The sequence below is a fragment of the Nocardioides sp. genome, from assembly GCF_050246775.1.
GTDB lineage: Bacteria > Actinomycetota > Actinomycetes > Propionibacteriales > Nocardioidaceae > Nocardioides.
In genome coordinates, this window is the sequence record NZ_JBFWVK010000006.1 from 1 (window position 1) to 225964 (window position 225964).

228 protein-coding genes, 2 tRNA genes and 3 pseudogenes (1 of these 233 cut by a window edge) are annotated in these 225964 nt (G+C 69.0%); 103 read left to right on the plus strand and 130 right to left on the minus strand.

Annotated features, from left to right (window positions below; translation table 11 throughout):
• Window positions 1–70 precede the first annotated feature (70 nt).
• The 3 genes and pseudogenes from AB7I40_RS20115 to AB7I40_RS20125 all read left to right on the plus strand — a co-directional run.
• Window positions 71–2611 (plus strand): helicase-related protein, encoded by a 2541-nt coding sequence (locus tag AB7I40_RS20115; RefSeq protein ID WP_428345219.1) that lies wholly within the window; start codon window positions 71–73, stop codon window positions 2609–2611.
• Between the two features lie 62 nt (window positions 2612–2673).
• Entirely contained in the window at window positions 2674–2898 is a 225-nt protein-coding gene (locus tag AB7I40_RS20120; protein WP_428345218.1) for a hypothetical protein, read from the plus strand.
• Window positions 2899–3213: 315 nt separating this feature from the next.
• Window positions 3214–4140, plus strand: a pseudogene (locus AB7I40_RS20125) (recombinase family protein); the annotation flags it as partial.
• Window positions 4141–4413: 273 nt separating this feature from the next.
• Here AB7I40_RS20125 and AB7I40_RS20130 read toward each other — a convergent pair.
• The 15 genes from AB7I40_RS20130 to AB7I40_RS20200 all read right to left on the minus strand — a co-directional run bounded on the left by AB7I40_RS20130 (window position 4414) and on the right by AB7I40_RS20200 (window position 13944).
• Window positions 4414–4623 (minus strand): hypothetical protein, encoded by a 210-nt coding sequence (locus tag AB7I40_RS20130; RefSeq protein WP_428345217.1) that lies wholly within the window; start codon window positions 4621–4623, stop codon window positions 4414–4416.
• Between the two features lie 130 nt (window positions 4624–4753).
• Window positions 4754–4826 (minus strand) — tRNA-Ala (locus AB7I40_RS20135).
• A 42-nt stretch (window positions 4827–4868) separates the two neighbouring features.
• Window positions 4869–5528, minus strand: a complete 660-nt coding sequence (locus AB7I40_RS20140; RefSeq protein ID WP_428345216.1) for a histidine phosphatase family protein — start codon at window positions 5526–5528, stop codon at window positions 4869–4871.
• A complete protein-coding gene (rsfS, locus tag AB7I40_RS20145; RefSeq protein WP_428345215.1) occupies window positions 5525–5902 on the minus strand; it encodes a ribosome silencing factor in 378 nt (125 codons plus the stop codon). Before rsfS ends, AB7I40_RS20140 begins: the two co-directional genes overlap by 4 nt.
• Entirely contained in the window at window positions 5899–6516 is a 618-nt protein-coding gene (gene nadD, locus AB7I40_RS20150) for a nicotinate-nucleotide adenylyltransferase (RefSeq protein WP_428345214.1), read from the minus strand. Before nadD ends, rsfS begins: the two co-directional genes overlap by 4 nt.
• Window positions 6517–6518: 2 nt before the next feature.
• Window positions 6519–6665: a hypothetical protein gene (locus tag AB7I40_RS20155; RefSeq protein WP_428345213.1), complete on the minus strand. Its 147-nt coding sequence runs from the start codon at window positions 6663–6665 to the stop codon at window positions 6519–6521.
• 18 nt (window positions 6666–6683) lie between these two features.
• Complete coding sequence (locus AB7I40_RS20160; protein ID WP_428345212.1) at window positions 6684–7139, minus strand: hypothetical protein; 456 nt, start codon at window positions 7137–7139, stop codon at window positions 6684–6686.
• A gap of 2 nt (window positions 7140–7141) precedes the next feature.
• A complete protein-coding gene (locus tag AB7I40_RS20165) occupies window positions 7142–7753 on the minus strand; it encodes a CDP-alcohol phosphatidyltransferase family protein (protein ID WP_428345211.1) in 612 nt (203 codons plus the stop codon).
• Window positions 7754–7770: 17 nt separating this feature from the next.
• The gene (locus tag AB7I40_RS20170) at window positions 7771–8235 is read right to left on the minus strand and encodes a hypothetical protein (RefSeq protein ID WP_428345210.1); all 465 of its coding nucleotides are present in this window, start codon (window positions 8233–8235) and stop codon (window positions 7771–7773) included.
• Window positions 8236–8269: 34 nt separating this feature from the next.
• Window positions 8270–9520 carry a glutamate-5-semialdehyde dehydrogenase gene (locus AB7I40_RS20175; protein ID WP_428345209.1) on the minus strand — a complete coding sequence of 417 codons (1251 nt, stop codon included), beginning with the start codon at window positions 9518–9520 and terminating at the stop codon, window positions 8270–8272.
• Between the two features lie 55 nt (window positions 9521–9575).
• Complete coding sequence (locus tag AB7I40_RS20180) at window positions 9576–10838, minus strand: chloride channel protein (protein ID WP_428345208.1); 1263 nt, start codon at window positions 10836–10838, stop codon at window positions 9576–9578.
• Between the two features lie 117 nt (window positions 10839–10955).
• Window positions 10956–11903 (minus strand): electron transfer flavoprotein subunit alpha/FixB family protein, encoded by a 948-nt coding sequence (locus AB7I40_RS20185; RefSeq protein ID WP_428345207.1) that lies wholly within the window; start codon window positions 11901–11903, stop codon window positions 10956–10958.
• A 43-nt stretch (window positions 11904–11946) separates the two neighbouring features.
• Window positions 11947–12732 carry an electron transfer flavoprotein subunit beta/FixA family protein gene (locus AB7I40_RS20190; protein WP_428345206.1) on the minus strand — a complete coding sequence of 262 codons (786 nt, stop codon included), beginning with the start codon at window positions 12730–12732 and terminating at the stop codon, window positions 11947–11949.
• A 100-nt stretch (window positions 12733–12832) separates the two neighbouring features.
• Window positions 12833–13168: a hypothetical protein gene (locus AB7I40_RS20195; protein ID WP_428345205.1), complete on the minus strand. Its 336-nt coding sequence runs from the start codon at window positions 13166–13168 to the stop codon at window positions 12833–12835.
• A complete protein-coding gene (locus tag AB7I40_RS20200; RefSeq protein WP_428345204.1) occupies window positions 13165–13944 on the minus strand; it encodes an enoyl-CoA hydratase/isomerase family protein in 780 nt (259 codons plus the stop codon). The genes AB7I40_RS20195 and AB7I40_RS20200 overlap by 4 nt, the downstream gene beginning before the upstream one ends.
• An 87-nt stretch (window positions 13945–14031) precedes the next feature.
• On the opposite strand from AB7I40_RS20200, the gene glgX reads away from it, so the two are divergent.
• A complete protein-coding gene (gene glgX / locus AB7I40_RS20205; protein WP_428348124.1) occupies window positions 14032–16191 on the plus strand; it encodes a glycogen debranching protein GlgX in 2160 nt (719 codons plus the stop codon).
• 7 nt (window positions 16192–16198) lie between these two features.
• Here glgX and AB7I40_RS20210 read toward each other — a convergent pair whose 3' ends face one another.
• Both AB7I40_RS20210 and glgP read right to left on the minus strand, forming a co-directional pair.
• On the minus strand, window positions 16199–16885 hold the full coding sequence (locus AB7I40_RS20210; protein WP_428345202.1) for an ion channel: 687 nt from the start codon (window positions 16883–16885) through the stop codon (window positions 16199–16201).
• Between the two features lie 161 nt (window positions 16886–17046).
• Window positions 17047–19623 carry an alpha-glucan family phosphorylase gene (gene glgP / locus AB7I40_RS20215; RefSeq protein WP_428345201.1) on the minus strand — a complete coding sequence of 859 codons (2577 nt, stop codon included), beginning with the start codon at window positions 19621–19623 and terminating at the stop codon, window positions 17047–17049.
• A 161-nt stretch (window positions 19624–19784) separates the two neighbouring features.
• On the opposite strand from glgP, the gene AB7I40_RS20220 reads away from it, so the two are divergent.
• The 9 genes and pseudogenes from AB7I40_RS20220 to AB7I40_RS20260 form a co-directional block, all read left to right on the plus strand.
• Window positions 19785–21779 (plus strand): alpha-1,4-glucan--maltose-1-phosphate maltosyltransferase, encoded by a 1995-nt coding sequence (locus AB7I40_RS20220; protein WP_428345200.1) that lies wholly within the window; start codon window positions 19785–19787, stop codon window positions 21777–21779.
• Window positions 21776–23482: a maltose alpha-D-glucosyltransferase gene (treS, locus tag AB7I40_RS20225; RefSeq protein ID WP_428345199.1), complete on the plus strand. Its 1707-nt coding sequence runs from the start codon at window positions 21776–21778 to the stop codon at window positions 23480–23482. The genes AB7I40_RS20220 and treS overlap by 4 nt, the downstream gene beginning before the upstream one ends.
• Window positions 23479–24915 (plus strand): maltokinase N-terminal cap-like domain-containing protein, encoded by a 1437-nt coding sequence (locus tag AB7I40_RS20230; protein WP_428345198.1) that lies wholly within the window; start codon window positions 23479–23481, stop codon window positions 24913–24915. Before treS ends, AB7I40_RS20230 begins: the two co-directional genes overlap by 4 nt.
• Window positions 24916–24982: 67 nt before the next feature.
• Window positions 24983–27145 carry a 1,4-alpha-glucan branching protein GlgB gene (glgB, locus tag AB7I40_RS20235; protein ID WP_428345197.1) on the plus strand — a complete coding sequence of 721 codons (2163 nt, stop codon included), beginning with the start codon at window positions 24983–24985 and terminating at the stop codon, window positions 27143–27145.
• Between the two features lie 138 nt (window positions 27146–27283).
• On the plus strand, window positions 27284–28318 hold the full coding sequence (locus AB7I40_RS20240) for an NUDIX hydrolase (RefSeq protein WP_428345196.1): 1035 nt from the start codon (window positions 27284–27286) through the stop codon (window positions 28316–28318).
• Window positions 28319–28422: 104 nt separating this feature from the next.
• Window positions 28423–29016 (plus strand): acetate uptake transporter, encoded by a 594-nt coding sequence (locus tag AB7I40_RS20245; RefSeq protein ID WP_428345195.1) that lies wholly within the window; start codon window positions 28423–28425, stop codon window positions 29014–29016.
• Window positions 29017–29088: 72 nt separating this feature from the next.
• A complete protein-coding gene (gene ppdK / locus AB7I40_RS20250; protein ID WP_428345194.1) occupies window positions 29089–31752 on the plus strand; it encodes a pyruvate, phosphate dikinase in 2664 nt (887 codons plus the stop codon).
• Between the two features lie 26 nt (window positions 31753–31778).
• On the plus strand, window positions 31779–32129 hold the full coding sequence (locus AB7I40_RS20255) for a PadR family transcriptional regulator (RefSeq protein ID WP_428345193.1): 351 nt from the start codon (window positions 31779–31781) through the stop codon (window positions 32127–32129).
• Window positions 32126–32323 (plus strand): annotated as a pseudogene (locus AB7I40_RS20260) (HAAS signaling domain-containing protein); the annotation flags it as partial. The gene AB7I40_RS20255 and the pseudogene AB7I40_RS20260, both read left to right, overlap by 4 nt.
• A 387-nt stretch (window positions 32324–32710) precedes the next feature.
• On the opposite strand, the gene AB7I40_RS20265 reads toward AB7I40_RS20260, so the two are convergent.
• Window positions 32711–33703 carry an EamA family transporter gene (locus AB7I40_RS20265; protein ID WP_428345192.1) on the minus strand — a complete coding sequence of 331 codons (993 nt, stop codon included), beginning with the start codon at window positions 33701–33703 and terminating at the stop codon, window positions 32711–32713.
• 72 nt (window positions 33704–33775) lie between these two features.
• Here AB7I40_RS20265 and AB7I40_RS20270 point away from each other — a divergent pair, with 72 nt between their 5' ends.
• Window positions 33776–34666 (plus strand): LysR family transcriptional regulator, encoded by an 891-nt coding sequence (locus AB7I40_RS20270; RefSeq protein WP_428345191.1) that lies wholly within the window; start codon window positions 33776–33778, stop codon window positions 34664–34666.
• A gap of 2 nt (window positions 34667–34668) precedes the next feature.
• Here AB7I40_RS20270 and AB7I40_RS20275 read toward each other — a convergent pair whose 3' ends face one another.
• Window positions 34669–35604 carry a co-chaperone YbbN gene (locus AB7I40_RS20275; RefSeq protein WP_428345190.1) on the minus strand — a complete coding sequence of 312 codons (936 nt, stop codon included), beginning with the start codon at window positions 35602–35604 and terminating at the stop codon, window positions 34669–34671.
• A 225-nt stretch (window positions 35605–35829) separates the two neighbouring features.
• Here AB7I40_RS20275 and AB7I40_RS20280 point away from each other — a divergent pair, with 225 nt between their 5' ends.
• Complete coding sequence (locus AB7I40_RS20280; protein WP_428345189.1) at window positions 35830–36573, plus strand: SDR family oxidoreductase; 744 nt, start codon at window positions 35830–35832, stop codon at window positions 36571–36573.
• Window positions 36574–36580: 7 nt separating this feature from the next.
• Here AB7I40_RS20280 and AB7I40_RS20285 read toward each other — a convergent pair whose 3' ends face one another.
• From AB7I40_RS20285 to AB7I40_RS20295, 3 genes are read right to left on the minus strand one after another with little or no spacing between them, the layout of a single operon-like run.
• Window positions 36581–37069, minus strand: coding sequence for a MarR family winged helix-turn-helix transcriptional regulator (locus AB7I40_RS20285; protein ID WP_428345188.1), 489 nt, complete (start codon window positions 37067–37069; stop codon window positions 36581–36583).
• Window positions 37070–37106: 37 nt separating this feature from the next.
• Window positions 37107–38051, minus strand: a complete 945-nt coding sequence (meaB, locus tag AB7I40_RS20290; RefSeq protein ID WP_428345187.1) for a methylmalonyl Co-A mutase-associated GTPase MeaB — start codon at window positions 38049–38051, stop codon at window positions 37107–37109.
• A gap of 7 nt (window positions 38052–38058) precedes the next feature.
• Window positions 38059–39249, minus strand: coding sequence for an acetyl-CoA C-acetyltransferase (locus AB7I40_RS20295; RefSeq protein WP_428345186.1), 1191 nt, complete (start codon window positions 39247–39249; stop codon window positions 38059–38061).
• Window positions 39250–39397: 148 nt separating this feature from the next.
• Between AB7I40_RS20295 and mce the strand changes: the two genes are divergently transcribed.
• The 4 genes from mce to AB7I40_RS20315 all read left to right on the plus strand — a co-directional run bounded on the left by mce (window position 39398) and on the right by AB7I40_RS20315 (window position 43842).
• Entirely contained in the window at window positions 39398–39853 is a 456-nt protein-coding gene (gene mce, locus AB7I40_RS20300) for a methylmalonyl-CoA epimerase (RefSeq protein ID WP_428345185.1), read from the plus strand.
• A gap of 27 nt (window positions 39854–39880) precedes the next feature.
• Window positions 39881–41218, plus strand: coding sequence for a crotonyl-CoA carboxylase/reductase (gene ccrA / locus AB7I40_RS20305; RefSeq protein WP_428345184.1), 1338 nt, complete (start codon window positions 39881–39883; stop codon window positions 41216–41218).
• Window positions 41219–41356: 138 nt separating this feature from the next.
• Window positions 41357–42688: a hypothetical protein gene (locus AB7I40_RS20310; protein ID WP_428345183.1), complete on the plus strand. Its 1332-nt coding sequence runs from the start codon at window positions 41357–41359 to the stop codon at window positions 42686–42688.
• On the plus strand, window positions 42688–43842 hold the full coding sequence (locus AB7I40_RS20315; protein WP_428345182.1) for an AI-2E family transporter: 1155 nt from the start codon (window positions 42688–42690) through the stop codon (window positions 43840–43842). The genes AB7I40_RS20310 and AB7I40_RS20315 overlap by 1 nt, the downstream gene beginning before the upstream one ends.
• Here the strand turns inward: AB7I40_RS20315 and AB7I40_RS20320 are convergent.
• Window positions 43805–44779 (minus strand): EamA family transporter, encoded by a 975-nt coding sequence (locus tag AB7I40_RS20320; RefSeq protein ID WP_428345181.1) that lies wholly within the window; start codon window positions 44777–44779, stop codon window positions 43805–43807. The two genes, AB7I40_RS20315 and AB7I40_RS20320, sit on opposite strands and share 38 nt — an antisense overlap.
• Before the next feature lie 39 nt (window positions 44780–44818).
• On the opposite strand from AB7I40_RS20320, the gene AB7I40_RS20325 reads away from it, so the two are divergent.
• The gene (locus AB7I40_RS20325) at window positions 44819–45361 is read left to right on the plus strand and encodes a CGNR zinc finger domain-containing protein (RefSeq protein WP_428345180.1); all 543 of its coding nucleotides are present in this window, start codon (window positions 44819–44821) and stop codon (window positions 45359–45361) included.
• Between the two features lie 80 nt (window positions 45362–45441).
• On the opposite strand, the gene AB7I40_RS20330 is transcribed toward AB7I40_RS20325, so the two are convergent.
• From AB7I40_RS20330 to AB7I40_RS20345, 4 genes are read right to left on the minus strand one after another with little or no spacing between them, the layout of a single operon-like run.
• Complete coding sequence (locus tag AB7I40_RS20330) at window positions 45442–46242, minus strand: alpha/beta hydrolase (RefSeq protein WP_428345179.1); 801 nt, start codon at window positions 46240–46242, stop codon at window positions 45442–45444.
• 19 nt (window positions 46243–46261) lie between these two features.
• Window positions 46262–47029 (minus strand): endo alpha-1,4 polygalactosaminidase, encoded by a 768-nt coding sequence (locus AB7I40_RS20335; protein WP_428345177.1) that lies wholly within the window; start codon window positions 47027–47029, stop codon window positions 46262–46264.
• Window positions 47030–47051: 22 nt separating this feature from the next.
• Complete coding sequence (locus tag AB7I40_RS20340; RefSeq protein WP_428345176.1) at window positions 47052–47288, minus strand: hypothetical protein; 237 nt, start codon at window positions 47286–47288, stop codon at window positions 47052–47054.
• Window positions 47285–49084 (minus strand): 3-hydroxyacyl-CoA dehydrogenase family protein, encoded by a 1800-nt coding sequence (locus tag AB7I40_RS20345; protein ID WP_428345175.1) that lies wholly within the window; start codon window positions 49082–49084, stop codon window positions 47285–47287. The genes AB7I40_RS20340 and AB7I40_RS20345 overlap by 4 nt, the downstream gene beginning before the upstream one ends.
• Before the next feature lie 151 nt (window positions 49085–49235).
• Here AB7I40_RS20345 and nucS point away from each other — a divergent pair, with 151 nt between their 5' ends.
• Complete coding sequence (nucS, locus tag AB7I40_RS20350; RefSeq protein ID WP_428345174.1) at window positions 49236–49925, plus strand: endonuclease NucS; 690 nt, start codon at window positions 49236–49238, stop codon at window positions 49923–49925.
• Complete coding sequence (locus AB7I40_RS20355; protein WP_428345173.1) at window positions 49925–50443, plus strand: DUF952 domain-containing protein; 519 nt, start codon at window positions 49925–49927, stop codon at window positions 50441–50443. Before nucS ends, AB7I40_RS20355 begins: the two co-directional genes overlap by 1 nt.
• A gap of 1 nt (window position 50444) precedes the next feature.
• On the opposite strand, the gene AB7I40_RS20360 is transcribed toward AB7I40_RS20355, so the two are convergent.
• Together AB7I40_RS20360 and AB7I40_RS20365 are read right to left on the minus strand one after the other, a co-directional pair.
• Complete coding sequence (locus AB7I40_RS20360) at window positions 50445–51350, minus strand: FAD-dependent oxidoreductase (protein ID WP_428345172.1); 906 nt, start codon at window positions 51348–51350, stop codon at window positions 50445–50447.
• 35 nt (window positions 51351–51385) lie between these two features.
• Window positions 51386–51577 (minus strand): hypothetical protein, encoded by a 192-nt coding sequence (locus AB7I40_RS20365; protein WP_428345171.1) that lies wholly within the window; start codon window positions 51575–51577, stop codon window positions 51386–51388.
• 71 nt (window positions 51578–51648) lie between these two features.
• On the opposite strand from AB7I40_RS20365, the gene AB7I40_RS20370 reads away from it, so the two are divergent.
• Complete coding sequence (locus AB7I40_RS20370) at window positions 51649–52137, plus strand: DUF427 domain-containing protein (protein WP_428345170.1); 489 nt, start codon at window positions 51649–51651, stop codon at window positions 52135–52137.
• A 12-nt stretch (window positions 52138–52149) separates the two neighbouring features.
• Here AB7I40_RS20370 and AB7I40_RS20375 read toward each other — a convergent pair whose 3' ends face one another.
• Both AB7I40_RS20375 and AB7I40_RS20380 read right to left on the minus strand, forming a co-directional pair.
• Window positions 52150–54150, minus strand: a complete 2001-nt coding sequence (locus tag AB7I40_RS20375; RefSeq protein ID WP_428345169.1) for a protein meaA — start codon at window positions 54148–54150, stop codon at window positions 52150–52152.
• A gap of 67 nt (window positions 54151–54217) precedes the next feature.
• Window positions 54218–54526, minus strand: a complete 309-nt coding sequence (locus AB7I40_RS20380) for an STAS domain-containing protein (protein WP_428345168.1) — start codon at window positions 54524–54526, stop codon at window positions 54218–54220.
• 232 nt (window positions 54527–54758) lie between these two features.
• Here AB7I40_RS20380 and AB7I40_RS20385 point away from each other — a divergent pair, with 232 nt between their 5' ends.
• Entirely contained in the window at window positions 54759–55334 is a 576-nt protein-coding gene (locus tag AB7I40_RS20385; RefSeq protein WP_428345167.1) for a cob(I)yrinic acid a,c-diamide adenosyltransferase, read from the plus strand.
• A 91-nt stretch (window positions 55335–55425) separates the two neighbouring features.
• On the plus strand, window positions 55426–57537 hold the full coding sequence (locus AB7I40_RS20390) for an MMPL family transporter (protein WP_428345166.1): 2112 nt from the start codon (window positions 55426–55428) through the stop codon (window positions 57535–57537).
• Between the two features lies 1 nt (window position 57538).
• Here AB7I40_RS20390 and AB7I40_RS20395 read toward each other — a convergent pair whose 3' ends face one another.
• On the minus strand, window positions 57539–60856 hold the full coding sequence (locus AB7I40_RS20395) for a BTAD domain-containing putative transcriptional regulator (RefSeq protein WP_428345165.1): 3318 nt from the start codon (window positions 60854–60856) through the stop codon (window positions 57539–57541).
• Window positions 60857–60967: 111 nt separating this feature from the next.
• Between AB7I40_RS20395 and AB7I40_RS20400 the strand changes: the two genes are divergently transcribed.
• The gene (locus AB7I40_RS20400; protein WP_428345164.1) at window positions 60968–62389 is read left to right on the plus strand and encodes an FAD-binding oxidoreductase; all 1422 of its coding nucleotides are present in this window, start codon (window positions 60968–60970) and stop codon (window positions 62387–62389) included.
• Window positions 62390–62478: 89 nt separating this feature from the next.
• Here the strand turns inward: AB7I40_RS20400 and AB7I40_RS20405 are convergent, their stop codons facing one another.
• From AB7I40_RS20405 to AB7I40_RS20420, 4 genes are all read right to left on the minus strand, one after another.
• The gene (locus tag AB7I40_RS20405) at window positions 62479–63702 is read right to left on the minus strand and encodes an RNA polymerase sigma factor (protein ID WP_428345163.1); all 1224 of its coding nucleotides are present in this window, start codon (window positions 63700–63702) and stop codon (window positions 62479–62481) included.
• 4 nt (window positions 63703–63706) lie between these two features.
• The gene (locus AB7I40_RS20410) at window positions 63707–64093 is read right to left on the minus strand and encodes a YciI family protein (RefSeq protein WP_428345162.1); all 387 of its coding nucleotides are present in this window, start codon (window positions 64091–64093) and stop codon (window positions 63707–63709) included.
• Between the two features lie 102 nt (window positions 64094–64195).
• Window positions 64196–64732, minus strand: coding sequence for a GNAT family N-acetyltransferase (locus tag AB7I40_RS20415; protein WP_428345161.1), 537 nt, complete (start codon window positions 64730–64732; stop codon window positions 64196–64198).
• 112 nt (window positions 64733–64844) lie between these two features.
• The gene (locus tag AB7I40_RS20420) at window positions 64845–65999 is read right to left on the minus strand and encodes an AAA family ATPase (RefSeq protein ID WP_428345160.1); all 1155 of its coding nucleotides are present in this window, start codon (window positions 65997–65999) and stop codon (window positions 64845–64847) included.
• 197 nt (window positions 66000–66196) lie between these two features.
• Here AB7I40_RS20420 and AB7I40_RS20425 point away from each other — a divergent pair, with 197 nt between their 5' ends.
• A complete protein-coding gene (locus tag AB7I40_RS20425; RefSeq protein WP_428345159.1) occupies window positions 66197–66328 on the plus strand; it encodes a hypothetical protein in 132 nt (43 codons plus the stop codon).
• Between the two features lie 105 nt (window positions 66329–66433).
• Here the strand turns inward: AB7I40_RS20425 and AB7I40_RS20430 are convergent, their stop codons facing one another.
• The 23 genes from AB7I40_RS20430 to argS form a co-directional block, all read right to left on the minus strand.
• Window positions 66434–67603 carry an MFS transporter gene (locus AB7I40_RS20430; protein ID WP_428345158.1) on the minus strand — a complete coding sequence of 390 codons (1170 nt, stop codon included), beginning with the start codon at window positions 67601–67603 and terminating at the stop codon, window positions 66434–66436.
• A 4-nt stretch (window positions 67604–67607) separates the two neighbouring features.
• Window positions 67608–68072, minus strand: a complete 465-nt coding sequence (locus tag AB7I40_RS20435) for a DUF2550 domain-containing protein (protein ID WP_428345157.1) — start codon at window positions 68070–68072, stop codon at window positions 67608–67610.
• A gap of 13 nt (window positions 68073–68085) precedes the next feature.
• Window positions 68086–68478 (minus strand): F0F1 ATP synthase subunit epsilon, encoded by a 393-nt coding sequence (locus AB7I40_RS20440; protein WP_428345156.1) that lies wholly within the window; start codon window positions 68476–68478, stop codon window positions 68086–68088.
• On the minus strand, window positions 68478–69935 hold the full coding sequence (atpD, locus tag AB7I40_RS20445) for a F0F1 ATP synthase subunit beta (protein WP_428345154.1): 1458 nt from the start codon (window positions 69933–69935) through the stop codon (window positions 68478–68480). The genes AB7I40_RS20440 and atpD overlap by 1 nt, the downstream gene beginning before the upstream one ends.
• Window positions 69936–69943: 8 nt before the next feature.
• On the minus strand, window positions 69944–70870 hold the full coding sequence (locus tag AB7I40_RS20450; protein ID WP_428345153.1) for a F0F1 ATP synthase subunit gamma: 927 nt from the start codon (window positions 70868–70870) through the stop codon (window positions 69944–69946).
• 2 nt (window positions 70871–70872) lie between these two features.
• On the minus strand, window positions 70873–72516 hold the full coding sequence (atpA, locus tag AB7I40_RS20455) for a F0F1 ATP synthase subunit alpha (protein ID WP_428345152.1): 1644 nt from the start codon (window positions 72514–72516) through the stop codon (window positions 70873–70875).
• Between the two features lie 78 nt (window positions 72517–72594).
• Complete coding sequence (locus AB7I40_RS20460) at window positions 72595–73380, minus strand: F0F1 ATP synthase subunit delta (RefSeq protein WP_428345151.1); 786 nt, start codon at window positions 73378–73380, stop codon at window positions 72595–72597.
• Window positions 73380–73898 (minus strand): F0F1 ATP synthase subunit B, encoded by a 519-nt coding sequence (locus AB7I40_RS20465; protein WP_428345224.1) that lies wholly within the window; start codon window positions 73896–73898, stop codon window positions 73380–73382. Before AB7I40_RS20465 ends, AB7I40_RS20460 begins: the two co-directional genes overlap by 1 nt.
• 48 nt (window positions 73899–73946) lie before the next feature.
• Entirely contained in the window at window positions 73947–74150 is a 204-nt protein-coding gene (gene atpE, locus AB7I40_RS20470) for an ATP synthase F0 subunit C (RefSeq protein ID WP_056908071.1), read from the minus strand.
• Window positions 74151–74223: 73 nt separating this feature from the next.
• Window positions 74224–75021, minus strand: coding sequence for a F0F1 ATP synthase subunit A (gene atpB / locus AB7I40_RS20475; RefSeq protein WP_428345150.1), 798 nt, complete (start codon window positions 75019–75021; stop codon window positions 74224–74226).
• 37 nt (window positions 75022–75058) lie between these two features.
• Window positions 75059–75307 (minus strand): AtpZ/AtpI family protein, encoded by a 249-nt coding sequence (locus tag AB7I40_RS20480; protein ID WP_428345149.1) that lies wholly within the window; start codon window positions 75305–75307, stop codon window positions 75059–75061.
• A gap of 30 nt (window positions 75308–75337) precedes the next feature.
• Window positions 75338–75793: a hypothetical protein gene (locus AB7I40_RS20485; RefSeq protein ID WP_428345148.1), complete on the minus strand. Its 456-nt coding sequence runs from the start codon at window positions 75791–75793 to the stop codon at window positions 75338–75340.
• 100 nt (window positions 75794–75893) lie between these two features.
• Window positions 75894–77018, minus strand: coding sequence for a glycosyltransferase family 4 protein (locus AB7I40_RS20490; RefSeq protein WP_428345147.1), 1125 nt, complete (start codon window positions 77016–77018; stop codon window positions 75894–75896).
• Window positions 77019–77022: 4 nt separating this feature from the next.
• Entirely contained in the window at window positions 77023–77682 is a 660-nt protein-coding gene (locus AB7I40_RS20495) for an L-threonylcarbamoyladenylate synthase (protein ID WP_428345146.1), read from the minus strand.
• A gap of 18 nt (window positions 77683–77700) precedes the next feature.
• Window positions 77701–78552, minus strand: coding sequence for a peptide chain release factor N(5)-glutamine methyltransferase (prmC, locus tag AB7I40_RS20500; protein WP_428345145.1), 852 nt, complete (start codon window positions 78550–78552; stop codon window positions 77701–77703).
• A complete protein-coding gene (prfA, locus tag AB7I40_RS20505; protein ID WP_428345144.1) occupies window positions 78549–79622 on the minus strand; it encodes a peptide chain release factor 1 in 1074 nt (357 codons plus the stop codon). The genes prmC and prfA overlap by 4 nt, the downstream gene beginning before the upstream one ends.
• 81 nt (window positions 79623–79703) lie before the next feature.
• Complete coding sequence (gene rpmE, locus AB7I40_RS20510) at window positions 79704–79922, minus strand: 50S ribosomal protein L31 (protein WP_428345143.1); 219 nt, start codon at window positions 79920–79922, stop codon at window positions 79704–79706.
• A 119-nt stretch (window positions 79923–80041) separates the two neighbouring features.
• Complete coding sequence (rho, locus tag AB7I40_RS20515; RefSeq protein WP_428345142.1) at window positions 80042–82045, minus strand: transcription termination factor Rho; 2004 nt, start codon at window positions 82043–82045, stop codon at window positions 80042–80044.
• Between the two features lie 244 nt (window positions 82046–82289).
• The gene (thrB, locus tag AB7I40_RS20520; RefSeq protein WP_428345141.1) at window positions 82290–83210 is read right to left on the minus strand and encodes a homoserine kinase; all 921 of its coding nucleotides are present in this window, start codon (window positions 83208–83210) and stop codon (window positions 82290–82292) included.
• Between the two features lie 5 nt (window positions 83211–83215).
• Complete coding sequence (thrC, locus tag AB7I40_RS20525) at window positions 83216–84280, minus strand: threonine synthase (protein WP_428345140.1); 1065 nt, start codon at window positions 84278–84280, stop codon at window positions 83216–83218.
• Entirely contained in the window at window positions 84280–85581 is a 1302-nt protein-coding gene (locus tag AB7I40_RS20530; RefSeq protein WP_428345139.1) for a homoserine dehydrogenase, read from the minus strand. Before AB7I40_RS20530 ends, thrC begins: the two co-directional genes overlap by 1 nt.
• Window positions 85578–87095 carry a diaminopimelate decarboxylase gene (gene lysA, locus AB7I40_RS20535; protein ID WP_428345223.1) on the minus strand — a complete coding sequence of 506 codons (1518 nt, stop codon included), beginning with the start codon at window positions 87093–87095 and terminating at the stop codon, window positions 85578–85580. The genes AB7I40_RS20530 and lysA overlap by 4 nt, the downstream gene beginning before the upstream one ends.
• A gap of 1 nt (window position 87096) precedes the next feature.
• The gene (gene argS / locus AB7I40_RS20540; protein WP_428345138.1) at window positions 87097–88779 is read right to left on the minus strand and encodes an arginine--tRNA ligase; all 1683 of its coding nucleotides are present in this window, start codon (window positions 88777–88779) and stop codon (window positions 87097–87099) included.
• Between the two features lie 101 nt (window positions 88780–88880).
• On the opposite strand from argS, the gene AB7I40_RS20545 reads away from it, so the two are divergent.
• The 5 genes from AB7I40_RS20545 to AB7I40_RS20565 all read left to right on the plus strand — a co-directional run bounded on the left by AB7I40_RS20545 (window position 88881) and on the right by AB7I40_RS20565 (window position 91473).
• Window positions 88881–88952, plus strand: a tRNA-Arg gene (locus AB7I40_RS20545).
• A 491-nt stretch (window positions 88953–89443) separates the two neighbouring features.
• Window positions 89444–89584 (plus strand): hypothetical protein, encoded by a 141-nt coding sequence (locus AB7I40_RS20550; RefSeq protein WP_428345137.1) that lies wholly within the window; start codon window positions 89444–89446, stop codon window positions 89582–89584.
• Window positions 89581–89859, plus strand: coding sequence for a hypothetical protein (locus AB7I40_RS20555; protein ID WP_428345136.1), 279 nt, complete (start codon window positions 89581–89583; stop codon window positions 89857–89859). The genes AB7I40_RS20550 and AB7I40_RS20555 overlap by 4 nt, the downstream gene beginning before the upstream one ends.
• Window positions 89856–90494, plus strand: coding sequence for a universal stress protein (locus tag AB7I40_RS20560; protein ID WP_428345135.1), 639 nt, complete (start codon window positions 89856–89858; stop codon window positions 90492–90494). The genes AB7I40_RS20555 and AB7I40_RS20560 overlap by 4 nt, the downstream gene beginning before the upstream one ends.
• Window positions 90433–91473: a right-handed parallel beta-helix repeat-containing protein gene (locus AB7I40_RS20565; protein WP_428345134.1), complete on the plus strand. Its 1041-nt coding sequence runs from the start codon at window positions 90433–90435 to the stop codon at window positions 91471–91473. The genes AB7I40_RS20560 and AB7I40_RS20565 overlap by 62 nt, the downstream gene beginning before the upstream one ends.
• Before the next feature lie 6 nt (window positions 91474–91479).
• Here AB7I40_RS20565 and AB7I40_RS20570 read toward each other — a convergent pair whose 3' ends face one another.
• Together AB7I40_RS20570 and AB7I40_RS20575 are read right to left on the minus strand one after the other, a co-directional pair.
• Window positions 91480–92394 (minus strand): LCP family protein, encoded by a 915-nt coding sequence (locus AB7I40_RS20570; RefSeq protein WP_428345133.1) that lies wholly within the window; start codon window positions 92392–92394, stop codon window positions 91480–91482.
• Window positions 92391–92975 carry a hypothetical protein gene (locus tag AB7I40_RS20575; protein ID WP_428345132.1) on the minus strand — a complete coding sequence of 195 codons (585 nt, stop codon included), beginning with the start codon at window positions 92973–92975 and terminating at the stop codon, window positions 92391–92393. The genes AB7I40_RS20570 and AB7I40_RS20575 overlap by 4 nt, the downstream gene beginning before the upstream one ends.
• 144 nt (window positions 92976–93119) lie before the next feature.
• Between AB7I40_RS20575 and AB7I40_RS20580 the strand changes: the two genes are divergently transcribed.
• Window positions 93120–96944 (plus strand): multifunctional oxoglutarate decarboxylase/oxoglutarate dehydrogenase thiamine pyrophosphate-binding subunit/dihydrolipoyllysine-residue succinyltransferase subunit, encoded by a 3825-nt coding sequence (locus tag AB7I40_RS20580; RefSeq protein WP_428345131.1) that lies wholly within the window; start codon window positions 93120–93122, stop codon window positions 96942–96944.
• Window positions 96944–97120: a DUF6104 family protein gene (locus tag AB7I40_RS20585; protein ID WP_428345130.1), complete on the plus strand. Its 177-nt coding sequence runs from the start codon at window positions 96944–96946 to the stop codon at window positions 97118–97120. Before AB7I40_RS20580 ends, AB7I40_RS20585 begins: the two co-directional genes overlap by 1 nt.
• A 7-nt stretch (window positions 97121–97127) precedes the next feature.
• On the opposite strand, the gene AB7I40_RS20590 is transcribed toward AB7I40_RS20585, so the two are convergent.
• The 4 genes from AB7I40_RS20590 to AB7I40_RS20605 all read right to left on the minus strand — a co-directional run bounded on the left by AB7I40_RS20590 (window position 97128) and on the right by AB7I40_RS20605 (window position 100540).
• Complete coding sequence (locus AB7I40_RS20590) at window positions 97128–97829, minus strand: SDR family oxidoreductase (protein WP_428345129.1); 702 nt, start codon at window positions 97827–97829, stop codon at window positions 97128–97130.
• Window positions 97826–98794: a zinc-binding dehydrogenase gene (locus AB7I40_RS20595; protein ID WP_428345128.1), complete on the minus strand. Its 969-nt coding sequence runs from the start codon at window positions 98792–98794 to the stop codon at window positions 97826–97828. The genes AB7I40_RS20590 and AB7I40_RS20595 overlap by 4 nt, the downstream gene beginning before the upstream one ends.
• A 100-nt stretch (window positions 98795–98894) precedes the next feature.
• Window positions 98895–100097: an NAD(P)-dependent malic enzyme gene (locus AB7I40_RS20600; RefSeq protein WP_428345127.1), complete on the minus strand. Its 1203-nt coding sequence runs from the start codon at window positions 100095–100097 to the stop codon at window positions 98895–98897.
• Window positions 100098–100144: 47 nt separating this feature from the next.
• Window positions 100145–100540 carry a S24/S26 family peptidase gene (locus AB7I40_RS20605; RefSeq protein WP_428345126.1) on the minus strand — a complete coding sequence of 132 codons (396 nt, stop codon included), beginning with the start codon at window positions 100538–100540 and terminating at the stop codon, window positions 100145–100147.
• 17 nt (window positions 100541–100557) lie between these two features.
• Here AB7I40_RS20605 and sodN point away from each other — a divergent pair, with 17 nt between their 5' ends.
• Window positions 100558–100959 carry a superoxide dismutase, Ni gene (sodN, locus tag AB7I40_RS20610; RefSeq protein ID WP_428345125.1) on the plus strand — a complete coding sequence of 134 codons (402 nt, stop codon included), beginning with the start codon at window positions 100558–100560 and terminating at the stop codon, window positions 100957–100959.
• 56 nt (window positions 100960–101015) lie between these two features.
• Here the strand turns inward: sodN and AB7I40_RS20615 are convergent, their stop codons facing one another.
• Window positions 101016–101636, minus strand: coding sequence for a hypothetical protein (locus AB7I40_RS20615; RefSeq protein ID WP_428345124.1), 621 nt, complete (start codon window positions 101634–101636; stop codon window positions 101016–101018).
• Complete coding sequence (locus AB7I40_RS20620) at window positions 101633–102151, minus strand: SigE family RNA polymerase sigma factor (protein WP_428345123.1); 519 nt, start codon at window positions 102149–102151, stop codon at window positions 101633–101635. The genes AB7I40_RS20615 and AB7I40_RS20620 overlap by 4 nt, the downstream gene beginning before the upstream one ends.
• Window positions 102152–102286: 135 nt before the next feature.
• On the opposite strand from AB7I40_RS20620, the gene AB7I40_RS20625 reads away from it, so the two are divergent.
• Both AB7I40_RS20625 and AB7I40_RS20630 read left to right on the plus strand, forming a co-directional pair.
• Window positions 102287–102700 (plus strand): anti-sigma factor, encoded by a 414-nt coding sequence (locus AB7I40_RS20625; protein WP_428345122.1) that lies wholly within the window; start codon window positions 102287–102289, stop codon window positions 102698–102700.
• A 1-nt stretch (window position 102701) separates the two neighbouring features.
• A complete protein-coding gene (locus tag AB7I40_RS20630; RefSeq protein ID WP_428345121.1) occupies window positions 102702–103502 on the plus strand; it encodes an RNA polymerase sigma factor SigF in 801 nt (266 codons plus the stop codon).
• 5 nt (window positions 103503–103507) lie between these two features.
• On the opposite strand, the gene AB7I40_RS20635 is transcribed toward AB7I40_RS20630, so the two are convergent.
• Window positions 103508–103894 carry a hypothetical protein gene (locus tag AB7I40_RS20635; RefSeq protein ID WP_428345120.1) on the minus strand — a complete coding sequence of 129 codons (387 nt, stop codon included), beginning with the start codon at window positions 103892–103894 and terminating at the stop codon, window positions 103508–103510.
• 164 nt (window positions 103895–104058) lie between these two features.
• Between AB7I40_RS20635 and AB7I40_RS20640 the strand changes: the two genes are divergently transcribed.
• Window positions 104059–104310 (plus strand): WhiB family transcriptional regulator, encoded by a 252-nt coding sequence (locus AB7I40_RS20640; RefSeq protein WP_027863177.1) that lies wholly within the window; start codon window positions 104059–104061, stop codon window positions 104308–104310.
• Window positions 104311–104318: 8 nt separating this feature from the next.
• On the opposite strand, the gene AB7I40_RS20645 is transcribed toward AB7I40_RS20640, so the two are convergent.
• Entirely contained in the window at window positions 104319–105782 is a 1464-nt protein-coding gene (locus AB7I40_RS20645) for a sensor histidine kinase (RefSeq protein WP_428345119.1), read from the minus strand.
• A 45-nt stretch (window positions 105783–105827) separates the two neighbouring features.
• Here AB7I40_RS20645 and AB7I40_RS20650 point away from each other — a divergent pair, with 45 nt between their 5' ends.
• Genes AB7I40_RS20650 through AB7I40_RS20660 form a run of 3 tightly spaced genes read left to right on the plus strand, consistent with a single transcriptional unit; the run spans window position 105828 to window position 108893 of the window.
• Window positions 105828–106697, plus strand: a complete 870-nt coding sequence (locus tag AB7I40_RS20650; protein WP_428345118.1) for a DUF2785 domain-containing protein — start codon at window positions 105828–105830, stop codon at window positions 106695–106697.
• A 28-nt stretch (window positions 106698–106725) separates the two neighbouring features.
• Window positions 106726–108393, plus strand: a complete 1668-nt coding sequence (locus tag AB7I40_RS20655) for an acetolactate synthase (protein WP_428345117.1) — start codon at window positions 106726–106728, stop codon at window positions 108391–108393.
• Window positions 108393–108893 (plus strand): GNAT family N-acetyltransferase, encoded by a 501-nt coding sequence (locus AB7I40_RS20660; protein WP_428345116.1) that lies wholly within the window; start codon window positions 108393–108395, stop codon window positions 108891–108893. The genes AB7I40_RS20655 and AB7I40_RS20660 overlap by 1 nt, the downstream gene beginning before the upstream one ends.
• On the opposite strand, the gene AB7I40_RS20665 is transcribed toward AB7I40_RS20660, so the two are convergent.
• The 8 genes from AB7I40_RS20665 to AB7I40_RS20700 all read right to left on the minus strand — a co-directional run bounded on the left by AB7I40_RS20665 (window position 108869) and on the right by AB7I40_RS20700 (window position 113440).
• Window positions 108869–109447 (minus strand): dienelactone hydrolase family protein, encoded by a 579-nt coding sequence (locus AB7I40_RS20665; RefSeq protein WP_428345115.1) that lies wholly within the window; start codon window positions 109445–109447, stop codon window positions 108869–108871. The two genes, AB7I40_RS20660 and AB7I40_RS20665, sit on opposite strands and share 25 nt — an antisense overlap.
• A gap of 74 nt (window positions 109448–109521) precedes the next feature.
• Window positions 109522–110316, minus strand: a complete 795-nt coding sequence (locus AB7I40_RS20670; protein ID WP_428345114.1) for a hypothetical protein — start codon at window positions 110314–110316, stop codon at window positions 109522–109524.
• Window positions 110317–110429: 113 nt separating this feature from the next.
• Window positions 110430–110792, minus strand: coding sequence for a thioesterase family protein (locus tag AB7I40_RS20675; protein ID WP_428345113.1), 363 nt, complete (start codon window positions 110790–110792; stop codon window positions 110430–110432).
• A 77-nt stretch (window positions 110793–110869) separates the two neighbouring features.
• Window positions 110870–110944, minus strand: a complete 75-nt coding sequence (locus AB7I40_RS20680; protein ID WP_369759046.1) for a 50S ribosomal protein bL37 — start codon at window positions 110942–110944, stop codon at window positions 110870–110872.
• A gap of 70 nt (window positions 110945–111014) precedes the next feature.
• Window positions 111015–111281: a mycothiol system anti-sigma-R factor gene (gene rsrA, locus AB7I40_RS20685; RefSeq protein WP_428345112.1), complete on the minus strand. Its 267-nt coding sequence runs from the start codon at window positions 111279–111281 to the stop codon at window positions 111015–111017.
• Window positions 111278–111910, minus strand: coding sequence for a sigma-70 family RNA polymerase sigma factor (locus AB7I40_RS20690; protein ID WP_428345111.1), 633 nt, complete (start codon window positions 111908–111910; stop codon window positions 111278–111280). Before AB7I40_RS20690 ends, rsrA begins: the two co-directional genes overlap by 4 nt.
• Before the next feature lie 135 nt (window positions 111911–112045).
• Window positions 112046–112687 carry an alpha/beta family hydrolase gene (locus AB7I40_RS20695; RefSeq protein WP_428345110.1) on the minus strand — a complete coding sequence of 214 codons (642 nt, stop codon included), beginning with the start codon at window positions 112685–112687 and terminating at the stop codon, window positions 112046–112048.
• Window positions 112688–112693: 6 nt separating this feature from the next.
• The gene (locus AB7I40_RS20700; RefSeq protein ID WP_428345109.1) at window positions 112694–113440 is read right to left on the minus strand and encodes an SOS response-associated peptidase; all 747 of its coding nucleotides are present in this window, start codon (window positions 113438–113440) and stop codon (window positions 112694–112696) included.
• A gap of 88 nt (window positions 113441–113528) precedes the next feature.
• On the opposite strand from AB7I40_RS20700, the gene AB7I40_RS20705 reads away from it, so the two are divergent.
• Entirely contained in the window at window positions 113529–113957 is a 429-nt protein-coding gene (locus tag AB7I40_RS20705) for an SRPBCC family protein (protein ID WP_428345108.1), read from the plus strand.
• Window positions 113958–113965: 8 nt separating this feature from the next.
• Here AB7I40_RS20705 and AB7I40_RS20710 read toward each other — a convergent pair whose 3' ends face one another.
• Entirely contained in the window at window positions 113966–114721 is a 756-nt protein-coding gene (locus AB7I40_RS20710) for a hypothetical protein (RefSeq protein ID WP_428345107.1), read from the minus strand.
• A gap of 241 nt (window positions 114722–114962) precedes the next feature.
• Between AB7I40_RS20710 and AB7I40_RS20715 the strand changes: the two are divergent.
• From AB7I40_RS20715 to rsgA, 5 genes and pseudogenes are all read left to right on the plus strand, one after another.
• Window positions 114963–116528: pseudogene (locus tag AB7I40_RS20715) on the plus strand (sigma-70 family RNA polymerase sigma factor); the annotation flags it as partial.
• On the plus strand, window positions 116480–119908 hold the full coding sequence (locus AB7I40_RS20720) for an Ig-like domain-containing protein (RefSeq protein WP_428345222.1): 3429 nt from the start codon (window positions 116480–116482) through the stop codon (window positions 119906–119908). The pseudogene AB7I40_RS20715 and the gene AB7I40_RS20720, both read left to right, overlap by 49 nt.
• Window positions 119909–119973: 65 nt before the next feature.
• Window positions 119974–120504: a DoxX family membrane protein gene (locus AB7I40_RS20725; RefSeq protein WP_428345106.1), complete on the plus strand. Its 531-nt coding sequence runs from the start codon at window positions 119974–119976 to the stop codon at window positions 120502–120504.
• Between the two features lie 22 nt (window positions 120505–120526).
• On the plus strand, window positions 120527–121804 hold the full coding sequence (gene aroA, locus AB7I40_RS20730) for a 3-phosphoshikimate 1-carboxyvinyltransferase (RefSeq protein WP_428345105.1): 1278 nt from the start codon (window positions 120527–120529) through the stop codon (window positions 121802–121804).
• 18 nt (window positions 121805–121822) lie between these two features.
• On the plus strand, window positions 121823–122815 hold the full coding sequence (rsgA, locus tag AB7I40_RS20735) for a ribosome small subunit-dependent GTPase A (RefSeq protein WP_428345221.1): 993 nt from the start codon (window positions 121823–121825) through the stop codon (window positions 122813–122815).
• 16 nt (window positions 122816–122831) lie between these two features.
• On the opposite strand, the gene AB7I40_RS20740 is transcribed toward rsgA, so the two are convergent.
• Complete coding sequence (locus AB7I40_RS20740) at window positions 122832–123299, minus strand: DUF2231 domain-containing protein (protein ID WP_428345104.1); 468 nt, start codon at window positions 123297–123299, stop codon at window positions 122832–122834.
• A gap of 116 nt (window positions 123300–123415) precedes the next feature.
• On the opposite strand from AB7I40_RS20740, the gene AB7I40_RS20745 reads away from it, so the two are divergent.
• From AB7I40_RS20745 to AB7I40_RS20755, 3 genes are all read left to right on the plus strand, one after another.
• Window positions 123416–124306: an inositol monophosphatase family protein gene (locus AB7I40_RS20745; protein ID WP_428345103.1), complete on the plus strand. Its 891-nt coding sequence runs from the start codon at window positions 123416–123418 to the stop codon at window positions 124304–124306.
• A 92-nt stretch (window positions 124307–124398) separates the two neighbouring features.
• On the plus strand, window positions 124399–124830 hold the full coding sequence (locus tag AB7I40_RS20750) for a CBS domain-containing protein (protein ID WP_428345102.1): 432 nt from the start codon (window positions 124399–124401) through the stop codon (window positions 124828–124830).
• A gap of 46 nt (window positions 124831–124876) precedes the next feature.
• Window positions 124877–125245, plus strand: a complete 369-nt coding sequence (locus AB7I40_RS20755) for an FKBP-type peptidyl-prolyl cis-trans isomerase (protein ID WP_428345101.1) — start codon at window positions 124877–124879, stop codon at window positions 125243–125245.
• A 2-nt stretch (window positions 125246–125247) separates the two neighbouring features.
• Here AB7I40_RS20755 and AB7I40_RS20760 read toward each other — a convergent pair whose 3' ends face one another.
• Window positions 125248–125454 carry an RNA-binding S4 domain-containing protein gene (locus tag AB7I40_RS20760; protein ID WP_428345100.1) on the minus strand — a complete coding sequence of 69 codons (207 nt, stop codon included), beginning with the start codon at window positions 125452–125454 and terminating at the stop codon, window positions 125248–125250.
• Window positions 125454–126716 (minus strand): DUF445 domain-containing protein, encoded by a 1263-nt coding sequence (locus tag AB7I40_RS20765; RefSeq protein WP_428345099.1) that lies wholly within the window; start codon window positions 126714–126716, stop codon window positions 125454–125456. The genes AB7I40_RS20760 and AB7I40_RS20765 overlap by 1 nt, the downstream gene beginning before the upstream one ends.
• Before the next feature lie 40 nt (window positions 126717–126756).
• On the opposite strand from AB7I40_RS20765, the gene AB7I40_RS20770 reads away from it, so the two are divergent.
• A complete protein-coding gene (locus AB7I40_RS20770; RefSeq protein WP_428345098.1) occupies window positions 126757–127155 on the plus strand; it encodes an adenylyltransferase/cytidyltransferase family protein in 399 nt (132 codons plus the stop codon).
• A gap of 83 nt (window positions 127156–127238) precedes the next feature.
• Window positions 127239–128729 (plus strand): MXAN_6640 family putative metalloprotease, encoded by a 1491-nt coding sequence (locus tag AB7I40_RS20775; protein WP_428345097.1) that lies wholly within the window; start codon window positions 127239–127241, stop codon window positions 128727–128729.
• On the opposite strand, the gene AB7I40_RS20780 is transcribed toward AB7I40_RS20775, so the two are convergent.
• Both AB7I40_RS20780 and AB7I40_RS20785 read right to left on the minus strand, forming a co-directional pair.
• Window positions 128720–129637, minus strand: a complete 918-nt coding sequence (locus AB7I40_RS20780) for a carbohydrate kinase family protein (RefSeq protein WP_428345096.1) — start codon at window positions 129635–129637, stop codon at window positions 128720–128722. The genes AB7I40_RS20775 and AB7I40_RS20780 overlap by 10 nt on opposite strands.
• A 31-nt stretch (window positions 129638–129668) precedes the next feature.
• Complete coding sequence (locus tag AB7I40_RS20785; RefSeq protein WP_428345095.1) at window positions 129669–130133, minus strand: PGPGW domain-containing protein; 465 nt, start codon at window positions 130131–130133, stop codon at window positions 129669–129671.
• A gap of 261 nt (window positions 130134–130394) precedes the next feature.
• On the opposite strand from AB7I40_RS20785, the gene AB7I40_RS20790 reads away from it, so the two are divergent.
• The 4 genes from AB7I40_RS20790 to AB7I40_RS20805 all read left to right on the plus strand — a co-directional run bounded on the left by AB7I40_RS20790 (window position 130395) and on the right by AB7I40_RS20805 (window position 133810).
• Window positions 130395–130916 (plus strand): Dps family protein, encoded by a 522-nt coding sequence (locus AB7I40_RS20790; RefSeq protein WP_428345094.1) that lies wholly within the window; start codon window positions 130395–130397, stop codon window positions 130914–130916.
• 71 nt (window positions 130917–130987) lie between these two features.
• Window positions 130988–132604, plus strand: a complete 1617-nt coding sequence (locus AB7I40_RS20795) for a substrate-binding domain-containing protein (protein WP_428348125.1) — start codon at window positions 130988–130990, stop codon at window positions 132602–132604.
• A gap of 173 nt (window positions 132605–132777) precedes the next feature.
• Window positions 132778–133386, plus strand: coding sequence for an RNA polymerase sigma factor (locus tag AB7I40_RS20800; protein WP_428345092.1), 609 nt, complete (start codon window positions 132778–132780; stop codon window positions 133384–133386).
• Window positions 133367–133810: a hypothetical protein gene (locus AB7I40_RS20805; protein WP_428345091.1), complete on the plus strand. Its 444-nt coding sequence runs from the start codon at window positions 133367–133369 to the stop codon at window positions 133808–133810. The genes AB7I40_RS20800 and AB7I40_RS20805 overlap by 20 nt, the downstream gene beginning before the upstream one ends.
• A 4-nt stretch (window positions 133811–133814) precedes the next feature.
• Here AB7I40_RS20805 and AB7I40_RS20810 read toward each other — a convergent pair whose 3' ends face one another.
• A complete protein-coding gene (locus AB7I40_RS20810) occupies window positions 133815–135041 on the minus strand; it encodes a S8 family peptidase (RefSeq protein WP_428345090.1) in 1227 nt (408 codons plus the stop codon).
• A gap of 78 nt (window positions 135042–135119) precedes the next feature.
• Here AB7I40_RS20810 and AB7I40_RS20815 point away from each other — a divergent pair, with 78 nt between their 5' ends.
• Window positions 135120–137675, plus strand: coding sequence for a CHAT domain-containing protein (locus tag AB7I40_RS20815; protein WP_428345089.1), 2556 nt, complete (start codon window positions 135120–135122; stop codon window positions 137673–137675).
• A gap of 16 nt (window positions 137676–137691) precedes the next feature.
• Here AB7I40_RS20815 and mmuM read toward each other — a convergent pair whose 3' ends face one another.
• The gene (gene mmuM, locus AB7I40_RS20820; RefSeq protein ID WP_428345088.1) at window positions 137692–138573 is read right to left on the minus strand and encodes a homocysteine S-methyltransferase; all 882 of its coding nucleotides are present in this window, start codon (window positions 138571–138573) and stop codon (window positions 137692–137694) included.
• A 53-nt stretch (window positions 138574–138626) separates the two neighbouring features.
• Between mmuM and AB7I40_RS20825 the strand changes: the two genes are divergently transcribed.
• Genes AB7I40_RS20825 through AB7I40_RS20835 form a run of 3 tightly spaced genes read left to right on the plus strand, consistent with a single transcriptional unit; the run spans window position 138627 to window position 140693 of the window.
• Entirely contained in the window at window positions 138627–139091 is a 465-nt protein-coding gene (locus AB7I40_RS20825) for an MOSC domain-containing protein (protein ID WP_428345087.1), read from the plus strand.
• A gap of 10 nt (window positions 139092–139101) precedes the next feature.
• Entirely contained in the window at window positions 139102–140094 is a 993-nt protein-coding gene (glsA, locus tag AB7I40_RS20830; RefSeq protein ID WP_428345086.1) for a glutaminase A, read from the plus strand.
• A 2-nt stretch (window positions 140095–140096) separates the two neighbouring features.
• Window positions 140097–140693 (plus strand): TetR/AcrR family transcriptional regulator, encoded by a 597-nt coding sequence (locus AB7I40_RS20835; protein ID WP_428345085.1) that lies wholly within the window; start codon window positions 140097–140099, stop codon window positions 140691–140693.
• Here the strand turns inward: AB7I40_RS20835 and paaI are convergent, their stop codons facing one another.
• From paaI to AB7I40_RS20880, 9 genes are all read right to left on the minus strand, one after another.
• Window positions 140694–141125: a hydroxyphenylacetyl-CoA thioesterase PaaI gene (gene paaI / locus AB7I40_RS20840; RefSeq protein ID WP_428345084.1), complete on the minus strand. Its 432-nt coding sequence runs from the start codon at window positions 141123–141125 to the stop codon at window positions 140694–140696.
• A complete protein-coding gene (gene paaE / locus AB7I40_RS20845) occupies window positions 141118–142167 on the minus strand; it encodes a 1,2-phenylacetyl-CoA epoxidase subunit PaaE (RefSeq protein ID WP_428345083.1) in 1050 nt (349 codons plus the stop codon). The genes paaI and paaE overlap by 8 nt, the downstream gene beginning before the upstream one ends.
• Window positions 142167–142691, minus strand: a complete 525-nt coding sequence (gene paaD / locus AB7I40_RS20850; protein WP_428348126.1) for a 1,2-phenylacetyl-CoA epoxidase subunit PaaD — start codon at window positions 142689–142691, stop codon at window positions 142167–142169. Before paaD ends, paaE begins: the two co-directional genes overlap by 1 nt.
• Entirely contained in the window at window positions 142685–143599 is a 915-nt protein-coding gene (gene paaC / locus AB7I40_RS20855) for a 1,2-phenylacetyl-CoA epoxidase subunit PaaC (RefSeq protein WP_428345081.1), read from the minus strand. The genes paaD and paaC overlap by 7 nt, the downstream gene beginning before the upstream one ends.
• Window positions 143599–143892, minus strand: a complete 294-nt coding sequence (gene paaB, locus AB7I40_RS20860; protein ID WP_428345080.1) for a 1,2-phenylacetyl-CoA epoxidase subunit PaaB — start codon at window positions 143890–143892, stop codon at window positions 143599–143601. Before paaB ends, paaC begins: the two co-directional genes overlap by 1 nt.
• Window positions 143889–144854: a 1,2-phenylacetyl-CoA epoxidase subunit PaaA gene (gene paaA / locus AB7I40_RS20865; protein WP_428345079.1), complete on the minus strand. Its 966-nt coding sequence runs from the start codon at window positions 144852–144854 to the stop codon at window positions 143889–143891. The genes paaB and paaA overlap by 4 nt, the downstream gene beginning before the upstream one ends.
• Window positions 144855–144932: 78 nt before the next feature.
• Entirely contained in the window at window positions 144933–145316 is a 384-nt protein-coding gene (locus AB7I40_RS20870) for a hypothetical protein (protein ID WP_428345078.1), read from the minus strand.
• 38 nt (window positions 145317–145354) lie between these two features.
• Entirely contained in the window at window positions 145355–146899 is a 1545-nt protein-coding gene (locus AB7I40_RS20875; protein ID WP_428345077.1) for a sigma-70 family RNA polymerase sigma factor, read from the minus strand.
• A gap of 42 nt (window positions 146900–146941) precedes the next feature.
• Entirely contained in the window at window positions 146942–147238 is a 297-nt protein-coding gene (locus AB7I40_RS20880) for a hypothetical protein (RefSeq protein ID WP_428345076.1), read from the minus strand.
• Between the two features lie 113 nt (window positions 147239–147351).
• Here AB7I40_RS20880 and AB7I40_RS20885 point away from each other — a divergent pair, with 113 nt between their 5' ends.
• Window positions 147352–147564 carry a PLDc N-terminal domain-containing protein gene (locus tag AB7I40_RS20885; RefSeq protein ID WP_428345075.1) on the plus strand — a complete coding sequence of 71 codons (213 nt, stop codon included), beginning with the start codon at window positions 147352–147354 and terminating at the stop codon, window positions 147562–147564.
• 268 nt (window positions 147565–147832) lie between these two features.
• Complete coding sequence (locus AB7I40_RS20890; protein WP_428345074.1) at window positions 147833–149668, plus strand: bifunctional metallophosphatase/5'-nucleotidase; 1836 nt, start codon at window positions 147833–147835, stop codon at window positions 149666–149668.
• Between the two features lie 190 nt (window positions 149669–149858).
• On the opposite strand, the gene AB7I40_RS20895 is transcribed toward AB7I40_RS20890, so the two are convergent.
• On the minus strand, window positions 149859–149993 hold the full coding sequence (locus AB7I40_RS20895; RefSeq protein WP_428345073.1) for a hypothetical protein: 135 nt from the start codon (window positions 149991–149993) through the stop codon (window positions 149859–149861).
• A 184-nt stretch (window positions 149994–150177) separates the two neighbouring features.
• Here AB7I40_RS20895 and AB7I40_RS20900 point away from each other — a divergent pair, with 184 nt between their 5' ends.
• A complete protein-coding gene (locus AB7I40_RS20900) occupies window positions 150178–150927 on the plus strand; it encodes a ZIP family metal transporter (RefSeq protein ID WP_428345072.1) in 750 nt (249 codons plus the stop codon).
• 23 nt (window positions 150928–150950) lie between these two features.
• Here the strand turns inward: AB7I40_RS20900 and AB7I40_RS20905 are convergent, their stop codons facing one another.
• Window positions 150951–151628: a DUF6281 family protein gene (locus AB7I40_RS20905; RefSeq protein ID WP_428345071.1), complete on the minus strand. Its 678-nt coding sequence runs from the start codon at window positions 151626–151628 to the stop codon at window positions 150951–150953.
• Between the two features lie 121 nt (window positions 151629–151749).
• Here AB7I40_RS20905 and AB7I40_RS20910 point away from each other — a divergent pair, with 121 nt between their 5' ends.
• Complete coding sequence (locus AB7I40_RS20910; RefSeq protein WP_428345070.1) at window positions 151750–152883, plus strand: hypothetical protein; 1134 nt, start codon at window positions 151750–151752, stop codon at window positions 152881–152883.
• A gap of 74 nt (window positions 152884–152957) precedes the next feature.
• Here the strand turns inward: AB7I40_RS20910 and AB7I40_RS20915 are convergent, their stop codons facing one another.
• From AB7I40_RS20915 to AB7I40_RS20930, 4 genes are all read right to left on the minus strand, one after another.
• Complete coding sequence (locus tag AB7I40_RS20915; protein WP_428345069.1) at window positions 152958–154067, minus strand: aminomethyltransferase family protein; 1110 nt, start codon at window positions 154065–154067, stop codon at window positions 152958–152960.
• 195 nt (window positions 154068–154262) lie between these two features.
• The gene (locus AB7I40_RS20920; RefSeq protein ID WP_428345068.1) at window positions 154263–154481 is read right to left on the minus strand and encodes a hypothetical protein; all 219 of its coding nucleotides are present in this window, start codon (window positions 154479–154481) and stop codon (window positions 154263–154265) included.
• A 249-nt stretch (window positions 154482–154730) separates the two neighbouring features.
• Window positions 154731–155294 carry a dihydrofolate reductase family protein gene (locus tag AB7I40_RS20925; RefSeq protein ID WP_428345067.1) on the minus strand — a complete coding sequence of 188 codons (564 nt, stop codon included), beginning with the start codon at window positions 155292–155294 and terminating at the stop codon, window positions 154731–154733.
• A gap of 142 nt (window positions 155295–155436) precedes the next feature.
• Window positions 155437–155733: a PASTA domain-containing protein gene (locus tag AB7I40_RS20930; RefSeq protein ID WP_428345066.1), complete on the minus strand. Its 297-nt coding sequence runs from the start codon at window positions 155731–155733 to the stop codon at window positions 155437–155439.
• A 146-nt stretch (window positions 155734–155879) separates the two neighbouring features.
• On the opposite strand from AB7I40_RS20930, the gene AB7I40_RS20935 reads away from it, so the two are divergent.
• The 3 genes from AB7I40_RS20935 (at window position 155880) to AB7I40_RS20945 (ending at window position 158221) form a co-directional block, all read left to right on the plus strand.
• On the plus strand, window positions 155880–156605 hold the full coding sequence (locus AB7I40_RS20935) for a CatA-like O-acetyltransferase (RefSeq protein WP_428345065.1): 726 nt from the start codon (window positions 155880–155882) through the stop codon (window positions 156603–156605).
• Between the two features lie 100 nt (window positions 156606–156705).
• Window positions 156706–157479 (plus strand): class I SAM-dependent methyltransferase, encoded by a 774-nt coding sequence (locus tag AB7I40_RS20940; protein ID WP_428345064.1) that lies wholly within the window; start codon window positions 156706–156708, stop codon window positions 157477–157479.
• Between the two features lie 241 nt (window positions 157480–157720).
• Window positions 157721–158221 carry a hypothetical protein gene (locus AB7I40_RS20945; protein ID WP_428345063.1) on the plus strand — a complete coding sequence of 167 codons (501 nt, stop codon included), beginning with the start codon at window positions 157721–157723 and terminating at the stop codon, window positions 158219–158221.
• 28 nt (window positions 158222–158249) lie between these two features.
• On the opposite strand, the gene AB7I40_RS20950 is transcribed toward AB7I40_RS20945, so the two are convergent.
• The 3 genes from AB7I40_RS20950 to AB7I40_RS20960 form a co-directional block, all read right to left on the minus strand.
• Window positions 158250–158660, minus strand: a complete 411-nt coding sequence (locus tag AB7I40_RS20950) for a VOC family protein (RefSeq protein ID WP_428345062.1) — start codon at window positions 158658–158660, stop codon at window positions 158250–158252.
• Between the two features lie 92 nt (window positions 158661–158752).
• A complete protein-coding gene (locus AB7I40_RS20955; RefSeq protein ID WP_428345061.1) occupies window positions 158753–159385 on the minus strand; it encodes a uridine kinase in 633 nt (210 codons plus the stop codon).
• 241 nt (window positions 159386–159626) lie between these two features.
• Complete coding sequence (locus AB7I40_RS20960) at window positions 159627–159755, minus strand: hypothetical protein (RefSeq protein ID WP_428345060.1); 129 nt, start codon at window positions 159753–159755, stop codon at window positions 159627–159629.
• Window positions 159756–160232: 477 nt separating this feature from the next.
• Between AB7I40_RS20960 and AB7I40_RS20965 the strand changes: the two genes are divergently transcribed.
• The 5 genes from AB7I40_RS20965 to AB7I40_RS20985 all read left to right on the plus strand — a co-directional run bounded on the left by AB7I40_RS20965 (window position 160233) and on the right by AB7I40_RS20985 (window position 164815).
• Window positions 160233–160745 (plus strand): hypothetical protein, encoded by a 513-nt coding sequence (locus tag AB7I40_RS20965; protein ID WP_428348127.1) that lies wholly within the window; start codon window positions 160233–160235, stop codon window positions 160743–160745.
• 10 nt (window positions 160746–160755) lie between these two features.
• Window positions 160756–161796, plus strand: a complete 1041-nt coding sequence (locus AB7I40_RS20970) for a peptidoglycan-binding domain-containing protein (protein WP_428348128.1) — start codon at window positions 160756–160758, stop codon at window positions 161794–161796.
• Window positions 161787–162383: an ATP-binding cassette domain-containing protein gene (locus AB7I40_RS20975; RefSeq protein ID WP_428345057.1), complete on the plus strand. Its 597-nt coding sequence runs from the start codon at window positions 161787–161789 to the stop codon at window positions 162381–162383. Before AB7I40_RS20970 ends, AB7I40_RS20975 begins: the two co-directional genes overlap by 10 nt.
• On the plus strand, window positions 162380–163432 hold the full coding sequence (locus AB7I40_RS20980) for a hypothetical protein (protein WP_428345056.1): 1053 nt from the start codon (window positions 162380–162382) through the stop codon (window positions 163430–163432). The genes AB7I40_RS20975 and AB7I40_RS20980 overlap by 4 nt, the downstream gene beginning before the upstream one ends.
• A 132-nt stretch (window positions 163433–163564) precedes the next feature.
• The gene (locus AB7I40_RS20985; protein WP_428345055.1) at window positions 163565–164815 is read left to right on the plus strand and encodes a DUF222 domain-containing protein; all 1251 of its coding nucleotides are present in this window, start codon (window positions 163565–163567) and stop codon (window positions 164813–164815) included.
• Window positions 164816–164890: 75 nt separating this feature from the next.
• Here AB7I40_RS20985 and AB7I40_RS20990 read toward each other — a convergent pair whose 3' ends face one another.
• Both AB7I40_RS20990 and AB7I40_RS20995 read right to left on the minus strand, forming a co-directional pair.
• Window positions 164891–166087, minus strand: a complete 1197-nt coding sequence (locus AB7I40_RS20990) for a 4-hydroxybenzoate 3-monooxygenase (protein ID WP_428345054.1) — start codon at window positions 166085–166087, stop codon at window positions 164891–164893.
• Window positions 166088–166134: 47 nt separating this feature from the next.
• Entirely contained in the window at window positions 166135–166911 is a 777-nt protein-coding gene (locus tag AB7I40_RS20995) for an IclR family transcriptional regulator (RefSeq protein ID WP_428345053.1), read from the minus strand.
• A gap of 71 nt (window positions 166912–166982) precedes the next feature.
• Here AB7I40_RS20995 and pcaH point away from each other — a divergent pair, with 71 nt between their 5' ends.
• From pcaH to AB7I40_RS21055, 12 genes are all read left to right on the plus strand, one after another.
• Window positions 166983–167729 (plus strand): protocatechuate 3,4-dioxygenase subunit beta, encoded by a 747-nt coding sequence (pcaH, locus tag AB7I40_RS21000; protein WP_428345052.1) that lies wholly within the window; start codon window positions 166983–166985, stop codon window positions 167727–167729.
• On the plus strand, window positions 167726–168271 hold the full coding sequence (pcaG, locus tag AB7I40_RS21005) for a protocatechuate 3,4-dioxygenase subunit alpha (protein ID WP_428345051.1): 546 nt from the start codon (window positions 167726–167728) through the stop codon (window positions 168269–168271). Before pcaH ends, pcaG begins: the two co-directional genes overlap by 4 nt.
• A 4-nt stretch (window positions 168272–168275) precedes the next feature.
• A complete protein-coding gene (locus AB7I40_RS21010) occupies window positions 168276–169523 on the plus strand; it encodes a lyase family protein (protein ID WP_428345050.1) in 1248 nt (415 codons plus the stop codon).
• Complete coding sequence (gene pcaC, locus AB7I40_RS21015; protein ID WP_428345049.1) at window positions 169520–170674, plus strand: 4-carboxymuconolactone decarboxylase; 1155 nt, start codon at window positions 169520–169522, stop codon at window positions 170672–170674. Before AB7I40_RS21010 ends, pcaC begins: the two co-directional genes overlap by 4 nt.
• Window positions 170664–171005: a hypothetical protein gene (locus tag AB7I40_RS21020; RefSeq protein ID WP_428345048.1), complete on the plus strand. Its 342-nt coding sequence runs from the start codon at window positions 170664–170666 to the stop codon at window positions 171003–171005. The genes pcaC and AB7I40_RS21020 overlap by 11 nt, the downstream gene beginning before the upstream one ends.
• 150 nt (window positions 171006–171155) lie before the next feature.
• Window positions 171156–172019 (plus strand): DUF4394 domain-containing protein, encoded by an 864-nt coding sequence (locus tag AB7I40_RS21025; RefSeq protein ID WP_428345047.1) that lies wholly within the window; start codon window positions 171156–171158, stop codon window positions 172017–172019.
• A 10-nt stretch (window positions 172020–172029) separates the two neighbouring features.
• Window positions 172030–172593, plus strand: a complete 564-nt coding sequence (locus AB7I40_RS21030) for a sigma-70 family RNA polymerase sigma factor (RefSeq protein WP_428345046.1) — start codon at window positions 172030–172032, stop codon at window positions 172591–172593.
• Window positions 172590–173270, plus strand: coding sequence for an anti-sigma factor family protein (locus tag AB7I40_RS21035; RefSeq protein WP_428345045.1), 681 nt, complete (start codon window positions 172590–172592; stop codon window positions 173268–173270). The genes AB7I40_RS21030 and AB7I40_RS21035 overlap by 4 nt, the downstream gene beginning before the upstream one ends.
• Before the next feature lie 52 nt (window positions 173271–173322).
• Complete coding sequence (locus AB7I40_RS21040) at window positions 173323–175113, plus strand: ABC transporter ATP-binding protein (protein ID WP_428345044.1); 1791 nt, start codon at window positions 173323–173325, stop codon at window positions 175111–175113.
• An 890-nt stretch (window positions 175114–176003) separates the two neighbouring features.
• Window positions 176004–176336 carry a hypothetical protein gene (locus tag AB7I40_RS21045; protein ID WP_428345043.1) on the plus strand — a complete coding sequence of 111 codons (333 nt, stop codon included), beginning with the start codon at window positions 176004–176006 and terminating at the stop codon, window positions 176334–176336.
• 185 nt (window positions 176337–176521) lie between these two features.
• Window positions 176522–177430 carry a PASTA domain-containing protein gene (locus tag AB7I40_RS21050; protein WP_428345042.1) on the plus strand — a complete coding sequence of 303 codons (909 nt, stop codon included), beginning with the start codon at window positions 176522–176524 and terminating at the stop codon, window positions 177428–177430.
• Between the two features lie 23 nt (window positions 177431–177453).
• Window positions 177454–180024, plus strand: a complete 2571-nt coding sequence (locus AB7I40_RS21055) for a VWA domain-containing protein (RefSeq protein ID WP_428345041.1) — start codon at window positions 177454–177456, stop codon at window positions 180022–180024.
• On the opposite strand, the gene AB7I40_RS21060 is transcribed toward AB7I40_RS21055, so the two are convergent.
• The 3 genes from AB7I40_RS21060 to AB7I40_RS21070 all read right to left on the minus strand — a co-directional run bounded on the left by AB7I40_RS21060 (window position 180015) and on the right by AB7I40_RS21070 (window position 183365).
• Window positions 180015–181433: a PQQ-binding-like beta-propeller repeat protein gene (locus tag AB7I40_RS21060; protein WP_428345040.1), complete on the minus strand. Its 1419-nt coding sequence runs from the start codon at window positions 181431–181433 to the stop codon at window positions 180015–180017. The two genes, AB7I40_RS21055 and AB7I40_RS21060, sit on opposite strands and share 10 nt — an antisense overlap.
• Before the next feature lie 31 nt (window positions 181434–181464).
• Window positions 181465–182838, minus strand: coding sequence for a hypothetical protein (locus AB7I40_RS21065; RefSeq protein WP_428345039.1), 1374 nt, complete (start codon window positions 182836–182838; stop codon window positions 181465–181467).
• Between the two features lie 92 nt (window positions 182839–182930).
• Complete coding sequence (locus AB7I40_RS21070) at window positions 182931–183365, minus strand: hypothetical protein (RefSeq protein WP_428345038.1); 435 nt, start codon at window positions 183363–183365, stop codon at window positions 182931–182933.
• A gap of 647 nt (window positions 183366–184012) precedes the next feature.
• Between AB7I40_RS21070 and AB7I40_RS21075 the strand changes: the two genes are divergently transcribed.
• Window positions 184013–185266 (plus strand): hypothetical protein, encoded by a 1254-nt coding sequence (locus AB7I40_RS21075; protein WP_428345037.1) that lies wholly within the window; start codon window positions 184013–184015, stop codon window positions 185264–185266.
• Between the two features lie 3 nt (window positions 185267–185269).
• Here the strand turns inward: AB7I40_RS21075 and AB7I40_RS21080 are convergent, their stop codons facing one another.
• The 6 genes from AB7I40_RS21080 to AB7I40_RS21105 all read right to left on the minus strand — a co-directional run bounded on the left by AB7I40_RS21080 (window position 185270) and on the right by AB7I40_RS21105 (window position 190664).
• The gene (locus tag AB7I40_RS21080; protein WP_428345036.1) at window positions 185270–186436 is read right to left on the minus strand and encodes a hypothetical protein; all 1167 of its coding nucleotides are present in this window, start codon (window positions 186434–186436) and stop codon (window positions 185270–185272) included.
• A gap of 1 nt (window position 186437) precedes the next feature.
• Window positions 186438–186959 carry a SigE family RNA polymerase sigma factor gene (locus tag AB7I40_RS21085; protein WP_428345035.1) on the minus strand — a complete coding sequence of 174 codons (522 nt, stop codon included), beginning with the start codon at window positions 186957–186959 and terminating at the stop codon, window positions 186438–186440.
• A gap of 74 nt (window positions 186960–187033) precedes the next feature.
• The gene (locus AB7I40_RS21090; protein WP_428345034.1) at window positions 187034–188227 is read right to left on the minus strand and encodes a glycosyltransferase 87 family protein; all 1194 of its coding nucleotides are present in this window, start codon (window positions 188225–188227) and stop codon (window positions 187034–187036) included.
• A gap of 36 nt (window positions 188228–188263) precedes the next feature.
• A complete protein-coding gene (locus tag AB7I40_RS21095) occupies window positions 188264–188515 on the minus strand; it encodes a DUF6752 domain-containing protein (RefSeq protein WP_428345033.1) in 252 nt (83 codons plus the stop codon).
• Entirely contained in the window at window positions 188512–190056 is a 1545-nt protein-coding gene (locus tag AB7I40_RS21100) for a class I SAM-dependent methyltransferase (protein WP_428345032.1), read from the minus strand. Before AB7I40_RS21100 ends, AB7I40_RS21095 begins: the two co-directional genes overlap by 4 nt.
• 59 nt (window positions 190057–190115) lie before the next feature.
• Window positions 190116–190664, minus strand: coding sequence for a DNA polymerase ligase N-terminal domain-containing protein (locus AB7I40_RS21105; RefSeq protein WP_428345031.1), 549 nt, complete (start codon window positions 190662–190664; stop codon window positions 190116–190118).
• 66 nt (window positions 190665–190730) lie between these two features.
• On the opposite strand from AB7I40_RS21105, the gene AB7I40_RS21110 reads away from it, so the two are divergent.
• On the plus strand, window positions 190731–190955 hold the full coding sequence (locus AB7I40_RS21110; protein WP_428345030.1) for a hypothetical protein: 225 nt from the start codon (window positions 190731–190733) through the stop codon (window positions 190953–190955).
• Window positions 190956–190962: 7 nt separating this feature from the next.
• Window positions 190963–191970, plus strand: a complete 1008-nt coding sequence (locus tag AB7I40_RS21115) for an LLM class F420-dependent oxidoreductase (RefSeq protein WP_428345029.1) — start codon at window positions 190963–190965, stop codon at window positions 191968–191970.
• Between the two features lie 127 nt (window positions 191971–192097).
• Here the strand turns inward: AB7I40_RS21115 and AB7I40_RS21120 are convergent, their stop codons facing one another.
• From AB7I40_RS21120 to AB7I40_RS21135, 4 genes are read right to left on the minus strand one after another with little or no spacing between them, the layout of a single operon-like run.
• Complete coding sequence (locus tag AB7I40_RS21120; RefSeq protein ID WP_428345028.1) at window positions 192098–192340, minus strand: DUF3618 domain-containing protein; 243 nt, start codon at window positions 192338–192340, stop codon at window positions 192098–192100.
• The gene (locus AB7I40_RS21125; protein ID WP_428345027.1) at window positions 192337–192750 is read right to left on the minus strand and encodes a phage holin family protein; all 414 of its coding nucleotides are present in this window, start codon (window positions 192748–192750) and stop codon (window positions 192337–192339) included. The genes AB7I40_RS21120 and AB7I40_RS21125 overlap by 4 nt, the downstream gene beginning before the upstream one ends.
• 57 nt (window positions 192751–192807) lie before the next feature.
• Window positions 192808–193572: a class I SAM-dependent methyltransferase gene (locus AB7I40_RS21130; RefSeq protein WP_428345026.1), complete on the minus strand. Its 765-nt coding sequence runs from the start codon at window positions 193570–193572 to the stop codon at window positions 192808–192810.
• A 10-nt stretch (window positions 193573–193582) separates the two neighbouring features.
• Window positions 193583–195307 carry a thiamine pyrophosphate-dependent enzyme gene (locus AB7I40_RS21135; protein ID WP_428345025.1) on the minus strand — a complete coding sequence of 575 codons (1725 nt, stop codon included), beginning with the start codon at window positions 195305–195307 and terminating at the stop codon, window positions 193583–193585.
• Window positions 195308–195505: 198 nt separating this feature from the next.
• Between AB7I40_RS21135 and AB7I40_RS21140 the strand changes: the two genes are divergently transcribed.
• Entirely contained in the window at window positions 195506–196555 is a 1050-nt protein-coding gene (locus tag AB7I40_RS21140) for a LuxR C-terminal-related transcriptional regulator (RefSeq protein ID WP_428345024.1), read from the plus strand.
• On the opposite strand, the gene AB7I40_RS21145 is transcribed toward AB7I40_RS21140, so the two are convergent.
• Window positions 196518–197231: a GAF and ANTAR domain-containing protein gene (locus AB7I40_RS21145; protein WP_428345023.1), complete on the minus strand. Its 714-nt coding sequence runs from the start codon at window positions 197229–197231 to the stop codon at window positions 196518–196520. The two genes, AB7I40_RS21140 and AB7I40_RS21145, sit on opposite strands and share 38 nt — an antisense overlap.
• Window positions 197232–197247: 16 nt before the next feature.
• Complete coding sequence (locus tag AB7I40_RS21150; RefSeq protein ID WP_428345022.1) at window positions 197248–197946, minus strand: ANTAR domain-containing protein; 699 nt, start codon at window positions 197944–197946, stop codon at window positions 197248–197250.
• Between the two features lie 134 nt (window positions 197947–198080).
• On the opposite strand from AB7I40_RS21150, the gene AB7I40_RS21155 reads away from it, so the two are divergent.
• Complete coding sequence (locus tag AB7I40_RS21155; RefSeq protein WP_428345021.1) at window positions 198081–198668, plus strand: hypothetical protein; 588 nt, start codon at window positions 198081–198083, stop codon at window positions 198666–198668.
• On the opposite strand, the gene AB7I40_RS21160 is transcribed toward AB7I40_RS21155, so the two are convergent.
• Window positions 198659–199726 carry a universal stress protein gene (locus AB7I40_RS21160; RefSeq protein ID WP_428345020.1) on the minus strand — a complete coding sequence of 356 codons (1068 nt, stop codon included), beginning with the start codon at window positions 199724–199726 and terminating at the stop codon, window positions 198659–198661. The genes AB7I40_RS21155 and AB7I40_RS21160 overlap by 10 nt on opposite strands.
• Window positions 199727–199932: 206 nt before the next feature.
• Between AB7I40_RS21160 and AB7I40_RS21165 the strand changes: the two genes are divergently transcribed.
• Window positions 199933–200940 carry a zinc-dependent alcohol dehydrogenase family protein gene (locus AB7I40_RS21165; RefSeq protein ID WP_428345019.1) on the plus strand — a complete coding sequence of 336 codons (1008 nt, stop codon included), beginning with the start codon at window positions 199933–199935 and terminating at the stop codon, window positions 200938–200940.
• A gap of 40 nt (window positions 200941–200980) precedes the next feature.
• Here AB7I40_RS21165 and AB7I40_RS21170 read toward each other — a convergent pair whose 3' ends face one another.
• Window positions 200981–201844: a universal stress protein gene (locus AB7I40_RS21170; protein ID WP_428345018.1), complete on the minus strand. Its 864-nt coding sequence runs from the start codon at window positions 201842–201844 to the stop codon at window positions 200981–200983.
• Window positions 201845–201985: 141 nt separating this feature from the next.
• Here AB7I40_RS21170 and AB7I40_RS21175 point away from each other — a divergent pair, with 141 nt between their 5' ends.
• The 5 genes from AB7I40_RS21175 to AB7I40_RS21195 all read left to right on the plus strand — a co-directional run bounded on the left by AB7I40_RS21175 (window position 201986) and on the right by AB7I40_RS21195 (window position 208411).
• Complete coding sequence (locus tag AB7I40_RS21175; protein WP_428345017.1) at window positions 201986–202750, plus strand: GAF and ANTAR domain-containing protein; 765 nt, start codon at window positions 201986–201988, stop codon at window positions 202748–202750.
• Between the two features lie 139 nt (window positions 202751–202889).
• A complete protein-coding gene (locus tag AB7I40_RS21180; RefSeq protein ID WP_428345016.1) occupies window positions 202890–203177 on the plus strand; it encodes a hypothetical protein in 288 nt (95 codons plus the stop codon).
• Between the two features lie 177 nt (window positions 203178–203354).
• The gene (locus tag AB7I40_RS21185) at window positions 203355–204533 is read left to right on the plus strand and encodes a hypothetical protein (RefSeq protein ID WP_428345015.1); all 1179 of its coding nucleotides are present in this window, start codon (window positions 203355–203357) and stop codon (window positions 204531–204533) included.
• 123 nt (window positions 204534–204656) lie between these two features.
• Window positions 204657–207374, plus strand: a complete 2718-nt coding sequence (gene mgtA, locus AB7I40_RS21190) for a magnesium-translocating P-type ATPase (protein WP_428345014.1) — start codon at window positions 204657–204659, stop codon at window positions 207372–207374.
• Entirely contained in the window at window positions 207371–208411 is a 1041-nt protein-coding gene (locus AB7I40_RS21195) for a lysylphosphatidylglycerol synthase transmembrane domain-containing protein (RefSeq protein WP_428345013.1), read from the plus strand. Before mgtA ends, AB7I40_RS21195 begins: the two co-directional genes overlap by 4 nt.
• A 20-nt stretch (window positions 208412–208431) precedes the next feature.
• Here the strand turns inward: AB7I40_RS21195 and AB7I40_RS21200 are convergent, their stop codons facing one another.
• From AB7I40_RS21200 to AB7I40_RS21215, 4 genes are all read right to left on the minus strand, one after another.
• Window positions 208432–208557, minus strand: a complete 126-nt coding sequence (locus AB7I40_RS21200; protein WP_428345012.1) for a hypothetical protein — start codon at window positions 208555–208557, stop codon at window positions 208432–208434.
• Between the two features lie 117 nt (window positions 208558–208674).
• Window positions 208675–210987, minus strand: a complete 2313-nt coding sequence (gene ppsA / locus AB7I40_RS21205; protein WP_428345011.1) for a phosphoenolpyruvate synthase — start codon at window positions 210985–210987, stop codon at window positions 208675–208677.
• Window positions 210987–211484 (minus strand): GyrI-like domain-containing protein, encoded by a 498-nt coding sequence (locus tag AB7I40_RS21210; RefSeq protein WP_428345010.1) that lies wholly within the window; start codon window positions 211482–211484, stop codon window positions 210987–210989. Before AB7I40_RS21210 ends, ppsA begins: the two co-directional genes overlap by 1 nt.
• Window positions 211485–211625: 141 nt before the next feature.
• Window positions 211626–213623, minus strand: a complete 1998-nt coding sequence (locus AB7I40_RS21215; RefSeq protein ID WP_428345009.1) for a sensor histidine kinase — start codon at window positions 213621–213623, stop codon at window positions 211626–211628.
• 430 nt (window positions 213624–214053) lie between these two features.
• On the opposite strand from AB7I40_RS21215, the gene AB7I40_RS21220 reads away from it, so the two are divergent.
• Window positions 214054–214665 (plus strand): hypothetical protein, encoded by a 612-nt coding sequence (locus AB7I40_RS21220; RefSeq protein WP_428345008.1) that lies wholly within the window; start codon window positions 214054–214056, stop codon window positions 214663–214665.
• 6 nt (window positions 214666–214671) lie between these two features.
• Here the strand turns inward: AB7I40_RS21220 and AB7I40_RS21225 are convergent, their stop codons facing one another.
• The 3 genes from AB7I40_RS21225 to AB7I40_RS21235 form a co-directional block, all read right to left on the minus strand.
• A complete protein-coding gene (locus AB7I40_RS21225; protein ID WP_428345007.1) occupies window positions 214672–215331 on the minus strand; it encodes a class F sortase in 660 nt (219 codons plus the stop codon).
• 13 nt (window positions 215332–215344) lie between these two features.
• A complete protein-coding gene (locus AB7I40_RS21230; RefSeq protein ID WP_428345006.1) occupies window positions 215345–216172 on the minus strand; it encodes a DUF4397 domain-containing protein in 828 nt (275 codons plus the stop codon).
• Window positions 216173–216442: 270 nt separating this feature from the next.
• Window positions 216443–219343, minus strand: coding sequence for a hypothetical protein (locus AB7I40_RS21235; RefSeq protein ID WP_428345005.1), 2901 nt, complete (start codon window positions 219341–219343; stop codon window positions 216443–216445).
• Window positions 219344–219710: 367 nt separating this feature from the next.
• Here AB7I40_RS21235 and AB7I40_RS21240 point away from each other — a divergent pair, with 367 nt between their 5' ends.
• From AB7I40_RS21240 to AB7I40_RS21260, 5 genes are all read left to right on the plus strand, one after another.
• On the plus strand, window positions 219711–220046 hold the full coding sequence (locus tag AB7I40_RS21240) for a rhodanese-like domain-containing protein (RefSeq protein WP_428345004.1): 336 nt from the start codon (window positions 219711–219713) through the stop codon (window positions 220044–220046).
• Entirely contained in the window at window positions 220043–220765 is a 723-nt protein-coding gene (locus tag AB7I40_RS21245; RefSeq protein ID WP_428345003.1) for a PIG-L deacetylase family protein, read from the plus strand. Before AB7I40_RS21240 ends, AB7I40_RS21245 begins: the two co-directional genes overlap by 4 nt.
• A gap of 149 nt (window positions 220766–220914) precedes the next feature.
• The gene (locus AB7I40_RS21250; protein WP_428345002.1) at window positions 220915–221781 is read left to right on the plus strand and encodes a universal stress protein; all 867 of its coding nucleotides are present in this window, start codon (window positions 220915–220917) and stop codon (window positions 221779–221781) included.
• Window positions 221778–222815: an SLAC1 anion channel family protein gene (locus tag AB7I40_RS21255; RefSeq protein ID WP_428345001.1), complete on the plus strand. Its 1038-nt coding sequence runs from the start codon at window positions 221778–221780 to the stop codon at window positions 222813–222815. Before AB7I40_RS21250 ends, AB7I40_RS21255 begins: the two co-directional genes overlap by 4 nt.
• Before the next feature lie 20 nt (window positions 222816–222835).
• Window positions 222836–223168 carry a hypothetical protein gene (locus AB7I40_RS21260; protein WP_428345000.1) on the plus strand — a complete coding sequence of 111 codons (333 nt, stop codon included), beginning with the start codon at window positions 222836–222838 and terminating at the stop codon, window positions 223166–223168.
• Here AB7I40_RS21260 and AB7I40_RS21265 read toward each other — a convergent pair.
• Window positions 223138–223341 (minus strand): hypothetical protein, encoded by a 204-nt coding sequence (locus AB7I40_RS21265; RefSeq protein ID WP_428344999.1) that lies wholly within the window; start codon window positions 223339–223341, stop codon window positions 223138–223140. The genes AB7I40_RS21260 and AB7I40_RS21265 overlap by 31 nt on opposite strands.
• A 398-nt stretch (window positions 223342–223739) precedes the next feature.
• Here AB7I40_RS21265 and AB7I40_RS21270 point away from each other — a divergent pair, with 398 nt between their 5' ends.
• A complete protein-coding gene (locus tag AB7I40_RS21270) occupies window positions 223740–225233 on the plus strand; it encodes an alpha/beta fold hydrolase (protein WP_428344998.1) in 1494 nt (497 codons plus the stop codon).
• A gap of 90 nt (window positions 225234–225323) precedes the next feature.
• Window positions 225324–225964 carry the 5' portion of a serine hydrolase domain-containing protein gene (locus tag AB7I40_RS21275; protein WP_428344997.1) on the plus strand. 928 nt of this gene lie beyond the right edge of the window, so 641 of the gene's 1569 nt are visible here — the first part of the coding sequence; the start codon lies at window positions 225324–225326; the stop codon falls past the right edge of the window.

Genomic DNA, 225964 nt, shown 5'->3' on the forward strand with positions numbered 1-225964 from the left:
CACTTAGCCCGTCGCGCGGGATGTCACTGCCGGATGACGCCTGGCCCGGTGGGCACCCCGCCCGGGAAGAATGGGGTCAGATGCACTCGGCAAGTCACGGCGGGGCCTGGAGTGCAGTCAACAGGACCAGTTCTCCCGCGAGTGGTTGCAGATCTACCCCCAAGCCCGGGTGCTGGCAGCATCGTCGTCAGACGTGTCGGCGGAGAAGCGCCGCGAGTTCGTCGCCAAGGCAGCGGCCAACGATTGGGACGGCATCATCCTGACCCAGACCGCGTTCGCCAAGATCCCGCTACGTCAGTCCACCCAGGACGACTACGTGCGCGCCCAGGTCGACCAACTCCGTTCGGTGCTGGACAACGCCGAGGCCGGGCAGGCGATGACGGTCAAGCGCATCCAGCGCAAGCTGCTCCAGACCGAGAGCAAGATCGAGTCCCGCATCGACACCGGACGCGACGACGGCGTGTGCTTCGAGGACACCGGCATCGACTACCTCTGCGTCGACGAGCTGCACCTCTACAAGAACCTCGCCACCGACTCCAACATCCGCGACGCCGCCATCGACGGCTCGGCTCGTGCCGTCGACCTGCACATGAAGCTGGAGTACCTGCGCGCCTCCGGGCACTCACGGGTGGTCACCGGAGCAACCGCCACCCCGATCGCCAACAGCGTGACCGAGGCGTTCGTGATGCAGCGCTACCTACGCCCTGACCTACTCGACGCCGCAGGCATCGGCTCATTCGATGCCTGGGCCGCAACCTTCGGGCAGACCGTCACCCAGATGGAGATGTCACCCACCGGCGCCTTCCGGCTCAAGACAAGGTTCGCCAAGTTCCAGAACGTCCCCGAGATGCTGCGAATGTGGTCGGTCTTTGCCGACGTGAAGACCGCCGCCGACCTCGACCTGCCCATCCCGACCCTCGCGATGCGAGACGACGGCCAGCGCGCCGCCGCGACAGTCCCGGTCGAGCCGACCGCGGAACTCGAGCGATTCGTGGAACAGCTCGGCGAACGGGCCGAGGCCGTGGCGAACAAGGCGGTCCGTCCCGAAGAAGACAACATGCTCACCATCTCCACCGACGGCCGCAAAGCCGCCCTCGACATTCGCATGGTGCTGCCCAACCGTCCCTCCGGCCCCACCAAGGTCGACGTCGCCGCCGACGCCATCACCGCCGTGTGGGAACGCACCCGCGACAACGAATACCTCGACCTACTGACCGAACAGCCCTCGCCGATCAAGGGCGCACTCCAGTTGGTGTTCTGCGACATCGGCACCCCCAACCCCGACAAGTGGAACGCCTACGACGAACTCGCCCTGCAACTCAACGAACGCGGCGTCCCCGGCGACCGCATCCGGTTCATGCACGAGGCCAGCAACGACGGCGAGAAGGCACGGCTTTTCGCCCAAGCCCGCGCCGGGCACATCTCCGTGCTCATCGGCTCGACCGAGAAGATGGGAGTCGGGACCAACGTCCAAGCCCGCGCGGTCGCGCTATGGCACATGGACTGCCCCTGGCGGCCAGCCGACCTCGCCCAGCGCGACGGACGCATCCTGCGGCAAGGCAACCAGAACGGGGAGATCGCCATCGTCCGGTTCGTCACCGAGCGGTCCTTCGACGCCTTCATGTGGCAAACCATCGAACGCAAGGCCACCTTCATCGCCCAGGTCATGCGCGGCCGGATCGACTCCCGCGAGATCGACGAGATCGACCCCGGCGCACTCTCAGCCGCCGAAGCCAAAGCACTCAGCTCCGGCAACCCACTGCTGCTGGAGCACTCCACCCTGACCAGCGAAGTCGCCAAGCTCCGACGTCTGCAACGCGCCCATGAGCGCAACCAGAACATGCTCACCCACACCGAACGTCGCGCCGACGAGGAGATCGCACGGTTCACAGAGCACATCGCCGCCCTCGAAGCAGCCGCCCCGCTGGTCACCGACACCAGCGGCGACCGATTCCGCATCACCCTCGACGGTCGCAGCTACACCTCTCGAGCCGACGCCGCCCACGCCCTCGACCGCTGGATGCAGGCCAACCGGCTCCAGTGGATGCCCACCTACCGAGGCCAGGAATACGGCGTCATCGGCAAGATCAGCGGCTTCGACATCGAAGTCAGGACCAGCCCCGGCATGGGCATCCTCAACGTCACCACCAGCCTCGCCGGAGTCCCACGATCGTCGTTCACGCTCCCCCAGCGCGAGTTCCTGGCCGGCGGCGTGGGCCTCGTCCAGCGCATCGAGAACCGCGTCTCGGCCATCCCCACCGTGCTCACCCACGTCCACGAAGACCTCGACAAAGCCGAGCGGTCCAAGGCAGAAGCAGCCCAACGCATCGGCCAGCCCTTCAAGCACAGCAAAGCCCTCGACCAAGCCGAGAAGCAGCTCGCAACCGTCGAGACCGCGTTGGCCGCGATGCAAGAGGAGAACCGTGAGACACCCGGCACGGCCTCCGGCGCTGCTCAGGCCCCGGCTCCGGTATCAGTCCAGTCGCTCCGCGACCACGTCCCGGCAACCAAGCGCGTCATGCCGCGCACCCACACCGAAAGCGAGGACGACCGCCACTTCTCGCCGAGCCAGCAGCAGCGCGGGCCAGCGTACGAGCCGCCGGGCCTGTGAACCGGGCCACTGAGCGCACCTATCCAGCACAAGAAGCCGCGCCGACCGAGGAGGAGACACTGATGAGCGCGTACACGAAGAAGACCGACCGCCGCCCCTTCGAGGAACGGCGGCTCTCCGCCCGAGCCGTCCACCGAGACGGTCCCGACCTCCACAAACTGTGCGAGGTGCTGATCCGGCTCACGCTCCGCGAGACCGGAGCCACCCGTGCCGCCCAGCTCGCAGCGCAGGCACCCGAGACCTACCGCGACCCGACGCTGACGGCTCCGGCCAAACTGTCGGCCTGAGCACTAGAATGACGTCGTACCACGCGCGGAGGCGTGGTGTTGTTGCCCTAAACCCCGCCGTCGGTGGGCAAGCGAACTTCGACCTCCGGGTCGTTCCCTACAGCCATCAGGCTCTTTCACAAACAGCACCACCAGCGGCCGGCAGGTCGCATCTGCGGGTGGGAAGCATCAGCAACCCGCACTGAAAGAGCCACCATGAGCACCAACCCGTTCGTACAGCCGATCCAGCCCGCCAATCCGAGTGCCCTGCCCGGCACTGCCCTTGCCGTCTCCTACCTCCGCGTCTCCACACGCGAGCAGGCCGAGAAGGGTGGGATGGACGAAGGCTTCTCGATCCCCGCCCAGCGCGAAGGCAACCTCCGCAAAGCCGAGCAGCTCGGCGCGGTCATCGTTGCCGAGTTCGTTGACGCAGGCGAGTCGGCCCGCAAAGCCGATCGTCCCGAACTCATGCGGATGATCGAGTACGTCAAGGAGAACCGCGTCTCCTACTGCATCGTCAACAAGGTCGACCGGCTCGCCCGGAACCGCGCCGATGACGTGGCCATCCACCTGGCACTCAAAGAGGCCGGAGTGATGCTGGTATCGGCCACGGAGAACATCGACGAGACGCCCTCCGGGATGCTGCTGCACGGCATCATGTCGACCATCGCGGAGTTCTACTCCCGCAACCTCGCTACCGAGGTCGCCAAGGGCATGGGCCAGAAGGCGGCCAACGGCGGCACGAACGGCAAGGCACCCATCGGCTACAAGAACATCCGCGTGTTCGATGAGGTCGGGCGCGAGCTGCGAACCGTCGAACTCGACCCTGAGCGCGCACCGCTGATCGAGTGGGCGTTCAAGGCGTACGCCTCTGGCGACTGGACCGTCACGCAACTCCACGCAGTACTTGCCGACCGTGGACTCGTAACAGCACCGACGCCGAAGCGCGCCTCGAAGCCCCTGGCGATCTCATCAGTCCATCGGATGCTCACCAACCCCTACTACAAGGGCGACGTGATCTATCGGGGCGTGCGACACAAGGGGGCGCACCAGCCGCTCGTGCCCGCCGAGGTTTGGTATCAGGTCCAGTCCGTGCTGACCGCCCACAAGTGCGCGATGGAGGCTACTCAGGTACACGACCACTACCTCAAAGGCACCGTCTTCTGCGGTGCCTGCGGATCGCGGCTCGTGGTCTCGAACGCCAAGAACAAGACCGGCAACATCTACCCCTACTTCGTCTGCTCCGGCCGCCATTCCAAGCGCACCGACTGCACCCGGCAGTCCATCCTCATCAGCGACGTCGAGCATTTGGTCGAGACCTACTACGACCGGGTGCAGATCACCGCGACCCGCCGCGAAGCGCTGGGCGGGATGCTCCACCACGAGTTCGATCATCTGATGGCGACCGAGACAGCCCACCTCAAGGAGCTCACGACCCGGCGCGACGAACTGGAGCACGAGCAGAAGACGCTCATGCGCGCCCACTACGCCGGAGCCGTTCCTCTGAATCTCCTCAAGAGCGAGCAAGACCGAATCTCAACCGAACTCGACCAGATCACCCACCAGCTCGACGCCCAGCACCGCGACTATGCCGAAGCGCGCAAGCACCTCGATGAGGCACTCGACCTGCTGGAGAACTGCGCGGCGATCTATTCGCGCTGCGACGACACCAACCGGCGGCTGTGCAACCAGGCGCTCTTCACGAAGATCTACATCGACGAGGACGACACCCTGCGGCCAGAGCACACGCGACCGTACGAGGTCTTAATCGACCCCGAAATCAACGGCAACGCCCTCACTTGGGCCGAGAAATCACACAAGGTCCAAACCCCGGCCCGTATCTCTACAGGCCAGTGTTTGAACCTTGTGCGTCGGGTGGAGCTGAGGGGACTCGAACCCCTGACCCCCTGCATGCCATGCAGGTGCGCTACCAGCTGCGCCACAGCCCCATTGCCGCCGACTGTCTCCAGCGGTGGACAACTCGCGGAATCTTAGCCAACGCCCGGGCCGGATGCGAAATCGGGGTCAGCGGGGCGCACGTTGTACGCCGCGAGCCGCCATCGTCGCGGGCCGGGATTGTGGCGAGGTGCCGACTCCACGAGTTCCACCCAGGAGCAGTTGTCGAGCACGCCGATGGTGGCCGCGACCGATCGGGGCCAGCCCAGATAGGCCGCCAGGCCCAGTCGGAGAGCGGCCCCATGCGTCACGACGACCCCGGTGGTGCCGTCCTCGATGAGGTCGATGACGTCCGCGAGGACGCCCAGCATCCGGGCCTGGGTCTCGGCATCGCTCTCCCGGCCCGGGATCAGGTGGGTGTCCCCCGCTTCGAGGTGCGCATGCTCCTCGGGGAACTGCTCGGCGTACTCCTCGAGGGTGAGGCCCATCCGGTTGTCACCCACGGCGTACTCCCGAAGCCGTGCGTCGAGCACGGCCGTGAGGCCCGTCTCGTCAGCGACGTGCGCTGCCGTCTCGCGAGCCCGCAGCAGGTCGGAGGACCACAGCAGCCGGGGCGAGTACGCCGAGAGCGCCGCAGCCGCCGCCTTCGCCTGCTGGTGGCCGCGCTCGTCGAGTGGGACGTCGGTGTGCCCCTGGGCCCGGCCGGCGGCGTTCCACGCCGTCTGGCCGTGTCGCAGCAGGACGAGGCGCCTCACCGCTCGTGGGAGACGACGTCCGCCGGAAGCGCGATGATCGGGCAGTCGCGCCACAGCCGCTCGAGAGCGTAGAACGACCGCTCCTCCTCGTGCTGCACGTGCACCACCACGTCGCCGTAGTCGATGAGGACCCAGCGGCCGTCTCGCTGGCCCTCGCGCCGGATCGGCTTGGCACCGATCTCGCGCAGCTTGTCCTCGACCTCGTCCACGATCGCCTTGACCTGGCGGTCGTTGCTGGCGCTGGCCAGCACGAAAGCGTCGGTGATCGCCAGCTGTTCGGAGACGTCGAAGGCGATGATCTGCTGGGCGAGCTTGTCAGAGGCGGCGCGAGCCGCGGCGGTGACGAGCTCGAGGGCGTGTTCGGTGGCGCTCATGGGGGCGTGCTTTCCGGGTAGAGGTCGTGCTTGGCGATGTATTGGACGACCCCGTCGGGCACGAGGTACCAGACCGGTTCGCCGCGCTTCTTGCGCTCACGGCAGTCCGTGGACGAGATCGCCAGCGCGGGGATCTCGACCATGGTCACACGATCGTGCGGAATCCCCGACAACGTCGCAGGATCCATGTCGTAGCCCGGCCGCGTGCAGCCCACGAAGTTGGCCAGCTCGAAGAGCCCGGCGGCGTCGCGCCACGTGAAGATGTTGGCCAGGGCGTCGGCACCGGTGATGAAGTACAGCTCAGCGTCGGGCATCACGGCGCTGAGGTCGCGCAGGGTGTCGATCGTGTACGTCGGCCCCTGCCGGTCGATGTCGACCCGCGAGACGTTGAAGCGCGGGTTGGCCGCGGTGGCGATCACGGTCATCAGGTAGCGGTCCTCGGCCGGCGACACCACGTGGCTCGACTTCTGCCACGGGTCGCCCGTGGGCACGAACACCACCTCGTCGAGTCCGAACCAGGACTGGACCTCACTCGCGGCCACCAGGTGGCCGTGGTGGATGGGATCGAACGTGCCGCCCATGACGCCGACGCGGCGGGCCGGCTGGGTGGGCACGATCAGCTGTGTTCGCGTCCCGCGCCGAAGGCGAGCAGCCCCAGCAGCAGCGCGAGCAGGATGGCGAGGGCGATCCCACCCACCACCCAGTGGTTCAGGCCGGCGTCGCCGGCCTCTTCGGCAGCGGCGGTGATCACGTGGAGCGACATGCCGAGCACTCTACCGGCTCAGCCGAACACCCAGTGGACGCCCACCAGGATCAGGTAGAAGCGGGCCACGCGCCCGACCAGCACGGTGGGGATGAACACCCAGCGCGGCATGTGCAGGGTCCCCGCGACCATGGCGAGCACCAGCAGCGGCGGGACTCCGGCGAACGCCGAGGCGAACATGATGCTGCCGGCGTACCACGGTCTCCCCTGGATCCGTGCCTGCCACTTCGCGTATGCCGCGCGCCACTTCTCGTTGGTGAGCTTCTTCTGGACCCGCTCGCTCTCGAAGCTGCGCTGGGCCAGCTCGTACCAGATCACCTTGCCGAGCGTCTGGCCCGCGCCGGCCGACAGGGCGATCAGGAACGACTCCCCCGCGCCGATCCCGGCCCCTGCGAGTCCACCGAGGTAGATCTCGATGTTGATCAGCGGGATGAGTGCCGAGGCGACGCTGACGAAGAAGGTGGTCAGGACCACCATTAGGCAGTGACCCGCTCAGGCACCGGAAGACCGATCTTCAGCAACCAGCCCAGCGAGACACACTTGAGCACCAGGAGCGCGAGCGCGATCACCAGGCCGACCTGCCACCATCCGGTGACCAGCAGGAGGACGGCGAAGGCGCCGGAGTTGGCCGCCTTGCCGATCCGCGACCAGTTCCACTGGTAGATCCGGCGGTCGACCGCCCAGAAGTAGTTGGGGCTGCGGATCGGCCAGGCCAGGAAGGCCAACGAGAGCAGCGAGTCGATGACCATGAACTCGAAGAGGTAGACCGACACCGGGATGGCCATGATCGGCTCCAGCCAGACCAGTCCCAGGTAGAAGGCAGCGCAACTCAGCCTGTCGCACAGCATGTCGGTGACCGCCCCGATCCGGGTCTCGCAGTCACGCCAGCGGGCGACCTCACCGTCAAGGGAGTCACCGACCCAGTAGGTGACCAGGCCGATCACGAGCCAGGACAGCTCCTGCTGAGCAGCTCCGAAGAGGCACAGCGCCAACGTGATGAGGGTGCGGATGAACGTGACCACGGTGGCACTGGTGAACAGGCGCTCCATGCTCGCATCGGCGTGGATCGCCCGGTCGGTCTTGGACATGCCCCGACGCTACCTGCTCACCATCCGTGGAATGCCATCGCCAGACCGGCGAGGATCGCATAACTCTGCACGGTGCGCCCGATCATGATGGTCGAGGCGAAGATCCACATCCGCATCCGCAGCGCGCCCGCCACGGCCCCCATCACCAGCAGCGGGGGCAGCCCGAGGGTGGCCGAGAGCAGCATCACCCCGGCCGAGACCCAGGGGCGCCCGTTGATGCGCCGATGCCAGGTCTCGAAGCTCGCTTTGAACTTGCCCGACTCCAGTCGCTTCTGGAACCACGGGAGCTCGACCGAACGTGCCGCACCGAAGTACCAGAGCACCTTGCCCAGCGTCTGGCCCGCTCCGGCCGCGATCGCCAACGCCCACACCTGGTCCTGGGAGATCCTGGTGGCGACCGCAGCCAGGTAGATCTCGGCGTTGAGCAGGGGGAACACGCTGGAGGCGAAGGTGAAGACCAGCGTCACCAGCACCGTCCTCACAGTGCAACGCTACCGGGAGTCGCCGACCCCGTGATCAGCGGACGTGACCATCACCGGTGACGACGTACTTGGTGCTCGTCATCTCCGGCAGGCCCATCGGTCCGCGAGCATGGAGCTTCTGCGTGGAGATCCCGATCTCGGCTCCGAAACCGAACTCACCGCCGTCGGTGAACCTGGTGCTCGCATTCACCAGGACAGCAGCGGAGTCGACCGACGCGGTGAACAGCCGCGCAGCGGCGAGATCCTCGGTGACGATGGCGTCGGTGTGCTGGCTGGAGTAGGTGCGGATGTGTGCGATGGCTGCGTCGAGGTCCTCGACCACGGCAGCCGAGATGTCCAGGCTGAGGTACTCCAGGCCGAAGTCCTCCTTGGTCGCGGGCACCACACCGTCGTACTCGGCGAACTGCTCGTCACCGTGGATCGTGACCCCGGCGGCGCTCAGCGCGTCGATCACGACGGGCAGGAAGTGGTCGGCGATCTCGCGGTGCACGAGCAGGCTCTCGGCGGAGTTGCACACGCTCGTGCGATGGGTCTTGGAGTTGAGGATGATCGCGAGGGCCTTCTCGAGGTCGGCGGATCTGTCGACGAAGACGTGGCAGTTGCCGACGCCGGTCTCGATGACCGGGACCGTCGACTCCTCCACCACACTGCGGATCAGGCCCGCCCCACCACGCGGGATCAGCACGTCGACCAACCCACGCGAGCGCATGAGGACCTTGGCGCCTTCGTGACCCTCGCCAGGGACCAGCTGGACGACGTCGCGCGGCAGGCCGGCCTGCTCGATGGCCCCGCGCAGCACCTCGATGATCGCGGTGTTGCTGCCGTGCGCGCTCGAACTGCCCCGGAGCAGCGCCGCGTTGCCCGCCTTCAGCAGGATCCCGGCGGCATCGGCGGTGACATTGGGGCGAGCCTCGTAGATGACCCCGACAACGCCGAAGGGCACCCGCACCTGACGCAGCTCCAGCCCGTTGGCCAGCGTGCTGCCCCGCACCACCTCCCCGACCGGGTCGGGGAGCCCGGCGACGTCGCGCAATCCCTGGGCCATGCCCTCGATGCGAGCGGCGTCGAGCCGGAGTCGGTCGATGATGTTGACCGGGGTGCCGTGATGCTCGGCACGGTCGACGTCCTCGAGATTGGCAGCCAGAATCTCCTCGGCATGGCCGGTCAGCGCTTCGGCCATCGCCAGCAGCGCCGCATCCTTCTGCGCGCGCGTCGCCAACGCCAGCACCAGACTGGCCTCCCGCGCGCGCAGCGCCGTACTCCGCACCTGTGCTTCCACGCTCATGGGACCGAGCGTAATCGCCGGACGCCCTCGACCGGGACCCCGTCCGCCCAGCAACTCAGTGGGCCGAGGGATCCATCGACGTCGGTTCCGGCGCCCGGTCGCCGAGCAGGGAGATGATCAGGGTGGCGACACCGGCCCCGGTGACCACCGCCAGCAGCGCTGGGGCCGGGAAGAAGAACAGTAGGAACAGGGTGACGGCCAACGGTCGTCGCAGCACCGCAGCCCCGGCCGCACCGGCACCCGCCGCGAAGACGGCCGTCACGGTGGCCGCGGGGAACGCTGCCGCGACCATCAGCCCGGCCGCCATCCCGGCGAAGATGGCCGGGAAGATCTGGCCGCCGAACCAGCCGGTGGCCAGGCAGGCCAGCGTTGCGATCAGCTTCAGGGCGACCAGTGCCAGCAGGGCGAGGACGCTCCGGTCCTCCAGGGTGTCGAGGAGGTCCTGGCCCTGGTGCTCCCCGGAGAACAAGGTCAGCGGGGAGGCGATGCCACACAGCGCGAGGACCAGGCCACCGGCCATGGCTCGCACCACCGTGGAGGGCATCCACCGCTCGGCCAGCGCCCGTAGCGGGGCGGTGCCGGCGAGCAGCGCGAACCCGGCAAAGGTCGCGGGAACGGCGGCGAGAGCCGCCCACTCGAGGGCGACCAGCAGGTCCCAGCCCGTGTCGACACCGGCGTCGGGGAGCGCATAGCGCAGCCCGTCGCCGTTGGGCAGGACCGCGAACATGGCCACCAGTCCGGCGATCGACGCCACGATCCCGGCTCCGAGCATGCGGGTCGCCTGCAGGGGTGAGGCGCTGCGCTCGACGGGCAGCATCACCGACCCCAGGGGGCCTCCGAAGAGCCCGGACAGGGCCCCGGCTGCCGACAGGTAGGCCGCTTCGCTGTTCGTGATCCGCATCATGCGGGCCGCTCGCTGCCCCAGCCCCATCGCGAGCACCAGCAGCGGCGCCTCGGGCCCCAGCGAGGCTCCCGCCGCCAACGAGACGACGCCGAGCAGGGCGGCTCGCAGCAGCCACTCGACCCGCGGAGCCGGCTTCGGCGCCCCCTCAGCCCCGACGAGCCGGTCGAGCTCGACCAGCGCGTCCTCGAGGTCGTGCGGCGCGTCGCGGTCGTGCCGGTGGCGCAGTACGCCGACCAGCAACCCACCGCCGACGCAGACCGCGAGGATCCCCAGCGAGTCGGGCAGCGGCAGTCGGGACTCCGTGCCGTGCCACAGCAGGTGCTGCAGGAAGTGGACCAGCCGCAGGTAGATCCCCGACAGCACCCCGATCGCCGCGCCGAGCACGAGCGCGAGCACCGCAGTGCGTCTGTTCATCGCTGTCCCTTTCGTCCGGCCTCAGGCTAGGGCCAAACGCCGACCTGTCGCAGATGTACACGCTGCGGTGTACATCTGCGACAGGTCGGTGGATTGTGCGTGTACTTCTGCGACAGGTCAGGACTTGCGGGCGTTGATCTTCTCGGTCAGCGCGGGCAGCACGGTGTGCAGGTCACCCACCACACCGAAGTCGACGAGCTCGAAGATCGGGGCCTCGTCGTCCTTGTTGACCGCCACGATCGTCTTGGAGGTCTGCATGCCGGCGCGGTGCTGGATCGCGCCGGAGATGCCGTTGGCGACGTAGAGCTGCGGCGAGACGGTCTTGCCGGTCTGGCCGACCTGGAAGGTGTGCGGCTTCCAGCCGGAGTCGACCGCGGCGCGCGAGGCACCCACGGCCGCACCCAGGGCGTCGGCGAGGGACTCGACCTCGTCGAAGTTGCCACCGGTGCCGCGTCCTCCCGAGACCACGATGGCAGCCTCGGTCAGCTCCGGGCGACCGGTCGCCTGGCGGGGCTGGGAGTTCACGATCGTGGCCAGCTTGGCCGCCGCCGAGATGGTGGCAGCGAACTCCTCGGCCACACCCGCACCAGCGACCTCCTCAGGGGTGACCGCATTCGGCTTCACGGTGATGATCGGGGTGCCCTGGGTGACCTTGGCCTGCACCGAGAAGTTGCCGGCGAACACGCTCTGGGTCGTCACCCCACCGGCCTGTACGTCGACCGCGTCGGTGATCAGCCCCGAGTCGATCTTCACCGCGAGGCGACCCGCGATCTCCTTGCCCTCATACGAGGACGAGATCAGCACCGCCGCCGGGCTGGTCCTCTCGACCAGCTGCTGCAGCACCTCCGCGCGCGGAGCGACCAGGAATCCCTTGATCTCCGCGTCGTCGACGACATAGACCTTCTCCGCGCCGAACTTCGCCAACGCCTCCACCGGCGCACCGGTGGCCGCGCCGACGTAGACCGCGGACGGCTCGCCCAGGCGACGCGCCAGGGTCAACAACTCGTTGGTGGTCTTGCGGACCTTGCCCTCGACATGGTCGACCAGCACCAGAACTTCAGACATCGCTTCAACAGCCCTCTCGGCAGAACTACTCACATGAATCTGGTCAGATGAACTTGCGGGAGACGAGGAACTCGGCCAGCGCAGCGGCGCCCGAGCCGTCCTCGTCGGTCACGATCTCGCCCGCGGTGCGTGGCGGACGGGCCGTGGTGTCCTCCACCACCGACCACGACGCCGACAGGCCCACCTTCTCGGCCTCGACGCCCAGGTCAGCCAGCGACCAAGTCTCGAAGGGCTTCTTCTTCGCCGCCATGATCCCCTTGAACGAGGGGTACCTCGCCTCACCGGTCTGGTCGGTCACCGACAGCACCACCGGCAGGGTCGCACCGATCACCTCGGTCGCCGCGTCACCATCACGCTTGATCCGGATCTGGTCGCCCTGCGTCTCCACCACCGCCGCGAACGTCACCTGCGGCAACCCCAACCGCTCGGCCAGCATCGCCGGAACCACGCTCATGGACGCGTCCGTCGAGGCCATGCCGCACACGATCAGATCGGGAGAGCCGATCTTCTTCACCGCCTCGGCCAGCACCAACGAGGTCGCCAACGCATCCGAGCCGGCGATCGCGTCATCCAGCACATGGACACCCTTGTGAACACCCATCTGCAGCGCCTTGCGCACGGCATCGGCGGCCTTCTCAGGGCCGATGCACAGGGCGGTCACCTCGGAGCCCTCATTCTTCTCCGCGATCTGCAACGACTGCTCGACGGCGTACTCGTCCAACTCCGAGAGCAGACCATCGACACCGACCCGGTCCACCGTGTTGTCAGACTCGAACCGGCGATCCGCAGTTGCATCGGGAACGTACTTCACACAGACGACAATGTTCATGGTGATGTGGCCGCGAGGCCCCTCCCTGGGGTGCTGGGTATGTCCGGTGAATCTAACGCGCGGTGTGACCGATTGGTAACCGTCGTCTCAGTCGAATGGGTCACACTCGCTCGCCGCGAGGCACCGCCTCCGGCCGCAGGAAGATGCTCAGACCCCAACCGAGCACCACCCAGATCACCGCTGCGACGCCCCAGTTGGCCATCGTCTCCTTCGTCGCCTCGTCGGCACCGCTGAGGTCGATGAGGGCCTTGCGATCTGAGAGCGCGCCGAAGTCGAGATGGTTCGCCACGGTCAGCAGGAAGCGCACCAGCGCGTTGTCGGGTTCGTTGCCGGCACCGATGACCGCCACCACCAGGGCACCGGCGGCCAGGACGAGCGCGCACAGCAACCCGAGCAGCCACACCAGCTGTGAGAGTCGAACCCGCAGACTGCTCATGACCCCGTGAACTCCGCCTTGCCGGGCCCGCTCTCCACGAACGAGTTCATCCCGATGCTGCGGTCCTGGGTGGCGAACAGGGCGGCGAACTGCTGCCGCTCAATCTCCAGACCGGTCTCCAGATCGACCTCGAGGCCCTTGTCGATGGCCTCCTTCGCCGCGCGCAGGGCGTACGACGCAGCGCCGGTGAACTGGGTAGCCCAGGCCAGGGCCGTCTCGTAGACGGACTCGGCGGGCACGACCCGGTCGACCATCCCGATGGCCAGGGCCTCCTCAGCCTTCACGAAGCGACCGGTGAAGATGATGTCCTTGGCGCGGCTTGGACCGACCAGGCGCGTGAGGCGTTGGGTGCCTCCGGCGCCGGGAATGATGCCCAGCAGGATCTCCGGCTGACCGAGGGTGGCGTCGTCGGCAGCGATCCGCACGTCCGCGCACAGCGCGAGCTCGCACCCGCCTCCCAGTGCGTAGCCGGTGATGGCGGCGACGACGGGCTTCGGGATCTTTGCGACGGCCGAGAACGAGGAGGTCAGGGCACCCGAGCGCTTGACCATGTCGGTGTAGGACATGGTGGCCATCTCCTTCACGTCCGCACCGGCCGCGAACACCCGCTCCCCGCCGTACACGATCACGGCCTTGACGTCGTCGCGCTCGGTGGCCTCCGCAGCGGCGGCACGGATCTCCTCCTGCATCTGCGCGTTCAGAGCATTCATCTTCGGACGGTCCAGTCGGATCGTCCCCACGCCGTCAGCCACTTCGAGCCGGACGAATTCACCCATCGGTCAAGCCACCTCTGTCTGTTAGAACCCGGACCTTCTGGACAGTATCGCTGGGCACTGCGGGTGCTGGAGGCAACATCAGGAAGAATGCTGCGGGTGACTCCCGGAATCTGGACCCGACCTGACGAGGTGGCACCCGTCTGGCCGGGTCGCAACTATCCCCTCGGATCGACGTGGACGCCGGAGTCGACGAACTTCGCGGTCTATGCCCCCGGCGGCACCGGGGTGCAGCTCTGCCTCTTCGACGAGGAGGACAACGAGACCTGCCACGAGCTCACCGAGAACTCGCTCGGCGTCTGGCACGGGGCACTGCCCGACATCGCCCCGGGCACCCGTTACGGCTATCGCGTGGACGGGCCCTGGGACCCCGAACGGGGTCTGCGGTTCAACCCCCGCAAGCTGCTACTCGACCCCTACGCCCTGGCCATCTCCGGAGAGGTCACCGACCACCCCGCGATCTTCGGTTACGCCGACGGCACCCCCGCGGTGATCAGCGACGAGGACTCCGCGCCCCACGTCCAGCGCAGCGTCGTGGTCGACCCCGCCTTCGACTGGGGCGGCGACCAGCCGATGTTCAAACGCTGGCGCGACACCGTCATCTACGAACTGCACGTCAAGGGCATGACGATGTTGCACGACCGCGTGCCCGAGGAGCTGCGCGGCACCTATGCGGGACTGACCACCCCGGCGGTCATCGACTACCTCCACGACCTGGGCATCACGGCGGTCGAGCTGCTGCCGATCCACCAGTTCGCCTCGGAGCCGATGCTCGCCTCGCGCGGGCTGGTCAACTACTGGGGCTACAACTCCATCGGGTTCTTCGCCCCGCACAACGCATATGCAGCCACGGGTGACCGCGGCGAGCAGGTCGCGGAGTTCAAGCGGATGGTCAAGGCCTTCCACGAGGCGGGCATCGAGGTCATCCTCGACGTGGTCTACAACCACACCGCCGAGGCCGGGCCCAACGGACCCACGCTGAGCTTTCGCGGGCTCGACGACCTGGGCTACTACCAGCGCGTGGTCGACGAGCATGGCGCACCGGTTCAGCCGGACGTCTACTGGGACGTCACGGGTTGCGGCAACACGCTGAACGCGACCCACACCCAGTCGCTGCGGATGATCCTCGACTCGCTGCGCTACTGGGTCAACGAGATGCACGTCGACGGCTTCCGCTTCGACCTGATGTCAGCGCTGACCCGCACCAACCAGTCCGTCGACATGGGCAGTCACCTGCTCACCGCCATCGGCCAGGACCCGGTCCTGCGTCACGTCAAGCTGATCGCCGAGCCCTGGGACGCCTCCATGGACGGCTACAAGGTCGGTGAGTTCCCGCCGCCGTGGGTCGAATGGAACGACCAGTACCGCGACGCCGTACGCGACTTCTGGCGCGGCCAGGGCGACATCCGCACCATGGCCACCCGGCTGGCCGGCTCCTCCGACCTGTACGCCGACGACGGCCGCTCGCCGTACGCCTCGGTCAACTTCATCACCGCACACGACGGGTTCACGCTGCGTGACCTGGTCTCCTACAACTACAAGCACAACGAGGCCAACGCCGAGGACAACCGCGACGGCACCGACAACAACCGGTCGTGGAACTGTGGCCACGAGGGCGAGACCCGGGATCCCGCCATCCTGGCGCTCCGCCATCGACAGGCGGCCAACCTGATGGCCACGCTCTGCCTGACCAACGGTGTGCCGATGATCGTGGCCGGTGACGAGCGCGGACGCACCCAAGGTGGCAACAACAACGCCTACGGCCAGGACAACGAGACCTCGTGGATCGACTGGCGTCCCGACGACGCGTGGCTGGACATCTACGAGATCACCAAGACCGCGCTGCGGCTGCGTCGTGAGCATCCCGCGCTGCGTCAACGGCACTGGTTCGAGGGTCGTCCGACCATCAAGGGCGGCCCCAAGGACCTCATCTGGCTGCACCCGGAGGGTCATGAGATGACCCCTGAGGACTGGAACGACCAGCAGCTCGCCGCCATCGGCATGTTCGTTTCCGGGTCTCCCCTGCGTTCACCCGGGCCGCGCGGCGAACAGCAGGTCGACAAGTCGTTCATGATCTGGATCAGCGCGGCCGCCCACCAGCTGAAGGTCACCTTCCCCGAGAACGAGTGGGTGCACGCCGGCGAGGTGGTCCTCTCCACCGACCCCGAGTACGCCGTCGGCACGCCGGTGCGCATCGGCGACACGTTGATGCTGGACGCCCGCACGGTGATCGTCTTCCGCGAGGCGTGACCCGCCCCTAGGAGGATCGTGAGTTGCTGTCCTTGCCGATCCGGGTCACGGTCAGCGCCGTGATCCTCGCGACCACCAGGGCCAGGTAGAGCATCCCGGCGATCTGCTCGACCATCACCACCGAGCGCGCGTGGGGAAGGATCGGCACGATGTCGGACAGACCGGTCGAGCTCAACGTGGTGACCGACAAGAACAGGAGCTCGACCCACGTCCGATCTCCCGCGGGGTCCACAGCCGCCGTGAACGATCCCGGCCAGATCACCTGCGCGGCGACGTACACGTAGGCGAACGCCCAGGCGACCACGGTGAAGGCAGCACCGGTGGCGAACAGCTCGTCACTGGTCACCACGTCGTCGGCGAACATGTATCGGATCAGCGCATAGGCGGTGTAGAAGTAGAAGGCCGCATGGAAGACCGAGGAAGTCAGCACCACCGGGTCGTTGCCGGGAACGAAACCCTCGACCACGGTGAGCACCACCACGGGCAGACCCAGGAGCAGCGAGACCCAGGTCAGCGCCGGGGTGGCCCGGACCGTGAGCAGCGCCAACGCGAGCACCACCAGCCCGAACACCCCGAACAGCGCCCGCCCGATCGCCTGGTCGTCCAAGAAGGGATAGACCAGCAGCCCTCCGAGCTGGACGCCGAGCAGCACTGCGGACGGGTGGGTGCGCGCCGCGGCGTACCAGTTCCTCACCCCGCTGAACCTACCTGTCGTCGCCGACCCCCTCGCGAGGAATCTCCCGGTGGGTGGTTCATCAAGGTATGCATGGAAACCTCCGCTGTCCGTGGCCAATTCATCACGGTCAGCGGAGGTTCGACTGCATACCTTGATGAACCACCCCCCACCACCCAGAGCTACGGCAGGGCCACCACGCCGAGTTCGGCGGGTGAGGCGAGCAGGTCGTTCTGGGGCAGCACGCGCACGGTGTAGCCGAAGGGACCGGTGCGGGCCAGCTCGACCGACCCCTCGTAGCGGTGCCGTCCGTCCTCATAGCTCTCGGTGGCCGCCAACGAGACCGACTCGGTGTCGACGAGGTCGTCGTCGTGGGCGATCGTGCCGAACACCAGCTGCACGTCCACGTCAGCGGGGCTCAGCGAGCCCAGGGACACGTAGGCGCGCACCGACATCGTGGAGCCGATCTCGGGGGTGGCCGCCACGCCCTGGGACTCGACGTGCTCGACGTGGACGCCGGGCCAGCCTGCCCGGACCCGCTTCTTCCACTCGGCCAGCTCGCGGGCGCCTTCGTAGTCGGAGTTGACCGCGCGCCCGGAGATCGCGGCGGGCACGTAGAGGGTCCGGACGTAGTCCTTGACCATCCGCGAGGCCAGCACCTTCGGGCCCAGCGACTTGAACGTGTGGCGCACCATCTCGACCCAGCGCGAGGGCACTCCGCTCTCGTCGAGGTCGTAGAAGCGCGGCGCAACCTCGTTCTCGATGAGGTCGTAGAGCGCGTGAGCCTCGATGTCGTCGCGGTGATCGGGGTCGTCGATGCCGTCCGCCGAGGGGATCGCCCAGCCGTTCTTGCCGTCGTACCACTCGTCCCACCAGCCGTCGAGGATCGAGAGGTTGAGGCCGCCGTTGAGCGCCGCCTTCATCCCGGACGTGCCACACGCCTCGTAGGGCCGCAGCGGGTTGTTGAGCCACACGTCGCAGCCGGGGTAGAGCGGCAGCGCCATCGAGATGTCGTAGTTGGGCAGGAACGCGATCCGGTGTCGCACCTCGGCGTCGTCGGCGAACTTCACGATCTCCTGGATCAGCTTCTTGCCACCGTCGTCGGCCGGGTGGGACTTGCCGGCGATGATCAGCTGGATGGGACGATCCGGGTCCAGCAGCAGCCGCTTGAGGCGGGCGGGATCGCGCAACATCAGCGTGAGCCGCTTGTACGACGGCACCCGGCGCGCGAACCCGATCGTGAGCACATCAGCGCTGAACGCCGAGTCGACCCAGCCCAGCTCGGCAGCGGCCGAACCCCGCTCCAGGCACGAGGCCCGCAGCCGGTTGCGGGCGTCGTCGACCAGCCGCTGGCGCAGCACCCGCTTGGTCGACCACAGGTCGGTGCCCGGGACCCGGTCCACGACGTCGAAGACGGCAGCGTCGCCGGAACGGGTGTCGGCTCCGGCGGCCGCAGCGAGCTCGAACACCTCGCGCGCGACCCAGGTGGGCGCGTGCACGCCGTTGGTGATCGAGCCGATCGGGACCTCTGCCTCGTCGAACGCGGGCCACAGCCCGTTGAACATCCCGCGCGAGACCTCACCATGGAGCAGGGACACGCCGTTGGCCCGCTGGGCAAGACGGAAGCCCATGACGGCCATGTTGAAGACCCCGGGATCCCCGCCGTCGTAGTCCTCGGCCCCGAGGGCCAGGATCCGCTCGACCGGGACGCCCGCCGCAGGACTGTTGCCACCGAAGTACTGCGTGATCAGCTCGCGCGGGAAGCGGTCGATGCCCGCCGGCACCGGGGTGTGCGTGGTGAAGACCGTGCCGGCTCGAGACACCTCGAGGGCAGTGTCGAAGTCGAGCTGGGGGCCGCCCGGGTCGGCGGTGAGCTCGCGGATCCGTTCGACCCCGAGGAAGCCTGCGTGTCCCTCGTTGGTGTGGAAGACTTCCGGGGCGGGCGCACCGGTGAGCCGGGAGTGCACGCGCAGCGCCCGGACCCCACCGATGCCCAGCAGGAGCTCCTGCAGGAGCCGGTGCTCGGAGGTGCCGCCGTACAGGCGGTCGGTGACGTCGCGCAGCATGCCGTCGTTCTCCTCCATGTCGGAGTCGAGCAACAGCAGCGGGACGCGTCCGACCTGGGCGACCCAGATGCGCGCCACCAGGTCCCCGCCACCGGGCACGGCGATCGCCACCCGGGCCGCGGTGCCGTCGTCCTCGCGCAGCAGCGAGATCGGGAGGCCGTCGGGGTCGAGGACCGGATAGGTCTCCTCCTGCCACCCGACCCGGGAGAGCGACTGGCGGAAGTAGCCGTAGCGGTAGAGCAGGCCCACGCCGACGATCGGCGCCCCGAGGTCGGAGGCGGACTTGAGGTGGTCACCGGCGAGGATGCCCAGGCCGCCGGAGTACTGCGGCAGCACCGAGGTGATCCCGAACTCGGGCGAGAAGTAGCCGATCGCCGCCGGACGCTCCTCGGCGGGTAGCCGCTGGAACCACCGGTCGCCGGACAGGTAGTCCTCCAGGTCTCGCGCGATCCGGTCGAGGTGTTCCAGGAAGGCTGGATCGGCCGCGAGCTCGGCCAACCGACCAGTGCCGACGGCGCCCAGAAGCCGGACCGGGTCCCGGCCGGTGGATTCCCACAGGTCGGCATCGATGGCGCGGAACACGTCCTGCGTCTCGGGGTGCCAGGACCAGCGGAGGTTGACCGCCAGAGTGCCCAGCGCGGTCAGCGCGTCGGGGAGGACGGGACGGACGGTGAATCGTCGGATTGCTCGCACGACAACGGACCGTAGCCCACTTCGACTGGATCGATCCAACTACTCGTGCGTAAAAGGTTTGCTGGTCGGCTCGACGGGCACGAGCACCGAAGCGTCGTACGGCGCGCCCGTGCTCAGGTTGCCGCTTGCGCCGGACTCTGCGATTCGGAAGTGTGGGGCACATGGTTGGTCGTATCCCCGTCATGGAAGTGGCACCGCTGGTCGATCGCGGTCGTCTTCCCGCCAAGGCAACAGTCAACGAATCGTTCCCGGTCTTCGCCACCGTGTTCCGTGAGGGACACGACCAACTCGGAGCCGAGGTGGTCCTGACCGGCCCCGACGGCGTACGCCGCGCCCCGGTGCGGATGGAGAACACCGACAACGGGCACTTCGACGTCCCCAACCGCTACGTCGCGTGGGTCACGCCCGACACTGAGGGCGCGTGGACCTTCGAGGTGCAGGCCTGGTCCGATCCGCTGGGCACGTGGGAGCACGATGCCGGCATCAAGATCCCGGCCGGCATCGACGTCGAGCTGATGTTCACCGAGGCCCGGCTGCTGCTCGAACGGGTGCTGAAGGAACTCCCGGCCCGCAGTGACGAGCGCACCCATGTCAAGGCCGCGATCGACGCCGCCGCCGACGTCGACCGTCCCGCCGGGGCCCGGCTCGCGGTGCTGCAGTCAAGCGAGCTCGCGGCGGTCCTGACGGCCCACCCGCTGCGCGACCTGCTCACCATCGAGGGTCCCTTCCCAGCCTTCGCCGACCGCGAGCGGGCGTTGTTCAGCAGCTGGTACGAGTTCTTCCCCCGATCCGAGGGAGCCACCAAGGACCCGGTGACCGGAGAGGTCACCAGCGGCACCTTCCAGACTGCCGCCGAGCGCCTCGACGCCGTGGCCGACATGGGCTTCGACGTGATCTACCTGCCGCCGATCCACCCCATCGGCGAGGTCAACCGCAAGGGTCCCAACAACACGCTGACACCTGGCCCGAAGGACACCGGTTCCCCGTGGGCCATCGGCAGCAAGGACGGCGGCCACGACGCCATCCACCCCGACCTCGGTGACTTCGCGGACTTCGACGCCTTCGTCGCACGGGCCAAGGGGCTCGGGCTCGAGGTGGCGCTCGACCTGGCGCTCCAGGCCGCTCCCGACCACCCCTGGGTCACCAGCCACCCCGAATGGTTCACCACCCGGGCCGACGGGACCATCGCCTACGCCGAGAACCCGCCGAAGAAGTACCAGGACATCTACCCGATCAACTTCGACAACGACCCGACCGGGCTGTGCCGCGAGGTCCTGCGGATCGTGCGGATGTGGATGAGCCACGGTGTGCGCATCTTCCGCGTCGACAATCCCCACACCAAGCCCGTCGCCTTCTGGGAGTGGCTGCTGCGAGAGGTCCGCCGGACCGACCCCGATGTGCTCTTCCTGGCCGAGGCGTTCACCAAGCCGGCCATGATGCACGGGCTGGGTGCCATCGGGTTCCACCAGTCCTACACCTACTTCACCTGGCGCACGGCGAAGTGGGAGATCGAGGCCTACCTGCGCGAGCTGTCGACCCAGTCCGACCACCTGATGCGGCCGAACTTCTTCGTCAACACCCCCGACATCCTGCACGCCTACCTGCAGTACGGCGGGCCGGCGGCGTTCAAGATCCGCGCCGTCGTCGCGTCGACCGGATCCCCGAGCTGGGGGGTCTATGCGGGCTACGAGCTCTACGAGCACGTCGCGGTGCGCCCCGGGAGCGAGGAGTATCTGGACTCGGAGAAGTACCAGATCCGGGTGCGGGACTGGAAGGCTGCGGAAGCCGATGGGCGCACGCTGGCGCCGTACCTCACCCGGCTCAACGAGATCAGACGCCAGCACCCGAGCCTGCAGCAGTTGCGCAACCTCACGATCCACAGCAGTGACGACGAGTCGGTGCTGGTCTTCTCCAAGACCTCCACCGGCCCGGACGGCGAGGACACCGTGATCGTGGTGGTCAACCTCGACCCCCACGGGGCACGCGAGACCACCATCCACCTGGACATGCCGGCCCTCGGCATGGACTGGCACGACTCCTTCCAGGTGCACGACGAGATCAGCGACGCGACCTGGACCTGGGGCGAACGCAACTACGTCCGGCTCGACCCGGCGTACGAACCAGCACACATCTTCGGTGTGCGGAGGCCACATTGAGCGACCTGTCCACGACCGGCGACACCCCCGACTGGTTCAAGACGGCCGTCTTCTACGAAGTGCTGGTGCGCTCCTTCCGCGACTCCAACGCGGACGGGACCGGCGACTTCAAGGGCCTGGTGGAGAAACTCGACTACCTGGCCTGGCTCGGCGTCGACTGCCTGTGGGTTCCCCCCTTCTTCCCGAGCCCGTTGCGCGACGGCGGCTACGACGTGGCCGACTACATCGGTGTGCTGCCCGAGATCGGCACCGTGGAGGACTTCCACCTGTTCCTCGACGAGGCCCACAAGCGTGGCATCCGGGTGATCATCGACTTCGTCGCCAACCACACCTCCGACGCCCACGCGTGGTTCCAGGCCTCGCGATCGGACCCTGAGGGCCCCTACGGCGACTTCTACGTCTGGTCCGACACCGACGAGAAGTACGAGGACGCGCGGGTCATCTTCGTCGACACCGAGCCCTCGAACTGGACCTGGGACCCGGTGCGGCAGCAGTACTTCTGGCACCGCTTCTTCAGCCACCAGCCGGACCTCAACTACGACAACCCGAAGGTCCACAACGCGATCCTGGAGGCCCTCAGCTTCTGGCTCGACATGGGACTCGACGGCTTCCGCCTCGACGCCGTGCCCTACCTGTACGTCGAGGAGGGCACCAACGGCGAGAACCTGCCCGCGACCCACGAGTTCCTGCGCAAGGTACGCCGCTTCGTGGACACCAACTACCCCGGACGCGTCCTGCTGGCCGAGGCCAACCAGTGGCCCGCGGACGTCGTCGACTACTTCGGTGACTTCGAGTCCGGTGGCGACGAGTGCCACATGTGCTTCCACTTCCCGGTCATGCCACGCATCTTCATGGCCGTGCGCCGGGAGTCCCGCTTCCCGATCTCGGAGATCCTCGAGCAGACCCCGGCGATCCCATCGGGGTGCCAGTGGGGAATCTTCCTGCGCAACCACGACGAGCTCACCCTCGAGATGGTCAGCGACGAGGAGCGCGACTACATGTGGGGCGAATACGCCAAGGACCCCCGGATGAAGGCCAACATCGGGATCCGCCGGCGGCTGGCTCCGCTGCTCGACAACGACATCAACCGCCTGGAGCTCTTCAACGCTTTGCTCCTGTCGCTTCCCGGCTCCCCGGTGCTCTACTACGGCGACGAGATCGGCATGGGCGACAACATCTGGCTCGGTGACCGCGACGGCGTGCGGACGCCGATGCAATGGACGCCCGACCGCAACGCGGGCTTCTCGTCGGCGACGCCCGGCCGGCTGGACCTGCCACTGATCCAGGATCCCGTGTTCGGCTACCAGAGCGTCAACGTCGAGGCACAGCTGGAGAACTCCTCCTCGCTGCTGCACTGGACGCGCCGCATGATCCATGCCCGACGCAACCACCCGGCGTTCGGCCTCGGGGACTTCCACGACCTGGGCGGCTCCAACCCCTCGGTGCTGTCCTACGTCCGCGAGCACACCGACGCGGAGGGCAAGCAGGACGTGATCCTGTGCGTCAACAACCTCTCGCGCTTCCCGCAACCGGTGGAGCTCGACCTGCGTCGCTACGAGGGCCGGGTGCCGATCGAGCTGCTGGGCGGTGTCACCTTCCCCGGAGTCGGTGAGCTGCCGTACCTCCTGACGCTGAGTGGCTACGGGTTCTACTGGTTCCGCCTCATCGCCCGCGACGACACCGAGGAGGCACCGCTCCTGTGACGCCCGACAAACGTCTTCCGGATCCCCAGTTCTTCGCCACCTACCTCGAGCGCACCCGGTGGTTCGGCGGCAAGGGCCGCGGCTTCACCGTCACCGACGTCCTCCGCTTGGGTCAGGTCCCGGGATCGAGCGAGGACGGAACGCGGGCGGTGATCTACCTGGTCGAGCTCACCTACACCGACGTGGCTGCCGACGCCGCTGACCGGACCGACCTCTACCAGGTGCCTCTGTCCTTCTACACCGACCCCGAGTCGCGCCTCGACCATGCCTTCGTGGGTTGGTGGGAGGACCCCGACCACGGGTGGGTGCATGCCTACGACGCGCTGCACGACCGCGAGGCCATGGCCTGCTGGCTGCGGTCCTTCGCGCAGGCAGCCGAGGAGGAGAGCGGCCCCGCCGACTCGCCCAGCCCGCTGGTCTTCCACCGGCTGCCCGGCCACGAGCTCGACCTCGAGGCCCACTCCGCGCTCTTCAGCGGCGAGCAGTCCAACTCATCGGTGGCCTTCGGTGAGGACGCCCTGATGAAGGTGTTCCGTCGGGTCACCCCCGGTATCAACCCGGACATCCAGATCCACGAGGTCCTGACCCGGGCGGGATCCGAGCACGTGGCGGGGCTCTACGGCTGGCTCGACACCGTCGACGCCGCCAGCGGCAGCGTGATGCAGCTGGCCATGCTGCAGCAGTTCCTGCGCACCGCAAGCGACGGCTTCGAGCTGGCCAAGACCAGCGTTCGCAACCTCTACGCCGAAGGCGATCTGCACGCCGACGAGGTGGGAGGCGACTTCGCGGCCGAGGCCGCACGCCTCGGCATGGCGGTCGCGGAGGTGCACGAGGCCCTCCGTAGGGCCTTCGAGGTAGGCACCGTCGACGCAGGGTTCGTTGCCGGCCAGATGCGGGAGCGGCTCGTCGCCGCCCAGGCCGTCGTACCCGAGCTGGCGCAGCACGCGGCAGCTCTGCGGACCCTCTTCGAGCAGGTGAGCACCCTCGGCGACGTCACGGTCCAGCGCATCCACGGGGATCTGCACCTGGGTCAGACGCTGCGCACCAGTCGCGGCTGGAAGATCGTCGACTTCGAGGGCGAGCCGGCCAAGCCGCTGGCCGAGCGGATGCTGCCGGACTCGGCCTGGCGTGACGTGGCCGGCATGCTGCGCTCGTTCGACTACGCTCCCCACGTCGTGGAGCGCACCGCCGCCGACACCGACAGCGAGGGTGGAGCGCAGCGGGCCTACCGCGCCAACGAGTGGGCCACCCGCAACCGGGAGGCCTTCGTCGACGCCTACATCGGCCGGGAACCGACCCCCGCCGAAATGCTGCTGCTGCGTGCCTACGAAGCCGACAAGGCGGTCTACGAGGCCGTCTACGAGGCTCGCAACCGACCGTCGTGGATCCCGATCCCGCTGGCCGCCATCGCACGGCTGGCGGGGACTCCGTGACCCCGCTACTTTTGCCCAGCACGACCCCGGCTGATCGCCAGCCGGTCGACGAAGGAGTGGACCACCGATGACTGGAGTCCGACCGATCGACACCGCCGAGCTCGACCTGCTCATCAACGGCGCTCACGGCCATCCGCACGCCGTGCTCGGGCCCCACGTGCACGAGGGCTCGGTGACGGTCCGCGTGCTCAAGCCCCTCGCCAGCTCGGTGAGCGTCATCAGCGGCGGCAAGGAGACCCCACTCACCCATGAGCACGGCGGCATCTGGGTCGGCGAGCTCGCCGTCGCCGACGTACCCGACTATCGCGTCGCTGTCGCCTATGACGGCGGACCGGCCACGACGTACGACGACCCCTACCGCTTCCTGCCGACCCTCGGCGAGACCGACCTGCACCTGATCAACGAGGGGCGCCACGAGCAGTTGTGGCAGGTGCTCGGCTCCCACGTGCACCACTACGACGCCGACGTGTCCGGTGCCTCGTTCGCGGTGTGGGCGCCAGGTGCCCGAGGAGTGCGCCTCAAGGCCGACTTCAACAGCTGGGACGGGCGCGAGCACCCCATGCGCCAGCTCGGGACCTCCGGGGTGTGGGAGATCTTCATCCCCAACATCGGCTCGGGGACCCAGTACAAGTACACCGTCCACGGCGCCGACGGCGCCTGGACCGACCGCGCCGACCCGATGGCCTACCACGCCCAGATCCCGCCCGACACCGCCTCGGTGGTCTTCGAGTCCCACTACGAGTGGAACGACCAGGCCTGGATGCAGGCCCGGCCGGGCAAGCAGCCGGTCAACGAGCCCATGTCGACCTATGAGCTGCACCTGGCGTCCTGGCGTCGCGGCAAGTCGTACGACGAGCTGGCCGACGAGCTGGTCCCCTACCTCTCCGACCTGGGGTTCACCCATGTCGAGCTGATGCCCGTGATGCAGCACCCGTTCGGCGGCTCCTGGGGCTACCACGTGACGTCGTACTTCGCCCCCGACTCGCGCTTCGGCAACCCGGACGGCTTCCGGTTGCTCGTCGACCGGCTGCACCAGGCCGGCATCGGCGTCATCCTCGACTGGGTTCCCGGGCACTTCGCCACCGACCCGTGGGCCCTGGCCAGGTTCGACGGCACTCCGCTCTACGAGGACCCCAACCCGCAGCGCGGATGGCACAAGGAGTGGGGCTCGCACATCTTCAACTTCGGTCGTCGCGAGGTCCGCAACTTCCTCTACGCCAACGCGCTCTACTGGCTCGAGGAGTTCCACGCCGACGGGCTGCGCGTCGACGGTGTCGCCTCGATGCTCTACCTCGACTACTCCCGCGAGGCCGGCGAGTGGTCGCCGAACATCCACGGGGGCAGGGAGAACCTGGAGGCGGTGCAGTTCCTCCAGGAGATGAACGCCACCGTCTACAAGCGGGTGCCCGGCGCCACGACGATCGCCGAGGAGTCCACCTCGTGGCCGGGCGTCACCCGGCCGACGAGCGACGGCGGCCTCGGCTTCGGTTTCAAGTGGAACATGGGGTGGATGAACGACTCCCTGGGCTACGCCGAGCGGGATCCCATCCACCGCTCGTACCACCACGGCGAGATGACCTTCTCGCTGGTCTACGCGTTCTCCGAGAACTTCGTGCTGCCCATCTCGCACGACGAGGTGGTGCACGGCAAGGGATCGATGCTGCGCAAGATGCCGGGTGACCGCTGGCAACAACTGGCCAACCTGCGCACCTTCCTGGCGTTCATGTGGGCCCACCCCGGCAAGCAACTCATCTTCATGGGCACCGAGTTCGGCCAGGAGTCGGAGTGGGCGGAGTCGCGCGAACTCGACTGGTGGCTCCTCGACCACCCCGAACACCGGGGCCTCCAGTCGATGATCCGTGACATCAACCGGGTCTACCGGGAGACGCCGGCCCTGTGGAGGCAGGACAACGATCCGGCAGGGTTCCAGTGGATCGATGCGAACGATGCCGCTCGCGGGGTCTTCTCGTTCATCCGTCGCGCCCCTGGGGAGCCCGACCTGGTCTGTGTGGCCAACTTCGCCGCCGTACCCCATCACGGCTACCGGCTGGGGTTGCCCTCCAGCGGTGGCTGGTCGGAGGTCGTGAACACCGACGCCGAGGCCTACACCGGGTCAGGGGTCGGCAATCTCGGCTCGATCGAGGCCTCTCCCGGCGAGTGGTCCGGCCAGCCGGCGTACGCGGATCTGGTCGTGCCGCCCCTGGCCACGGTCTGGTTCCGCAAGGACTGATCGCTGACTCGGGGCGGGAGGTTCATCAAGGTATGCAGGCCAACCTCCACTTCCCACGATGAATTCGTCAAGGGAAGCGTCGGTTGGTCTGCATCACATGGTGAACCATGTTCACGGACCTCCGACTAGGGTGAACCAGTGACCGAGCAGCCGACCCTGACCGACGGCGAGGTCACCCTCCGGCCCTGGCGCGACACCGATGTCGAGGCAGCCGTCTCGGGGCACGATGAGGTGATCGCACAGTGGGTGGGCGACTCCGCGTCGCCCAGTCACGACCGACACCGGGCCGCTGTCGCCGGATGGCGCTCCGGGTCTGCCGACGGATCCGTGCTCAACTTCGTGATCGAGCGCGACGGTCAGGTGGTGGGCAACTGCGAGGTCCGCCGCGAGTCCGACACCACCGGTGAGCTGTCGTGGACGTTGTACGCCGGGCATCGCGGCCGGGGCAGTGCGGCTCGCGCCGTGCGGATGCTCGCGGACTGGGCACTGACCGCCACCGGCCAGGGAGGACTCGGCGTCGGCCGGGTCCAGGCGAGTGTCGAACCGGCCAATGAGGCCGCCCTGCGGGTGGCGACCCGCTCCGGCCTGCGACGTGAGGGCGTACGCCGGGTGGTGCCTGGAACGGGTGCCCGTGCCGAAGCGACCGAGTACGTCGTGCTGGCCCGCCTGGCCACCGATCCTCCGCTGTCGAATCCCGAGGCCTTCCGGACCCTGCTCAACTCCTTCCTGCCCCGCAAACGTGCGATCAGCCAGATGCTGGTGCGCGATCCGGCCGGCCGGGTCCTGCTGTGCCAGCTCACCTACAAGCCGGACTGGGACCTTCCCGGAGGTGTGGTCGAGGTCGGCGAGTCGCCGCGCGACGCGGTGAGTCGTGAGGTGGAGGAGGAACTGGGGCTGACGATCAGCGCCGGAGCGCTCGTCCTCACCGACTGGCTTCCCGCCTGGAGCGGCTGGGACGACGCGGTCTGCCTGGTGTTCGACGGTGGCATCCTCGACCCCGCCGAGCTCGAGCGGATCGTGCGGCAGGAACGGGAGATCCGCTCTGCGGAGTTCTGCGACCCCGCCCAGGTGCGCAGCAGGGCCACAGACTTCACCGCTCGACGGATCGAGGCGGCCCTGTCCAACGTGGACGGTGCCAGCGGAAACTACGCGGAGTCCGGTCGTCCCTCCTAGCCGGGACGACGACCAGTGGCGCGACCTGGCCCCGATCGAGCAGGAGCGGGCCTGTCCGTTTGCCCAGTGGGCAGGCCCGGATGTCGCCGCTAGCGTGCCGAGGCATGACCGACACCACGCTCGCCCCCGTCAGCTCGCCGCCCATCACCAGTCTCGGCGATCCCTTCCCCCTCGGCCTAGCCAGCTTCGGCATCTCGGCGCTGGTGCTGGCCAGTGTCATGTCGGGCCTCATCGACCCGCTGGCGACGCCGGCGGTCCTCTCCCTCGCCCTGGCTCTCGGGTTCTTCACCGAGGCCATCGCCGGGGTCCTGCACTTCATGCGTGGCGAGACGTTCGCCGGCATGGTGTTCACGACGTACGCCGGGTTCTGGCTGAGCTATGCGTTGCTCGTGCAGTTCTACGCTCCGATGGTGACTGCCGACGCAGCAGCGATCACGGGCATGTTCCTGCTCGCCTGGGCCATCTTCTCCACCTACATGCTGCTGGCTGCGTTGCGCACCAACCTGACCACGATCGCGATCTTCGTGGTGCTGTGCGCCGTGTTCTACCTGGCTGCCTTCGGTGCGTTCGCGAGCAGCACGGGGTTGGGTCACCTGGCTGGTTACCTCCTGATCGTGGACGCGCTCCTGGCGCTGTACGCCTCGGCGGCCATCATCGTGAACACCACGTGGGACAGAACGGTGCTTCCGGTCCCCTGACCCCTGCACTGGGGGTGGGATCGCACCACCTGGCCCTACTCAAGGAGCCACATCAGGGGCAGGATGCACTGCATGACCCGCTATGTGTTCGATTTCGCAACCGGTGACAAGGACCAGCGTGACCTCCTGGGTGGAAAGGGGGCGAACCTGGCTGAGATGACCAACCTGGGGCTGCCGGTGCCACCCGGTTTCACCATCACAACGGACGCCTGCCGGGCCTATCTCGAACACGGCGACCAGCCGCCGGGTCTGGCCGAGGAGGTCACCGAGCATCTGGCTGCCCTCGAGCAGGCCATCGGGCGCACCTTGGGCGACCCGGAGGACCCCCTGCTGGTCTCGGTGCGTTCGGGTGCCAAGTTCTCGATGCCAGGGATGATGGAGACGGTCCTCAACGTGGGCCTCAACGACCAGTCGGTCGAGGGGCTGGCGCAGCGCAGCGGGGATGCCAGGTTCGCGCAGGACTCCTACCGCCGCCTGCTGCAGATGTTCGGCGCCACCGTGCTGGGGATCGACAGTGAGCACTTCTCCAGTGCCCTGGACAAGCTCAAGGGCGACCGCGGCACCACCGAGGACACCGGCCTCGACGCCGACGACCTGCGAGGCCTGGTGACGACGTACAAGAAGATCATCCGCGAGCAGGCGGGCCGCGAGTTCCCCCAGGACCCGCGTGAGCAGATGGACCTCACGATGCTGGCGGTGTTCGAGTCCTGGAACACCGAGCGCGCGATCCTCTACCGCCGTCAGGAGCAGATCCCCGAAGACCTCGGCACGGCGGTCAACATCCAGGCGATGGTGTTCGGCAACCGGGGTCTGACCTCGGGTTCCGGGGTGTGCTTCACCCGCGACCCGTCCACCGGTCACCAGGGTGTCTATGGCGACTACCTGCAGAACGCCCAGGGAGAGGACGTGGTCGCCGGGATCCGCAACACGGTGTCCCTGGCCGACCTGGGTGAGATCGACAAGAAGTCGCACGACGAGCTGCTGCACATCATGGAGACCCTCGAGCAGCACTACCGCGACATGTGCGACATCGAGTTCACCATCGAGGACGCCAAGCTCTGGATGCTGCAGACCAGGGTCGGCAAGCGCACCCCCGAGGCGGCGTTCCGCATCGCCGCCCAGATGGCCAACGAGGGCCTGATCGACCGCGACGAGGCCCTGCGCCGGGTCAACGGCGCCCAGCTCGCCCTGCTCATGTTCCCGCGCTTCAAGCGCAAGGGGGACCGCGACCTGCTGACGACGGGGATGGGCGCCTCTCCCGGCGCCGCGGTCGGGAAGGCCGTCTTCGACTCCGACACCGCACAGGAGTACGCCGACCGCGGCGAGTCGGTGATCCTGGTCCGCAAGGAGACCAACCCCGACGACCTGCGTGGCATGGTCGCGGCTCGCGGGATCCTCACCAGTCGCGGGGGCAAGACCTCCCACGCCGCCGTGGTCGCTCGAGGCATGGGTCGCACCTGTGTCTGCGGCGCCGAGGCGCTCGAGGTGGATGTGGCGCGCAAGCAGGTCAGGCTCCGCGGCGGCCGGGTCATCCACGAGGGGGACGTGCTCTCCATCGACGGCACGACCGGCGACGTGTTCGCCGGTGAGGTGCAGGTCGTCGACTCCGACGTCGTACGACTCTTCGAGGGCAAGGCCGTCGACGGGGAGCTGGCATCGGCGGTGGAGATGATGATGGAGCACGCCGACGGGCTGAGTCGACTGAGCGTGCGCTCGAACGCCGACACCCCCGAGGACGCCGCACGCGCCCGGCGCTTCGGGGCTCGTGGGATCGGGCTGTGCCGCACCGAGCACATGTTCCTGGGCGAGCGCCGCCTCCTGGTGGAGAACCTCATCGTGGCCGACGACGACGAGGGCCGCGACGCCGCGCTGGCCGAGCTGCTGCCGCTGCAGCGCGACGACTTCCGGGGGATCCTGGAGGCCATGGACGGGCTGCCGGTCACGATCCGCCTGATCGACCCGCCGCTGCACGAGTTCCTGCCGGACTACACCGAGCTCTCGGTCGAGGTGGCGCTCGAGGACGAGCGCGACAAGTCCGACAGCCGACAGCACCGGTTGCTGCAGGCCGTCACCCGTCTGCACGAGCAGAACCCGATGCTCGGGCTGCGCGGCGTACGACTCGGGATCGCGATCCCGGGCCTCTTCACGATGCAGGCCCGTGCGGTCCTGGAGGCAGCCGCCGAACGGATCCAGGCCGGCGGCGACCCCCGCCCGGAGATCATGGTGCCGCTGGTCGGCACAGTGCGCGAGCTCGACATCGTGCGCGGCTACATCGACGCCGTCGCCGAAGAGGTCCAGTCCGAGAGGGGCGTGCAGATCCCCTACTCCGTGGGGACCATGATCGAGCTGCCCCGCGCCGCGCTCACGGCGGGACGAATCGCGGAGAGTGCCGAGTTCTTCTCCTTCGGCACGAACGACCTCACCCAGATGACCTGGGGCTTCTCCCGCGATGACGTCGAGTCGTCCTTCTTCTCGACCTACCTGGAGCACGGGATCTTCCCGGTCTCGCCCTTCGAGTCCCTCGACACCGAGGGGGTGGGAGAGCTGGTCCGCACCGCGGTGGAGCGCGGTCGCGCCAGCCGCCCGGACCTGCACCTGGGGGTCTGTGGCGAGCACGGGGGCGACCCGGCCTCCATCCATTTCTTCGAGCAGGTCGGGCTGGACTACGTCTCCTGCTCACCGTTCCGGGTGCCTGTGGCCCGACTCGAGGCTGGCAGGGCGCGCCTCGACGGCTGAGTGAACCGTGAGGTACCGTGTCTCGCATGGTACCCGGCGACGACTCCATGCTCACCCACCTCAGGAGGGGAGCCTTGGAGTACTGCGTGCTGGCGATGCTGGAGGGCGAGCAGCTCTACGGTCTCGACATCGCGCGTCGACTGACCCCCGACGGCGTACTCATGTCCAGCGAAGGCACGCTCTACCCACTGCTGGCACGGCTGCGCAAGGCCGGACTCGTCAGCACCGACTGGCGTGAGTCGAGCGAGGGGCCACCGCGCCGCTACTACGCACTCACCGACGCCGGGAGGCGGTCCCTGGGGGACTTCCGGCCCGCCTGGAAGCTCTTCCGAGATGCCGTCGACACAGCCCTGAACACCCACGGAGGCAAGCCATGACCGTCCCACCCACCGTGCACCCCCTCGCGGCCAGCTATCTGGCGGAGCTCGAGCGTCTGCTCGCCGGCATCGACCCGGCCGAGCGGCACGAGACCCTGGCGGGGGTCCGCGAGCACATCGAGGCCGCGACCGGTGGCGATCACAGCGACGATGCCGTCCGGGCGGCACTGGCCGAGCTGGGCTCACCGCAGGCAGTTGCCGACGAGGCGTACGCCGGGCGCACCGATCACGGCCCTCGGTCCACGAAAGCCCGCGGTGTGCGCACCACCGAGCGAAGCTGGCTGCCCATCGTGGTGGCCCTCCTGCAGGCTCTGGCGCTGCTGATCATCGTGATGCTCGTCGGTGGCGCCAGCGCGGTCTCGGAGTCGAGCACCTCGAGCTCGACCGCCGCAGGGGTGGTGCAGGAGTCGGTGACCAAGCACTGGAGCGGCTCGATCGGCATCGCGCTCGTGGCGTTCGTGGTCGCCTGCTTCGCCTGGGTGCCGGCCGCCCTGCTCGCCTCCCTGTCACCGCTCTGGACCCCGAGGGAGAGGCGTGTCCAGGTGGCCCTCGTGCCGGTGGCAGCGCTGCTGATGGGCGGTCTACCGGAGCTCGGCTACCTGGTCGCGGGCTTCACCGGCATCACGGTCGGCGCCTGGATCGCGCTGCTGCTGACGGTGTTCGGCGGCGGCTGGATCATCGTGCGGCTCACCGATCGCGCCCGCAGCCGGGCGGCGTGAGGATCCCTGCCTCGTGAGCGTGACCAGCACGCCGAGGATCAGCAGAGCTCCGCCGACGCTCTCGGCAAGGTTGGGCCGCTGCGCCAAGAGGAGCCAGGCCGACACCATGGCGACCACAGGCGCCAGGAGCACCCACGGCACCACCGACGAGGACGGGTAGCGGCTCAACAGGGTGTTGAAGATGCCGTAGCCCACCAGGGAGGCCAGACCGGCCGTGTAGAGCGTGGAGACGACCGCCTGCCACGAGAAGTCCGCCAGGGCGGCACCCACGACCGCTGGCGAGTCGATGACCAGCGACAGGGCGAACAGCGGCACAGGCACGACCAGGGCCGACCAGACGGTGAGTGACAGTCCGCCCTGAATGCCCGAGGCCCGGGACACGACGTTGCCGATCCCCCACGACAGCGCTGCCAGCAGGCACAGGGCCAGGGCCGACAGCGGCACGTGCCCGCCTCTCCCGACCGCGACCACGCCAAGGCCCACACAGCCCACTAGCGTGCCCAGGACCTGGGGCGTCGTGGGGAGCTCCCCCAGCCAGCCCGCGGCGATCGCGATCGTGAAGAGAACCTGGGCCTGGAGGACCAGGGCCGCCAGACCCGGAGGCATCCCGGCGGCCATCGACACGTAGAGGAACCCGAACTGTCCCAGCGACATGAACGCGCCGACCGCGGCGATCACCCGCCAGGGCGCCTGCGGCCTCGCGACCAGGAACACCGCCGGCACCAGCACCACGACGAACCTGATGGCCACGAACAACAACGGCGGAACCCCGCGCATGCCCCAGTCGATCACCACGAAGTTGAAGCCCCAGACGGTGGCCACGGTGGCGGCGAGGAGAGAGTCGCGAAGGTTCACCTGCCCAGTCTCCTTGCTTCGATCATGAAGCACCAGCGAATGATGCTGCACTGCTTTCGGTAGCATTGCTTCATGCTCGATCTGACCTCACTCGCGGCGCTCCGCGCCGTCGACGACCACGGCTCGGTGGTCGCGGCCGCCGAGGCCCTCGGTTTCACCCCCAGTGCGGTGTCCCAGCAGGTCAAGCGACTCGAACGGCAGGCCGGCGTACCCCTGCTCGAGAGAGTCGGGCGAGGCGTCATGCTCACCGGCCACGGTCGACACCTGGTCGAGGCCGGAGTCCGGCTGCTCAGCGACCTCGAGGAGATCGAGTCCGGCCTGCACCGCCAGGCGCAGACCGTCGCGGGCAACCTCCGGGTCGCCGCCTTCTCGACGGCGATGCGGGGCCTGGTCGCGCCCGCCGTCCCAGAGCTCCGCCGCCTGCACCCCGACCTGACCCTCAGCCTCAGCGAGCGCGAACCCTGGGTCACCATCGATCTCGTCGCCTCCGGACAGACCGACCTGGGCGTCGTGCACCGCTGGGGTGACGTGCCGCTGGCCATCCCGGAGCACCTGGCCACGACCGTGCTGGCCCACGACCTCGCCGACGTCATCGTGCCTCGCGAGCATGTGCTGTCCACGCGCACACGGGTCTCCCCGCACGACCTGGTGGACGAGGACTGGATCGCTACGCCTGAGGGCACCATCTGCCGTCAGTGGCTGACCCGGATGTACGGCGGCACCGGCCGCCTGCCGCGGATCGCACACCAGTCCCTGGAGTTCGACTCACACGTCGCCCTGGTCCAGGCCGGTCTGGGGATCGCCCTGATCCCGCGACTGGGCCGCGCTCACCTTCCCGACGACGTGGTGGCGGTCCCGGCCCACGACCCCGTCCCGACCCGGGAGATCATGGCAGTGCACCGGCGCTCCATGACCCGGTCCCCGGCGGTCGCAGCCGTGCTCTCCGGATTCAGCCTCCTCTAGGCTCAGAACAGGGCGGAGGCGAGGTTCTGTCGTCCACGGATGACTCGGGCATCGTCGTTGCCGACTGCGGCGAAGAGCCCGATGAGGTGCTGACGTGCCTGGTCACGTTCGGCCCCCGAGGTCCGCCTGATCAGCTCCACGAGGCGGTCGAAGGCGTCGTCGACGTGGCCGCCGTACAGATCGAGGTCGGCGACCAGCGTCTGCGCCGCGACGTCATCGGGGTTGGCGGCTGCAGCCGCCCGAGCAGCGTTGAGGTCCACGTCCTGGGTCCGAAGCAGCACGCGGGCCATCGCCAGCCCGGCAGCAGCCTCGGCGTCGGCCGGGTTGGCATCGACCAGCTTCTGGTACTCCGCGACGCCAGTGGCGTAGTCACCGGCACCGATCGCGTCCTCGGCCGGCAGGTAGCGGGGGTCCACGACCTCCTCGGCCTCATCGCCCTCCACCACGGTGGCCACCGAGCGGGGTTGGTGTCGACCGGTCACCCCCTGCGTGGTGAGCTGTTGGAGGAGCTGGGTCAGCGCGGTGCGCAGTTCGTCGATGGCGACGACGTCCTGGAACAGCGGCATCGGCCGACCCTCGAGGACGAGGGCGACCAGGGGGATCGACGGGATCTGCATGGCCTGGGCGATCGCAGGCACGGCGTCGACGTCGACGAGGCCAGCCAGGAACCGGCCGTCGAACTCTGCGGCCAGCTGCGCCAGGTCGTCGGCCAGCTGGCCGCTCTCGGGCATCCGGCCGCGCGAGTAGAAGGCGAGAAGCACGGGGGCGGTCATCGACGACTCGAGCGTCGCCTGGAAGTTCTGCTCGTCGACATCGAGCACATAGGCACCGCCGGGCCCGGCACCTGCAGGAGCCGACGGGGCGCCGGCCGCGGGCGCCGGTCGTTTGAGCGCGGAGAGGTCGATGGCACCGGGTCGGGAGAAAGGCTGCTGCGTCATGGTCCTATCTTGCTGGAAGTGACCCCGGAGGCGGTACCCGGGCCACTCCAGCCCCACTCCTCACATCTGTGGCGAGGTTCGGGAATCCCTGCCGTCCCGATGCCCGAAACCGGAGCAGAGAGTGATAAAAAGGGGGCTCTCCCGTCAGCGTCGTCGTGTGGGAACAGTGACACCCCGTGGGGCCGTGGGGACGGCTCGGGAGCACATGGGAAGGGGACAACCAGAGTGATCGACTTCGGCTTCGACTTCACAGGTCGACATGTCGTCGTCACCGGTGGCACCCGCGGAGTCGGACTCGCGACCGCGCAGGCCTTCGTGGCCGCCGGCGCCGAGGTCTCGGTCACCGGGACCAAGGTGCTCCCCTCGCTCTACGACGCCGACCTGAGTCGCTTCTCCTTCCACCAGCTGCAACTGTCCAACAGCGACGCCATCGACGGCTTCCTCGAACGCATCGACCACGTCGACGTACTCGTCAACGCTGCGGCGGCGCGGCTCCCGGGCAGCATCGACCAGCACGAGCGCGAGTTCGTGGCCCATTCGGCCCGCCACGGCTTCGTGGGTCCCGTTCGGTTGACCAACAAGCTTCGCCACCGGATCAGCTCGAGTGCCTCCGGTGGCGGCGGGTCGGTGATCCACACCGGCGCCTCGCGTCGCTGGCTGGAGCTGACCCACTCGCCCGTGGAGGCGGAGGCCGAGCTGATCGCGCAGACACGGCGTGCCGGAGCGACCTGGGGCAGGCTCGGGGCCCGCGTGAACGCAGTGCTCGACGTGCCCCCACCCGCCGTGACTCCCCCGGCGCACCAGCAGGTGCACATGAGCGGTGGATCCGTGCTGACGCGGCGCCGTCAGCAGCTCAACGCAGCCGCCCAGGACGTGGCCTCGGTGGTGATGTTCCTGGCCAGCAGCGGCGCCACCGCGATCACCGGGCAGACCATCCACGTGACGGGTCCGCGAGCCGGAAGGCTCTGATCCCGGCTCAGAAGTCGCCGGCCGCGCGACGGATCGGCAGCAGCAGGCTCGAGACCGCCTCGAGCTGCTCGTCACTGAGGGCCGACAGCCCGAAGTCGGCCGCGAGCAGGTCGGCGGTCGCCTCCTCCACGAGCGCCCGACCGGCCGGAGTGACCTCCGCAAGCACTGCTCTACGGTCGACTGGATGCTGACGGCGCACGACGAGCCCAGCGGACTCGAGCCGGTTGATGATCGAGGTGATCGAGGTGGGGTGGACCTGGAGCCGCTCCCCCATCTTGCCCATCGGCAGCGAGCCCTGCGAGGAGAACACCAACAGCACGAGTGCCTCGTAGCGGGCGAAGGTCAGCCCGTGCGGCTTCAGGATGGAGTCGAGGTGGGCCAGCACCAGCTGCTGCACCCGCATGAGCGAGGTCACCGCATGCATGGCCGGCACCTTGTCCCAGTGCAGCGCCCACTGGCGCGATGCTTCCTCGATGGGATCGAAGTCGAGCCCCATCAGGCGGCTCTGCTGGCGGTCATGGCGTCCATTGGTATCACGGACCAGCCAGCAGGTCGTCCGCGGCCGTATAGGGGTCACAGTGCCCCGCGGCCACGTCGTCGGCGAGGGCATCGAGGCGGTGGCTGCCACCGACGTCGGCCCAGTCACGTCGCAGCGAGGTCAGGGCGATCGCCTCGATCTCACTGCGCGCCCGGCGGGTACGACGCCTGCTGAGCTCGCCCGACTCCACGAGCCACGCAGCGTGACGATCGATCTCGGCCACCACCTCGGCCAGACCGACCGACTCCGACGCGACCGTGCGGAGCACCGGCGGCCGCCAGGCACGACTGCCATAGGCGAGCATGCCGCGCAGGTCCCGGGCCACCTGGTCCGCGCCGTCGCGGTCCGCCTTGTTGATGACGTAGAGGTCACCCACCTCCAGCACCCCCGCCTTGGCGGCCTGGATGCCGTCCCCCATGCCCGGGGCCAGCAGGACCAGCGTGGTGTCGGCCAGGCCGGCCACCTCGACCTCGCTCTGCCCGACGCCGACGGTCTCGATGAGGATGACGTCACACCCGGCCGCGTCCAGCACCCGCAGTGCCTGGGGGGTGGTCCAGGCCAGACCTCCGAGGTGTCCCCGCGCGGCCATGGACCGGATGTAGACGCCCGGGTCCGTGGCGTGCTCGGCCATCCGGACCCGGTCACCCAGCAGGGCTCCCCCCGAGAACGGGGACGACGGGTCGACGGCGAGCACCCCGACGCGACGGCCGGCCCGGCGCAGCTCGGTGACCAGTCCGGAGGTGGACGTGGACTTGCCGACGCCGGGCGGACCGGTGATGCCGACGACCTGGGCCTCGCCGGAGTACGGCGCCAAGGCGGCCATCACCTCGCGCAGCAGCGGGGACTCGTCCTCCACCAGCGTGATCAGACGCGCTACGGCCCGGGCCTCACCGGCCCGGGCCTGCGCGACCAGCTCGGGAACCGATCCGGAACCCCTCACGCGTGGGTCACGAACCAGGGACGCGGATGATCAGGGCATCACCCTGACCGCCGCCGCCGCACAGCGCGGCAGCGCCCACTCCTCCGCCACGGCGCTGGAGCTCGAGGGCAAGGTGGAGCACGATCCGGGCACCGGACATCCCCACCGGGTGACCGATCGCGATGGCTCCGCCGTTCACGTTGACCTTGTCGTCGGAGACGCCCATGGCGCGTGCCGACTCGATGCCGACTGCCGCGAAGGCCTCGTTGAGCTCGAAGAGGTCGATGTCGGAGACGGCGATGCCCTCGCGTGCGGCCGCCTTCTCGATCGCGTTGGCCGGCTGCAGCTGAAGGGTGGAGTCGGGACCGGCCACCTGACCCGAAGCGCCGATCTCGGCCAGCCAGGTGAGGCCGAGCTCCTCGGCCTTGGCCTTGCTCATCACCACGACCGCGCAGGCGCCGTCGGAGATCTGCGAGGCCGAACCGGCGGTGATCGTGCCGTCCTTGCTGAAGGCCGGGCGCAGCTTGCCCAGGGACTCCGCGGTGGTGTCGGCCCGGATGCCCTCGTCCTGGCTCACGACGACCGGCTCACCGCGCCGCTGCGGGATCTCCACGGGCACGACCTCGTCGTCGAACAGCCCGTTCTTCCAGGCCTGGGCCGCACGCTGGTGCGAACGCGCCGAGAACTCGTCCTGCTCCAGGCGGGTCAGTCCCCCGTCGGAGACGTTGCGCTGCTCGGTCAGGCCACCCATCGGCTGCGCGGTGAACTGGTCGTAGAGAGCGTCGTAGGCCATCGAGTCGACGAGTGTCGTGTCGCCGTACTTGAAGCCCTCGCGGGACTTCGGCAACAGGTGGGGCGCGTTGGTCATCGACTCCATGCCACCGGCGACGACGATGTCGTACTGGCCGGCCCGGATCATCTGGTCGGCCATCGCGATGGCGTTGATGCCGGACAGGCACACCTTGTTGATCGTGATCGAGGGAACGCTCATCGGCAGGCCCGCGGCGACGCACGCGGTCCTGGCCGGGTTCTGGCCGGCTCCGGCGAGGATGACCTGACCCATGATCACGTAGTCGACCTGGTCGCCGCTGACACCGGCCTTGGCCAGCGCGCCCTTGATGGCCACACCACCGAGGTCTGCGGCGCTCATGCTCTTCAATCCCCCCAGCAGGCGGCCGACGGGGGTGCGCGCACCAGCGACGATGACAGATCCGGACATGGTTCCTCCTGCAGAGGTTCAAGGTGAGGTGATGCTGGCGACGATACCCACGGACCGGCAGCATCGGGAGGGGTGATGGGCGCCACTCTTTGTCGGACTTGTCACAACCTGTCGCGCCAGCAGGCAGCGCCGTACGACCATGTCCGGCATGAGCCCATCCCTCGACGAAGCCATTCCCGCCGAGCTGTTCATCGCCATCGACCATGTCGGCGTGGCAGTCCCTGACCTCGACGTCGCCATCGCCTTCTACACCGAGACGTTCGGCATGACCCTCGCCCATGAGGAGACCAACGAGGAGCAGGGTGTGCGGGAGGCGATGATCGCCGTCGGTGACACCGGGTCGTGCATCCAGCTGCTCGCGCCGCTGACACCCCAGAGCACGATCGCGAAGTTCCTGGACCGGACCGGTCCCGGGCTGCAGCAGTTGGCCTACCGCGTGCGCGACCTCGACCAGGTCAGCCAGGTGCTCCGTGACCGTGGACTGCGCCTGTTGTACGAAACCCCGCGGCGCGGCACCTCCGAGAGCCGCGTGAACTTCATCCACCCCAAGGACGCCGGCGGCGTCCTGGTCGAACTCGTCGAACCCGCCCACCCGTCGCACTGACGACCCACTGATTCCTCAGGAGCCATCGTGCAGAAGATCCTCGACGCCATCCTCGCCGGAGACACCAGCCCCGACGACTACGCCCACCTCGACCTGCCCGACTCCTACCGGGCCGTGACCGTCCACAAGGACGAGGTCGACATGTTCGAGGGGCTGGAGTCGTGGGACAAGGACCCGCGCCGCTCCCTGCACGTCGAGGACGTGCCCCTTCCAGAGCTCGGGCCCGGTGAGGCCTATGTGGCCGTCATGGCCAGCGCCATCAACTACAACACCGTCTGGACCTCGATCTTCGAGCCGGTCACGACGTTCGGGTTCTTGGAGCGCTACGGGCGGATGTCCCCGCTGACGGCCAAGCACGACCTGCCCTACCACGTCGTGGGATCGGACCTGTCCGGCGTGGTGCTCAAGGCCGGTGCCGGGGTGCACTCGTGGAAGCCAGGTGACGAAGTGGTCGCGCACTGCCTCTCGGTGGAGCTCGAGAGCCCGGACGGCCACAACGACACCATGCTCGACCCCGAGCAGCGGATCTGGGGGTTCGAGACCAACTTCGGGGGCCTGGCCCACATCGCGCTGGTCAAGTCCAACCAGCTGATGCCCAAGCCCGCTCACCTCACCTGGGAGGAGGCCGCCTCCCCGGGCCTGGTCAACTCCACGGCGTACCGGCAGCTGGTCAGCCGCAACGGTGCCGGCATGAAGCAGGGCGACAACGTGCTGATCTGGGGCGCCTCCGGTGGCCTCGGCGGCTTCGCCACGCAGTACGCCCTCAACGGCGGCGCCACCCCGGTCTGCGTGGTCTCCAACGAGGAGAAGGCCCAGGTGTGTCGCAGCATGGGCGCCGAGCTGATCATCAACCGCTCCGAGGAGGGGTGGAAGTTCTGGAAGGACGAGCACAACCAGGATCCCCGGGAATGGCGTCGCCTCGGGGCGAAGATCCGAGAGCTGACCGGTGGTGAGGACGTCGACATCGTCTTCGAGCACCCCGGACGCGAGACGTTCGGCGCCTCGGTGTTCGCCGCCCGCAAGGGCGGCACGATCGTCACGTGCGCCTCGACCAGCGGCTACATGCACCAGTACGACAACCGCTACCTGTGGATGAACCTCAAGCGGATCGTCGGATCGCACTTCGCCAACTATCGCGAGTCGTGGGAGGCCAACCGACTCATCGCCAAGGGCATGATCCACCCGACCCTGTCCCGCACCTACACCCTCGACGAGGTCGGTCAGGCTGCCCTGGACGTGCACCACAACCTGCACCAGGGCAAGGTCGGGGTCCTCTGCCTGGCCCCCGAGGAGGGGCTGGGCGTGCGCAACCACGAGATGCGCGAGCAGCACCTGAGCGCCATCAACCGGTTCCGCGGGGTCTGAGTCGCCGATCCACCACCGTCCCACCCCGGTTCCTGACTCTGTTCGGTGAGCCGGGGTGGGCTCATTTCGGGGTTTCCGACACACTGGGGTCACGGGAGTCCGAAACAAAGACGCGACAGCGGAAGAGGTAGCAACGCCATGAGTGACCGGGGCCTGTCCATTTTCGACGAAGAGCCGGGCGATGACGCTGCGACCAACGCTGACACCGAGGCCACCCAGGTGATCCCGGTCGTCAAGCCACCGGCCAAACAGGCCGCCAAGCAACCGGCCAAGCAGCCGGCCAAGGCGCCGGCCAAGCAGCCGGAGAAGCCTGCTGGCGAGCCCGCCGCAGAATCGACCGCGGAGCACCCGACCCTGACCACGCCGGCCGTGACCCCTCCCGCCCCGGCAGCCCCGGCTGTCCCGGCTCCGGCAGCACCGGCTGCGGCAGCACCGGCTGCCCCCGCATTCCGGATGCCCGCCGGGCCGCCCCCCACGTCCCTTCCTGCCCTGCCCGTCGTACGCCGGGGTGGCTACGACAAGGAGACCGTCGACGGCCACCTTCGTCAGCTGCTCGGTGACCGCGCCGGCCTGGCCTCCGCGCTGAACACCGCGCAGCAGCGCACCGCCGAGCTCGAGACCCGCCTGGCGGACCTCAAGAAGCAGCTCGACGAGCACGAGACCCCGTCATACGCCGGTCTGGGTGGACGAGCCAGCGCGATGCTCCGGATGGCCGAGGAGGAGGCCCAGGACGTCCGTGACCAGGCATTGCGTGAGGCAGACGAGATCCGCACGCAGGCCAACCGCGACGCCAAGGCGATCCGTGCGGACGCCACGCGGGAGGCCGACGACCTGCGCACGGTGCAGATGAAGGAACTCGACGAGATGCGCAGCCGGCTGACCGCCGACGCCGAGCAGGAGCGTTCCCTGGCACGCTCGGAGGCCGAAGACCTGCGTGCCTCCGCCAAGCGTGAGGCCGACCAGCTTCGCCTTGCCGCCGAGCAGGAGACCAACGACCTGCGCACCACGGCCAAGCGCGAGGCAGAGCAGACCCGGGCCGGAGCCGACCGCGAGGTCCAGGAGGCGCGGCGTACTCTCGCTGTCGAGAAGGAGCGCCTGGCCCGTGAGGCCACCGACCACCACGCGACCGCGATGGCCGAGACGCAGCGTCTGGTCGAAGAGGCCGAGGAGCGGGCCGGTGCCGCCGAGAAGCGTGCCAGCGAAGCGACCGCGCAGGCCACGGCTCACCGTCAGGCCACCCAGGCGGAGTCCGAGGCCTTGTTGGTCAGGGCCCGGCGCGAGGCCGAGCAGATCCTCCATTCGGCCCGCACCCAGGCCGAATCGCTCTCGGCGACCGGTCACGCCGACGCGGAGCGGGAGCTCTCCGCTATCCGGTCCGAGGTCGAGCGGATGACCAAGCGCCGCGACGCCATCACCGCCCAGCTCGGCGCCCTTCGTGACGTGGTGGCCGGGTTCGGGGACGACGACTGATGGCAGTGCCCGACTCGGGGCCAGAAGACGACGAGGATCTGGCCGAGCCGGGCGCCAAGACCGCCAAGACCGAGGAGGCCGACGAGACGAGTCCGCCTGCCCCGTTCGGTGAACCCGGCCCCCCGCTGTCGCCGCACTCGCCCTTCTTCATCGGGTTCACCGGTGCCGCTGGCGCCCTGCTGGCGTTCTGGTTGGGCCAGCGCGTGCTGGTGGTGGGCTCGAGCCTGATCCTCATCGTGGTGGCAGCCTTCCTCGCCGTGGGACTCAACCCGCTCGTGGAGGCGCTCGTGAGCCGCCGGGTACGACGGCCGTGGGCCGTGTTGGCGGTGATCTCACTGGTCGTGGCCGGACTGGCGCTCTTCGTGGTGGCCATCGTCCCGGTGATCACCGACCAGGTCACCCAGCTCGCCGACAAGGCGCCGGGCTGGCTCGACGATCTGCAGCACAACCGGCAGGTCCAGAAGCTCGACGACGAATACCAGATCATCGACAAGACCAAGGACTACATCGCCAACGGCGACTTCGCCTCGGCCGCCTTCGGCGGGGTGCTCGGCTTCGGGATCGCGGTGCTCTCGACGCTGGCCAACGCCTTCATCATCACCGTGCTGATGCTCTACTTCCTCGCGTCGTTGCCGAAGACCAAGGAAGCCCTCTACCGGTTGGCCCCGGCGAGCCGGCGCAACCGGGTCTCCGGGCTGGGCGACCAGATCCTGACCAACGTCGGGTCCTACGTCCTCGGCGCCTTCGTGGTGGCCCTGACTGCCGGGATCTCCTCGCTGATCTTCCTCTTCATCGTCGGGCTCGGCGAGTACGCCGTCGCGCTCGCGTTCGTCGTGGCACTCCTCGACGTCATCCCGATGATCGGCGCGACGCTCGGCGCCGTCGTGGTCATCGCCATCGGCTTCGCCACGGACCCGAAGATCGGGCTGGCCTGCCTGATCTTCTACGTGGTCTACCAACAGTTCGAGAACTACGTGATCTACCCGCGCGTGATGTCACGATCGGTGGACATCCCCGGCTCGGTCATCGTGATCGCGGCCCTGATCGGTGCCGGGCTGCTGGGCGTGGTCGGCGCACTGCTGGCCATCCCGACCGCCGCCGCGATCCTGCTGGTGATCAGGGAAGTGCTGCTGCCTCGACAGGAGGCCCGCTGACCTCGCGCTCCCCGAGCCGTACGACGATCACGCCGGCCAGGATGAGCACCCCGCCCATGAGCTGCACGAGGCGCGGAATCTCGCCGAGCAGCAGCCAGGCGAACGCGAGCGCAGCAACAACCTCGAGCAGGCCGACGAACGAGGCCAGGCGCGAGCCCAGCCGACGTCCGGCGGCGATTCCCGCGGCATAGGCCAGGGCCGCGGTCACCACGCCCAGGAGCAGCACCGGCACCCACCAGGCCACCTCAGCACCCGCGAGGACCACAGTCGAGGTCGATGCGGTCATCGGCACCACGCCGAGCAGTCCGGCCAGGAGCAGGACGAATCCCCCGACCAGGAGCCCGCCGGCAGCGAGCACGATGGGCGGCAGCCCGTTGTCCTCGTCGGCAGAGATCACGAAGAACGTGGCCACGCCCACCATGGCACCCAGCGCCCACAGGACCCCGACCAGGCTCAGCTGGGCGCCCGAGACCAGGTCGAGCACGAGGACCAGGCCGATCCCGGCCACCAGCGCTCCGGAGACCGTCGTACGCCCAGGGCGACGGCCGTGACGGATCCAGTGCCACCCGAGGACCGCGACAGGTGCGGTGTATTCGATCAGGAGGGCCACTCCGACCTGCATGTGGTCGACGGCATTGAAGAACGCGAGCTGGCAGCCGGCGACCGCGACGAGCCCGTAGACGGCGAACAGGCCCAGGTTGCGCCGTACAAGGTCCCACCGCCCGCGCAGCGCGAGTGCGCCGGGAACAGCCAGCACCACAGCAGCGATCAGGATGCGTGCCGTGACGGCTGCGCCGGGGCTCCAGCCGGCATCGAGCAGGCCCTTGGCCAGCGATCCGGACAGCCCGAACGAGACGGCGGAGACCACCGCCAGGGCGAGGCCACTGCCGATCCGCGAGGGTGCGATCACCACCGTGTCATCTGTGATTGCCGTCATGACTGATGACACTAGATCGGAGTGCGGTAATCTGTCAACGTGACTTTTGCTCATGACACGGAGGCCGCTCTCCTGGCCGCGGTCGATCTCGTGAACTCGGCCTCGGCGCCGGACACGATGACGACCGTGGCCGATCTCGACGACTTCTTCGAGTCGCACGCCTACACCGGGGCGCACCTGCACACCGAGGCGGAGCTCGCCGCGGTCAGAGCGCTGCGCCCGGCGATGCGCGAGTTGCTGACCAGCGAGCGGGACGAGGCCGTCGCCATCGTCAACCACCTCCTCGCCTCCGAGCAGGCGCTGCCCCAGCTGATCCGGCACGGCACCACCGACTGGCACCTGCACGCCGTGGCCGAGGACCGGCCGTTGGCCACCCGGATCTCGGTGGAGACGGCCATGGCCATGGTCGACCTCATCCGCTCCGATGAACTGTCCCGGTTGGACATCTGCGTGGCCGACGACTGTGACGGCATCGTGCTCGACCTGTCGCGCAACCGTTCTCGGCGGTTCTGCAGCACGAGTTGCAGCAACCGGGCCGCGGTGGCGGCCTACCGGGCCCGGGCCCGCCGCTCCGCCCGTTGAGTGGCCCCGGCGGCCCGGAGACGTGCGTCGTCGCGCTACGTCAGGTCCGCAACACCCGATTCAACGGGGCCGGGAGGGAACTACTCGACAAGGGGGGTCGGGACAGGCACGTCGCGGTAGGCCTCCAGGTTGTGCGCGTTGTACGCACTGGTGTCGGCGGTCTCCATCGGGCCATCCCAGTCCCGCGGCAGGGGTGTCGGGACCGCAGGGGCGACCCGTCCCACGACGGCGTCCAAGACCCGTTCAGCGTCGCCCACCCAGAGATGCTTGCTGCCCTCGAAGGCCACGACCTCGGCCTGCGGCACCGCTGCAAATCGCTGGGTTGCCTCCGGCGGCTGGAGGTAGTCGTCGTGCTCGGGCACGAAGGCCGCCAGCTGCTTGTCCGACGCGGCCCAGGCGGCCAGGTGCTCGGGACTGCTGTAGCGCAACGGCGGACTCAGCAGGATCGCCCCGCGGACGACGGGGTCCAGACCGTGCATGAGCGCCAGGTCGGTGCCGAAGGACCAGCCCAGGAGCCAGATGTCGGGCAGGTCGTGGAACTCCGCGAACTCGATCGCGGCCGCAACGTCGTACCGCTCCCCCACTGCGTTGTCGAACTCGCCCTCGCTGCGGCCCTGCACACTCCACGTGCCGCGGCTGTTGAAGCGCAACACGGCCAGCCCAGCCAGGGCCGGCAACCGGAAGGCCGCCTTGCGGAAGAGATGGCTGTCCATCATGCCCCCGTGCGTGGGCAGCGGGTGCAGGCAGACCAGCGTCGCCACTGGGTCCCGGTCGAGTGGCAGCGCGAGTTCGCCGACCAGCTGTAGGCCGTCGCCCGTCTCCAAGGTGATCGGCTCACGACGCGCCGGCAGGACGGAGTTGGCACGGATCCTCTGAGTCACGCCAACAGGCTACTGAGGCTCAACACCAACGGCGGACACCGGTCGGACTGAGGTTGCGATCGCGGAGCACTACGGCCAGATTCGACCCCCAGACAGCACACGTGTGCTGGAAGTCCCTGCGGCGGTACTCGATGGCCAGCACGCGCCGGCCGTAGTGGGCGACGTACCCGCCACATTCACGGTAGCGGCCGCACTCCTCGGCGACGGCGAAGTCGTAGCCCACCGTGCGACCGTCGAACCCGACCAGGTTCTTCTGGCCGGCGGCCAGCCCGGCGCGATGGGCGGCGCGCACCAGCAGTCTCGCGTAGGCGACCGCCTGCCCGCGCCCCAGGAGCCCCTGGCTCCGGGTGAAGGAGTCGAGGTTGTCGAACTCCACTGCGTCGAAGCCGTCGTCGGCGCAGCGCTGCGTCCAGCGCCCGACGATGACGGAGAGCGCCGTGCGCTTCGCCGGCGACCGCAGGTCGAGCAGCGTCTCGTTCCAGGCGCCGTCCACGACCGGCTGACCACCCCTGCGAAGCAGCAGCCGCGGATGCCGCTTCCAGAAGGCGCGCTCGTCAGGCTGGGTCTGAAACCCGTTGACATAACAGATGTTGTAGCGCCCGGCAGCCGGGTGCGCGCGCCGGTCGCGAACCACGATCCCGACATGCGCCGGCGCGGCCCTGGGACCTCCCAGCTGGTAGTCGACGTCCGTTCCGACCGGAAGGCGCTCACGCGCCGCGTTCGCGGCACCGGCCGACCCCACGATCAGGGCGAGTACGACGACGAGCAGGACGATGCGTGGCCTCATGGGCCGAGTCTGACAGCAGCGCTCAGCGGCGTCGGTGCCTGGCGCGCCAGCACGAGGTGTGCCAGTGCCGACGCTCGTCCGCCCCGGTCGCGTCGCGCCCGAACGTCGAGGCGAGCACGGGCCAGGCCACGACGTGTGGCGTTGCCGGCCGGATCGGCTGATGACAGCCCGGGCAGGTGTAGGTCCGGCTCGCAGTCGAGCCGGTCAGGCGGCGTACGACGAAGTCCCGCCCGTCGTACGACTCGACCTGGTCGTTCAACGGACGGAGTAGTCGCGGAATCCCCGCTTGGTCTTGCGGCCGAGGTAGCCAGCCGTGACCAGGTGCTCCAGCAGGGGCGCCGGCGCGAAGCCCGGCTCGCGGAACTCGAGGTAGAGCTCACGCTGGATCGCCAACGAGACGTCGTTGCCGACCACGTCGAGCAGCTCGAAGGGCCCCATCGGCAGGGCGCAGCCCTGCTTCATCGCGGTGTCGATGTCGTCTGCCGTGGCGTAGTGCGCCTCGAGCATCTTGACCGCGTCGTTGAGATAGGGGAACAGCAGCGCGTTGACGATGAAGCCCGCCCGGTCACCGCACGAGACGGCCACCTTGCCGATCTTGGCGCACAGGGCCCTCGTGGTCTCAGCCACCGCGTCATCGGTGGCGACCGTGGTGACGACCTCGACCAGCTTCATGATGGGCGCCGGGTTGAAGAAGTGCATCCCCACGACGTCCTGGGGTCGCCTTGTCACCTTGGCCAAGGAGATGATCGGCAGCGACGAGGTGGTGGTGGCCAGGATCGCGCCGTCCTTGCAGATCTCGTCGAGGTTCTCGAACAACGTCGTCTTGATCTTGAGGTCCTCGGCGATCGCCTCCACGGCGATGTCCACGGTCGCAAGGTCGTCGAGGGACGTGGACCCGGTCAGTCTGCCCAGGATCTCGCCCTTGGCCGACTCCTGGAGCTTGCCGCGCTGAATGGCCTTGTCCAGGGAGCGCTCGATGCTCGTCCGCACCCCGTCGACCTTGTCCTGCGACCGGCCGACGTAGAGCACGTCGTACCCGGCCTTCGCGAACACCTCGACGATACCCGAGGCCATGGTGCCCGTGCCGACGACGCCGACCGTCGTGATGTCGTGACGCATCTGGGGCGCGTCGTCGGCCGACGGGGTCGCGGCGTCGGCGACCACGATCGGGGAGTCGGGCGCCTCGTAGGTGTAGAAGCCACGACCGGACTTACGCCCGAGCATGCCGGCGGTGACCATCTGCTTCAGGATCGGCGCGGGGGCGTGCAGCCGGTCGCGACCCTGCTTGTACATCGTGTCGAGGATCTCGTAGGCGGTGTCGAGACCGATGAGGTCAAGCAACGCCAGCGGGCCCATCGGGTAGCCACAGCCGAACCGCATGGCCGCGTCGATGTCCTCACGAGAGGCGTAGTGCCCCTCGAAGAAGGACACCGCGTGGTTGAGGTAGCCGAAGAGCAGCGTGTTGGCGATGAAGCCGGCCTTGTCGCCGCAGATGACCGGGTTCTTGCCCAACCGACCCACGAGAGCCTTGACATCCTCGAGCACGCTGGGCTCGGTGACCACCGTGCGGACGATCTCGACGAGATTCTGCACCGGCGCCGGGTTGAAGAAGTGCACCCCGACAACCCGGCCCGGGCTGGAGTTGGCGGTCGAGATCTCGGTGACCGACAGCGACGACGTGTTGGTCGCCAGGATCGCGTCGGGCTTCACCACATCGTCCAGGGCACGGAAGATCGACTTCTTGAGCTCGATGGACTCCACGACGGCCTCGACGACGAAGTCGGCTTCAGCCAGGTCGGCCATGGTGGTCGTGAGCGTCACGTGGGCGAGCAGATCGGCCTGCTCGGCCTCGGTGAGCTTGCCTCGCTTCACGGCACGAGCAGTGGAGTGCTCCAGGTGCTGGCGCCCACGCTCGAGGGCCTCGTCGTTCACCTCGACCCCGATCACGGCGTACCCGTTGCGGGCGAAGACCTCGGCGATCCCGGCGCCCATGGTGCCGAGGCCGACGACGCCGATGGTGGCGAACTCACGATGGTCGGTGGGGGTGCTCGTCATGCCCCGGATCATCCCACGGCATGCGCCGGTCGCTCCTGTTGGATTTGTCACCCCCTTCTCGATAGTCCAGAACGTTGGGCACTCGAAACGCCGGGTCGTCGGTGCCGACCGTTCGGGACTATCGAGGAGGGGTGACGTAGATTGCGTGTCCGTGAGACTCGTCGTTGCCACCTGCCAGGTCGACTACGCCGGCCGCCTGACCGCGCATCTCCCGATGGCCAGGCGGGTGCTGATGATCAAGGCAGACGGTTCGGTGCTGGTGCACAGCGACGGCGGCTCCTACAAGCCACTGAACTGGATGAGCCCGCCCTGCACGCTGCGCGAGGGCACCAGCGAGGACGGCGACGTGGAGTGGACGGTGACCAGCCGAAGCACCGCCAAGGGGCCGGAGGACACGCTGCGCATCCTGATCCAGGAGATCCATCACGACACCGCGCACGACCTGGGGGTCGACCCGGGCCTGCAGAAGGACGGCGTGGAGAAGCATCTCCAGGAACTGTTGGCCGAGCACCCCGCGACCCTGTCGGTGGGACTCACTCTCGTGCGTCGCGAGTTCCCCACGGCCATCGGCCCGGTCGATCTCATGTGCCGCGACGCGGAGGGCAGGGCCGTCGCGGTGGAGATCAAGCGCCGAGGCGACATCGACGGCGTGGAGCAGCTGACCCGCTACCTCGAGCTGCTCAACCGCGACCCCCACCTCAAGCCGGTGCGCGGGATCTTCGCCGCGCAGGAGATCAAGCCACAGGCCCGGGTGCTGGCACTGGACCGGGGCATCGCGTGCGCCCTGGTCGACTACGACGCACTGCGCGGACTCGACGACCCGACGGCCCGGTTGTTCTAGTGCGGGTCTTCCACATCGCGCTCGAGTCCGAGTGGCGAGCGGCCGAGCGCACCGGCACCTACACCACCTCCACGCTGGGGCGCACCCTGGACGAGGAGGGCTTCATCCACACCTCACGGGCCGACCAGGTCGCGGCGGTCCACGCCCGCTACTACCGCGGCGTGCGCCAGCCCCTGGTGCGCCTCGACATCGACACCGACAAGCTCACCTCGCCCTGGCGCGAGGATCCCGTCGGCGACGACACCTACCCCCACATCTACGGACCCCTGAACGTCGAGGCCGTCACCGCTGTCCGTCCCTGGCACCGCGCCGGACGGGAGAAGACCTTCCTGGAGCTCTTCCTGGGTGAGGCCATCGTGCGCATCCTCCTGGCGCTCGCCGCCATGTGGCTGGCCGTTCTCGGCTCGGTCCTCGGAGGTGCGGTCGACCACGAGAACGGGCGCGCGATCGGGGCGCTGCTCGGCCTGGCCCTCGGAGTCGTGGCCTTCGTCGTGGTGCTGCGGCGGCGAGGCCGCTGATTCAGGCGCTCGCCATCGAGGCCACCGTCTGTGCGCACCCCCAGCTGAGCGTGACACCGGCGCCACCGTGGCCGTAGCAGTGGATCACCCGCCCGATCCGTTCCACGCGCACCGCGGGTCGCACCGGCCGCAGACCCACCTTGTGCCGCAGGATCCGGGCCCCCTCGAGCTCGGGCACCAGCGCGACGGCGCGCTCGAGGATGGCCTCAGCGACCTGCGGGTCCGGCGTCCGGCTCCACTCCCCCTCGACCTCGGTGCCACCGACCACGATGTCCTTGGCGCGCGGGACGACGTACGTCGGGTGCTCGCGCTCGAAGGCCCACCGCTCCAGGCCCACCTGCTCGACGTGGAGCACCTGGTCACGCACGGGGACCACGGACCGGTCACCTCCCAGGAGCCGGGCGCCCAGGCCTGAGCAGTTCACCACCAGGTCGGCACCGCTCGGCAGGGCAGACAGGTTCATGCGGGTCAGCGTGCCGTCCCGCTCGGTCACCCGGGCGGTCAGCCAGTCCAGGTAGAGCGGCATGTCGATGACCGGCGACACGAAGGTCCATCCGTCCACGTAACCCTCCGGCAGGGAGGTCTCGCGGTCGAGACCCGGCACCGCGTCGGCCCACCAAGGGGTCCGCTGGCGGGTGGTGAAGAACTCCGTGCCGGTGCGCATGGAGACCCCGGTCGCGGAGTCGTGCGCCAGCCCCATGAACTCGGCGTAGGACGCCCCCGCCCACTCCAAGATCCGCTCCTGGGGCAGCGCCCGGTAGGGGTACCAGAGCGCCGGCGCGACCGCAGAGGTCGTCTCCTGGGGAAGGTCACGGGCCACCACGTCCACGCGGTGCCCTGCCTCCAGGAGCCGGAGCGCGCAGGTGAGCCCGGCGACACCAGCCCCGACGACGATCACGCGTGCCATGCCGGCGAGTCTGCCCTATGTGCGTGGCGGAGCCCTCAGGCGGCGATCTTCGCGGTCTTGACCAGCTTGCGCTTCTTGACCGTGTAGCCGGCAGGCAGGGTGCCTTCCTTGAGCATCTTCAAGGGGCAGCGTGAGCACTTGGACTTGGACACGCAGCACTTGCTCTTGGGCAGCTTGACCTTGCCCTTGCCCTTGGGCCCCTTGAGACCCTTCTTGCCCTTCGCCACGTGAGCAGCCTACCTGACTCCCTAAGGCTTGCCTAACCTAAATGTCAGGAGTCGGACCGTACGGTGGGGGCGTGACCCCCGAGAAACCAGGCCCCGGCCAGGAGTCCGTCTGGGACTATCCGCGCCCCCCACGTCTCGAGACCAGCAGCGAGACGGTCGAGATCCGCCTGGGCGGTCAGGTGATCGCCCGCTCCACGGCCACCTTGCGGATGCTGGAGACCAGTCACCCGCCGACGTACTACCTCCCGCGATCCGCTTTCACCGCCGGGCTGCTGCGTCCGGTGGCCGGCAGCACCTTCTGCGAGTGGAAGGGCGAGGCGGCGTACTTCGACATCGTCACCGCGGTCCGTACGGCGCCACGAGCCGCCTGGACCTATCCCTCACCGACCGGCGGGTACGGCGCCTTGGTCGACCACGTCGCGGTGATGCCGGCAGCCATGGACGAGTGCACCGTCGACGGCGAGGTCGTGGTGCCGCAGGAAGGCGGCTTCTACGGGGGCTGGATCACCTCACGGGTGGTCGGACCGTTCAAGGGGCGCCCGGGTTCCTGGGGCTGGTGAGGCTCGCTCCGGTCAGGACAGCCCGTTGGCAGTGCGGATCACGTCGACGATGCCGTCCATGATCTCGGTGAGACCGAAGTCCTTGGGCGTGTAGACAGCAGCGATGCCGAGCTCGCGCAGTGCCCGAGCGTCGGAGTCGGGAATGATCCCGCCCACGATCACCGGGACGTCGTCGAGTCCGGCGGCGCGCAGGCCCTCGAGCACCGCAGGCACGAGCTCCATGTGCGAGCCGGACAGGATCGAGAGACCGACGCAGTGCACGTCCTCCGCGACCGCGGCCGCGACGATCTGCTCCGGCGTCAGCCGGATGCCCTGGTAGATGACCTCGAAGCCGGCATCGCGAGCCCGGACCGCGACCTGCTCGGCACCGTTCGAGTGACCGTCCAGGCCAGGCTTGCCGACCAGGAGCCGCAGCCTGCCCCCGAGTGCCTCACCGGTTGCCTTGACCCGCTCTCGTACGGCGCCCAGCTCGGTGCCTGCCTCGGCTGCACCCACCGCACCGGCAACGCCCGTGGGGGCCCGGAACTCACCGAACACCTCGCGCAGGGTGCCGGCCCACTCCCCTGTGGTCGCACCAGCACGGGCAGCCACGAGGGTGGCCGCCATGAGGTTGCGCTCGGACTTCGCGTCCTCGGCCAACTGGGCCAGGGCAGCGGTCACCGCGCGCTGGTCGCGGGCCGCCTTCCAGGCGGCTACGGAGTCGAGGGCGGCCTGCTCGGCCCGCGGATCGGCGGCCATGATGGCCCCGTCCAGGTCGGCGGTCAGCGGGGACGGCTCGGTGGTCTGGAAGATGTTGACGCCGACGATCTTCTCCTCGCCCGACTCGATCCGCCCTCGCCGCGCGGCATGGGCCGAGACAAGGGCCTGCTTCATGTAGCCCGACTCGACCGCAGCGATGGCACCCCCCATCGCCTGCACCCGGTCGATCTCGGCCCGGGCGCCCTCGACGAGCTCTGCCACCTTCGCCTCGATCACGCGGGAGCCGTCGAAGATGTCGTCGTACTCCAGGAGGTCTGACTCGAACGCGAGCACCTGCTGCAGGCGCAGCGACCACTGCTGGTCCCAGGGACGGGGCAGCCCCAGGGCCTCGTTCCAGGCCGGCAGCTGGACGGCGCGAGCCCGGGCGTTCTTCGACAACGTCACGCCGAGCATCTCCAGCACGATGCGCTGCACGTTGTTCTCCGGCTGGGCCTCGGTCAGGCCGAGCGAGTTGACCTGGACGCCGTAGCGGAACCGGCGCATCTTGGGGTCCTCGACGCCGTAGCGCTCCCGGGTGATCTGGTCCCACAGCTCGACGAACGCCCGCATCTTGCAGGTCTCCTCGATGAACCTGACCCCGGCGTTGACGAAGAACGAGATCCGGCCGACGACCGCGCCGAAGTCGGCCTCGGAGACCTGGCCCGATGCGCGCACGGCGTCGAGCACCGCGATCGCCGTGCACAGGGAGTAGGCCAGCTCCTGGGTGGGGGTCGCGCCGGCCTCCTGCAGGTGATAGCTGCAGATGTTGATCGGGTTCCACTGCGGGATCTGGTGGACGGTGTAGGAGATCATGTCGCTGATCAGCCGCAACGAGTGCTCGGGTGGGAAGACGTAGGTCCCCCGCGAGAGGTACTCCTTGACGATGTCGTTCTGGGTGGTCCCGGCGAGTTGGGCGGCGACCTCGGTCGGATCCATCCCGGGGTTCTGCTCCTCGGCAGCCACCTGGTAGAGCGCCAGCATCCACATCGCGGTGGCGTTGATGGTCATGGAGGTGTTCATCCCGGTCAGCGGGATGTCCTCGAAGAGGCGTCGCATCTCACCGAGGTGTGGCACAGGGACTCCGACCTTGCCGACCTCACCGCGCGCGAGGGGCGAGTCCGGGTCGTAGCCGGTCTGGGTGGGCAGGTCGAAGGCCACCGACAACCCTGTCTGGCCCTTGGCCAGGTTGGTGCGGTACAGGGCGTTGGACGCTGCGGCCGTGGAATGGCCGGCGTAGGTCCGCATCACCCAGGGGCGATCCTTCTCAGCACTCATGATCCTGAGGGTAGGACGAAGGTTGCTGATCGGTAACCGTTCGAGGCTGTGGGAAAAGCCTCACGGCTCAGGCGCTCGCCGCCACCCTCTCGACTTCGACGACGCGGATCAGGTGGGACAGGTGCAGCAGGCGTCGTACGGCGGGACCGCAGCCGCGCAGCGTGAGATGCCGACCCAGGCGCTCGGCATTGCGGGTGGCGACGGCAAGGACGCGGAGTGCGGTCAGATCGATGCTGCCCACATCGGTGAGGTCGATGACCACGTCGTGGTCGTGGCCTTCGAGGTGCTCGTAGATCGCGGTGCGCACCTCCCAGGTGCTGCGCACGTCGAAGTCACCGCTGAGGACGAGCCGTGGCCCGTCGGTGATGATGTCCAATGTGCAGCCCTTCGGTTGCCGAGATCTCCCGATGCCTCACCCGCGAGTGGGTATCTACCCGTACAGACGTCTTCGTAGTCGCATTGGTTGCCACCTCGCCAGACATTTTTCGGCGTGTCGTGATTTGGGTCACATTGCGAACACATAGTGGGTCTTTGTCCGGTTTCGGTTGAGCGTTCACCTTCCTCGACCCCGATCGGGGCGCTCGCGCGCACCGACTAGCCTGCAGAGCATGGTCAACCTCACCCGCATCTACACGCGCACCGGCGACGCCGGCACCACCAGGCTCGGCGACATGAGCGAGACGTCGAAGAACGATGCCCGCCTGCACGCCTACGCCGACGTGGACGAGGCGAACGCCCAGCTCGGCGTGGCGCTGGTCCTCGGTGGTCTCGGCCAGGACGTGGTGGCCGTCCTGACCCACATCCAGAACGACCTGTTCGATGTCGGGGCCGACTTCTGCACCCCTGTCGTGGAGAACCCCGAATATCCCCCGCTGAGGATCGAGTCCGACTACGTCGACCGCCTCGAGGCCTGGTGCGACTCGTTCAACGAGGACCTGCCGGCGCTGCGGTCCTTCATCCTCAACGGCGGCACCGCAGGCGCGGCCCATCTGCACGTCGCTCGCACCGTCGTACGGCGGGCCGAGCGCTCGGCGTGGGCTGCCTATGCCGAGCACGAGGAGACCATGAACGTGCTGGCGATCACCTACCTCAACCGACTCTCCGACCTGCTCTTCATCCTGGCCCGCCACGCGAACAAGGAGCAGGGCGACGTCTTGTGGGTCCCCGGCGGAGATCGCGGCTGACCGACCGCTCCAAGTCAGCCCCAAGCCGGGTCCAAGCGCGGCGATCGAACCTTGCAGGGTCAACAACGACCCTCTTCGACAAGGAACGACGATGTCACGCTTCCTCTACCGTCTCGGCCGCGGAGCTGCGCTGCACCCGTGGCGCACTCTGGCCAGCTGGGCGATCCTCGCCGGCCTGGTGTTCGCCCTGGCCTCGGCCTTCGGAGGCACACCGAAGGACAACTGGGACGTGCCCGGGGCCCGTTCACAGCAGGGCATCGACCTGCTCCGTGAGCACGTCCCCGGCGCCGGCAATGCCTCGGCCCAGGTGCTCGTGCACGCTGAGGGCGGCCGCCCCACCGCGGCGCAGCTCACCGCGCTGTCCGACCGACTCGCGGCGATGGACCACGCCGTCGCCGTCTCCGAACCCCGCCTGTCCGCCGACGGGGACACCGCGCTGCTGGTGGTCTCCTACGACGTGCCGGTGACCGATCCCGACCTCATGGGGAACCTCGAGCCACTGGAGGCGGCCAGCACCGACACCCGCGCCGACGGCCTCCAGGTCGAGTTCGGGGGTGAGCTCCCCAGCACGGCGGCTGCCCCGATGACCGGCCGCGGCGAACTCATCGGCGTGCTCGCCGCTCTGATCATCCTGGTGGTCGCGTTCGGCTCCGTCGTCGCGGCCGGGCTCCCGATCGCCGTCGCCCTGGTCGGTCTCGGGATCGGCAGCGGCGGTTTGGCGCTCCTCGCCGGGCTCACCGACGTCAGCACCTCCGCACCCACCGTGGCCAGCATGGTCGGGCTGGGCGTGGGAATCGACTACGCCCTGCTGCTGGTGACCCGCCATGCGGAGTTCCTGCGTCGGGGACTCGATGTTCCCGACGCCGCAGGACGGGCTTCGGCCACCGCCGGACGATCCGTGCTGTTCGCCTCGGGCACGGTGCTGGTCTCGCTGATGGGGCTGCGCCTGGCCGGGCTGTCGACGTACTCCTCGTTCGGGTTCGCCACAGCCATCGCCGTGATCGCTGTCATGGCCTCGGCTCTCACCCTGGTGCCGGTGCTCTGCAGGTTCGCCGGTCTCCGCCTGCTCCCCCGCGGTGTCCGCAAGGGCACGGTGTCGGACCGGGCGCCGCTGACGGCACGCTGGGCACGCCGGGTGGCGCGTCGGCCCCTGCCGTGGGCACTGGCCGCCGTCGCCCTCATGATCACCATCGCGCTGCCCGCCTTCGACATGCGTACCTGGCCGCAGGACGCGAGCAGCGGTTCGAAGGACCTGACCACCCGCAAGGCCTTCGACCTGGTCGCAGCCGAGTTCGGACCGGGAGCCAACGGCCCCCTCACCGTTGTCGTGGACCGCGACCGCGCCGATCAGGACGCCCTGCCCAAGGTCGTCGACGTCCTGGGGTCCCACCCGGACCTCGTGGCTGTGGGCGCCCCGGCGATCTCCCCCGACGGCCAAGTGGCGGTGCTGGAGGTGCAACCGGGCTTCGGACCGGCCGACGAGCGCACCACCGCGCTGATCGCCGACCTGAGGGCTGACCTGCCCTCCGGGACTGAGGTGACCGGCAACACCGCCCTGCTCTCGGACATCTCACAACTGCTCGCGCAGCGGCTGTGGCTGGTCATCGGCTTCGTCGTCAGCGTCTCGGTGCTGATGCTGGCCATGGCGTTCAGGTCCGTGGTGGTCCCACTCAAGGCAGCGGTGATGAACCTGCTGTCGATCGGTGCGGCGTACGGCGTGCTGACGGCGGTCTTCCAGTGGGGCTGGGGGGTCGAACTGCTCGGACTCGACCACGCGATGCCGGTGTCGAGCTGGGTGCCGATACTGATCTTCGCGATCCTGTTCGGGTTGTCCATGGACTACGAGGTCTTCCTGCTCTCCCGCGTGCGGGAGGACTGGCTGGACACCGGAGACGCGCACGAGAGCGTGATCCGGGGCCTGTCCGACACCGGGCGGGTGATCACCTCCGCCGCGGCCATCATGGTCGCCGTCTTCCTGGGCTTCGCCTCCGAGGTCGACGTCACCGTCAAGATGTTGGGCGTGGGCATGGCCACGGCCATCTTCCTCGACGCCACGGTCGTCCGGATGGTCCTGGTGCCCGCGACGATGTCGATGCTGGGGCGCTGGAACTGGTGGCTGCCCGGCTGGCTGGACCGGGTGCTTCCCGAGCTCGACCTCGAGGCAGACGAGCCGAAACAGGACCTCACGCCCGCCGCGCTGTGACTCAGAAGTGAAAACGCTCCCGCTGGTCGCCCAGCCATTGGGCGACCAGCGGGACGTCCCAATCCAGACACAGGCGCAGCGCCTCGTCAGCGTGGCGTCGCGCCAGGTCGACGTCGCCGACGGACGCTGCCGCCAGCGCGAGGAACGCGTCCACCGGACCGGCGGCGTTGCCCGAGCCGGCCACGCAGCTGCGTCCTCGGTAGGGCGCCAGGCGGGCCAGCACCCGGGCGCCCAGCTCTAGGTCCTCGCAGAACAGAGCCACCTCCGCAGCGTTGCACCAGGCGAGCAAGGAGAACCAGTCGTCGGTGTCGAGGTCGATCGTGTGCGTCCTGGCGTAGTCCCTGGCCTCGTCCTCCGCACCCCCGCGCCAGAGGAAGGCCGCCACGGTCCCCGAGATCGGAAACGGCCCGCCCTCCATGGCCTTCAGCATGTCGGCCGCCTGTGCGCTGGTGCCCTTCCACATGCTCAGCGCGATCAACGCACCGGCTGCCGCATCCTCGGACTGCTCCAGGGTGATCTGGGAGTCCAAGCGCTGGATCCGCTCCAACAGGGCGTCGCACTCGTCGAAGCGACCCGCCATCGCCATCCACGGCAGCACCAGATTGTCGAGGACCAGCAGCCCGTAGGGCAGCCTGAGCCGCTCGGCCTCGGCACGGGCCACCTCCACCGCCCGCCACATCTGTGCCGGTCGTCCCAGCTCGCCCAGAGCCACCGCACGCAGCGTCGCGGAGACGACGAAGGACCGCTCACTGCCACACTCCTCGGCCAGGGCGAGCGCCTCCTCGGCCAGCACCAGTCGCTCCGGCGAGTTGGCGGGGTGCCACAGGCTGACGAAGGCGATCTGGCAGGCATCGAGCAGCAGTTCGCGATCCCCCAGTCGCCGGGCCATCGCCAAGGCCTCGTCGACCAACGCCTCGCGTTCGGTGAAGGGAGCGCCGTAGTAGAGCTCGTTGGCCAGGCTCAGCAACGCACGGCACCGCAGCGCCCCGTCCTCGGGAGGCAGCTCACGCAAGCAGCTCCTCAGCGCCGCCACGATGCGCGGGTGCACCTGACCGTGGCCGGCTGACTGCCACAGCGCACCTTGGGTCGTGGCGATCGCCGCCCGAGCCACGAGCTCGGGATCACCGAGGGACTGCGCGACCATGACCGCCTCCTCGACAGTCGCGGTCAGCTCGGGCCACATCGCTGACCACCGATACGCGTCGATGAGGTCCAGCAGCACGTCGTAGCGCTCACGAGGGGTCGCATCGGGGTCCAGCGCCATCGAGTCGAGGGCGGCCCGCAGCAACTCGGCCACCTCCTCGTGGGCGAACAGTCGCCGGGCGAGCGCCGCAGCCGTCACCGCGGACCGCCAGCCCTGCGCGGCGTACGCCGGGCCGGCAGCCAGCCAGTGCCGTGCCTCCTCCGTCTGCCGGCCACGTGATCCGCTGAGCGCGACGGCGACTCGCGCGTGCACGCGGGCACGACGCGACGCGCTCAGGCCGAGCATCAACGTGTCCGCCACCAGCGCGTGCGAGAAGGTGAAGCGGTCGACCCCGTCCTCGCGGACCAGCCCGGCCGCCTCGGCAGGTTCGATCACGTCGAGAAGGTCGTCCGGGTCGATCCCCGCCGCGGCCGCGAGGGTGGCGGCGTCGAAGCCCCGGCCGATGACGGCCGCGGTGCGCAAGGCGCTCACGGTCGGGTCCGGGAGCCGGGCCAGACGACGGGTCAGGACCTCCTGCACCCCGGTCGGCGGATCGGAGTCGGTCACGAGCCTGTCGAGGTCGGGATGCTCGCCGGCCAGCCTGGCGTACTCGACAAGGAAGAAGGGGTTGCCCTCCGTCCGCTTCCTCAGCGCATCGGCCTGCAGGCCCGAGGGTCGCTGGTGGGCGACCCCCTCGAAGACCTCGGCCACGGCGTCGGCGCTCAGTCCGCTCAGCTGCAACCGGGTGGCGTGACGACGGGCCAGGGTCTCGGCGACGTCGGCCAGCGCTCCGGTGGGCTCCGGGTGCGCCCGCCACGTGACAACCAGGAGCAACCGCTCGCGAGTGACCGACTCGGCAAGCAGGCGCAGCACTCGCAAGGTGGAGGCGTCGGCCCAGTGCAGGTCCTCGAGGATGACCACGAGGGGGCGCTCGAAGGCTGCCGCGCGCACCGCCCGCGCGATCAGGTCCCAGGACCGAAAGCGACTGCTGTCGTCGTCGGTCTCAGGAGGCCCTGGGGGTTCGAGTCCGAGAGTCTCGAGGACCGACATCCAGGGCCACAGGGGCGGGGCACCCTCGTCCTGCGAGCACTGGCCCACCGCCACCTGCGCACCCTGCCGACGCGCCAGCGCCCCCAGCTCGGCGGCAAGCCTGCTCTTGCCGATGCCGGGCTCCCCGGTCAGCACGGCGTGGCTCGGGCCGCCCGCGGCGGCGGTGTTCATGGCGGCCAGCAACTGGTCGAGCTCCGCGTCACGGCCGACCATCGGCCACGGTGCCACCAGCTCGGCAGGATCGGGCTCAGCGCGGCGCGGCTGCGGGACCGTGGCCCGCGCGTTGGAAGTCGTCGGTGCCACCCAGTCCAGAGCCGGATCCTGACGCAGGACGGCGGTCTGCAGGTCACGCAGCTCGACCCCGGGCTCGATCCCGAGCTCGTCGTCCAGGACCTCCCGGACCGTGCGCAGCACCTCCAGGGCGTCGGCCTGCCGACCGGCGCGCGTCAGGGCCAGGGCGCGCAGGCCCCACAACCGTTCGCGCAGCGGGTGCTCGCGCGTCATCGCCTCCAGCTCGGCCGCAACGGTCGCGTGACGCCCCAGGGCCAGCTCGGCGACCGCCCGATCCTCCAGGGCCACGAGGCGGAGCTCCTCGAGTCGAGCCCGCTCGGCGACGGCTGAAGGCGCCTCCTCCAGTTCGCCGTACGGCGTACCTCGCCACAGGCGAAGCGACGCATCGATGCTCGCGACGGCCTCACGCAGGTCGGCCTCCGACAACTGCGAGGGAGTCTGCAGGCGATGGTGCTGCTCGGTCACCACGCCTTCGAAGACCTGGGCGTCGACACCGGTCGGGTCGGCACGAAGCGCGTACCCCGGCGCCACCGTGACCAGCACCGTGGCTGGCGCCCGGCGCTCCCGCTCCGGCTCGATCACCCGGCGAAGTCCGGACACGTAGGCCTGGAGCGTCGCGGTCACGCCAGGCGGCGGACGATCGTTCCAGAGCAGGTCGACGATCGTGTCCACCGACACCGGTCGACCCCGAGACAGCGCCAGGGCGGCGACGAGCGCGCGCTGCTTCGGTGTGCCCAGGTCAACCGCTCGCCCACCCAGGCGCACCTCGATCGGTCCGAGGACTGCCACCTCCACGTCCGCAGCATAGGGAAGCGCAGCCTCCTGGGTAATCCCTCCAAGTCAGTTCGAAGTGATCTCCAAGTGGTGAGCCCGAGAGTCGGAGCACCGACAACCAAGGAGCACATCATGACCATCGAGCTCAGCCTCGAGACCGCCACCACTCCGGCCGCACACCTGCGTGGCCTCTGCGGTGGGAACATCCACCTGCCCGGGGACCCCGGGTACGACGCCGCCCGCCTCCCCTGGAACGTGGCCGTCGACCAGCGGCCGGCCGCTGTGGCCTTCCCGCGCACCGCCCAGGAAGTCGCACAGGTCGTCCGACGGGCCGGCGAGGCCGGGCTGCGCGTGGCCCCCCAGAGCACCGGGCACAACGCCGGTCCTCTCGCCGCCCAGGGCCTCGACGACGTCGTGGTCGTGCGGACGTCCGAGATGTCCATGGCCATCGCCGATCCGGTCCGTGGGATCGTCCGGGTGGAGGGCGGGACTCTCTGGGAGCCCGCCGTCGACGCGGCCGCGGCGCACGGGCAGGCCGTCCTGCACGGTTCGTCGCCCGACGTCGGCATCGCCGGCTACTCGTTGGGCGGCGGGATCGGCTGGTACGCCCGCAAGCTCGGCCTCGCCGCCAACAGCCTCACGGCGGTCGAGCTCGTCATCGGCGACGGAAGCGTGGTGCGGGCCGACGCAAACACCAACCCCGAGCTGTTCTGGGCGGTGCGCGGAGGAGGCGGAAACTTCGGTGTCGTCACCGCGCTCGAGTTTCGGATGTACCCGATCGAGACGGCCTACGCGGGGATCCTGCTGTGGGACCTGGCCGACCTGGAGCCGGTGCTCCGCGAGTGGTCGGCATGGGCCCCCGGGGCACCCGACGAGATCACCACCTCACTGCGAGCGCTGCGGATGCCGCCGATGCCGGAGCTGCCCGACTTCCTACGCGGTCGGCAGGTCGTGGTCATCGACGGCGCAGTGATCGGCTCCGACGAACGTGGCGCACAGCTGATCGCCGGCCTGCGAGCCCTGCGGCCCCAGATCGACACGTTCGCACGGGTCCCGGCCAAGTCGCTGGTGCGGCTGCACATGGATCCCGAGGGGGGCGCGCCGTTCGCCTCCGACAGCACCATGCTCGGCTCCTTCCCGGACGGCGCCGTCGACGCGTTCCTCACCGAGGTCGGCCCCGATGCCGACACGTCGCTGCTGATGGCCGAGCTGCGCCAGCTCGGTGGAGCGCTCGGCCGACCCCACGAGGGTGGTGGGGCCCTGTCACAGCTGGACGCCCCATTCGTGTCATTCGCAGGCGCCATCGCGGCAACTCCCGAGCTCGGGGCCCAGGGACACGCCGACGCAGTCCGGCTCACGCAGGCGCTGGCGCCGTACTCGAACGGACGTCAGTACCTGAACTTCGCCGAGAACGTTGTCGATGCCAGGACGGCGTACGCCGATCGCGCGTGGCTGCAGCTCAAGGGCATCAGGTCCGCCGTGGATCCCCATGGGATCTTCGTCTCCAACCACCGCGTGCCGCGACTGTTCGAGAAGGGTCGCGTCACCGACTGAGGCTCGCGCCGATCGCGCCGTCCCGTCCGGGGCGGCGCGATCGCGGCTCTCCAGGGTGCCGACGCCGCCGGACCGGATCACGGCGACGGTCAGGGTGCCGCTGGTCCGACGCGTCGAACCTGGTGGGCTCTGTCGTTGAGGTAGCGCTGCTCGGCGATCGAGTCGGTGAGTGCGGCCGCCCGCGCATAGGCAGCAACGGCCGCTGGGTCCCCGACGGCCTCGAGCAGGTGTGCCATGGCCGCGTGGATCCGGTGGTCTCGTGGGCGGGCCCGCAACAGCGGCTGCAGCTCCTCAAGTCCTGCGAGGGGTCCACGCAGCTCACTGAGGGCGATGGCCGCGCCGAGCTCGGCAGCTGGGCTCGGGGACACGCTGAGCAGCATGCGGTAGAGCTCGTGGATCTGGGCCCAGTCCGTGGACCGCAGCGTCGTCGACGTGGCGTGCACGGCAGCGATCGCGCCCTGCAGCTGGAAGGGCCCCACCGGACCCGTGGGAAGTGCCTCCTCCAAGAGGGACACTCCGCGCGCGATCAGGTCCCGGTCCCACTGCCCCCGATCCTGCTCGGCCAACGGGACCAGCATCCCGTCGCGTGTGCGTGCCGCCGCACGTGCTTGCACCAACAGCATCAGGGCAAGCAGACCCGAGGTCTCGGGGTCACGCGGCAGGGCGCGGTGAAGCCGTTCGGTGAGCCGGATGGCTTCGGACACCACGTCTTGGTTGATGACCGCGGCACCCGAGGGTGGAGCTGCCCCGGTGGTGAAGATGAGGTGCAGCACATGTCGTACGGCATGCAGGCGAGGCGGCAGCTCAGCCATCTCGATGCCGGCGAACCGGGCATCATGAGCGCGAAGCGTGGCCTTGGCCCGGCTGATCCGCTGGGCGGCCGTTGCCTCGGGGACGAGAAGCCCGGCTGCGATCTCGCGCGTGGTCAACCCGGCCACCGCTCGCAGCGTCAAGGCGACGGACGAGGCGGTGCTGAGGCAGGGGTGACAGCACAGCATCAGCATCTGCAGGGAATCATCCTGGTCGCCGGTGCGGGCGCTCCACGATGCGACATCGGGAGTCGCATCGCTGATCTCCCGCTGGGTGCGGGCGGCGTTCGCCCGGGTGACGTCGATCAGCCTGCGGGAGGCGACCCGGATCAACCAACCGCGAGGGTTCCGGGGCACCTCGTCACGCGGCCATTGCGCAGCGGCTGCGGCCAACGCTTCCTGGGCGGCGTCCTCGCAGTCCTCCAGCACCGACCCGCGGCGCAGCAGCGCCGCCAGGACGTGTGGCGCCTCACGGCGCCACACCTCCTCGATCTCGGCGGACACCGGGTCAGGACTCTTCGCCCGGTCCCATCGTCGGGCGGAGCTCGACCGTGTCGCCCGGGCACGAGAAGGCAGCGGCGATCTCCTCGGCGCGCTCGTGGGACTCGACATCGATGAGGAAGAAGCCGGCCAGGTGCTCCTTGCTCTCGGCGTACGGACCGTCCACGGGAAGCGGCTCGCCACGGAAGTGGAACACCCTCGAGGTCGTGGGGTCGCCCAGCGCACACCCGTAGACGACCTCTCCCCTGGCATCGGCGTCACCGAACACCTTCTCCCACCGAGCCCCGAGCTCCTTCTGCTGCTGGGCCGGCAACGCCTGGTACTCAGTCGTGAAGTCGCTCGTCGGGTGGCCCCACGGTTGCGGGTTGGAGTGGATCAGGATGACGTACTTCATGAGTGTTCCCCTTCGTTGGCGGCGGCCGATCGGTCGCCTTTCTACCCGAACGTCGGAGCCCCGACCCAGATCTCGACACAGCCTGCCATTTCGTTCGGGGTGTCAGTCGGCGGGATCTGCCGTGGACGGCGCACGCCAGTCCCGTCTGATCAGCCCGAACACCCACGAGTCCGACACCTCGCCGCCGACGACACAGTCCTCCCGCAAGGTCCCTTCGTGGACGAAGCCGAGCTTCTCCAGCACGCGAGCAGAAGCAGCGTTACGGGTATCTGCCTCGGCCTGGACCCGGTTGAGGTCCAGGCTGTCGAACGCCCAACGCAGCAGGGCACCTGCCGCCTCCGTGGCGTAGCCGAAGCCCCAGGCCGACTCAGTGAAGCAGTAGCCCAACGACGCGCTGCGGTAGTCGGAGTTGTAGCGAGTCACACCGCACCAACCGAGGAAGGCGCCGTCGGATCGACGGTCCACTGCCAACCGCGCGCCACTGCCCTCGTCGGCAATCGTGCGGCAGTCCGCCACGAACCGCTCCGCGCCGACTCGCTCGGTCCACGGCGGCGCGTCCCAGTAGCGCAGCACGGAGGCGTCGCTGTGCAACGCGAACAGGGCATCTCGATCCGCGTCGACGAAGGGACGCAGAGCCAAGCGATCGGTGTGAAGCGTGGGGCTCGGACAGGGCATACGTGCGATCGTGCCTCGCACGCCGCCCGGACACCAATGATGAGGTGCCGTACGCCGCGCCGGTCCGGATGCCGACTCAAGACGCGTCGGCCGGCACCAGGAGGTTCTCGGTCTGTGCCAGCACCGTGTCGACGGTTCGTCGGCTCACCTCGATGAGGATGTCCTCGTCAGCCTGTACGTCGAGCGTCGCCTGCTGTGCCAGTGCGTTCCGCACGACCTCGGCCTGATGTTCCGGCGTGGCTCCCACCACGTCGTCACCAGCCAATCTCGCTTCGCTCCCCGAGGTCCGCTCACGCACATGCGCGGCGATGGTCTCCGCGTCGGCCCTGAGCCTGACGATCGTCACCGTGTTCCCAGCGGAGACCCTGCGCACCAGGTCATGCTCCGCGCTGCCGCGCAGATGGCAACTGGCGATCAGGCGTACGGCGCCGCGGGCGGTGAAGAGTTCGTGAAGCGAGGCCAGGTTGGATACCCCCAACACGGTCGCTGCCGGGCCGTTGCCCTCAACGTTTCGCACGAACGACAGCTGGTCGAGGTCGGCGAAGCCGGTCATGCTCCCGCGGTCCCAGGACGAGCGGGCGAGCCCGAAGCCGATGGTCGACGTACCGACGGCCCTCGTCCCGGTGATGGCGACGAGACCGGCTTGTCCGGCTGACCACATGCGGGGCCGACCGGCGGCGCCGACACTCGTCTCTAGGGTCGACAACAGGGGGCGAATGCGGTCGACCACCTCCTCGAGGCTCGCTCCTGCGGTGTCGATCGAGGCGTCAGCGATCCCTGCGTCGCGCAGGGTCGCGGCTTCAGCGACCACCTCATCGGCGTCCGCCTGATCCCAGCCACGCTCCAGGATCCGCCGGCGCAGTGTGGTCTCCGGCGTGTCGAGAAGGCACCGTGTCACGTGGGCGTCGGGGTGCTCAGTCGCGCCGGCTGGAGTCTCCGGGTCGAGGACCCCGGACACGATCAGTGCCCGGGCTCCGGACGCGGCGTAGTTGGGAATCAGCGCATTCAGCGCCTCGGTCTTCAGCCGAAAACGTTCCGGATCAACCTCTGACTCCGGATAGAGCATCCCGACCTGGTCGATGTCGAGGTAGGCAACGGCCACCCCTTCTCGGGCGACCCTCTGGAAGAGGGCCCAAGCAGTGGTCGACTTGCCAGCGGCTGGCGCCCCGCAGATCCACAGCAACGGGAGGGCCGGAGGAGAGCCGTTGAACTCCTCGCCATGGCACCTCATCCGTCTCGCCTCCATCGCACACAATCCACCACGGCTCGGTCGCCGGCAAGGGCGCTCCGACGCCCATCTGACCGCCAGTCGGCCCGAGCCAGCACGACAGCCTGAGGCACGGTGCCCTCAACCTGACTCGACGACAAGGGACTGCGTCCTTCCCTAGGATGGGCGAATCCGTCCAGGAAATGATCGGTAGGTGCTGGTTGACCGCGCAGGACCTGATGATGTTCGTCATCGCTTCGGCGGTGATCGCGATCGTCCCGGGGCCCGACATCATGTACCTGGGCCTCCCGCGCAGCGTGGTCCCCCGGTCTCCGCGAGGTGACGGAAGCTGAGCCCGCCCCTCGGCCCATCCGGTGGGATCGGGCGATCGAGGTGACCAGCGCCGACAGCCGGAACGACCTGCCTGTTGACGCGGTGGGACGTAGCCGCGAGTGAACTCAGTGTGCCGGCTTCCGAGCGGCCGGCACCAAGAGCGCGGAAGGCACCAGCAGCACCGCAACGGCCAGCAACGCCTTGAGGGTGCCCACCTCGTCGGCCAGGAACCCCAGCAGTGGCGGACCGGCCAGGAACGCCGTGTAGGCGATCGTCGAGACCACGCTGACCCGCGCCGCGGCATGGGCTTCATCGTCCGACGCCGCACTCATGCCTACGGGGAAGCCCAGCGACGCCCCGATCCCCCACAGCACGATCCCCACGACGACAAGCAGCACCGAGCCACCGAACACGATGAGGACCACCCCCATCGCGGCAGCCGCGATCGTGGACCACAGCACCGGTACGCGCCCGAAGCGGTCCAGCATGGCAGGGCCGAACAGGCGGCCGCCGGTCATGGCCACGACGAACAGCCCGAAACCCGCGACCCCCACCCAGCGCTCGACGTCATAGCCGTCGATCAGGGAGACCGCCAACCAGTCGTTCGCAGTGCCTTCGGTCAAGGCCAGCGCAAAGACCATGGCCCCGATCAGTAGTGTGCGGGGCTCCAGCCAGGCAGACCAGGCAGACCGCTGGGCAGGCAGGTCCTCGCCAGCCTCGGGCTGCTCGATCGCGGGCAGGAAGCGTCCGGTCGTCACGAGACCAGCGGCCATGATCAACCCAGCGACTGCGACCAGGTGCCACTCGAGTGGCAGTCCCGCCGCCGTCGTCAGGGCACCGACCGCCGCACCCATGACTGTCCCGAAACTGAACCCCGCGTGAAAGCGCGGCATGATCGTGCGCCCGACCAGGCGTTCGACGGTCGCACCTTCGACATTCATGGCGACATCCCACAGACCCACGCCGAGGCCGTAGATGAAGAGCCCCACGGCCGTGACCGCGATATTGCCAAGCAGGCCGGTCCCGACCGACACCAGGACGAGGCCGAGCGCGTCGGCACTGATCCCGAAGCGCACGACGTTCCCGGGTCCGAACCGGTTGATCAGGACGCCGCTGCTGGGCAGGGTCAGCACCGAGCCGGCCGAGATCGCCAACAACAGCAGCCCGAGACCACCGTTGCTCAAGGACAGTTCGTGGCGCGCCTCGGGGATCCGCGAGATCCAGGAGGCGAATCCGAAGCCGTTGAGGAAGAAGGACAGGGCGACGGCGTTGCGGGCTGTGAGAGTGCGCTCCATCGAATCAGACATTGCCCGGCGAGTCACCCGGGCGTACGCCGCGGGAGCCGGGAGGCATGGCTTCGAGCCAGGACTGGAAGCCCATCAGCGAGGATTCACTCATGGCGAACTCGACGTCCCCGGCCGCAGTGGAGCAGGTGACGATCGTCGAATCGGCGAACAGTGAGATCTGTTCGCCGGGGGTGGGGCTGCGTCGCCCGGCGTACTCGAGGTCGAACCGGAGCCACACCCGCTTGGGTCGGGGCGAGAGAGAGAAGATCCGGAACCATTCAAGCGACTCCCCGGAGTAGCGCCCGATGCCGAGAAGCCAACCGCGCCCGATCGCAGAGGATCGGGCGCGGTGACTCAACTCGAACGTTCCGCCGTGTCGCGACAGCACCCGTCGCCGGACGATGAGGGCGATGCCGTAGCAGCCGGTCAGGATCAGAAGCAGGCCGATCGCATCAGCCAACCATTCCCATACCGGCATCTACCGTCGCGCCTCAGGATGCCTTTTCGACGGCGCGGATACGTGCCTCGGCACGCCGCACCGCCTCGGCAGCATCGTCGTCGTTCTCCCCCGCGGCGTGGGCGCGTTCCAGATCCTGGCGAGCCTTCTCCAGGTCGATGTCGTGCGACATCTCGGCGTATTCGGCGAGGATCGAGACCCGGTTTGCTGCAACGGACAGGAACCCCGCCGACACGGCCGCCACCCAGGTCTCGCCGTCATCGGTCTGGACGTCCACCACGCCGTCGACCAGGAGGGAGAGCAACGGTGCGTGGTGAGGCAGGATCCCGACATCGCCGTCGGTAGTGCGGGCGATGACCATCGTGGCCTCGCCCGACCACACCAGACGATCAGCCGAGACCAGCTCGACCTGCAGGAGGTCGCTCATCACAGGCTCTTCTGGATCTCAGCCCACTTGGCCTCGACGTCGTCGAGCCCACCGCACATGAAGAACGCCTGCTCCGCCACGTGGTCGTAGTCACCGTCCGCGATCTTGTTGAACGCCTCGATGGTGTCGCCGACCGGAACCGTCGAGCCTTCGATGCCGGTGAACTGCTTGGCGACGTAGGTGTTCTGCGACAGGAACCGCTGGATCCGGCGGGCCCGGGACACGATGACCTTGTCCTCTTCGGACAGCTCGTCGACACCCAGGATCGCGATGATGTCCTGGAGCTCCTTGTTGCGCTGCAGGATCTGCTTGATCCGGACGGCGCACTTGTAGTGGGCCTCGCCGATGTACTGCGGGTCGAGGATCCGTGACGTCGAGGTCAGGGGGTCCACCGCCGGGTAGATACCCAGCGACGCGATCTCGCGCGACAGCTCGGTGGTGGCGTCGAGGTGGGCGAAGGTGGTCGCCGGAGCAGGGTCGGTGTAGTCGTCGGCCGGCACGTAGATCGCCTGAAGTGAGGTGATCGAGTGGCCACGCGTCGAGGTGATCCGCTCCTGGAGCTGCCCCATCTCGTCGGCGAGGTTGGGCTGGTAGCCCACGGCGGACGGCATCCGGCCCAGCAGGGTGGACACCTCGGAGCCGGCCTGGGTGAACCGGAAGATGTTGTCGATGAAGAGCAGCACGTCCTGGTTCTGCACGTCGCGGAAGTACTCCGCCATCGTGAGGGCGGACAGGGCGACCCGAAGGCGGGTGCCCGGCGGCTCGTCCATCTGTCCGAAGACCAGCGCGGTCTGGCCGAGAACGCCGGCCTCCTCCATCTCGGCGATGAGGTCGTTGCCCTCACGGGTGCGCTCACCGACTCCGGCGAACACCGACACACCACCGTGGTCCTTGGCGACGCGAGCGATCATCTCCTGGATCAGCACGGTCTTGCCGACACCGGCACCACCGAACAGGCCGATCTTCCCACCCTGGACGTAGGGGGTCAGCAGGTCGATGACCTTGATGCCGGTCTCGAACATCTGGGTCTTGGACTCCAGCTGGTCGAACTTCGGCGCCTTGCGGTGGATTCCCCAGCGCTCCTTGACGTCGAGGGTCTCCCCCTCCTTGAGGTTCAGGCAGTCACCGGTGGTGTTGAACACCTTGCCCAAGGTGATGTCGCCGACCGGGACGCTGATCGGGCCGCCGGTGTCGCGCACCTGCGAGCCACGAACGAGTCCGTCGGTCGACTTCATCGAGATGGCACGGACCATGCCGTCCCCGATGTGCAGAGAGACCTCGAGGGTGAGCTCGGTGGTCACGCCGTCCAGGGTCAGGTCGACCTTCAGGGCGTTGTAGATCTCGGGCATGTTGTCCGTCGGGAACTCGATGTCCACGACAGGTCCGATGACACGTGCAACGCGGCCTACGCCGTGGCTGGCCTCGGTGGTCTCGGTCTCTTCGACAGTGGCAGTCATGTCTTCTCTCACTCCCCGGCGGTCGCGTCGGCCAGCGCGTTGACGCCACCGACGATCTCGCTGATTTCCTGGGTAATACCAGCCTGGCGGGCCTGGTTGGCAATTCGGGTGTACTTCTTGATGAGCTCTTCGGCGTTGTCCGTGGCGGACTTCATCGCCTTCTGTCGCGCAGCCAACTCGGAAGCGGCAGCCTGCAGCAGGGCGAACCAGATCCGGCTCTGCACGTAGCGCGGGAGCAGGTTGTCGAGGACGTCCTGAGGGGACGGCTCGAACTCGTAGAGCGGGAGCACGTCGTCCTCGGCAGGTGCCTCGGTGCCTTCGACAACCTCGAGCGGCAGCAACCGCACCGTGGTCGGCTCCTGGACCAGCATCGACCGGAAGCGCGTGTAGATCACGTGCACCTCGTCGACGCCTGGCACGCCGTCGTCCGCCGTTTCGCCACTCTCGGTGAGGAACGCCTCGATGAGCGTCTGCCCGATGTCACGCGCAACGTCGTACGTCGGCTGGTCGGAGAAGCCCGACCACACCTCGAGGACCGGACGCTGCCGGAACTTGAAGTAGGCCTCGCCCTTGCGCCCAGCGATGTAGAAGTCGATGCTCTTGCCCTCGCCCCGCAACTTCTCCGCGAGCCGCTCGGCCTCCTTCAACACGTTGGAGGAGTAGGCACCGGCGAGACCGCGGTCGCTGGTCACGATCAGCACCGCAGCCCGCTTGGGGTTCTGCGGCTCGGTGGTGAGCGCGTGCTCGACGTTCGAGAACGTCGCGACCGCGGACACGGCCCGAGTCAGCTCGCGGGCGTACGGCGCGGCCGCCTGGGCCCGCTGCTGCGCCTTGATGATCCGGGACGCAGCGATGAGCTCCATGGCGCGCGTGATCTTCTTCATCGACTCCGTCGACTTGATCCGCGCGCGGTACTCACGCAGCGAGAGGGCCATGGTCAGCCCTTCTTCTTCTGCACGACGATCTGCTCCTGCTCGACCGCTTCGTCCTCGAGGGCGTCGTGCTCCTCGTGTCCAGCCTTGATCGAGCCACCATCGGAGGTCTCGAACTGGCCGAGGAACTCGTCGTACGCCGAAGCCACAGCGGTGGCCGTGTCGTCGTCGAACTTCTGCGACTCGCGGATGCCGTCGAGGATCGGGGCGTGCGAGCGGCGCAGGAAGTCGAGGAACTCCGACTCGAAGCGCAGTACGTCGTCGGCGGGCAGCTTGTCGAGTCGACCACTGGTGCCGGTCCACAGCGAGACCGTCATCTCCTCGACCGGGTAGGGCGAGTACTGCGGCTGCTTGAGCAGGGCCATCAGGCGCTGGCCACGGTCCAGCTGCTGACGCGAGGCGGCGTCCAGGTCGGAGGCGAACATGGCGAACGCCTCCATGGCCCGGAACTGGGCCAGGTCGACCTTGAGCGAGCCGGTGACCGTCTTCATGGCCTTGGTCATGGCCGAACCACCGACGCGCGAGACCGACACACCGACGTCGATGGCCGGGCGCTGGTTGGCGGCGAACAGGTCGGACTGCAGGAAGATCTGGCCGTCGGTGATCGAGATGACGTTGGTCGGGATGAAGGCCGACACGTCGTTGGCCTTGGTCTCGATGATCGGAAGACCGGTCATCGATCCCGCGCCCATCTTGTCCGAGAGCTTGGCGCAACGCTCGAGCAGCCGGCTGTGCAGGTAGAACACGTCACCGGGGTAGGCCTCGCGACCCGGCGGACGGCGCAGCAGCAGCGACACCGCGCGGTAGGCCTCGGCCTGCTTGGTCAGGTCGTCGAACACGATGAGGACGTGCTTGCCTTCGTACATCCAGTGCTGACCGATGGCCGAGCCGGTGTAGGGAGCGAGGTACTTGAAGCCCGCGCTGTCCGAGGCCGGGGAGGCGACGATCGTGGTGTACTCCAGAGCGCCGGCCTCTTCCAGGACGCCACGCACCGCGGCGATGGTCGAGCCCTTCTGACCGATGGCGACGTAGATGCAGCGGACCTGCTTGGTCGGGTCGCCGGTCTCCCAGTACTGCTTCTGGTTGATGATCGTGTCGATCGCGATCGTGGTCTTGCCGGTGGCGCGGTCACCGATGATCAGCTGGCGCTGTCCGCGCCCGATCGGGGTGAGGGCGTCGATCGCCTTGATGCCGGTAGCGAGCGGCTCGTGCACCGACTTGCGCTCGACCACCGAGGGGGCCTGGAGCTCAAGGGCACGACGACCGCTGGTCGCCACCTCGCCGAGGCCGTCGATCGGGGTGCCGAGCGGGTCGACGACCCGACCGAGGTAGCCGTCTCCGACGGGCACCGACAGGATCTCGCCGGTGCGGCGGACGGGCTGGCCCTCTTCGATCTTGTCGAAGTCACCCAGGACGACGACACCGATCTCGCGGGTGTCGAGGTTCAGGGCGATGCCCAGCGTGCCGTCCTCGAACTCCAGCAGCTCGTTGGCCATGACAGAGGGAAGGCCACTGACGCGTGCGATGCCGTCACCGGCCTCGGCAACGGTGCCGACCTCTTCCTTGCTTGCGGTCTCGGGCTTGTAGTCCGACACGAAGCGCTGCAGCGCGTCCCGGATCTCGTCCGGACGGATCGAAAGCTCCGTCATTTGTCTTCCTCACTTCTCGTCTGCTGGAAAGTTCTGGTTGCGCCACTGGCGATGGTCGAGCTTGTCGGGACCGGCATGTCAGCCCGCCAACCGGCGTCGTGCGTCGTCGAGCCGGCTGACGACCGTGCCGTCGATGACGTCATCGCCGATCTCCACGCGGATGCCGCCGATCACGTCGGGGTCGATGATCTCGTTGAGGTGTACGTCGCGGCCGTACTGGCGCTGGAGTGCCGCGACCAACCGGGTCTTCTCGGAGTCCGCCAGGGGGCGTGCCACGCGAACGGTGGCCACGCCCTGCCCGTAGACCTCGGCTGCGACCTGTTCGTACTCGGCCAACGCGACACCCACCGTGCGGTAGGAACCGGCCAACGCCTGGTCGACCAGCGACACCGTGGCCGGCAGCGCCTTGCCGTCGAGCAGGACCTTGACCAGGCCACGCTTGTCGGCGATGGAGCGGGCAGGGTCGGAGAGCGCGTCGCGCAGCTCGGGGTTGTCCCGGACGATCTGCCCGAAGCCGAACAGCTCGTCGGAGAGCCGACCGGCATCGGAGCCAGCCGACTTGGCCACAGCGATGACGCCGAGCAGCTCGAGCGCGTCGGCCAGGTCGCGGGTGGAGCTCCACCTGCTGCCGACCGCCTGAGCGACCAGGCTGACGGCGTCAGCACCGATCTTGTCCCCGAAGACCTGCTGCATGAGTCCCGCCTTGGCCTCGGCAGCGATCGACACGTCGGTCGCGACCCGGCGCAGACCGGGCTCGGAGCGCAGCACGGTGGCCACGGCGAACAGGTCCTCGCCCGACGTGGAGTCGGTCAGCTGCTCCTTGAGAGCAGCCGCCGATCCAGCCGAAGGCCCGCGGAAGGACATCAGTTGGCGCCTTCCAGCTCGGCCAGGAAACGCTCGACCACGCGACTCTGACGTGCGTCGTCATCGAGGCTCTCGCCCACGATGCGACCAGCCAGGCCGGTGGCCAGGCTGCCGACCTCGGCACGGAGCGAGGTGACCGCCTGCTGGCGCTCGGCCTCGATCTGGGCCTTGCCGTGCTCGACGATGCGGGTGGACTCGGCCTGGGCCTGCTCCCGCATCTCCGCGATGATCTGTGCACCTTGCTCGCGGGCTTCCTCACGGATCCGGGCGGCTTCGTGCCGGGCGTCCCCGAGCTGCTTCTCCAGCTGGGCGAGCTTGGCGTCAGCCTCGGCCTGCTTGGTCTCGGCTGCCTTCAGGCCGCCTTCGATGGCCGTGGTCCGCTCGGCGAACGTCTTCTCGAAGGTCGGGATGACGTACTTCTTCAGGGCGAAGAAGAGGATGCCGAAGACCACGAGCGCCAGCAGGAACTCGACCCACACGAAAGCGAGCGGGCCGTGTTCCTCCTCGGCGGCGAGGATGATGAGTGTCTGCATGTTCCGTCCTTCGTCAGTCCTGCTGAGTCAGAGTCAGAGAACGAATGCGAGCGCGATACCGATGATGGCCAGCGCCTCGGCGAGGGCGAAGCCCAGAATGGCGATCGACTGCAGGCGGCTCTGGGCCTCCGGCTGGCGGGCGACTCCGGAGATGTAGGCGGCGAAGATAAGACCAATGCCGACACCGGGGCCGATGGCTGCAAGGCCATAGCCGATCATGTTCAGGTTGCCGTCCACGGCGTGTTCCTTTCGGTTGTTTACTACTTGAACGTTCGTGCGCTTGTGGGATCGATCAGTGACGAGCTGGTGCTCAGTGCTCGTCGGCCAGGCTGCCCGAGATGTACATGGCGTTCAGCAGGGTGAAGACGTAGGCCTGCAGGAACTGCACCAGCAGCTCCAGGAACGAGATCAGGATGAACAAGACCCAGGCGAGCAGTCCCACCGGCTTGACGAGCAGGTCGCCCTCCTGGAGCAGGTAGAGACCGCCGGTGGCGAAGAGGATCACCAGCAGGTGACCGGCGAACATGTTCGCGAAGAGACGCAGGGCCAGCGTTGCCGGCCGGACCACGATGTTGGAGAAGAACTCCAGGGGCACCAGCAGCGGATACATGAAGGGGGTCACGCCCGAGGGCACGCACTGCAGCTTGAGGTAGCCGACGAATCCGTGCTTCCTGATCCCGACAGCGTTGTAGACGACCCAGCTCAGCCCGGCCAGCGCGTAGGCCATCGAGGCCCGCGAGAACGTCGGGAACTGGACACCCGGGATCGAGCTGAAGAGGTTGTTGACCAGGATGAAGAAGAAGAGCGCGAACAGGTAGGGCACGAACCGCATGAAGTCGTGGCTGCCGATGACGTCGCGACCGATGCTGTTGCGCACCATGCCGTAGGCGGACTCACCGACGAACTGGAGGCGACCGGGGACCAGGGCGGCTCGCCGGGTCGCGAGGAAGAAGAAGACGAAGACGATCACGGCTGCGAGGACCAGCTGGAACATCGGCTTGGTGACCGGGCTTCCGGCCACGTCGAAGAACCCGGGCAGATCGAAGTTCCCCGGCCCCGGGGGCGTGAAGCCCTCCGCGCGGATCACCGTCATCGAAACGTTGCTCACCGTGTCTCCTGTAGTGCTGGCGTCTGTGGTGCTGGCGTCAGTTGCTGCGGTCGTGCGGCCGATCCGCGAACGGCTTGTTGAACCGGGACCACGTCATGAAGATGCCGAGCCCCGCGCCGGAGAGAATCCCGACGACCACCAGCCACGAGGTTCCGAGCCAGCGGTCCAACCCCCAGCCGATCAGCCCGTACATGAGCACTCCCGAGACGAGATATCCGAACGCGTGCCAGGGGTCTCCGCGTGGAGTGTCGTCGGGGTCCGCAGACGGGGGTTTCTGCTGAGCCATCGCGAACCGGACAATAGCAGTGATGAGTGGTCATCGTGCACCCGCCTCCGGAACATCGACGCGCAGGTCGTAGGCGGGGATGCGCGCTCGGCTCGCGAGCACGATCTGGGTGATGAGCCACCCGAAGGTGCCCACGATGACCGCGCCGGCGAGCCAGCGCCGGTCCAGGGCGTCCTCGAGCAGGCCGCTGCGGTTGAGTGCCACGAAGGCCAGCCCCATCGCCACTACCTGGAGCGTGTAGGTGAGCAGCGCGACCATCAGGGAAGCGGCGGGCATCAGCCCGCTCACGGCATTGACGGTGAAGGATCCGAAGGCGAACACGACGACCACGAGAAGCGTTCCGGCCAGAGCGCCGTACGCCGCAGGGGTTCCGCCCACCAGGGCTGCGACCACCACGGCGATGAAGCCCACGATGCCCGCTGAAAAGGCCGCACCGAGGAGCACGGAGCCACCAGAGGTGGTGTCCTGCTTCGACTCGGTCGTCATCGTTGGCGGCCGTTCTGTGGAAGGAATCCTTGCGTGCAATCTACGCGCCACTGGCGCTTGTGAAAAGTAGCACAAAGTCCCCGGCGGCAGGAAATCGGTCTCAGTCGTGGCGTAGCGGCAGCGGATGGATGGTCCGCAGACGCGGCAGGACGAACGTGACCGCCAGGGTCACGACGAATCCGAGCGCCATCACCGCCCACATGAGCCGACCGGAGTAGAGGCTGGCGAAGACCGTGCCGAAGCCGATCATGGCCGCCCACATCCACATGATGATCACCGCACGACGGTGCGAGTGCCCGATCTCCAGCAACCGATGGTGCAGGTGCTGCTTGTCGGGGGCGAAGGGTGAGCGCCCGGCACGGGTGCGGCGTACGACGGCCAGGACGAGGTCGGCCAACGGCACGATCAGGATGGAGATCGGCAGGATGATCGGCAGAAGGGTGGGCAGCAGACTGGCACCCTCGCTCAAGTCTCGTACGTCGATCTGCCCGGTCAGGGCGATCGCCCCACCCGAGAGAACGAGACCGATGAGCATCGATCCGCTGTCGCCCATGAACAGCCGGGCCGGGTAGACGTTGTGCGGCAGGAAGCCTGCGCACACGCCCGCCAGGGCCACGCAGAGCACCGCACTGCTGATCGACAGGCTCAGGCCGTTGTTGCTGAACAGCTCATAGGCGAAGGCGAAGAAGGCGATGGCACCGATGCCGACCACGCCGGTGGCGAGCCCGTCGAGCCCGTCGACCATGTTGACCGCGTTGACGGTAGCGACCACCACGAACACCGTCAGCAGTGCGGCCTGCTCCGGGACGAGGACCAGCGACCCACCGCCGGGTTGCGGCCAGTTGGAGTACTGGACGTTGTTGAGCACCAGGAACGCGGCCGCCAGCACCTGGCCCCCGAGCTTCGTCAGGGCATCGAGCTCGATCAGGTCGTCGATGACGCCGACGACGCAGATCATCGACCCGGCGATCAACACGACCCGGATGTCGTGGAAGACCAGCTCGTTGGCCCGGCTGAGGAACGGCAGCTCGCGGGCCACCAGGAATGCGGCCCAGAGGCCACCGAGCATCGCCGGGCCGCCGAAGTACGGAATCGGCACCGCGTGCACGTCCCGGTCGCGGACCTGGGCGACTGCGCCGGTGCGCAGGGCGATCTCGCGCGCCACCACGGTCAGCAGGTAGGTCACCGAGGCGGCGACCAGGAAGACCAGGATGTACTCCCGCATCCAGCTATCCCTCGTCCGACAGGGCGGCACCCAGCGGTTCGAGGATGTCGTTGAGTCGTTCGAGACTGAGCGCTCCCAAGCGCAGGATGCGGCCCTGAGGGCCGGTCACGTCGACGATGGTGGAGGCCGCCTTGCCGAGGCTGGGACCGCCGTCGATGATCACCTCGACCCGGTCAGCCAGCATCTCCTCGGCCTGGTCGGCATTCGTGGCCGCGGGCAGGCCGGTGGTGTTGGCGCTGCTGACGGCCAGTGGCCCGGTGCGCTCCAGGATCTCCAGGGCGACCGGGTGATCGGGCATCCGCACCGCCACGGTGCCGCGGGTGTCGCCGAGGTCCCATTGGAGGGACTTCTGCTGCCGGGCGACGATGGTCAGCGGGCCGGGCCAGAACTCCTTGATCAGGGCGCGGGCGTAGTCGGGCAGTCCCGCGGCCAACGCATCCGCGGTGGTCGCGGAGCTCACCAGCACGGGCGGCGGCATCTCCCGCCCACGTCCCTTGGCCTTGAGCAGGGCCTCGACCGCCTCGGGGTCGAAGGCGTCGGCAGCGACCCCGTAGACGGTGTCGGTGGGCAGCACGATCAGCTGCCCGCGCCGGATCGCCAGCGACGCCGCTTCGATGCCGGCCTCCCGGTCCTCGCCGTCGGCCGTTGAATATCTCGTGCTCACGCGTCACACCTCACGGGGTCATCGTGCCAGTCGCGCCGTCACGTAGCGGGCCCGACCTGCCAGATCACGGTGGTCGCGCACACTCTCCCACCGTCCGGCGCCGCTGAACACGGCTGGCGCGGCCTCGGCCTGCACCTCGGCATGCTCGGCACCCACCACTCCCCCGGGCTTGAGCAGGACGGCGGAGCGGCGCTCCAGCACCCGCATCGCGTCGAGTCCGTCGGCACCGGAGAACAGGGCCAGGTGCGGGTCGTGGTCGCGCGCTTCGCGGGCCACCGACTCCCAGGCGTCGAGCGGGATGTACGGCGGGTTGCAGACCACCACGTCGACCGTGCCCGCCAGGTCCTCGAAGGCGGTCGCCACGTCACCGTGCCGCAGGTCGACCCCGGTCCCGGCCAGGTTCAGGACCGCCCAGTGGTGGGCGGACTCGTCGAGCTCGACCGCGTGGATGTGCGCGCCCGGCACCTCGTCGGCGATCGCCTTCGCGATGGCACCCGACCCGGTGCACAGGTCGACCACGACCGGGTCGTGGTGGCGCCTGGCCTCGTCGATGGCCCATCCGGCGAGCAGCTCGGTCTCTGGGCGGGGCACGAACACCCCGGGGCCGACTCGCAGCTCCACGTAGCGGAACGCCGCGGTGCCGATGAGGTGCTGCAGCGGTTCGCGGGCCTCGCGACGCACCACCAGGGCCTCGAACCGCACCTCCGGGTCCGCGCCGACCTCCTCGACGAGGGCCAGTTGTCCCAGGCTCACGCCCAGGACGTGCGCCAACAGCTCGTCGACGTCACGTTCGGGCGATGGCACACCCGCACGTCGCAGCCGCTCGACGCTCGCCGCCCGGAGCTCGCGGCGACGCACTCCCCCGCTCAACTCTCGAGCGCCTCGAGGCGGGCCGTGAGATCGGCCTGGATGCAGCTGCTGATGATCGGGTCGAGCTCTCCGTTGAGGACGCTGTCCAGGTTGTAGGACTTGAAGCCCGTGCGGTGGTCGGAGATCCGGTTCTCGGGGAAGTTGTAGGTGCGGATGCGTTCGGAGCGGTCCACCGTGCGGATCTGGCTCTTGCGGGCCACGCTCGCCTCGGCGTTCGCAGCATCCTGGGCCGCGGTCAGGAGTCGTGCCCGCAGGATGCGCATCGCGGAGTCCTTGTTCTGCAGCTGGCTCTTCTCGTTCTGGCAGCTCACCACGATGCCGGTCGGGACATGGGTGATCCGCACGGCCGAGTCCGTGGTGTTGACGCTCTGCCCTCCCGGACCGGAGGACCGGAAGACGTCGATGCGCAGATCGTTCTCGTCGATGCTGACATCGACCGGCTCGGCCTCGGGCATCACGAGCACGCCCGCAGCCGAGGTGTGCACCCGGCCTTGGGACTCGGTGACCGGCACCCGCTGGACCCGGTGCACGCCGCCCTCGAACTTGAGCATGGCGTAGGGGGCCTCACCCGGCTCGGGGATCCCCTTGGCCTTCACCGCGACCGTCACCGACTTGTAGCCACCGAGGTCGGACTCCGTGGCGTCGAGGATCTCGGTCCTCCAACCCCGCTGCTCGGCGTACCGGGTGTACATGCGGAGCAGGTCGCCGGCGAACAGCGCCGACTCCTCCCCGCCCTCACCGGACTTCACTTCGAGCAGGGCGTCCTTGGAGTCCGTGGCATCGCGGGGCACCAGGAGGTGGCGCAACCGCTCCTCGGCCTGGTCACGCTTGGCCAGCAGTACGTCGACCTCGGCGGCGAACTCGGCGTCGTCGTGGGCCAGCTCGCGGGCCGCCTCGGCGTCCTCGCCGAACTGGTGCCACTCTCGCCAGGTGCGGATGATCGAGGAGAGCTCCGCATAGCGCTGGTTCAGTCGTTTTGCCAGCTGCTGGTCAGCATGCGTGGCCGGGTCGGCCAGACGCTCCTCCAGTTCGGCGTGCTCGGCGACGAGCCCTTCGACGGCCTCGAACAAGGGATGCCTCTCGGTGTGGGCGTGGGAAAATCCACAGGCGCCGGCCCCCGCACGAATGCGGTGACCGGCGCCTGGAGGTTGCTACTTGCTGGCGGTCTTCTTGGCGTAGCGGGCCTCGAAGCGGGCAACGCGACCGCCGGTGTCGAGGATCTTCTGCTTGCCGGTGTAGAACGGGTGGCACTGCGAGCAGACGTCGGCGTGGATGCTGCCGGAGGTCGCGGTGCTGCGGGTGGTGAACTGAGCGCCACACGTGCAGGTGACTGCCGTGTCGACGTAGTCCGGGTGGATGTCCTTCTTCATTGTTTCCTCTCAGTCGCCGGGTCGCCCTCCGCGCCTTGCGGACTGCGTGAACCGGAACCAACACAGAAGTGTGCCACCCCTGACAACCGCGAAGCCAATCGCGGTATTCCGCCCCCGGGTCAGTCGCTCTCGCGGGTGTTGACCGCCGGTGTGGTCTTCTGGACCTGCATCAGGAACTCGACGTTGCTGTGGCTCTTCTTGAGCCGCTCGAGCAGCAGTTCGAGGGCCTGCTGGCCGTCGAGGGCTGCCAGCACGCGACGAAGCTTCCAGACGATTGCCGTCTCCTCCTTGGTCATGAGGAGCTCTTCACGTCGGGTGCCGGACTGGACGGCGTCGATGGCCGGGAAGATCCGCTTGTCCGCGAAGTCACGGCGCAGGCGCAGCTCCATGTTGCCGGTGCCCTTGAACTCCTCGAAGATCACCTCGTCCATCTTGGAGCCGGTCTCGACCAGGGCCGTCGCCAGGATGGTCAGGGAGCCACCGTTCTCGATGTTGCGCGCCGCTCCGAAGAAGCGCTTCGGCGGGTAGAGCGCGCTCGAGTCGACGCCGCCGGACAGGATCCGACCGCTGGCCGGAGCCGCGAGGTTGTAGGCACGGCCCAGGCGGGTGATCGAGTCGAGGAGGACGACGACGTCGTGACCGAGTTCGACCAGGCGCTTGGCCCGCTCGATCGCAAGCTCGGCGACCATGGTGTGGTCGGTGGCCGGGCGGTCGAAGGTCGAGGCGATGACCTCGCCCTTGACGGTGCGCTGGAAGTCGGTGACCTCTTCGGGACGCTCATCGACCAGCACGATCATCAGGTGGCATTCGGGGTTGTTGGTCGTGATCGAGTTGGCGATCGACTGGAGCACCATCGTCTTGCCCGCCTTCGGGGGACTGACGATGAGGCCGCGCTGGCCCTTGCCGATCGGGGCGGCGATGTCGATGACGCGCCCGATCAGGTTGGTCGCGTCGGTCTCCAGCCGCAGCCTCTCGTTGGCGTGCAGCGGAGTGAACTTCTGGAACTCCACCCGGTCCTTGGCCGACTCGGGGTCGGCTCCGTTGACCGAGTCCACCCGGACCATGGGGTTGAACTTCTCCTTGCGCTCGCCCTCCCGCGGCTGGCGCACCTGGCCGACCAGGGCGTCACCGCGGCGCAGTCCGAGTCGGCGCACCATCGACATGGCGAGGTAGACGTCGTCACTGCCCGGCAGGTAGCCGCTGGTCCGCACGAACGCGTAGTTGTCCAGCACATCGAGGATGCCCGCTGCGGGGACGAGGATGTCGTCCTCGAGGATGGTCGTGTCGGGTTCCCGGTTGCGCTGGTTGCGCGGGTTCTCGCGCTGCTGAGGGTCGCGCTGGTTGTCCCGCTGGACGCCCTGCCCGTCACGGTCACGTCCGCGGCGCCGGCGGTTGCGCCGGCCACCTTCCTCGTCGCGCTCCTGGTTGTCGCGTGCCTGGTTGTCGCGTGCCTGGTTGTCGCGTGCCTGGTTGTCGCGTGCCTGGTTGTCGCGTGCCTGGTTGTCGCGTGCCTGGTTGTCGCGTGCCTGGTTGTCGCGTGCCTGGCTGTCGCGTGCCTGGGCGGCCGGCTGGGTGCGCTCCTGCTGGCGCTCCTGCTGGCGCTCCTGGTTGCGCTGGTTGCGCTGGTTGCGCTCGCGTCGGCCCGAGTTGCCCTCGGGCGCGGGGTCTCCGCCGGCGTGATCGGCGTGATCGGCGCCCGCTTCGGCGACAGCAGGCTGTGCCGGGTCGGCTACTCGTTTGCGGGGCTCCCTGCGCGATGAGCGCTCGGGCTTCCGGTCGTCCGACTGGGCAGCAGGCGCGGCGACCGCCTGGGGTTCGCGCTGGGCTTCCGGCTGGGCCGCGGACTGGGCTTCCGGCTGGACCTCCGCCTGGGTACGGCGGGCCCTGGTGCGCGGCTTCTCCTTCTCCTGCGGCGCTGCGTCGCGCTGCTGGCCTCCCGCGCTCCCCTGAGCCGACTTGATCGCGTCGATGAGCTGCGCCTTCTTCATGGTGCCGCTGCCAGCGATCCCCATGCTGCCGGCCTTCGCCTTCAGATCGGCGAGGAGCATGGAGTTGAGACCGCCACCGCGTTTCTTGGGCGCCGAGTCCGGCGCAGCGGTAGTGGTTTCGATGGTGTCCGTCACGTGAGGTCCTTCCCACGTATCAGGCCGATCCGGCTCGCAAGCCGTCGGCTTTGGTCGGTGCTTCGCTCATGCCGTGGGCACGCGTCGGGCCGCAGGGCCCCGCACGGAAGTGAGGAAGTGGGTGCATCTGCGGCGAATGCCGAATGATGCGGCGCCACGATCGTGGCGCAGGTTCACATTATCACCCGCTCTGCCGGAATCGTGAGTCAACGCGGCGTACTGCCCAGGGCAGTCGTCCGGCCGATCACCCGACGATGACTCCGGCGGACTCGACAGCCAGCGGGCGGGCCTGCCACCCATCGGGACAACGGGCCACCAGGCTGGTGACGCGCTCCAGGGCAGCGGTCGCGGAGGTGCCGCGGTCGACGAAGGCCAGCACGGTGGGTCCGGCACCAGACACGATCGCGGGCACCTGATCGGCGCGCAGCGCGCGGACGAGGCTGAGCGACTCCGGCATGGCGGGCTCACGGTAGTCCTGGTGGAGGAAGTCGCGGGTCGCCGCCCACAGGAGGTCGGGCTGTCCTGCCAACGCCGCGACCAGCAGCGCGGCACGCCCGGAGTTGGCCGCCGCATCGGCGTGGGAGACCTGGGCGGGGAGCAGGCCGCGTGCCACCGTCGTCTCCACCGGGGTCGGCGGCACGAAGACCACCGCGGAGATCCGCGGATCGACCCGACTGCGCGCGGCGAAGAAGGCATCGCCCTCGCGGCCGGAGATCACGAAGCCGCCGAAGAAGGCGGGCGCGACGTTGTCCGGATGCCCCTCGATCTCGGCCGCCAGCTGGAACAGCGCATCGTCGTCGAGCAGGTCGGCCCCTCCCTCGACCAGCGCGCGCGCCAGGGACACGCCTGCCACGATGGCCGCCGAGGACGAGCCGAGGCCGCGACCGTGCGGGATGAGGTTGTCACACTGCAGGTGCAGTCCACTCGGCTGCGCGCCGAGCTTGTCGAAGGCGGCGCGCATGGCGCGCACCACGAGGTGGGACTCGTCGCGCGGGACGGCATCAGCACCAGAGCCGGCGATGTCGATGACGAGTCCGGAGCCGGTCACCCGCGCCTGTAGGTGATCGCGGAGCGACAGTGCCAGGCCGAGTGCGTCGAACCCCGGCCCCAGGTTGGCCGACGTGGCCGGAACCGACACCCGGATGCCGTCCTCGACGAAGCGCACCGGCGTCAGACCAGCCCTGCTGCGCGGGCTGCTGCGTCCACGTCCGCGTCGACCACGTTGTCCACCAGCGGACCGAAGCCCTCGAGGGCCGTGACGGTGTCCTTGAGCCCGTGACCGGTCACGGTGATGACCACGGTGGAGTCGGCATAGGACTCCCCCGCGGCCAGTTCCTTCAGCATGCCGGCGACGCCGGCTGCCGAGGCGGGCTCGACGAAGACACCGTCGCGGCAGGCGAGTTCGCGCTGGGCAGCCAGGATCTCCTCGTCGCTCAGGGCAGCGAAACGTCCGCCGGACTCCGCAGCGGCAGCCTCGGCGAGCTTCCATGACGCCGGGTTGCCGATGCGGATGGCGGTGGCCTTGGTCTCGGGGTGCGGGAACGGCTCTCCGGTGACCAGGGGCGCTGCTCCTTCAGCCTGGAAGGCACGCATCACCGGTCGGCGGGTGGTGCGCCCGAGGTCGGCGTACTGCTTGTAACCGAGCCAGTACGCCGAGATGTTGCCGGCGTTGCCGACCGGGAGCAGGTGGTAGTCGGGGGCGTCACCCAGACGGTCGACCACCTCGAAGGAAGCGGTCTTCTGGCCCTCGAGCCGCACCGGGTTGACCGAGTTGACCAGCGCGACCGGGTAATGGTCCGCCATGGCTCTCGACAGCCGCAGGCAGTCGTCGAAGTTGCCGCGCACCATGATCACCTGGGCACCGTGCATCACTGCCTGAGCCATCTTGCCGGCCGAGATCTTCCCTTCCGGCACCAGGACCAGTGGCTTGAGGCGCGCCTTGGCAGCGTAGGCGGCCATCGAGGCCGAGGTGTTGCCGGTCGAGGCGCAGACCACGGCCTCGGCGCCCTCGTAGGCGGCCACCGTGATGGCGGTGGTCATCCCGCGGTCCTTGAACGAGCCGGTCGGGTTGTCGCCCTCCACCTTCAGCCAGACCTCGGCGCCGCTCAGCCCGGACAGCCAGTCCGAGCGCACCAAGGGGGTGCCGCCCTCCCCGAGGCTGATCGCGGGAGCGGCTGATGGGATGTCGATGAGATCGCGGTACTCGTCGATCACGCCACGCCACAGGTGTGCCATCACTCGCCTCCGCCTTCGACCCGCATCACCGAGGTGACGTCCCTGACGATGTCCATCTTGCGCAGGTGTTCCACGGTGTCGGAGAGCTGTGCGTCGGTCGCTCGGTGGGACACGACCACGAGTTGCGCCTCGGCGCCCCTGCCCTCTTGGCGCACGGTCTGGATGGACACGTCGTGCTCGGCGAAGGCGGTGGCGACGGCGGCCAGCACCCCCGCGCGGTCCTCCACGTCGATCGCGACGTGGTAGCGGGTGACGGTCTCGCCCATCGGCAGCACCGTGCGGGCGGCGTACGCCGACTCCCCCGGGCCCCGGACGTCGTCGAGGCGGTTGCGGGCGACGGTGACCAGGTCGCCGAGCACGGCACTGGCCGTCGGCGAGCCGCCGGCACCGGGACCGTAGAACATCAGCTGCCCCGCGGCCTCCGACTCGACGAACACGGCGTTGTAGGCGCCGCGCACGCTGGCCAGCGGGTGCGAGAGCGGGATCATGGCGGGGTGCACGCGCGCGGAGACGGCGTCGCCCTTGAGCTCGCAGATGGCGAGAAGCTTGACCACGGAGTTCATCTCGCGAGCACTCTCCACGTCAGCCGCCGTGACCTCCGAGATCCCCTCGCGGTACACGTCGGAGGCCGTCACCCGGGTGTGGAACGCCAGGCTGGCCAGGATCGCGGCCTTGGCCGCCGCGTCGAAGCCCTCCACGTCGGCGGTGGGGTCGGCCTCTGCGTAGCCCAGGTCCTGCGCCTCCTCGAGCGCCTCGCTAAACCCGGCGCCGGAGGTGTCCATCTTGTCGAGGATGAAGTTGGTGGTGCCGTTGACGATGCCCAGGACGCGGGTGACCTTGTCACCGGCGAGGGACTCGCGCAGCGGTCGCACGATGGGGATGGCGCCGGCGACCGCAGCCTCGTAGTAGAGGTCACGTCCCGCCTTCTCGGCCGCCTCGAAGAGGGTGGAGCCGTCCTCGGCCAGCAGGGCCTTGTTGGCTGTCACGACGCTGGCGCCGCTCTCGAGCGCACCCAGGATCAGCGAGCGAGCAGGCTCGATGCCGCCGATGACCTCGATCACCAGGTCGACGTCCTCGCGGGTGGCCAGACCCAGGGCATCGGTGGTCAGCAGTCCCTCGGGGACCTGTACCTCGCGTGCCGCGTCGAGTCGGCGTACCGCCACCCCGACCAGGTCGACGGGTGCGCCGACCCGTGCCGCCAGGTCATCTGCCTGCTCGGTGAGCAGGCGCACGACCTGCGAGCCGACCGAGCCGCAGCCCAGGACGGCGACCTTCAGTCTTGGTTGTCGAGACCCGCTCACGAATTCGCTCCCACGTCGATTGCCCCCATGTCAGTTGCCAGGAGATCGTCCTCAGTCTCGCGCCGGACGACCACGCTCGAGGACCCGTCCCGCACTGCGATCACCGGCGGGCGCAGGGCATGGTTGTAGTTGCTGGCCATCGAACGACAGTAGGCGCCCGTGCCCGGGACCGCGACAAGATCTCCGGAACGGACGTCTCCGGGCAGGAACTCGTCCTTCACCACGATGTCGCCGGCCTCACAGTGCTTGCCGACGACTCGGGCCAGGGTGGGCTCCGCGCCCGAGACCCGACTGGCCAGTGTGCAGGAGTAGTCGGCGTCGTAGAGGGCCGTGCGGATGTTGTCGCTCATGCCCCCGTCGACGCTGACATAGGTACGCCGTGCGCCGCCGTCGAGCGCGACCTCCTTGACGGTGCCGACCTCGTACACGGTGCATACGGCAGGGCCGACGATCGCGCGTCCAGGCTCGATCGAGAGGCGGGGCTCGGCGATCCCCAGGGCGCGGCACTCGTGCTCGACTATCTTGCTCATCTCCGTGGCCAACTGGGCGGGATCCGAGGGATCGTCCTGGGTCGTGTAGGCGATCCCGAATCCGCCACCCAGATCCATCTCCGGCAGGTCGACGCCGATCTCCTCGGAGACTCGCGCGTGCAGCGCGAGGACCCGGCGGGCGGCGACCTCGAAGCCGGAGGAGTCGAAGATCTGGCTGCCGATGTGCGAGTGCAGACCCAGCAGGCGCAGCCCCGGCACCGCCTCGACCCTGCGCACCGCCTCGAACGCGTCCCCCGAGGTGATGGAGAAGCCGAACTTCTGGTCCTCGTGAGCAGTCGCGATGTATTCGTGGGTGTGTGCCTCGACACCGGCGGTGACCCGCACCATGACCCCGACGGGTCCGGTGGTCGAGCCCGGTTCGGTGGTCGAGCCCGGTTCGGTGGTCGAGCCCGGTCCGGTGGTCGAGCCCGGTCCGGTGGTCGAGCCCGGGCCGGTGGTCGAGCTTGTCGAGACCACCTCCGCGAGCCGATCGATCTCCTCGAAGGAGTCCACGATGATGCGCCCGACGCCCGCGGTGACTGCGCGCTCGAGATCCGCAGGGGACTTGTTGTTGCCGTGGTAGCCGATGCGCGCCGGGTCGAAGCCCGCGCGCAGGGCTACGGTCAGCTCGCCGTTGGAGCAGACGTCGAGGTTGAGTCCCTCCTCGGCGATCCAGCGCGCGACCGTCGTGCACAGGAAGGCCTTGCCCGCGTAATACACGTCGTAGGCGGCGAACGCGTCGCGGAACGCCCGGGCACGGGCCCGGAAGTCGGCCTCGTCGAGGACGTACGCCGGGGAGCCGTGCTCAGCCACCAGGTCGGTGAGGCGGACGCCTCCGACACTGAGGACGCCGTCGCGCTTGTGGGCCGTGCCGGACCACAGCAGGGGCACCAGGGCGTTGGGATCCGCCGGTTGGCGCAGCCACGACGGCCCCTTGAGGGCACCGTCGGCGTGCGCCCACCCGGCTTCGTGTGACGGCATCAGGTCACATCCGCTCGGGCGCGGAGACGCCGAGCAGCGCCAGGCCGTTGGCCAGCACCGTGCGGGTGGCGGCCACCAGCATCAATCGGGCCCGGTGCAGGTCTCCGGCTTCTTCCTCGCCCATGGGGAGCACGCGGCAGCTGTCGTAGAAGCGGTGGTAGGCAGCGGCCGTGTCCTCGAGGTAGCGCGCCACCCGGTGCGGTTCGCGCAGCTGGGCCGCAGCAGCCACGACCCGCGGGAACTCCGCGAGGGAGCGCAGGAGCTCGCCCTCCTTCTCGTGGGAGAGCAGGCTGGGGTCGAAGTCGTCGACCTCGACGTCCGAGCCCGTCGAGACCACGATGCCCAGCTCTGCGCCGTTGCGCAGGATGGAGGCCACCCGGGCATGGGCGTACTGGACGTAGTAGACCGGGTTGTCCGAGGACTGCTTGGACCAGAGCTCGAGGTCGAGGTCGATGGTCGAGTCGGAGCTGTAGCGGGCCAGCGCGTAGCGGGCCGCATCGACGCCGATGGCTTCGACCAGGTCGTCGATGGTGATCACCGTGCCGGCCCGCTTCGACATGCGCAACGGCTCGCCGTTGGCCAGCAGGTTGACCATCTGGCCGATGAGGATCTCGAGGTTGACGTGGGGCTGGTCACCGAAGGCCGCGCACATGGCCATCATCCGGCCGACGTACCCGTGATGGTCGGCGCCCAGCATGATGAAGCACCGGTCGAAACCACGCTCGCGCTTGTCCAGGTAGTAGGCCAGGTCACCGGAGAGATAGGCCGGCTCGCCGTTCGAGCGCACGATGACCCGGTCCTTGTCATCGCCGAACTGCTCGGTCTTCAACCAGAGGGCACCGTCGGCCTCATAGGTGTTGCCCAGCTCGGTCAGCCGTGCGATCGCCCGCTGGACGGCCCCGCTGGTGTGCAGGTTGTCCTCGTGGAAGTAGACGTCGAAGTCGACCCCGAAGTCGTGGAGGCTCTGCTTGATCTCGGCGAACATCATCTCGACGCCCTCGAAGCGCAACACCTCCTGAGCCTTCTCGTCGGGCAGGTCGACGACATCGGGACGCTTCGCCACGACGGATCGGGCGATCTCGTGGATGTACTGCCCGCCGTAGCCGTCCTCCGGGGCCGGGAGTCCCCGCACGCTGGCCAGCAGTGACGAGGAGAATCGGTCGATCTGGGCGCCGTGGTCGTTGAAGTAGTACTCCCGGCTCACCTCTGCGCCGGCCATGGTGAAGATCCGGCCGAGCGCGTCGCCGACTGCGGCCCAACGCACGCCCCCGATGTGCAGCGGGCCGGTCGGGTTGGCCGACACGAACTCCAGGTTGATCTTCTCCCCGGCGAACTCGTCGGTGGCGCCGTACGCCGCCCCGGCCGCGACGATCTGCGCCGCGACGACCCCCTGCGCGGCTGCCTCCACGGTGATGTTGAGGAATCCGGGTCCGGCGATCTCGACCGAGGCGATCCCGTCGGTCTGCTCCAGTCGCGCCGCCATGAGCGCGGCGAACTCGCGCGGGTTGGTCCCTGCCTTCTTCGCGAGCTGCAGGGCCACGTTGGTGGCGTAGTCGCCGTGCCCCTTCTGACGAGGTCGCTCCACCGTGACACTGGCAGGCACCCCGTCTGGGAGGGTGATCGCAGCGTCGTGCACCAGGCCCGTGAGGGCGTCGACGATGGCGGTGGAGAGCTGGTCGGGGGTCACCGGTCAAGCCTATCTGCGAGCGACGTACGGACTCACATCGATATCAGTGGCCGGTTTCGCAGCCGCTGGTCGCGGGCGGTATGGTCGTGCCCGCACCGTGAGCCCCCGTAGCTCAGGGGATAGAGCACCGCCCTCCGGAGGCGGGAGCGAAGGTTCGAATCCTTCCGGGGGCACTTTTCTCCCTTTCTCCAGCGCAGCGATCGTCGGTAGTGCCTCCACGACCAGAGTCGGATGCCCGAGGCGCAGGAGCGGCCCCCATCGCCGAGGAGCTTCTTGAACCTTGGTGTCGTTGCGCCGACTTCAGTTGTCCCAGTTTGTCGGGACCTTGGTCCCTGGATGGACGGCGCAGGAGCGGAATAACCTCATCGCCAGGTGCGGATAGGCGCCTTGTGGCGAGAGGCTCGATCACTCGCCAGCACTGCTCCGTGGAGTGACCGGAGTCGGACATGTGGATGGCTTACGCAGCCAATGGTTCACGTCCCGCACTGACCGGGCGGGGCGGATGGAGAGGCACACCGCACTCCGTCGGCGCGAGTTCCCCACCGGGGGGTGGGAGCTCGCGCCGACAGCACTCTCCTGGGATCGATGGTCCCTGGAGCCGATCGGGTGGTGGACGATGGCACTGATACACACAGTGGACCGGACAGTCAGACGAAGGGCGCTGTTGAGCAGCGTTCTGCTGGTGCTCCTTGGGGTGGGCACCGGGCTCCTGTTCGGCCTGACCGTCGTCCACCTCCTGGGCTGGCTCGGACTGCCCGTGGACACCGATATCGGTGGCCTGCTGCGACGGGTCTTCCTGCCATGACGTCGATCCCGGCCTCACACCCGACCGCAGTGGGCGTCCACGACGAGTTGATGGAGCTCACCATCCGGCTGGTCGACGAGTTCCCGGACTTCCCGGCCGGCTCCGTGATGCGCTGTGTGGCCCGAGCCGCACGCCGAGCGTTGTCGGCGGGGGTCCCTGGCCACCAGGTCTCGACACAGACCGAACGCACCGCCCGGCTGGCGCTCACCACACGCCTGACAGGCGTGCCTGAGCAACGAACGCCCGCTCCACAGAGCGTGAGGCGCGCGGGATGAGTACGCCGCGCGGTCGGGTCATCGCAGCAGCCGGTCGCGGGGCCGCAGCCCGAGGTGTGGCCGCCTATGCGGCCCGGGAGGCCGCTGCGCGCGGCAGCGTGCTCGAGTTCCTGCACGTGATCGGGGTCGATCCGCCGGTGCGCTCCGGTCGGCCGCATCAGCCAGGATCCTCCCAGTGGCGCGGCGCTGCCACGCTCGAGGCAGCCGCGCAGGTGGCGGCGGAGGTGGCCCCGGGCGTGCCCGTCGTCCTCACCCTGGTCCGGGGCACCCGGACCGACTGTCTCCTCACCGAGGCGCTCGACGCCACCCTCGTGGTCATCGGTGCGCCCGGCCGGCCCGCGCCGCCGGCGGGCCCGTGGCCCGGCACATGGGTCAGCGCGGTCGTGATGGCAGCACCGTGTCCTGTCGTCGTCGTTCGTGGCGAGGTGCACCTCGAGCCGCTGATGGAATGGTGCGCTCCTTACGATCAGGCACATGAGACACCTCCTGGTCGCCGCTGTTCTCCTCTCATCCCTGGTGCCGGTGGGAAGCCCGTCGCCCAGCTCGGGGGCAGAGGCACCCAGGCTGCTGAGGGTGGGGCCGGGCCGAGCGCTGGAGACGCCGAGCGCCGCCTCAGCCGTCGCCCGCTCCGGTGACCGGATCGAGATCGACGCGGGCACCTATGTCGGGGACACGGCCACCTGGACCCAGGACGACCTGACCATCCGCGGGGTCGGGGGCCGGGTGCATCTCGACGCGGCCGGAAGAAGCGCCCAGGGCAAGGGCATCTGGGTCATCAGCGGGGCCCGCACCCGGATCGCGAACGTCGAGTTCAGTGGCGCCACCGTCCCGGACAGAAATGGCGCAGGGATCCGCCAGGAGGGTGCCGGCCTGGTGCTGCGCAACTGCTGGTTCCACGACAACGAGAACGGGATCCTGGCCGGAGCCAATGCGACCAGCGACATCACGATCGCCGGCTCGCGGTTCTTCCGCAACGGCCTGGGAGACGGCTACACCCACAACATCTACATCGGCGCCGTACGCTCCTTCACCCTGACCGGCTCGTCCATCACCACTGCTCGCGTCGGTCACGAGGTCAAGTCCCGGGCCCTGCGCAACACCATCCGCGCCAACCGCATCCTCGACAAGCAGGCCACGGCCAGCTACTCCATCGATCTGCCCAACGGCGGCGACAGTGTCATCGCCGGCAACGTGATCGAGCAGGGCCCGAACTCCGAGAACCCCGTCCTGATCTCGTATGGCGCCGAGGGACTGTCGAACCCGTCGGCGCGCCTGTGGGTGGTCAACAACACGCTGGTCAACCACCGCGGCACGGGCACCTACGTCGCTGTGGCCGCCGGCAGCAACGCGCACCTGTGGAACAACCTGCTGGTCGGCCCGGGCGACCTTCGGTCCGGAACCGCCCAGCGCACCGCCAACCGACGTGTCCGCAGCGGGTTCCGCGACCCGGCCGCGTTCGGCTTCCGGTTGCGGCCCGGATCACCGGCGATCAATCGCGGTGTGCTGCCGCCGAGCCGCGCCCGGGCGACGTACGAGTTCCGAGCGCCGGTGGGCCGGATCGCCCGTCCCAGGATCGGTCGGGTCGACCTCGGTGCATTCGAGTTCCGGGGCTAGGCCACCTCAGCAGCGTTCGAGCGTCGCGTCCTTGCGGGCCTCGTCGCCGAACCGGGCGGCCATCGCGGTGTCCGGCGTCACGACGCTGGCACCCCCCACGTTCGCGAACCCACCCTGCAGCACGCAGTTGGTGACCTTCGTGGGGTCGACCTGCCCCACGGCCTGAGCGATGACGAACAGCTCGGCGGGTGACAGGTCGGTGGCCATGTTCTTCATGACCGACTGCACTCCGCGCTCCATGAACCCCGGCTTGTCGGCCTTGGCCCGGATGGTGCCGAGGATCCCCTTGATGGTCCGCTGCTGGTTGGCCGAGCGGTCGAAGTCGCCCCCGATCAGGTTGTGACGGATCCGGGAGAACGCCATCGCGGTGTAGCCGTTGAGGTGGATCTTGCCCGCCTTGAAGCCGTTCTCCTTGAGGTGCTCGTCGGAGAAGGCGATGGGGTTGTTCACGGTGATCCCGCCGATGTCATCGACCATGGTGATGAGGCCCTGGAACCCGGTGAGCATCACGTAGTCCGGCTCGATGCCGATCAGGTTTCCGACGGACGTGGCCATGAGCTGGGGTCCGCCGTAGTAGAGGGAGGCATTGATGCGGTCCGAGCCCACACCCTCGATCGGGACATAGGAGTCACGCGGGATGCCGATGGCCGCCGCGGCGCCCGTCTTGGTGTTGATGCCGACGAGCTGGATGGCGTCGGCGCGGGTGCGCGTCATGTCCTCGCCCGGGCGGGCATCGGAGCCCAAGGCCAGGATCCACACGACGTCGGGGGTCAGGTCGACCCCGTGCGCCTGGTCGACCTTCACCAGGACGCTGGAGGCCGGTGCGACCGACGAGTCGGGGACGACGACGAGCGTGACGCCCAGGATGGTGGCCAGAGCGGTGAGCTTGCCGATGCGGGCGAGCAGCTTACGGGGGTTCATCGGGCCGTCCTCGTCACGTTGTAGCCGAACACCTGCCAGGTGTCACTCGCCTTCGGGGTGAGGAACAGGCGCCCCTTCACCATGACCTTCTTGGCTGCGTCACCAGTGGTGGTGAAGACGAGCGTGAACCGGGCCGTGGCACCGGCGGCACGGTTCTTCGCGGCAAGGAGGTCGACATCGATCTTCTTGACGTCAGCGGTGACGGTCTCCACGTCGCCCCCGATCCCAGCATTGCTCATCATGGCCAGGTCTCCGGTGGCGTCCTTGGCCGCGCCGGGAGTGAAACCGGGGAATGCGTCCTCGAAGTCGGTGCGCGGGTAGTCGCCACCGACGTACGCCGCCTCGAACCAACCGTCGACCACGGGGCTGATGGCGTCGACCGCGGCCTGGGCGTCAGCCGGCTTCAACCGGCCCGCAACCGCGCCGAGCGAGGCTTGGACGGGGATCGGCTCGGTCGTCGGCGTGTCGCTCGTTCCGCTGGCCGGATCCTTGTCGTCTCCCCCGGTGCAGCCGCCCAGCGAGAGGGCGGTCAGGCAGGCGAGAGCCACCGCTGAGGCGCGGCCAACCCGTGTTGCATGCATGCGTTCGATTTCCCATCCGTTGTGACTCTGGTGACAGCCTGCCCGACAACCTGCCCCACCCTCTGCATTTGGCGCTGTGTAGGGCTAGCCTTGGTGGCTGTCAGACAAAGCATTCGCGTTTTTCCGGAAGAGGCGATCCAAGCCGTGCCCGAGTCGCAGGACATTCACCCACTCGAAGACTTCGGAGCCAACGAATGGCTCGTCGACGAGATGTTCGAGCAGTACACCTCGGATCCGACGGCTGTCGACCCGGCCTGGGTGGCGTACTTCACCACCCATGGCGGACCGAACGGCAACGGTACGGCAACCGCATCCGCCCCGGCGGCCGCGCCCACGCCCGCCGCTGCACCGCCGGCCGCGGCTGCATCTGCTCCGGCAGCCCCGGTCGAGAAGCCAGCCGCCCCGGCTCCGGCAGCCCCGGCAACCCCGGTGGAGAAGCCGGCCGCCGCCGCGCCCGCCGCCACCACCACTCCCGCGCCCGTCGCCAAGCCCCGACCGGCGGCCAAGGCAGCCGAACCGGCCGCCGGGACCTCCAACCCGGTCCCGAAGGAGTCGCGCCCCAAGGTGCCCAGTGCGGCGAGTGACGAGCCGACGTACACCGTCCTGCGCGGCGCGCCGATGCGGACCGCCCAGAACATGGACGTGTCCCTCACCGTCCCGACGGCGACCTCCGTGCGCTCGGTCCCGGTCAAGCTGCTGTGGGACAACCGGATCGTCATGAACAGCCACCTGGGCCGGGCCCGCGGTGGCAAGGTGTCGTTCACCCACATCATCGGCTACGCGCTGATCAAGGCGCTGCGCTCGATGCCGGAGATGAACGTCGGCTACGGCGTGGTGGACGGCAAGCCCAACCTGATCCAGCCCGCCCACATCAACCTCGGGCTGGCCATCGACATGGCCAAGCCGGACGGCACCCGACAGCTGCTCGTGCCCAGCATCAAGGCTGCGGAGTCGATGGACTTCGCCGCCTTCTGGACCGCCTACGAGGAGGTCGTGAAGAAGGCGCGCAACAACAAGCTCGAGGTCTCGGACTTCCAGGGCACCACGATCTCACTGACCAACCCGGGCACCATCGGCACCAACCACTCGGTGCCGCGACTGATGAGCGGTCAGGGGGCCATCATCGGGGTCGGCGCGATGGATTACCCCCCGGAGTGGCAGGGCGCCTCGGAGGAGGCGATCGCCCGCAACGCCATCAGCAAGGTGATGACGCTCACGTCCACCTACGACCACCGCGTCATCCAGGGCGCGCAGTCCGGCGAGTTCCTGCGCCGCGTGCACTCCCTGCTGCTGGGCGGCGAGGAGTTCTACGACGAGATCTTCCGATCGCTGCGGATCCCCTACGAGCCGATCCGCTGGGCCTCCGACATCGCCACCTCCCACGACGACGAGATCAGCAAGCAGGCCCGGATCCTCGAGCTGATCCACGCCTACCGGGTGCGCGGGCACATGATGGCCGACACCGACCCGCTGGAGTACAAGCAGCGCAGCCACCCCGACCTCGACGTCGCCACACACGGACTGACCCTCTGGGACCTGGACCGCGAGTTCGCCACCGGCTCCTTCGGTGGCGAGGGTCGTAGTTTCATGAAGCTGCGCGACATCCTCAAGATCCTGCGTGACTCCTACTGCCGTACGACGGGCATCGAGTACATGCACATCATGGATCCCGAGCAGCGCCACTGGATCCAGGAGCGAGTCGAGCAGCCGCACACCAAGCCGCCTCGCGAGGAGCAGTTGCGGATCCTGCTCAAGCTCAACCAGGCCGAGGCGTTCGAGACGTTCCTGCAGACCAAGTTCGTCGGACAGAAGCGCTTCTCCCTCGAGGGCGGCGAGACGACCGTCCCGGTGCTCGACGAGATCTGCGAAGCTGCCGCGGCGGCCGGGCTCGACGAGGTCACCATCGGGATGGCTCACCGTGGCCGGCTCAACGTGTTGGCCAACATCGTGGGCAAGAAGTACTCCCAGATCTTCCGGGAGTTCGAGGGCAACATCGACCCGCGCACGGTGCAGGGTTCCGGTGACGTGAAGTACCACCTCGGCGCCGAGGGTGAGTTCGTTGCCGGCTCCGGCGACAAGATCGCCGTCTCGGTCGCCGCCAACCCCTCCCACCTCGAAGCCGTCGACCCGGTCCTTGAGGGCATCGCCCGGGCCAAGCAGGACATGCTCGACAAGGGCGCGGCGTTCCCGGTGCTCCCCCTGCTGGTGCACGGCGACGCCGCCTTCGCCGGTCAGGGAGTCGTGGCCGAGACCCTCAACCTGTCCCAGCTGCGCGGCTACCGCACCGGCGGCACCATCCATGTGGTCGTCAACAACCAGGTCGGGTTCACCACGTCTCCTGGATCCTCGCGGTCCTCGCTCTACTGCACCGACGTGGCCCGCATGGTCCAGGCGCCGATCTTCCACGTCAACGGCGATGACCCCGAGGCCTGCATCCGGGTCGCCCAACTGGCCTTCGAATACCGTCAGGCGTTCAAGAAGGACGTGGTCATCGACCTCGTCTGCTACCGCCGCCGCGGTCACAACGAGGGGGATGACCCCTCCTACACGCAGCCGCTGATGTATGACCTGATCGAGCAGAAGCGCTCGGTGCGCAAGCTCTACACCGAGTCGCTGATCGGTCGGGGAGACATCACGATCGAGGAGGCCGAGCAGGTCCTGCGCGACTACCAGTCGCAACTGGAACGAGTCTTCACCGAGGTCCGCGAGGCCGACAGCCAGCCCTCTGAGTGGACCACCGTGCCCGACTACCCCGAGAAGTCCTCCGGCGAGACCCGCACCGCGGTCACCCCCGAGGTGCTCAAGCGGATCGCCGATGCCTACATCACCCCGCCCGACGGGTTCACGGTCCACCCCAAGGTGATGCCTCAGCTGCAGCGACGCGCGGCCGCGATCACCGACGGCCCGATCGACTGGGGCACCGGCGAGATCCTCGCCTTCGGTGCGCTGCTCATGGACGGACGCCCGGTGCGTCTGGCCGGCCAGGACTCGCGCCGTGGCACGTTCGTGTCCCGCTTCGCCACCATCATCGACCGCAAGAACGCCGATGAGTGGACCCCCCTCAGCACCCTGACCGACGACCAGGCGAAGTTCTTCGTCTACGACTCGCTGCTCTCCGAGTACGCCGCGCTGGGCTTCGAGTACGGCTACTCCGTGGCCAGGCCCGATGCCCTGGTGCTGTGGGAGGCTCAGTTCGGTGACTTCGTGAACGGCGCCCAGACCGTGATCGACGAGTTCGTGTCGGCCGGTGAGCAGAAGTGGCGCCAGCAGTCTGGCGTCGTCCTGCTCCTGCCCCACGGCTATGAGGGACAGGGCCCGGACCACTCCTCGGCCCGCATCGAGCGGTTCCTCGCGATGTGCGCCGACGACGCGTTCGTGGTGGCCCAGCCATCGACGCCCGCGTCGTACTTCCACCTGCTGCGCCAGCACTCCCTGGGTGAGGAGCACCGCCCGCTCGTCGTCTTCACCCCGAAGTCGATGCTCAAGCGCAAGGAGGCTGCCTCACAGCCCTCCGACTTCACCGAGGGCACCTTCCGCCCGCTCATCTCCGACGCCGACGCCGACCCGGACACTGTGGAGACGCTGCTGCTGTGTTCGGGACGAGTCACCTGGGACCTGGCCGTGGAGCGTGCGAAGCGGGAGGACGGTGCTCGGTTCGCCATCTCCCGGCTCGAGCAGCTCTACCCACGCCCGGTCGCTGCCATCGAGCAGGAACTGGCGAAATACCCCAACCTCAAGGCCGTGCGCTGGGTGCAGGACGAGCCGCGCAACATGGGCCCGTGGCCGCACTACCAGCTCAACGTGTGGCCCAGCCTCACCGCGGGCCGGGAGTTCGACGTCGAGCCCGTCACGCGACCCGAGTCGGCCTCGCCGTCGGTCGGGACCGTCAAGCGCCACCAGGAGGAGCAGCGCACGCTGCTCGATGCGGCGTTCGCCCGACCTGATGCCGGCGCGACCCTCGACTCCTGATGTATTTCACCGACCGCGGGATCGAGGAGCTCCAGAAACGTCGGGGTGACGAGGAGGTCACGCTGGCATGGGTCGGTGAGCGGCTCCAGGAGTTCACCGACACGTTCCCGGAGTTCGAGACGGCAGTTGAGCGCTTCGCGACCTGGTTGGCGCGACTCGACGATCCCGACGACTAGGCCGGCGTCACGGCCGGGACGGGCCCTGGCGGATCGTCAGCTCGGGGATCGATGCGTCGGACGGCAGGTCGATCACGTGCAGGATCGAGCGCGCGACCGTGTCCGGCTGGATCCACCGGCTCGGGTCGTAGTCGCTGCCTTCCTGGTCGTGCACCTTCTGCTGCATCGGCGTGGCCGTCCGGCTGGGATAGACCGTCGTGACCCGGATCCCGTGGGCAGCCTCCTCGGCTCGCAGACTGTCCGCGAACGCGCGCACCCCGAACTTCGACGCCGCGTACGCCGACCAGTCGGCGTGGGCCGTCAGCCCAGCACCTGAGTTCACCACCAGGACGAGCCCCTGCCGCGCTCGCAGCGCCGGGAGCAGCACCCGGGTGAGCACCATCGGAGAGATGAGGTTGACGTCGACCTGTTCGCGGATCTGCTCCACGCTCTGCTCGGCGACCGGACTCAGGTCCACCACTCCGGCAATGTGCAGCACCGAGTCGAGCTCCGTGGGCAGCACGGCGTCGTACAACGTCTTCTCGAGCCCCGCGGGGTCGGTCAGGTCGGCCACCACGATCTCGGCGTTCGGGAAGGCCGGGGACAGCTGATGGGCGCGCTCCTCGGTGCGCACCAGCAGCCAGAGTTCGTCGCCGCGCTCGTGCAGGAGGTCGGCGATCGCCGCCCCGATCCCCGAGGCCGCCCCGGTGACCAGGTGTCGACGGGTCATCGGGTGAACACGATCTTGCCGAACAGGTCGCCTCCGGCCATCGCCGCGAACCCTTCGCGGGCCTCGGTCATCGGCAGCACCCGGTCGATCAGCGGCCGCGCCCCGGTGGCGTCGAGCAGCTGCACCAACGAGGCCAGCTCGGAACGCGTGCCCATCGTCGAGCCCACGACGCTGAGCTGGAGGAAGAAGATCCGGGTCAGCTGCGCGTCGTCCACGTTGGGGCCGGACGTCGTCCCGCTGATCACGATGCGGCCGCCGGGCCGCAGTGAGCGCACCGAGTGGGTCCACGTGGCCCGCCCGACTGTCTCCATCACGGCATCCACGGTGACCGGCAGTCGCTGGTTGCTCTCGAACACCCGGTGAGCCCCGATCTCGAGGGCGCGGGTGCGCTTGGCCTCGTCGCGGCTGGTGGCGAACACGGTCAGGCCGCCGGCGCGCGCCAGGGTGATGAGCGCGGTCGCCACCCCACCTCCGGCACCCTGGACGAGCACGGTGTCACCGGGCTTGAGATCACCCTGGACGAACAGCATCCGGTAGGCCGTCAGCCAGGCCGTCGGCAGGCAGGCGGCCTCCTCGAAGCTGAGGGAGGCGGGCTTGGCCACCACGTTGCTGCTGGGCACGATCACCTTGTCGGCGAACGTGCCCTGGTGGCGCTCGGACAGCAGAGAACGACCGGGGTCGAGCGTCTCGTCGCCGGTCCAGCCCGGCGCGCTGATCACCGCGTGCACGACGACCTCGTTGCCGGCCTCGTCGTAGCCGGCGGCATCACAACCCACGATCATCGGCAGGGCCTCCTGCTTGAGGCCCACCCCGCGCAGCGACCAGAGGTCGTGGTGGTTCAGCGAGGCCGCCTTCACGGTGACAGTGGTCCAGCCGGGCGGCGCGACCGGGTCGGGCCGCTCACCGACCACCAAGCCGCTCAGCGGGTCTTCGAAGGAGAACTGGTCGGCGTAGACAGCGAACATGCTCCGAGGCTAGCGGGCTCGCACCCCCCTGGCTGTGTCCAACGTCATAACAACCGGTTGCCGGGGCAGCCAGGAGCGATGACGTTGCGGGGCGCGGTGTTCAGGCGCGGACGACCCCGTCACGACGAGCGGCGGCCGCGACCGCGCGGGCGACCGCGGGTCCGACCCGCGGGTCGAACGGACCGGGGATGATGAAGTCCTCGCTGAGCTCATCGCCCACGAGCTCGGCGAGCGCCGTGGCCGCGGCGAGCTTCATGCCCTCGGTGATGGCCATGGCGCGGGCATCGAACGCACCACGGAAGATGCCCGGGAACGCCAGGACGTTGTTGATCTGGTTGGGGAAGTCGGAGCGTCCGGTGGCCACCACACGGGCGTGGCGCCCAGCCACGTCGGGATGCACCTCGGGGGTGGGGTTGGCCAGCCCGAAGATGATCGCGCCCTCGGCCATCGTGGCCACCACCTCCTCGGGCACCGTGCCGCCGGACACGCCGATGTAGACATCCGCGCCGTCCATGACATCGGCCAGAGCACCGGTGCGGCCGTAGTTGTCCGCGGTGTCGCGCGCCAGTGCGGACTTCACCGACGTCAGGTCCTCGCGCACGTTGTTGAGCACGCCCCGACGGTCGACCACGGCCAGGTCGCGGATGCCGGCCTCGAGCAGGATGCGAGCCACGGCAACGCCTGCGGCGCCGGCACCGGAGATCACCACGCGGGTGCTCGCGGCCTCGCGGCCGGTGAGCCGGAGAGCGTTGGTGAGAGCCGCGAGCACGACCACGGCCGTGCCGTGCTGGTCGTCGTGGAAGACCGGGATGTCGAGCAGCTCCTTGAGGCGACGCTCGATCTCGAAGCAGCGCGGAGCCGAGATGTCCTCGAGGTTGATGCCGCCGAAGCTGGGAGCCAACCGGACGACGGTCTCGACGATCTCGTCGGCATCGGTGGTGTCCAGGCAGATGGGGATGGCATCGACGTTGCCGAACTGCTTGAACAGCACAGCCTTGCCCTCCATGACGGGCATCGCCGCGGCCGGGCCGATGTCACCGAGGCCCAGCACCGCGGTGCCGTCGGTGACCACAGCGACCGTGTTGGGCACCCAGGTGTAGTGCGCGGTCATGCTCGGGTCGGCGGCGATCGCCTCGCAGACCCGGGCCACGCCGGGGGTGTAGGCGAGGGAGAGCTCGTCGCGTCCGGTGAGAGGTACAGCGGAGCGGATGGCCATCTTCCCGCCGACGTGCAGGTCGAAGACCGGGTCCCCGGCGAAGGGGTGCTCGGTCGCGGGCGCGGTCGTTTCCAGTTCTTCAGCCATGACGCTCGTCATGATGCCAGAGCCGGCGGAGGGCGCCACCCGCGGTTTCAGGAACGCCCGGTGGGATGAATCACAGGTCGGCGGCGCAGCGGCCACACTCGTATCCCCACCACGCCGAGGACGGCCGCACTGGGAACCACCCCCCGGTGCCGGGAATCGACCCCTTCCTCGGGGTTGTCGCTGAGCAGCCACCAGCCCGCCTCGCCGGTGCGCGTCGTACGGCGCTCGGCGGCACGTTTGACACTCAGGGTGCCGTCGGCGAACCGGGCGAGCACCAGGTCGCCGGGTCGCGGACTGGCGCGGTAGCGCACCAGCAGACGATCACCTTCCACCAGCGTGGGCAGCATCGACCGTCCACGAACGACGGCAAAACCGAAGGGGTGGGGTGGCGAGATCGGCACGCGGAGTAGTGTCGCAGTCGATGGAAAACTCCAGATCGACAAGGAAGGACTCCCACCGGATGTTCTCGCGACTTTTCGCCCCCACCGTTGAAGTTCAGGCTCACTGCGACTTGCCCTGCGGCGTCTACGACCCGGCCCAGGCCCGGATCGAGGCCGAATCGATCAAGGCTGTCATCGGCAAGCTCGCCGACAACGACGACCCGGACTTCCGCACGAGGGCGGTCCTCATCAAGGAGCAGCGCTCCGAGCTGGTCAAGCACCACCTCTGGGTGCTGTGGACCGACTACTTCAAGCCGCCGCACTTCGAGAAGTACCCCCAGCTTCACACGCTGGTCAACGAGGCGACGAAGCTCGCCGGCGCGACCGGCACCAAGGGCTCCATGGACGCCGACGTGGCCGACCAGCTGCTCGCCAAGATCGATGCGATCGCGGAGATCTTCTGGGAGACCAAGAAGGCCTGAGACACCTCCGATGGCCGGTCACCTGATCCAGGTGACCGGCCATCGGTGCGCACGGGTCAGTCCGCGGCGTAGGCGAGCGCCATCGAGTCGCTCTGATCGCCCCATGTCAGGCTCAGCTGCCAGCAACCGGGCTCGGGCAGGTCGATGATCGAGGGGCCGGGCCCGCCGGCGACGGTGCGCGTCACGGTTCGTGAGCCGTCTGCGATTCGTGCCGTGATCTCCAGGTCGCTGGCGAAGTCCGCCGATCTGGCGACCCAGAGGATCTTGTTGTTGTGATCGGCCGAAGGCGGTGCCGAAAGGGGCTGGGCGAACAGGACCGCAACGATGGCACCCTTGTCACCGAGCACATACGGGATGCTCGGCTCGGGGTCGGAGAAGCCGGCGGTCGCCCAGTCCGGTAGGACCTTGGCGGGCACGCGGCTCTGGCAGGTGCCCGTGGAGGTGACAGGTGTGCCGACACTCGGCGGAGCATCAGCCCGGTCGGGACCTGGCAATCGGGCGAGCACCACGCCGGTCGTGACGGCTGCGACACCTACGCCCGCTGCGAGCACGGCCAGCCTGCGCCGCCGGGTGCGCCGCTGCCCGGCCCGTGCCAGTTCCTGGGCCGGTACGACGGGCACGTCGATGGCTGCGGTCGCGTCACGGAGCCAGGCCGCGACCTCGGCTTCCTGGATCATGGGGTCTCCTGCGACGGGTGTGACAGGGCGGCGAGCGAGGTGTCAGCGCCCAGCGCGACCAGGGCCCGCGAGGCCCGGCTCTTCACGGTCCCGGGGCGGATCCCCAGCACCCGTGAGATCTGCGCCTCGCTGAGATCGGCGAAGTAGCGCAGCACGACCACCTGGCGCTGGTCGGGTCCCAGCCGGCCAAGGGCCGCGTGCACGGACTGGCTGAGCACGACGTCAGCGGCCGGGTCCTCCACGGCAGCGGGCTCAGGGACCTCGCCGTGCGGCAGCTCACCGCGCCACCTGCGCCGCCTGGACCGAGAGATGCCGTTGACCAGGATGCGGTAGACGTAGGCGTCGCGATCATCGGCCGCCACCACCCGGGACCACCCGGAGTAGCACCGGATGAGGGTGTCCTGGACCGCGTCCTCGGCGTCCTGACGCGAGCACCCGAACAGCACGGCCGCCCGAACCAGGGTCCGGTAGCGCGCCGTGACGAAGGAGAGGTACTCCGCGTCATCCGGTTTCAACTGTCATCCTCCGGGGTAGGCCTTCAACCTGTACGAGAGCCTGGACCCCCACTCCGGTTCCCTTCCAGACGCTAGCGCCGTCGTCTTGACTAAGGTGACGGATAGTCCATTCCCGTGGGTGCGGAGGATCACTTCATGGAACAGGCACACCTCTCGATGCCGGGGCGGGCCACCAGGCGCTCGGACGTGGAGTTGCGACTCCCCGCCGACAACGCCTACGTGTCCGTCCTGCGCACGGTGGCCTCGGGCCTTGCAGCGAGGCTCGACTTCACCATCGAGGACATCGAGGACCTCCGCATGGCGATCAGCGAGGCATGTGCCCTCATGCTCCCCATGGCCGACCACGGCAGCGATCTGCATGCCGAGTTCTTCCTCGACGAGGCGACCATCACCGCCTCGGTCCGGGTGTCCACGGAGCATCCGACCACGATCGACCAGGGTGCGTGGGCCTGGCAGGTGCTCAACGCGCTGACTGCCGAGGCCACCCAGAGCGTCTCTCTCGGGCACGTCACGCTCACGTTGACGATGCATTCGGCGGTCGACGTCTGAGATGAGGTCCGGGGGGGACGAGACCACAGCATCGACCAACGGGGACCTGACCAGACGCCGGAGCGCGGCGCTGTTCGGGCAGTTGCGTGACCCGAGTGCGAACGACGGCCTCCGAGTTGCGGCGCGCGACGAGCTGGTGCAGCTGCACCTTCCGCTGGTCGAGCACTGCGCCCGACGGTTCCGCAACCGAGGCGAGCCCCATGAGGACCTGGTCCAGGTCGCCACCATCGGCCTGATCAAGTCGGTGGACCGCTTCGACCCCGATCGTGGTGTGGAGTTCTCGACGTACGCGACGCCGACCGTCATCGGGGAGATCAAGCGTCACTTCCGCGACAAGGGCTGGGCGATCCGGGTGCCCCGCCGCCTGCAGGAGCTGCGGATGCAGATCAACGCCTCGACCGGCGAGCTGACCCAGAGCCTGGGGCGCTCCCCCACGGCCACTGAGCTGGCGGACCGGATCGGCTGCTCGGTCGAGGACATCCTCGAGGGCCTGGAGTCCAGCAACGCCTACGCCACGGTGTCGCTCGACGCCGAGTCGGGCTCCGAGGACGGCCCGCCCGCCATGCTCGCCAGCCTCGGCGTCGACGACATCGGCCTGCACAACGTCGATCTGCGTGAGTCCATCAAGCCGGTGATCGAGCGACTCCCCGACCGCGAGAAGCAGATCCTGATGCTGCGGTTCTTCGCCAACCTGAGCCAGTCCGAGATCGCGGCCGAGGTGGGTGTCTCACAGATGCACGTCTCGCGGCTGCTGGGCCGGTCACTCGAGGCGATGCGGACGGCGTTGCGGGCGGTCGACTGAGGCGATCAGCGCTCGGAGTCCAGCGCCCGCATGCTCGCCGGATGCAGCAGCCCGACGATGACGACCGCTGCGATGACCGCCAGCACCCCGGAGACCCATCGGGTGCCGGGCTCGAAGAAGTTCCACGCCAGGCCGAGCTGGATCAGCTGGACCAGGAGGATCGGGCTGCGCGCCACCGGTCGCCCGTGCGTCACCGCCCACGCCCCCCAGACCAGCCCGACCCCACTGGCGAGGAAGAAGACAGCCGTCGTCAGGCCCATCGTGACCCGGCCGGAGGAGACGCTGATCAGCTCGAGGACGCCATACCCAACGAGGAAGAGTCCTTGGGCAGCAGCCACACCAGCTGCCACGGACAGGGGCGTGGGAGTGCCAGGATCGGGGGTGAGTCGCACCCGGCAAGGGTAGTTGTGACCGAGGAAACCCTCGCAGGGGGTTGTTTACCTGCCAACTTCTTGCGACGCTATTCGTTGCGCATGTGAACCCGTTCACTAAGCGTGCCCCGAACCTATGGCAGCAATGATCTGCCGAGTCGCAAAAGAAAGTGGGATTCCCACCCGTGGATTGGCGCCATCGCTCTGCATGCCTCGACGAGGATCCGGAGCTGTTCTTCCCGATCGGCAACACCGGTCCGGCCATCCTCCAGATCGAGGAAGCCAAACAGGTGTGCCGACGCTGCGATGTGCGCGAACAGTGCCTTGCCTGGGCGCTCGAGGCGGGTCAGGACCACGGCGTCTGGGGCGGGCTCAGCGAAGACGAGCGCCGCGCCCTCAAGCGACGCAACGCGCGCGCCCGCGTGCGCACCGCCTGATCGCTGCGTCACTCCACGGGCAGGTCGATGTCGACACGCGTCCCGCCGGTCGCCACAGGCCCCAGCCGGAGCTGACCGTCGAGCTCCGACTCCACGAGCGTTCGCACGATCGAGAGCCCCAGGTTGGTGGAGGAGTCCAGATCGAAGCCGGCCGGCAGACCCTTGCCGTCGTCGTCGATGGTGAGGTGCAGCCGACCCACGATGCGGCGCACGCGCAGGACGATCTCCCCCGTGTCGCCGGCGTCGTAGCCGTGTTCGACGGCGTTCTGCAGCACTTCGGTGAGCACCATGGCCAGAGCGGTCGCCGTCTCGGAGCGCACCACGCCGAAGGTGCCGTCGCGCCGGACCTTCACCAAGGCCCCCACGGCGCTGACCTCAGTCACCATCCGGGCCAGCTCGTCGACGACATCGTCGAAGAGCACGTGCTCCTCGACCGCCTGGCTCAGCATGTCGTGCACGATCGCGATCGAGCCCACCCGGCGTACGGCTTCCTCGAGCGCGGACTTGGCCTCGTCGTTGTCGATCCGCCGGGCCTGGAGTCGCAGGAGCGCGGCTACCGTCTGCAGGTTGTTCTTCACCCGGTGGTGGATCTCGCGGATGGTCGCATCCTTCGTGACCAGCTCCCGGTCCCTCCGACGCAGGTCGGTCACGTCGCGCAGCAGGATCAGCCCCCCGATGTGATCGCCTTGAGGCCGCAACGGGATGGATCGCAGGATCAGGGCAACGTCGTCGGTCTCGATCTCGGTGTCGCGATGCATCCGACCGGCGAGGACGGCGCTCAGGGTCTCCTCGTCGGGTCGACGCCGGGGTGGCACCAGTGAGCGGGTCAGTTCGGCGAGGTTGAGGCCGGTCAGGTCGGTGCCCAGCCCGAGGCGCCGGAAGACCGACAGCGCGTTGGGACTGGCGTAGGCCACCCGGCCGGCTGCGTCGACCCGGACGAACCCGTCGCCCACCCGCGGGGAGTCGGCGTGGTCGGAACGTTGCCCGCTCGAGGGGAAGAACCCGTGGGCGATCATCTGGGTCAGGTCGCTGGCGGTCTGGAGGTAGGAGAGCTCCAGGCGGCTCGGCGTACGCACGCCCAGCAGGTTGGTGTTGCGCGCGACCACGGCGATGACCTGGTCGCCGCGTCGCACCGGGATCGCCTCCACCCGCACCGGCACGTCGTCGCGCCACTCCGGGTCGCCGTCACGCACGAGACGGCCCTGGGCCCATGCGGCGTCCAGCATGGCCCGTTTCCCGGTCGGCACGAAGGTGCCGATCACGTCGTCGACGTAGGCCGTGGGGCCGGTGGTGGGACGCATCTGGCCGCCGGCCCAGAATCCGGTGCCCTCCCGGTCGGGCAACCACAGCACCAGGTCGGCGAAGGACAGGTCCGCGATGATCTGCCAATCGGCCAGCAACAGGTGCAGCCAGGACACGTCCTCGTCGCCGAGGTCGGTGTGGGCTCGCACCAGTTCGATGAGCGACGGCACGCCCACCAGCCTAGGGGCAGGCATGGGGCTGGCAGGATGAGGGCCATGGCATCCACGGCTTCGCCCTTCTGGCAGCAGGTCGTGCGGGACGGTCTGCGGGTCCCGACCGACCGGCCACTGGGTGACATGACGGCCGAGCTCACTGCCATGCTCGGCTCCACCGAGCCTGAGTTGCGCGACGGCATCGCCTATCCGACGCTGGCGACCTGGATCGGTCGTGGGGTGTACGACGACCTGCTGTCCGGACTGGGTGACGGAATGGTCGCCGGATTGTCCGTGGGACTCGGCGAGCAGGGCACCGACACTGTCTTCCGCCGCGCCTTCTCCGTCCTGGTGCTGGGCTGCTGCATCAGCCGCAACAACGAGGTCGACCGGTTGTCGGCCGACAAGGTGCTGGAGTGGGGCGACCGGCTGACCGCCTGGTACGTGCGCGAGAAGGACCTCCGCGGCTACGTGCGCACCAGTGGGTGGGCCCACGCGGTCGCGCACGGCGCTGACGCGATCGCCGCGCTGGCCGCCTCACCCCACTTCGGCAAGCATGAGCTGACCGTCCTGCTGGATGTGATCGCCGACCGCATACTCCTCCCGGTCGCGCACGTCTTCACCAACGGCGAACCTGATCGCCTGGCTGCCGCGACCATGGCGATCCTGCGTCGTGACCTGGTCCCACTGTCGGTCCTGGAGCCCTGGGTCGCCCGGCTGGCCGGGGTGGCTGCTCGGCCACCGCACCACGACATCGACCCGTTCCTGACCACCGGCAACCCGGAGTCGTTCCTGAGGGCCCTCTACCTTGCCCTGACACTCCTCCAGCAGCGCCAGCCCGCCTGCCGGGCCGACCTGCTGCTGACGCTGGTCGACGCGCTACGGATGAGCAACCCCTTCTACTTCACCGACGTGGCCACGGGCCAGCACTGAGCCGAGTCCCTCCGGCTAACCTGCAGGCATGAGCGAATCGAGCGGCACCCCTGTGTCCGGACATGCCGGCGAACTCGCCGTGGCGGTCGCCCGGGCCCACGGCGTCGAGGCCATGTTCACCCTCTCCGGAGCCCACGTGTTCCCGATGTACGACGGGGCGGTCAAGGCCGAGCCCCCGATGCGGTTGGTCGACGTACGTCACGAGCAGACCGCAGCCTTCGCCGCAGAGGCCACCGGCAAGCTCACCCGCTCCCCCGGCCTGGCGGTGCTGACCGCCGGCCCCGGCATCACCAACGGTGTCAGTGCGGTCGCGCAGGCGAAGTTCGCTGGGTCGCCCATGGTGGTCGTCGGTGGCCGGGCCCCCGACAACCGCTGGGGCATGGGCAGTCTGCAGGAGCTCGACCACCCCCCGATCCTGGCTCCGGTGGCGAAGTTGGCCCACACGATCGGCACCGCCGATGAGATCACCCAGGGCATGGATGAGGCCTTCCGCACGGCTGGCTCCTCCCACCGCGGACCGGTCTTCGTGGACGTCCCGATGGACGAGTTCTTCAACCAGGCGACCGCCGTGGTCCCGCAGGTCGATCCTCACCGCGGCGCCGCGCCTGACGCCGACGCCCTTGCCCGCGTCGCCACCCTGCTCGCGGCAGCCGAGCGCCCGGTGCTCGTGCTCGGCACCGACGTGTGGGCCGACCATGCTGAGGTGGCAGCGCTGGCCTTCGTGGAGGTTCTCGGGCTGCCGTCGATCACCAACGGCATGGGGCGAGGGGTGATCCCCGGCGGCCACCGGCTCCTGGTCACCAAGGCTCGAAGCCAGGCCTTCGGCCAGGCGGACCTGGTCGTCGTCGTGGGCACCCCCCTCGACTTCCGCCTCGGCTACGGGGTCTTCGGCGGCAAGGACGGCGCGACCCCGGCCAAGGTCGTGCACCTCGCGGACTCCCCCGCCCAGGTGTCGGGGCATGCACAGCTCGCCGCAGCAGCCTCCGGTGACCTCACCAGCATCTTCACCGGCATCCTCTCTGCCCTGGACCGGGTGTCGCACAAGCCGGACTGGACCCCTTGGGTCGACACCCTCCAGGACTCGGTGCGCGCCGCCACCGACCGGGACTCCGCCCTGCTGTCGGCCGAGGCGGATCCGATCCACCCGGCCCGGATCTACGGCGAGCTCGTGCCACGGTTGGCAGACGATGCCGTGGTGATCGGCGACGGCGGGGACTTCGTGAGCTTCGCAGGGAAGTTCGTGGAACCGAAACGCCCCGGAGGGTGGCTCGATCCGGGCCCCTACGGCTGTCTGGGGGCAGGCCTGGGAGCCGCGATGGCCGCCCGGATCGCCAGACCCTCCGCACAGGTGGCCCTGCTGCTCGGCGACGGTGCCGCCGGATTCTCCCTGATGGACGTCGACTCGCTGGTCCGTCACGACCTGCCCGTGGTCATGATCTGTGGCAACAACTCCGCGTGGGGACTGGAGAAGGGACCGATGCAGATGATCTACGGCTACGACGTGGCCGCCGACCTGGCCCCGCGCACGGCGTACGACGACGTGGTCAAGGCCCTGGGTGGCGGCGGAGAGACCGTCACCGATCCCCGCCAGATCGGTCCGGCACTCGATCGCGCCTTCGACTCCGGGGTCCCCTACCTGGTCAACGTCATCACCGACGTGAACGCGGCCTATCCGCGGGCCACCTACGGCGTCTGATGCAGATCCGTCTGATCGCGGAGTCGGAGCACGCCGCCGTCGCCGCCCTGATTCTCTCGGTCTACGTCGATGGCGGGTTCATCCCGGCCGAGGCCGACTACGTCCATCAGCTCAGGGACACCACGAGCCGTGCCGACGACTCCGAGGTGTGGGTCGCCGTCGAGGACGGTCGCCTGCTCGGCACCGTCACCTACTGTCCCGCAGGCTCGGCCCACCGTGAGCTCGCCCAGGAGGGCGAAGGTGAGTTCCGGATGCTCGCCGTCGACGAATCGGTGCGAGGTCGCGGCATCGGGGAGGCCCTGGTGCGGCACTGCCTGACCCGCTCCCAAGCCGCAGGCGACCACGCCATGGCCCTGTCGACGATGGAGGAGATGACCGGCGCCCACCGGATCTACGAGCGCCTCGGCTTCGTCCGGACGCCCGAGAAGGACTGGACGCCCGGACGCGATGTCTGTCTGTGGGCCTTCCGTCTCGACTACGAGACCCGAGCCAGGAACTGAAGGACCCGCTGGGTGAGCAGGTCCGCAGCCGCCTGGTCGTAGCCAGGAAGGCTGCTGTCGGCGAACAGATGCGCGTCGCCCGGGTAGAGGAACACCTCGCCGTCGGGGATCCCCGACACTAGGTCGCGGGCGGCCGCCAGGTCACCGTCGGCCACGAACCAGTCGTCACCCTCCATGCCGTGGACCTGCAGCGGGACGTCTGCGGGCCACACCGTGTCGAACGCGCTCGGGGGGAGGCAGGAGTGGAACAGCAGGGCTCCCCGTGCCCCTGGCCGCGTCTGGGCGAGCCGCTGGGCCGACATCACGCCGAGCGAGAATCCGGCATAGACGAGGTCGGCAGGCAGCTCCTGCGCCGCCTGCGTCGCGCGACGTCCGATCTCCTCGAACCCGACCTGGCGGGCGTGACCCACCCCCTCCTCCAGGTCGTCGAAGACCCGCCCCGCGTAAAGATCGGGCACGTGCACGGTGTGGCCGGCTCCGCGCAGTCTCTGGGCGAATGCCTGGACGCCGTCAGTCAGACCCTGGGCATGATGGAACAGCAACACCTCGACCATGTGATTCTCACTTCCCCGTTCGTCGATGTCTGGTCGATCTCATCATGCCCCGGGGCACCGACAACCGCGTGCGCTCAGCGGCGCAGCATCACCGTTCTCGACACCGCATCGGCCCCGACCGGGTCGAAGTCCACCGGGTCCAGGACATAGATGCCAGCTCCCACTATCGCTCGGCCACGGACGAAAGGCTCGGAGCCGACGACCCGAAGGGTCGTCCGGTGCCACAGGGCATCGCAGACCAGCCCGGTGTCGCGGAACGCAGATCCGTACACGAAACCCTCACGCTGGCTGACGCTCACGCTGTACTCGGAGAGCACCCAGGGACGCTGACACCGCGCCGAGACCGTTACCCGCACCGATCCATCGGGCCCCAGCACGGCCCGATCCACCACGATCCGGGCCGCCGGAGCGATCCAGATCCTGGCCGAGGCGGTGGCCTGATCCACCGGGTCGAACGTGACCGGGTCCTGCACGTCCATGGTCAGCCGGACCTCTGCGTAGCCCGCCGCGAAGGGTTCCCCGGTGTCGGAGTCCGCGCCCACCAGGACCCGGTTCCAGGTGCCGTCGCAGGTCAGACCAGCGGTGCGTGCACCGAATCCGGTGACGGCGCCTCGATTCACCTCCACGTAGAGTCCCGCCACCAGCCACGGTCGCTGGCAGCGGTAGAGCACGGGGATCGACACCGAGCTGAACCGACCCACGCTGCCTTCCTGGCCGACCCGGAGCTCCACCGCCGGTGCACCGACAGCGCCTGCCACACCTGGCGGCGGTGGGCCGGCCGCCTGGGCGGCGCCCAGCGGGAGCCACAACCCGGCCAGGACCAGGACGGGAAGCATGGCGGACAGGATGGTGCGCGAGTGTCGCGGCATGGGGATCACCTCCCCTCCAGACTGCGCCGCCAGTGCAGAGCCCGGGCAGGCCCGGATGCGTCATCCGTCCCCAGTCCCACCCCCAGCGCCGTGCAGCAAGGCTGGGGCCGGGCTCAGCGCAGGCGCGCGAGGAACTTCTCGACATCGACCACCACGCGCGTCACCTCACCTGAGCCGACCAGCTTGCCGTCGGCATGCCGGGCAGAGACCGTGAAGCGCACCAGTCGCCCGTCGACGTACACCTCGGACGCGCTGACCGTGACCACCGCTCCCACCGGTGAGGCGACGAGGTGCTCGAGGGCGATCCGGGTCCCCACGCTGGTGCCGCCGCTGGGCACTGTCGGCTCGATGGCCGCACAGGTCACGGCCTCGCACCAGGCGAGCAGCCGAGGGGTGCCGAGGACCGGGAGCGATCCCGACCCCACGGCGATCGCCGTGTCGGCATCGGTCACGGTGAAGGTCTGGGTCGCGTCCATGCCACCCAGTGTGTCGTGAGGTGGAAATGCAGCGAACCCCCGGCCGAATCGGCTGGGGGTTCACGATGCAGACGCGCTCAGGCGTTGGGGCGCTTGCCGTGGTTTGCGCCCTTCTTCTTGCGAGCGCGGCGCTTGCGGCCGGTCTTGCCCATGGTGTTCCTCCTGGAATCAGTGCTCGGGGCATCCTCTCAGGTGGCCCTGGGAAGACGTGAATCGGGGCGATCAGGATTCGGTGATCCGGACCTGGACCTGACGCACCTGCATCAGCACCCGGTCCCGAAGCCCGTCGGGCGCCGACTCCGAGCACGACCGTGCGACGACCGCCTTCACCGTGCGCTCGAGGTCGTACTTGTGCAGGCACGGCCCGCACTCCTCCAAGTGCACCCGCACCTCGGAGCACTCGGCCTCGTCGAGCTCGTTGTCGAGCAGGTAGACGATCCGTTCGAGGTAGTCGACACACTCGGAGTTGGTGGGGTCTGACTGGCTCATGACCGACTCCCTTCACCAGCGGTGGCGGCCAGCAGGTCGTTGCTGCGGACGTAGCCCTCGAGCATCCCGCGCAGCTGACGTCGCCCGCGGTGCAGGCGCGACATCACGGTGCCGATCGGGGTGTCCATGATCTCGGCGATCTCCTTGTAGGGGAAGCCCTCGACATCGGCGAGGTAGACCGCCAGGCGGAACTCCTCGGGCAGCCGCTGGAGAGCGTCCTTGACCTGCGAGTCGGGCAGGTGCTCTAAGGCCTCCATCTCCGCCGACTTCAGGCCACCGGCGGTGTGCGACTCGGCCCGCGCCAGCTGCCAGTCCTCGACGTCCTCCGACATCGACTTCTGAGGCTCACGCTGCTTCTTGCGGTAGGTGTTGATGAACGTGTTCGTCAGGATCCGGTAGAGCCACGCCTTCAGGTTCGTGCCCGGCCGGAACTGGTGGAAGGCGGAGTAGGCCTTCGCGAAGGTCTCCTGCACCAGGTCCTCGGCGTCCTGCGGGTTGCGAGTCATCCGCATCGCAGCCGAGTACATCTGGTCGAGGTAGGGCAGCGCGTCACGCTCGAAGCGCGCCGAGCGCTGCTCGTCGGTCTCGTTCTCGGGGACGTCGAACGCCCCGTTCAAGGTCTCAGTCATCGTCTCCCACAGTAGCCGGGAGTCGGCTGGAATGGCGTGGGAGCGGTCGTCTCGGGGGACGTCCGGACTGGGTCGGGTGAGTACGGCTGGCACGACTGACTCAACACGTGCCCCTGCCCTCTCATTCCCCCGCGCTCACGGCCGAGGCCCGGAGACGTCGCGCACGAGCCACTCCAAGGTGGCCTCGACAATGATGGCGAGCGCCTCGGTCTGGGTGATCGAGCCGCGCTTGGGCACCCGGAACGAGTGGTCGGCTCCTGGCACCGGACACAGATCGATGCCGGCAGGGAACTCCTCGGGACGGCCCATCGTGTCGCGATCACCCTGGATCACCAGGGTGGGCACCCGTGCCCCGATGAGTTCCTGGACCCGAGTCTTCTCCGGGCGACCCGGCGGGTGGAGGGGGAAGGCGAGCGCGAGGCAGCCGACCGCTCCGACCTCGAGAGCCGATCGGGCTGCGGACCGCGCCCCGGCCGAGCGGCCGCCGACCACCAGCGGAGCGCGGCCACGCAGGGTCGCGGCGGCGGCCCGCAGACCCGCGTCCAGCGTGGCCGGTGGCGTGGCGACCTTGCGCCCGGCGACCTTCCACGGCTGCTCGAGCAGCAGCACCGTGAAGCCGTTGCGGGGCAGCACCTCGGCGAGAGCCTCCAGATCGGGAGTGTCGATGCCGTTGCCGGCGCCGTGACTGAGCAGCACGGTGGCCGCGGCGCTGCGTGCGCGGTGGGCGACCAGCCTCGCGTCACCGTGAGGAGTCGCGATGGTGCGCGTCTCGGCCATGTCGTCTCAGTCCGTCAGGGGCAGAGCCGTGACCAGCTCGGGGCCGTTGTTGCGCACGCTGTTGACCTGGGTGGAGACCGGATAGGCCTCCAGGAGTCCGGGCGCCGCGGGCACCAGCAGCGACAGGAGCTCGTCCTTGCCGGACACGGTCGGGTCGAGCCACTGCGACCACCGGTCGGCCGTCACCATGAGCGGCATCCGGTCGTGGATGTGGCCGAGCGAGTCCTCCGCATCAGTGGTGATCACCGTGCAGGTCCACCGGAACAGCTGTGGATCCTCCTCGTCCCGTGTGGGGTCCTTCCAGATCTCGTAGAGGCCTGCCATCGCCAGGACACCGCCGTCCTTGGGGTGGATGTAGAACGGTTGCTTGACGGGCTTGCCCTTCGCGTTGACCTCCGCGGAGGGGTACCACTCGAAGTAGCCGTCGGCCGGCAGGAGGCAGCGACGTGAGGAGAAGGCGCGCCGGTACGACGGCTTCTCGGCCACCGTCTCCATCCGCGCGTTGATCATCCGGTTGCCGATCGAGGGGTCCTTGGCCCAGGACGGCACCAACCCCCACCGCACCACGCGCAACTGGCGCTGTGCCGGAGCCGACTTGTCCTTCGACGGAGGCCGCTCCAGCACGGCGTACACCTCTTTGGTGGGAGCCACGTTGTAGTCGGGCTCCAACGGCACCGTGATCCGTGGCTCGCTGATCTCGAACTCCTCGATCAGGTCCTCGGGCTTGCGGGACGACGCGTAGCGACCGCACATGCGTCACAGGTTAGCCGCCCGGGTCGCTCACAGGTGGGTACGTAGGGTGGCCAGGAGCACAGGGTCAGCCCATCAGCAGGAGGAACGCGTGAAGATCCAACGGACGGTCGAGACCACCGCAGCCCCGGAGGCGGTGTTCGCCTACCTGAGCGACTTCACCACCACGAACGAGTGGGACCCCGGGACCGCCGAGACCACCAGGGTCCAGGGCGACGGCGGCAAGGGGACGACCTATCACAACGTGTCGCAGTTCGCCGGACGCAAGACCGAGCTGACCTACGAAGTGCTCGAGCGCACGCCGGACACCCGGTTCTCGCTGCGTGGCGAGAACAAGACCCTGGTCGCCCACGACACGATGGAACTGACGCCCCAGGGTTTCGGGACCTCGGTCACCTACACCGCGGACTTCGCCTTCAAGGGCATCACGAAGTACGTCGCCCCGTTGCTCGCGCCCGCGTTCAAGAAGCTCGGCGACGAGGCCGAAAAGGGACTGCGCGAGGCTCTCGCGAAGCTCTGAGCAGGTCCTCAGGGACGCGCGAGCTCGTCAAGCAGCATTGCGGCACCGTCGTCGGTCGGGGGCAGGCCCTCGATCCAGACACGGGCCGGCTGACCGGACAGGTCGAGCTGGTCCAAGAGCCGTCGCAACAGCGCGACACGCCGACCGAGACGCGAACTTCTCGCCACCACGACCACGATCCGGTTCTCGCCCAGGCGACCGAGGGTCTCGGTCCCGGCGAACACCGTGCGGGCTGCGTCACCGAGGCGGGCGAGGCGCATGGCCCGGCTGAGGTGCCCGTCGGACGCGGGCCCGAGCCCGGCGTCGTCCGGAAGGTCGGCCACGACCAGCGCGAACCGTTCCTGCGTGCTGCCTTCGGCCCTGAGCTCTCCCCGGTACAGCTCAGAGAGACGAGTGCGCACGTGCGCCAGCGAGGCGAGCCCGGTCATCGGGTCCTCGCAGGACATCTGGTGAAGATAGGCGAGCGTGGACTCACTCCACGCTCCGCAGAGCGCGGCGATGTCCTCGAAGTGCGGCTCGCGGCCCAGGACTTCGAGCGACGTGGCCCGCAGAGCGTCGAGGACCTCCTGCAGCGAGGCACCATCCTGAGCGAGCTCCCAGCCCAGGACCGAACATGCCTCCGCGGAGCCGGATCCCGAGGCGAGGGCCTCTCCCACTGCCTCGAAGCGTGGCGGCAATCCCAACCGCTCGCCATCGGACAGTGCCCGCCCTGCCTCGGGATCCACCGTGGCGGCGCGACGAGTACGAGTCGCAAAAAGTCCCACGGCATTGCCTCCCTCGGTCTCCGAGTTTCGCCCTCGTTGGGCGACTCCCACAGAAGAAACGGGGGTCCTCGCAGACCATGACGCGGGTTTCGAAAGTTTTTGTTTGGCATTCTTCTGACGCCTGCACGACTAAAGTGGCGTCATCAAACCCCCAGAAGACCGTTGACTACGTGTGAGCACTCTCCAACGCATCGAGGGACCGGGCGATGCCGAGCTGATCTCGGCCGTCCGGGGTGGAGACGTGTCCGCATACGGCGACCTCTTCGAGCGCCATGTCGCGGCCGCGCGCCGGCTCGCCCGACAACTGGTCGCTCACGGTGACGTCGACGACCTCGTGTCCGATGCCTTCGCCAAGGTCCTGGTGGTCCTCCAGCGCGGTGGCGGACCCGATGTGGCCTTCCGCGCCTACCTGCTCACCGCCGTACGCCGGCTGCACGTCGACAAGATCCGTGCCACCTCCCGGCTGACCACGACCGACGACATGGAGGCCTTCGACCCGGGCGTGCCGTTCCGCGACACCGCCGTCGAAGGCTTCGAGAACGCCGCTGCCGCCAAGGCGTTCGCCTCGCTGCCCGAGCGCTGGCAGCTGGTGCTCTGGCACACCGAGGTCGAGGGCGCCAAGCCCGCCGAGGTGGCCGAGTTGCTGGGGATGAGCCCCAACTCGGTCTCCGCGCTGGCCTATCGCGCGCGCGAGGGCCTGCGCCAGGCCTTCTTGAACATGCACGCGCAGGACCTCGACGAGGACGAGTGCCGCTGGACCAACCAGCACATCGGTGCCTACATCCGCAAGGGCGTCTCCAAGCGCGATGCGAGCAAGGTCGAGGCCCACCTCGACGAGTGCCGCAAGTGCATGGCCATCTATCTCGAGCTCTCCGAGGTCAACTCCAACCTGTCCGGCATCCTCGCCCCGCTGCTGCTCGGCACCGCGGGTGCGGCCTACCTGGCCGGGGCCACCGGCGTGGCTGCCAAGGCCGGCGTCCTGGGGGTCATCGGTCGCGCGCGCGATGCCGTCACCGGCAACGGCTCGGCCGCCGGCGGCAGTGCGGGCGCGAGCGCCGGCGCGGCAGGCGCCGGTGCGGGCGCCGGGGCCGTCGCCGGTGCCAGCGCAGTGGCCGGCAGCATGGGGACCCTCGCCGTGCTCGGCACCGCCGCCGCGGTCGTGACCGCTGTAGCCGGCGGGGTCCTGGTCGCCACCGGCGTGATCGGCGGCGGCAACGAGGGCGCCAACGTGGCCGACCGCCCCGTGGCCTCACTCACCGATCCCACCGCCGGCACCGAGGGTGCCACCCCGACCGACGGCATCACGCCGACCGACGGGACCAGCCCCACTGATGGGACCAGCCCGACCGACGGGACCAGCCCCACCGACGGGACGAGCGACGGGACCACTGACGCGCCCACCGACGGGGTGAGCGACAACCCGACGGACACTGCGAGCGACGGGCCGACCGACGGGCCGACCGACGGGCCGACCGACGGGCCGACCGGCGGGCCGACCGGCGGGCCGACTGGCGGGCCGGACACCAACCCCGCTCCGGGCGAGGACGTGCTGCCCGACAGCAACGGCGGACCGGTGACCTTCGACCTTCTCGCCAACGACGACAACCCGGTGACCGGTGACCTCGAGCTCGTGCGCGTCACGCAGCCCGACCACGGGCGGGTCAAGAAGGGCGCGGCCCGCACCAGCGCGCTCGGTCGGTTGGCGGGCGACGGCATCGTCACCTACATCCCCGACGCCCGGTTCAAGGGCCGCGACTCATTCACCTATGTCGTGGCCAACGACCGTGGTCAGACGAGCGAGGGACGGGTCCGCGTCACGGTGCGCAACGGCGCCCCCGTGGCCGTCCTGACGAGGCGTCCACGACGCGCAACAGTGGTGTCGAGGTCGACGTACTTGCCAATGACACCGACCCCAACCGGGACCCGCTCGACATCACCGACTTCGACACCGCCAGCGCTGACGGCGGAGCCGTCTCCGGGCCGGCCGGCGGCCCGTTGCGCTACCAGCCACGACCCGGGTTCCGCGGCGTCGACACCTTCGACTACCGCGTCGGTGACGGCGACGGCGGCAACGACCGGGCCACGGTGAGCGTCGCGGTCGCCAACCGTGCACCCAGCGCCGACGACGACACCGTCAGCACGGACACGAACACCGACGTGGACATCGACGTCTTGGCCGGCGACCGCGATCCTGACGGCGACAGCCTGTCCCCCGTCCTCACCTCGCGCCCCGATCACGGCACCGTGAGGGTGAACGACGACGGCACCATCCGCTACAGCCCCGACGTCGCCTACAAGGGCCCCGACAGCTTCACCTACGTCGCCAGTGACGGCGTGGACCAGAGTCGGCAGGCCACCGTGTCGATCACGGTGCGCAACGCCGCCCCGGTCGCCGACGACGACACGGCCAGCACCGACACCGACCAGCCGGTCGACATCGAGGTCCTCAACGGCGATACCGACGCCAACGGCGACGCGCTGGCCCCCGAGATCCTGCGGGCGCCGACCAACGGCACCGCAGCCGTCAACGCCGACGGTTCGGTCACCTACACCCCCGACTCGGGCTTCGCCGGCGGTGACTCCTTCACCTACCGGGTCAGCGACGGCGACGGCGGCCTCTCGGCGCCCGCCACGGTGAGCATCACCGTGCGCAACGCCGCACCCGTCGCCAACGACGACACGGCGACGACGGACACCGATCAACCTGTCGACATCGCGGTCCTCGCCAACGACACCGATCCCAACGGCGACAACCTGTCGCCTTCCCTGGTCGGCGCGCCGGACCACGGTCGCGCCACCGTGAACGACGACGGCACGGTCACCTACACCCCCGACTCCGGCTACGCCGGCACCGACACCTTCACCTACCGGGTCAGCGACCCGAACGGCGCCGAGTCGCGCCCGGCTACGGTCACCGTGACCGTGGCGAACGCCGACCCGGTCGCGAACGACGACACGGCGTCAACCGACACCGACCAGCCCGTCGACATCCGGGTCCTGGCCAACGACAGCGACGCCAACATCCCGGGCACCGGCCAGCGGTTGCTGCCCACCGTCGTCGACCAGCCCACCAACGGCACCGCCACCCCCAACCGGGATGGCACGGTCCACTACACGCCGCGACCGGGCTTCGCTGGCACCGACAGCTTCACCTACACCGTGTCCGACGGCGCTGGCGGCGTCTCTGGCCGAGCCACGGTCACCATCACGGTGGCCAACGCCGCCCCCGAGGCGGCCGACGACCGGGCCAGCACCGACTACGACACCCCGATCGACATCGACGTCCTCGCGAACGACACCGACCCCAACAGCGACGCGCTCTCCGTCACCTCGGTCACCGACCCGGTGGGAGCGCAGGGCAACCCGCACGGCACCACGAGCATCGTGGGCGACCAGGTGCGCTACACCCCGCCCGCCGGCTACTCCGGGGTCGTCACCTTCGCCTACACCGGCGTGGACGGTCACGGCGGCAGCGACTCCGCGACCGTCACCGTCACGGTGGCCAACGGTGCACCGGTCGCGGTCGACGACACCGCGAGCACCGCCTACGGCGCCTCGGTCCTCCTCGACGTCCTGGCCAACGACACCGACCCCAACGGCGACGCACTGTCCATCACCAGGCTGGGCGTGGCCGACCACGGCAAGGTGGCCTTGGTCGAGGACCAGGTCCGCTACACACCGCCCGCCGGCTTCTCAGGCGACGCCACCTTCACCTACACCGTCAGCGACGGCAACGGAGGCACCGACAGTGCCGAGGTGACCGTGACCGTCGAGAACGGGCTCCCCGTCGCCACAGACGATTCCGCGACGACGGGCACGGGCACCGAGGTGTCCATCGACGTGCTGGCCAACGACTCCGACCCCAACGGCGACACCCTCACGGTGGTCTCGGCCGACGACCCGGCCAACGGGTCGGTCCGCATCCAGGACGACGGCTCCCTGACCTACTACGCGCCGCGAGCCGGGTTCAAGGGTGACGACAGCTTCGACTACACGATCTCCGACGGCCAGGGCGGCACGGCCACGGCCACCGTTCGGATCACCGTGCGCAACGCCGCACCGAGCGCGACCGACGACTCCGCCTCGACCGGGGGTGAGCGCATCCTGATCCCGGTCCTGGCCAACGACACCGACACCAACGACGACACACTCAGCATCGGCAGCTTCGATGCCCGCAGCGCCCAGGGCGGCGTGGTCACCCGAGAGGGCGGCCAGCTCGGCTACACCTCGGCCAACGGCTTCCACGGCACCGACACCCTCGGCTACGTGGTCAGTGACGGCGACGGAGGCACGAGCCGCGGCCAGGTCACCGTCGAGGTCACGAACAGCGCTCCGGTCGCGGTCACCGACCAGGTCACCTTCGCAGCCAAGTCCGAAGGCGCACGCACCATCGACGTCCTGGCCAACGACACCGACCTCAACCGCGACACCCTGCGCCTCACCGAGGTCACCGGGGCCGGCGGCGGCACGGTCTCGATCGTCAACGGCAAGCTCGACTACCGCTACCGCAACGACTTCGCCGGGGCCGACACCTTCAGCTACGTCGTGGTCGATGGTTTCGGCGGCCGCGCCCGCGGCACCGTCAGCGTGACGGTCACCAACTCCGCCCCGTCGGCGGTCGCCGACTCCGCGAACATCAATCCCGGCGAGTCGGTGACCATCAACGCGCTGCTCAACGACTCCGACGCCAACGGTGACGCCATGACACTGAGCGCGGTCGCCAACCCCGCACGCGGCTCGGCACGCATCGAAGGTGGCAAGGTCGTCTACACCCCGGACAGCGATTTCCGAGGTGGCACGGACACCTTCACCTACACCGTCACCGACCCGCGAGGTGGCACCTCGACCGGCACGATCAGCGTGAAGGTCAACTTCGACCTCACGGTGGCTGCGCGCGGCACGGTGTCCGGGATCAACCACCAGGTCTGGGGCGATGTGTCCGGGATCGACCCTGCCGGCTCCGCGACCCTCACCGTGTCGATCACCGGCCTCAGCCTGATCACCTCGATCCCGACCGGGTGCTCCATCTCCGGCAGCACCGTGACCTGCCAGGTGACCGCTGATCGGGAGGTCGGGCCGATCCACTTCCTCGGCCTGCCGAACACTGCCTGGCGCGCCGACTTCAAGGTCACCGCCAAGGGCTTCACCGACGCCGACCCGTCGAACAACACCGACCGGCTCCCCTGAGCCGTCCGATGGGGCCCGCTTCGGCTGGTGGCATGGCGGTTCGCTCCATCGGGTATGAATGGGCCATGACCTTGATTCGCACCGTCGCCCGTCCGATGCTCGCCTCGATCTTCTTCCTCGGGGCCTACAGCGCCCTCAGGAACCCCGACGCCACGGCGGCCAAGGCCGGCAAGGTCACCGATCGCCTGGTGCCGTTGCTCCAGAAGGCTGCGCCGAGCGCACCCATCCCGCAGGATCCCAAGACGCTGGTGCGGATCAACGCCGCCGTGCAGATCGGTGCCGCCGCGGCGCTCGCCACCGGTCGCGCCCCGCGCCTCTCGTCCTCGGTGCTGGCCGTCACGCTGGTGCCCACGACGCTGGCCGGCCACGCGTTCTGGGAGGAGTCCGAGCCCGCCGCGAAGAACGCCCAGCGCCTGGGCTTCTTCAAGAACGTCTCCGTGCTGGGCGGGCTGTTGCTCGCCGGGGTCGACACCGACGGGAAGCCGGGTCTGGCGTGGCGGGCACGCCACGCGGCCACCGCGGCCAAGAAGGAGACCCGCCGGATGGCCAGGAATGCTCGGCGTGAGGCAAAGCTGGCCAAAGCACAGCTCACCTGATCCTCTCGGTAGGGTTCGGCCTGTGACGACGCTGGATCTTGCCGTGCCGAACCCGTGGCCCGCGCCCCGGGTCAACGACCCCGTGGACCTCGACGTCTCGCTGCCCGGATCCAAGTCGCTGACCAACCGCGCCCTGATCCTGGCCGCCATCGCCGACGGCCCGTCCGTCGTACGCCGTGCCCTGCGCTCGCGCGACACCATGCTGATGGCTGCGGCTCTGGACGCGCTGGGCTCCACGGTGGACACGGCAGGGCCGGACTGGGTCCTCACGCCGGGCGAGTTCACGCGCGACGCCGTGATCGACTGCGGGCTGGCCGGCACGGTCATGAGGTTCGTGCCCCCGATCGCCGGGCTGTCCTCCGGCCGGATCGACTTCGACGGCGACCCGCACATGCGCAGCCGCCCGATCGCCGAGGTCCTGACTGCCCTGCGTGGCCTGGGTGTGGCGGTCTCCGAGGCAGACGGCCTGCCCTTCACGATCATGGGTGGCGGGGCCGTGCGCGGTGGCACCGTGGTGATGGACGCCTCGGCCTCCTCGCAGTTCATCTCAGCGCTGCTCCTGGCTGGCGCGCGCTTCGAGGAAGGCGTCGACATCCGTCACGACGGCAAGCCGGTGCCGTCACTGCCTCACATCGAGATGACGATCGCCATGCTCGGTCAGCACGGCGTCGAGGTGGACGGTTCCGAGGCCAACCGGTGGACCGTCGCCCCGGGCCCGATCGCTGCCGTCGACCACGACATCGAGCCGGACCTGTCCAACGCTGCTCCCTTCCTGGCTCTCGCGGCGGTCTCGGGCGGCACCGTGCTCGTCCGGGACTGGCCCGCGAGCACCACCCAGCCCGGCGACGAGCTCGGCTCGATCCTCACGCTGATGGGCTGCACGGTCTCCCGGGAGGCTGCCGGGCTGCGAGTCACCGGCCCCGAGCACCTGCAGGGCGTCGACCTCGACCTGCATGACGTCGGCGAACTGACTCCCGCGGTCGCGGCCCTGTGTGCGCTGGCCGAGACGCCGTCCCATCTGCGCGGTGTCGCTCACATCCGCGGCCACGAGACCGACCGGCTCACTGCCCTGGCCACCGAGCTCGCTGCTCTCGGTGCCGACGTCACCGAGCACCCCGACGGGCTCTCCTTGCGCCCCTCGGCGCTGCACGGAGGGGTCTTCCACACCTATGCCGATCACCGGATGGCACATGCCGGGGTCATCCTCGGCGCCGCCGTCGACGGTGTTCTCGTGGAGGACGTGGGCACCACCGCCAAGACCTTCACCGACTTCCCCGGTTTCTGGGCCGGACTGCTGTGACATCAGGATGAGCCCGTGGTGAGCCGTTACGACGAGCATGACCAGGAGCATTACGACCGGCCCCGCCGGCGCAGTCGGCCACGCACCAAGGACCGCCCGACCTACGACGACGCTGTGGACGGTGTGGTCGTCACCGTCGACCGCGGCCGGCTCACACTGCTGATCGAGGGCCGGACGGTGATGGCCGTCAAGGCCCGCCCCCTGGGCCGCAAGGGGGTCGTCGTCGGGGACCGGGTCCGGGTGGTCGGGGACGTGTCGGGCACCGCCGACACCTTGGCGCGGATCGTCGAGGTCCATGAGCGTACGACGACCCTGCGCCGTACCGCCGACGACGACGACCCGGTCGAGCGCGTCATCGTGGCCAACGCCTCACAGTTGGTCGTGGTCACCGCCCTGGCCGATCCGGAACCGCGGCCCCGCCTGATCGATCGGGCGCTGGTGGCGGCGTACGCGTCGAGGATGCAGCCGATCCTGTGCCTGACCAAGGCCGACCTCGCCGACCCCGAGACGTTGCTGTCGACGTACCGCTCGTTGGGGGTGCCCTACGTCGTGACCCAGCGCGGCGGCGACCTCGACGAGGTCCGCGCCCAGCTCGTCGGCCGCACCAGTGTGCTCGTGGGACACAGCGGGGTCGGCAAGTCGACGCTGGTCAACGCGCTCGTGCCGGACGCCAATCGTCAGGTCGGCATCGTCAACGCGGTGACCGGCCGGGGACGGCACACTTCGACGAGTGCCTACATGCTCGCCCTTCCCGAGGGCGGCTGGATCATCGATACCCCGGGCATCCGGTCCTTCGGGCTGGCGCACGTGGACCCCGAGAGCCTCATCGAGGCGTTCCCGGACCTGGACGAGATGACCGAGGACTGCCCGCGCGGCTGCACCCACGGGGAGGACGAGCCCGAGTGCGGGCTCGACGACGCCGTGGCCGCGGGGACCGCGGAGATCGATCGGGTGCTGTCGTTCCGGCGCCTGCTGGCCGCGCGGGAGCGCGGCTCCGAGGACCAGTACTGACCCACCCGGGGCCAGGTCAGCCCCAGACGGCCTTGGCGCCGGCGTCGCCGGTCATGTAGACGAAGACCAGGGTGACGATCGCCGCGATGGGGAGCAGGACGGTCACCGGGAGCACCAGCGCCTTGACCCGGACCTCCTTGTCGGCCTTGCCGGCTAGGGCGGTGACGTGAGGCAGCACCCACCACGCCACAGCCATCAGCGCGACCAGCACCCACATCGAGAACAGCATGCGTCCGGCCCACATCTCGTGCTTCTCCACCAGCGGTGTGAACAGCCCGCGGTCCTCCTTGAGGCTCTCGCCGGTGAGCGAGGCAAGTTGGGTGGCACCCACCGCCATGATCCCGACCGCCAGCATCGGGTGCCGCAGCGCCCAGCGCCAGCGAGGCACCAGGGCGTAGACGAGGGCGGACAGGGCTGCCAGTGGCACGAAGACGACTGCAGCGTGCACGACGAGGGGGTGCAGAGGCACTCCGTTGATCTCCATGGCGCCCACGGTAGCGGCGCGACCTGTCCAGAACCTGTGTACGAAAGTCCTACGACCAGGGTGTCGAAGACCCGACCCTGCGGTGTCCGGCGTGACACGGGCAATAGCCTGTCGTCATGTCCATCGACTACACCGACGACCTCCGGCTCGCGCACATCCTGGCCGACGACGCCGATTCCCTCACCTCGGCTCGGTTCAAGTCGCTCGACCTCCACGTCATGAGCAAGCCGGATCTCACGCCGGTCACCGATGCCGACCAGGCCGTCGAGGACGGGATCCGGCGCACCTTGTCGCGCGCCAGGTCCCGCGACGCCGTGACCGGCGAGGAGACCGGGTCGACCGGCCACAGCCAACGCCGATGGATCGTCGACCCCATCGACGGGACGAAGAACTTCGTGCGCGGCGTCCCGGTCTGGGCGACGCTGATCTCCCTGGTGGTCGACGAGGAGGTCGTGCTGGGTGTGGTGTCGGCACCGGCCCTGCAACGCCGTTGGTGGGCCTCTGCCGGCAACGGTGCGTGGACAGGTCGCTCCCTGCTCAAGGCCACCCGCTGCCAGGTCTCCGACGTACGGCGCCTCGAGGACGCGTCGATGTCCTATGCGTCCCTGCACGGCTGGGAGGAACGCGGCCGCCTCGACGACTTCCTCGCCCTGTCGCGGCGGTGCTGGCGCACGCGCGCCTACAGCGACTTCTGGTCCTACATGCTGCTGGCCGAGGGGGCGGTCGACATCGCCACCGAACCCGAGCTCGCGGTCTATGACATGGCCGCCCTCGATGTCATCGTGCGGGAGGCCGGAGGGCAGTTCACGTCGCTGGACGGCACCCCGGGGCCGTTCGGCGGCAACGTGATGGCCACCAATGGTCACCTGCACGAAGCCGCGCTGTCGTTCCTCGGCGCGCTGAGTGACAGCAGCGACCCCGACGACCAGCGCTACGGGCCAGGCTCCGTGGCCGATCTGCGCTCGCACCGTCGCTCCCCCACCCCCGACGAGCCACCGCTGGGATGACCAGCCTGCGGACGGAGGACGGTCGGCCCCTGTTCAACGGTGCCGCCCGCCACTAGCGTGACGCTTGAGACACCAGCGAAAAGGGAGGCCCCATGCGCATCAACGACGTGCTCCGATCCAAGCCGAGCTTCGAGGTGGTCACCATCGCCCCCGATGCCACCGTGCGCGACCTCGTGGCGACCCTCGCCCAGCACAACGTCGGTGCCTTGATCGTCAGCGTGGACGGCGAGTCCGTGGACGGCATCGTGTCCGAGCGTGACGTGGTACGCCGGCTCAACGACGGGGTCGCGGTCCTCGACGCACGCGTCGACACGATCATGACCGCGTCGGTCGAGACCTGTGAGGGCGACCAGGACCTGGACGAGCTCATGAAGCAGATGACAGACCACCGCATCCGCCACGTCCCGGTGGTGGCCGACGGCAAGCTGACTGGCATCATCTCCATCGGTGACGTGGTCAAGAGCCGGATCAGCGAGCTCGAGTTCGAGCGTGACCAGCTCGACCAGTACCTCCACCAGACCTGACGCCTACGTGCGCGGTTCGTGCTGCGGACCACGCGGGAGAACCCACATGGACAAGCCCGAGATCGACTTCTTCGACCCCGAGCCGCCGACCGACCTCGTGATCACCGATGTCACGGTCGGCGACGGAGCCGAGGCCACCGCCGGATCGACCGTGTCGGTGCACTACGTGGGCGTGGCCCACTCCTCAGGCGAGGAGTTCGACGCCTCGTACAACCGCGGGGCGCCGCTGCAGTTCCGCGTCGGCGTCGGCCAGGTCATCGCCGGCTGGGACCAGGGGATCCTGGGGATGAAGGTGGGCGGACGGCGTCAGCTCGTGATCCCGGCCCACCTCGGTTATGGCGACCGGGGTGCCGGCGGCGTGATCGCACCCGGCGAGACCCTCATCTTCGTCTGTGACCTGATGGGCGTCTCCTGAGCTCAGGACACCCGCGCGGACTGTGAGCCCAGGGCGACCACGTCGCCCTTGAGCAGTTGGCGGCCGCGGCGCGTCTCGACCTCACCGTTGACCTGCACGAGCCCTTGGATCATCAGGGGCTTGGCGTCGGCACCGGTGTCGATGAGGTTGGCGAGTTTGAGGAACTGGCCGAGCCTGATCGACTCGTCGCGGATGGGTACGTCGAGCATCAGTTGATCACCACCGATATCGCATGGATGAGGACGCCGACGAGACCGCCGACGATGGTGCCGTTGATCCGGATGAACTGCAGGTCGCGGCCGACGTGGAGCTCGATCTTGTCAGCAGCCTCCTTGCCGTCCCAGCGTTCGATGGTGCTGGTGATCACGCTGGTGATCTCCTCGCCGTAGCGTGAAACCGTGAAGACCGCCACGTCGGCGGCGACCCCGTCGAGACGCTGCTGGAGCGCCTCGTCGGTGGTGAGCCGTGAGGCGAAGGACTGGACCTCGTGGGTGAGCCGGGCCCGAAGAGGCCCGGACTGGTCCTCCAGGGAGGTGCGCAGCGCGTTGCGCAGGGCCTTCCAGAGCGAGACGGCAGTTGCACTGACCTGCTCGTGCTCGAGGATCCGGTCCTTGAGCGCCTCGGCGCGAGCTTGCGTCGCCGGGTCGTGCAGCAGGTCCTGGGCGAGCTGGGCCAGCATCGAGTCGAGGGCTTCGCGGGCATGGTGTCGCGGGTCGTTGCGGATGTCCTCCAGCCACCTGATCGCCTCGGTGTGCAGGCGGCCGGTGACGGCGTCGTTGAGCCGGGGTGGCGTCCACCAGGGCGCGCGTTCGGAGAGCACCTGGGTGAAGGTCTCCTCGTTGGCCTCCAGCCAGCGCTGGAGCTCCTCGAGGCCGAGGTCGACCACCCCGTGGTGGAGGTCGTCGCGCACCGCCTCGCAGAGCAGCGTGCCCAGGATCGGCGCGATCGGCTCGTCGTGGAATCGGGGCACCAGCACCTGCTCGACCAGTTCGACGATGTGGTCGTCGCGGACCTTGCCCAGGGCGATCACGGCCACGTCGGCGACCTCGTCGACGACGCGGCGCGCGTTCGTGGGCTGACTCCCCCACGCCCCCATGCGTCGCGAGATGGCCGAGGCCGAGATCCGCTCGCGGATGATCGTCTCCTGCAGGAAGTTCTCGCCCACGAAGTCCTCCAGGCTCCGCCCGAGGTCCTCCTTGCGCTTGGGGATCAACGCGGTGTGCGGGATGGGCAGACCCAACGGATGCTTGAACAGGGCGGCCACCGCGAACCAGTCCGCGATGGCGCCGACCATCGAGGCCTCGGCGCCTGCGTTGACGAAGCCCAGGAACCCGTCCTGGCCCAGGGTGGCGACGTACACGACCGCGGCCAGGCCCAACAGGGAGACCGCGAGGGTCCGCATGCGGCGAAGGCCGGCTCGACGCTCGGCGTCCGCCTCGGGCTCGGGGGTCTGGATCTGCAGCGTCGTCATCGTCTCGATTCTGTCAGGCCGGCATGAAACGATGACCCGCATGTCGCGCACCGTGATCACTTTCGGCACTTTCGACGTCTTCCACGTCGGCCACCTCCGGGTCATCGAGCGCGCCGCCGCGCTGGGTGATCGCCTCGTGGTCGGGGTCTCAGCAGACGCTCTCAACATCAAGAAGAAGGGTCGGGCGCCGGTGTTCAGCGAGGGCGAACGGATGGAGATCGTGGCAGCCCTCAAGCCCGTCGATGCCGTGTTCCGAGAGGACAGCCTGGAGCAGAAGCGGGACTACATCATCGAGCACGGCGCCGACGTCCTGGTGATGGGCGACGACTGGGAGGGCAAGTTCGACGAGTTCAAGGATGTCTGCGACGTGGTCTACCTGACCCGCACACCGGCGATCTCGACGACGGCGCTCATCGAGAAGATCTCCGGCACTGCCTGAGCCGAACTCGGGGTTCGTGCTCATTGCAACCGTTTCTGAGGTTAGGGTGAACGCCTTCCTATCCTCGCTCTGAGAGAGACTCCATGCGCCGCACGTTCGCTTCAGTGCTGGTGGCTGTCGCCGCCCTCACCGCTCCACTGCTCGTCACCCAGTCCGCCGGCGCCCAATCGGCGCCGCTGGTCGACAAGGCGCGCAGCGCCGAACCGACCGCCGCCGAGCGCCAGGCCGACATGGCACTGACCGAGGCTCGCGAGGTGCTCTCCGGCACCGCGGCCCCCGGTCGCGACGCGACCATGGCGCTGGTCGCCCTCCGCAAGTCGTACGACGACCTCTCGGCTGCCGAGCAGAAGAGCGCCGACAAGCTGATGGCGCGCCCGACGCGCAACGACATGTTGTGCAGCACGCACGTCTGCGTGCACTACTCCACCGGCACGGGCGCCGGTGACACGACGACGCCCGCCTGGGCCCAGACCACCCTGGACACCATGGAGTCGGTGTGGACCTACGAGGTCACCACCCGCGGCTACACCCGCGGACCGGCCGTCGACAACGGCCTGGGCGGCACCCCCCAGTTCGACGTCTACACCGAGGACCTGCTCGGTGACGGCCTCTACGGCTACTGCCAGCCCGAGACCAAGCAGGCCGGCCAGGACTGGATCTACTCCGGCTACTGCGTGCTCGACAACGACTACGCCGGCTACCCGCTCGGTGCCCTGCCGAGCCTCCAGGTGACCGCGGCTCACGAGTTCTTCCACGCGATCCAGTTCAACTACGACACCGGCGAGGACGGTTGGCTGATGGAGGCCACCGCCACCTGGATGGAGGAGCGCTACGCCGACAACGTCAACGACAACCGCTCCTACCTGAGCTACGGCCAGCTCGCGAAGCCTCGCACCCCGCTCGACACGTTCTCCGGGCTGACGCACTACGGCAACTGGATCTTCTTCGAGCGCCTCTCCAAGCGGTTCGGGGTCGACGCGGTGCGCAACATCTGGACCCGCCTCGACGCAACCAGTGGTGCCCGCGACAACTTCTCGATCCAGGCGGTTCGCAACTACCTGACCTCCAAGCACGTCAAGCTGCCGCGTTTCTACGCCGACTTCGCGGCCGGCAACCTGTTCCCGGGCAAGGTCTACAGCGAGGGCGCGTCCTACACACGAACGCGGGTCGCCAAGGCCTACAAGTTCGGCAAGGCGAAGCACGCCGCCGTGGGCAGCCTGGGGCTGAACCACCTCACGAGCACCAGCTACTCCTACACCCCGACTGCCACCCTCAAGGGCGCGTGGAAGCTGCGGCTGTTCGTGGACGGCCCCAACGCCGTCGAGGGCACAGCCGGCTACGCGCAGATCCTGATGAAGAACGGCGCCTTGGTCCGCAAGGCGATGCCGATCAACGCTGCCGGCAACGGTGTGGTGCGGGTGAACTTCAACCGGGCCAAGGTGGCTCGGGTGAGCTTCACGCTGGCCAACGCCGGGACGCAGTACACGTGCTGGCAGGGCACCAACTTCGCCTGCCAGGGCAAGTCGCGCAACAACGGCAACACGTTCAAGTGGAGCGCGACGGCCTACCGCTGATCGAGCTCGGCCGCCGTGGGCGGGTTGGCTCCCGGACGGGAGACGGTGATCGCGGCGGCCCGGTTGGCCCGAGTCATCACCTCGGTCCACCCGGCCAGGGACAGCCCCCGCAGCTCGCTGCGGTTGGTCGCCCCGAGCAGCTCGCGGCGGCGTAGACCGTCGAGCAGGGCAGCGCAGAAGGAGTCGCCGGCACCGATGGTGTCGGCGACTTCCACATTTTCGCCCGCGATGTCGACGCGGCCGGCGGCGCTGAAGCACGAGGCGCCCTGGCCGCCCCAGGTGACGACGACGGCCCCAGCTCCGAGGGCGAGGATCCGTTCGACGGCGTCCTCGATGCTCCCCTCGGGGTAGAGGTGCTCGAGGTCCTCGTCGGAGGCCTTGACCACGTCGCTGACCGCGACCAGCGCATCGACCCGGGCAACCAGCTCGGCGCTGATGCCGGTGGCTGCGGGCCGGGCGTTGATGTCATAGCTGATCGTGGCGACCTCGCGCAGGGACGCGATGGCCTCCACCACCGTGCCGGCACCGGGCTCCAGCACCGCCCCCAACGACCCCGTGTGCACCAACAGCGGCGGGTCGGCTGGCCGTGGAGGCTGCAGCTCCCAGTGCAGGTCGAAGACGTACGACGCGGCGCCGGTGGCATCAATCGTGGCCAGCGCCGAAGACGTGCGCTCCAGACCGTGGGGGTTGCCCACGAGGCTGACCCCGGCGTCGGCGAAGTGTCGGTCGAGGAGGCCACCGAGCCGGTCAGCGCCGTACGCCGTGGCCAGCCCGACGCTGGTGCCCAGCCGGCTCATGGCGACCGCGACGTTGGCGGGGCTGCCGCCGGGATGGTCGACGGTGGTGCCGTCGGGCTGGGCGACGATGTCGACGAGGGCCTCGCCGATGACCAGAGCGGTGATTGTCATGCGCACATCGTGGCGGTTGCCAGACCCCGTGTCACGCGCCGGTGGCCCGCTCGGCGAGCTCGGCGTCGTCGACTCCGCGGAAGTGACGGTAGCTGTAGACGATCAGGGCCAGGGCGATGATGCCCGACAGGATCAGCGTGACACCGGCCCACATGCCGCCGAACAGCCACCAGGAGTCCCGCACGGGCCACCAACCCGGTGCTGGGGGCTGGAGGAACCAGAGCACACCGACGGCCATCACCATCAACCCACCGATCACTGAGGCGATGATGCGCGGCCAGGTCCGCACGCCGTCGGCGGCGGTCTGGAAGGCTCGCGCCTTGACCGGCTCGAGCCTGCGCTCGGCCCACTCGTACTGCTGTGACAGCACAGCCAGCCCGGCGAACAGGGCCAGGAGCCCAGGGCCGGGCAGCACCAGCGCTGCGATCCCGCCGATCACGAGGGTCCAGCCCAGCACTTCCAGTGCGATCCGCTTCGCGGCCGACTTCGCTCCCATGCGGACACCCTCTCAGATGGAACCTGAACGAACCGCGGTGTAGAGCCCGCTAGAATATGAGTGTCTTGATTGATGTACTTACTAATGGGGCCCACCTGATCTCCCTCGACCAGGTACACGCCTAGGGGCGGCATGCCGTTGAGTTCCGCGTGCACGATCGCGCTGGGACCGGTGTACGACGACCCACTGAGCGCGGTGCGGTTAGGTGAGGGCAGGCTTGCTTTACTGGAATGATTCCAGAAAAGGTGCTTGCATGGGGACATGACCCTTCACAGCGAGAAGACCCACACCGCCACCCCGCCGTACCGCGCCTCGGCTGAGGTCGCCGCGCACCTCCAGGCCCTGCACGTCGACCTGATCGACCTCCACCTCCAGGGGAAGCAGGCGCACTGGAACGTCGTCGGCAAGAACTTCCGGGACCTGCACCTGCAGCTCGACGAGGTCGTCACCGACGCCCGCACCTTCTCCGACCAGGTCGCCGAGCGGATGCGTGCCATCTACATCACCCCGGACGGTCGCGCTGCAACCGTGGCCGCGCAGACCAGCCTGGCCACCTTCCCTGCCGACGAGATCGACACCGCTGAGACCGTGGACCTGATCACCGCCGCGCTGTACGCCGTCGCCGCGACCGCACGCCGCATCCACGACGACGTCGACGCCGAGGACCCGACCACGGCCGACATCCTGCACACCATCCTGGAGCGGGTCGAACAGCTCGCCTGGATGATCGACTCGGAGAACCGGATCGCCAACCGCAGCATCCCGCGCGCCATCTCCAGCTAGGACCGACCCCAGGCCGCCGTAAGGCATCGCTCGGGCTGCTCGTCTCCCCCCTGAGGACTCAGGGGGACCAGATGAGCAGGCACACGCCGAAACGCAGGAAGCAGCGCCACAGCACGTCGGGACGGGTGATCGCGAGCGGCGCCGCGCTGACCCTGGCGGTGGGGACCCTGGCGATCCTTGCCCTGGCTCGTGGCGGCGCTCGCCCCCCGGACACGATCGATGCCGCTGCCGCGGACCGGCACTGCGCGACCCGGCCCGCGGTGCGGGTCGCGACGACCGGCGACTACGCGCCCGTGGTGCAGGCCGTGGCCGACGATTCCTGCGTTGACCTGACCATGATCATCACGCAGGGCTCCTCGGGGGTGAGGCGGCTGGCGTCGGGAGACGTCGATGTCTGGATCCCGGACTCACGCGAACGAGCGTTCCTGGCCGGTCCGATGCTGGCCGCGAGGGCGCCGTCGACGGCGACCAGTCCCGTGGTGCTGGCAGCCAGCACCACGACCGCTGCCACCCTGACTGACCGGGACCGGCCCAGCTGGGCTCTCGTCCTGAAGAGCGGCGATCGCGGGCCCCTCACCTTCGGGATCGAGCAGCCCACGACCTCCGGCGTCGGACTCGCCCTCGCGGCCACGCTGGCGCCAGTGGCCACCCGGATCACAGGTGACCGCGACACGGCGCTGGCCACCACGGCCGCCGCCCTCTCCCGCCTCCCGGCCGTCGCCGAGGAGGACACCACCGCGATCGCGGACGGCGAAGTCCGCATCGTCGAGGAACGCCTGGTCCCACCCGGCGCCGCGATCGTGCCGGCAGCGGAGGGCTCGCCCGTCCTGGACCACCCCTGGATCCAGGGGCCCCACACGCGCCACGCAGGGGCAGCCCGCGTGCTGCTGACCGCCTTGCTGGGCGATTCCGGCACCCGGGCACGCACGGCCCACGGCTTCCGCGAGCCCGGCCTGCGTTCCTTCAAGCCCCTGGGCGTCACCTCACGGCTGCTCGCGCCGCCTGCCGTGAAGGACATCCCGATCCTCTACGCCCTGGCCACTGCGGGCGGCAGACCGGGCAACACCCTGGCCGTGGTCGACGTCAGCGGCTCGATGAACCAGACCGTGCCGGGCCACGGCCAGCCGCTGATCACCTACGTGCGCCAGTCGGTCGGGGCCAGTCTCAGTGTGCTGAGCGATCGCACGAGGATCGGACTGTGGCAGTTCGGCTCCCGCATCGACGGCGACCGGGACCACGAACAGCTCGTTGCCATGGCACCGCTGGCCCGCAACCGGCCCGAGATGATGCGGATGGGCACCACGATGCGGGCCCGCGACACAGGCACCGGGCTCTACGACACCACCCTGGCGGCCTACCGCCACGTCCAGGCCCACTTCGAACCAGCCGCCAACAACGTCGTGACGATCTTCACCGACGGCAAGAACGACGAGGCGACCGGGCTGGATCTGACCGGCCTGCTGGCAGCCCTGCGCGAGGCCCAGGATCCCCGACGGCCCATCTCGCTGCTGTTCATCGCCTACGGCAAGGCCGACCGGGCCGCGATGAGCCGCATCGTGAGGACCACCGGCGGAGCCGTGTTCCCCATCGATCGGCCCACCCAGATCATCGGCGCCCTCATGACGGCCACGGCCCGGACGGTGATCGAGGAACAGCGAGGCGCCCCGGCGTATCAACAGCCTTCCTGAGTGGTCTGTTCGGGTGACGTCGGCGCTGTGCCGACGAGGGTGCTGGGAGAGGAACGGTCATGAGTGCGATGATCAGTGCAGATGTATCTGGCTGGCTCGAACGTCCTCTTCCGGTCTGCACTGCCCGCAGACTCGACGACCGGCGGCGGGTCAGCCGGCGCAGGAGGCCCAGCATGGATCAGCAGCCACACAGCGTCGCGGAGCTCGTGGAGGGCGCCCGCCGCGGGGATCAGCGCGTCTGGGACGAGCTCGTGGAGCGATTCCTCCCCCTGGTGAGTGCGATCATCGCCCGCCACCGGCTGCGCGGTCATGACGCCGACGACGTGAACCAGACCGTGTGGCTCCGGCTCGTGGAACACCTCGACACCCTGCGCGAACCCCGGGCCCTACCCGGCTGGATCGCCACCACCACCCGCCACGAGTGTCTGCGGGTCGTCGACCGCTCCAAGCGCACCGTGGCCGTGGACCCCCAGGTGGCGACCCCGTTCGACCACGTACGCGACGACACCGACCTGAGCGACGACCTGCTCGTGCTCGAACAGCACCAGGCCCTGCGCGCGGCGCTCCTGGAGTTGCCCGACGACCGACGCGAGCTGCTCACGCTGCTGCTCGCCGACCCACCCTTGCCCTACCGTGAGATCAGTCGGCTGCTCGGCATCCCGGTCGGCAGCATCGGACCCACCAGGGCCCGCGCTCTGGAACAGCTCAGGAACAGCAACGCACTCAAGGGGTTCCTCGCCGGAGCCGGCTCGGAGCATCCCCATGACCCGCTGGGACGATGACGAGGCCCTCATGCAGGACCTCGACGACGCACTCGCCGGCGCCGTCTCGGACCGTGCTCGAGTCGATGCGCGCGCGGCGTTCGCGTGGCGCACGATCGACGACGACCTGATGAGCCTGTCGCACGACTCGCTCACAGCCGGCGAGTTGCTGGTGCGCAGCGCCGCGGTGAGTACGCCGCGCGTGGTCGGCTTCCAGGGGACCGGGTTCTCACTGGAGATCGAGATCGACGGGCCCACGATGATGGGCCAGGTGATCCCCGGGCTGGTGTGTCAGATCGCAGTGGTGACCTCGGCCGGAGAGCCCAGCATCGTGACCACCGATGAGGCGGGCTTCTTCTCTGCCGCGGCCCCGGCTCCGGGACCCGTGCGGTTCACCGTGACCTACGACGGCTCGGTGCAGAGCACCGAGTGGATGACGCTCTGAGCCCTTACAGCCAGGGGCCGACGCCCGGCTTGGACTGGGCGCGCGCCTCGGCCAGCAGCTGATTGGCGCAGAGGCGGGCGCTCAGCCCGGTCTTGCTCATCCGTGCGGCTATCTTGCCGACCACCAGCGGGGTGGAGAACGACGTGCCGCTCCAGCGAGCCAGGCCCTCGAACTTCCGCACCTCGCCGATGACCGGCGGTTCATGGGTGATGAACGTCCCGCGGGGGTAGGCGTTGACCATGTCGACCCCCAGCGCCGAGACGTCGACCCAGCTGCCGTAGTTGGAGAAGTCGGCACGCTTGCCGTCGGGGGTGAGGGCTCCCACCGACACGCTCCACGGGAAGGCAGCCGGCCAGAACGGCGCCCGGGTGCCCTCGTTGCCGGCTGCGGCGACCAGCACCGTGCCCTTGACGTGACTGAGGAAGTTCTCCCAGAACACCTCGAAGCTCAGTGGCGGCCGGTCCTCGCGCGTGGTCGACCCAGCCGACAGGCTGATGATGTCCGGCCCGAGGGCGAGGGCCTGGCAGAGCTGGACGGTCATGTCGGACTCGAAGATCGCGCCGCCCTGGGGCAGGAAGCCCTCCACCCGGATCTCGGTCTTGGGTGCCTCGCAGCGGATGACCCCGGCGATGAAGGTGCCGTGGCCGGCGTAGGGGTGAATGTGGTCGGTGTCGATGACCTCAGGATCACCGGTCACCCCGGCCAACCACGGGCTGATCGGGTCGGTCGCTGCTGGTTCCCACCACCCCGTGTCGACAACCGACACGAAGACGCCGCAGCCGGCCTCACTGTTGCGCGAGACCTTGGGCCGGGGATGGGCGATCACCGGAACCTCGGGCTCCGTCGCGGGGCAGCATCGCCCCGGGGTGACGTGCAGGATGTGGTCGGGGGTGGCGACCCCGATACCCACGGCGTTGTCGAGCTCGGTGAGCAGGTCCGGCACGGCCTGGTCGCCCGCGACGCTCAGGCGCGTGAGGCCGTTCACCAGGTTGTCGGCGATCCGCGACCGGTCTCCGAGGTAGTTGGTCACCCGTTCGACGTCGCGGTCGCGCACCAGGACGCTCTCACGGCGAAAGAGGTAGCTGAAGTCGGCCGGGTCCTCGCTGTCCCAGCCGACCTGGTCTCGACCGAGCGCGTCGGCGATGATCCCCACCTGGATGCGGGCCAGCTCGCGACGCTGCTGCTCATCCAGTGGTTCGCGCTTGGGCTCTGGCTTTTCCGAAGCGGCCATGAGCAGCCCCCGATCCTCGACAGTGGTCCCCGGTAGATCTTCGCTAGCGTAGCGACAAACACCGGAGCAGGTTAAGAGGTGACATTGCGGTCCCGGACCACACCGGCGCAGGTCCCGCCGGCAGAGTTGACCACGTTGGCCCTGTCGCGCCCCTCGGTCGCCCTGCAGCAGGCCCGTTCCGTGCTGGAGTCCAGCTCGGATCCCGTTGCCCGCTCCTTCGCGTATCAGGCCGCTGGCATCGTGCACCGAGAGAACGGCGAGATGACCGAAGCCATCGGGCACCTGCGCCAAGGACTGCGCGCCGCCCGTCGCACCGGCTCCCTCGAGCGCACGGCCGACGTCGAGGCGACCCTGGGCGCCACCCTGGTCATGAACGGCCGCACGCGCATCGGGTTGAAGCACCTCGACGCGGCCGCCGACGCGGCCACCGGCTCGGTCCTGGCCACGGTGCTGATGCGGCGCGCCTACATCCTCAGCCAGCTCGGTCGTCACGGCGAGGCCCTCACCGACATGGGCAAGGCGCTGAAGGGCATCCGCGCTGCGGGTGACGTGGTCTGGGAGGGCCGCGCACTGACCAATCGTGGCCTGATCCACCTCGCCCGCGGTTCGCTGACCAGGGCCGAAAGCGACTTCGTCCGGGCCGGGGCGCTGCTCGAAGCTGCCCACCAGGAGCTGGAGGCGGTCGACGCCGTCGAGCACCAGGGTCTGGTGGCCTTCACCCGGGGAGATCTGCCTCGCGCACTGGCGCTCTACGACGAGGCTGCTCGCCGCTACGCCCCTGTCGCGGCCGCCCCTCCCGAGCTGGCCATCGATCGTTCCGCGGTGCTGTTGGCAGCCGGCCTCGCCCATGAGGCGGTGAGCGTGATCGAAGAGGCGCTGGCCGAACCCGCCATGCAGCCTCGCAGCCGCGCCGAGCTCCTGCTTGCCGAAGCCAACGCCTCCTTGGCGGCAAACGACCCGACCAAAGCCCTGGCCGCGGCCACCGAGGCGCGGAGCCTGTTCCGCCGACAGGACCGGGCGTGGTGGGCGGACCGGGCCGATCTGGCGGCCATCCGGGCCCGTCGGGACCGAGGTGAGACGGGTCCAGCCCTGCTCAGGGCCGGAACCGCAGTGGCGTTCCGACTCCAGGCGCTTCGGGCCGAAGACGCTCCCCACGCGCTGTTGCTCGCGGGTCGTCTCGCGACGGTCCGGGGGGACCCGTCTGCCCACGAGCTGCTGACGGCCGCCGCGCGCTATCAGCGCAACCCGTCGGCCCTGGTCCGGGCGACAGGGTGGCTGGCCAGCGCCCTCGACCGTGACGCGAACGGCAACACCCGGGGGGTCTACGCCGCCTGCGCCCGTGGGCTCGAAGCCCTCGACGAACACCGGATGAGCCTGGGCAGCTCCGAGCTGCGTGCACTCGCAACCCGGCACGGTGAAGAGCTGTCCCAGCTGGCCACCCGCTCGGCCGTCGCCTCGGGGGACGCCCGGCGCATCCTGCACTGGAGTGAACGCTGGCGGGCGACCGCCCTCACGCAGCCACCGGTGCGTCCGCGGCTCAGCCAGCGCAGCCGTCAGGCTCCAGGCCCGCCTGAGGATGTCGAGGCCCGCAAAGGAGCCGCCGCGCCGATAGGGCTCGAGCAGGCCATTCGCAGTCAACGACACCAGCTGTCCGGGGTGGCCGGGGTGTCGACCCGCTTCAACGTTCCCGACTTCGTCGACTCACTCGGCGCCGACACGTTCATCGAGCTGCTCGAGGTCGAGGAGACCCTGCACGCCGTCGTCGCCCGGGCAGGCCGGGTGCGCACCCAGGTGGTCGGCCCGATCGGGGCCGCCCTGGCCGCCGTGACCGCGACCCGGTTCGCGCTGCGTCAGTCGGCTCGGGGACGCCCCACCACGCTGGACGGGGTCGGGGACCGTCTCCAGACGGCACTGCTGGGCCCAGCGGCTCGGCTCCTCGGCAGCGGGCCGGTGGTGATCTCTCCCTCCAGTCGGCTGCACGACACTCCGTGGTCACTGCTCCCGGTGCTGTCCGAGCGGCCCGTGGCCGTCGTACCGTCGGCTGTCATGTGGCAGCGGGCAAAGGCCGCCACTCCCCCGGCTGCAGCACGCCTCGTCCTGGTCGCCGGTCCCGGCCTCAAGACCGGTGGGGCCGAGGTGAGCGTGCTCGCCGACTCCGGTTCGGCAGCGGTCGTGCTGCGCAACGGCGCTGCGACCGTCGCCAACTGCCTCAAGGCCTTGGACGGCGCGAGCCTGGCTCACATCGCCGCGCACGGGCAGTTCCGGCCGGACAGCCCGATGTTCTCCTCGCTGGTCATGCACGACGGACCGCTGACGGTGCACGACCTCGAACTGCTGCATCGGGCTCCACATCGCCTGGTGCTCTCCGCCTGCGACTCCGGGGTGATGGTCCCGGTCGGGGCCAACGAACTGCTGGGGCTGGCCTCGGTGCTCCTGTCGCTGGGTACGGCGGGCATCGTGTCCAGCATCGCCGAGGTCAACGACGAGGCGACCGTGGGCCTCATGCTCGACGTGCATGCCGGCCTGGCCACCGGAGCCGGGCTGGCTGAGGTGATGCTCGCGGCCCGACAGCGGGCCCGCGGTGACCTGGTCACCGAGGCCACGGCAGCAGCGTTCGTGGCACTGGGGGTGTGAGCCCACTCGAGCAGGCTCAGTCGAGCAGCTGGGCCAGCCGGGCGATGTCGGCAGGGCCGACGCGGCAGCAACCGCCCACGAGCTGGGCGCCGGCCGCCACCCAGTCCAACGCCAGGGGGGTGGAGTCCTGGGCGGTCCCCCGCCAGGAGCCAGACGCGCTGTCCCAGTCCTCGCCCTTGTTCGGGTAGGCCACGCCCGGGCGTCCGGTCACCTCGGCAGCGATCCTCAGAGCCGGCAGCACCTGATCCGGAGCGGAGCAGTTCAGTCCCACCGCCTGCACCGCGGAACTGTCGGCCAACACCGCGTAGGCCTCGGTCAGAGGCTGCCCGGCCCGGGTGCGTTCTCCCTCGACGGAGTAGGCGAACCACGCCGGCAGCCCGATCTCGTCGAGTAGGGCGACCAGCACCGCGGCCTCGTCAGCGTCCGGGATCGTCTCCACGGCGAACAGGTCGGGTCCGGCGGCGGCCAGCAGGTCCAGCCGCGGCAGGTGGAACTCGCGCAGCTGAGCAGCGCTGAGCCCGTAGCGGCCACGATATTCCGAACCGTCGGCCAGGACGGCGCCGTAGGGTCCGACGGAGGCGGCCACCAGCAACGGGTGGGCGTCCTGTGCCTGGAACTCGTCGCGAGCCTGCTGGGCGATCGCGACGCTGGCGGTGATGAGGCCCTCGGCCTCCTGGCGCTCCATCCCCGCGGAGACCAGGCTCGGCACGCTGGCCTGATAGCTGGCGCTCGTCGCCACCCTGGCACCGGCCGCGAAGTAGTCGCGGTGCACCGCGGCGATCTCCTCGGGAGCGTCGCGGAGCAACCGGGCCGTCCACAGCTGCGACGACAGGTCGAGGCCACGGTCCTCCAGCGCGTTGGACAGGCCGCCGTCGAGGATCATCAGGTCCGGGAACATGGCACAACGCTAGGCCACCGAGCGACGTTGCGGTGCTGCGCGACCATGGGGACATGCCCTCGGACGCTTGCCACCCGACTGTGCTGTCGATCCACATCTCTCCGGCGACCCGGCTGCCGATGCGTGCGGTCGACAGCATCGAGGCCGAGGCCGGGAAGGGCCTGGTGGGCGACCGCTACCACGGCACCCGACATCGGCACGTGACCGTGCAGTCGGGCACAGCACTGCAGGAGGCGGCCACCGCGTTCGGCTCGCCGATCCCAGCCGCACTGACCCGGCGCAACATCACCCTGTCGAGCGGTGAGGTCCCGACCGTCCCCGGCACCCGGATCCGGATCGGAGCAGTGACCCTCGAGGTCGTTCGGGTGGCCGCACCGTGCAAGTTGCTCGATGACACGATCGGGGCCGGCGCCCAAGGGGCACTACGGCGACGGGCAGGCACCGTCTTCCGGGTCCTCACCTCGGGCACCATCGCCGTGGGCGCAGGCGTGGAGCTCGACCTGCCCGAGCTGCGTTAGGCTCCGGCCCATGTCCGGCTCCCGTCACGACGGCTACGTCTCCACCGGGCACCTGCCGAGCGCCGACCGGGTGCAGCTCCTCGTCGACGAGGCCCACGAGCGCTTCGCGAGCACCACCGAGGGCCACAACTCCACGGTCTACCCCGCGCTGCGCGACGTACCCCCCGACCTGTTCGGGATCTGCGTGGTGCAGACCGACGGCACCGTCCACTCCAGCGGCGACGCCGACGTCGAGTTCACGATCATGAGCGTAGCCAAGCCGTTCGTCTTCGCTCTCGTCTGTCAGGAGCTCGGCGCGGCCACCACCCGCAACCGGCTGGGGGTCAACGCCACGGGGTTGCCGTTCAACTCGCTGGCTGCGGTGGAACGCGGCGACCAGGGCCGGACGAACCCGATGGTGAACCCTGGCGCGATCGCCACGACCCAGCTCGCCCCCGGGAGTGATGCGGGCGCCCAGTGGGACTTCCTGGTGTCCGGGCTCTCGGCCTTCGCGGGGCGACCGCTGCACCTGGACGAGCAGATGTATGCCTCGGCCTCGGCCACCAACCACCGCAACCAGTCCATGGCGCGACTGCTGCAGGACTACGGCCGCCTCGAGGGTGATCCTGCTGCGGCGGTCGACCTCTACACGCGCCAGAGCTGCCTGGCGGTGAGCGCCCACGACCTCGCGGTGATGGGGGCGACCCTGGCCGACGGAGGCGTCAACCCGGTGACCGGCGTCCGGGTCGTCGAGCCCAGGACCTGTCACCACACCCTGGCCGTGATGGCCACCGCCGGTCTCTACGAGACCTCCGGTGACTGGCTCTACGACATCGGGCTGCCGGCCAAGAGCGGCATCGGCGGTGGCATCGTGACCAGCGCTCCGGGCAAGGGCGGGCTCGGCACCTTCGCACCCCGGCTCGACGACGCCGGCAACAGCGTCAAGGGGCAGCTGGCCGCCCGGTTCCTCTCCGAGCAGCTCGGGCTGAACCTCTTCGTCTCCGAACCGCACCAGGCCGGATAGCCATGTCGGGACCACGCCGGGGCCGACCCGGCTACGACCAGGAGACCGTGCTGCGACGTGCCGTCGAGCTCTTCAACACCCAGGGGTACGACGCCACCAGCATCGGAGACCTGGCCCGGGACCTAGGCCTGACCAAGTCAGCGATCTACCACCACGTCGCGAGCAAGGAGGCACTGCTGTCGGCGGCTCTCGACGAGGCGCTCGACGGACTCAGCTCCGCCATCGACGCGGCGATCGAGGCCGACCCCGGCATCACGGCCCTGGAACGGCTCCGCACGGCAGTCGAGGAGTCGGTGCGCATCCTGACCCAGCACCTCCCGGCGGTGACCCTGCTGCTCCGGGTCCGTGGCAACAGTGAGATCGAGGTCGCCGCCCTCGCCCGGCGTCGCGAGATCGACGACAAGCTCACGACCCTGGTCCGGGCTGCCGTCGCCGAGGGGTCGCTGCGCGACGACCTGGCTCCCGAGGTGATCAGCCGACTGCTGTTCGGCATGGTCAACTCGCTGGTCGAGTGGTACCGGCCAGGCGGGCCCGTCAGCGCCGACGCCCTGGCCAGGTCGGTCGCCGCCCTGGCCTTCGACGGCCTCGCGACCACCTAGTCACAGGCCCGGGTTGGGCCGCCCCAGCTCACGACTGCGGCCCCGGAACGCAGCGATCACCGCACCGTCAGCGGCCCGGGCGACCAGGACGTCGTACAGCCCGGAGCGTCCGCGGCGAGCGACCTCGTGAGCGGTGGCGAGCAGCTCGTCGTCGAGCCGCCCGGCCTCGAGGAAGGTGACATCGAAACCCGCCGCCACCGTGACGGTCCCCCGCGAGTTGCAGGCCAGGGCGAAGGCACTGTCCGCCAGGGCCGCGATCAGCCCGCCGTGGCACAGGTCCCACCCGTTGACCATGTCGGCGCGGACCCGCATCGAGACGCTCGCGGTCCCCGGCCCGACGGCAACGATCCGCATGCCGAGCATCCGGCTGGCGGCATCGCCCGCCCACATCTCCGCGGCACTGCGCTGCGCGACCTCCTCCTCGTCAGGCATCGAAGTCGACCGTGACCGCCGCGCTCACCGGGTGGGTCTGGCAGGTGAGGACGAAACCTCGCTCGACCTCGTCGTCGCCCAGGGCGTAGTTGCGCCGCATGTCGACCTCACCGGAGGTGACGCGGGCCCGACAGGTGCCGCACACCCCGCCCTTGCAGGCGAACGGCAGATCGTGGCGGGTCATCGCGGCACTGTCCAGGATGCTCTGGTCGCGCACCATCGGCGAGGTGGTGACCCGGCCGTCCAGCACGATGGTGACCTCGCTGACATCACCCTCGAGCGATGGTTCGGCGCGGGTGAGCTCCGGCGGTGGGGCGTCGACGTAGAAGAGCTCGGCATGCACCCGATCAGCCTCGACGCCGTACTCCTCCAGGACCGTGCGGGCATCGGTGATCAGCCCGAACGGGCCGCACAGCCAGATGTGGTCCATCGCCTTGACCGGCACGAGCGCCGTCAGCAACCGGCGCAGCCGGTCGGCGTCGAGCCGCCCGGAGAACAGGTCCACGTCGCGGGGTTCGCGCGAGAGCACGTGGACGATCTCCAGGCGGGCGCCGTGACGGTTCTTGAGGTCAGCCAGCTCCTCGGCGAACATCACCGTGCTCGTCGTGCGGTTGCCGTAGACCAGGGTCACCTGGGACTCCGGGTTGGTGAGCACCGTGGCCACGATCGAGATCATCGGGGTGATGCCCGACCCGGCAGCGATGCACAGGTGGCGTCCTGGCTGACTCGGGTCGGCGCGGAAGCTTCCCGACGGGGTCTGGACGTCAACGGTGTCGCCGACCCGGACCTGCTCGACCAACCAGGTGGAGAACAGTCCGTCCGGGATCAGCCGCACGCCGACACGGGGTGGGGCGCCGGCCGGTGCACAGATCGAGTAGGACCTGCGCTGCTCCTGACCGTCGACCTCGCGTCGAAGCGTCAGCCACTGACCGGCGTGATGCGCGAACTCATCACGCAGGTCGTCGGGCACCTCGAACGTGACGGCAGTGGCATCGTCGGTGAGCCTCTGCACAGCCGAGACCGTCAGCGGATGGAAGGCCATCAGATCTCCTTGACGTGCTGGAACGGCTCGAGGCAGCTCACGCAGCGGTAGAGCGCCGTACACGCCGTCGGCCCGAACTCGGAGGTGAGAGCCACGGCATCGGAGCCGCAGCGCGGACACCTCAGTGCTCGCCGGATCGGCGACAGGGTGAGGGGGGTCGGGCCGTCGTGGTCCGGCGCCGCCCCCGGAGCCGAGAGGCCGTGGTCCTCGAGGGCCCGGCGTCCCCGGGGCGTGATCCAGTCGCTGGACCAGGCCGGGTGCAGGCTGACGACGACCTGCACGTCGGCGAACCCGTGGTCACGCAAGCGGTGCACCAGGTCGTCACGCATGCTCGCCATCGCCGGGCAACCGGAGTAGGTCGGCGTGATGGTGACGACGATGCGGTCCCCGTCGGCGGCGACCTCCCGCAGGACGCCGAGATCCTCAAGGGTTAGCATCGGCATCTCCGGGTCGACGACCTCCGCGGCCAGTGCCCGAGCCAGGTCGAGGCGTCCACGGGTTCCGGTGGCCCTGGCGCTCACCACTGCCCCAGCGGATGTGCGCGAGCCACGACCTGCATCTCGGCCAACAGGTGTCCCATGGCCTCGGTGTGGCGCCCGTCGCGGCCGCGTCCCTTGGCGACGGGACCGATGGACGGTACGTCGGGTCGGGTCATCCCGCTCACGGAGAACACCTGCTCCAGCAGGACATCGACCTCCTGAGCCAGCCCGGCGGGATCGACCCCGACACCCTGATCGGCGAGCGCCCTCTCGATCGGGTGGGTGCCGAAGAGCTCGTCGTAGTAGGGCCACACCAGTGCGAGGCCGGCGACCAGGCGACGCCGAGACTCGTCGGTCCCTTGGGCCAGCGTGAGGAACCAGCGGCCGGCGTAGTCGCGGTGATAGGCCAGTTCCTTGACCGCTTTCGCGGCGACGGCCGCGAGCACGCTGTCGCGGCTGCCGCGCAGTCGCTGCATGAGTGCGAGCCGGTAGGTCGAGAAGACCAGCAACCGGGCGATGCTCACCGCGAAGTCACCGTTGTCAGGCTCGACGTAGCGCAGGTTGCGGAACGCGGCCTCGTCCCGGAAGAAGGCGAGGGCATCCTCGGGAGGCACCGGGGACCCCTCGGGCAGCACCGGCACCTGGTCGGGGTCGGCGGCCGCGGCTCGCGCCAGCAGCAGGCGCGCCTGACCCAGCAGGTCGAGCGCCACGTTGGCCAGGGCGATGTCGTCCTCGAGGTCCGGCGCGTTGCTGGTCCACTGCGAGAGTCGGTGGGAGTAGATGAGCGCGTCGTCACCGAGCATCAGGCAGTACGTCGCCAGCGCGGCACCGTCGACACCAGCGGGCAGAGTGGTGTCGACCCCGGCCAGCGGGTCCTCGAAGTCGGTCCCGAAGGCCCACTGGGAGTCGTCGCCGCCCAGCAAGCCGTCGTACACGTTGTCGTGGTCGGTCATCACATGTGCGGGACGTCGTCGGGGATGGCGTAGAAGGTCGGGTGCCGGTAGACCTTGTCACCCGCCGGAGCGAACAGCGGATCCTTCTCGTCGGGACTCGAAGCCGCGATGAGGTCGGCGCGCACCGCCCAGATGCTCACTCCCTCGTTGCGACGGGTGTAGACGTCGCGAGCGTGGTGCAGCGCCATCTCGTCGTCGGCAGCGTGCAACGAGCCGACGTGGACGTGGTTGAGTCCGCGCTTGCCGCGCACGAAGATCTCGTAGAGCGGCCATTCGGCCTGGATCTCGGTCATCGCGACGCCTCCTGGGACAGGGCACGGTCAGCAGCCGACCGGGCGAACGCGGTGGCTGCCTCACGGACCCATGCGCCTTCGTCGTGGGCCCGTTTGCGGTGGGCGAGCCGCTGGCTGTTGCACGGGCCGCCGCCCTTGACCACCGCCATGAACTCCTCCCAGTCGGGCTGGCCGAAGTCGTAGTGCCCGCGTTCCTCGTTCCAGGCCAGGTCGGGATCGGGGAAGGTGACGCCGAGGGCCGCGGCCTGGGGCACGGACATGTCGACGAACTTCTGCCGCAGCTCGTCGTTGGTGTCACGCTTGATGCCCCACGCCATCGACTGGGCGGTGTTGGGCGAGTCGGCGTCCGGTGGCCCGAACATCATCAGGGCCGGCCACCAGAACCGGTCGACCGACTCCTGCACCATCGCGCGCTGCTCGTCGGTGCCGCGCATCATCGTGCTGAGGAGCTCGAAGCCTTGCCGCTGGTGGAAGGACTCCTCCTTGCAGATCCGGATCATCGAACGCCCGTAGGGACCGTACGACGTGCGGCACAACGGCACCTGGTTGCAGATCGCCGCGCCGTCGACGAGCCAGCCGATGGTGCCCACGTCGGCATAGGAGAGCGTCGGGTAGTTGAAGATCGAGGAGTACTTCTGCTGCCCGGCGATGAGCTTCTCGGTCAGTTCCTGGCGCGAGACCCCAAGGGTCTCGCAGGCCGAGTAGAGGTAGAGACCGTGGCCGGCCTCGTCCTGCACCTTCGCCAGCAGGATCGCCTTGCGCCGAAGAGAGGGTGCCCGCGTGATCCAGTTGCCCTCGGGCTGCATCCCGATGATCTCTGAGTGCGCATGCTGCGCGATCTGGCGGACCAGGGTCGAGCGGTACTTCTCCGGCATCCAGTCGCGGGGTTCGATGCGGTCATGGCGAGAGACGATGGCCTCGAAGTCGGCCAACCGGTCCCTCTCGTCGGTTGCGGTGGTCATGGCGCCTCCCGGCTTGGCAATTACAGACCGATCGGTCAGTAACAGCGTGTCACGCAGCCCGGCAATGTGCAACGCGCGCTACCCGGGCTGGGGCTGCCCCAGCTCGGGCAGGGCGGCACGGTCGTCATGGACCCGCCCGGTGGACAGGTCGATGGAGTAGCGGACCGCACCGCGGGTCCAGATGCCACCAGGCGGGAGTGGCGTAGCCACCACCGTGCGAGCCTCGAGGTCGGCGAAGCGCAGGGAGAAGGCGTCGACCAAGTGAGGTTCGACCGTCCCACGCGCACCCGGACCAGGGGCGACCCCGTCCTGAGCAGCAGCCCAGTCGACGGCTGTGACCGCTCGCATCGACAGCTCCCAGGTCCAGCCGGGGTGCTGGAGCCTGAGGAAGGAGCAGAACCGGAGGATCCGCTTCCGGGTGACCTGCGGGGTCCGCACCCGGCTGAAAGACGTGCTGTCCATGCAGAGGGGACGTAGGAAACGTCCGCGACGTTACGCGCTCACGGGGGCGTGACGTCGAATCCCAGGTGGGCCGACATCCCCCTTGTGCCCTTGGCCGGCGCCACCGTGAGGTTGACCGACGCCGCCTGCGGCACCAGTAGGTCCAGGCCAAGCTCGACTCGGCGCGCACCCGGCGGCAGCGTGCAGGTGAGCCGCAGGGGTCCCACCTCCGAGCCGGACGACACACACGCCCACGGACCGAACCCCGCATCTCGATGAGTGAACCATTGGGTGGCGCCGGTGACGGCCAACGCCAGGGTGAGGTCGTTCGACGAGGCGCTCATCGGCACGTCGAGATGGACCCACGGTTCACCCGAGCCTTCGATCGGGCTCTGGCTCGGCTGACCGAGTCGGATCCGAGTGGGTGCCGGATCCGCCGACCCGGAGGGCGTGCGGGTCGGCGTCGCAGACGGCCCCGGGTCGAGGTCCAGAGCGGCCGGAGTCGTGAACCCGGTGGGCAACGGAGTCGCCGTGGGTGTCGGGCCATCGATGACCGGGACGGCGGTCGGCCCGGAGGCTGGCCGCCGGGTCGGGCTGGTGGGGGCCGGGACCGTCGGCTCGTCAGCCGCCCGGGAGGGTGGTCTGCCCGTCGCCGTCGTGGGCGCCGGCGCTCCCTGCGCCAGGACCAGGGCCACGACTCCGGCCACGACGACCGACGCGGCCACCGCCATGGTCAACCACGTGGCGAGCGTCTTGGTCGCCGCCTGCGCTGGTGTCGGACCGGTCACGGCCCCGCTCGACTGCCCGGCAGCCTGGTAGTCCCCGAGCACCTGGTGCCCCACAGCGCCGGCGACGCTCGCGAAGACGACCCCCGACAGGTTCGTACGGATCTGGTCGAGGTCGGCGAGCGCGTCACGACAGTTGGTGCAGACGCTCAGATGCCCCTCGACACTGGCCCGCTCGCTCTCTGCGAGGTCACCACGAACCAGTCGCGGAAGCGACGGGGCGGCAGCTGCGCAGTCCGGCTGCGGCGAGGTCCCCAGATAGGCGCTCATGTAGGCCTGGCGCAAGGCCTCACGGGCCCGGAACGCCAGGGCAGCCACCGCATTGGGCTTCAACCCCATGACCTTGCCGATGTCGTCGTGGCTCGAGCCCTCGACGGCGCCGTACCAGAGGACGGCCTGCGAGCGCTCGGGAAGCGTACGGAAGGCCTGTTGGACGAGCCCGGCGTCAAGCACCCGGTCGCCCACGTCACGCTCTGACGGGACTTGGCGCTCGAGCGGCGCGAAGTCATCGGTGAGGACCGTGCGTGCGTGCTTCCTGACGTGGTCGACGTAGAGACGTCGCACGGTGGTCAGCAGGTAGGGCCGGAAGGCATGGTCGGGTCCGCCGCCCTTCTCGATCGCCGAGAAGACCTTCTCGAACGCATCTGAGACCAGGTCGGGACCGAGAGCGGGGTCCGACAGACTGATGGCGAAGGCGAGACTCGCCTGGTAGTGGCGACGCCACAAGCCCTCGGTGCCTCCCAGATCACCGGCGCGCACCAGTGCGACGAGGTCTGCGTCACTCGTGTCGTCGAAATCGCCCCAGGCAGAAGAATTCACGTCAGGTAGACGTCCTGACAGGAAGATTCTGACGCTGCGCGGTCACGGCACGAACTCGTCATCGGCCCGAAGGTCGGCGAAACATGGCGCCGGAGTCAGCGGCACCACGGTCGTCAACGGGTCTGCCTGCGGTGGTTGCTCCGACCGGACGCTGGCCAGGTAACGATCGGCCGCACTGGCAGCCTCCGCGCCGGTGTCGTAGGGCCCCTCCACCAGCAGCATCCCCGGCTCGAGGGTGATGACCACCACGTGCGGTCGGTCGAGCTCTCGCGAACCGTCGTCCACGATGCTGTTGAGTGCTCGGTCGTGCAACGCCTGCTCGACTCTCCCAGTGTCCACATGGAGGAGACGGGAATCAATGGGTCGGGATTACGTGAGGCCAGGAAGAACGGCCGCCCAGCCTCCGGCGACTGGCGTGTACGCGGACTTCGTCGAGGCGTTAGCGTGTGGCCATGGCACAGAAGAAGTGGTCCGAGCTGTCCGAGACGCAACAGCGCCTGATCATCCTGGCCGGCATCGCCGAGCTGGCGATGACCTCCGCGGCCATCCGCGACCTGATGCACCGGCCGGCCGCGCAGGTCCGCGGTCCCAAGCTCGTTTGGGCAGCCGCTTTCGTGGTCCAGCCCTTCGGCCCCCTCGCCTACCTCCTCGCCGGGCGCCGCTGAGTTCGCCTGGCGTGGCCGGCCCGTTGCGGCGGCGGTTCGTCTGGCGTGGCCGGCCCCTTACGGCGGCGGTTCGCCTGCATACCTTGATGAACCTCCACCTCCCACGGTGAATTCACCACGGACAGTGGAGGTTCATCTGCATACCTTGGTGAACCTGAATCGGTGGGTGACAGCTGAGGGGGGTGCGTGAGAGGTTCGATCCACCACGTCGTACTGAGATTCTCGGGTGACGCTGAGTGCGACATCTCCACCACCAGAGGAGTTGATGATGTTCTCGAGACACCCCTCCAGGCGCCGCGCAGCCGCCGCCGTCGTCACCGCCACCGCGATCGGTGCCATGGTGACCGCAGCGATGGGCGTGCCAGCCGAGGCGGCCGCGAAGCCGAAGCCCCGGCCGGTCGCCCTGCAGATCCTGTCGTTCAACGACTACCACGGTCACCTCGAGCCCCCGACGGGCTCCGACGGCACCATCACCGGAGCAGCCGGCCCGGTCACCGCGGGCGGCGTCGCCTACCTGACCAGCCACCTGCGCACGCTGCGCGAGAACCACAAGAACTCCCTGACTGTCGCAGCCGGCGACCTCATCGGCGGATCGCCGTTCCTGTCCGGACTCTTCAAGGACGAGCCGAGCGTCGAAACGCTCAACGCACTGGGCCTCGACGTGTCCAGCGTCGGCAACCATGAGTTCGACGAGGGTGTCCCCGAACTGCTGCGCATGCAGTACGGCGGCTGCCACCCTGTCGAGGGCTGCTTCGACGCCGACGGCTACTCCGGGGCCGACTTCCCGTGGCTGGCCGCCAACGTCGCCTACAAGGACGGCGTACGCGCTCCTCGGATCAGGAAGGCGTCCCCCGCCTACGGCTCCTGGTTCCGCAAGTCGACCGGCCGCACCGTCCTGCCGCCCACGTGGGTCACCAAGGTGGGAGGCATCAAGGTCGGCTTCATCGGGATGACGCTGGAAGGCACGCCGGAGCTGGTCGCCCAGGCCGGCATCCGTGACGTCGACTTCTTCGACGAGGTCGAGTCGGCCAACCTCGCCGCCCGTGACCTGCGCAAGCGCCAAGGCGTGCGCGCCATCGTCGTGCTCCTGCACGAGGGCGGTCTGCCGCCGACCGGGTCGAGCTTCGACTACGACTGCAACACCGGAGACACCCCGGCGCTGTCCGGGCCGATCGTGACGATCGCTCAGGGGCTCAGCTCGTCGATCGATCTCGTGGTCACCGGACACACGCACCAGCCCTACGTGTGCAACATCCCCGACCCGTCCGGCGCGGACCGCTACGTCACGAGCGCCTCGTCGTTCGGCCGCGTGGTCACCGAGACCAATCTGCTGCTGGACCGGCGCACAAAGGACGTGATCCGTTCGTCCGTGGTCTCGGCCAACCACGCCATCACCCGCGACGTGACGCCCGCGCAGGACCAGGTCGACATCATCGAGAAGTGGAAAGCGATCTCGGCCCCGCTGGCCAACCGGGTCATCGGCTCGATCACCGCCAACATCACCCGGAGCATCACCCGGGACAGCGAGTCGAGCCTCGCCGACCTCATCGCCGACGCCCAGCTCGACGCTACGGACGGAGCGGGCGACGGCAACGCGGTGATGGCGTTCATGAACCCCGGTGGAGTCCGGGCCGACCTCACCTATGCCACGTCGACGGCGGGTGAGGGCGACGGCAACGTCACCTACGGCGAGGCCTTCACGGTTCAGCCGTTCGGCAACCTGCTGGTGTCGATGTCGCTGACCGGAGCGCAGATCGAGACCATGCTGGAGCAGCAGTGGGTCACCCAGGCCGACGGCAGTGTCCGGTTCCTGCACCTCGGGGTCTCCGCGGGCGTCGCCTACTCGTGGTCGGCCTCGGCGCCGGTCGGGAACAAGGTCGACCCCGCCAGCATCACGCTGAACGGCACCCCGGTGGACCCGGCCGCCACCTACCGAGTGACGGTGAACAGCTTCCTCGCCGACGGCGGGGACGGCTTCACGGTGCTGCGTGACGGGACGGACCGGGTGGGCGGTGGCGTCGACCTCGACGCGTTCAACGCCTACCTCACCGCCAACTCGCCGGTGGCACCGCCGTCCCCGACCCGGGTGACGCCGCTGCCCTGAGGGATGCGTTCGTTCAAACGGGCAGTGGTGACCAACCGCAGCACAATCGGTACGCCGCGCGTCGAGCCGGCGGTCCCATTGCCCGTTTGAACGGACTCTGTCAGGCCAAAGGAGCCTTCGAGGACGCCCAGCCCGCCGACCGCGAGCCGCACCGCATCACCGGGCTCCAGCGCGGCGGGATCGTGGGGTGCTACTTCTGTCGATGGTCGTTGTTGAACGCCCGCTCGCCCACCAGCCTGATCCCGACCAGGATGCCGCCGAGCACCAGGATCAGGATCACCATCAGTGCGATCAGCGCCTCGGTGGAGTGCATCATGTCTCTCATGTCGAGCCTCCTCGTTTCGTCTCACGCTAGGCCCGATCCGACTCGCTGACCCTTACCGAGCGGTGACGTCGACCGGGTTCTGGGGAGCCCGGTGCTGGAAGCTGGGCTCGGGTCCGGAGAAGAGGGACCCTGCGCGGCCGTCGGCTGCGTGGTGATCTCGTCGAACAGCAAGGAGGACCCTCGAATGCCAAACTGGCTCGAGGCTGGTGCCTGGGGGCTCGTGGCCGGTGGGGCGCTCGTGCTCGGGGCACTGGTGGCATGGTTCGTCCCGGTGTCCCACCGGTTGGTGGCAAGCATCATGGCCTTCGGTGCTGGTGTGCTGATCTCTGCTGTGTCCTTCGACCTGGTCGACGAGGCGGAACACTCGGGCGGTCTGCCTGCGACCATCGCCGGCTTCCTGGGCGGTGCCCTGGTCTACGTCCTCGCCAACGTGGCTCTGGCTCGCCGAGGGGCACAGCACCGCAAGCGCTCGTCGGGCCGGCAACCCTCAGAGCAACAGCAACCGGGGAGCGGCACGGCCATCGCCATCGGCGCGCTCATGGACGGCATCCCGGAGTCGGTCGTGCTGGGACTCAGCGTGCTTGGTGGTGGCGGCGTCGGGGTCTCCGTCCTGGTGGCGATCTTCCTCTCCAACCTGCCCGAAGGGCTGTCCAGCGCGGCGGGCATGAAGAGCAGCGGTCGATCGGCCCGCTACGTGTTCGGGATCTGGTGCGGCATCGCGTTCGCCAGCGGTCTGGCCGGGCTGCTGGGTGCCCTGCTCCTGGACACGGCGTCCCCGGCGACCGTGGCCGTCATCACCGCGACAGCCGCTGGCGCGATCCTCGCCATGATCGCCGACACCATGATTCCCGAGGCGTTCGAGCGAGCTCACCTGTTCACCGGCCTGATCGCCGCCCTGGGCTTCATGGTCGCCTTCACCATCGGACGTGCGTGACCCGCGGCTCCCCCACGGCTGAGTCATCCGGCGCGCAGCGCGACGGCCTCGAAGCGTCCGCCCGCGCATCGCACTGAAGCCGAGACCTGCCCGCCCTTCAGTAGTGAGGTCGTCACGTCCGCGGCGTCCAACGCCGGGTCGGTGGACGACGTGGCGCGCACGAAGATCGTGGTCGCGACGTAATCCGGGGGTCCGGAGGTGACATGCACCTCCAACCGATAGGGCACCTGGATGTCGCCGTCGAACCGGGGCTTGTGCGGGCCGGTCACCCCGAGCCAACCACCGCTCAGTCGGAAGGTTCCGTCGGTGTCACACCGCGGCGCCCGGAACCACCGCTGGGTCCAGTGGGGCAGGTTCTGTCCGTTGCGGACGTAGACCGAACCGTTGAACATCACCGAAACGCCTGAGTCCACGTCGGCGAGCTCCTCCACCCTGATGGCCTCATCCCCCTCAGGCTCCGACTGTCCCCCGCTGTCATCGCACCCCGGCAGCACCGCGGGCATGGAGCGTCCGGTGACCTCCGGGTCACGCCTGACGTTGCCGGTCCCCAGATAGGTGTGCCCGTCGTACTCGATGGCTGCGGCGCAGCTCGCCGCCCCGCTCCCCACGCCGCTGCACCCGGACAGTCCCGCAAGAAGCAGGACTCCGGTGACCGCGAAGACCCCAACGCGTGCGGAGCGCGGCGTACCGGACAGTCTCATGACTGCTGAGACGGTTGAGCGTCCCGAGTGGTTCCCCAAGGGTCGGCCCGGCCGGAGCTGCGCATGCGGCAGGCACGTAGATTCGCTCCCGAGTCCGAGGCTACGAAGGGGGATCTCAACCGTGAGGACCGCGTACCCACGGCTGTGGCGCCCTGACCGCATCGGTCGAACAGTTGCCTGGGGATTGCTGTGCACGCTCATCGCCTGCAGCCTGGGCTGCGGCACCGACGAGGCCGGTCCGCCGACCGAGCCGGGGCGGGCAATAGCGACAGTGGGGGACGTGCGGTTCTCGCTGCCGACGATGCACCAAGTGGTCGTCGAACACCGCACGGCAGACGGCTGGGGAGACCCCCGTGTCGTGTTCGAGGACCGCAGCCGTGAGTGCGGGACGGTGCACGCGCTCGCCGCAGGACCGACGGTGGCGGCCACCGTCGGTTGTGATGACCACTTCGCGGTGGACCAGATGCCCACTCGGAGCGTGGCGCTCATCAGCACCGACGGGCGCACCTGGACCCACCGTGATCTGGACGGCGAGACCCCCGGAACCATCGGCCTCTCGCCCCGCGGGGGTCATGCTGTCTGGGCGCAGGGCGATGACCTGCTCACCTGGGAAGCCGGGTCGTTCCGCACCGAGCCCGGCCCCCAAGGGTCGGCGCAGGTCGTCACCGTCGATGACGCTGGCACGATCCTCGGCGCCGGGGTCGGGATCTCCCAGGGCCGGTGCGCGGTCGAGATCCGCGCCAGCGAGGCGAAGCTCACGCAGGCCGTCGTGCCGGTCGCTCGGTCCGGCCAGCTGCAGTGCCACGACATCGGACTGTGGCTGGCCACGCCGTCGGAGATCCAGGGCGACGTGTCCGGTCAGCCCGGCACCGAGTTCGTCGTACGCCGCACGGGTGCCGGCGGGTGGATCCTCACGGCCCGACCCCCGATCACCGCACCAGGTCTGGCGGTCTACCCGGAGAACCCTGATCGCGCCGTCTGGAACCAGGTCACTTCCAACACCGGCGGCGATCTCGTCGCGGTCGGATCTCCGGACCGACGGCACGTCACTGCCCAGCGCTACGACCGTTCGCGGCAAGAGTGGACACCCTCACTGGTGGTGCACGAGGCCCGAACCGCGACCTGTCGGCGCAGACTCGACGACTCCGGGCTGCTGCAAGGCGCCTCCTTCCGGCTGCGGCTGATCTGCGACGGTCGACCGATCGTCCTGCGCAGCGACGACGGTGCGACCTGGACCAAGCAGTCGCCGAGCTGACTCCCGCTCGTCCGGTCAGGAATCGTCACCCGCTGGTGCAGCGCCCGCGAGGCCCCGGCAGTCCTGGCAGCCCGCTACGCGCGGGGGCGCTTCTTCTGCGTGTCGTAGATGGGCAGTACGTCGACCGTTGCGGGGACGGTCTCGTCGCCGATGGCCACGCCGAGTGTGTTCCCCACACTGGCCTGCTCGCTCGCGATCACGGCCAGCCCGATCTTGCCGAACCGCGGGCTGTCCGTCGGGCTGGTGAGGATTCCCACCTCGTCACCGTCCTTCGAGACAGCCGCGCCGTACTCCGGGAGCATGTCGGCCTCGTAGCGCAACGTGACGAAGCGGTGGGGCGGGTCTGCGGCGAGGGCACGCAGGGCAGGCTCGCCAGCGAAGTCGAGTCCCGCACCTGTTCGCACCATCCGGTCGAGATTGAAGTCGAACGGTGTGCGCTCGTGCGGCTCGTAGTCGTAGCCGGTCACGATCAACCCGGCCTCGATGCGGGCGATCTCGATCGCGTCGGTGCCGACCGGGGTCACGCCCGCACCGACGATCGCGTTCCACAGGGACCCGGCGTCGGCAGGGTCGAGCAGGAACAGCTCGTAGCCCAGCTCGCCGCCGTACCCGGTGCGCGACAGGTACACCTCCACGCCTGCCACCTGGATCGGCCGTGGGATGAAGCGGAAGTAGCGCAACGCACCCAGGTCCTCGTCGGTGAGCTGCTGGACGACCTCGCGCGACCGGGGACCGATCACACCGAGATGCGGCATCGACGGCGTGACCCACTCGAACTCCGCGTCGAGGTCCGCCACGAGCTCCCCGAACCGCTCGTCGTGGTCCCGGCCGTTGGTCATCACCCAGCAGTGGTCCTCACGCGCGGTGTTGAACACAGTCCCGTCGTCGACCATGAGCCCGTCGGCATCCAGGAACGCGCCGTACCTCACCTGGCCGACCTCGAGCCCGATCGCGTTATTGCTGAACGCTCGCTGGGCGGCCCGCAGTGCGTCGGGGCCACGGAACTCCCACTTGTTCAGTGGGGAGACGTCCCACACCGCGACGTCGTCGCGGAGAGCGGCGTACTCCTTGGGTACGTCGCCGAACCCCTCGAGCCACATCCACCCGCCGTCCTCGACGTGCGAACCGCCCTGCGCGGCGGTCACCTCGTGGAACGCGGTCCTGATCGCTTCGATGTCGTTCACTCGGGCCTCCGGGTCGGGAAGGCCACATCCTCCCACGGCACTGAACGGCTGTTCAAGGTTGCCGGTGAGAGCTCGGCAGAAATCGCCGCTGGCACACAGCAGACGGGCGGGGAGTCGATCTGGATCGGATGAAGCACTGTTGGCTTATGCACCGAGCGGTCCTCAGCGATCGTGGGCGCTTCCGGTGCAATCCGGTCATCGGACCAGTCGTAGCGGGAGAATCGTGTCGCTGGTCCGAGTCTCGCCCAGGAACGCGAAGTCCCCGCCTTTCAGCAGGCCGTCCGTCACCCAGACGACGAGGAGAAGCAGAAGCGCTGCAGCCACGAGCGCAAGGGCGACAGACCAGGCGACCGCGATGCGCTTCCCGATCGTTGGCGCTCGGTATCTGGGGCCCCGCTCATGCGTCTCGTCCATGCGGATCAACGTCCATTCACTTGCTCGTTGGTCGAGGCCCTTCAAGGGTAGTCGCCACAGCGGACGCTCCGGTCTGAGCGCGCATGCCGGGCCTGTACGTGGTCGCTGTCCAGCGCCGTGCCCGACGCTCACGGTTTCCCGTGTCCGCACGGAGGGCGAGCCCGCCTTGAACCCGGCATGCGCTCTTCGACTGTAGGTGGGACGGCGCCAGGTCGCGACCGTATTTGCCGTGACTCCGAGGTCAGGCATTCAGCGCCTGGTCTCGTACCTGGTCAGGAGCACACCGCCGGGAAACGTCCGGGTCTCCACCAGGTCCAGGTTCACCCAGTTGTCCAGGGCCGTGAAGAAGGGCGCGCCGGCGCCCACCAGGACCGGGTGGGTGACGATCGCGTACTCGTCGATCAGCCCGGCTCGCATGGCTGCCGCGGCGAGAGTTGCGCCGCCGATGTCCATGGGACCGCCCTCCTCAGTCTTGAGCCGGGTGATCTCGGTGACAGCGTCGCCGGAAACCAGGCGAGCGTTCCAGGCGACCGCGCTTGCTGTCGAGGAGAACACCGCCTTCGGCATGTCCCGCCAACGGCGGGCGAACTCGATCTGCGCCGGTGTCACACCAGGCTGCTGGTCGGCAGTCGGCCAGTGGGAGCTCATCGCCTCCCACAGTCGGCGCCCGTACAACGCGAGGCCCGTCTCCCCCACGCGGTCGGACCACCACTGGAACAGCTCGTCGCTTTGCACGCCCCAGCCAAGATCGTCCCCCGGGGCGGCGACGTAGCCGTCCAAGCTCACGTTCATGCCGTAGGTCAGTCTCCGCATAGCGTCAGCCTCTCGTAAGTCGAGCGTTCGGGATACCGACCAGCGAAGCCCGCAAGACTCACCGCTCCGGGTAGCACTTCCTCGGCGAACCAGCACGAATCTGCTCTCGCGTCTGTCGGCTGACGGCACAGGCGCCGCGTCGTCAGCCGTCGCCGATCAGGAAGGTGATGTGGGTGCCCCGCTCAACGGTGGATCCCGCCGACGGGTCGGTTCCCGTGACGTAATACGGAAAGTCGACGTCTGGCCGTTCACCGCAGAGTCCAGCCCGGGCAAGTGTCTCCATCGCGTCGTCGACGGACGTCCCATAGTCGATGGGCGGCACGGTCGCGGCTTCGGTCGAGAGCGCCGCATCGACGGCTTCGCAGGACGGGTCTGAGCCTTCCCGCTCGCCTTGGCCGCAGGCAGTCATGAGCACCACGAGCAGCGAGACGGACAGCACGCGGGGCGCTGAGTTCCATGGCAAGCTCACGGCGGTACGACGTGGCGAGACGTGCAGCGGTTCCGCTGGTCTGCGCGGGCGCATCGGGTATTCGCGGCTAGATCCGGACGTCGGACATGTCGGGTCAGAGCACTACGTTGGACGCCATGAGCCTGAACCCGCATCCAACGAGCGGCCCCTCGGCCGGGTCCCCTACAGCGATGCAAGTCTCCCCGCTGAGTGACCCACGCCCGATCGATGTCGCCTCCTGGGCACGAGGTTCCCACTTCGAGCACTACCTGACGCAGAGCCCGTGCACGTACGCACTGACGACGGAACTCGACGTAAGCAGGCTCAACCGTCGCATCAAGGAGACGGGCGCAAAGACGTATGCGGCCCACATCTGGGCACTAACCACGGTAATCAACCGCCACGACGAGTTCCGGACCACGCTCACCGAGCAGGGCCACCCCGCTGTCTGGTCCGAACTACACGCCGCGTTCACGATCTTCAATCCTGACAGTGAAACCTTCTCGTCGGTGTGGACACCGCACCATCTCGATTTCTCGTGCTTCCAGCAAGAGATGATCGAGACTTCACGCCGCTACCAGCGTTCGACCACGCTGTTCCCGCAGCCAGACAGGCCACCCAATACGTTCGATGTCTCCAGCATGCCGTGGACGTCATTCACCGGATTCACCCTGCACCTCGAAGGCGGCTACCGTCACCTACTCCCCATCATCACCATCGGGCAATCCGTCGAGCGACTCGATGGCCTGAGGCTGCCGATGGCGATCCAACTGCACCATGCCACGGCGGATGGCTTCCACGCCTCACGCCTGATCAACGAGGTCCAAGCACTGTTCGACGACCCAACCTGGCTCGAAGACTGACGCGCTCTCATCGGCATGAGCGGACGGGTTGTCCTCAGGAAACCATTGGCCAACCGACCTGCTCGCCCGATGTACTGATGTGCCACCGTGAATCTGCCGCGTGAAGAAGATAGTAGTTGTGACGGGTTATGACGGGCTTGCCGAGGTGTACGAGTGGCTCATCTCGGACGCAAAACTGACTCCGACCGAGTTCGCTGCGTCGTTCGATGACGTCCTCCGTCTCCTGCCATCGAACGCTCACGTCCTCGATTGTTCGTGCGGAACCGGACAGTTGGCGGTCGGCCTCGCCAGTCTTGGGATGCAGGTCGTCGCAACTGATGCCAGCGAAACGATGGTTCGTCGGACTGCGGAGTTGTCTGAGGAGTTCCGGGCATCTGTCCGGACAATGCGGGCGGACTGGCAAGAGTTGCCCGACCATTTCGATGACACCACCTTCGACATGGTGTTCTGCGTTGGCAACTCGCTGCACCATGCCGTAGGCGCGAGAGGCAGGGTTGCTGCTTTGGAGTCGATGTCACGGCTTCTGCGCCGTGGCGGACGCCTGGTGCTCACCTCCCGCAATTGGGAACTCGTGAGGGCCCGAGGGTCCAGGCTGGACATCAGTGACCGACTCGTCCGCCGGAACGATCGCAATGCCGTCGTGATCTACCGCTGGGAGATTGCACCGCATTGGGAGGAGGAGCACCACATCGAGATTGCGGTCGCACAGGTTGATGCGGCTGGGTCGGTTCTTGTTCGCTCGGAGCTGCTGTCCTGCTGGCCTTTCCGATACGACGAACTCGAGGTCGAGTTGCACCAGGTCGGACTCCGGTCGGAAATGAGCACGTTCAACGCTGAGGCCGAGAACTACCTGGTGGTGGCGAGGAAGGTATAGACACCGGGATCACAGTCCCTGAACAGACCGCGCGACCATTTACCGAGAGAATCAAAGACGGACCACGGTCCGGCACCGAACTCGGCGTCACGTTGAGCGACTGGAACGGCGACACCATCGACTGGATGGCCGAGGCCATCCCAGACTCGGACCTGAGCGATGAGGCCGTCGCCCTCTGATTGAGCCCGACAGGTCCTTTGCGAGCATGAGCATGCGGTTCTGTGCCGGTACGTTCGCTGACGTGACTGTGAGAGAGGCGACCTCCGCCGATGTCGAGCGGATGGTCGAGTTGGCGGACAGCACGAGGCGTGCGTACGAACCACATGCCCCGGTGTTTCAGAAACCTGCCGCCGACGCCAAGGACGTGCACCGACCGTGGCTCTCCCGACTCGTCGACAACCCCGAAGCAGGTTCGTTCGTGCACGATGACTCCAACGGCGATGTGGACGGCTTCGCCATCATCACCACGGTGCCCGCGCCGCCCGTCTACGACCCCGGTGGCCTTTCATCGGTCATCGACGATTTCGTGGTGTCGTCTCCGGACAAGTGGGTGACGGCAGGCGCGAGCCTTCTGGCCGCGGCAACAGCGTGGGCGCGGGAGCGAGGTGCCGTCCAGGTTGTGGTGGTCTCCGGACCCCACGACGGACCAAAGAGAGCCGTGCTTCAGGACGCTGGTCTGTACGTTGCTTCGGAGTGGTTCACCGCGCCGCTCGCATCGACACGACCGCGCAGATCACGGTAGGTCCGGACGCTCCGATCCGACAGTTGCGTCAGCCGAGCTTGGTCCGCACGTACTTCTCTAGTGCCTCCCGCGATGGCTGACCCCAGCCGATGCAGAACGGGTGCCCTGCGGGATCCGCGTAGACCTGGTGCCCCTCGTCGGCCCCCAGATCATGGGCTCGGAGCAATCGTGCGCCGAGACTCATCACTTGCTCATGAGCCTTCTTCGCGTCCGCGACATGGAGATCGAGGTGCACCTGTTGGGGCGCTCCATCCGGCCATTGGGGAGGCACGTGATCGGGGGCCAACTGGACGCCGATCCGCCACTCGCCGGCCGCATCCAGAACGCTGTGGAACGTCTCGTCTTCGAACACGTGACCATCGAGGAGCCCGGCCCAAAATGCGCTCTCAGCAGCAAGGTCAGCCGCGTCGAACACGATGACGCTCCGGATCGGCTCCATGCCGCCGACTCTATGAAGGGCGTCAAGCGACGAACTCGACCAAGCCGCACCCCGAAGGCATCTCGCCAGGCGAGCGGGCGCCGCAGATCCGGTCACCGAAGAACGTGCGGTGCCGCCCAGTGGTGGTTGTCGATGACGATGTCGGCGCGCGAAACAGGGTCGACCTCCGCGATGTAGATGGCTCCGGCAACCGCGTATCGGTCCTGGTGCACCACAGTCGCTTCGTCAGCACCGTCACTGGGACTGTCGCGGGCGACGCCGCGTCCCAACGACTGAGCGGCGGTGACCTCCAGCCAGATCCTGTAGTCCCACAGGTCGTCCCATTCGGGGCGGAACGCGAAGACAGTGTCCACGATCAGAACCGCGTCGAGCGGGGCTCGGACAGCGACGTCGCGGTGGTCAACGCCCGTCAGCGGGTCATGCGCGCAGAGGACGACCCGGCCCGACGCAGACGGTCCGGCGGGTTCGAGCAGTAGGCGCCGGACAGACGCGTGGTCATGGGCGTTGCGGTAGTAGCCCTCTCCTGAGACTCGGTCGTATCCGTGCTCGCTCGCGTGAGTCCAAGGGTGCTTGAAGTCGTCGAGGGAGGCCCGCAATGTCGGTCGACCGAATGCTCGGACGGCGGACGCGAGTTCATGGGCGAACGAGGTCTTACCGGCCGCGGTCCGGCCATCGACGGCGACCCGGATCCGACGGTCTGAGAGCGCCACGATGTCCGTTGCCACCCGGGTCAACAAGTCGGATCTGCACGATGAGGCCGCTGGTGGCATCGGCTGACGCCACGTCGAGACAGATTCGAAGGCGTCCACCCCCCGAGGGTAGCGACGTCCCGGCCGGCCTGAGGCTCGGTGGAGGCTTCCACTCGCGCTGACGGCTGACCCCCTTCGGTCATCTCTCCTCTCACCCATCATCTCGTTCACGGGAGTCACAGTCGTGCCACGAAGCACCTCGTACGTCATGCCCTCGTCATCGTGTCCGCTGCCGCTTGTTGGGGTGGCGGCCGGTGCCTGCCTTGTCTTCGAGGACGCCCCCGCCGGGATCGTCTCGGCTCGTGCCGCCGGGGTGCGGCACGTCGTCGGGGTCACGCTTAGCCATGAGGGCGTGGATTCCTTTCTGGACGACCTGCGGTCGGTGTCGGGATCGGGTGACCTGGTCCGGCTTGCACAATGACCTTCGGTGCTCCTTATTGGATGAATAGTCCCGAAATTTCGATACTTGAATCCGACTTATCCGGACAATCTTGGAAAAACCAATCCGCGTTGCCAGAGCCCTCGGGTCAGTTCTCAGTCGCCAAGGCGACCACAAAGGTAAAGATCAGATAGCGCTGCTAGCCAAGAGTTAGGGCGCTCGTTAGTCTGCTTCGAATTACGGGGGATCCGTGGCACAACGGGTCCGAAATCGAAGGGATTCACATGTCACGCCTCTTCCGCGGTGCCGTGGTCGCCACCCTCCACCAGCGGAAAGAATCCGGGACCGTCGGCCCTTGGATCGACCTCTAGACGGGTGGTGAGACCCATCGGGGATCGAGCAGACCTGACCTGGTCCGCATTCATCGCAGCGTGCCTGCTGACCATGCTGAGTGTGTCGCTGGGAGCCTGTTCGTCCAAGGAGGCGAGTGAGCCACGCAGTCCCTACTACTCCGACATCGTCACGGCGAGCCGCACGGCTGACTCCGACTTCGAGCGAGAGGTGCTCAGTGACGGCGAGGTGACCCGCTCCGAGTACGAGGAATCGGTTGCCAGATATGTGAAATGTGCGAATGGTCAGGGAGTGACGATCAATCCCGTCAAACAGGGCGATCTCTACACCTACGAGTTGGGTGCCGGGGCATCAGCGGAAAAAGTCGCGGATGAATGTTCGGTAGGCACGACCCAGAAGATCGAGGCCTTCTACGGGGCCCTCGTTCAGAATCCGACAAAGGGCGACATGATGCAATTGATTGCTGCATGCCTGTCCTCCAGCGGGCTGGCGCCAAAAGGCTACGACAAGGCCGCGTTCACGGCCGACTCGGAGTCCGGTTCCTTCCCGTTCGACGCAGAAGACCCACGCTTCGGGGAATGTCACCTCGATCCCGCGTCGCACTGAAGGATCCCGATTGTCTCGGCTCGCGTCAACGGCTACCGGGTGGCTCCTGCTGAGCACGATGCTGCTCGCTGCGGGGGCCACGCTCGGCATGGTCGTGCGGGGCGACCCAGCACCGACCTCTCTACGCACGGCACCTGACGCGGGATCGGTCCCACTGAGCCCCCAGCCCTTCGCCGACCCTCGCACCGTCGACCTGACGATCCGTCGCGCACCCGCCGTCGACGTACTCGGTAGGCGCAGTGGGGTCGTCACGAGGTCATCGTGTCCCAGCATGACTGCCCTCGCCTCCGGACGCTCACCCTGGGCAGTCGATGGCCACGACATCATCGCCCTGTCCACGGCATCGCCGCCCTATCGAAACCTGCGGTCGGGGATGACCGGCGAGGATGTCGACACTCTGCAACGAGAGCTCACCCGCTTGGGGTATCCCACGAGAATCGACGGCGTCTTCGGCGACGAGACCCTCAACGCTTGGAACGAACTCCGGGAGTCGCTCGGGGCGCCGACCTCAACCGCCTTTCGTTTGGCCGACACGATCTGGCTCCCCCGGTCTCGGGTCCCGCTTCGCAGTTGCGCCGTGAGGCTGGGAAACATCGTGCTGGCCGGGGAGCCCATCGCCCAGACCACGCCCCGAGTCACGTCGATCCGGCTGACCGGCGCTCTGACCGACCTGGTGCAGGGGGTGCGACGTCTGACCGTCGGTGGCACCACCGTCACGCTCGACGAGCCGGGGGCCGTCACCGATCGAGCCTCCATCCGACGGATCATGCGCACTGAGGCCGTCCGGCTGGCCGTGCAGACGACGGGACCCAACGGGACCGAGGACCTCTCCGGACAACTCGCCCTTCGCCGGCCGCTGATGGCGGCGTCGGTGCCCATCTCCGCGGTGTTCGGGACTCAGGAACGGTTGTGCGTCAGGAGCTCGACCGGCGCGTCTGTGCCCGTCCGCGTACTGGCATCGTCGCTGGGACGATCCGTCATCTCGACCAGGCACCGAGCCTGGCCGACGAGCATCAGCGTGAGCCCCGGAAGCTCAGCCCGATGCGAATAGAGGCTCACCAGCTCGGCCACCGCTTCCCGCCGGCCCCGCCGCTGTTCCGCGACGTCTCCTTCACACTGGCCGGTGGGCTCACAGCAGTCACCGGGCCTTCGGGGTCGGGGAAGAGCACGTTGCTCAGCATCCTCGCCGGCTGGACCCAGCCGGCGACCGGAGAGGTCCGCATGTCGGCGGAGACCTCTTTCGTGTGGGTGCCCCAGCATCCGTTCGGCTCGTCCCGTCGAACCGCGTTGGACCATGCGAACTATCCGTTGTTGGTCCAGGGCCATAGCCGCAGATCGGCCGCACCCCTCGCCCGGCGGGTGCTGGAGGACTTCGGCCTGGATCGCGCCGCCGATCGGCTCTTTCGAGAGCTCTCGGGAGGCGAGGCCCAACGCCTCCTGCTGGCGCAGGCCAGCCTGAGCACAGCAGATCTCCTCCTGGTTGACGAACCCACGGCGCAACTCGACGTCGCCTCCGCGGCGCTCGTGATCGACGTCCTGCAAGGCCTGGCCCGGACTGGGCGCAACGTGGTGATCGCCACGCACGACCGTCGGGTCGAAGACCAGTGCGGGCACCACATCCGGCTGGGCCGACGGTGAGGCTTGCTGAGCTCTGGTCCGAGGCCTGGCGCAACGTCATCTCCGGAGCATCTCGATCCTTCCTCTTCGGGTCCGGGTTCACGATCGTTGTCGGCGCACTGGTCACGGTCGACGTGATCACCGCCCGCGACCTCGCCCAGACGTCCGCGGAGTTCCGGCGGGCCGGGGCCGCAACGGTTGTGCTGGTCGCGCCGGGATCCATCTCCGGTTCTGCCTGCGACCGGCTCGCCGACATCGAAGGAGTCGCAGCGGCAGGGGCCGTGCAGACCTCAGCAAGCCGGGTGCTCACATTGAGCGCCCCGGACAACCCTCTCGAGGTGCACGAAGCCACTCCGGGCTTCGCGGGAGTGTTGGGACGTCCGCGCACCGAGGGCCTGATGCTCGACGCCCACGCGGCTCACACCTACGGGGTCAACCCCGGCGGGGCTCTCCTGACCAGACAAGGCACCCTGAGGTTGTCGGAAGTGTTCGACTACCCCGACGACGGCCGCGATCCCATGCTGTTCGACGCCGCCGTCGCCACGTCCCGGTCCCGCGCGCGATTCGACCAGTGCTGGGCCACCATCTGGCCCTACGATCCGTCCGCATGGAGCGCGATGGCCACGGCCGTCGTACCGTCCGCCACTGCTGGCGCACCGACGTCGCAGTCACAGCTGAACGGCCGGCTCGGAGAGCGGCTCACCGTCGCCGAGGCGTACGCCGACCGCCCGACCCGGTGGGCCCCGCTGGTGGCTGGGATCGCCGGACTCATCACCGCCCTGATGGGCGCCTTCCGGCGCCGACTCGAGCTGGCCCACGCGCGCCATCTGGGACTCACCATCTCGGAGCAGTCGTGGCAACTCGTGCTCGAGTGGGCGTTCACGCTGCCGGCCTCGGTGGCTGTCCTGGCCTGCACGGTGACGGCTCTGGTCGCCCCTCCCCAGGCCTGGCTCTTCGAGCTCGCTGCCCGGATCGTTGCCTCCGGGGTCGTGGGTGCGATCGCGGGAGCGGCCCTCGGTGCTCTGGTGGTGCGAGACCGGCAGCTGTTCGGCTACTTCAAGGGTCGGTGAGGGGCAACGCACCACTGCACGATCCTCGTTGCCACGCGCCGTACGGCCGCGGCGACCCGGTCCGGTGTGGTTGTCCACAGGCGCGCCTCGAGGTGGTCGGGAAGTGTCGGTACCCAGTGCTTGGCTTGACCCATGACAGCGATGGCCTCGGATCAGGAGCACGTGGTGACACGTGCGGTGGCCGGCCTGCGGTCTCGGGTCTCTGCGTTGGTGGACGTGCCGTTGTGGTCCATGCCTGCTGCGGAGGCGGCATCGACGCTGGTGGAGCTGACCAGACTCTCGGCGCAGGTCGCAGAGCTCGAGCTCCGCGTGGCCGCCCACGCCGACTGCGTCGGGGTCGGCGAAGCCACCGGTGCGACCTCCGCGGCGGCCTGGTGGGCCCACGCCGGCCGGCTGACCCGACGGGAGGCGCACGGCAAGGTGAGGCTCGCGCAGGCACTCGACGGTCACCGGGCCAGGGTTCGTGACGCGCTTGCCGAAGGCAGCATCGTGGTGGAGCAGGCGGCCGTGATCGTTCGGGCGCTCGAGGAGCTTCCGCACGACCTCGGACCCGCGGTGGTCACCAAGGCCGAGCAGGAGCTCGTGGCGTTGGCGCACGAGCACGACGCCAGGACGCTGCGGGTGTTGGGTCGCAGGATCCTCGACGTGATCGCCCCCGACGTGGCCGAGGCCCACGAGGCCCGACTGCTCGCAGCCGAGGAACGCGAGGCCCGGGACTCCGCCCGGTTCACGATGGCTGATGACGGCCACGGCCGCTGCCACGGACGCTTCACGCTCCCCAGCGCTCAGGGCGCGATGCTGCACAAGGCCCTGGTGGGTTTCGCCGCCCCCAAGCACCGTGCCGCCATCGACGGGACAGCCGGCGAACGGCGCCCCTCACCCCAACGACTGGGCAGGGCGTTCCTGGAGTACGTCGAACGCTTTCCCGCCACCGACCTGCCCAGCTCGGGTGGGGTGAATGCCACCGTGGTCGTGACCATGGACCTGGAGAGCCTGATCGAGGGCACAGGGGTGGCGTCCCTCGACACCGGCCAGAGCATCACCGCGTCCCAGGCCCGACGGTTGGCCTGCGAGGCCGGGATCATCCCCGCCGTCCTCGGCACGGCATCCCAGGTCCTCGACTTGGGTCGCAGGCGACGATTCCACACCCGGGCCCAACGCATCGCCCTCAGCCTGCGAGACAAGGGCTGCACCGCCGATGGTTGCGACGCGCCACCCGGGCTGTGCCACGCCCATCACGACCGCCCGTGGTCCACCGGCGGAAGGACCAGCGTGACGGGTGGTCGGCTGCTCTGCGCGCGCCACCACACCCGCGCACACGACCCCACCTACCGGATCACCCACCTCCCCGGCGGCAAGGTCGCCTTCACCAGACGGACATGAGCATCGGGAGTCCACCTGCCGCCCGGCGAGGAGCGCGCTCACTGCGGGCGATGAGGAACTCCCGGACTCACCGGCTCACGGCACAGCCTGGCGCGCCGGCCACCCCGTGTAGGCCTCGGCCAGGTAGGTCGAGCCTGCCCGCGAGGTCACCACCGAGGTGAGCTCGCCGATCTGGCGGCGTACGTCGAACGGGGTGGCGTCTGGGAGCGTGTGCAGCATCGTGGTCATCCAGTAGGAGAAGTGCTGGGCCTTCCACACCCGCTCCAGCGCCCGGGCCGTGTAGGTGTCGAGCGCGGCGACCTCACCGCCGATCACCGCGCGCTCCAGGGTCTCGGCGAGCACGACCACGTCAGCAAGGGCGAGGTTGAGACCCTTGGCCCCGGTCGGCGGCACCGTGTGGGCGGCGTCGCCGGCCAGCAGCAGCTTGCCGTGGCGCATCGGCTCGCACACGAAGCTGCGGAACGGCAACACCGTCCTCGAGGTGATCGGGCCCTCGATGAGGCTGTAGCCGTTGGCTCCCACCCGAGCCTGGAGCTCGGCCCAGATCCGGTCGTCGGACCAGTCGTCGACCGATTCGGAGGGGTCGCACTGGAAATACATCCGCTGCATCGTCTCGGTGCGCTGGCTGATCAACGCGAACCCGCGGTCGGAGTGGCTGTAGATCAGTTCAGGAGCGCTCATCGGGGCCTCGCAGAGGATCCCGAACCAGGCGAAGGGGTACTCGCGAAAGTATTCGCGGCGATGCTCGCCCGCCAGCTGCTGTCGGCACACACTCCGCGAACCGTCGGCCCCCACCAGGTAGTCGCAGTGCAGCTCGTGGTCCACCCCATCGGCATCGACGAACCGCACGACCGGCCGCTCAGTCACGTCGTGCACGCTGACCTCGCTTACGCCGAACCGCACATCGCCGCCGTCGCGGTCGCGCGCGTCAGCCAGGTCCATGAAGACGTCGGTCTGCGGATAGAGCCAGACCGAAGCACCAGTCAGGTCAACGAAGTCGATGCGGTGCCCAGCCCCACCGAACGCCAGGTCGATCCCCCGGTGCTCGTGCCCCTCGCGCAGCACCCGGTCCGAGACACCTGTGTCGACCAGCATCCGCACACTGTCGCGCTCAAGGATGCCGGCACGCACGGTCCGCTCGATCTCAAGCCGGGTCCGGTTGTCCACCACCACCGAATCGATGCCCCGCAACGACAACAGATGGGACAACATCAGCCCGGCCGGGCCACCGCCCACGATCGCAACGGTCGTGGTCGTGAGAGTGGGAGCCATACCGACCAGTGCAGCGCACCACGAGTCGCAACGGGTATGCCGGTCTTCTACTCAGTGGAAACGGACGAAGCGAGTTCATCGACCTGCCGGCCGATCCCCCGCGCGGCGACCCGCAGGGCGGCCACCAGCTGCGGCCGGTCCCGTTTCAGCGACGGCACCACGATGCCCAGCGCCGCAACCACCGGGCCGCCCGGCGCCCTGATCGACACCGCGACCGAGCACGCCCCGAGACTCATCTCCTCGGTCGTCTGCGCGAAGCCCTCCTTGTGCACCCGGCGCAGCTCCGCACGCAACCGCCCCGGCTGGGTGATCGTGTAGGGCGTGATCCGGGTCAACCTGCCCAGGACCGCCATCACCACCTCGGCTGGGGCATGGGCCAGCAACACCTTCCCCACACCGGTCGCATGCAGCGGCAGCCGTGAGCCCACCTGGCTGACCACCGGCACCGACGCGTTGCCGGAGAGCCGGTCCAGGTAGAGCACCTCGTGACCATCCCGGATCGCCAGGTGCACCGTGGCCAGCGTGGCGCCGTACAGGTCCTGCAAGAACGGCGAGGCGACGTCGCGCAGCTCCGACTGCACCGGCGCCAGCAGCCCGAGGTCCCACAGTCGGCGGCCGACCGCGTAGTCACCCGCGGGCCGGCGCTCGAGCAAGCCGTTGGCGACCAACTCGCCCACCAGCCTGAACGCGGTGGCCACCGGCACGTCCGCACGCCTGGCCAGCTCACTGAGAGTGAGCACCCGGTGCTCGGCGTCGAAGGCCCCCAGCAGGGCGACCACCTTCGACGTCACGCTGACCCCCGGCCTCGCGTTGTTGCCCGCCACCCACCTCTCCTTTCCGTTCAGTGGAAAGCAAGTGTCGCAGAGCAGCCGCGTTCCCGCCTAGCGTTCCGGTCGTGACGCAAGCCGAGATCAGCGCTGAGATAGCCGAGCTGGGGCGGGCGTACGCCGAGAGCGGGGTCGTGGAGACACAGCCGAGGCTGGACTACCCGCCTTACCGGAGCAGCATCCTGCGCCACCCAACCAAGGACCTGCACCAAGCAGATCCCGAGACGATCGAGCTCGCCGCGCCGTGCTTCGGGCACCGCGACGTCGGATCCCTCGAGGCCGACCTGACGATCCAGCACTCCGGCGAGCCCCTGGGTGAGCGGATCATCGTCACCGGACGTGTGGTCGACGGTGACGGCCTGCCGGTGCGTCACCAGCTCGTCGAGATCTGGCAGGCCAATGCCGCTGGTCGCTACCTCCACCAGCGCGACCAGCACCCGGCACCGCTGGACCCGCACTTCACCGGCACCGGCCGCACCCTCACCGACGGCGACGGCAACTACACCTTCACCAGCATCAAGCCCGGCCCCTACCCCTGGAAGAACCACCTGAACGCCTGGCGCCCGGCCCACATCCACTTCTCGCTGTTCGGGACCGCGTTCACCCAGCGGATGATCACCCAGATGTACTTCCCCGGCGACCCCCTGTTCGCCCTGGACCCGATCTATCAGGCCATCGTCGACCCCGCCGCCCGGGAGCGGCTCGTCGCGACCTACGACCACGACGTCACCCAACCCGAGTGGGCCACCGGCTACCGCTGGGACATCGTGCTCACCGGCACGCATCGCACCCCCCTCGAGGCGGACCACGCATGATCCCCACGCCCGGCCAGACCGTCGGCCCCTTCTTCGGCTACGCCCTGCCCTTCCCCGGTGGCGACCAGGTGGTGCCACCCAGCCACCCCCGCGCCGTACGCCTGCACGGGCGGGTGACCGACGGCGCCGGCGACCCCATCCCCGACGCCCTCATCGAGCTCTGGCAGGCCGACGAGGACGGCCAGGTCAGCCAGGAGCCGGGAGCCCTGCGGCGCGACGGGTACACCTTCACGGGCTTCGGGCGTACGGCGGTCGACGCCACCGGTGCCTACTCGTTCACCACCCTGGTGCCAGGTGCCGAGCCCGGACCCGCCCCGTTCTTCGCCATCACGGTCTTCGCCCGCGGGCTGCTCGACCGGCTGTTCACCCGGGCCTACCTGCCGGGCGATGCGGACGCGCTCGCCGCCGACCCCCTGCTGGCCTCGCTGCCCGGCGAGCGGCGCAGCACCCTGATCGCCGGCACCGACGAGCACGGCTTCGTCTTCGACATCGTCCTGCAGGGCGAGGACGAGACCGTCTTCCTGCAGTATCGGACACACTGACTCCATGACCGACCTGTTCTGGCCCGGCGACGAGCGGGCCGGTGATCACTTCTCGCCTCTCAGCCTGCTCGAGGCCGTGGTGCGGGTGGAGTCGGCGTGGCTCGAGACCATGGTCGCGGCCCGACTGTTCCCGCTGGGGGCGGCCGCGGACCTCGAGGGCCTCGTCTCGCAATCGGACGTGGACCTCATCGCGAGCAACGCCGAGGCCGCCGGGAACCCCGTGATCGCGTTTCTCGACATCCTGCGCCAGCGGGTGCCCCCGGCCACGGCGCTGTGGCTGCACCGCGGCCTCACCAGCCAGGACGTGCTCGACACCGCCCTGATGATCTGCGCCCGGTCGTCCGCCCATCAGCTGGAGGACGAGCTCGCCCGGCAGATCGCGACCCTGGGCACGTTGGCCGACACCCACCGCGCCACGGTGATGACCGGTCGCACGCTCACCCGGCCCGCCACCCCGATCACCTTCGGGTTGAAGGCGGCGAACTGGCTACACGGCGTCCTCGACGCCCGTGACCGTCTCATCGCTGCCCGGGCCGCCCTGGCCGGGCAGTTCGGTGGGGCCGCCGGGACCCTGGGCGCCGTGACCCAGCTCGCCGGCCTCCGGGGTCACCCCGAACCAGCAGCGGTGGCGCTCGGCGTGGCCACCGAGATGGCCCAGCGCCTCGACCTGGCCACCCGCGTCGCCTGGCACACCAACCGGGCACCGGTCACCGGTTGGGCGGACGCGCTGGTCACCTGCTCGGACGCCTGGGGGCACATCGCCAACGACGTCCTGCTGCTCGGCCGTCCGGAGATCGGCGAGCTCGCCGAGGCCGCAGTCGCTGGCCGCGGCGGATCATCGGCGATGCCGCACAAGGCCAATCCGGTGCTGTCGGTGCTGATCCGTCGCGCGGCCCTCGCCGCCCCCGCGGTCGCCGCGCAGCTGCACCTGAGCGCAGCCAGTGTGGTCGACGAACGGCCCGACGGTGGATGGCACGTCGAGTGGTCGGCCCTGGCAAGCCTGACCCGGCACACCCTGACCGCGGGTTCGCAGGTCACCGAACTGGTTGCCGGGCTCCGGGTCGACGCCGACCGGATGGCCACCAACGCCCGGTCCGTCACTGGCGACCTGCTCGCCGAGAGCCGCTCGGTCGCTCAGTGGGACGACCACACCGACCAGGTGGTGACCGATCGTCTGGCCGACCACCTCGGAGCCACCGACCTGCTCATCGACGCCGCCCTGGCCCGGACCGACCCACCGGAGCATCCATGACCGTGCCTGCTCTCACCGCAACCCGCCTCGCCGGAACGGCGGACCTGCCCTTGCTGGTCTGCGGACCCTCCCTGGGCACCTCCGCGGTGGCCCTGTGGTCGGCGGCGGCCGAGCTGCTCGGCGACCGCTTCCACGTCGTGGGCTGGGACCTCCCCGGCCACGGCAGCAGCGCCCCCCGCCAGGAGCCGTTCACGATCGCCGACCTGGCCGCCGCCGTCCTCACCCTCGTCGACGACCTCGGGTCCGGTCCCTTCGCCTACGCCGGCGACTCGGTGGGTGGCGCGGTCGGCCTCCAACTGCTGCTGGACGCGCCGGAGCGGGTGTCGGCCGCGGTGATCCTGTGCAGCGGGGCCCGGATCGGCACCCCGGAGATGTGGCAGGAGCGAGCGGCCACCGTGCGGGCCTCCGGCACCCCGGTCATGGTCGAGTCGTCGGCGCAACGCTGGTTCGCCCCAGGCTTCATCGAACGGCAGCCGGTCGTCTCGACGACCCTGCTGCACGCCCTGCAACAGGCGGACCGGCTCGGTTACGCCGCCACCTGCGATGCCCTGGCCGAGTTCGATGTCCGCGATCGCCTGGGTGAGATCACGGCACCGGTCCTCGCCGTTGCCGGGGAGCACGACGTGGCCACCCCGGTGGACCTGCTCGGCGAGCTCGTCTCAGGACTCCAGCACGGCCGGCTCGTCGTACTCCCCGACGTGGCCCACCTGGCTCCGGCCGAGGCGCCCGCAGCGGTGGCGAGCCTGATCCGCGAGCACGTGCCGCCCGTGACGTTGGCCGAGCGGCGGGCCGCCGGGATGGCCGTACGCCGCGCCGTCCTCGGCGAGGGGTACGTCGACCGGGCGAGCGCGGCAGCCACCGACTTCACCCGGGAGTTCCAGGAGTTCATCACCGACTACGCCTGGGGCGGGATCTGGACCCGTCCCGGACTCGACCGGCGCAGCCGCTCACTGATCACCCTGACCGCACTGGTGGCCCGCGGCCATCATGAGGAGCTCGAGCTGCACCTGCGCGCCGCCCGCGCCAACGGACTGAGCGACGACGAGATCAAGGAGCTGCTCCTGCAGTGCGCCGTCTACTGCGGCGTCCCGGACGCCAACACCGCCTTCCGGATCGCGCAGCGCGTGCTCGCCGAGGGGCGTGAGGCATGAGCGCCCTCGCGTACGACGCGGTTCGCACGCCGTTCGGCAGGTCCAACGGCGCCCCCTGGCGGGCAGCACCGTCAACCGCCTGTGTGGGTCGAGTCTCGACGCGGTGATGCTCGGCTCCCGCTCCATCGAGGTCGGCGATGCGGACCTGGTGCTCACCGGTGGTGTCGAGTCGATCCGGCCCACCACGACACCTGAGGCCCCGTCCGCACCCACGCCGTCGTTCGTGCAACACGCCACCTTCGAGGTCACCCCCGACGGACTCGTGGTCCGCGGGGCCTTCGGGCTCTCCCTCGCAGAGCTCCGCAGCCGAACCGGCCTCACCCTGCGCTGAGCCGGCGCCGGTGGGACCTGCCGGCCCATCCGAGACGGCGCCCGCTCCGAACCCCTCCTGGAAAGACGTTCGCGGTTCCTTCAACGCTGCGACCTCGGCATCCGTATTCACCGGTGCACACCTCCATCCCCCTGAACCAGGAGAACCGAGATGAACCGCAAGAACTCAGTCGCCGCCGGGATCGCCACCGGCGTCCTCGCCACCGCCCTCGCCGTGACCGTCATCCCCGGCCAAGCCAGCGCAGGCAAGTCGAAGCCGTCGCACCCGGCGGTGGGCCTCACCATGACCAACAGGCTCGTCGCCTTCGACCTGACCACTCCCGAGCGCCCCCGGGTGCTGGGCAAGGTCACCGGCCTCGAGGGTGACGCCAGGATCGTCGGCATCGACTACCGCGTGCAGGACGGCAAGCTGTACGGCGTCGGTGACGACGGTGGTGTCTACACACTCTCGGGGAACGCGAAGGCGACAAAGGTCAGCCAGCTCACGGTGGCTCTCGAGGGCACCCGCTTCGGCGTCGACTTCAACCCGGCGGCCGACCGGCTCCGGGTGATCAGCGACACCGGCCAGAACCTGCGCCACGACGTGAACGCGGGCGGAGCCACGACCGTCGACTCCACGCTCACCTACCCCGCCACCCCGACCGCGCCGGCCGCGACGGCCGTGGGCGTCAGCGGGGCGGCGTACACGAACAACGACCTCGACGCGGACACCGCCACCAGCCTGTTCGACCTCGACACCGCACTGGACCAGGTCACCCTGCAGGCTCCCGCGAACGCCGGGCTCCTCTCGGCCACGGGCAAGCTCGGGGTGGATGCCGGGTCGGACGCGGGCTTCGACATCTTCAGCCGTCAGGGCGGCGGCACCACGCAGATCAACAAGGGTTGGGCCACCTTGCAGGTCAACGGCAAGCGTCACCTCTTCTCGGTGTCGCTGCTCACCGGTGACGTCGACCACGCCGGTCGTTTCCCCGAGTGGGCGCGGGTCACCGACCTCGCCGTGAAGCTGGACCGCTGACCGCTCACTGATGGCGTTCGCCCGTGATCCCGCACGCACTCCCGTCTTCTCCGAGACGGGAGTGCGTGAGGCGTACGCCGCGCACGGCGGTGAGCTCTACCGCTTCGCCCTGCGAGGGCTGGGCGACCCGGGCGCCGCTCAGGACGCGGTGCAGGAGACGTTCCTGCGGGCGTGGCGGGCACGGGAGCGCTACGACCCCCAGCTCGCCGGCGTACGCGTCTGGCTGTTCGGCATCGCCCGCAACGTCGTCATCGACCTGCACCGGGCGCGCGGCGCCCGTCCCTGGCTGCGGGACCTCGCCGACCATGACACGCTGGCCCGCCAGGAGCCCACGGGGCCCGAGGACCGTCCCGACCAGTGGGAGGCACTGATGCACAGGTGGTTGGTGGAGGAGGCCCTGCGACGGCTCGGAGACGAGCACCGCCAGGCCTTGGAGCAGACCTACCTGGCGGACCGGCCCTACGACGAGGTGGCAGCCGAGCTGGGCATTCCCGTGAGCACGCTGCGCAGCCGGGTGTTCTACGGACTGAAGGCGCTGCGGGTCGTGATGGAGGAAATGGAGGTGACGCGATGACGGACCATGCGGCACAGGACCGTGAGCTGCGCGAGATGCTGGGCGCCTACGTGCTCGGCCACCTGTCAGCAGACGAATCAGCGCGGGTCGAGGCTCATCTGGCAGGTTGCGCCGAGTGCACCGCCGACCTGGAGGAGCTTCTTCCGGCCGCCGACGCCTTGTCCCTGCTGCGCGGCGCCCCACTCCGCGTCGCTGCCGAGGAGCCGCCGCCCGAGCTCGGTGAGCGGATCGTCGGGGCGGTGTCGAGTGCCCACCGGGTCGAGGATCGCCGGCGATGGCTTCGCTCGGCCTCGATCGCGGCTGTCGGTGCCGCAGCGGCGGCCGTGGTGATCGTCGCCGGTGTGGCCATGACTCGTGAGGACTCCCAGCCGGCAGTGCCGCTGGAGGCGGTGGCGGTCCAGGAGGACGTCCCGGGGCTGGCCGCCACCGCAGATCTCGTCGCCCACACCTGGGGCGTCGAGGTGAAGTTGACGGCCGTCGGGTTCGATCGGGGCAGCCGCTACCGCGTCGCCGTGATCGGGCTCGACGGGCGTCGCTACTCCGCCGGCGGGTTCGTCGGGACCGGAGAGCGCGAGATGTTGTGCAACCTCAACTCATCGGTGCTCCGGGACCGCGCGAGAGGCTTCGAGGTCACCGACCCGAACGGTCGGGTCGTGGCGGAGTCGACGTTCAGCTGAGCTGCTGAGTGAGGGTAGCCTGTCCTCACATCCAGGAGAGGCGCTCACGTCCATGTCACCACCGCGGGCGACTGCCCCTCAACGGCCGCTGGGCGAGCTCTGGCGCCGCTACCGCACCTATCGCCGCCGCTTCGTCGGCGCGGTCGTCGCCTCCACCGTCAACAAGGTCGCCGATGTGGTGCCCGAGCTGCTCATCGGGGCAGCGATCGATGTCGTGGTGCGCGGGGACGACTCGTTCATGGCCGCCCTGCTGGGCGTCGAGTCCCGCCACGCCCAGCTCGCCTGGCTGGCCGCCATCAACGTCGTCATCTGGGTGATCGAGTCACTCTCGGAGTACGTCGCCGCCGTACTCTGGCGCGGGCTGGCCCAAGGTGTCGAGCACGACCTCAGGGTGGAGGCCTACGACCACGCCCAGCACCTCGACATGAGCTGGCACGAGACCCGGTCCTCGGGGTCGACGCTGGCCACGCTCAACGACGACGTCAACCAGCTGGAGCGGTTCCTCGACATCGGTGCGCCGGCCATCCTGCAGACAGCGCTCAACGTGCTGCTCGTGGGCGCCGTGTTCGCGGTCGCATCATGGCAGCTGCTGGTCCTGGCATTCCTGCCGATCCCGCTCATCATCGCCGGATCGTTGGTCTTCCAGCGGCGGCTCGAACCGCTCTACCACCGCATCCGGGAGGCAGTGGCCGACCTCTCCGGTGCCCTCAACGCCAACCTGGCCGGCGTCGCCACGATCAAGGCCTTCACCGCCGAGGACCGCGAGCGGGAGCGGATCACGGCCGTCTCCGACGCCTACCGCACCGCCAACACCGACGCGATCCGTTCCTCCGCAGCGTTCGTTCCCCTGGTCCGGATGGCCATCCTGGCCGGGTTCACCTGCACCCTGCTCTTCGGCGGCTGGGCCACCCTCGACGGCGACCTGGAGCTCGGGCTCTACTCCGTGCTGGTCTTCATGACCCAGCGCCTGCTGTGGCCCCTCACCGACGTGGCCGAGGTGCTTGACCTCTACCAGCGCGGGCGGGCCTCCACGGCCCGGATCCTGGAGCTGCTGGCCGTGCCCGTCACGGTCCCGGCCGGCTCCGCTTCGCTGGCCAGGCCGATCGCGGGCCGACTGGAGCTGCGCGGTGTGCGTGCGGGGTACGGCGACGGCCCGGACGTGCTGCACGGCATCGACCTCGTGGTGCCCGCCGGGGAGACCCACGCGATCGTGGGATCGACCGGCTCGGGCAAGTCGAGCCTCCTGCGGCTGGTGCTGCGCTTCGACGACCCCCGCTCGGGCCAGGTCCTGCTGGACGGGCAGGACGTGCGCGACCTCGACTGGGACTCCCTGCGCGGATCGATGGGCTACGTCTCCCAGGACGTCTACATGTTCGCCGGGACCATCGCCGACAACCTCGCCTACGGCCGACCGGAGGCCACCCGCGCCGAGCTTCGGGCGGCCGCTGAAGCAGCTGCCGCCACCGACTTCATCGACGCCCTGCCCGACGGCCTGGACTCCTGGGTGGGTGAGCGCGGGATCACCCTGTCCGGTGGGCAACGTCAGCGGCTCGCCCTCGGCCGGGCCCTGCTCCGCGACCCCGCCGTACTCGTGCTCGACGAGGCTACGAGCGCCGTCGACAACGAGACGGAGGCCGCGATCCAACGCTCCCTGCGCGTCGCGACCCGCGGCAGCACGGCGCTCGTCGTGGCCCACCGGCTCTCCACCGTCCGCCATGCCCACCGGATCTGGGTGCTCGAGGCTGGACGGATCATCGAGTCCGGCACCCATGACGAGCTCCTGGTGCGCGATGGCACCTACGCGGGTCTCTGGCGGGTGCAGACCGGCGGGGGCGAGATCTGAGAGAAGTCGCCTCAGACTGGGACACCTCAGCTGGGCAGCTGTCGTCGGGGGTCTGCAAGCTCGTGTTGATGTCCTGCGATCGCAGCACCCCTGGGCAAGCCTTCTCCCAGTTGGCAAGAAGCGGGCTGGACCGCATCGGCGAAACGGCTCGCCGCCGGTAGTATCCACGCACTGTGGCGTTCCGGGTGGGTCCGGAACTGCCGTTCTGATCGTGGGGGTGGCTTGTGGACGATCGACCGTGCACACGTTGTGGCCGCCCAGGCGATGGGGCCAGGTTCTGCACGAACTGCGGCCAACAGCGGACGTCGGAGCCGACCTTCATCCCAGCCGAGCCCACCTGTCTCAACTGCCGGGCCCCTCTCGCGCCGGGCAACGCCTTCTGCACCGAGTGCGGTTCCCCAACGCCCACCCCCCTTGCGCAGCCGCAGCTGCCGCCGCAGCCGCCGCCCCGACCGGCACTGCATCCGCTGACCCTTACCGGGCCGGCGCAGCCGCATCCCCCCGCCTCTGCCGTCAGGCGGCCATGGCGTACTGGTGCCATCGTTTTCGGGGTCACTCTGACCGTTCTGGCCGCGGTGGCGTTCGGAGGATGGTGGCTGCTCTCCCAAGGCGACGAGCCGAGCATCGCGTCGGACGCAACGGTCCTCACGCCGAGCGCGACCCTCCGTCCGTCCGTGTCGGAAGATCCCAGGGATTCATCATCGCCCGCGGCCAGTCCGGCTGTCCTTGCCCGCTGCTGGAATGGCAAGCGGGTCGGGGAGCTGAAGAGCTGCCCGAGTCCGCAGGGTCAGCAGGCACTCGAATGGATCTTCCCCAGTTTTCAGCCCGGCGAGTGCACCTTCTCGACCAAGGGCGCCAGCTACGGGAAGCTTGCCGCCTGGGAGTGCCCCGTGACCGACTCCTCCGGGGCTGCCGCACTGGTGCGGTACAGCGAGTTCGACACAGTGGAGAATGGGCTCGCTCACTACAACACCAAGCTCGGTGGTGTGAGTGACCGCAACGCCATCTCCGTGAATGGTGAGGTGGTCCGCTACGCCTGGCTCTACCAGTTGAGGTCTGGCAGAGGTCTGTACACGCTGTCGTCCATGTTCACCCGCTATCCCTTCTCCCTGTCGGTGGAAGCGGTCACTCCAGGAGGACGTCGCTGGGTCCTGCGCAACCTGGTGACGATCCGACCGGAGCGCGACATCCTCGGTGTCCGCAGCAGCGGAGCGAGTTCGTGACGCACTGCGGGAGTTGCGGAGAACCCCTGACTCCACGCGCTGCTTTCTGCCGGGCCTGCGGCTGGAAGGTCGTCGAGCCGCCTCCAGAGACAGCTCTTCCCGAGGCGCCCGAACCGAGCAAACCCGGGTGGATCCGATCCCGCGCCACACTTCTGACCGCTCGCGCCTGCTTGGCGGTGACGCTGGTGGGCATCGGCCTGATCATCGGCTGGCTCCTGGCCTCGGAGCGATCCTCGGTGGAGGAGACCGCGTCCCGCCCAGCACCATCCGGCCCGACTTCGACGATCTCTCCAGGTGCCCAGGTGATGCCGGACCTGCGCGGCCTCGGTGTCGGCGATGCCCGCCAGATTCTTGCGGACCTCGGAGTACCTCCGGGGGCTGTGACCCTCCGGGACCAACCGGCGGCGGGCGAGTCCGGCGTGATCCTGGCTCAGGACCCCGTCTACGGCTATGCCCTTGGCTCGAGGATCGTGCTCAGCGCCTCACGTCCGGCCAAGGTTCCTGCGTTCAAGGGCCGCGACGCCACTGCCGTCCTGGCCGATCTCGATGAGCTCGGGGCAGCTACTCGCACGATCTCTCGCTACACCCCAGGCGTGCCGGTCGGCAACGTGGCTTCGATCAGCCCAGAGCCTGGAACCCTGCTGCCCGTGGACGTCACGGTGGTCGTGTCCGCCGAGCCCGACTCTGTCAACCTGGCCGAACTCGTCGCCGCCGAGGACAATTGCTACACCGACACTGACTCGCTCAATGGCAAACAGTACGACGAACTGTTGACCTGCGAGACCGACCGCTATCCGCTGAATCAAACCTGGGTCGTCAAGCGGGCGGCCGACCGGGTCAGCGGCGTTCTGGGAGTTCCGGACAGCGGCGAACCCAAGGAGGCGGTCGAGCTCCGGATCATTGCCGACGGCGAGGTCCTCACCACCTTGACGACGGAGTACGGCTCAGTTGTCCCCTTCGACGTGTCCATCGCTGGCAAACTTCGGCTGACCTTCCAGGTGCGCTCCCAGACCCGCGAGTACAGCACTGCTGGCCTGGCGAGGCTGAAGTTGCTGGGTGACGCAAAACTGCTGAACAAGCTCGAGGTCTACTGATGCGAGGAGCGCGCCTGCATTTCATGGCGTCCAGCTGTCTCGCAGCGCTGCTCTTCGTCGTGCTCGCCGCCGCCCCGCACACCGGTGCCGCGGCGCCTGCTCTCCAGCCGGTTGCCCAGACAGCTGCCCAGCCCGCTGCAGCCGTGGCATCCGCGGACCAGGGCAGGCCGCTGGTGATCATCTTGGACACCTCAGGGTCCATGGCCGACGACGACGGAACGGGGACGATCAAGTTGGCCGGCGCACAGGCGGCGCTGTCCCGCGTGATTCGGCAACAAAGGCCTGGCACGAAGCTCGGGCTGTGGACCTTCCCTGGCGGGGGCAGTTGTGATCCTGGAGGCTTCGCCTTCGAAGTCGACGAGATCGACCAGCGCAACATGATCGGCGACATCAGAGCGCTCACTGCCGGTGGAGAGACTCCTACCGGTGGGGCGCTGCGAACTGCCGTGGACATGCTCAAGTCCCAGGGATTCCAGGGCGCCACGATCCTGCTGGTGTCGGACGGCCTGAGCAATTGCGATCCCGATCCGTGCCAGATCGCTCAGGACATCACCGCGGAGGGGTTCGACCTCACTGTTCAGGCAGCGGGTTTCCAGACCTCTGACGAGGGCATGGCCGAACTCGAGTGCATCGCGGCGGCGACGGGTGGACAGACCTACCAGGCCAACGACGCCGACCAATTGGGCGAGGTCATCGACCTGGCCACCGTCGCCGAACTCACAGTCAAGGTCGATGGCATTCCCGATTCCACGCCTGCAGGCTCAGCGAGTCGCGTCACCGTTGAGGTCCGCAACGACTCGGCCAGCGATATCGAGAACGCTCGCATCTCATTCAACTTCGCCAACCGCACCAGCGGCCGCCAAGCAGTCGTGCCCGCGGTTCTCCCACCGTTGGTGCGCATCGGCAACCTTCAGTCCGGAACCAGCTCCACCCACACCTGGGTGGTCTCCTACGGCAGTCGCGGAAAGACCGGCGTGGCGTCGTACCGGCTGACGGCGTGGGGCACCAATGCCCAACCCGTGACGCTCGAGGGCCAGGTGGAGGTCACGAGCCTGGATCAATCGCTCAGCGATGCCGGCGACCTCATCAAGGACCTCGAAGGCCAGCGGGTCGCGATCCTCGGGGATTCCTACTCCTCGGGTGAAGGCGCAGGGAGCTACTTCCAGGGCACCGACAGCGTGAAGATGCATCTGGGCCCGCGCGTCAACCAGTGCCACGTCTCACCCAAGACCTACCTGTTTCCCCTGTTCAAGGCTGGCGACGTTGATCTCTATGCCTGTAGCGGGGCCACCTCGCACCACATCAAGGATGATGACTGGAACGGGGTCCGCGAGGACCAAGTGCCTGACCTGGAGGATCGCCAGAGGGATGCCGAGAAGCCTGTTGCGGCCGGCTTCCTGACCGTCGGCGGCAACGACATCGGCTTCTCGGGCATCGTCAAACACTGTCTGCTGGCCCATCCGACACCCAGGGCCTACTGGTACGGAGTGCGTCTTGAATGGGACACCCGGTGCTCTGACGACTGGGGCTGGCGAGCTGAGACGGACAGCCTGGTGGCCGACCTGCCGAACGAACTCAAGCCCACCTACCGGCAGATCTCCTTGGCATTGAACCCCAGCGAAGCCGTCAAAGCTCGAGGTGGGGAGGTGGCGCCCCTCTATGTCCTCGCTTACCCCCAGCCCTTTCCTGAAGCGCAGTGGGCGTACTGGTGTCGCGGCTTCGACTCCGCCGAAGTGGGTTACGCCAACGACCTCGTGGACGACCTGAACGCTCAGATCGAGCGTTCAGTCAAAGCCGTGCGAAGGGAGGGATACCGGGTCCAGATGATCACCGCCACCCAAGACACCTTCCTTCCTGACAACACAGCCTGCCCACGTCCGGGCAGCGTCGAATTCATGAACTCTGTGGACGCGATCTCGGGCGGGGCAACGGCCGTGTGGGACCTCATTGCGGGCACGTCCGTGGCCAACAAGTTCATGCACCCCAACGCCCTCGGCTACACGGCCGAGACCAACACCATCCTGAGTTGGTCGGTGGGCGCCGAGGACGAACTACCCGAGGGAGTGGCCCGCTGGCAGGTCGACGACGAGGGCTGGTGGTCGCAGCTGATCCCAGACCTGCCCACGATCGCGCGCGCCGTCACCCCGAGATTGCCCTCGGTGGGTCCGGCAGTTCTCGACGCGACGGCCGGAACCTGGCTGACCGATCCGCAGGACGTCCGCGCCGGACAGCGACTGGACGTCCAGGTTCGTGGCGCTGCCCCCGGAAGCACCGTACTTGTCACCCTGGCCTCCCGGACCAGGTTGATCGGCAGGGTCGAGGTGGGCCCGAACGGCACGGGCGAGGGGACAGTGCAGGTGCCCCGAACTGCACTCCCCGGAACGCACCACCTGCAAGCGATCGGTTTCGACTCCCGCTCCAACCCCGTCACCGCCACTCAGGACATCGATGTGGCCCGCGCGATCCCCTTCTGGCTGCTTCCACTCGCTGCTCTTGTCGTCATCAGCCTCATCGGTGCCAGCCTGCTGTATCGCCGTGACCGCAGAACACCTCGCACCGCGGCGAGGAACGAACCGCTGCCCGATCACTCGTAGCGAACCACCCGGTCCCCTTCGTGAACCATGACGGCGCCATCCGCCGGTGCGACTTCTATGCCGTAGTCCGCCCCATCCAAGCGGAGAGTCCACACCGGTGAGGACGTGCCGATCTCGTAGTAGGACAGTTCATCTTCGTCCGTGGAGTACAGCCCCGGCGATACCGGGGTGAGATAGCCCGGATAGTCCCCGAGAACCTTGAGGTCCTCGTCGTAGAGCAGCCCGTTGTTGCTGTCGATCAGGTAGGAGACCCCGCCCATGTCGAACGTCGAGGATCCGAAGGAGTAGTCGTCCACGTCGACCGGAAGGCTGCCTGCCACACCCTGGGAGTCGAAGAACCGGACCTCTCCGTCCTCGAACTCCTCGGAGTCCGTGCTCTGTTCGAGATACACCAGATGGGAGGTCGCCCGGTAGGGCCCTGACTCATCCGAGCCAAGCGACTGGTCCCACAACTGCGCCCCATCCTTGGAGGACAGGGCAACGGCCCGGTCGGTTCCGCCCACGACCACCATGTCCTTGACTGCCGCGAGTGTCAGCACGGGGTAGTCGACATCGAGGTCTACATCGACTCCGATCGACCAGTTCTCCTCACCCGAGGCCATGTCGAGACTGCGAACCTCCTCGCCATCGGTGAGGTAGAGGTCATCCCCGTGGACCTGCCAGGCTTCGGCCTCGTCGGTCCAGATCTCCTCGCCGGTCTCGCCGTCGAGCAGACCCAGCTCCTGCGTGTAGTCGGTGACCTCCTCGTCGTAGTCCGACCACACGACATACAACACGCCGGCTTCCGTCTCGGCCACCGCGTTGCCATCCTCGAACCACCACGCCAGCGATCCGTCCTTGACTGACCGAGCCTCGATGCCGGAACCGTCCTCGTACGGCCCGAGAAGGAAGTTGTCGGTCCCCGGTACTGCCGCGTTGAGCCAGTCGAGGTGATCCGGCTCGATCTCCCAGACGGTGTCGCCCTGGTCATCCAGCGCGGTGACCAGGGAACCGGAGTCGGTCGGATAACCGACCAGGGTCCGGTCGCCGACGACCTTGATCGTGGCGTAGCCGTAGTCATCCTGATGGGGCACCCGCCAGTCCCAGACCTCCTCGGGTTCGGAGGTGACGGCCTTGACGAGGGGTGCAGCCACCCCGTTGTCTCCGACACTCTCACCGTCGCTGCCGCCTTGGAGAGCGACGAACACGGCGCCCCCCACCATCACGAGGGTCACAGCAACGCCGGCGGCGAGCACCAGTGGCCACCGGCGGCGTACCCCTCGAGGAGCCTGTTGCTCCCAGGACGCGGATGCTGCGGCTCGCGGCGGCGCCTGGATGGGTGTCTCCGCCGGCTGGACCGGGCTGCCACACACAGTGCAGAACTTCGCCCCAGGACTCAGTTGACCTCCGCAGGACCCACAGAACCTCATGCTGCCTCCTCGAAGCGACCCAGCTGGATGTTCATTCGCACGAGGAACCATCTCTGCTGACCTCGTAGCAAAGGTTGGTCACGACGTCATCCACCAACTCGTCCGAGGCACTGCTGAGGAAGTCGCTCGAATAGGCCACCGCGGTAGCCATCGGGTCGACCTGCCAACCGCCGTCCCGCTTGCTCAGGATCACGAAGAAAGAGTCGACTCCCGTCATCCGACGGATGTCCCCGTCGATACAACCCGAGTCCGTGTCGTACTCGTCGGCGACCTCGACGCACCGCCCGTCGAGCCGGACCGATCCGGAGTCGACCTCGCCGTCAACAGAGGCCAACGCGGCGACCGCGGCACTGTCGATGGTCATGCGCGCGTGGTCGCCGTCCTCAGCCACATCCGTGTCCAGCTCACTCAGGTCGATGTCGAAGTCCGCCCCCGCCTCGGCGAGAAGATCCTCGGCGGGCTCGACGTAGGCGCGCAGGACGTTGACCTGTTCCTCGGGCAGGGCGGCCAACAACTCCTCAAAGTCCTCGTCGGAAGCCGCTTCGATGACCTTACGGACAGCATCTTCGGGGTCCTTGGCCACCACCGGGTCGGGGGCGTCGGCCAGCCCGACGGCGTCGTAGTCGGGAGTGATGGGTGAATCGCCGGACTCCCGAGCCCAGTAGTTGAGCTCGTTGACGACAGCATCGAGGTACGACGCCACAGGGCTCACATACCACCGGCCGTCCACCTTCACCGCCGTGACCGACAGCTCGAAGCCCTCCTCGGCGTTATCGCGCACCTCAGCGACGAGATCCCCTTCCCAGCTCCGGGCCTTGGAGTAGCGCTCGGACATGAACTCCAGGCGGGGCGGCAGAGCCTCGGGATCGAACGATGCGGTGACCTCGAGGCGTTGCACCGTCACCTTCGCCACACTGTCGGCCACCTGGTCGATATCGAGCTCCACATCGCCCAGCGCAACGTCCACAGCATCGGCCAGGTCCCCCTCCGACGAGGTGAGCCCCGCATCGGCCAGTCGCTCCCGGGCCGGCTCGTACAGGTCCACGACGCCCTCCACCTCGCCAGGGTTGACCACGGCCAAGGCTCCGACCGGATCCTGCTTCGCCACCGATTCGATGAACTGGCGAACGGCGGCATCGGGGGTCGAAGCCCCGCCCTGGGGTGACAGGACCTGGTAGGCGACAAATCCACCGGCGGCCAGGGCCGCGACCAAGGCACCGACGCCGAGGATCTTGGCCAGGCCGGCGCTCCGGCGTGACGGCGGAAGTGGCGCTGGCGACAACCAGTCAGGCGCGGCGCCCGTCGGCTCCAGCACGTTCTCACGGGGCGAGGGAGGCGTCGGCTGGAGCGCCTGCTGCTGACCTCCCGTGGCCGTCGAGGCGGACACGCTGGACCCGCACGTCACGCAGAAACGCTGATTCGCGTGGTTGACCGGACTTCCACACGATCCACAGAATCGATTCACGCTGCTCCCACCATGGCAACAATTCGCACTTCTCAAGCGACCGGCTCGGCGCCCCGGATGACCACAGCAACGGCACCCAACACGACCCCGAGAAGCGTCATCCATGCGCCCGGCCCCAGATTCTCGTGCGCGTGATCGAGAAGCGTAACGAAAGCAACCGCGAAGCACAGTGCAACCGAGCAAATGATCAGGGTGCGGAATCTGCGTGCCGAACGGGTGCTGAGGCCGGCACTGGCCATCATCAGCACCCCGGCACTCGGCAGCACGAGCAGAGCGACGACACCCCACGCCGGGACGAGGTCACCCAGGGATCCCATTCTCTCCAACCGGATGACGTCCAGGGCGGAAGAGGTGGACAGCGGTCCGGTCGTCACCCAGGGCAGGAACAGCTGGACCACCCAGGCAGCACCGACCCCGAGCCAGACCAGGGTGAAGATCGGGTCCGCTGAACGAGTCGACCGACCCATGAGTCCCCCTGATGCTCCACCGGAACCCCAGAGTTTACGGATATCCACCGGCCCGACGACCTTTTTGGACGGGCAACCGTCGGGGATCCGTTGGCAGTGCTTAAATCTTGGCCACACCATTCACGCATCACGTTACGAGGGACCCGTCGATGGCCAATTTCTGCGGAGAATGTGGCAGCCCCAACGAAGGTGGCTCTTTCTGCCCCATGTGCGGCTCCCGGTACGAGACGCTGCCCACGGCGCCAGCACCGGCACCGGCCCACTCGGGCCCCACGGTCGCGGCGGCACCCACCCCGGGCCCACCCGAGGTCGAGACGACCCAGATCCGTACGCCGGCGCCACCGGCTCAGGCGGCTGCCCCCCTTCCGCCAGTAGCACCGCCCGCGCCGCCAGTTGCCCCTGTTCCCCCAGTTGCTTCGGCCGTACCGCCAGTAGGACTCACCAAGCAAGCCCCGACAGCCCCGGCCCCACCCACGCCGCAGCCGGCCGCGCCGAACTGGACCCCTCCGCCGGCCCCGCCCGGGTGGCAGCCCCAAGGACCTCCCGGATATCCAGCCGCACCGCGGATCAATCCGTTCCTGGGAGTCCCCATCTCCGACTTCGTCCGAGATGCTGCCGCGCTGTTCTGCCTGTTCGCGGCGTTCGGGATGCCGTGGGACCTCAACGGGGACGCAACTGACCGGTGGTGGGTCGTCATCGCGTTGCTGTTGTCGCTGGCCTCCCTGGCCATTCCCTACGTCGCCAAGGCCCAGCTGATTCCAGGTTTTGGGCCGGCTGAGTCCGGGTTGGCCAAGTTCGCGGCCAACGTCCCAGCGCTCCTGGCCGTGTTCGCGGCGATCGTCAACGAGCTCGTCAACCTCGGCAACGACTTCGAGGGTGGCCTCGGGATCGGCATCGCCACTGCCCTGGCCGGCATCACCCTCGCCGTGCAACCTCGCGCCGCCGAAGAGGGCCAGACCCATCGCACCGACGAGCTGTGGGTGACGGCCACGATCGCCACGGCATCGGCAGCACTCGCGGTCGGCATCGTTGCTTTCGTCGGTTTCGCCTTCGACTGGCTCGACCTGTTCGGCTCGCTGTCTGACAGCCTCCTCACGCTTGTCGGACTCACTCTCGCCGCCCCCGTCACGTTCATCGTGCTGATCGGATGGCCGACTGTCGGAATCCTCAAGCGCAAGACTGGCTGGATCCGCGTCTTCAGCGTGATTACCTTCACGGTGGTCGCGGTCTGCCTGTTGTCACTCGCCGGTGATGGGTCAGGTGTCTTCTTCGCGCAGGCCGTCGAGAAGTGGAACTACGTGTACGGCGGCACCTTCCTCATCGGCGCCGCCGCCGGTCTGTCGGTCTCCCGACCGATCCATCGCGCTCGCCTGGAGCGTGATCCCGTCTCCGGATGGATCGAGACAGCAACTGCCGCGCTCAGCGTCGCGGCCGCGGCTCTCGGGGTCTCCGGTGTCGCACTCATCATCGCGATGATCGACCGCGAACTCACCGATCCCGGCCTGTTCATCGCCGTGGTCCTGATCATCTGCTCGACGGTGGCTGCCGTCGTGGCGATCTCCCTGCTCCACAACCCTCGCCAGAACCGGCCGATCGTCCTGGCAGTCATCGGCGGCTACCTGCTGGCCTCGATCGTCACCGTCTCCCTGTTGCGCAGCTTCGACTACCAACTGGGCATGAACGGCTGGGAGGCAGCATTCTGGTTCACGTTGCCCACCCTGGCGATCTACGCGCTCGTCGTCCCGACGTCGGTGCGAACCGCCCTGGCGATCCCCCGGCCGACGTACCCGCCCCAGGGCGGCCCCCCGCCCCACCAGCCGGGATATCCCCAGCACCCCGCGGCGGGTGGTTGGGGCGACCAGGCACCCCCGCCGCGCCCTCCGTACCCTGAACAGCGCTGAGGATCATGGCACCTGGACCAACACGCAGCGACCGGTCCGGACACTGCACCGGGCCATCCGTTCGGCTGTGTCACCGTCCGCGAGCACGGCGGAGACCACGAAGTCGTCGTCCTCCCACACCCAGTCCATCACTCGGAAACCCCATCCATCGGGGGCGGTCAGGATGGCCCGCCCGGTGCCGTCGATGTTCTGCGACTGCAGCGTCCCGATGGCCGTGACCTCCCCACCCAGGGCGTCGGGCGAAGCCCAGACCAGCCGCTGACCATCGGGGCTCACGATCAGGTCGCCGCTGAAGTTGGGCAACGGGGCGGTCGGGGTGAGCAGTCCGTCGTTCGAGATCTCCGCGAGGTACGGCGAACCCTGCGTGCCGTCGATGGTCCCGTCCGAGCCATCGGTGGCGAGCAGTCCGGTGGCGGTGCCGTCGAGGATCTGCTGGTCGGGTGCGGTGCGGGAGAGGTCGACCGTGGTGGTGTCCACGAACGGCAGCCACAGCAGGGCGGTGTCGGTGCCCTGGACGAGGACCCGGCCGTCGTTCATGACGGCCCGGACCGTCACGGTGCTCCCGTCCTGAGGGTCGCCGGGGTCGATGCCGATGCCACCCATGCCCTCGCCACTGAAGCTGGTGTCGAAGCCGGTGACGATGTCCTTGTCGCCCTCCCGGGTGATGTAGGCGAGATATCTCCCGTTCGGCGAGATCACCGGAGGGACCGGCAGTGGGAGCGTGAAGTCCTCGACCCGCTGTCCGCGGCCCCATTGCCACGTGCCGTCGGCGCGCTGGGCGAGCCAACCCTGAGCGGTGCCCTCCACCGACCACCAGCTGCCGGGCACCTGTTCGCCGCCGACGTACAGCTGCTGGTCGAGGACGTAGGGGACGCTCGGTGGGGTCGTCGGGATCCTGATCGCCGCGTCAGGCTCGGTGGGCGAGGGAAGGGTCGAGGTGGGCAGGGTCGGCGACGGTGCCGGCTGTGGCTCGCGTCCACCGCGATCGTTCGTCACGACCAGGACGGTCCCGGCCAGAATGAGCACCACGGCGGCCGCGACGAGCAGGGGCTGCCAGTGGCGTCTAGGACGCGGCGGCTCCTGCGGCAACGGCGGCATGGCGGGGATGCGCAAGCTCTCGGCCACATCGTGCAGTTCCTGGCCCAGGGTCTCTTCGACGTCGATGGGCATGTCAGTTCTCCTTTCCGTCCGTGTCGTGCTGGCCGATCGCGGCTCGCAATGCCCTGAGGGCGTGGTGGGCAGTGGACTTCACGTTGCCCCGCGAGCAGCCGAGTGCGTCGGCGATCTCCAACTCGCTGAGGTCCTCGTAGTAGCGGAGCACGATGACGGCCCGCTGGCGTGGTGGCAGCGACTTCACGTGCGGCCAGAGCACCATGCGGTCCTCGGGGCCCGCGACCTTGTCGTGCACCGGCTCCGGCGGAGCGTCGGTGAGCACCTCCAGGCGCCGCGCCTGGGGTCGCCGCTCGGACAGGTAGGTGTTGATCAGCATGCGCCGCACGTAGGCCGCCGGCGAGTCGGAGCCTGAGACTCGCGACCAGGACCGGTGGGCCTTCAGCAGCGTCTGCTGCGCCAGGTCCTCGGCGTCGGCATGGTTGCCGGCCAGCAGATAGCCGTAGCGGTACAGCGCCGGCCATGAACTCGCGGCGTACTCCTCGAACGTCAGCGCGTCCGGGTTCTTGGTCACGGTGAACATCTGACACCACCCCCTTCTGCTGATCTGACTCCGGGAGTCGGTCAGGAGGTTGTGTCGAACCGCAAACGATTCGATCAGGAAGCCAGAGGGTCCGCACCGGGGGTGCGCCCACGTGCTCCCAGACCCCGGAGAGCTGGCCCAGAGGTCGCGCGCCGTGCGGCCCAGATGCAGAGCGCCAGGGCAGCGAGGACGTAGGCGTTGCCAGCCACGTGTTCCAGCGGGCTCCACGCCGCCTCACGACCACGCCCGTACGGCGGCCACACGATCGGACGGGCCACGAAGACGACGCCCCACAGAACGCATGCCCAGCGAGCCCGCTCCCACAGCAGCAATGCGATCGGGGCAGCCCAGACCCAGTGGTGCGACCACGACACCGGCGAGGCGAGCAGCATCGCCACGGCTCCCAGGCAGGTGCCCAGCACCCGATCTCCGTGCCGCCACCACCAAGCACCCAGGACCAGGATCGCGGCCGCCAACGGCGCGGCGACCGCGAGCCACAGCAGTGTCGGTGGTGGCCCGTCCAGGAGCCGGGTCAGCACCCCGTAGATCGACTGGTTGTGCGCCAGCCCCGGTGGCCCGACCCGTCTCGCGTCGAACAACCCGTGGGACCAGTAGGACGCAGCCCAGCCTGGCATCAGGGCGAACCCGATCGCGACGCTGCCGGCGAAGACCAGCACCGCTCGACCGGCAGCAGTACGGCGCCCGACCAGCAGCAGGAGCAGCACGAACACGAGCGGCGTCAGCTTCACTGCGGCCGCAATGCCGATCAGCACCCCGCACCAGCGTCGGTCCGGCCGAAGCAGGTCGAGCACCACCGCCAGCATCAGGACCAGGTTGACCTGCCCGAACGTGAGGTTCTGCCAGACCGGCTCCAGGGCGAGGGCGCCCACCGTCACGAGCGCGACCAGCCACCCGGGCGCCGGTCGCGCGAGCGCGATGCGGACCACCCGCACGGTCGCGGCGAGCGCAGCCACGGACGCTCCCGTCACGAAGGCCGCGGCCAAGCAGCCCGGCACCAACGCCAACGGCACCATCACCAGCGCTGCGAACGGCGGATAGGTGAAGGACAGCCCGGTCACCGGGTCCACCGGGTGCTCGACCGGCAGACCGTCGAGGACCGAGCGACCGGCCTGCAAGTAGACGTAGAGATCGGTGAAGCCCGGGCTCAGGCCGCCCGCCACGGCGGCGGCCACGACCACGGCCACCACCGGGGCAGGTCCGCTCAACAAGCCCCTGGAGACCACCTTCGGCTCCGAAGCGTCACCCATGGCCCCTTCCTACCCGACCAGCGCAGCCTCAGGGCGTCACTGGTCGGCGGCCGACTCCGCCAGGGGCGGCGCGACGACTCGCTCGAGGCGCGCCAGCGCGTCCCGCATCCGCTCGTCGTCACGGTCAGCGGCGGGCACCAGGATCTCGGTGATCACGTCGATGATGTCGCTGAGGCGCTGGTTGAGCCTGCGCGACTCCTGGATCTCCTCCTCCAGGGCCACGATGCGCTTGTACAACGACACGGGTCCCACCCGCAGGCGTACCTGTTCACGGTCCGAAATATTCACGTCCACCTCACTACGAGTCGACAGATGCGCGGGTCCTCGTCCTCGAAAGGTGCCAGGGCGACACCCTCCTCACGGTGCACCACGCTGCCGCCGTACTGCTCGATCTCGGCGACCACCCGGTTCGGGCGGAGCAGGGTGCGGTGCTTCGAGGGGAAGGCACCGGCACGCAGGGTGCTGCGCCAGGTCCGGAACTCCAGGAACGTCTCACCACCTCGCCGCTGGATCATCTGTGCCCAACGGAAGAAGTTCTGCCGCGCGTCGCGCTCCACGGCGTCCAGCAGGAAGCGGGCGTAGATCTGCGGCGGCCGCTCCAGGTGCGCGAAGCGAGCGCCCGAGATCAGGATCGAGGACAGGTCGTTGAGGTTCAGCTCGCGTGGGCGGACGGCGACGGAGTGCTGCACGCCGAGCCGTCGGGTCGAGCGCCGCGCCGCCTTGCTGCCCTCGAGCGCCGTGACCCGGTGTCCCTGCTCGGCCAGGTAGACGGCATCGCGGCCGTTGCCGGAACCGACGTCGAGCACCTGCTGGTGGGGCTCCAGCCGACCCGCCACCCAGGCCGCGAACGGCGAGGGGGTGGGCGGCACCCGACTGCTCGGCTTCGAGCGGTAGAAGTCGCCCCAGTGCCGCAGGTGCTTGCGGTTGTTGCGCAGCCACCCGTTCATCCGGCGGGCGGTGGCGTGCGAGGCATGGAAGGAGTACGACGGGTCGGGCACCTGCCAGGTCGGCCCGTAGAGGACCTCGAGGAGGTCCGCGGGGCGGGCGGGTGCCACGAAGCGACGCCCCTCGAGGGTCACCTCGCCGACGGGCAGGAGCGCCGAGCGGTCCAGCTCGCCAGTGACGGAGGGGACCATGTAGAACGTGCCGTCGACGTGGAAGGCCGCGAACACGTCGATGCCCACCCGGCGACCGCCCCCGGGGGTGATCCAGATCTTGAAGTCACCGGCAGACATCCGGGTGATCCGCCAGCCCCGTGCCTCCATGGTCGCCTCGGCGCGCTTGTTCTCCCGGATGATGTCGAAGGGATGCGTGTGGGGGCTCAGGTAGGACACGTCGGCATCGCTGTCGTGGCCGATCAGGTGACCGCTGCGCACCGCACCGAGCAGGCAGCCGAAGGACAGGAACGCGTCGAGGCCACACTCCTCGCGCAGGTCGCGAAGGACCTGCTCGACGGAGTCCAGGACCGCCTCGGTCATGGCGCGGTCGGTGCGCGCGAACATGCGCTGGAGGTGTCCGGTCTTGTCGACGGCCAGTGGGTGACCGGCCGGGTCGACCAGCCGGATGGGTGCGGTGCTCGCACCGAAGCTCACCTGCTCGCTGAACGCGATCTCACCGCTGCCGTGGCGCACCAGGCTCACCTCGGCAGAGCCGTCCAGGTAGGGCTGCACCGCAGTGGGCCAACGAACCCAGGACGGATGCAGCCTCATCCGGTCACGTTCGGGGTTGAACGACCAGATCCGCTCCCCGTCGAAGCGCACGTCGATGGGGTCCTTCTGGCGGTGAGGAACGCGGATCCCGCGACTGCTCACCGCGAACCGACTGTTCACGATCCATCCCTTCCCGCACCGCCGCCCAATGTACGGCGACGGGCGGACATCATGAGGGATCACGATCCCGGCGCGTCGGCGTCCGTGTCGCCGGTCGAGCGACCCTCGTGCTCATCCTCGAGGTCCTCGTTCGTGCGTCCGCTCAAGACGGACTCGTCATGGGTCGACGGGGGCCGGCGCTGCCGGTCGGCACCCGCGTCATCCAGCTTGACCAGCACCCAGTTCCGCCGGTCGCCACCCATCGCGGTGCGCGTCAGCGCGAACGCCCCTGTCAGCTTCTCGCCGGACAGCGACACCTTCACGTGACCCGCTGCGACCGCGTCGGCCATGTCGAGCGGTGCACCGTTCTTGGTCGTGAGGTTCTCATAGGTGCCGGTGTCCCACACGATGACCGTGCCACGCCCGTAGCCCTTACCGATGCGTCCCTCGAAGTGCGCGTAGTCGAGCTGGTGATCCTCGACCTTGACAGCCAGCCGCTTCTCCCGCGGGTCCAGCGAGGGACCCTTCGGGACGGCCCACGAGACCAGCACGCCGTCGACCTCCAGGCGGAAGTCGAAGTGGAGACGGGATGCATCGTGGCGCTGGACGACGAAGAGCGGCATGGCCATGTCCCATGCATACCGCCCTCCGGCACATTGACACGTGGGACTCGACGATGTGGGTACGGGTCGGACATGACCACCAGTGAGAGCACAGCCAGAACCCAGGCCATCCAGGCCGTCGTCGACCGGGTGTCGTCCTACCAGGACGGCGCCCCCGAACCGACGATCGAGGCCGAGTTGCGCAGCGGACTGCAGGAGGCGGGAGTCGATCTCAACGAGCGCGAGCTAGCTGCGCTGACCAAGGCCATCGAGTCCGCCCACGGCAACGTCAGCGTCGCCGACGTACTGCCGAGCTGAGTCGCGGATGACGAGCTTCGGCTACACGCTGATGACTGAGCAGAGCGGACCGCTCGAGCTCGTCGGCTACGCGAGGGCAGCAGAGGACGTCGGCTTCGACTTCGAGGTCATGAGCGACCACTTCTCGCCCTGGCTCAGCGAGCAGGGCCACGCGCCGTACGCCTGGACCACGTTGGGGGCGGTCGCCCAGGCCACCTCGCACGTCGGGTTGATGACCTACGTCACCTGCCCGACCCTGCGCTACCACCCGGCGGTCGTGGCCCAGAAGGCGGCGACGCTGCAGATCCTGGCCGAGGGGCGCTTCACCCTGGGGCTGGGCAGCGGCGAGAACCTCAACGAGCACGTCGTCGGCCACGGCTGGCCCGCCCTCCAGGACCGACAGGCCATGCTGGCCGAGGCCATCGAGGTGATCCGGGCCCTGCACACCGGCGAGTTGGTCGACCATCGCGGCGAATACTTCCAGGTGGACTCCGCCCGGATCTGGGACCTCCCCGATGAGGGAGTCGAGCTCGGCGTCGCCGTCGGCGGTGAACGTGCCATCGAGGCCTTCGCGCCATTCGCTGACCACCTCATCGGCGTCGAGCCCGACTCCGACCTGGTGACCGGCTGGAACGCGGTGGACGGTGCGCCCCGGATCGGCGGCACGGCGCGAGCCATCGGACAGATCCCGATCTGCTGGGACCCCGACGAGGCGACGGCCGTGGCGAAGGCGCACGAGCAGTTCCGCTGGTTCGCAGGCGGATGGTCGGTGAACGCCGATCTCCCGACGCCCGCGGGTTTCACGGGCGCCACCCAGTTCGTGCGACCCGAGGACGTCGCCGACGCCATCCCCTGCGGCCCCGACCTCGACGCCGTCGTCGAGGCGGTGAGCGCCTACTGGAAGGCCGGGTTCACCGACATCGCCCTGGTGCAGATCGGCGACGACGGCCAGGACCGGTTCCTCAGCGAAGCTGCCGGACCGCTGCTGGAGAAGCTGCGCGCGGCCTCGCCCACCGGACAGGAGGGGGCGGCATGACAACGCCCGCCTCATCGCCGCCGCATCGACCCAGGCGGTCGAGGCGACGATGGGAGACGAGATCAGGCAGCACGCCGGGCTGACCGCGGACCAGGGGCCCGTGGGCGCTTCGTTCGTTGCGGTCTCCTCAGTGCGCCCGGCGCCACCAGACGGCGAGTACGACGACCACGGCGAGCGCTCCGGCGACGATCAGCTCGGGCCGCGGCGCCCCGCTGTCGGTCGTCACGGCCGACTTCGTCCTCGCCAGCCGAGCGTTGGCCCGGGCCTTGACATCGACCTTGGCGGCGAGCTGGTCGACCGTGGCAGCAAGCTCCTCGCGCTGCGCCTCGATCTCCTGCTCCAGCTCCCTGGGAGTCGGTTCGTGGCTCATGGGTGGTCCCCCTTCAGGGTGGCGATGTCGCGTCGTACTCCCTCGATGGCGTGCTCGGGCTGCGGCGGCGTCGCGGCGCTCACCTGCTTCTTCGCGATCGCGCCGACGACAGCAGCGGCGAGAAGGAGCACGACAGCCACGATCAGCGCCGCCAGCCAGGCGTCCACGGCCTCGGCAAGCGCCAGCACCGCGGTGCTGACCAGGACAGCCAGACCGAAGAACGCCAGCAAGCCGGCTCCGCTGAACATCCCCAGGCCGATGCCGGCCCGCTTGCCCTTCTCCGCCATCTCCGCCTGCGCCAGTCGCAGCTCGGAGCGGATGAGCGTGGGGACCTGTTGGGTGAGTTGGTGGGCCAGGGCGCCCAGCGTCGGCTCGGTTCCGGTCGGCGGTTGATCGGTTGGGTGACTCATGTCCTCCACCCTTCCTGGTTCCGCTCGAAACCTCTCCACCCCTGTGGGTAGATCGCCTCAGATCTCCGGCCGGGCGACATACAGCCGCCCGGCCACGAGCCCCTGCGCCACGAGGCGGGTCATGATCGCCTGCTGGCGGGCAGCGGTCTTCCAGCGAGCATCGGCACCGTGCGCGCCTTCGATCCATCGCTCGACCGCATCGGCCGCCGCGTTCCACGCCGGACCGGGCGGGGCGAAGTCGGACACAGCGGCCTGACGGATGATCCTGAGCCCGGCGCGTCCACACACCTGCGCAACCTCCCTGGCGGTCGGGAAGGTGTTGCCCTCGGGCTGCTCCGGCAGGACGTCGACCGTTCGCTCGAACACCAGCAGTCCGACCACTCCCCCGGGCGTCACGACGCGGCGGAGCTCTGCCACCAGCGCCTGGTGGTCCTCGACGGTGCACAGCACACCCAGGCACCACACGGCCTCGAAGGCTGCGTCGGGCAGCGCTAGCGCGTCACCCGTGGCCGCGGCCACGGGGTGCGCGAACAACCGCCGACCGGCGTGGCAGGCCTCCACCATCGGCTCGAACAGCACCGGGCGCACACCTCGGGTCCGGGCGGCGTACTCCGCAGGGCCTCCCAGGCCCGCACCCACGTCGAGGAGCCGGTCGCCGGGACCCAGCGCCATGTTCTCGCACAACCAGTCGAGGGCCGCCGGGCTGCCGGTCCCCCGGCACGCTGCGGGAAGGGCATGGTCCATCCCCAAGGCAGCGACCGCATCCCCGGTCCAGGCGGCGACGGTGTCGAACTCGTCGGTCATCGCCTCCGAGACGGTCACGACGCGCGCCTCATTCGGGACTCTCGATGAACTCTTTGGTCTTCGCGATGGCGAAGCCCCATCCCTGGGCGAGGGTGGGTTTGGGTGGGATCGCGATCTCGTCGGGGTTGGTCACCACGTCCAGCAGGGCCGGTCCGTCGACTGCCAGCAGGTCACGTACGGCGTCCTCGACGTGGTGTGGATCCTCGACCCGTACGCCGTGCAGGCCCACAGCCCGCGCGACCCGCGCGAAGTCCGGATTGTCCAGGACGGTGCCGAACTCAGGCAGCCCGACCTGTTCCATCTCGAGCTTGACCATGCCCAGTCGGCCGTTGTCGAAGACGACGAGCTTGACCGGGAGCTCATAGGCGACCGCGGTGATGAGGTCGCCCATCAGCATCGAGAGCCCACCGTCGCCGCAGAAGGCGACCACCTGTCTCCCGGGATCCAGAGCTGCTGCACCGAGGGCCTGGGGTAGGGCGTTGGCCATCGACCCCAGGTTGAAGGAACCGAGCAGCCGCCTGCTGCCGGTCATCCGCACGAACCGCGACAGCCACACCGTGGCCATGCCGGTGTCGGTGGTGAAGACGGCATCCTGCGCCGCGTGACGGTCCACGGCCGCGGCGAGCAGCTCGGGCCGGATGCGTGACTCCGGGTTGTCCACCTTGCGGCGCAGGAGCCCGACGGGCCTGCGCTCGTAGTCCGGGTCGGCGAGCCGGGCCTGGCCGGTGCGCCACGTCTCGTAGGTGGAGCGGGCCGAGGTGAGCAGTGAGTCGTCGCTGCTTCCGGTGAGTTGCGCAAGCAGCTCCTGGAGGCCGAGCCGACAGTCGCCGACGAGCGCCTCGTCGACTGCGATCCGGCGTCCGATGTGACTGCTGCGGGAATCGAGCTGGATCACCGTCTTGCCCGTGGGCAGGAAGTCTCGGTAGGGGAAGTCGGAGCCGATCAGGAACAGCGTGTCGCAGCCCTCGAACGCCACTCTGCTGGCCGGGTTGCCGATCAGGCCCGACTGTCCCACCTCGAACGGGTTGTCGTCCTCCAGGACCTCCTTGGCCTTCAGGCTGAGCACCATCGGCGCCTTCAGCGTCTCGGCCAGCGCCAGCACCTCCGCCCGCGCGGCCAAGGCTCCTTGGCCGACCAGGAGAGCCACCGAGTCGCTGGCGTTGAGGAGGCTCGCCGCCCGCTGCAGGGCATCCGCAGCCGGAGTCGTGGCGGGACTCGGCTCGACGAACGTGGGGGTGGGGGTGTGCTTCGGCAGCTCCAGCCCGCCCACGTCGCCGGGCAGGGTGAGCACCGAGACGCCCCGGTGCTCGAGGGCCGCGTTGACCGCGTGCTCCAGGACTGACGGCAGCTGGTCGGCGCTCACCACGGTCTGGTTGAACACCGCGACATCAGCGAACAGCGCGTCGTTGTCGACCTCCTGGAAGAACTCGCTGCCCAGGTCCTCGCGGGGAACCTGGCCGCAGATGGCCAGCACCGGGGTGCGGGACTTATTCGCGTCGTACAGACCGTTGAGGAGGTGGATGGCACCGGGTCCGACGGTTCCCAGGCAGACTCCGAGGCGACCGGTGAGCTGGGACTGGGCACCGGCGGCGAACGCCGCCACCTCCTCGTGACGCACCCCGATCCACTCGAGGCGATCCTGGCGCCGGATGGCGTCGGTGACCGGATTGAGGGCGTCGCCCACGACGCCCCACACCTGGGTGACTCCGTGCTCGGCCAAGGATTCCACCAGGAGCTCGGCAACCGTGGTCATGGCATTTTCCTCCTGCTGTGGCCTGATACGTGACGAGGTCGAGTACCCGACTCGGTCGCGATCGATGCGGGAGGCCGGTCGGCGGGCGGTCGAGTCTGGGCTCCGCGCGGGGGTTGAGCCATGCAGTAGCGTTTCCCTGCTGGTGCAGGTCGGTTCCGCGTTGTGCTTGGTTCACCACATCGAACAGGCGGTCAGTGGATGCCTCATCGTTTGCCAGAGCTCGAGCAGGCCTACGCCGCCATCGCGGCCACGCAGACCTTCGGTGAGTTCGTGCAGGCTGCTGAGGACGCCGTCCGCACCGTCGGCGGCGACGGCGTGTCGATCGGCGTGCTGCGCGGCAACCGGGTGGCGATCGTCTATCGCGGGACCGCCTCCCCCCTGCTCGAGGACCTGGACTCCGTCCTGGCCGCCGACGAGCTTCCCGGACCTGATGCGATGCGGACCGGGCACCCGGTCTACCTGTCCAGCCAGTCGGTGACGATCCACCGGTTCCCCGCATCCTCCGATCGGGTGGCGCAGCTGGAGTTCGAGGCTGCGGCGTGCCTGCCACTGTTGTCCGGGGAGAGTCCCCTCGGGTTCCTGGTCGCGCACTACCTGAAGGAGCAGGACTTCGACGACACGCTGCGCGTCCGGCTGGGCAGCCTGGCCGCGACCTGCTCGGGGGCCTTGGACCGGCTGATCGCCGCCCCCACCCGCGAGGACCTGGCCGAAGCCAGGTCCGAGCACGTACGCCGGGCGCTGGAATCGCGGGCGAGGCTGGAACAGGCCACCGGCATCCTGATCGAGCGATGCGACCTCTCCCCTGCCTCGGCCGCGGTCGCGATCCAGGCCATGGTCGCCGAGTCCGGGCTCGCTCCTGCCGAGGTCGCGCGCCTGCTGGTCGGGCGACGCCGGATCCCGGGGCTGGCGGCGTCCGCCGAGATGGCGCGAGCCAGTCGACGTCGCGCCGTCCCCAAGCCTGCCGACCTGATGCAGGAGTCGCCACTCGAGGCCCTCGCGACATCCGGCGAGGTGTCCGCGCTGAGTCCCCAGGAGGCGGAGATCGTCCGGCTCGTCACGACGGGGGCGACCAATCGCGAGATCGCCGACCAGATGTATCTCAGCATCAACTCCGTCAAGACCTACATCCGCTCGGCCTACCGCAAGATCGGGGTGACCAACCGTGCGCAGGCGGTGCTGTGGGGGGTCCGCAACGGCTACCTACCCCCGGTCAGCCAGGATCAACAGGTCGACGCGCCGCGTCGATGATGCGGAGTGCGACGGCACCCAGTGAGTCGTGAACCGCTGCGCTACGTCGGAGCAGCTCGCTGAAGGCAGCGTCGGGCTCCAGTCCGTGCTGCTCGACGAGAACTCCCTTCGCCACCTCGATCACCGCCCTGCCGGCCAGCGCATCACGCACGCGGTCGAGCGCCAGGTCACGGGTCATCGTCGGATGGATGCTGATGATCGCCACGGACATGATGTCGGCGAACGCCTGGGCGACCTGCGCCAATGACGGGTCGACCTCCTCCTGGGCGGCACTCCAGAACAGGTTGAGTCCGCCGATCGCGCGGCCCTGCCAGTGCAGTGGAACGCAGTAGACCCCCTGCAGCCCCGCGCGTTCCATGGCTTCGGCCATCAACGGCCAGGAGGCACGGATCGGTTCGAGAGCCGGGGCCGAGATCGCGATCTGTTGCTCCACGCAGTCGACGCACGGCCCCTGCATGCTGCCGACCTGCAACGCCTCCAGCTCCTCCACGGCATGGGAGGTCGCCGAGAGCAGCTCAAGACCCTGGTCGCCCACCACCAGGAGTCCGGCCGCCTGGGCCCCGACCGATTCGGCACACCGGGCCAGTCCGGACGCCAGCACGCCGGAGATGTCGCCCTCCCCGACCAGCGAGGCGGAGACGTCTGCGAGGCCACTCAGGGCTTGGGCGTCGCTCATCATCGAAACTTCCTCCTCATGGGTTGGTGAACCGGAGTCGGCGGGACACGACTTCTTCTGCGATGTCAGTCAACGTGGTCTCCCCGGCGTAGGCGTGGGCACGCAGGACCGCCAGAGCATCGTCGGAGTTGAGTCCCAGTTGCGCGATCACCATGCCGGTGGCCTGGTGGATGCGGGCCCGAGAGCTCCAGGGACCGGACAGCAGATCGTCCTGGAAGACGCCGGGATCCCGCGCCAGCGCTGCCCCGGTCGCCGCCGCCATCGTCAGCAGGGTCCGCTCGTCCAGCAACAGCTCGGCCGGGGCCGGACGGAGCAGGTACAACGTCAGGACACCCAGGACGGAGTCGCCCGGCTGGATGGGGACGGCATGGATGACCGTCTGGTCGACCACCTTCTCGGCCGCCTCGGCGAACATCGCCCAGCGCTCGCGGCCCGGCCACGGCAGCGGGCACACCTCGACGCGGCCGGTTTCCGCGGCTGTTCGTCCCGGCCCTTCACCGACGACGTCCTGCAGGTCCTCCAGACGGCTCGCGGTCTCGTCGGTGGCGCACAGGGTCACCCGGTTGGCAGACAGGTAGTCCAGGGTGATGGCAGCGCTGTCGGCGCCGGCGAGATTGCGACAGGCGTGGCACAGGCGCGCGCTCAAGGGATGTCCGACGGGCGTTTCCGCGATGGCACCGGCGAGTCGGGCGAGCAGGTCTTCACGTCCACTCATGAGACCGCCTCCACACTTCACTGTAGCCCAACGGTGGTCGCGAGGATCGGCGTGCACGTCGCCGCCGCGGCGTTCGGTGAAGTCGCGGACTCGGGGTACGGGGGTGGTGACGACCAGCGAACGGAAGGTGCCCCATGCAGACCCACGACGTGCGGGTGGGTGACGTCCAGCGCTCACGGCTCGGGATGTGGTCGACCACTCTTCACGCAGCCCCGCTGACCGTGTTGGCCGCGGTGGTCGACCCCGGCGTACCCCATGTCGTCCTGGAGGACGTCGGCACCCGGGAACCCCGCTGGGACCCGGCAGCCGTCCCCGGCGGGCATCCGGCCCTCGGCGCACGGACCCGCAATCTTCGCTACGACCTGCTGGTCACACCGGGCGACCTGGTCGGGCTGACCGAGTGGCTGGGAACCCACGCCGGGGCCCTGTTCCTGTGGCAGTCGCGCCAACCACCGCCCCCCGAACAGTCCCTACGTCGGGTCACGGGCCACCAGCGGCTCCGGCTGGCCAGGCAGCTGGGCATCGAGCTCTTCGTGGAGCTCCCGCGCAGGTCGGCGCCGATGCTGATGTCCAGTCCGTCCAAGGAGGCCCTGATCAGCGCAGTACGTCGCCTGGGCGCACCCACCCGAGCCCGTCAGGAGGGTCGGCCCGTGATTCCTCGTCAGAGTGGCGCGACCACAGGCGGCCAAGCGACCGAGGTGGAGGACGACCATCAGGACTGAGCGGCGGGCGGAGCGACGGACAGCACGCGCCACCACTCCCGGCCGCCCGGGCTCGCGCGAGGCTCGAGACACGTCGGGTCGTCCAGGACGCGGTCGAGACTGAGTCGCGGGACGACCCGGAAGTCGACCGACCCGGGCTCACTGACCAGCGCCAACACCCGCGAAAGGGAGCGTGCGTAGTGCAGGGCCGGGCCCGCACCGTCCCATGCGTAGAGTCCGCGATAGACCTCGTGGTCGTCGTCTGCGAACCAGAGCTTGGAGACGAAGCCGGGGAAGCCCGCGAACAGCGGGGTGTTCAGGAGGCTTTCCGCGCGAAAGAAGGCATGCGCCGGACCGTGGACATGCCGAAGCCGGAAGCACACGGCGAGCACGCAGGGATCGGCTGCCGTCCGTCCCCTCACCACGGTCTCGCGATAGACGCGCGCCGCAGTCGCGTCGGCGAAGCGGACGACGCACCCGACGTGATGGCGTGGTCGGCTGAGCCGGCCCCGCGCCACCATGGCAAGGACGGTGGGAACCGATCGAGCGACGGCTGACCACGCCACCCGACGGGGGACGGACCCTCCACCGGTCCCACCGGCGCCGGACGAAGGCTCCCCCTGCTGACCGTCGATCAGGATCACCGGGCAGTCGACGACGGCCCTAAGACACTCACCGAGCGGCGCACGCCCACCCCGGGCCAAGGGAGCTGTCGGGCCATGCGACCCCACCACGACGAGACGTGCGCTGGAGGCGCGGTCGCGCAGCGCCTCGAGGGGACGCGCGTTCACGATCCTGGCGTCGAGGGCCGGCAGTCGCCCCAGAGCCCGCGTCGCCCGACCGAGCGCGGCGTCCTGCAGGTCGAGCGCGCGTTGACGCGGTTCGCAGGAGTGCCCCGGGACGTCACGGACGAAGACCGCTTCGGCATCGGGCCAGGCGGTGACCGCCTCGACCCTCCAGTCGTGGGCCCTGGCCAGCTTGAGAGCCCAGACAAGGGCCCGGGTGCTCTGCTCGGAACCGTCCACCCCCACCACGATGTCGGCCGTGCGCTCGGTGCCGTTCGTGGCAGTGGCGCCCATGCCCGTCTCCTTCGTCACCGTCCGGCTGATCTGCGTCAACAGTGACCCCCGACGGCGCGCCAGCCCTAGGGGCGAAGGTCCCCAGCGCCCCGGACCGGGCTCCCCGGGACGATCGGCCCTACTCGGCGACAGCTGGGTCGCCCACGCTGGAGTCCCGACGTCGGAGGTGGCCCGTGTCCAGTCCTGCGAATCCCCCAGGAGAGGCCGTGCGCCCCGACCACATGCGGGCCTGGCTGACCTCGGGAGAGGGGCACGCCCGCCTACGACTGACCGAGGTCCCGGTGCCCACCCCCGGTCCGGGCGAGGTGCTCCTGCGCGTGAGCGCCTGCGGCGTCTGCCGGACCGACCTCCACGTCGCCGACGGCGACCTGTCGCCCAGGAAGGCCCAGGTCGTGCCCGGCCACGAGATCGTCGGTCGGGTGGTGGCGCTGGGAGACGGCGCCCGCGAGCTGCAGATCGGCGACCGGGTCGGCGTGGCATGGCTGCGCTCCACCTGCGGCAGCTGCCGCTGGTGCCGACGCGGCGCGGAGAACCTCTGCACCACGTCTCGTTACACCGGCTGGGACGACGACGGAGGGTACGCCGACTACACGATCGCTCCGGCGGCGTACGTCTACCGGGCACCCGACGGCATCGACGACCTCCACCTCGCTCCCCTGCTGTGCGCCGGGATCATCGGCTACCGGGCCCTCAAGCGCTCGGCGCTGCCACCCGGCGGGCGCCTGGGCATCTACGGGTTCGGCGGCAGTGCGCACCTCACGGCTCAGGTCGCGATCGCCCAAGGGGCGGAGGTGCACGTCTTCACGAGGGACGCGGAGGCGCGGTCGCTGGCGCGGTCCCTGGGGGCCGCCTCTGTCACCGGGGCCACCGGTGATCCCGTGGTCCCGTTGGACTCGGCGATCGTGTTCGCACCAGCCGGGGAGCTGGTTCCCCACGCCCTGGCAGCGCTCGACCAGCGCGGAACGCTGGCCCTGGCCGGCATCCACATGAGTGAGGTGCCGGCGCTGGACTACCAGCGGCACCTGTTCCACGAGAAGACGCTGACGACCGTCACGTCCAACACCCGAGCCGATGGCGAGGACTTCCTCCACCTGGCCGTGCGCCTCGGGGTCGAGGCCACGGTCACGCCGTACCCCCTGGACCGGGCCCGGGACGCGCTCTGCGACCTGGCCGACGACCGGGTCCGCGGCGCCGCCGTACTCCTGACCGACTGAGTCGATCAGCAGGTCTCGGAGACCAGCCGACCGGCCCCGGTCATCGGACGATCGCGACCGGGCAGTGGGCGCGGTGCATGACCTCCTGGCCGACGGAGCCGAGCAGCATGCCCTCGAAGGCACCGCGGCCGCGGGAGCCGACGACCACCAGCGCTGCGGTCATCGAGGCGTCCGCCAGCACGCGCGCGGCGGGAACCGGAATGGATTCGGTGCTCAGGTCGACGTCCGGGAACTTCTCGGCGAGGCCGGCCACCGCGTCGGCCAGCAGCCGCTCGTGGTCGCTGATCCGGTTGGCGAGCGGGGCCGGCAGGTCCCCATGCTTGTCGACGGGCACGTTCCACAGCCGCCAGCCATGCACGGCCACGACAGGTTGCCCGGTCAGCTGTCCTTGGACACAGGCGAACTCCAGGGCGTCCTGGCTACCGCCTGACCCGTCCACCCCGACGACGATGCGGGTGGCCCGCGGATCCGCCGGCGCTCGCACCACGACGACGGGGCACCGGGCGTGACGAGCCAGGTGCTGGCTCACCGAGCCGCTCAGTGCTCCGGACAGCTTGCCGTGCCCGTTGCTGCCGACGACCAGCAAGTCAGCATCCGCGCTGGCGTCGAGCATCTCGGAGACCACCGGGCCACGCCTCAGCTCGGTCGCGCAGGTAGGGACCTCGAACGAGGCGAGCAGGGACTCGGCCCGTTGCCGGAGCTCGCCCCCATAGGGGCCGTAGCGGTTCTCCTGCTCCTCCTCCTCGGTGGGGCTGACCACCATCCAGGTCGGGAAGTCCTCCACGACGACTGCGGTCAGGGGGAGTTTGCGGAGAGTGGCGGCCCGCGCCGCCCACTCGAGCGCGGCGTCCGCGTCCGGGGACCCGTCGTAGCCAACCACGATGCCTGCATGTGTGCTCGTCATGCCATCAGACTGACCCCCATCGGTCGTGCGGATCAGGGGCCGGGGTCATCCCCCACCGGGACCTTCGGCCCGTGCCATGCGCCTCTTGGAAGTCCTTCAGTCTCGGGCGATACTGGCAGGTAGGAGTGGAGAGCAGGAGCCATGACCAAGGTGGAGTCACATCGTGACAGTGCGCAGGAGCCGCTCGACCTTGCCTCGGCCTACGCCGAGCTCCAGGCCCTGATCCTCGACAGTCCCGAGGTCACCGACTTCCTGACCGAGCTCTGTCGCATCGCGGCTGCGGTCGTGCCCGGCACCCATTGCGGCATCACCCTGCGCCGCGGCGGACAGGTGTTGAGCGTGGCCTGGAGCGACGCGGTGGCCATGCGCATGGACGAGGTGCAGTACCTCCGCGGACGCGGCCCGTGCCTGGAGGCGATGCACTGCGCTGAGCCCATCGAGATCCCCGACGTGTCCGCCGAGACGAGGTGGGGTCACTACCGGGAGCGCGCGCTCGCCAACGGCGTGCACAGCGTCGTCTGCCTGCCGCTGGTGGTCGACGGGGACAGCATCGGGGCCGTCAACCTCTTCGCCACGCGGCCGCACGCCTTCCTCGACACCGACCTTGCTCGTGCGAAGGCGTTCACCGACCAGTCGGCCATGGCGTTGACGATCGTGATGCGTCTGGTGAAGACCAGCGAGATGGACGACCAGCTGCGCCAGGCGCTCGCGAGCCGAGCCGTCATCGACCAGGCGCTGGGGATCCTGATGTACACCCGGCAGCTGAACGCGCACGATGCCTTCGACCTGCTGCGCCACCGGTCGCAGACGAGCAACCGCAAGGTGAAGGACCTGGCTGCGGACCTGATCCAGAGTGCGACCGGGCACCCGGTAGAGCCGCCGCGTCCGCTGAGCCACCGCGACTGACTCGTCAAGGTCTGCACGACCCTTGCCGCACCGCGAACGCGGGCGTAGCGTGCGAGTCGGGTGCGGATAGGCGCTCGGCCGGTCGGACCACCTTGAGGCCATGACCGGCGCCCGGTCTGTGCTGTCCCCGGAGCCCCCCATGCGCCTTCCGACGTATCGGCGAGACACCGCGAAACTGCGGGCCTCGGCCGGTCCGAGCGATCCGACCACCTGGCTGCCGGTGATGACCATGCCCGACGGGACGACCATCGAGATGCCACTCACCTCGCCGGACGGCGGCGCCAGGGGTCGGCACTGCTATCGCGTGTGCCGTGCCGGCGCCCGGGTCGAGTTCGCCACGCTGAACGAGATCGCCGCGTTCGTGCTGGAGGCCGTGGACGCGCAGCGCCGCGACGAGCAGTCGACTCGTTCTCCGGGTCAGCAGTAGCGCCGTAGAGGTCGTGGCGCGGGATCGTCCTGGTTGCCCGTCACGACCACGTCCTCGAGCCCCTCCCAAGGTCCTACGACAGTGGGCACAGAGCCACTACCCGCCTGACGGAACCAATGGTGCCCTGATGGTGAGGCATCGGACGGTGAGCCGGCCGATGCGACAGAGGGGGACACCATGCTCGGGATCGGACGCGACGACGCACCCACGACCAGGAGGCGCCGTACGACGGTGTGGACGGCACTCGCCTCGATCTTCGCGGCGTTGCTGCTCACGGGATCATCGTGTCTCGGCGTGGACAGGACCAACGACATCCTGTCCGACGCGGTGCTCATGCTGGAGCAGGAATCAGCATCCTGGGAGCAGGTGCTGCAGGACACCCGCGACAAGCTCGTCGCCGAGGGCAAGAAGACGCTGGCGGTGCAGGTCGACAAGCTCCTCAAGGACACGATGCAGAACGTGGGGATCGAGGCGCGCTGCTACACCGACTTCCTGCGCGACCGCGTCGCCAACGATCTGAAGCGGCTGCTCGCCCGACAGAACGATGACGAGCCTCCGAACGACCCACGGTTCTGCAACCCCTCTCCGGACTCGATCGACCTCAACCTGCTGCCGTCCGAGCGCAGGCTCATCCGTGTCGACGGCTTCAACCTCAGCCGCTCGATGGTCACCGCCAGGGTAGAGACCACGCCGGGGGCCTTCGTCGACGTCAGCGACTACGTCGACGACCCGTCGAGCTATCTGGTGACCCTCAACCTGGCCGCCATCGAGCAGGATCAACCCCAGCTGCTCCCGAGCGCCCGCCGGGTCGTCTTCGCGCTGGGCGCTGATCCGGCGACAGCCACCGAGAACTCAGTGACCATCCTTCCCAAGACACCGGATCCGGTGCCGATCTACGCCAAGACGCTCGTCACCATCAGCGGGAAGGTCCATCTGCACGACTACGACCCGGAGTCCGCCAACGAGGACCGCGACGTCTACGTGAACCAGACCCTGATCGTGCGCTCGGGCGCGGTGACACCCGCGACCTGGTCTTTCAGCAACTGCGTCGACCACGAGGTGCAGGGCGACCTCTGGGTCCAGTTCAGCCTCAACCAGAGCACCGGTGTCGTCGACGCCGTCGGCACCGCCTACTACTGGGAGGGCAGCAGCTGCGCCGACAAGGTCCACGTCTCGCAGCCGCTCGCCTTCACATTGACGCCGACCGTCGATCGGCCGTCGTACCCGTTCTCGACGCCGCTCGCGGACGGCGACGGCGGGATCTACCCCAGCCTGCTGTTCACCTACCACGACCCGATCATCGTCCTGCCCGGAGAACCGGTGCCCCTGTATCCCGCTGAGCGGTTGCACCGGTGATGACCTGAGCCTCGCCTGGGACCAAGGTCCCGCGACACGCCCCCGCACGTCTCTGTGGCCCAGTCGCCGCCACCGGCACAGTGAGGGGCGAGCGCGCCCGCGTTCGGTCTGACAGGAGACCAGTTGAATCGCCGCCCGAGCGCTGTTCCCCACGGCGACGTGCCTGCGGCGATCGGTGCTTCCAGGCCTGCAGGCCCCGCCGGAAGGATCGGTGCAGCGGCCACCCAGGACGTCGGCCGGGTGCTGGCCGCACTCGACGTCGATCCCACCCGTGGACTGGGCACCGGGGAGGTCGCGGCCCGGGCGCGGCGCTACGGCCCCAACGCGGTCTCCTCGCACCGCGCACGGCTGCTCCCGGTGCTCTGGCACCAGCTGCGCTCACCCCTGCTGGGCCTCCTCCTGACCGCCGCCCTGGCCTCCTACCTCGTGGGGCAGCGCAGTGACGCCGTGATCATCGCGGTCATCGTGGCGATGTCGGTCGGGCTCGGCTTCGTGAACGAGTACCGCGCCGAGAAGGCGGCGCAGGCCCTTCACGCGCAGATCAGTCACCAGGCCGTGGTGCTCCGCGACGGCCAGCCACGGGCTGTCGAGGTGACTGCGCTGGTCCCTGGCGACGTGGTGCAGCTGCATCTGGGCGAGGTCGTCCCGGCCGACATCCGGCTGACCGAGGTCAACGGCCTGGAGTGCAACGAGTCCATGATGACCGGCGAGTCCCAGGCCGTCGCGAAGCAGACGGACCCCGTCGCACCGCAGACCGCGCTGGCCGACCTGACCTCTGTCGCCCTGATGGGCACCATCGTGCGGGCCGGCAACGGACGGGGCGTCGTCGTCGCGACCGGGGTCGACACCCAGTTCGGGGCGATCGCCTCGGGTCTCGGGGAGCACCAGCTCGAGACCTCGTTCCAGGTCGGGCTCCGACGGTTCTCCATGCTGCTCGTGTACGTCGCCGGCACGCTGACGTCGTTGATCTTCGTCGCCAACCTGGTCCTGCAGCGCCCCTTCCTCGACGCGCTGCTGTTCTCCCTCGCCATCGCCGTCGGGATCACCCCCCAGCTGCTGCCGGCGGTCGTCGCGACCAGCCTCGCGGCCGGGTCACGGCGGATGCTGCGCCGCAAGGTCCTGGTCAAGCGGCTCGTGTGCATCGAGGACCTCGGGGACATCGACACCCTGTTCACCGACAAGACCGGCACGCTCACGCTGGGCCAGATCACCTACGCCCGGTCCGTGCCCACCGGCGAGGCTCGATCCGACGACGTACTGCGCGCCGGCCTGCTGTGCACTGAATCGCTCACGACCGATGAGGCGACTGTGGGCGTCAACCCTCTCGACCAGGCGCTGGCCGACACCCCTGCGGTGGCGCACCTGCTGAAGGGCCTGGCGAGCGCCGAGAAGCTCGCGGTGCTTCCCTTCGACCACGACCGGAGGATGGTCTCGGTGCTCCTCCGCGAGGCAACGACCACGACGCTGCTGACCAAAGGAGCTCCCGAGACGGTGCTCGACCGCTGTCTCGACGTGCCCCCGGCGGCGCGCGCGGCCATGCGTCGCGAGTTCGAGGCCGGCAACCGCGTGGTGGCCGTGGCCACCCGCCCGGCCAGCGGAGACCGGCTGCAGGTCGCGGACGAGACGGGTCTGCACCTGCTGGGGTTCCTCGTCTTCCTGGACCCTCCCAAGCCCGAGGCGGCCGCGGCCCTGCGGCGCCTCGCCGGCCTGGGCATCACGGTGAAGGTCGTCACCGGCGACAACCCCGCCGTCGCCGCCAAGGTCTGCCACGACCTCGGTCTGGCCGGCGATGCCGTCCTGACCGGCACTGACCTCGATGCCCTGTCCGACTCCGACCTGCCCGCCGCCGTCGATGCCACCACCGTCTTCGCCCGGGTCTCCCCCGAGCACAAGGCCCGCATCGTGCGGGCTCGGCGCAGCACCGGGTCGGGGGTGGCGTTCCTCGGGGACGGCGTCAACGACGCGCTTGCGCTCCACGGGGCCGACGTCGGGATCTCGGTGGACTCGGGCACCGATGTGGCCAAGGACGCCGCCGACGTGATCCTGCTCGAGAAGGACCTCGGAGTGCTGGCTGACGGGGTCACCGAGGGCCGGCGGATCTTCGCGAACACCATCAAGTACGTGCTGATGGGGACCTCCAGCAACTTCGGCAACATGTTCTCCGCCGCCGGCGCCTCGCTCTTCCTGCCCTTCCTGCCGATGCTGCCCTCGCAGATCCTGCTCAACAATCTCCTCTACGACACCAGCCAGCTGGCCATCCCGACCGACAACGTGGACGAGGAGCAGCTGCACCGGCCCTCGCACTGGGACCTCGCGTTCATCCGGCGCTTCATGATGGTCTTCGGGCCTCTGAGCTCGCTGTTCGACTTCGCGACCTTCGCGGTGATGCTCGGGGTCTTCCACGCCGGTTCGGCCGAGTTCCGCTCCGGCTGGTTCGTGGAGTCGTTGGCCACCCAGACCTTGGTGATCTTCGCGATCCGCACCCGGCGGGTGCCGTTCTTCCGCAGCCATCCCAGTCTCCCGCTCACGCTGGCCGCCCTGGGCGTGGCCACGTTCGGTGCCCTGCTGCCGGCGACACCGCTGGCCAGGACCCTCGGCTTCGCGCCGCTGCCGGGCGCCTTCTTCGCCACCCTGGTCGCGATGGTGGTCGGCTATCTGGTGCTCATCGAGATCGCCAAGAGCTGGTTCTACCGAATCGCCCCGATCTCCGCCGCCCCCGCGCGGCCGGTCTCCCCCGTGGCGCCCTCGACCCATCGTCAGCTCAGGCGACGCGCTCGCCGCTTCAGCACGCACGAACGGCTGCCGCACCCCCGCGGCACAGGGGCCAGTGGTCCACCGTGACCACCTGGGACTGGGTCCGCAAGGTCGGGCTGGTGGCGCTCACCGTGGTCCTGGTGGAGTACCTCGCCGTACCCCAGCTCCTCAAGGCCCGCAGCGAACTCAGCCTCTTCGCCGACGCCTCCGTGTGGTTGCTCCTGGTGGCCTTCGCGCTCGAGGCTGGGTCGTTGCTGGCCTACACGTCGCTCACCCAGGCGGTCCTGCGTCCCGGCGCCCGGCTTCCTTTCTTCACCCAGTTCCGGATCGACCTCACCGGCTTGGGCGCAAGCCACGTGCTTCCCGGCGGCGGTGCCAGCGCCGCAGCACTGCGCTACCGACTCATGACCACGCACGGCGTCGCGACCGGTGACGCGCTGTCGACGGCCGCGGTGCAGTCGGCCATCGCCATCACGGGCCTGGTGGCCACCTTCACCGGCGGGGTGGCCCTGGCCCTGCCCGGCATCGTGTCCCACCCGGGCTACCTGCTCGCCGGCCTCGGCGGCCTCGCAGTCCTGCTCGCTGTGGGGCTGACCACCAGAGCAGGAGCCCGGGCGTCCTGGGCGAGCGCTCCGCCGCGGGTACGGCGCTTCGAAGGCGCCGCCCCCTGGCGGGGTTCGCGGTGGCTTCTCGGCCAGGTCAACCGGACCCTCGCGGCCGGACGCACCGTGCTGCTCCGGGCCGTCAGCCTCCTCCAACAACAGCCCGGGCCCAGGCTGGCACTACTGGGATGGGCGGGGGCCAACTGGCTCCTCGACGCCGCCAGCCTCTGGGTCTGCCTGTGGGCCTACGGTGTCACCGTCCACCCCGGCGCCCTGCTCACGGCGTACGGCGCCGCGAACCTCATCGGGCTGCTCCCCCTCACCCCCGGCGGACTCGGCGTCATCGAAGGAGTGCTCATCCCGTCCCTGATCGCCCTCGGTGCTCAGGGCGGCCCGGTGGTGCTCGGGGTGCTGACCTGGCGAGCGCTGGAGTTCTGGCTGCCGATCCCGGTCGCGGGAGTCACCTACCTCAGTCTGCGGCTGCGACACCGACGCTCGCCGGCCCCCTCACCCTCGGGCTGAACGCGCCAGGGCCCGCGGGGTCACTCGCTGCCGCGGCCCTGCAGACTCGCCTCGGCCAGCGGGACGCTCGGCGACTCCTCAGGGGCCTGGTCTGCCTCACCCACCCGGGGGTCCAGGTCGCTGGGGCGGAGCATGGTCTCGATCATCGGATCGCCTTTCGGATCGATTGCTGATGACTCCAGCCTCGCCGCGTCGGCGCTCGATCGGGAGGGCCCGATGTCACCGGTCGGCCGGACGTTGGGCCCACCAGCGACGGGGGTCGCTCACCCACGTGGCCGCCGTCGCGCCATCGGCGCCGGGGGGATCCGGCGCGACGGGTCCGCCGCCTCGAGGAGGATCCGACGTTCGGCCGTCGAGATGGTCCGGCGCACCGCGCCCAGGGCGTCCGGGTTGACCGAGATGGAGGTGATGCCCTCGCGCACGAGGAACTCGGCGTACTCCGGACGGTTCGACGGCGCTTGACCGCACAGCGAGGAGGTGATCCCGGCCTCCTGGCAGGCCCGCACGATGCGACTGATCGCATCGAGGACCGCCGGGTCGGCCTCGTCGAACACCTCGGCGCACACCTCGGAGTCCCGGTCGACGCCGAGCATGAGCTGGGTCAGGTCGTTGCTGCCGATCGAGACACCCTCGATGCCCATGCGAGCGTAGGTGGGGATCCAGTACGCCACTGACGGAACCTCGGCCATCACCCAGACCGGGAGGCCGGCAGCGCTCGGGTGGGCGCGTACGACGTCCAGGCACGCCTCGAGCTCCCAGGCGGACCGGACGAACGGCAGCATCAACCGCAGGTTGGGCGTCTCGGCGCGCACCCTGCCGAGGACGTCGAGCTCCAGGCCGAACAGGTCGGGCTCGTGGACGTAGCGGAAGCAGCCGCGGTAGCCGATCATCGGGTTCTCCTCACTCGGCTCGAACCTTGCGCCGCCCTCGAGGTTGCGGAACTCGTTGGTGCGGAAGTCGATGCTGCGATAGACGACCGGGCGCGGCGCGAAGGCCGTGGTGATGCGCAGCAGCGAGTCGGCCATCTGGTCGACGAAGCGGTGATGCTCGCCTCGCTCCATCAGCAGCCGCGGATGCACCCCCTGGAGGGCGTCGGCCACCATGAACTCCGCCCGCAGCAACCCGACACCGTCAGTGGCCATCGCGGCCACCTCCACGGCGTGGTCGGCGACGGCCAGGTTGACGTAGACCCGGGTCGCCAACGGCTCGGCCTGCTGGGTGACCAGGGCGGCCGGCGCCGGTGCCGGTGCTGCACGCTCGAGGTCGACCGAGCCGGCCAGCACCTGCCCGGCCGTGGCGTCGACCGTGACCAGCTCGCCGTCGCGCAGGGTCGTGGTGGCGGTGCGGGTGCCCACCACGCACGGGACACCCAGCTCGCGCGACACGATGGCCGCATGGCAGGTCATCCCGCCACCGTCGGTGACCAGTGCCGAGGCCCGCCGGATCGCCGACATCCAGTCCGGGCTCGTCATCGGCGCGACCAACACCTCGCCCGGCTGCAGGCGGTCGCGTTCGGCGGGGTCGGTGAGGACCCGGACGATGCCGGTGGCGGATCCGGTGGATGCCGACAGCCCGCGCAGGAGCACCGTGGCCGAGGATGCGACCGAGCCAGCGCCGCGATCCGGGGTGGCGTGCAACGTGGTGATGGGGCGGGACTGGACCAACCAGACAGTGTCGTCCGCCACGGCCCACTCGATGTCCTGGGGCCGCTCGTAGTGGGCCTCGACCGCGATGGCCAGCCGTGCCAGCTCGAGCACCCGGTCGTCGGAGAGCAGGCGCTGGTCGCCCTCGTCTGGTGAGAGCTCGACGACCTGGTCGCCGCCCGAAGGTCCCCGCACGATCTTCCTGGTCTGGTGCCCGACCCGCACCGACACGAGCCGCGGACCGGACTTGTCGACGACATAGGTGTCCGGCTCGACCATGCCGCTGACGATCGCCTCGCCCTGGCCCAGGACGGACTCGATCACGAGACGCTCGGTGCTCTGGCTGGTGGGGTCGACGGTGAAGATCACCCCGGAGATCTCCGAGTCCACCATGACCTGCACGACCACGGCGATGGCCGGCTCGTCGACCAGGTGGCTGTTCGCCCGATAGCTGACGACCCGCTCGCCGTAGAGCGAGGCCCAGCAGTCCCGGATCCGATCCATCAGCTCGGCGGCACCGACCACATGGGTGAACGTCGCGTTCATCCCGGCGAAGGAGGTGTCTCCGGCATCCTCGGAGGTGCCCGACGACCGGACGGCGACCGCCAGGTCGTCGCCGAGCTCGGCGTACGCCTTGGTGATCTCGCGGACCAGCTCCTCCGAGGGGTCGCTGTCGCGCACGATCCGCTGGGCCTGGGCCGCGATCTCCGCGACCGCCGAGGGGTCGTCCGGGCCGGCATCGCCGATCAGCTCGTTGAGCCGGCCGCGGGCACCTGATTGCTCCATCGTGTCCAGATAGGCGCCGCTCGTGACGACGAAGCCGGGCGGGACCGGGAATGCCCCCTGGGTCAGCTCGCCCAGGTTGGCGCCCTTGCCCCCGGCCTCGGCGGCGTCACCGACGCGCAGGTCCTCGAACCACCGGATCATCTTCATCACAGGCTCCCGGCGCTGGCGGTGTCGAGGTCTGCCGGGGCACAGGGGAAGTAGAGGACGGTTCGTGGCCGGGGTACGTCGGCGTCGTCGAGGTAGCACTCCCACGGATCACCGGTCGCCTCGACCTGGTGCTCCGACATCCACTGACGGACAGTCGCGTAGGCAGTGCCCACCTCGTCATACGGACCGACGTGCAGCAGAGCCACGGCCGGCCCGCCTGGCAGCTGACCCTGCTCCACCTGGTGCCCTGGGGTCATCGGGCGGTCGACAGGGAACCCCGCCTCGACGTCGAAGCCATCGCTGGTGGGCACGTAGCGACCGAACGGTGGGCCCACGATCTCTCGTCCGAGGGACGTGATCTCGCTGGCGACCGTGGCGTAGGCCCGGCCCAGGAAGCTCGCCAGCTCGGAGGTCGGGACGTGTGCCCGTCGGACTGCTGTGATCTGCGGCTGGAGCTGCTCGGTTCGCGGCAGTGTGGTCTGCTCGGTCTCGTCCATGATGCTCACCTCGGTCCTGGCGCGGCCGGTCGGTCCGACCCTCTTCATCAGGGCACGGATGACCGCCTCGAGGGCAGGGCAGTTGGTCGGCGCGGCGAGGACCTTCGGTCCTGCGTCGATCCCGGCGGCTGTCCGGTGCGCTCAGCCGTGGTGGTCGACCTGGGCCGTCCAGGTCAGGCAGGTGCCACCGTCGAGGGGCGTGGTGAGGTCCAAGGTGCCACCGTGGACCGCGGCGCGCTCCCGCAGCGCTCCCAGTCCCCCGCGGCGCTCGGCATGGTGCTCGGCCGCACCGTCGTCGGTCACTTCAAGGGTGAACAGCGCGTCGCTGAGCCCCACCTTGACGTCGGCACTGCTGGCCCGGGCGTGACGGGCGATGCTGGTGAGCGCCTCCCGCAGGGCCGCTGCCGCATCGACGGCCAGCGCAGCGTCGACCCCCCGGTCCACGGCACCGGAGAAGTCGATGTGCACCGTGAGGCCGAGGGCCGGCAGTGCCTCGTCGAGGACCGTCATGAGCTCATGCCGCAGACTCGTGGTCCGAGGTGCGGTGTGGGGGACCTGGAAGACCGTGGACCGGATCCGACGAATCGTGTCGTCCAGGGAGTCGACGTGATCAAGGATGCGCTTCTTGAGCTCGGGGCGAGCCACGAGCGGCACCATGCTCTGCAGTCCCATCCCCGTCGCGAACAGCTCGCGGATCACGTGGCCGTGCAGCTCTGCGGCGATCCGCTCGTGGTCGGTCAGCAGGAGCAGGGCCTCGCGGTCCGTCCTGGCCTGGTCCAGGGCCACCGCGATGCCGGCGTGGCTGGCGAACCCGGCCAAGGCGGTCAGGTCATGCTCGGCGAACGTGGCCCTGCCGGCGCCGCGACCGACCAGCAGCGCACCCCACACGCCACCGTCTGGCGCGGAGAGCGGTACGCCGGCCACCGAGCCGACCCCGTCGCCGAACTGATCGGTGAACTGGGCGCTGCGTACGGTGGCCGGAAAGGCCGCGTCGTAGTCCGCCAGGAGCGCAGGCTTGCCACTGCGAATGAGGTGGCCGGCGAACGTTGGCTCCAGGTCGACCTCGGTCTCAGGCAGGCGCTCACCGTTCGCCATCAGCGTCTCCACCCGTCCCTGGGAGTCGTCGAGGGAGGTCACGACCGTGGCGAAGTCGGCGTCGGCACCGCGCGCTGCGTGCCGAGCCACGAGGTCCATCGGTCGCGCCGAGTCGCCTGCGAAGAGCTCCTGGGTCATCTCGGTGGAGGCCTCGAGCCACCGGCGCTGCTGCAAGGCGACCGCGTGCAGGCGCGCGTTGTCGATGGCCACCCCCGCCGTGGCAGCCAGCGCCGTGACGAGCTCCTCGTCCTCTGCGCTGAACTCGCCGCGTGCGCTCTCGGTGAGGTAGAGGTTGCCGAAGACCTCGTCGCGCACCCGGATCGGGACACCCAGGAAGCTCCCCATCGGAGGGTGGTTCGGCGGGAATCCCGAGCTGTCGGGGTGGGTGCCCAGGTCTTTCAGGCGCACGGGTTCGGGCATCTTGATCAGCAACCCGAGGAGTCCCGCACCCTTGGGCAGCTTCCCGATGGCTCGAACGGTCGTGTCGTCCATCCCCGAGTGCACGAACTCGGCCAGGGTCCCGTCGGTGTCCAGCACCCCCAGAGCGGCGTACCTCGCCTCCACGAGCTCGCGCGCCGCACTGACGACCTGTCTCAACACCACGGGCAGGCTCAGGTCGGTGGCGACGGCGGCCCGGGCCCGGAGCAGCGCGTGCAGGCGGTCCTGCGCCTGCGGGGCACGCGACAGCGTCACGGTCGCGCCGATGGTCGCGCCGGAGGGGCTCAGGCGCGAGGAGATCAGCACGTCGAAGAGACGTGACTCCTGTGGCGCGTCACAGGCCAGGCGCAGGGTCATCGGAGCGGGCAGGTCTCCGGCCAGCGCGATCCGGATGCACGCGGCCACGGATCGAGACACCTCGTCCCCTGCGGCGTCACACACGTCGAGATAGGAAACGCCGACGCCGGTGCGCTCAGGATCGCCGCCGTTCTCCTCCGCGAACCGGGACCACGCCTGGTTGACGGAGACGATCACGCCCTCCAGGTCGAGCAGCGCGACCTCGACCAAGGTGGAAACCGGATGGGGGTGGGTGGTGGATCCAGGCATGACCGTCATTCCCTGTCGGAGTCTTCGAGGAACGCGAGAACCGAACAGGCGATGCCATCGTTGTCCTGACAGATCGCCGTCCGCCATCGCAGACCCGAAGGTTTTCCTACTCCGTGGCCCAAGGCGCGGACCGCCAGCACCTGCCCGCAGTCCGTCTTCACCATAGACACATCCCCTCAATGCCGCCAGGGACCGACGCCCGGAAGGACCGTCGTTCGTCAGGTCCACCGAGGTCGTTCGACCCTGGTCGGCGTACGCCTCCCCGACCCAGTCTGGGACAAGGACTATGCGCTGGGAGGCGATGACGATGTCGACGGATGCAGTTTCGCGGACTCAACCCACCCCGCCGCCCGGGCCCCCGGTCCCACCGTCGCCCGCACGGTGGGGTGTCGGGCGGGTCCTGGCCCTGGTGTTCGGCTGCCTGTTGCTCATGGCGTCGCTGACCCTCGCCGTCGGCGGCGCAGGGGTGGCGATCGTCAACGGCACGCAGCGCGACGATGCCGGCTACCTGATGAGCGATTCGGTCACCCTCGGTTCCGGCGGCTACGCGATCACCTCCCCCGATGTCGAGATCGACGGTGCGGGTGCCCTGCCACACCGCATTCTCGGTGACGCCAAGGTCACGGCCGAGACCAACGGTGACGCCGCGCTCTTCGTGGGCGTCGCGCGGACCGCTGATGTGAAGAACTACCTGGGGGACGTGCAGACCACCCGGGTGTCGGTGTTCGCCGACGACCCCGTCTACGAGGAGCAGAGCGGCGGGGCACCCGCGACGGCCCCCGGCAAGAGTGACATCTGGGTTGCCCAGCAGTCGGGCACCGGACCTCAGAGCATCACGTGGCCCGTCGAGAACGGCAACTGGACGGTCGTCGTGATGAACGCCGACAGCAGCCGCGGGGTGAGCGCGGACGTGACGACCGGTGCCACCGTGCCCGTCATCGGCTGGATCTACGGCGGCCTCTTCGTGGCAGCCGGGCTGACGTTGGTCATCGGCGTCGTCCTCCTGGTCGTGGCGATCCGCCGCAAACCGAACGTCAGCTGAGACGGCTCAGGCAGGGACCGCGGTCACCACGAGGTTCTGCTGATAGCCGCCAGCCGCCCGATCGTAGGGACCACCGCACGTGATGATCCGCAGGGTGGGTGGCCCGGAGCGCGAGAAGAGGCTCGCTGGCAGTGCCTCCCGGTCGAAGCGCCTGAGGGAGGACACGACGTACCGCACGGTGCGGCCGTTCGCCAGACTGACCTCCACCCCGTCCCCAGGCTCGAGCTCACGCAGTCCCACCAGGGGACCGAGTCCGTAGTCGTAGGAGTCGAGATGGCCGGCGATGACGGCAGAGCCCTCGGTGGAGCCCGGGGCCAGGCCGAACTCGTACCAACCGAGGGTCTTCGGATCCGGCGGCAGCGCCATCTGCCCGTCCGCGCCGACCCCGGTCGCGACGAGCGGCGCATCGAGGCCGATGGCGGCGATCCGGATCTCCCGCGGCCGCGGTGCCGGCGACTCCGGGAGCGGGGGTTTGGCTGGTGCTCGGGTCACGGGCGCTCCGACCGGGGCCGGCGTCGCGGTGACCGAGGGCTGAGGTGGCCCCGGATCGGGGCCGCCGACGGATGGGTCGGCGGACCCCGACCGGGGCCACAGGGCCACTGCGCTGACGGCCAGGCCGACCACTGCCAGGAAGGCAACGATCGCAGGAGCTCGGTCCGTCGTCATGGCAGTGCCGGGCTCAGCGAGCCGCGCGACCTCGCACGAGGCGCTGGCCGGAGACGACCAGAGCCAGGAGGGACACCAGACCCACACCCAAGGCCCAGACCGGCGCACCCGCGCTGGTGGCCTCGGGGGCGAGACCGGCTTCGCCGCCGGGGACTCCACCCGGGGCGGAGTGCAGGCCGTCGATGGTCTGAACGGCCAGGTCGAGGTTGCCGTCGGCAGCGCTGCCCCAGGCGTAGACGATCGTGTTCGTGCCTTCGGCGAGGGTCAGGTCGGCGGGTCCGATGGCCACCTTGCTGGTGCCCGCGAGCACCACGTCGGCGGAGTAGGTGTCGGCGGGGACATCCACGACACCTTCGTTCGGGTTGGTGACGTCGGAGAAGAGGACGTCCTTGTTGGCGCGGACGTCCACTGCCGGCGCGGCCGCGGTGTGCCGCACGGTCAGGCGGGCCTCGCCCGGTGCCGTCGCCGAGGTGTCGTTGGCGAAGACGCTGAGCATCGGAGCACCGTCGGCGTCCAGGTGGGCCACGATGGTGGCGTTGGCACCGGCCGGGACCTCGACCCCGTTGGCCTCGATGGCGGGGTCCCCGTTGCCGGGGCTGTCGCCGTCGGCGAAGACCTGCAGGTCATAGCTGCCGGCGGGCAGGGTGAGGGGGTCGGTCAACGTGCCCGGCTCGAAGTCCGGGATCAGTTCGTCACCGTTGGCGTAGACGTCGACGGTCAGTCCCGGTACGGCGTGCAGCACCGACACGGTGGCGGTGTCCGCGGCGTGGGCCGGCACGAACATGGTGGTGCTCAGGGCGATCAGACCAGCAGTTCCGACTGCGGCAGCAATGCGACGCATGAGTCGTCCTCTCGGGGAGTGGGGTCAAGCCTCTTGCCCCGTACTTCGCAGGCAGTCCCGGACCGGTTGCATGAAGCTGGCGCCTTGTTGGACTGGGGGCCGATCTGCCGCGACGGTTTCCTTGACGAGCCCACGAAGCTGCCTTGCTCAACGGCGTCCCGCATCCCCGGTGACAGTCGAGCAGCCATCGCGGCGCGGCGTTCGGGGAGTTCGGGCGCGGCGTGGGGACCGCATCCCGAGATGCGATCCCCACGTCACCTGAGACCTCGCTCAGCGCGGAGCGATGCCGATGCCCTCGATCCGGACCAGCTTGCCCTTGCTCACGACCACGACCCGGACCCAGCCGCTCTTCGCCGAGGAGAAGGTCGTGACGGGGATGAGCTTCCTGTGTGCGAACTGCTCGCTCAGCAACGAGATGGGCCTGGACGTCAGCAGCCTGCCATCGAGATAGACGAGCACCTTGCCGCTGTAGAGCGACTTGGTGACCACCAGAGCGATCCGCTTGACGCTCGGAGCGTAGACGCGGGCCACCTGCCCACTCCGGCGCGTAGAGAGGAATCGGCCGAACAGTGCGTTGGGACTGCTCACCGCGTCCCATTCGCGGGTGTGCGACAACCGGTCTGCCCCGACAGGCAGGTAGACGGTGCGTACGACGGGTGACGGGTCAGCCCCGCTACCAGAGACCGCGGTGAATGCGATCCGGTTGGAGCCCTGCCGCAGCCCGCTCACGAGCATGCGACCCGAGGTGTTGACCGGCAAAGCCTTGCCATTGAGCACCGTGTGGTACTCGACCGACGAGGCGTTGCTGGCGAGGGTGAACGTCGCGGTGGTGCCCAGCACCCAGGCGAGATCGCTCGGGCCGGCCAGCACCCGCGTGTCGGTCCCGACCACGAACCTCTTGATGTAGGTGGCCGCGTTGCCGGCAGTGTCCGTCGCCTTGACAGCGAACACGTAGTCACCGGCCGCGAGACCCTCGAAGGTCTGCGGTGAAGTGGTCGCCGCCCAGGCGCCCTTGACGCCATTGGTGGTCAACTGGCCGACGAACGTGGCCGGCTCGTTGGCGACGAAGTCGAGTGTCGCTGCATCCGTGGTCACCGAGGCGACCGTGATGGTCACGACCGGAGCGGTCGTGTCCTCACCGACATCGGGCGGCTGATTTCCGTGTGACTCCGGCGCCGCGAAGCTCACATACTGCGGCTCCGCGACGTCGACCCCGCCCTCGAGGCCCGCGTCGATCCCGTACTGGCCCACGGTCGCTCCCACGGCCATCAGCAGGTGCCAGGTGACGTCGTTGTAGCCCGCCTTGAGTGCGATCGGCCAGGTGCCACCGAGCTTGTCCTGCGTCAACAGAGCCAGCGGCATCGACACCATGTCGGTGCCGTTGCTGCCGTAGACCCTGGCGTCCGCAGCCTCGAGCTCCTCCAACAGATCGGTGGTCGGGTCATCACCCGGACCGGTCAGCGTGAAGGTGAGCACCGCTTCCTGATCCGTCGGAGCGTAGACCCGCACCGGCACGTCGACGTAGGTGCCTTGGATTCCCAGGGATGGGATCTCGCCACCCCAGAGCACGGTCGGGCTGCTGGCGTTGACATTGACCGTCGAGGTGTCCTCCGCGAGCGCCGCACCGGGGTCGTCGACGTCAACCAATTGAAGAGTGACGACGTACGGCCCGTCGGGGGCCTCACCGCTCGCGGTGACGGTGAACTCAGTGTCAACGTTGTAGCCCGGCGGGACCTCGAACCCCTCGTCAGGACCCCACCAGCCGACCAGGTTTCCGTCACCGTCCACGCTGAACGGCACGCTTCCATCGGTCGCGGTGGCGGTGAGGTCATCGACCACCAGAGCGTCCGGCGCATCGACCGTGATGCGAAGCCGACCCTCGTCGACGAGGGTTCCGCCCCACGGGTTGAGCAGCGAGGTCGTCACCTGGAACGGCAGGGTCTGGAAGACCTGCTCAGGGGCCACCACCTGCACAGCAGGATCGGTGGTGTTCTTGATCTGCTGCGCGGTGGTGTCCACCAGGACCGGGTCCATGTAGAAGCCCGGAAGGATCTGGTCGTGCTCGTGCAGGTAGTTGATGACTGCGCGCGAGTCATCAGCCATCTGCGCGAAAGCCGTCACCCCGGTCAGCGTACGACTGTCCACCTGCGCCTTGGTCAGACCGCCGGTCTCCTGCAGGTTGGTCCAGGGGACCAGGTCGAGAACGGCAGTGACGTTCCACTTCAGCCTGGCGACGTCGAGCCAGGTGGCACTGCCGACGAAGGTCTCGGATCGGTTGTAGGTGAATGCGCTGTAGTCGACGAAGTTCTCCCCTCCGGGGAGGACATCGACCGCCATCGGCGTCGCCGGGTTCGGGTCCACAGGGGTGACGAAGGAGAGCCCGGGCCAGGTCGGCGGGTCGGGCAGGCTCGTGAATCCCACGATGCGGTTGTAGTACTGGACGGTGTCGACGGTGATCGGCACGCCCTTGCTCGCAGCGGCGCCGATGGCCACCGCGGCGACCTGCCACTTGCCGTAGGGGATTTCGGCGAAGTCGAGCCCGGCGATCCCGCCGGTCAGCATCAACGAGTCGTACATGCCGGCGTACTCCGGCGCTGCGTCCAGCGCAGCCCCGTCAACAGTCAGACGACCCGCAGGGTCGAGGCCGATGGTGTCGGCCAAGGTCAGCTTGACCTTCACGTCGGCCTTCTTCTTCTCCAGGACGCTGTCGCTCGTGCGGGTCAGGTTGAGCCGTTCCAACTCGCTCTCCACCGCGAACATCGCGTACTGCGGCTGCGGGTCACAGGCCTCGATCTCGGCCACGGGCAGGGGGTCGACCGGGTGGTCGATCCACTCACCCTGGAGCGGCAGCACCCAGACCTGGCGGCCGTCCAACGGGTTGGTGACTGCACCCACGCCTGGCACGGCGGTGTAGGACACCGGCTGGACGCAGTACTCGACGGTGACCGGGTCGGCAGGGTCCTCGCCGGGTACGGCGTACTCCTTCAGGAGTGGTGTGCCGTTTCCTTCTCGGAGTTCGACCACGAGATCGGAGTACAGCGACCCGGTGTTGTCGTCCGGTGGCCCTGCGGCGGCTCCGACACCGGCGGCGAGTGCCGCGGGCGACGAGAAGGCAAGAGAGACCATCAGGGACGCTGCGAACCAGGGTGCGCCGCGCTTGTGCATATTCATGACTCCTCCTCCTGGCGCACCGGATGGTCCGGAACGCATAGACGGGCCGCCGGAGGAGTCAGGCACAGCGTCGGACAACGTCGGCCGCTCAGAGCGGCCGCCCCCGTTCGTCGTCATGGTGACGCTCTCTCCGCGCCCACGCTGAAACACTTGCCCGTCGCGGAGACCCCCAGCAGAGGCGATGGTCCCGAGGCATCTGCCATCGGGCCCGACCCCTGACACAGCCAGGCCACCTTGCGTTGCGCCTGCTTCAGCGAGACCACGTGCCGTCCCATCCCATGCGGGCTGGGAATGCGCGCCTGTGGCCGCGCGTTCACCTCCACATATACCCTAGGGGGTATCGAGATCGATTGAGGGAGTGTCATCCATGTATGAGGTCAAGGCCCAAGTCCTCACGTCCGCGCACACAGACGGGGCGATCGTCGTGGACGTCCGTGAGCCCAGCGAGTACGCGACCGGACACGTGCCCGGCGCGCGCCTGATTCCCGCCCATGAGATCCGCACGCGACTCTATGAGCTGCCCCGCAGGTCCACCCTCTACGTGGTCTGCGCGAACGGAGCTCGGAGCCTCGATCTGATCCCGTTCCTGCGCGCCGTCGGATATGACGCCTACTCGGTCGCCGGCGGCATGTGGGCCTGGCAGAACGTCGCGGGCAGCCAGCAGGACGGTGACTCGTCACACACCGGAGAGGACGCACCATGAACTCCGCAATAACCCCCGACACGATGGGGACGCTTCCGTCGTGGGCAACGGTCCTGGCGGTGGTTGCACATCCCGATGACGAGTCATTCGGTCTCGGGGCGGTCCTCGACGGCTTCGTTCGGGCCGGCGCCACTGTTTCGGTGCTGTGCCTGACTCAAGGTGAGGCATCACGCCTCGGTGCGCCGGGCCCAGACCTCAGTCACATGAGGGCCATGGAACTTCAGCACGCCGCACACCAGCTCGGAGTTGCCTCAGCCGTCCTGCGTACGTTCCCGGATGGGGCGCTGGCACAGGTGGATCCGACGGCCTTGGCCCTCGAGCTGCACCGGGAGCTGGATGTTCGGCCGGCCGAGGGGATCGTGATCTTCGACCCCACGGGGGTCAGTGGCCACCCCGACCACACAGCAGCAAGTGAAGTCGCGCTCGCGGTCGCCGCCCAGAGGGACCTGGACGTGCTTGGCTGGACACTGCCCGCGTCGGCTGCTGAACAGTTGAACGACGAGTTCGGTACAGCCTTCGTCGGACACGGAGACGACGACATCGACCTGGTTGTCCGTGTCGACCGAGAGCGCCAGCGCATGGCCAGCCTCGCCCACGCCAGCCAGGCGGCGCCGACCAGCGTGCTGTGGCGACGCCTGGACCTGCTCGGCGACCATGAGTATCTGCGTTGGCTGCGACGTGCCACGTCCCTCGAGGCATCAGGTGCCAGGCGGGCCTGACGTGATCACCCGCTCCGGGACGGGGCCGGCCGGCCCTCACCCAAGGGCACTTGGGCTCTGCCGAATCGTGCTCCGCGAAGGGACCGTCGAGCCATGACCCCCAGCGAGATCGCCCCGTGACCCGGCGACGCAAGGAGACGGACGCCAGCGTGAGCACGCCTGTGGTGGTCGGGGTCGATGGAACGGGCCGGAGCCTGCGAGCCGTGATGTGGGCGGCACATGACGCATTCCTGCGCGCTCGACCCTTGCGGATCGTGCACACATTGCCGCGCTATGAGATGGACATCCCGTTGTTCCCGCCCGGACGCTTCGAACTCGCCGAGGAGCACGGTCGAGCGGTCATCGCCGAAGCGGTCGCGATCGTTCGGCAGGCGTACCCCGATGTGCCGTGCTCCACCGCCCTGCCGATGCGCAGCCCCGCCGCAGCGCTGATCGAGGAGTCCGCGCGTGCCCAGGGGATCGTGCTCGGGAGCAAGGGCGACAACGTCGGCAACCTGCTCCTCGGGTCCACTGCCCTCCAGGTCGTCGGACACGCCGACTGCCCGGTGATCGTGGTCGGCCACGTGAGCGCGGGCCACAACCGCATCGTGGCCGGCGCCGACGGGTCCCCAGGCTCCACGGCGGCCCTTGCCTACGCATTCGAGGAGGCCCACCTGCGCGGGGCCGATCTGCACGTGATCAGCGCACTCGGCTTGCCGCAAGGATGGCCCACCCACCTTCTGCGCCCGCTCCCCGAGGACAACGCCGAAGTCGACGTACGTCACCAAGTGGTCGAGCAACAGCTCGCATCACTTCGTCATCAGCACCCCGGCGTCAACGTTGTCCTCAGCGCACACCGACTGGACCCCCTCGCGGCGCTGGACAGCGCCTCCCAACATGCCGACCTGCTCGTCCTCGGCTCACGCGGCCTCGGCGGGTTCCACGGCCTGGCCATCGGCTCGACAACCCACAAGATGCTGCACTTCGCCAACTGCCCCGTGGCCGTGGTGCGCGCCACCTCGCGGGATATCCCGTGAGCACCGACGACCAGGACCTCCAGGTTCGTCGGGAGGGCGCCCCCACCCTCCACGTCGAGGCGGAGGCAAGCGATGCTCGTGCACGACTCGCCCACTTCCCGGTGACCTTCTTCGCCACCGTCATGGGACTGGCCGGGCTCTCCATCGCCTGGGCGCGCGCGGCCGCCGTCATCGACGTGCCGAGCCGGGTCGGTGAGGCGCTGTTCTGGGCCTCACTCTGCCTCTACGCCGCTGTGCTGCTCGCGTACGGCGCAAAGGTTGTCCTCCACCCGCATGCTGTGCGCGAGGAGTTGGCGCACCCCGTGCGGATCGCGTTCGTCCCGACGATCACGATTGCCCTGCTGCTGGTTGCCACCGCCGGCCAACACCTCGCAACCTCGCTGGCCGAGGTGCTCTGGTGGGGCGGAGCCGCCGGCCAGCTGATGCTGACCCTCTACGTGCTCTCCTCCTGGATCAATCGCCCGACCTTCTCTCTCGAGCACGTCACCCCGGCCTGGTTCATCCCCGTCGTCGGCTTGGTCGTCGTTCCACTCGCCGGTGTCCAGTTCGCGAGCCGCGAGGTGTCGTGGTTCTTCTTCGCCGTCGGGGTCACCTTCTGGATCCCGCTGCTGGCTATGGTGCTCTCCCGGCTCTTCGTGCACGACCGACCAGTTCCCGCCAGACTGCTGCCCACCCTCGCGGTGCTGATCGCTCCCCCAGCGGTCGCTGCCGTCGCCTATCTTCGTCTCGTTCCCGAGGGCGGCGAGGGTCCCGTGCCGCGTCTGCTCTACTACGTGGCCCTGTTCTTCGCCCTGCTCTTCCTTGCGCAGGTGAACCGGCTCCGCAAGCTGCCGTTCTTCCTCTCGTGGTGGGCCTACGCCTTCCCCTTCGCCGCGTTGAGCGTCGCCACGAGCGTGATGGCCGGCGAGATCGGCGGATGGTTCTTCACCGCCGCCTCCTGGACGTTCCTCGTCGCCGTCACCGCCCTGATCGCGCTTCTTGCCGTCCGCACGACGGTGAGCATGCTCCGCGGCGAGATCTGCGTGCCTGAGTAGACGGACAGGACGAGAGCACGATGGACCGACACGACCCCTCCGCCCAGGATGGAACGCCCCGGACGCACACCGGCAGGGTCCTCGGCTGGGCATCCGGGCTTGCTCTGCTCATCTTCCCTTGGATCGGCGCCGGCATCCTCGCCACTGTCGTCACGTTCGTAGGACCCGACGACTGGGACCCGGAGAGCACCTTCCCCTGGCTTCTGCTCGCCGCGTTCTCGACCGGCGTCGGGTGGATCATCTACGGCAGCGTGAGCATCCCTGGGTTCCGCCGTGGAGCCATCCCTGGCACCGCAATCGCCCTGACCACGATCGCTGGGATCTACCTGGTGGGAGTCATGGTCACGAAGTGAGCGCGCAGCGTCAGCGCCATGTCCACGATCCTGTCCTCTTGGCCGCCCACGAGACCGCGGGTGCCGACCTCGACGATGGTGCGCAGGTCGACGCCGTAGCTCTCCGAGGCGGCCTCGGCGTGACGTAGAAGCTGGAGTAGGCACCCGCATACCCCAAGGTGAGCGGAGTCCACGCGCCCATGACAGACATCGCCTCCGGAGCCATCGCGCTTGCCTTCTTCGTGCTCAGGAGGGCTGCCGTGGCGACGCCGACCACCGGTCCGCGAACAAGGCGGACCGCTGGGTGTCCTGACCAACGAAGGCCCTAGGCCCTCGTCTGGGGAGTCCGTCGGCCCTGCCGCTGGGGTGAGGCAGGTGGCGAGGCTAGAGGGGAAGGCTGAAGTTCCCTCAGCGTGCTGGTGGCACGCAGGTCAGGGACGGTACGGCCGAGTGAGCAACCGGGTCAGGAGCGTCCGTGATGAGTGTGCACGCCAATCCCCCAGTGACACCGCAGCTGGAACGGCCTCCAGGCCAGGGCGCGGGTGCTGACGTGATCAACAGGGGCAGAGCAGGTGTGCTCTGGCGGGGGGACGTGGCGGACAGGCGGCTGGCCCGGAGCCTCGCGGTGTTCGCCGCGGTTGGCTACGGGTTGCTCGCCGGTTGGTGGACGCCGCGCGGACCGTTGTCCCCGTGGGAGGCGCTCTCGGCGATGGGGCTCGGGATCCTCGTCGGGTTCGTCGCCGGTCTCCTGCTCCGGTCCCGATGGGCCATGCTGGTGGCTCCGCTCACCTTCGTCGTCGTCTTCGAGTTGACGCGACGAGGCGTCTCGGGACCGACGGTGGACGGCATCCACCTGACCAGCGCCTACGGCATCATGGCGTTCGCGGTCGGCCGTGGCGTCCACGCGCTGCTGGCCCTGTTGCCGATGGTTCTGGGAGCCGCTCTGGGTGCGGCCTTGGCCCGGCGCCGGCGGTCGACCGGTCACCGTAGCCGGAGTTTCCCGAGTGCGCTGGGCCTGTGGCTGCGTCGCAGCATCGCGGTGGTCACTGGCCTCGTGCTCGTGGCCCTGGCCGCCTTCATCGCTCGCCCTGCGAGCACTGACCCGATCGTCGACGCGGACGGCCAGACGATAGCCGGAAGCGTCGCGGAACTGACTCGGGTCGAGGTCGACGGTCGAGACCTGGCGTTGATGATCCGCGGGCGCAGTGCCCAGAACCCTGTGCTCCTGTTCTTGGCCGGCGGACCCGGCGGCAGTGAGCTCGGTGCGATGCGGCGGCACAGCGTGGCACTGGAGGATGACTTCGTGGTCGTCACGTTCGACCAGCGGGGCACCGGGAAGTCCTACGACCAGCTCGACCCCACCGACACGATGACTCTGGACGGGGCAGTGGACGACGCGCTCGCGGTCACCAACTACCTGCGCGACCGATTCGACGAGGACAAGGTCTACCTGGTCGGCCAGTCCTGGGGGACCACTCTCGGAGTCCTTGCCGTGCAACAGCATCCCGAGTTGTACCGCGCCTACATCGGCGTCGGGCAGATGGTGAGCCAGGTGGCAACAGACAAGATCTTCTACCAGGACACGCTCGCTTGGGCGCGCAGGCAAGGCAACACCGACCTCGTCGCCACGCTGGAGGAGAACGGCCCTCCGCCGTACACCGACATCCTGGACTACGAAGCGGCCCTGACCAACGAGACGGAGGTCCACCCCTACGACCACGGCCCGAACAGCGAGGGCGCCGGGCAGATGAGCGAGAACCTCTTCGTCGAGGAGTACACGTTGCTCGACCAGGCGCACATCTTGGGCGCCACTCTCGACGTGTTCTCGGTGCTCTACCCGCAGCTGCAGCACATCGACTTCCGCACCCAGGCCACCAGCCTCGCGGTGCCGGTGTATCTGGCCCAAGGGCGCCACGAGGCACCCGGGAGGCAGTTGCTGGCCCAGGAATGGTTCGAGCAGCTCCGCGCTCCCTCGAAGGAACTGACGTACTTCGACACCTCCGGGCACCGCCCTCTGTGGGAGCAGCCCGCCGAGTTCCACGACCTGATGACCGATGTCCTGCGCGACACCGCACCGACCCGCTGATCCACACCCGTGTTCCTTGGAGGCAGACATGAGCACCCTGCACGCCGACCGCAGCCGCGGGCTGCCCGTGGTCGACCCCGGGGCGTCGTCGTGACCGGCCGGCCCGGGCGCGTCACCCGGTCCGTGCTGGCGGCGCTGATGCTGCTGGCCATCGGCGGCGCAGGAGCGGCGGCGAGCCCCGTGTCCTCCGGGGTGGTCAATGGCCCTCGCCAGGCGGAAGTCCCGATCACCGAGGTCGAGCGCGTCCTGGCCGCGCAGCTCGGCGAGTCCAACGTCTCAGGTGGAGCCGTCGCGTTGGTCTCTGAGGAAGGTGTCGAGGCGCGAGGGGTGGGCGACGCAGGCGGAGACCGTGCGGTCACGGCGGACACCCCGTTCGTGATCGGCTCCGCCAGCAAGTCGTTCACGGCGCTGGCCGTCCTGCAACTGGTCGACGCCGGCCGCGTGGATCTCGAGGCCCCGGTGCGCGACTACGTCCCCGAGCTCACACTCGCCGCCGGTCAGCGCGTCGACGACATCACTGTGCGCGACCTCCTGCAGCAGACTAGTGGACTCGACGACCTGGCCGGCGGCCCGCTGCTGGCCTCGGCTGCCGACGGCACGCCTGTGGCGGCGATCACCGAGCTGGAGGACGCCGAGCTCGCCTCCACTCCCGGCAGGACCTGGCTCTACGCCAACGCCAACTACGTCCTGGCCGGCCTCGTCGTCGAACGCGCCTCTGGCCAGCCGTACGC

Excerpts from the sequence above, each read along its gene's own strand:
- AB7I40_RS20115 (WP_428345219.1), top strand. The coding sequence starts at position 71 with ATGGGGTCAGATGCACTCGGCAAGTCACGGCGGGGCCTGGAGTGCAGT.
- AB7I40_RS20120 (WP_428345218.1), top strand. The coding sequence starts at position 2,674 with ATGAGCGCGTACACGAAGAAGACCGACCGCCGCCCCTTCGAGGAACGG.
- rsfS (WP_428345215.1), bottom strand. The coding sequence starts at position 5,902 with ATGAGCGCCACCGAACACGCCCTCGAGCTCGTCACCGCCGCGGCTCGC.
- AB7I40_RS20155 (WP_428345213.1), bottom strand. The coding sequence starts at position 6,665 with ATGTCGCTCCACGTGATCACCGCCGCTGCCGAAGAGGCCGGCGACGCC.
- AB7I40_RS20165 (WP_428345211.1), bottom strand. The coding sequence starts at position 7,753 with ATGTCCAAGACCGACCGGGCGATCCACGCCGATGCGAGCATGGAGCGC.
- AB7I40_RS20175 (WP_428345209.1), bottom strand. The coding sequence starts at position 9,520 with ATGAGCGTGGAAGCACAGGTGCGGAGTACGGCGCTGCGCGCGCGGGAG.
- AB7I40_RS20180 (WP_428345208.1), bottom strand. The coding sequence starts at position 10,838 with ATGAACAGACGCACTGCGGTGCTCGCGCTCGTGCTCGGCGCGGCGATC.
- AB7I40_RS20185 (WP_428345207.1), bottom strand. The coding sequence starts at position 11,903 with ATGTCTGAAGTTCTGGTGCTGGTCGACCATGTCGAGGGCAAGGTCCGC.
- AB7I40_RS20190 (WP_428345206.1), bottom strand. The coding sequence starts at position 12,732 with ATGAACATTGTCGTCTGTGTGAAGTACGTTCCCGATGCAACTGCGGAT.
- AB7I40_RS20195 (WP_428345205.1), bottom strand. The coding sequence starts at position 13,168 with ATGAGCAGTCTGCGGGTTCGACTCTCACAGCTGGTGTGGCTGCTCGGG.
- AB7I40_RS20200 (WP_428345204.1), bottom strand. The coding sequence starts at position 13,944 with ATGGGTGAATTCGTCCGGCTCGAAGTGGCTGACGGCGTGGGGACGATC.
- glgX (WP_428348124.1), top strand. The coding sequence starts at position 14,032 with ATGCTGCGGGTGACTCCCGGAATCTGGACCCGACCTGACGAGGTGGCA.
- AB7I40_RS20220 (WP_428345200.1), top strand. The coding sequence starts at position 19,785 with ATGGTTGGTCGTATCCCCGTCATGGAAGTGGCACCGCTGGTCGATCGC.
- glgB (WP_428345197.1), top strand. The coding sequence starts at position 24,983 with ATGACTGGAGTCCGACCGATCGACACCGCCGAGCTCGACCTGCTCATC.
- AB7I40_RS20245 (WP_428345195.1), top strand. The coding sequence starts at position 28,423 with ATGACCGACACCACGCTCGCCCCCGTCAGCTCGCCGCCCATCACCAGT.
- ppdK (WP_428345194.1), top strand. The coding sequence starts at position 29,089 with ATGACCCGCTATGTGTTCGATTTCGCAACCGGTGACAAGGACCAGCGT.
- AB7I40_RS20255 (WP_428345193.1), top strand. The coding sequence starts at position 31,779 with ATGGTACCCGGCGACGACTCCATGCTCACCCACCTCAGGAGGGGAGCC.
- AB7I40_RS20270 (WP_428345191.1), top strand. The coding sequence starts at position 33,776 with ATGCTCGATCTGACCTCACTCGCGGCGCTCCGCGCCGTCGACGACCAC.
- AB7I40_RS20275 (WP_428345190.1), bottom strand. The coding sequence starts at position 35,604 with ATGACGCAGCAGCCTTTCTCCCGACCCGGTGCCATCGACCTCTCCGCG.
- AB7I40_RS20285 (WP_428345188.1), bottom strand. The coding sequence starts at position 37,069 with ATGGGGCTCGACTTCGATCCCATCGAGGAAGCATCGCGCCAGTGGGCG.
- AB7I40_RS20295 (WP_428345186.1), bottom strand. The coding sequence starts at position 39,249 with ATGTCCGGATCTGTCATCGTCGCTGGTGCGCGCACCCCCGTCGGCCGC.
- mce (WP_428345185.1), top strand. The coding sequence starts at position 39,398 with ATGAGCCCATCCCTCGACGAAGCCATTCCCGCCGAGCTGTTCATCGCC.
- AB7I40_RS20310 (WP_428345183.1), top strand. The coding sequence starts at position 41,357 with ATGAGTGACCGGGGCCTGTCCATTTTCGACGAAGAGCCGGGCGATGAC.
- AB7I40_RS20315 (WP_428345182.1), top strand. The coding sequence starts at position 42,688 with ATGGCAGTGCCCGACTCGGGGCCAGAAGACGACGAGGATCTGGCCGAG.
- AB7I40_RS20320 (WP_428345181.1), bottom strand. The coding sequence starts at position 44,779 with ATGACGGCAATCACAGATGACACGGTGGTGATCGCACCCTCGCGGATC.
- AB7I40_RS20335 (WP_428345177.1), bottom strand. The coding sequence starts at position 47,029 with ATGAGGCCACGCATCGTCCTGCTCGTCGTCGTACTCGCCCTGATCGTG.
- AB7I40_RS20345 (WP_428345175.1), bottom strand. The coding sequence starts at position 49,084 with ATGACGAGCACCCCCACCGACCATCGTGAGTTCGCCACCATCGGCGTC.
- AB7I40_RS20360 (WP_428345172.1), bottom strand. The coding sequence starts at position 51,350 with ATGGCACGCGTGATCGTCGTCGGGGCTGGTGTCGCCGGGCTCACCTGC.
- AB7I40_RS20375 (WP_428345169.1), bottom strand. The coding sequence starts at position 54,150 with ATGAGTGCTGAGAAGGATCGCCCCTGGGTGATGCGGACCTACGCCGGC.
- AB7I40_RS20385 (WP_428345167.1), top strand. The coding sequence starts at position 54,759 with ATGGTCAACCTCACCCGCATCTACACGCGCACCGGCGACGCCGGCACC.
- AB7I40_RS20390 (WP_428345166.1), top strand. The coding sequence starts at position 55,426 with ATGTCACGCTTCCTCTACCGTCTCGGCCGCGGAGCTGCGCTGCACCCG.
- AB7I40_RS20400 (WP_428345164.1), top strand. The coding sequence starts at position 60,968 with ATGACCATCGAGCTCAGCCTCGAGACCGCCACCACTCCGGCCGCACAC.
- AB7I40_RS20410 (WP_428345162.1), bottom strand. The coding sequence starts at position 64,093 with ATGAAGTACGTCATCCTGATCCACTCCAACCCGCAACCGTGGGGCCAC.
- AB7I40_RS20420 (WP_428345160.1), bottom strand. The coding sequence starts at position 65,999 with ATGAGGTGCCATGGCGAGGAGTTCAACGGCTCTCCTCCGGCCCTCCCG.
- AB7I40_RS20430 (WP_428345158.1), bottom strand. The coding sequence starts at position 67,603 with ATGGAGCGCACTCTCACAGCCCGCAACGCCGTCGCCCTGTCCTTCTTC.
- AB7I40_RS20435 (WP_428345157.1), bottom strand. The coding sequence starts at position 68,072 with ATGCCGGTATGGGAATGGTTGGCTGATGCGATCGGCCTGCTTCTGATC.
- AB7I40_RS20440 (WP_428345156.1), bottom strand. The coding sequence starts at position 68,478 with ATGAGCGACCTCCTGCAGGTCGAGCTGGTCTCGGCTGATCGTCTGGTG.
- atpD (WP_428345154.1), bottom strand. The coding sequence starts at position 69,935 with ATGACTGCCACTGTCGAAGAGACCGAGACCACCGAGGCCAGCCACGGC.
- AB7I40_RS20450 (WP_428345153.1), bottom strand. The coding sequence starts at position 70,870 with ATGGCCCTCTCGCTGCGTGAGTACCGCGCGCGGATCAAGTCGACGGAG.
- atpA (WP_428345152.1), bottom strand. The coding sequence starts at position 72,516 with ATGACGGAGCTTTCGATCCGTCCGGACGAGATCCGGGACGCGCTGCAG.
- AB7I40_RS20460 (WP_428345151.1), bottom strand. The coding sequence starts at position 73,380 with ATGTCCTTCCGCGGGCCTTCGGCTGGATCGGCGGCTGCTCTCAAGGAG.
- AB7I40_RS20480 (WP_428345149.1), bottom strand. The coding sequence starts at position 75,307 with ATGGCTCAGCAGAAACCCCCGTCTGCGGACCCCGACGACACTCCACGC.
- AB7I40_RS20485 (WP_428345148.1), bottom strand. The coding sequence starts at position 75,793 with ATGACGACCGAGTCGAAGCAGGACACCACCTCTGGTGGCTCCGTGCTC.
- AB7I40_RS20490 (WP_428345147.1), bottom strand. The coding sequence starts at position 77,018 with ATGCGGGAGTACATCCTGGTCTTCCTGGTCGCCGCCTCGGTGACCTAC.
- rpmE (WP_428345143.1), bottom strand. The coding sequence starts at position 79,922 with ATGAAGAAGGACATCCACCCGGACTACGTCGACACGGCAGTCACCTGC.
- thrC (WP_428345140.1), bottom strand. The coding sequence starts at position 84,280 with ATGGCACACCTGTGGCGTGGCGTGATCGACGAGTACCGCGATCTCATC.
- AB7I40_RS20555 (WP_428345136.1), top strand. The coding sequence starts at position 89,581 with ATGACGTCGATCCCGGCCTCACACCCGACCGCAGTGGGCGTCCACGAC.
- AB7I40_RS20560 (WP_428345135.1), top strand. The coding sequence starts at position 89,856 with ATGAGTACGCCGCGCGGTCGGGTCATCGCAGCAGCCGGTCGCGGGGCC.
- AB7I40_RS20570 (WP_428345133.1), bottom strand. The coding sequence starts at position 92,394 with ATGAACCCCCGTAAGCTGCTCGCCCGCATCGGCAAGCTCACCGCTCTG.
- AB7I40_RS20575 (WP_428345132.1), bottom strand. The coding sequence starts at position 92,975 with ATGCATGCAACACGGGTTGGCCGCGCCTCAGCGGTGGCTCTCGCCTGC.
- AB7I40_RS20585 (WP_428345130.1), top strand. The coding sequence starts at position 96,944 with ATGTATTTCACCGACCGCGGGATCGAGGAGCTCCAGAAACGTCGGGGT.
- AB7I40_RS20590 (WP_428345129.1), bottom strand. The coding sequence starts at position 97,829 with ATGACCCGTCGACACCTGGTCACCGGGGCGGCCTCGGGGATCGGGGCG.
- AB7I40_RS20595 (WP_428345128.1), bottom strand. The coding sequence starts at position 98,794 with ATGTTCGCTGTCTACGCCGACCAGTTCTCCTTCGAAGACCCGCTGAGC.
- AB7I40_RS20600 (WP_428345127.1), bottom strand. The coding sequence starts at position 100,097 with ATGGCTGAAGAACTGGAAACGACCGCGCCCGCGACCGAGCACCCCTTC.
- sodN (WP_428345125.1), top strand. The coding sequence starts at position 100,558 with ATGTTCTCGCGACTTTTCGCCCCCACCGTTGAAGTTCAGGCTCACTGC.
- AB7I40_RS20615 (WP_428345124.1), bottom strand. The coding sequence starts at position 101,636 with ATGATCCAGGAAGCCGAGGTCGCGGCCTGGCTCCGTGACGCGACCGCA.
- AB7I40_RS20625 (WP_428345122.1), top strand. The coding sequence starts at position 102,287 with ATGGAACAGGCACACCTCTCGATGCCGGGGCGGGCCACCAGGCGCTCG.
- AB7I40_RS20630 (WP_428345121.1), top strand. The coding sequence starts at position 102,702 with ATGAGGTCCGGGGGGGACGAGACCACAGCATCGACCAACGGGGACCTG.
- AB7I40_RS20650 (WP_428345118.1), top strand. The coding sequence starts at position 105,828 with ATGGCATCCACGGCTTCGCCCTTCTGGCAGCAGGTCGTGCGGGACGGT.
- AB7I40_RS20655 (WP_428345117.1), top strand. The coding sequence starts at position 106,726 with ATGAGCGAATCGAGCGGCACCCCTGTGTCCGGACATGCCGGCGAACTC.
- AB7I40_RS20660 (WP_428345116.1), top strand. The coding sequence starts at position 108,393 with ATGCAGATCCGTCTGATCGCGGAGTCGGAGCACGCCGCCGTCGCCGCC.
- AB7I40_RS20665 (WP_428345115.1), bottom strand. The coding sequence starts at position 109,447 with ATGGTCGAGGTGTTGCTGTTCCATCATGCCCAGGGTCTGACTGACGGC.
- AB7I40_RS20670 (WP_428345114.1), bottom strand. The coding sequence starts at position 110,316 with ATGCCGCGACACTCGCGCACCATCCTGTCCGCCATGCTTCCCGTCCTG.
- AB7I40_RS20675 (WP_428345113.1), bottom strand. The coding sequence starts at position 110,792 with ATGGACGCGACCCAGACCTTCACCGTGACCGATGCCGACACGGCGATC.
- rsrA (WP_428345112.1), bottom strand. The coding sequence starts at position 111,281 with ATGAGCCAGTCAGACCCCACCAACTCCGAGTGTGTCGACTACCTCGAA.
- AB7I40_RS20690 (WP_428345111.1), bottom strand. The coding sequence starts at position 111,910 with ATGACTGAGACCTTGAACGGGGCGTTCGACGTCCCCGAGAACGAGACC.
- AB7I40_RS20695 (WP_428345110.1), bottom strand. The coding sequence starts at position 112,687 with ATGGCCGAGACGCGCACCATCGCGACTCCTCACGGTGACGCGAGGCTG.
- AB7I40_RS20700 (WP_428345109.1), bottom strand. The coding sequence starts at position 113,440 with ATGTGCGGTCGCTACGCGTCGTCCCGCAAGCCCGAGGACCTGATCGAG.
- AB7I40_RS20725 (WP_428345106.1), top strand. The coding sequence starts at position 119,974 with ATGACCTTGATTCGCACCGTCGCCCGTCCGATGCTCGCCTCGATCTTC.
- AB7I40_RS20740 (WP_428345104.1), bottom strand. The coding sequence starts at position 123,299 with ATGGAGATCAACGGAGTGCCTCTGCACCCCCTCGTCGTGCACGCTGCA.
- AB7I40_RS20745 (WP_428345103.1), top strand. The coding sequence starts at position 123,416 with ATGTCCATCGACTACACCGACGACCTCCGGCTCGCGCACATCCTGGCC.
- AB7I40_RS20750 (WP_428345102.1), top strand. The coding sequence starts at position 124,399 with ATGCGCATCAACGACGTGCTCCGATCCAAGCCGAGCTTCGAGGTGGTC.
- AB7I40_RS20755 (WP_428345101.1), top strand. The coding sequence starts at position 124,877 with ATGGACAAGCCCGAGATCGACTTCTTCGACCCCGAGCCGCCGACCGAC.
- AB7I40_RS20760 (WP_428345100.1), bottom strand. The coding sequence starts at position 125,454 with ATGCTCGACGTACCCATCCGCGACGAGTCGATCAGGCTCGGCCAGTTC.
- AB7I40_RS20765 (WP_428345099.1), bottom strand. The coding sequence starts at position 126,716 with ATGACGACGCTGCAGATCCAGACCCCCGAGCCCGAGGCGGACGCCGAG.
- AB7I40_RS20770 (WP_428345098.1), top strand. The coding sequence starts at position 126,757 with ATGTCGCGCACCGTGATCACTTTCGGCACTTTCGACGTCTTCCACGTC.
- AB7I40_RS20775 (WP_428345097.1), top strand. The coding sequence starts at position 127,239 with ATGCGCCGCACGTTCGCTTCAGTGCTGGTGGCTGTCGCCGCCCTCACC.
- AB7I40_RS20780 (WP_428345096.1), bottom strand. The coding sequence starts at position 129,637 with ATGACAATCACCGCTCTGGTCATCGGCGAGGCCCTCGTCGACATCGTC.
- AB7I40_RS20785 (WP_428345095.1), bottom strand. The coding sequence starts at position 130,133 with ATGGGAGCGAAGTCGGCCGCGAAGCGGATCGCACTGGAAGTGCTGGGC.
- AB7I40_RS20790 (WP_428345094.1), top strand. The coding sequence starts at position 130,395 with ATGACCCTTCACAGCGAGAAGACCCACACCGCCACCCCGCCGTACCGC.
- AB7I40_RS20795 (WP_428348125.1), top strand. The coding sequence starts at position 130,988 with ATGAGCAGGCACACGCCGAAACGCAGGAAGCAGCGCCACAGCACGTCG.
- AB7I40_RS20800 (WP_428345092.1), top strand. The coding sequence starts at position 132,778 with ATGGATCAGCAGCCACACAGCGTCGCGGAGCTCGTGGAGGGCGCCCGC.
- AB7I40_RS20805 (WP_428345091.1), top strand. The coding sequence starts at position 133,367 with ATGACCCGCTGGGACGATGACGAGGCCCTCATGCAGGACCTCGACGAC.
- AB7I40_RS20810 (WP_428345090.1), bottom strand. The coding sequence starts at position 135,041 with ATGGCCGCTTCGGAAAAGCCAGAGCCCAAGCGCGAACCACTGGATGAG.
- mmuM (WP_428345088.1), bottom strand. The coding sequence starts at position 138,573 with ATGTTCCCGGACCTGATGATCCTCGACGGCGGCCTGTCCAACGCGCTG.
- AB7I40_RS20825 (WP_428345087.1), top strand. The coding sequence starts at position 138,627 with ATGCCCTCGGACGCTTGCCACCCGACTGTGCTGTCGATCCACATCTCT.
- glsA (WP_428345086.1), top strand. The coding sequence starts at position 139,102 with ATGTCCGGCTCCCGTCACGACGGCTACGTCTCCACCGGGCACCTGCCG.
- AB7I40_RS20835 (WP_428345085.1), top strand. The coding sequence starts at position 140,097 with ATGTCGGGACCACGCCGGGGCCGACCCGGCTACGACCAGGAGACCGTG.
- paaI (WP_428345084.1), bottom strand. The coding sequence starts at position 141,125 with ATGCCTGACGAGGAGGAGGTCGCGCAGCGCAGTGCCGCGGAGATGTGG.
- paaE (WP_428345083.1), bottom strand. The coding sequence starts at position 142,167 with ATGGCCTTCCATCCGCTGACGGTCTCGGCTGTGCAGAGGCTCACCGAC.
- paaC (WP_428345081.1), bottom strand. The coding sequence starts at position 143,599 with ATGACCGACCACGACAACGTGTACGACGGCTTGCTGGGCGGCGACGAC.
- paaB (WP_428345080.1), bottom strand. The coding sequence starts at position 143,892 with ATGACCGAGATCCAGGCCGAATGGCCGCTCTACGAGATCTTCGTGCGC.
- paaA (WP_428345079.1), bottom strand. The coding sequence starts at position 144,854 with ATGACCACCGCAACCGACGAGAGGGACCGGTTGGCCGACTTCGAGGCC.
- AB7I40_RS20870 (WP_428345078.1), bottom strand. The coding sequence starts at position 145,316 with ATGGACAGCACGTCTTTCAGCCGGGTGCGGACCCCGCAGGTCACCCGG.
- AB7I40_RS20885 (WP_428345075.1), top strand. The coding sequence starts at position 147,352 with ATGGCACAGAAGAAGTGGTCCGAGCTGTCCGAGACGCAACAGCGCCTG.
- AB7I40_RS20890 (WP_428345074.1), top strand. The coding sequence starts at position 147,833 with ATGTTCTCGAGACACCCCTCCAGGCGCCGCGCAGCCGCCGCCGTCGTC.
- AB7I40_RS20895 (WP_428345073.1), bottom strand. The coding sequence starts at position 149,993 with ATGAGAGACATGATGCACTCCACCGAGGCGCTGATCGCACTGATGGTG.
- AB7I40_RS20900 (WP_428345072.1), top strand. The coding sequence starts at position 150,178 with ATGCCAAACTGGCTCGAGGCTGGTGCCTGGGGGCTCGTGGCCGGTGGG.
- AB7I40_RS20905 (WP_428345071.1), bottom strand. The coding sequence starts at position 151,628 with ATGAGACTGTCCGGTACGCCGCGCTCCGCACGCGTTGGGGTCTTCGCG.
- AB7I40_RS20920 (WP_428345068.1), bottom strand. The coding sequence starts at position 154,481 with ATGGACGAGACGCATGAGCGGGGCCCCAGATACCGAGCGCCAACGATC.
- AB7I40_RS20925 (WP_428345067.1), bottom strand. The coding sequence starts at position 155,294 with ATGCGGAGACTGACCTACGGCATGAACGTGAGCTTGGACGGCTACGTC.
- AB7I40_RS20935 (WP_428345065.1), top strand. The coding sequence starts at position 155,880 with ATGAGCCTGAACCCGCATCCAACGAGCGGCCCCTCGGCCGGGTCCCCT.
- AB7I40_RS20950 (WP_428345062.1), bottom strand. The coding sequence starts at position 158,660 with ATGGAGCCGATCCGGAGCGTCATCGTGTTCGACGCGGCTGACCTTGCT.
- AB7I40_RS20960 (WP_428345060.1), bottom strand. The coding sequence starts at position 159,755 with ATGGCTAAGCGTGACCCCGACGACGTGCCGCACCCCGGCGGCACGAGC.
- AB7I40_RS20965 (WP_428348127.1), top strand. The coding sequence starts at position 160,233 with ATGCTGAGTGTGTCGCTGGGAGCCTGTTCGTCCAAGGAGGCGAGTGAG.
- AB7I40_RS20975 (WP_428345057.1), top strand. The coding sequence starts at position 161,787 with ATGCGAATAGAGGCTCACCAGCTCGGCCACCGCTTCCCGCCGGCCCCG.
- AB7I40_RS20985 (WP_428345055.1), top strand. The coding sequence starts at position 163,565 with ATGACAGCGATGGCCTCGGATCAGGAGCACGTGGTGACACGTGCGGTG.
- AB7I40_RS20990 (WP_428345054.1), bottom strand. The coding sequence starts at position 166,087 with ATGGCTCCCACTCTCACGACCACGACCGTTGCGATCGTGGGCGGTGGC.
- pcaG (WP_428345051.1), top strand. The coding sequence starts at position 167,726 with ATGATCCCCACGCCCGGCCAGACCGTCGGCCCCTTCTTCGGCTACGCC.
- AB7I40_RS21010 (WP_428345050.1), top strand. The coding sequence starts at position 168,276 with ATGACCGACCTGTTCTGGCCCGGCGACGAGCGGGCCGGTGATCACTTC.
- pcaC (WP_428345049.1), top strand. The coding sequence starts at position 169,520 with ATGACCGTGCCTGCTCTCACCGCAACCCGCCTCGCCGGAACGGCGGAC.
- AB7I40_RS21025 (WP_428345047.1), top strand. The coding sequence starts at position 171,156 with ATGAACCGCAAGAACTCAGTCGCCGCCGGGATCGCCACCGGCGTCCTC.
- AB7I40_RS21030 (WP_428345046.1), top strand. The coding sequence starts at position 172,030 with ATGGCGTTCGCCCGTGATCCCGCACGCACTCCCGTCTTCTCCGAGACG.
- AB7I40_RS21035 (WP_428345045.1), top strand. The coding sequence starts at position 172,590 with ATGACGGACCATGCGGCACAGGACCGTGAGCTGCGCGAGATGCTGGGC.
- AB7I40_RS21040 (WP_428345044.1), top strand. The coding sequence starts at position 173,323 with ATGTCACCACCGCGGGCGACTGCCCCTCAACGGCCGCTGGGCGAGCTC.
- AB7I40_RS21055 (WP_428345041.1), top strand. The coding sequence starts at position 177,454 with ATGGCGTCCAGCTGTCTCGCAGCGCTGCTCTTCGTCGTGCTCGCCGCC.
- AB7I40_RS21060 (WP_428345040.1), bottom strand. The coding sequence starts at position 181,433 with ATGAGGTTCTGTGGGTCCTGCGGAGGTCAACTGAGTCCTGGGGCGAAG.
- AB7I40_RS21070 (WP_428345038.1), bottom strand. The coding sequence starts at position 183,365 with ATGGGTCGGTCGACTCGTTCAGCGGACCCGATCTTCACCCTGGTCTGG.
- AB7I40_RS21075 (WP_428345037.1), top strand. The coding sequence starts at position 184,013 with ATGCCGTGGGACCTCAACGGGGACGCAACTGACCGGTGGTGGGTCGTC.
- AB7I40_RS21080 (WP_428345036.1), bottom strand. The coding sequence starts at position 186,436 with ATGCCCATCGACGTCGAAGAGACCCTGGGCCAGGAACTGCACGATGTG.
- AB7I40_RS21085 (WP_428345035.1), bottom strand. The coding sequence starts at position 186,959 with ATGTTCACCGTGACCAAGAACCCGGACGCGCTGACGTTCGAGGAGTAC.
- AB7I40_RS21090 (WP_428345034.1), bottom strand. The coding sequence starts at position 188,227 with ATGGGTGACGCTTCGGAGCCGAAGGTGGTCTCCAGGGGCTTGTTGAGC.
- AB7I40_RS21105 (WP_428345031.1), bottom strand. The coding sequence starts at position 190,664 with ATGGCCATGCCGCTCTTCGTCGTCCAGCGCCACGATGCATCCCGTCTC.
- AB7I40_RS21110 (WP_428345030.1), top strand. The coding sequence starts at position 190,731 with ATGACCACCAGTGAGAGCACAGCCAGAACCCAGGCCATCCAGGCCGTC.
- AB7I40_RS21115 (WP_428345029.1), top strand. The coding sequence starts at position 190,963 with ATGACGAGCTTCGGCTACACGCTGATGACTGAGCAGAGCGGACCGCTC.
- AB7I40_RS21120 (WP_428345028.1), bottom strand. The coding sequence starts at position 192,340 with ATGAGCCACGAACCGACTCCCAGGGAGCTGGAGCAGGAGATCGAGGCG.
- AB7I40_RS21125 (WP_428345027.1), bottom strand. The coding sequence starts at position 192,750 with ATGAGTCACCCAACCGATCAACCGCCGACCGGAACCGAGCCGACGCTG.
- AB7I40_RS21135 (WP_428345025.1), bottom strand. The coding sequence starts at position 195,307 with ATGACCACGGTTGCCGAGCTCCTGGTGGAATCCTTGGCCGAGCACGGA.
- AB7I40_RS21140 (WP_428345024.1), top strand. The coding sequence starts at position 195,506 with ATGCCTCATCGTTTGCCAGAGCTCGAGCAGGCCTACGCCGCCATCGCG.
- AB7I40_RS21145 (WP_428345023.1), bottom strand. The coding sequence starts at position 197,231 with ATGAGCGACGCCCAAGCCCTGAGTGGCCTCGCAGACGTCTCCGCCTCG.
- AB7I40_RS21150 (WP_428345022.1), bottom strand. The coding sequence starts at position 197,946 with ATGAGTGGACGTGAAGACCTGCTCGCCCGACTCGCCGGTGCCATCGCG.
- AB7I40_RS21155 (WP_428345021.1), top strand. The coding sequence starts at position 198,081 with ATGCAGACCCACGACGTGCGGGTGGGTGACGTCCAGCGCTCACGGCTC.
- AB7I40_RS21160 (WP_428345020.1), bottom strand. The coding sequence starts at position 199,726 with ATGGGCGCCACTGCCACGAACGGCACCGAGCGCACGGCCGACATCGTG.
- AB7I40_RS21170 (WP_428345018.1), bottom strand. The coding sequence starts at position 201,844 with ATGACGAGCACACATGCAGGCATCGTGGTTGGCTACGACGGGTCCCCG.
- AB7I40_RS21175 (WP_428345017.1), top strand. The coding sequence starts at position 201,986 with ATGACCAAGGTGGAGTCACATCGTGACAGTGCGCAGGAGCCGCTCGAC.
- AB7I40_RS21180 (WP_428345016.1), top strand. The coding sequence starts at position 202,890 with ATGCGCCTTCCGACGTATCGGCGAGACACCGCGAAACTGCGGGCCTCG.
- AB7I40_RS21185 (WP_428345015.1), top strand. The coding sequence starts at position 203,355 with ATGCTCGGGATCGGACGCGACGACGCACCCACGACCAGGAGGCGCCGT.
- AB7I40_RS21200 (WP_428345012.1), bottom strand. The coding sequence starts at position 208,557 with ATGATCGAGACCATGCTCCGCCCCAGCGACCTGGACCCCCGGGTGGGT.
- ppsA (WP_428345011.1), bottom strand. The coding sequence starts at position 210,987 with ATGAAGATGATCCGGTGGTTCGAGGACCTGCGCGTCGGTGACGCCGCC.
- AB7I40_RS21210 (WP_428345010.1), bottom strand. The coding sequence starts at position 211,484 with ATGGACGAGACCGAGCAGACCACACTGCCGCGAACCGAGCAGCTCCAG.
- AB7I40_RS21215 (WP_428345009.1), bottom strand. The coding sequence starts at position 213,623 with ATGCCTGGATCCACCACCCACCCCCATCCGGTTTCCACCTTGGTCGAG.
- AB7I40_RS21220 (WP_428345008.1), top strand. The coding sequence starts at position 214,054 with ATGGCGTCGCTGACCCTCGCCGTCGGCGGCGCAGGGGTGGCGATCGTC.
- AB7I40_RS21225 (WP_428345007.1), bottom strand. The coding sequence starts at position 215,331 with ATGACGACGGACCGAGCTCCTGCGATCGTTGCCTTCCTGGCAGTGGTC.
- AB7I40_RS21230 (WP_428345006.1), bottom strand. The coding sequence starts at position 216,172 with ATGCGTCGCATTGCTGCCGCAGTCGGAACTGCTGGTCTGATCGCCCTG.
- AB7I40_RS21235 (WP_428345005.1), bottom strand. The coding sequence starts at position 219,343 with ATGAATATGCACAAGCGCGGCGCACCCTGGTTCGCAGCGTCCCTGATG.
- AB7I40_RS21240 (WP_428345004.1), top strand. The coding sequence starts at position 219,711 with ATGTATGAGGTCAAGGCCCAAGTCCTCACGTCCGCGCACACAGACGGG.
- AB7I40_RS21245 (WP_428345003.1), top strand. The coding sequence starts at position 220,043 with ATGAACTCCGCAATAACCCCCGACACGATGGGGACGCTTCCGTCGTGG.
- AB7I40_RS21260 (WP_428345000.1), top strand. The coding sequence starts at position 222,836 with ATGGACCGACACGACCCCTCCGCCCAGGATGGAACGCCCCGGACGCAC.